A 164,164-nucleotide genomic window follows, 5' to 3' on the forward strand; every position below is an offset into this window, starting at 1 on the left:
CCGGTCGCCGCTGCCGCTTCTCACCCCCCCCTACTCCCACCCGCCGCCGCCCGCCGCGGGGCCCGCATCCCCCTGCGGTGCCCTTTTATTACCGGGGGGGGTTAAATACCGGCCCACAGCAGCGGGTCTAGGTCGCGTTGTGCGCGGGCTGGAAAGCTCCGGCTTCGGCAGCTTCCTCGGCGCGGATCACGTGGACCACGGCGTTGATCAGCGCCAGGTGTGTGAACGCCTGCGGGAAGTTACCCAGATGGCGACCGGTGTGCGCGTCGATCTCCTCCGCGTACAGCTTGAGCGGGCTCGCGAACCCGAGCAGACGCTCGCAGAGATGCTTTGCCCGATCCAGTTCGCCGATCTCGACGAGGGCGGAGACGAGCCAGAAGGAGCAGATGGTGAACGTGCCCTCTTCTCCGCTCAATCCGTCGTCGGTGGTGTCGACGCGATAGCGCAGGACCAACCCCTCCTCGGTGAGCTCGTCGGCGATCGCCAGCACCGTCGCCCGGATGCGCGGATCGTCGGCCGGCAGGAATCGCAGCAGCGGTGCCAACAAGAGCGACGCGTCGAGTGAATCGTGGCCGTACCGCTGCGTCAGAACTCCACGCGAGTCGACTCCGTGCGCGAGGATGTCGGCCTTGATCTCGTCCGCGATGGCCGTCCATTGCTGCGCAAAGCTCTTCTCGCCCTGCATCTCCGCCAGCTTGGCGCCGCGATCGAGAGCGACCCAGCACATGATCTTCGACGACGTGAAGTGCTGCGGTTCACCGCGCACCTCCCAGATCCCGCGGTCGGGTTGACGCCAGTGCTTGATCGCTTCCTCGACCTGCTTCTTGAGCAGCGGCCACAGCGCTTCGGGGACACGCTCGCGGGTACGGATGTGGAGGTACACCGAGTCGAGCATGGTGCCCCAGATGTCGTGCTGCTGTTGATCGAACGCCCCGTTGCCGATACGCACCGGACGGGCGCCGTCGTAGCCGGACAGATGGTTTAGTTCGGATTCCTCGAGCGTGCGCTCGCCGCCGATGCCGTACATCACCTGCAAGGGATGCGGCTGACCGTTGTCCGAACTCGACACGTCGTAGATGAAGTTGAAGAAGTCGTTGGCCTCACGGTCCAACCCGAGCGTGTAGAGGCCCCACAGTGCGAAGGTGGAATCGCGAACCCACGCGTAGCGGTAGTCCCAGTTGCGTTCTCCGCCTGGTGTTTCCGGTAGCGAGGTCGTCGAAGCCGCAAGCAGGGCTCCGGTCGGTGCGTAGGTGAGCCCCTTGAGTGTGAGCGCACTGCGCTGTAGGTATCCGCGCCACGGGTGATCGGGGAACTTGCCGATCGTCACCCACTCACGCCACGACTTGGACGTCTGCCACATCTTGTCGGCGGCCTCGTCGAACGTCTGCGGCGCGGGAAGATCCGACCACGAGAGCGCGACGTACACGTTGTCGCCTTCGACCAGTCGCGTCCGCGCTCGTGCTTCACGACCTTCCAGACCCAGTCGTAGGTCGGTGGTCAAGCGCAGAGTGGGATGGTCGCCGGGCTTGGCGGAGCGACACGTTGCCGTTGCTTCCTCGTAGACCTTTCCGGTGTACTCCCAATTCGCCGTGCCACGGTGATAGTCGAACGCCGGCTCACAGCTCATCTCGAGTTCGACGGTGCCGCTGACGCATTTGACCGTACGGAGAAGAGTGTGTTCGGCATCCCAGTCGGTCGGTGTGCGCTTGTGCGTGTTCGATCGCTTGTCGACGTTGTGCCAGGGACCGAGAACCAGGGCGTCGCGGACGACGAGCCAGCCGGTCTCGGTCTGCCAGGTCGTTTCGAGAATGAGTCCACCCGGCAGATAGCGCCGAGCGGCCGGCACGTTCTGGCCGTACGGGCCGATACGGAAATGGCCCGCACTGCGGTCGAGGATGGCACCGAACACGCTGGGGGAGTCCGGGCGGGGAACGCACATCCACTCGACAGATCCGTTACGGGCAATCAGGCACGAGGTTTCGCAATCGGAAAGAAACGCATAGTCGTCGATCGGGGGAAAGTTGCTTCGATGGTGACCCGTGGAGGCGGGAGGAATCGTCTGCACCACTTCGTCGTCAGCACTCATTCGGCCATCATCCGGCCAGAATCGGCACACGTCCAATCCACACGCTGTCGGGACCGTATCGTCCGAAGGATAGGGTGTTGGCGTGGATCGGATAGCGGATTGGTGGGACAGCTTCGAGCTGTGGATGGCGGGGCTCCCGTTCATCCCGCAGGTCGCGTTGGTCCTGATCGTCGTCGTTCCGCTGTGCCGCCTGGTGGCCATCGGTCTGGATCGCGCGTTGGCCGCCGTTCTCGCTCTGCCGCTCTTCGGCTGGTTGCGTAGGAATTCTCGAGAAGTAGAGGAAAGCTGATGCCCCGCTCACGGGTCACTCTCGCCCTGATAGCCCTGATTCTCCTCGTGATCGTCGCGTGGCTTCTCACCCGTTAGTTCTCCCGATTAGAGCGGGCGCCGGTGCTCTGCTAAAGTCCACCGCGTGTCCGAAGCAACAGCTCCCGTAATCCGCCACCAGTTGGCGTTGATTGCTGTCGGCATGCTCGACGTCGCTGACGTCGCCTGTTGTTGATTTCCTGAGTTCGACCTCTCCGGTGGTGCTGCGCACCCCACTCGAACTTCTCTGCGCGTAACTCGCGCCCCCGATTCAGGGCTCATCGCCCGTCGGCTCTCCATGTCTGAACATCCCGATGGAATCAGCCCCAGAGGTCTCGGACTTGTCGTTTGACCAACCCTCGTTTGTCAGTCCTTTCAGGAAGGTATCTGCAATGAAACGCCGTTCCCGCACACTTCTCACTGCTATCGCGACCATGGGGGCCGTGGTACTCACAGCGTGCAGTGGTGGCTCGAGCGACACCGTGGGTGGTGACAGCGCCGCCAGCGACGGTAGCGCCGGCACGATCAACCTGTTCGCCTACGCCGTGCCGAAGCCTGGCTTCGACAAGCTCACCGCAGCCTTCCAGGCGACCGACGAGGGCAAGAACGTCAACTTCAATCCTTCCTACGGCGCCTCGGGCGACCAGTCGCGCAAGGTGAAGGACGGTGCCGAGGCAGACTTCGTCAACTTCTCCGTCGAGCCCGACATCACCCGTCTGGTCGATGCCGGTCTGGTAGATCAGAACTGGAACCAGGACGCCTACAACGGAATTCCGTTCGGATCGGTAGTCACCATCGTGACGCGTCCGGGCAACCCGAAGGGCATCAAAGACTGGGACGACCTGCTTCAGCCCGGCCTCGAGGTCGTCACGCCGAACCCGTTCAGCTCCGGCTCGGCCAAGTGGAACCTCTTGGCGCCGTACGCCGCGAAGAGCGACGGTGGCAAGAACCCGCAGGCGGGTCTCGACTACGTCACCGCCTTGGTCAACGACCACGTCAAGATCCAGCCCAAGTCGGGACGCGAGGCTTCGGAAGCCTTCCTGCAGGGTAGCGGTGACGTTCTGATCAGTTACGAGAACGAGGCACTGTTCATCGAAGGCAACGGCGACCCGGTCGAGCACGTCACCCCGCCCACGACCTTCAAGATCGAGAACCCCGTTGCCGTGATCTCGAACAGCAAGGTCCTCGACAAGGCGACCGCGTTCAAGGACTACCTGTACACGACCGAGGGTCAGACGCTCTGGGCCGAAGCAGGATTCCGTCCCGTGGATCCCGCCGTCGCTGCCAAGTTCACCGACAAGTTCCCCGAGCCGACCAAGCTGTGGACCATTGCAGACCTCGGCGGCTGGAAGGCCGTGGACAGTGCTCTGTTCACCAAGGACACCGGTTCGATCGCAGTGATCTACGACAACGCGACCAAGTAAGACTGACGTGACTGACACTATTGACCCCACCCCCGTGGCTCGTCGGCGAAAACTCGCGCGGGTGACAGGGAGTGTGGGGCCGCTCGGAATCGGAGTGGCCACCCTGTGGCTCTCCGTGATCGTTCTGCTTCCGCTCGCCGCGTTGACCGCCACCGCGTTCGACGAGGGGATCTCCGGATTCTGGGACGCCGTCACCGCACCCGTCGCCTTGGCGTCGTTGCGCGTGACGTTGTTGGTCTCGGTGATCGTGGCGCTGATCAACGTCGTGATGGGCACGATCATCGCGTGGGTGCTGGTCCGGGACGACTTCCCGGGCAAGCGCATCGTCAACTCGATGATCGATCTGCCGTTCGCGCTACCGACCATCGTGGCATCGATCGTGCTGCTGTCCCTCTACGGCCCGCAGTCACCGATCGACATCCATCTCAATGCAACCCAGCCCGGACTGATCGTGGCATTGGCCTTCGTGACCTTGCCGTTCGTCGTCCGTTCCGTGCAGCCGGTGCTGATGGAGGTCGACCGCGAAGTCGAGGAGGCCGCTGCGTCGTTGGGAGCTTCCAACTGGACGATCTTTCGCTCGGTTGTTCTCCCGACGTTGGCGCCTGCCGTCATCTCCGGTGCGGGCCTCGCGTTCGCCAGAGCGATCGGTGAATACGGCTCGGTCGTTCTGATCGGCGGCAACATCCCACGCGTGACACAGATGACGTCGCAGTACATTCAGCAGCAGATCGAGATCGATCGTCCGACCAACGCCGCTGCCGTCTCGGTAGCGTTGCTGGCCATCGCATTCGTGACGCTGTTCGTCCTGCGAATCTTCGCATCGCGGGGACAGCGACGTGAGGAGAGTTCCCGATGAACGTGTCCAGAGGATCGAAGATCGGTCTGCGGACCATCGCTCTCGTCTACCTGTTCGTGTTGCTGGTCGTGCCGATCGGTGTGATCCTGACTCGAACGTTCGAGAACGGAATCGGCCCGTTTCTCGAATCGATCACGACACCGGCAGCGATCTCCGCGCTGAATCTTTCGCTGATCATCGTGGCGATCGTGGTCCCGATCAACGTCGTGTTCGGTGTGGTCACCGCTCTGGCACTCGTGCGTGGTCGGTTCCCGGGCCGCGGAGTTCTGCAGTCGGTGGTCGACCTGCCCTTCGCGGTCTCGCCCGTCGTCGTCGGTGTGTCGTTGATTCTCCTGTGGGGTGCCAACGGTTGGTTCGGCGGCATCGAATCGTTGGGGTTCAAAGTCATCTTCGGGTTGCCAGGCATGGTGATCGCGACGATTTTCGTGACGCTGCCCTTCGTCGTCCGGGAAGTCGAACCCGTACTTCACGAGATCGGCGACGAGCAGGAACAAGCAGCCGCGACGCTCGGTGCCTCGGGCTGGCAGACGTTCTGGCGGATCACCTTGCCCGCGATCCGTTGGGGCCTGACGTACGGAATCGTGTTGACGGTGGCGCGTTCGCTCGGTGAATTCGGCGCAGTCATCATGGTCTCTTCCGGCTTCCCGGGGGTATCCCAGACACTGACATTGCTGGTGCACTCGCGATACATCGACGACCACAACACCTTTGGTGCGTATTCGGCGGCAACGCTGCTGATGGGCATCGCCATCATTGTCCTGTTGCTGATGACGCTGCTGGACCGTAAGAGGAGCACCACATGATCACAGTGACCGGGGCCCGCAAGAACTACGGTGATTTCGCGGCGCTCGACGACGTGACGGTCAACATTCCCTCGGGTTCGTTGACGGCATTGCTCGGGCCCAGTGGCTCGGGAAAGTCGACGTTGCTGCGTTCGATCGCAGGGCTCGAAGAACTCGATTCGGGAACCATCACCATCGCAGGCAAGGACGTCACCGGCGTCTCGCCGCAGAAGCGTGACATCGGTTTCGTGTTCCAGCACTACGCGGCGTTCAAGCACATGACGGTGCGAGACAACGTGGCGTTCGGGCTCAAGATCCGCAAGCGCCCGAAGCCGGAGATCGAGAAGAAGGTCAACGAACTTCTCGAGATCGTCGGCCTCGACGGGTTTCAGCATCGGTACCCCGCGCAGCTCTCCGGCGGTCAGCGTCAGCGCATGGCGTTGGCACGCGCTCTGGCTGTGGATCCGCAGGTGCTCCTGCTCGACGAGCCCTTCGGCGCGCTCGACGCGAAGGTGCGTGCCGACCTGCGCACGTGGTTGCGTCGCCTGCACGACGAGGTGCATGTCACCACCGTCCTGGTCACCCACGACCAGGAAGAGGCTCTCGACGTCGCCGACCGCATCGCGGTGCTGAACAAGGGGCGGATCGAGCAGATCGGTGAACCTGCCGACCTGTACGACCGCCCGTCCAACGACTTCGTGATGTCCTTCCTCGGATCCGTCGCGAAGCTCAACGGGCAGTTGGTCCGTCCGCACGACATCCGCCTCGGCCGCGATCCGAGCATGGCTCTCGCGCAGGAATCCGGAACGGCCGAGTCGCTCGGCGTCACACGCGCAACCGTCGAGCGCGTCGTGTACCTCGGCTTCGAGGTTCGAGTGGACCTGCGCAACGAGGCAACCGGCGAGCTCTTCTCGGCTCAGGTCACGCGCGGTGACAGTGCAGCGCTGCACCTCGAGGCGGGGGAGACGGTGTACGCGCGGGCTACCCGGGTGCCGGATCTGCCGGAGACCCCGGTGTCGACGCCGGTGCAGGAGCCGGTCACGGTGAGCGTGGTCGGCCAGGTGTGACCCGCTCGCCCTGTTCGACCTGTTTCACCCCCACTCCTGTTTGAGCGAACGGCACTTTCGGCCTCCTGATGGCGCCGAAAGTGCCGTTCGCTCAGAGCAGGTGGTCGGGCAACAGCGAGACGAGTTCAGCCCTCTCGGCAGACGAGGACCGGGCATTGGGCGTGGTGGATGAGGCTCTGACTGGTCGATCCGACTATCGACGCCATGAACGGGCTGCGGCCGTGGCTACCGACGACTACGAGTTGCGCTTCCGCCGAGTGCTCGAGCAGTGCCTTCATCGGCCCGCTGCGCTGGACACTGCGGGTGACTTCGACATCGGGGTACTTCTCCGTCCAGCCGGCGAGGCACTCGGACAGCAGGGCGTGCTCATGCTGTTCGTACGGTCCCCAGTCGACGAAGCGCCTGGCTTCGGAATACCCGCCCAGCGAGGCGTGCTCGTTCCACGTGTGGACCGCAACCAAAGGTGCGCCGAGGAACGCGGCAAATTCGAAGGCATGCGCGACGGCGAGTTCGCTGAGCTTGCTCCCGTCGACGCCGACGACGATGGGCCTGGTGTCGGCCATCGCGTGATCACCCGTACCGCGGAATACGGCCACGGGACAGTGCGCGCGGTTGACCACCCGAATGGTGTCGGATCCGAGAAACACGGACTGCATTTCGCTGGTGCCGGCCTGACCCAGTGCAACGATGCGAGCCGACTTCGAGAGTTCGACGAGTGTGGTTGCGGGAGTACCGGTCACGAGGCCACGTTCGACGGTGACGTCGGTGTGATCATCGCGGATGGCGTCCTCGGCCTCGTCGAGCAGTTTTGCACCCTCGACGCGAAGGTGGTGGTCGAACATCTCTTCGTCGGTGACGTTGGTACCGCCACCGGACTCGGGTTGTCCTGGCAGCACGTGGGTCAGGCGAAGTGGTTCGTCGAATCTCTTTGCAGCCGAAGCTGCCCACCTCGCGGCGTTGACCGCGCTTGCCGAGCCGTCGATACCGGCCACGATTCCGTGTCGAACAGATGCACTGGTCATGGAAGTCTCCTCGCGTCGCCTCCCTACCAGTGTGTCCCTGGTCACCCCGGGTTCGCTACAAACTCGTCAGCTTCCGCGGTGCGAGAACGTCGGTAGGCACAGCCGCGCGAGATCGACGCGGGCGCAACGACAACAGAGCGGTGATGAATCCGTTACCGGACAGTGTCAGTTCCACGTTCTTCAACACGGTTCGGCGCATCAACGCAAGCAGGGCTGCGACGCCGGTGACGGCCATCCACATAGGCAGCGGGTACAGCGTCAGGCGTTCACCAAGGCCGAAAGTGAGGGTTCGTCCGAGAAGCAGTACGGCACCGACGATTCCGGTAGCCGCGCACAGCCCTGACCACACTGCGATCCATTTGCTGTGCTTCCAGAATTGAATTGCCATGAGGACGAGAACGGCATGACGTGCGACGAAGCCGGGAAGTACGGCGGTCCAATGAACGAAGGTCCCGTCGTTCGCCGGGAAGAGGCCGGTGGCCGCGGTGCTCAATGCAACGACGACGGCAAGACCGAGAATCCACTTCTTCGCACGACCGTCCGGAATGTACTTGTGCAGCAAGGCTGCACCGAGGATGGTGAGCGCACCGAGGATCATGAAGGCCGCGTTCATCACGTCGTGCATCGGCGAACACGAATCCACGCTGCATGTCGTCACGCCCAGCGAACTGATGGAGTCGCGCGCGAAGCTGTACGGCGTCTTCCATGCTCCGGCTGTGAAGATTTCGACAAGCAGGTAGAGCACCGACAGGACCCATGCGATGCCGGCTGTGCCGAGGCGAAGATTGTGAGTGATGGTGTTCCCTCTCGCGGCGCTCTGAGGGGATTGCACCCAAAGATCTGTTTCGCAGGCGAAGGAGGTACCTTCGCGAGCTGGACAGATCCAACACTACGGTAACAATCTGATAACGGCCTGTGAAACCGGATCAGGCGGAGCGGACCAGACGGTCGGGTAGTGCATCAGCGACTTGTCGGTAACGGTCGATCATCGTTTCGATCAGTAGAGAGTGCCCACCGATCGTGTCGGCGAAACGCGCGCGCGGACATGCAGTTGCTGCGGCAGCGCTGAGTCGATCGGTCAGTAGGCCGGGAGCCAAGAACCACGGTGCGACGACAACACGTTCGGCGCCGTCCTGCTCGAGTGCGGAGATCGCCTGGGCAACTGTCGGTTCCGCGGATGTCGCGAAACAGATTCGAACGCCCGACCAGTTGGTTCCGCCGAGGAGAGTGGACGCCAATTCTGCGGTCGCGGCATTGGCGCGCGCGTCGGACGAGCCGACTGCCGCAAGAGCGACACCGACCGACGGATCGTCCGGGCGGGCACCCGCTTCGAGAATTCGCTCGCGTACTGCCTCGATCAGCCGAGCATCGCGACCCAGCACGTCTGCTTGGAACACGGTCAACTGGGGGTGGCGTGTCGCGGCAGCGGCCAAGAGTCCGGGCAGATCTACCCGGGCGTGGAAGGCATTGCCCAGCAGCATCGGAACAACAACGGCGTGAGTGTGGCCGTCGTGTGCAACTCCGTCCAGGACCTGATCGATGGACGGTGCATTGAGGTCGAGGAACGCCAGCCGGACATCGAGGTCTGGCCGGACTTCACGAAGAGCTGCCACAGCAGCCGCGATCACCCGAGCAGAACGGGGGTCACGGCTGCCGTGCGCAACAGCGATGAGCGGAACCATCGACTTAGACGCGCTCGCCCAATTCGACAGCGGAAATGACGTCGCCCACCAGGCCGGCTGCGAGAGTGTTTCCACCAGCGGGATCGATCAGCAGGAAGCTGCCGGTGTGGCGGTTGACGGCGTAGTCGTCAGCCACGATCGGCTCGGCCACCCGGATGGAGATCTTGCCGATCTCGTTGAGCTCGAGAGTGTCCGGGCCCTGATCCGTGGTGAGGTCCTGCTCGTTGAAGCGTTCCACCAAGCTGCCCACGATGGCCTGCGTCGTTCGCGTGCCGTGCTTGAGCAGCAGACGTGCACCGGGGCGCAGCGACTTCTCGGCCAGCCAGCAGACAGTGGCGTCGAATTCGCCGATCGGCTCGGGTGCGTCGGACGGCGATGCGATGGTGTCGCCGCGAGAGACGTCGACGTCGTCGGCCAGGATCAGCGTGACGCTGCGTCCGGCGTGGGCGACGTCCAGTTCGCCGTCGGCCGTGTCGATACGTGTGACGGTGGTGCGCGTACCCGAGGGCAGGATCACCACTTCGTCGCCGGGCACGACGGAACCGGCAGCGACCTGACCGGCGTAGCCGCGGTAGTCGAGGAACTCTGCGGTGCGGGGGCGGATCACGTACTGCACCGGGAAACGCAGACCGACGCGATGTGGCTCGGCGTCGACCGGAATCGACTCGAGGTGCTCGATCAGTGTGGGGCCGGTGTAGTACGGGGTCTTGTCGGAGCGGATGGCGACGTTGTCACCGTGCAGTGCCGACACCGGGATCTCGACGACGTCTTCGCTTGCCCAGCCAAGTGAGCTGGTGAGTTCGTTGAACTCGGCGGAGATCGAGGTGAAGACCTCTTCGGGGTTCTCGACGAGGTCGATCTTGTTCACGGCGAGAACGAGCTTCGGGACACCGAGCAACGCGAGAACCGCTGCGTGCCTGCGAGTCTGCGCGATGACGCCCTTGCGAGCATCGACCAGCAGGATCACGAGCTGAGCCGTCGAGGCACCGGAGACCGTGTTGCGGGTGTACTGCACGTGGCCCGGTGTATCGGCGAGCACGAAGGTGCGCTTGGGGGTCGCGAAGTAGCGGTACGCCACGTCGATGGTGATGCCCTGCTCACGCTCGGCGCGCAGTCCGTCCACCAGGAGCGAGAGGTCAGGGGTGTCGAGACCGCGGTCCACCGACGCACGGGTCACGGCGTCGATCTGGTCGGCGAGAACGGATTTCGTGTCGTACAACAGACGGCCCACGAGGGTGGACTTTCCGTCGTCGACGCTGCCGGCAGTTGCCAGTCTGAGCAGATCGCTCATCAGAAGTAGCCCTCTCGCTTGCGGTCTTCCATGGCCGCTTCGGAAACTCGGTCGTCGCCACGGGTCGCGCCGCGCTCGGTCAAACGTGATGCCGCAACCTCGGCCAGGATGGCCTCGTTGTCAGCGGCATCGGAGAGGACTGCGCCGGTGGTCGAACCGTCGCCGACGGTGCGGTAACGCACCGAAAGGGTCTGCAGCTCTTCGCCGTCAGCCGGTCCACCCCAGACGCCGGGCGTCATCCACATGCCGTCGCGCTGGTACACCGGACGCTGGTGGGCGTAGTAGATGCTGGCGAGTTCGACGTTGTCGCGGGCGATGTAACGCCAGATGTCCAGCTCGGTGAAGTTGCTGAGCGGGAAGACGCGCACCTGCTCGCCGGGGGAGTGGCGACCGTTGTAGAGGTTCCACAGTTCCGGGCGCTGCTTCTTGGGGTCCCACTGACCGAAAGCGTTGCGCAGCGAGAAGATCCGCTCCTTGGCGCGGGCCCGCTCCTCGTCGCGGCGAGCGCCACCGAATACGGCGTCGAAGCGGTTCTCGGAGATCGCGTCCAGCAACGGCACGGTCTGCAGCGGGTTGCGGATACCGTCGGGGCGCTCGGTGAGGCGACCGTCCGCGATGTACTCCTCGACGCTGGCCACGTGCAGGCGCAGGTTGTACTTGGCCACCACGTGGTCGCGGAAGTCGAGGACTTCCTGCAGGTTGTGGCCGGTGTCGACATGCAGCAGGGTGAACGGCAACGGCGCAGGCCAGAAGGCCTTGATCGCCAGGTGCAGCAGCACGGTGGAGTCCTTACCGCCCGAGAAGAGAATGACCGGGCGTTCGAATTCGCCGGCCACCTCTCGGAAGATGTGGATCGCTTCGGACTCGAGGGCGTCGAGAGTATCGAACTGTGTGCCGTCGAGCTGAGGCCGTGAAGGTGTCAAGTCAACTGTCATGATGCGTGCAACCCGCATTCTGTCTTGGAGGCACCGGCCCAACGACCGCTACGCGGATCGCTGCCGGGGGCTGGCTTGCTGGTGCAGGGTGCGCAGCCGATGGACGGATATCCCTCGTCGACAAGGGGATTGACGAGGATGGAATTGGTGTCGATGTAGTTCTGCATCTCCTCGTCCGACCAGGGAGCGATCGGGTTGATCTTCACGAGTCCGAAGGCTTCGTCGAAGGAGATCAGGGGAGCGTTGGCGCGGGTGGGCGCTTCGACGCGGCGGATGCCGGTCACCCACGCGCTGTACCCGGACAGTGTCTGCTTGAGCGGCGCGACTTTGCGTAGTGCGCAGCAGCGGTTGGGATCACGGGCGAACAGATCCTTGCCCTCGGCGACATCCTGCTCGGCGACGCTTGCCAGCGCACGAGCGTTGATGACGTTGACGCCGTACACCTGCTCGACCGCGTCACGCGTGCCGATGGTTTCGGGGAAGTGGTAGCCGGTGTCGAGGAAGAGTACGTCGACGCCCGGATGCACCTGTGCGGCAAGGTGAACCAACACCCCGTCCTGCATGTTCGACGCCACGATGTACGAGTCACCGAACGTGTCCTCGGTCCACTGCAACAGTTCCTGCGCGCCGGCTCCGTCGAGTTCTACTGCACCGCGTTCGGCGATGGACCGAAGCTCGTCGGCAGTTGCTCGCGAAATGTCCACTGTCATCGCAAATCTCCTTCGTCTGCGCGCACTGCCCATTCGGCGAACCGTTCACCTTCGTTGCGGTTCTTGACGAACTGACGTACGACGCGGTCGATGTAGTCACCCATCTCGACGCTGGTGACCTTGTGCTGGCGCAGCTTGCGTCCGAAGGCGCTGTCGAATCCGAGGCTGCCTCCCAGATGAACCTGGAAACCCTCGACTTGATTCCCCTCACCGTCGTCGACGAGTTGGCCCTTGAAGCCGATGTCGGCGATCTGCGAGCGAGCGCAGGAGTTGGGGCAACCGTTGATGTTGATGGTGATCGGCACGTCGAGCTGGCTGTTGATGTCGGCAAGACGCTGTTCGAGTTCGGGCACGAGCACCTGCGAACGCTTGCGGGTCTCGGCGAACGAGAGCTTGCAGAACTCGATGCCGGAGCAGGCCATCAGGTTCTTGCGCCAGTGCGACGGACGGGCGGGAAGACCCAGCGCGTCGAGATCGGCGATGAGCGGCTCGAGCGTCTCGTCGGCGACGTCGAGGATGATCAGCTTCTGGTACGGAGTGAAGCGGATCCGGTCGCTGCCTGCCTTCTCGGCGGCGTCGGCGACCTGAGCCAGGATGTCTCCCGAGACGCGGCCGGCGATCGGAGCGAAACCGACTGCGTTGTGGCCGTTGCGGGTCTTCTGGATACCGACGTGATCGATCGGGCGCTTGGGCTTCTCGGGCGCGGGGCCGTCGATGAGCGGACGCTTCAGGTACTCGGTCTCGAGAACCTCGCGGAACTTCTCGATACCCCAGTCCTTGACGAGGAACTTGAGCCTGGCCTTCGCGCGCAGACGGCGGTAGCCGTAGTCACGGAAGATCGAGACGACGCCCTCCCAGACATCGGGGACCTCGTCGAGCGGAATCCAGGCGCCGACGCGCTGCGCCAGCATCGGGTTGGTGGACAGTCCGCCGCCGACCCAGAGGTCGAGGCCCGGGCCGTGCTCGGGGTGGTTCACGCCGATGAAGGCGATGTCGTTGATCTCGTGAACAACATCCTGCTGACCGGAGATAGCGGTCTTGAACTTGCGCGGCAGGTTGGAGTACTTGGGGTCGCCGATGTAGCGGCGCACGATCTCGTCGATCGCCGGGGTGGGATCGAGGACCTCGTCGAGCGATTCGCCGGCCAGGGGAGAACCGAGGACGACGCGGGGGCAGTCACCGCACGCTTCGGTGGTCTTGAGTCCGACGGCTTCGAGGCGCTTCCAGATCTCCGGAACGTTCTCGACCTCGATCCAGTGGAACTGGACGTTTTCGCGGTCGGACAGGTCGGCGGTGTTCCGGCCGAATTCCTTCGAGATGCCGGCGATGGTGCGCAGCTGCTCGACGTTGAGAGCGCCGGCGTCGCAACGCACGCGCATCATGAAGTACTTGGCCTCGAGCAGGTCGATGTTCTCGTCGCCGGTGAAGGTGCCGTCGTAGCCTTCTTCGCGCTGGGTGTAGAGACCCCACCAGCGGAAGCGGCCGCGAAGGTCGCCCTTGTCGATGCTGTCGAAGCCCTGCTTGGAGTAGATGTTCTCGATGCGGGCCCGAACGTTGAGCGGGTTGTCGTCCTTCTTGGCCTGCTCGTTGGCGTTGAGAGGCTCGCGGTAACCGAGGGCCCACTGACCTTCGGCGCGACGCTTGGCGGGACGCGCAGCGCGTGCAGGCCGGGCTTCGGCAGCTGCCGAATCGGCGGGTGTGGCGGCGTCGGTGGTCGACGTCATCGATGAACTCCTGGATCTGGGCGGTTGATCGGCACGCGGCACGCACTATCGATGAACTGTGGCGGTGTCTGATCGGGACGCACCGGTCCGTGTCGGAAATCGAGGGGGCTGTCCTCGGTCTCGGAAAGCTCGCGGCCGGCAGGTGTGCTCACGAAAACGAACAGCTGGAGAAGCTGCGTCCCTGAAAAGGCATTTCTCTGCAGAGAGTGTTTCGGTGAAGCAGATGGAGATGAGCGGGAAAGGCTGGAAGATCAGTGAAAGATCAACAGCTACACAGGTGCAGACACGACGAGCTGCACACACGCTTGAAGTCGACATGGCGACGCGCCACAAGTCGCACTCCGAGTCCGGTCATGCAGACCATTGTGCCACGTCAACTCGATAATTCCGACTCGGGTGCGTATTTCCACGAAAAACGGGGGAAATATCGAGTTCAAGCCGTACGCCGACCTGCATCGCAGGCTGAATAGGTGTGCGTTCCGGATGCTGGGACACTGGAGGCGTGAATGCCACCAGCACGACTCCCACTCGACAGAGCGAGGCGACGCCCTTCGCCTTGCCCGCGCGATCGCTCGAGGGTGTCGGGAAACGGCCGTTCGGGATCTACATCCACGTCCCGTTCTGTGCCACCAGGTGTGGGTACTGCGATTTCAACACCTACACGGCCGGAGAGCTCGGAACTTCCGCCTCGCCGCAATCGTGGTTGGAAGGTCTGCGGCGCGAACTCGATCTCGCGGCCGAGATGACGGGCGCCCCGGCGGCGGAGACCGTGTTCGTGGGCGGTGGAACGCCGTCGCTGCTCGGTGGTGACGGATTGTCCGACGTGCTGTCGGCGGTGCGGAGCAGCTTCGGCCTGGCGTCCGGCGCCGAAGTGACCACGGAATCGAACCCCGAATCGACGTCGCCGGAGTTCTTCGGTGCTCTCCGCAGCGCTGGATTCACCCGGATTTCCCTCGGCATGCAGTCGGCCGCCCAGCACGTTCTGAAGATCCTCGACCGCACGCACACCCCCGGTCGCGCCGTCGCTGCCGCGAAAGAGGCTCGCGCAGCTGGTTTTTCGCACGTGAATCTCGATTTGATCTATGGAACCCCGGGGGAGCGCGATCAAGACCTGGACGCCTCACTCGATGCGGTCCTTTCCGCCGATGTCGATCACGTCTCGGCCTACGCGTTGATCGTCGAGGACGGCACCGCCATGGCTCGCAAGGTCAGGCGCGGCGAGCTGCCCGCCCCGGACGACGACGTGCTGGCCTCGCGGTACGAACGAATCGATTCACGCCTGTCCGAGGCAGGCTTGCGGTGGTACGAGGTCTCCAACTGGGCAAAGGCGGAAACCGCGGACTCCGGTGACACCCGGTGTCGTCACAACCTCGGCTACTGGGACGGCGGTGACTGGTGGGGTGCCGGTCCGGGCGCGCACAGCCACGTCGGCGGAGTGCGGTGGTGGAACGTCAAGCACCCGGCGCGGTACGCGGAACAGTTGGCGCTCGGCGAACTTCCCGTCGGCGGCAGCGAAGAACTGACCGCCGAGGACGAACACATGGAGCGAGTCATGCTGACCGCACGGTTGCGTACGGGACTTCCGTTGTCGGAACTGTCTGCATCCGAACGTCTTTCGGCCGAACAGGTGGTAGTCGACGGGTTGGCCGTGATCGAGAACGATCACGTGGTTCTCACCGACCGTGGTCGCCTGCTCGCCGATGCGGTGATTCGCACGATCCTGACCTGACGCGCAACCATCCTTCGCCGCGTAATGTGGCCGTGGTGGCCATCATTCATCGTGCGCAGCTGAATCCGTCCAAGAACGACCTGCTCCGAGCGTGGGTGCCCAAGCAGCCGTGGCTCGGGTCGGTCGACTGTTCGACGCTCGAACGCGTCGACGCCTATCGTTTCGACGACCCGGACGGTGAGGTCGGAATCGAGACGCACCTGATGCGCTCTGCCGACGGTCGAATTCTTCAGGTCCCGCTCACTTATCGTGGTGCTCCGCTGGACGGGGCGGAGACCGCGCTGATCGCGACCATGGATCATTCGGTACTCGGCGAACGGTGGGTGTACGACGCATGCTGTGATCCGGTCTACGTCAGCGCGGTGGCGACCGCGATTCTGACGGGTGGGGCCGGAGTCGAACTGGTCTTCGCGGACACCGCCGATCGCATCCCCGTGACGGCTCACGTAGTAGGCAGCGGTACGGCCGACGCTTCCGTACCGGCAGTGGAATCCGTGACCTGCTCGACAGTCGGCACCGACACGATCATCCGCGCGGGAAGCCTGGAACTGACTGTGGCGAGAGTGATCGACGCAGATCGAGTCTCGGACTCGGAGACGCTCACCGGAACCTGGCCGGGGCAAACGACACCTGCGTTGCTCGTGACTATCGCCTGAGCGTCAGCGGACTCCCTCGATGACACCGGGCATCGCGTCGAAGTCGAAGACACGCGCGTGCAGCACGACGCGGTTTCGCAGGGCCGAACGAACCGCTCGGTGCAGACCGTCCTCGAGGTAGAGAGTGCCGCGCCACTGCACTGCGTGCGGGAACAGATCGCCGTAGAAGGTCGAGTCCTCCGACAGCAGGCGATCGAGTTCGAGGACCTTCGTGGTGGTCACGATCTCGTCGAGTCGAACCTGACGTGGAGGGAACTTCGACCAGTCGCGTAGAGACAGTCCGTGATCGGGATACGGTTTGCCGTCCATCACGCCTTTGAAGATCATGTGCCGCCTTGTCCATGGTTGTGCGATCGACCTTTCGCCGATCTCACTCCACAGTAAGGGCAACAGCCGTCTCTGGCGCTCGGGCGATTAGACTGCCAGTGGAAACCGATGTGTAAATGTCGGCGTTCGTTCTTTTCAGGAAACGGAGGTGGCAACGATGTCGAGTACCGACGACAGGCGTTTCGAGGTCTTACGTGCAATCGTGGCCGATTACGTCTCCACCCAGGACCCGGTGGGATCCAAGGCACTGGTCGAGCGTCACAACCTCGGAGTGTCGAGCGCCACTGTGCGCAACGACATGGCATTCCTCGAGGCCGAGGGCTACATCGCCCAACCGCACACCAGTTCCGGCCGCGTCCCCACCGACAAGGGATACCGCGAATTCGTCGATCGCATCGCCGACGTCAAGCCCATGTCCGGGCCCGAGCGTCGAGCGATCCTCGAGTTCTTGGAGTCGGGTGTCGACCTCGACGACGTTCTGCGCCGCGGTGTGCGACTGCTCGCGCAACTGACCCGTCAGGTCGCGGTTGTCCAGTACCCGTCGCTGTCCGCGTCGTCGGTTCGCCACCTCGAGGTGGTCGCTTTGACGCCGGCGCGCCTGCTTCTCGTTCTCATCACCGATTCCGGCCGCGTCGATCAGCGAATCGTCGAACTCGGAGACGTCCTCGAAGACGAAGACCTTTCCCGGTTGCGCACGCTTCTCGGCGGAGCACTGGAAGGCAAGCGCCTGGCCGCCGCGTCGATTGCCGTGGCGGAACTGGCCGACGAGTCTCCGGCCGACCTTCGCGACGCCGTGATCCGCTCGGCAACGGTGCTGGTCGAGACCCTGGTCGAACATCCGGAAGATCGCCTCGTTCTGGGCGGAACCTCGAATCTCACGCGCAACGCCGCCGATTTCTCCGGTCTGGCCGGCTTCCCCGGTTCGCTGCGCGCAGTGCTCGAAGCACTGGAAGAGCAGGTAGTGGTCCTCAAACTGCTCGCTGCGACGCAGAACTCCGGCACGGTCACCGTTCAGATCGGTGAAGAGACGCAGGTCGAACAGATGCGCGGAACCTCCGTGATTTCGACTGGCTACGGCGCGGCCGGTACCGTTTTCGGTGGTGTCGGTGTGCTCGGACCCACTCGGATGGACTATCCGGGAACAATTGCATCGGTTGCCGCCGTTGCCAGATACATCGGCGAAGTTCTCTCCGAGCGATGACGGACGTCGACATTCGTCGGCACGCCTCCTCGCGAGGACTGAGGAAAACCTAGAAGTAAGAGAAGGACGAGAGACTCAACGTGGCACGGGATTACTACGGATTGCTCGGCGTCGACAAGAACGCGACAGACCAGGAGCTCAAGCGCGCTTACCGCAAGCTGGCACGCGAACTGCACCCGGACGTCAACCCTGACGAGGCGGCGCAGGCCAAGTTCAAGGAGATCTCGACGGCCTACGAGGTCCTGACCGACCCGGAGAAGCGTCGCATCGTCGATCTCGGCGGAGACCCACTCGAGTCCGGTGGTGGCGGCGGTGGTGGCTTCGGCGGCGGCTTCGGTGGCGGTGGCCTCGGCGACGTCTTCGAAGCATTCTTCGGCGGCGGTGGCGGCGCAGGTCGTGGGCCGCGCGGTCGCGTTCAGCCCGGAGCCGACTCGTTGCTTCGCACCAAGCTGACCCTCGCAGAATGTGCGACGGGAGTCAGCAAGCACGTGACCGTCGAGACGGCCATTCTGTGCGACAGCTGCACCGGAGCCGGAACCAACGGCGACTCCAAGCCTGTCCGCTGTGAGACCTGCAACGGTGCCGGCGAAGTTCAGTCCATCCAGCGCTCGTTCCTCGGTCAGGTCATGACCTCGCGTCCCTGCCCGACGTGCCGCGGTGCCGGTGAGACCATCCCGGATCCCTGCCACAAGTGTGGCGGCGACGGCCGAGTTCGGGCCAAGCGTGACATCACCGTGAAGGTTCCCGCGGGTGTCGCCGGTGGCATGCGTATCCGTTTGACCGCGCAGGGTGAAGTGGGCCCAGGCGGCGGACACCCCGGCGACCTCTACGTCGAGATCGTCGAGCAGCAGCACGACGTCTTCGTTCGAGACGGTGAAGACCTGCACTGCACGATCCGCGTTCCGATGGTCGACGCAGCGCTCGGTACGACTGTCACCGTCGACACCATCATCGACGGCCCCAAGGAAATCACCATCGAGCCAGGCACCCAGCCCGGACACGTTGCTGTTCTTCGCGGTCATGGCATGCCGAAACTGCGGTCGGGAGTGCGCGGCGACGTGCACGCTCACCTCGAGGTGGTCATCCCGAGCCGTCTCGATCACAAGCAGTCCAAGCTGCTCAAGGAATTCAAGCTGCTCCGCGATCGTGACGAGGCCGAGGTTGTCTCGACGGCCTCGCAGAACAGCGGTGGATTGTTCTCGCGTCTTCGCGAAGCATTCAGCGGCCGCTGACGGTGGCCGCAACGGTCTTCTTTCTCGACCCGGTTCCCGGCGTCGGTGAAATCGCAGTTCTGGACGGACAGGAGGGTCGCCACGCGGCCACTGTCCGCCGGATCGGCGTCGGTGAGCGATTGGTGTTGGCCGACGGCCGTGGCCGGGTGGCCGACGCCGAGGTGACGAGCGTCGGCAAGGACCGCCTGGAACTGTTGGTCAGTGAAGTTCAGGTTCTCGAGCAGCCCAAGCCGTTGGTGACCCTCGTTCAGGCACTTCCCAAGGCCGAGCGTTCCGAGTTGGCCGTCGAACTGGCGACCGAGGCGGGGATCGACGCGGTGATCCCGTGGCAGTCCTTGCGTTGTGTCGCCAAGTGGGAGGGCCCCAAGCTCGCCAAGGGCGTCGCACGCTGGCGAAGTGCGGCAGTGTCTGCGGCAAAGCAGTCCAGACGCGCGTTCGTCCCGGAAATTGCGGAACTGCACAAGACGCCGGCGGTGATCGCGTTGGTTCGTGACGCCGTTGCCCGTGGCGCTGTGGTTGCGGTGCTTCACGAATCGGCGACGACGCCGTTGGCCGGTTTGCCGCTGGCGAGCGCGGACGAGGTATTTCTGGTTGTCGGTCCCGAAGGTGGGCTCGACGATTCGGAGATCAGCGCGTTGTCGGAGGCCGGGGCCACTCCGGTGCTTCTCGGCCCGACGGTCCTGCGCACGTCGACCGCCGGGGCTGTTGCTCTGGGCGCGATCGGAGTGCTGACCGATCGCTGGGGACCACGGCCACTGCACTGATCTTGTTGTGATCCCGAGCTGAATCGGATCCGGCGCTCAGCGAAGTGTCAGATTTGCGCACTATCGTAAGGACGTCGGGGGTCGCCTTCGGCGTGAGTTGGTTCGGGGATTTCAGGAGGCCAGATGTTGTCACGTGCGCATATGCGAATCGTTGGAGCGGTGTGTGCCGCGGCGGCGTTGATGCTCGTCGCGGGGTGCACGGTCTCCACCGGAGACAACACGGGTTCCTCCAGCAGCGCAGTCACCACTACCCCGACCAGCGAGGCTCTAGTCACCGTCACCCCGGCGGACGGCGGAACTCCGGTGAGTCCACTCGACCCCATCGAGGTCCAGGTCGCGAAGGGAACACTGACGACCGTCGCGCTGACCAATCCCGAGGGTAAGGAAGTCGCCGGTATCACCACGCCGGACAAGACGTCCTGGAAACCGAGCGAACCACTCGGATACGGCAAGACCTACAAGTTGGTCGTCGACGCCGTCGACGCGAATGGTGTTGCCACGACCAAGAACACGACGCTGACCACCGTCGCGCCGAGTAACCAGACCCGGGCGTACATCAACACCACCGGTGGCGCCTCGATATCGGACGGTGGCACGTACGGTGTCGGCACCGTCGTCGCCGTTCATTTCGACGAGTTGATCGGTGACAAGGCCGCGGCCGAGAAGTCTCTGCTGGTCACAACCAATCCGCCCGTACAGGGTTCGTGGTACTGGGTCGACGGTCAGAACGTTCACTGGCGACCGCAGAACTACTACGCACCAGGCACGACGGTCTCGTTGAACGCGAACATCTACGGCAAGCAACTCGGCAACGGACTGTACGGCCAGCAGGACGACACCGTGTCCTTCAAGATCGGCGACTCCCACGTCTCGGTCGCCGACGACAACACCAAGATGGTGACCGTCTACGAAAACGGTCAGGTGATCAAGGAAATGCCGACCTCGATGGGAATGGGCGGCACCGAGACGATCGGCGGCACGACGCTCTCGTTCTGGACCCAGCCCGGCACGTACACCGTGATGGACAAGGCCAACCCCGTCATCATGGATTCGTCGACCTACGGTCTGCCGATCAACTCGCGCCTCGGCTACAAGGAATCCATCAACTGGGCCACCCGCATCAGCACCGACGGTATCTATCTTCACGAGTTGGAGAGCACCGTCTGGGCGCAGGGAAACACCGACACCTCGCACGGTTGCCTCAATCTCAGTGCGGCCAATGCCAAATGGTTCTTCGATTTCTCGCAGCCGGGAGATGTCGTCGAGATCAAGAACACCGGCGGCGCTCCGCTGGAGGTGTGGCAGAACGGCGACTGGACCCTTTCCTGGGCAGACTGGGCCGCAGGCAGCGCCCTCGCCTGAGATAGATTTCCTCGGTGCCTCGATTCAAGATTCCGTACGGCCGACACGAGCAGCAGTTCGGGCATCTCTACGTTCCCGACGGAGTCGCTGACGGCCCGATCCCGGTCGTCATGCAGATCCACGGCGGCTTCTGGAGCGGGCAGTACGGATTGACTCTGGGCACCGCATTTGCCGTCGAACTCGCGCGGCACGGCGTCGCGGTGTGGAACATCGAATACCGCCGTCTCGGGGCGGGCGGTGGTTGGCCGGAGATGTCCGCCGACGTGAAAACGGCGTACGACGAAATCCCCGGACTGGTTGCCGGGAAGTCCTCGGCCGAATTGGATCTGAATCAGATTCGCTTGCTCGGGCATTCGGCCGGAGGACATCTTGCAGTGTGGCTGGCGGGGGAGAAGGACACGTTCACCCGGCCTGAACGGGTCATCGCACAGGCGGCCGCACTCGATCTGGCGTCGGCAGGCGAGCGTGGACGACGGATCAGCTTCATCGAGGATCTGTTCGGCGTTCCGTTCGACGCGGACCCGGATCTGTATCGCAGTGCGTCGCCGCAGCATCGATTGCCGATCGGCGTCCCCGTTGTGTGCGTCACGGGTGCGGACGATCTGCAGGTGCCGGCCAAGGTGAGCTCCCGGTACGCGAAAGCCGCGGAAGCGGCTGGTGATCCCGTGGCACTGCGTGTGATCGAGGGCGAAGGACACGACGCGTTTCTCTCACCCTCGACCGAGTCGTGGCGGGTCTCCCGCGAGTTGGTTCTCGCCGAAGACCCGCTGGCTCCGTGCACGTCAGACTGACGCGGGGTCTACTTCCACAGGGGCCTTCTTGCCCGGCAGGATGAACGCCACGACAACTGCCCCCACGAACAGTGCAAGACCGCCCGCCCAACTGGCCGCCGAAATCGCGTCGGCGTAGGCACTGCCTGCGGCGTCGAGCAACGGCCCTGCCTGAGCTGCAGCCAACGGGTTGCCTGCCATCTCTTCGGCGACCAACGAAGCGCCGCCGACGGATTCGCCCGACACCTCCATCGCGTACGCGGCCTGTTGCGCAAGTTCGCCCGTCAACTGCGGAACCTGCATTCCATTGATGAATCCGGCAATCGAATCCTTGTAGCTCGCAGCGAGGATCGAGCCGAGGATCGCGATACCCAGCGAGCCGCCGAGTTCGATGGCGGTGTCGTTGAGGCCACCCGCAGCACCGAGATCGTCCTCGGAGAAGTTGTCCATGATGGCGTCGGTGGCCGGCGGTTCGCTGAGACCGATGCCCAGGCCGAGCAGGATCAGTGGGACTGCGAACATCCAGTAGCCCGAATCGCCGTCGACCTGCGTGAGAATCAGAACGCCGATCGCGGCGACCACCATGCCGCCGACGATGGATGCCCGGACGCCGATCAGCGGAGTGATCCGCCCACTGACAACGGCGCCGATCGAAACGGCAATTGCCAAGGGCAGCAGACGAACACCGGTTTCGAGTGCGCCGTAGCCGAGGATGAACTGGAACTGCTGTGAGATGAAGTAGATGGCGCCGAAGGCGGCCAGGAACAGCAGAAGTACGGCGAGCGTCGCGCCGCCGACCATGCGCTGGCCGAGCTTACGGACGTCGAGCAGTGGCTGCGGGTGACGCAGTTCCCAGACGACGAACGAGACGAGGCCGATCGCAGCGAGTACGGCGGCACCGATGGGTCCGCCGGTCCACCCGAAGTGGAATCCGTTGATGATCGAGTACACGAGCGAGCCGATGGTGACCACCGAGAGTGCGCCGCCGATCCAGTCGATCCGGCCCAGGTGCTCGGCCTTGCTCGGCGGCACCAGAAATACGGCGGCGACGGCAGCGACTGCGGCGATCGGGACGTTGATCAGGAAAGTGATGCTCCAGGAATGACTGTCGAGAATCCATCCGGCCAACAGCGGACCGAGTGCAATCGCGAGACCCGATGTCGCCGCCCACGCCGCGATGGCGCGTGATCGCTCCGCTTTGGGAAAGGTAGCGACCAGAAGCGAAAGCGTCGCGGGCATGATGATCGCGGCGCCGACGCCCATGATCATTCGTGCCGCGATGACGGCGTTGGTGGTGTCCGCGATGCTGCCGAAGACGGCGCCGCCGGCGAACACGGCCAGTCCGGCGAGAAGTGCGCCGCGGCGACTGTACTTGTCACCGATCACGCCGAACAGCAGCATCAATGCGGCGTAGGGAACGGTGTAGCCGTCGATGACCCATTGAAGTTGCGTGCTGGTGAGGCCGAGGTCTCTGGTCATGTCCGGCGCCGCGACGATCAGCGCGGTATTCGCCATCACGACGATCAGCAGACTCAGGCACAACACCCCGAGCGCGGCCCACCGCCGTGAGTACGGCTGGTCCATCTCCGAGACAGGTTTGCTCATGAGTGTCGTCATGACGCGACTCCGTTCCTGATGATCGAAGACACTCCTCGATCTATTTGCACACTGATGTGTAAGTTAATAACTTGCACACCGATGTGCAACTATGATTGACCTAGATCACAGTTGGGCAGTCGAAAGAGGTGGAACGCGCGTTGACGCATTCGGGCACAGTCGTTTCGGGAACTGCCGAATCGGGCGGACGGCAGCGTCGTAGTCAGGCCGCGGCCAATCGCAATCGCATCATCGAGGCGGCGATCACGGCGTTCGCTGCTGATCCGGATGCGAGCATGGACGACGTCGCAAAGGCCGCCGGTGTGGTCAGGCGAACCGTGTACGCGCACTTCGACAGCCGAGAGGCGCTGATCAACGGCATCGTGGACGAGGCGTCGACCGATCTCGTAGCTGCGCTGAGCCAAGCCGGCGAGCCGCCCGAGCGCCCGGATCTGGCGACTGCCGTACTGGCATTGCTGTCATGGCCGGTCGGTGATCGCTTCCGGATGCTGCTCAGCTTTGCTCGCAAAGAGTTGGGGGAGCAGCGGATTCTCGATCTGATGGAGCCCGCGCGTGCCGTGAGTATCAGCGTCGTCGAGCGCGGTCAGCGTGACGGAACCTTCTCGAAATACCTGCCGGCCGAGACTCTGGTAGCGATGACCGAGGCGATCACGATCACTTTGTTCGATCAGGCCAACAGTGGGCTCATCACGGACTCGGGCGAATCCTTTGCCGCCGTGTGCCTGGTCATCGCGGGTATCAGTCCGGACAGAAGCTCCGAGATCGTCGCCGAAGCGTCGGAGTGGATCCGCGAATCGCTGCCGTCCGGTCGCCGCGAGGATTAGGCCGGGACGATTAACAAGTGGGCCGTGTCCGACTCTGGCGCTAGACTTCGAAGTATCGAGGCTCACGAGTCGAGTGGGCTGATCGGACCAGAAAGCAGGCCATATTCACCACGTGAGTGAACACAGTGAACTCGACGGGAACCGTGTAACCACCATCACCGAGCGCGCTCTGCCCGCAGAGCGCACCGTCCGTTCGAGTATGGATCTGGCGCCGGAGACCGTGCGTCAAGTCCTGGGGGCGACGGACGAGAATCTCACCGCGATCGAACGTGAGCTTCGTGCCGACATTCATGTACGTGGCGGAACCATCTCCTTGTCGGGGACGGCTGCAGACGTGGCGCTGGCAGAACGTGTGTTCAGTGAATTGGCGTCGCTGGCCGGTCGAGGGCAGCCCATTGCCCCGGACGCTGTTCGACGAACCATCGGCATGCTCACCAACGAGGTCGGCGAGTCTCCGGCCGAGGTGCTCTCCCTGGACATTCTTTCGCGTCGGGGCAAGACGATTCGGCCGAAGACCCTCAACCAGAAACGCTACGTCGACGCCATCGACGAGAACACCATCGTGTTCGGAGTCGGCCCGGCCGGTACCGGCAAGACCTACCTCGCCATGGCCAAGGCCGTTCAGGCGTTGCAGGCCAAGCAGGTCTCTCGGATCATCTTGACCAGGCCGGCAGTCGAGGCCGGCGAGCGACTGGGCTTTCTGCCCGGCACGCTGCACGAGAAGATCGATCCGTATCTCCGCCCGCTGCACGACGCATTGCACGACATGATGGATCCCGAGGCGATTCCGAAGTTGATGCAGGCCGGAGTCATCGAGGTCGCTCCGCTCGCCTACATGCGTGGCCGGACGCTCAACGACGCCTTCATCATCTTGGACGAAGCGCAGAACACCACGGCCGAGCAGATGAAGATGTTCCTGACCCGCCTCGGGTTCGGTTCCAAGATCGTGGTCACCGGAGACGTGACCCAGGTCGATCTGCCGGGCGGGGCCCGTTCGGGTCTGCGCGCGGCATCCGAAATCCTCACCGGGATCGACGATATTCATTTCGCCACTCTCGACAGCAGCGACGTCGTACGTCATCGGCTGGTCTCTCACATCGTCGACGCTTACGAGCGTCACGAATCGGATCGGTCCGGCGAGTTGGCGGTCGGAAACCGGGCGCAGCGCCGCGCTGCACATGCTCATTCACCGCGACGGTAGGCTGAGCGACGCATCAACCCCTACTTTTCCCAGGAAAGAGCGTCGCACATGAGCATCGAGGTCTCGAACGAATCGGGCATGGACATCTCCGAACCGGAGTTGATCAGCGTTGCCCGTTTCGTGATCGCTCGGATGGATGTCCATCCGGCGGCCGAGCTGTCGATGGTTCTCGTCGACTCCGCGACGATGGCGGATCTGCACGTTCGCTGGATGGACCTGCCGGGCCCGACCGACGTCATGTCGTTCCCGATGGACGAACTCGAGCCTGGTGGCCGTCCCGATTCCCCCGAGCCGGGGCCGTCGATGCTCGGCGACATCGTGCTGTGTCCGTCTTTTGCCGCGGATCAGGCTGACAAGGCCGGGCATTCGCTGGCTCACGAACTTGCCCTCCTGACCGTCCACGGTGTGTTGCACCTTCTCGGCTACGACCATGCGGAGCCGGAAGAGGAGAAGGAGATGTTCGGCTTGCAGAACAGCCTCCTCGAAGAGTGGTACGAAGACCTTCGCCGTATCGACCGCGAAGCAGCACTGGCCGAACGCGATCAGAAGCTGCTCGGTAAGACCGGTTTCGTCGACGGAGTGGACCGATAACAGTTATCCGGGGGTTCTGTAGTGAGTAGCGCCATAGCGCTCTTTGTTCTGGCGATTGCTCTTGTCCCGGTCGGTGGTGTGTTCGCGGCCGTCGACTCGGCGCTCAACACCATTTCGTCGGCGCGGATCGACGAGATGGCAAAGGAAGAGCGAGCCGGCGCCGCGCGAGTGCAACGCATCCTGACCGATCGCCCGCGATACGTGAATCTGATGGTCCTGCTTCGCATTTTGTGCGAGATCACGGCCACCGTCGTACTCGTGGGCGGCCTGATCGACGTCCTCTCGCTGGGCTGGGCGCTGACCGTCACCGCGGTGATCATGGTTCTCGTCTCGTACGTGGTCATCGGCGTCGGACCGAGAACGCTTGGGCGCCAACATGCGTACTCCATCGCGATGGCCGCGTCGCTGCCACTGCTGTGGATCGGGGTTCTGCTCGGGCCGATCAGTCGCGTCCTGATCCTCGTGGGTAACGCATTGACCCCGGGTAAGGGCTTCCGCAACGGCCCGTTCGCGTCGGAAATCGAGTTGCGTGAACTCGTGGACATGGCGCAGGAACGTGGCGTCGTGGCCGACGAAGAACGCCGAATGATCCAGTCCGTCTTCGAACTCGGAGACACGTCGGCGCGCGAGGTGATGGTGCCCCGCACCGACATGGTGTGGATCGAGAACGACAAGAATGCCGGGCAGGCAACGTCGTTGGCCGTCCGCAGTGGTCACTCGCGCCTGCCGGTCATCGGGGAGAACGTCGACGACGTGCTCGGTGTCGTCTACCTCAAGGATCTGGTCAAGCAGACCTACCACCTGCCCGACGGCGGCCGGAACGTCAACGTCTGCGACGTCATGCGGCCCGCCGTCTTCGTTCCCGACTCGAAGCCGCTCGACAGCTTGCTGGCCGAGATGCAGCGCGACCGCAACCACATGGCGATACTCGTCGACGAGTACGGCGGAATCGCCGGGCTCGTCACGATCGAGGACGTCATCGAAGAGATCGTCGGTGAGATCGCCGACGAATACGACGAGGACGAGACGCCGCCCATCGAGGATCTCGGTGACGGAATGTTCCGCGTATCCGCGAGACTTCCCATCGAAGACCTCGGTGAATTGTTCGATCTCGAACTCGAACTCGACGAGGTGGAGACCGTCGGCGGGCTGATCGGATACGTACTCGGCCGAGTGCCACTTCCCGGTTCCGAAGTGGAGTACGACGGTTTGATCCTGCGCGGCGAGGGAACCAATACGGGCCGAGGCCGGGTACGCATCAGCACGGTGTTCGTGCAGCGCATCCCGCCGTCCGAAGACGAAGAGACAGAAGACACCGATGACTGAGCGAGAGTTCAGCGAGGAGCAGTTATGAGCAAGAACGAATTCCGGTCAGGCTTCGTGTGTTTCGTGGGTCGACCCAATACGGGCAAGTCCACGCTGACCAACGCGTTGGTCGGCAGCAAGATCGCGATCACGTCCTCGCGCCCGCAGACGACGCGCCACACGATTCGCGGCATCGTTCACCGCGAGCATGCGCAGCTGATCCTGGTGGACACCCCTGGACTGCACAAGCCCCGCACTTTGCTCGGGCAGCGCCTCAATGACCTGGTTCGCGACACGTACTCCGAGGTCGACGTCATCTGCCTGTGCATCCCGGCTGACGAGGCCATCGGGCCCGGAGACCGCTGGATCGTGCAGCAGGTCCGTCAGATGGCGCCCAAGACCAAGCTTGTCGGCATCGTGACCAAGATCGACAAGGTCAGCCGCGACGCCGTCGGAAAGCAGTTGCTCGCGCTGTCCACCCTGCTCGGCCCCGAATCCGAGGTCGTTCCGGTGTCCGCGAAGTCGGGTGAACAGGTCGAGATCCTGGTCGACGTCCTCGCCGGTCTGATGGACGAGGGCCCGGCCTTCTACCCGGACGGCGAATTGACGGACGAGCCCGAAGAGGTGCTCATGGCCGAACTGATCCGTGAGGCTGCGCTCGAGGGGCTCGGCGAAGAATTGCCGCACTCTCTGGCTGTGGTGATCGAGGAGGTCATCCCGCGTGAGGGTCGCACCGAGAAGCAGGGCGAGATGCTCGACGTGCATGCGTTGCTCTACGTCGAGCGGCCCAGTCAGAAGGGCATCGTCATCGGTAAGGGCGGAGCGCGTCTGCGGGAAGTCGGTACCAGTGCGCGCCTGCAGATCGAGAAGCTGCTCGGTGTGCGGATCTTCCTGGAGCTGCACGTCAAGGTCGCCAAGGACTGGCAGCGCGACCCGAAGCAGCTCGGCCGGCTGGGCTTCTAGGGCCGGAGGACCCTGAGGATCGCCGCGCCGATGTCCTGCTCGTCGACGCCGGTGGCCAGGCGTCGGAGTTGGAGGCCGGTGATGACGGCGACGAGCGTCGATGCAATCGACTCCGGATCAGGTACACCGAGTGCCGTCAGAATCGTGACGGTCAAATCGTCGTAGGCGGCAAAGCATTCGACGGCGACTTCGTGGAGTTCGTGGTCGCGCCCGGCGGCGATGTACATCTCGAACGGCGCGATCCGCTCGGCCGAGAACGAAAGATCTCGCGTCACCTTTTCGGCTATTGCCGCGGCGTCCTCGACGCTCAGACCTTTGTCGCGGTACTCCTCGGCCAAGGCGCGCAGGCGCGTCGTCTCGTCTGTCACGAAACGAGACAGAGCAGCGCGGAGCATGTCCGACTGGCTCGCGAAGTGATACGTGATCGATCCGAGTGAGACGCCGGCCTGCGCGGCGATGCGCCGGTTGCTCACACCCGGGATGCCGTCGGTACCGACGACGTGCAGAACGGCGTCGAGTATTCGCTCGCGAACGTCCCGGTTACTCATCGGGTCACCACCACGGCTCGGGTCGGACCTGATCCCAACGCAGGACCGATTCCAACTGTGAAGCGAGGGAGACCAACAGAGGTTCGGTGTTCTCGTTGCCCATCAACTGCGCACCGATGGGCAGGCCGGCCTTGCTGAATCCGGCCGGCACGTTGACCGAGGGCCAGCCGAGGACGTTCCACGGCCACGCGTAGGGGCAGGCGCCGGTCATGACCTTGTCGGTGTCCCAGCCACCGATGCCGTCGATCGCGGTCGCCATGATCGGTGGAGTTGCCGTCGTGGGTGCCAGGACGACGTCGTAGGTGTCGAAGATCGCTCCGATCCGCTTTCGCATCCGCGGCTCGGCCGCGCGGGCCGCGCGCAGAGGTGCGCCGCGAAGTAGCTTGCCGTTCTGGGCATTTCCGCGTGTTCTGGCATCGACCAGTTTCGGGTCGGGAACGCGTCCGAGCCAGTCGTGGACCCCGACGAGCGAGCGGGGCAGAAAGTTCAGGCCGAAGATCAGGCCGTATGCGGGATCGTCGACGACGACGTGGTGTCCGAGTTCCCGCAGCGTTTCGGCGATCGAATGCACGGCCAGGCGCACTTCCGGGTCCAGCTTCACGGGAGTGGCGGTGAACGGATTACGAAGGGAAAGAGCGATTTTCAGCTTTCCGGGGTCGCGTCCCACCGCGTCGCTGACCGTCACCGGTGTCGGCTTGTGGAGGTCGCCGTCGTGGTTGCCGGCAGCGACGTCGAGCAACAGTGCCGCGTCGGCGACGGTGCGAGCGAGCGGTCCGTTGACCGTCAGGCCGTAGAACGCTTCGGCGTCGGGCCAGGTTGAGATGCGCCCGCGCTGCGGTTTGATTCCGACGAGGTTGGTCCAGGCCGCGGGGATTCGGATGGAACCGGCTCCGTCGGAACCGATTCCGGCGCTGACCAATCCGGCGGCGACGGCCGCGGCGGTGCCGCCCGACGATCCGCCTGGAGTGTGGTGACGCGACCACGGATTGCGCGTGTAACCGAAGGCTGAACCGCTCGTGAGCGGCCACTGGCCCAATTCCGGGCTGTTGGTCTTGCCCACGATCACTGCGCCGGCGTCGCGGAGGCGTCGAATCATCTCCGAGCCCTCGGTCTTGGCCGGGAAATCGCCAGGGCAACCGAAGGCCGTGGGTTCGCCGGTGATGTCGACGTCGTCCTTCACTGCGATCGGCACGCCGAGAAGAGGTAGGCGCTCGCCGAGTGCGAGACGCCTGTCGGCCTCGGCAGCTTCCTCGAGTGCCTTCTCGCGCCGCACGATCTTGAACGCATTGAGGTGAGGCTGAGTGGCCTCGATCCGGCTCAGCGTTGCCTCCGTGGCCGCGACGGACGAGGTGGCGCCCGAGGCCAGACTCGCAACCTGGTCGACAAGACCGGGGGCGAGATCGTGGTCGGTTCGAGAAGTCATCAGGTTCCCTTCGCAAAACTGTTCGTTCGAACGAACAGTAACTTGTTTCAGTATTAGTGAACTTCGGTTTCGCGTCAAGATCGCGTCAAGACGCCAGGTCAGTGCGTAAGCGGATCGTCAGAGACGCGGAATCGGCCTTTCCGGAGGTCGAAGCTGAGAGAGCGCATCCGGTCGAGGGCGACCGCGCGTCATGGCTGCGATGCACAGCAGCACGGCAAAAGATTTCGAAGAGGGAAGCTCATGGCCGATCTGGCCTACGTTGCTCTGATTCTCGGCGGTTTTCTCGTGTGCGCGCTGGTACTGCGCGCCCTACAGGCGAGCGCTCCCAAATGACGGTTGCCGGTGTGGTCAGCGTGGTTCTGATCGCCGTCGCCGCGGCATTGGTCATTTACCTGCTCGTTGCACTCGTAGATCCTGAGAGGTTCTGATGTCGCCCGCTCTTGCAGCCGGCCTGCAGATCGCTTTTGTCCTCGTCGTTCTGGCAATCGCCTACGTTCCGGTGGGCGACTACATGGCGCGTGTTTACTCGTCGACGCGAGATCTTCGGGTCGAGAGTGTGATCTACCGCGTCGGTCGGATCGACTCCAGGGCCGAGCAGACGTGGTACGGCTACGCCGCAAGCGTTCTCGGATTCTCGCTGGCCAGCGCATTGTTCCTGTACTTCCTGCAACGGATTCAGGGAGTACTGCCGCTGAGTGACGGTCTGTCCGGGGTCAGTCCTGCCGTAGCGTTCAACACCGCGATTTCGTTTGTGGCGAACACCAACTGGCAGTCGTACACGCCGGAAACGACGATGAGCAACTTCGTTCAGCCCGTCGGTCTGGCGGTGCAGAACTTCGTCTCGGCAGCGGTCGGCATGGCGGTGGCCATCGCATTGGTTCGCGGCTTCATTCGGGTGGCCAGGGGCGGCGAGATCGGCAACTTCTGGGTCGATCTGACGCGTGGTTCTCTGCGCATCCTCCTCCCGTTCTCATTCGTGATCGCCCTGATCCTGTTGAGCCAGGGAGTGATCCAGTCGTTCCACAGCGGTTTCGCCTCCACCGGCCTCGACGGCAATGCGGTCACCAATGCACTGGCCCCCGTCGCGTCCCAGGAAGCGATCAAGGAACTCGGCACCAACGGTGGCGGGATCTTGGCTGCCAACTCGGCGCACCCGTTCGAGAACCCCACCCCGTTGAGCAATGTCGTCGAGATCCTGGCGATCCTGTTGATTCCGGTCTGCCTCACCCGAACGTTCGGAACTCTCGTCGGGGATCGTAGGCAAGGCCTCACCCTGCTGGCAGTGATGGGAATCCTGTGGAGCGGGCTGCTCGCAGTCACGCTCGCTGCCGAATCCGGCGCACGCGGTGTTGCCGCCACAGCAGCTGGTTCGATGATGGAGGGCAAGGAAGTTCGCTTCGGAATCCCCGGATCGGCGTTGTTCGCGGTGGCGACCACGGGAACGTCGACGGGCGCGGTGAACTCGGCCCACGACAGCATGTCCCCCCTCGGCGGCGGCGCGGTCCTGCTCAACATGTTGCTCGGCGAAATTGCGCCAGGTGGAGTCGGAACCGGCCTCTACGGGATTCTTGTGCTGGCATTGATCGCAGTGTTCGTCGGCGGACTGCTGGTCGGTCGCACGCCCGAATATCTCGGCAAGAAGTTGGGTCGACGCGAGATCACCCTTGCGGCGCTGTCGATTCTGGTCATGCCCGCGCTGGTCTTGATCGGTACCGCCATCACCGTCATCCTCGGTTCGACCACCGGTTATCAAGGCAATGGGGGAGATCCGGGTACGCCGGGATCGATCCACGGGTTCAGTGAGGTGCTTTACGCCTTCGCCTCCGCCTCGAACAACAACGGCAGCGCCTTCGGCGGTCTGACGGTCACCAGCGACTGGTTCCAGTCGTCTCTCGGAATCTGCATGCTTCTCGGCCGATTCCTGCCGATCATCTTCGTTCTCGCTTTGGCCGGTGCTCTTGCCTCGCAGAAGAAGGTGGCGCCGACGGCCGGCACCCTCCCGACGTCCGGACCGATGTTCACGGGTTTGTTGACCGGCACCGTCGTTCTTGTTGCTGCACTTACATTCTTCCCGGCCCTCGCGCTGGGCCCGCTAGCGGAGGCTCTTCAATGACCGTGCGTATCAGTGAGAAACCCGTGGTAGCGCAAGACGCTGCCGACAAGGTTGATCCAGGGCAGTCCCGTCAAGTACACGCAGGCGTTTTCAACCCGCGGCAGATGATCACCGCGTTGCCGGGGGCCGTGCGCAAACTCGACCCACGCCACCTCGCCCGCAACCCGGTCATGTTCGTGGTGTTCGTCGGTTCCGTCATCACCACTGTCATGGCGATCGCCGATCCCTCGGTGTTCTCCTGGGTGATCACCCTGTGGCTCTGGTTCACGGTGATCTTCGCGAACCTCGCCGAATCCGTGGCCGAAGGGCGCGGCAAGGCGCAGGCGGCGAGCCTGCGAAAGGTGAAGCAGGACACCACAGCACATCGGATCACGATGAGCGGTGCGATCGAATCGGTTTCCGGCACCGAACTGGTGGTCGGCGATCGGGTGATAGTGGTTGCCGGCGAGGTCATCCCCGGCGACGGCGACGTGGTCGAAGGTATTGCCTCCGTAGACGAATCGGCGATCACCGGTGAATCCGCGCCGGTGGTCCGTGAATCCGGTGGTGACCGGTGCGCCGTCACCGGTGGTACGACGGTTCTCTCGGACCGCATCGTCGTGGAAATCACCGCAGCACCGGGCAGTTCGTTCGTGGACCGGATGATCGCGCTCGTCGAGGGTGCTTCACGTCAGAAGACACCCAACGAGATTGCGCTCAACATCCTGCTCGCGTCGTTGACCGTCATCTTCCTCCTCGCCGTCGTAGCCATCGGCCCGATGGGCTTGTACGCGGGGCACGAGCAGGATCCGATCAAGCTGATCGCACTTCTCGTCTGCCTGATCCCGACGACCATCGGAGCGCTGCTCTCGGCGATCGGTATCGCGGGCATGGACCGCCTCGTCCAGCGCAACGTTCTCGCGATGTCGGGGCGCGCGGTGGAAGCTGCGGGCGACATCGACACCCTGTTGATGGACAAGACCGGAACCATCACTTTCGGTAACCGCCGGGCCACCGCACTCCATCCGGCGCCCGGTGTATCCGCCGACGATCTTGCTGCGGCAGCTCGCTTGTCGAGCCTTGCCGACGGAACTCCCGAGGGACGGAGCATCGTCGAGCTGTGCGCAGCGGAGTTCGGTCTCGCTGCCGAGCCGACGCTGGACGAGGAACGCGCAGAGTTCGTTCCGTTCACGGCACAAACCCGGATGAGCGGACTCGACCACTCCGGACGCCAAATCCGAAAGGGTGCAGCAGATGCGGTGATGAACTGGGTCGTCAGTGGCGGTGGACACGCGGAGAGCGCGGTGACCGACACCGTGGGCGACATCGCCCAAGCGGGCGGAACGCCGCTGGTAGTTGCCGTCAAGCATGGTGAGAGTACCTCGATCCTCGGCGTGATCGCGTTGTCCGACGTCGTCAAGCCGGGAATGGCTGACAGGTTCGCCGAACTCCGGGCGATGGGTATTCGCACGATCATGATCACCGGCGACAATCCGTTGACCGCGAAGGCGATTGCCGACGAGGCGGGCGTCGACGACTTCATGGCGGAGGCCACCCCGGAAGACAAACTGGCCCTGATCCGGAAGGAACAGGAAGGCGGACGTCTCGTCGCGATGACCGGTGACGGGACCAATGATGCTCCCGCCCTTGCCCAGGCCGATGTCGGGGTCGCGATGAACACGGGAACCTCGGCAGCCAAAGAGGCCGGGAACATGGTCGATCTCGACTCCGATCCCACCAAGCTGATCGAGGTGGTGGAAATCGGCAAGCAATTGCTGATCACCCGCGGCGCGTTGACCACATTCTCGTTGGCGAACGACCTGGCGAAGTATTTCGCAATCCTGCCGGCCTTGTTCAGCGGCATCTACCCGCAGCTGGACGCGTTGAACATCATGCGTCTCGCCACCCCCGAATCGGCGATCGTCTCGGCCGTGATCTTCAACGCCTTGGTGATCATCGGTTTGATTCCGTTGGCACTCAAGGGTGTTCGATACCGACCGTCGACGGCATCGCAGTTGCTCGGACGTAACTTGCTCGTCTACGGTCTCGGCGGTGTGATCACACCGTTCGTCGGTATCTGGTTGATCGATCTCGTCGTACGTTTGATTCCTGGAATTGGGTGACCTGACATGCGTTTCACTATCGGTTTTGCCAAACAGGTGTGGGCGGGTTTGCTCGTATTGCTCGCGCTCACCGTCGTTCTCGGTGTGGTCTATCCCGCCGCGGTGTGGGGTGTCAGCCGGATCAGCTCCGGATCTGCCGAAGGCTCACCGGTCACCGATGCCGCCGGTTGCGTGGTCGGCAGTGCCTGGGTGGGTGTCGATCCGCAGGTCGCCGAAGGGCAGCAGGACCCGTTCTTCCACAATCGTGTTGTCGGATCCGTTTCGGACGAGGATCCGTTTGCCACCGGTGATCCCGCTGCGGCACTGCCGTCCAACCAGGGGCCGAGCAGCGAGATTCTGGCCGGATTCGTCATCGAGCGCCGGGCAGCCATCGCGGCACGTGAAGGTGTCGACCCGGCATCGGTTCCCGTCGACGCAGTCACCGGTTCGGGCTCGGGTATCGATCCCCACATCAGTCCGGCGTACGCCGAACTGCAGGTCGCGAGGGTGGCGGCGAACAACGGCATCTCGGAAGACCAGGTGCGGGACTTGGTGGCCGAGCACACCGACGGTCGGCAACTCGGATTTCTAGGAGCCGAGAGAGTCAACGTCCTGGAATTGAACCTGGCACTCGGATTGACGGCACCTACGTGTGCTGCACCGACGACTGGTGGATGATTGTCACGTGAGTTCTTCGGAGAAGGTCGGTCAATCTTTCGGTAGGGCACGCAAACGTGGTGAATTGCGTATCTACCTCGGCGCTGCGCCTGGCGTCGGAAAGACCTTCGCGATGCTCGGTGAGGCTCATCGGCGTCGAGATCGTGGCTGTGACGTGGTCGCGGCCGTCGTGGAGACACACGGCCGCGCCCGCACCGCGGCGCAGATCGGAGACCTCGAAACAGTGCCGCCCAAGCTGGTGGATTATCGCGGAACACGGATGCCGGAACTGGACGTCGAGGCCGTGTTGGCTCGGCGTCCGGCCCTTGTCCTGGTGGACGAGTTGGCACATACCAACACGCCAGGGAGCAAGAATCACAAGCGCTGGCAGGACGTACAGGAACTGCTCGAAGCCGGGATCGACGTTCTGTCCACGGTCAACGTGCAACACCTCGAAAGCCTCAACGACGTTGTCGCGCACATCACCGGCGTGGTTCAGCAGGAGACGGTTCCGGACGCGGTAGTGCGTAGTGCGGCGCAGGTCGAGCTGGTCGACATCACCCCGGAGGCGCTGCGCCGCAGACTTTCTCACGGAAACGTGTATTCACCGGAACGGGTCGATGCGGCCTTGGGCAATTACTTCAGACGCGGAAACCTCACGGCGCTACGCGAACTGGCACTGCTGTGGGTGGCCGATCAGGTGGACGCCGCACTGGCGAAATACCGGGCCGAGAACAAGATCACCGATACCTGGGAGGCGCGCGAGCGTGTCGTCGTTGCCGTGACCGGGGGACCGGAGTCGGAAACCCTGGTACGACGCGCATCTCGAATCGCGTCGAAGTCGAGCGCCGAGCTGATGGTGGTCCACGTCGTACGCGGTGACGGACTCACCGGCGTCTCGGCCCCAGAGATGGGCAAGGTGCGCGCGTTGGCTGTCGGAGTCGGCGCCACGCTTCACACCGTTGTCGGTGACGACGTACCGTCGACGCTCCTCGAGTTCGCGCGTGAGGAGAACGCCACACAGTTGGTGCTGGGAACGTCGCGGCGTTCCCGCCTGGCTCGCATCCTCGACGAGGGGATCGGCGCTGCGGTGGTTCAGCAGTCCGGTGGTATCGACGTTCACATGGTCACGCACGAGGAAGCGACGGCGCGACGACGCATTTCGGTGCTGGGGCGCTCGGAGCGCCGGGTCCTGTCGTGGATTGCGGCGATCGTCGTGCCTTCGCTCGCGGCCGCGATCATGGGTCTCGTCGACCGAATCTCCGGGGTCAACGGCGAGAACGCGCTGTTCTTCGTCGTGGTCGTTCTGGTCGCCCTCCTCGGCGGCGTCGGCCCGGCGATATTGTCGGCCCTGATCTCGGGACTGCTGCTCAATTACTTCTTCACCGATCCGCGGTACAGCTTCACCATCGCCGAACCTGACAACTTCATCACCACTGTCGTGCTGTTGATCGTGGCTGTGGCAGTTGCCGTTCTGGTCGACGCCGCAGCAAAGCGCGCCCGCGAGGCGAAGCGCGCATCCGAGGAAGCCGAACTGCTCACACTGTTCGCGGGATCAGTTCTCCGCGGAGCGGATCTGTCGACACTTCTGGCGAAGGCACTCGAAATCTATCGCCAGCGAGGGGTTTCCGTCATTCATCACGACGACGGAGTCATCGCCGCCGTGGGTACGCAGCCGCCGACCACGGACGACGAAGCGGATACGGTCTGTGAGGTCAACGACGGGGAATACGCGCTGTTGTTGGCTGGGCCCGACCTGAGTGCGCGGGATCGACGAGTGCTGACGGTGGTGGCTCACCAAGCAGTTGGGATGATCCGCCAGGAGAAACTGACAGTCGAGGCGAGCAAGGCTGCCGCGCTCACCGAGGCTGATCAACTGCGTCGAGCCCTGCTGTCAGCGGTAAGCCATGACCTGCGAACGCCTCTCGCCGGAGTGAAGGCGGCGGTGTCGAGTCTGCGCAGCGACGACATCGAGTTCTCGCCCGAAGACACCGCTGAATTGTTGGCAACCATCGAGGAGTCGGCGGATCAGTTGACGGCGCTGGTCGGGAACTTGCTCGACTCGTCCCGACTTGCCGCCGGGGTGGTGAAACCCACGCTGCGGCCGGTGTATCTGGACGAGGTGGTTCACCGCGCGTTGCTGGGCCTCGGCATCGGTGGACGCTCGGATTCGCGGGCTCGAAGTGTAGTCGTCGACGTGGGTACCGTTGCAGTGCAGGCAGATCAAGGTCTGCTCGAGCGGGTGATTGCGAACATCGTCGACAACGCTCTGCGCTACGGGGGAGAAACCCCGGTGCGCGTCGGGGCGGCGCAACTCGGTGATCGTGTGGTGATCAGTGTTGCCGATACGGGCCCAGGTGTTCCGCGAGGTGAGGCCGAAACGATGTTCCAGCCGTTCCAACGGATGGGAGATCGCGACAACACCGGCGGAGTGGGCCTCGGACTTTCCGTGGTGCGCGGATTTGTCGATGCGATGGGCGGAACGGTCAGCGCCACAGACACACCTGGTGGGGGATTGACGATGATCGTGGAGTTGGCTGCGGCCGGTACGAATGGGAATGGATCATGAGTCGAATCCTGGTAGTGGACGACGAACCGCAGATTCTGCGAGCTCTGCGTATCAATCTTTCGGTGCGCGGGTACGAGGTGGTGACCGCGTCGACGGGCGCCGGTGCCTTGCGGGCTGCTGCCGAGCGTCCACCGGACGTCGTGGTACTCGATCTCGGACTGCCCGACATGGACGGCACCGAAGTGCTTGCCGGCCTGCGTGGCTGGTGCACGGCGCCGGTCATCGTGCTGTCGGCGCGCACGGATTCCGCGGACAAGGTCGAGGCTCTCGACGCCGGTGCGGACGACTACGTCACCAAGCCCTTCGGGATGGACGAGTTTCTGGCCCGCGTGCGCGCTGCGGCGAGGCGGGGAACCTCCGCGGCGGACACTTCGGAACCGTCGGTCGAGACCGCGTCCTTCACGGTGGACTTGGCTGTGAAAACAGTGAGTCGGCGCGGTGAACAGGTGCACCTGACTCCGACCGAGTGGGGCATGCTCGAGATGCTTGTGCGCAACCGCGGAAAGCTGGTCGGGCAGAAGGAGTTGCTTCGGGAAGTGTGGGGACCGGCGTACGACACCGAGACCCACTATCTACGTGTCTACCTGGCTCAACTTCGTCGGAAGCTCGAGGATGACCCGGCGAACCCCAAGCATCTGATCACCGAGGCAGGAATGGGTTATCGATTCGTGGTGTGAGAAGCCAGGTCAGAGCACAACTACCAATTTGCCACGTGCCGTACCGGCTTCCATCTTGGCATGTGCTCGCGCGATGTCCTCGAACGCGAACACCTCGTCGATCGGTACCACCGCCTCGCCTGACGCCACAGCGGAGAGGAAGTCTTGCAGTACGCCGGCAGGCAGGTCGGACGCGTCCCCACCGTACGAGGTCAATCGCACTCCGCGTGGAATGTAGTCGATCGGATAAAAGTCTTTGACTGTCCACTCGTTGGACAGCATTCCCGTGAAACACACGGTGCCGTGAACGCGGGTCGCGCGCAACGTGTCGGGAAGTGTTGGTGTTCCGACCAATTCGAGGGCCAGATCAACACCGCCCGGGAGGATGTCTCGAACCTGGCCGGCCACAGCACCGTCGTCGACGATAACGTGGTCAACCCCGATCGCGGTCAACGACGACGCTTTGTTCGCATCTCGGGTGGTCGCAAGGACAGTGAGTCCCCACTGCTTCGCCAGGACTGCGGTTGCCATGCCGACCGAGGAGGTTCCTCCCCGGATCAACAGGGATTGACCGGATTTCGCGTCCAGTCCTACCGTCAGCGAGCCGTAGGACGTCTGCAGCATCTCGGGAACAGCTCCCACTGTCGACCAGTCCAGTTCGCTCGAGAAGGGAACGACCTGACTGACGGGAACGCACGTGTACTCGGCATAACCGCCGTCGAACGTCCTCCCCATCCCACCCATCATGGCGGCGACTTGCCGGCCTTCGGTGAGCTCCCCGCCGGGGCAGTTCACCACTTCGCCGACGGCCTCGATGCCCAGCACCCTCGGGAATGTCACGCCTTCGGCGAGGCCGAGGCGGGTGTGAAGTTCGGATCGATTGAGGCCGAAAGCCTTCACCCGGACCAGTACCCAGCGCGCAATCGGCACGGGTATCGGAATCACTTTGATAGTCAATGCTTCTGGCGGGCCGGGGGCGTCGAGCACGATTGCGCGCATTGTGTCGGTCATGCTTTTTCCTTCGTGGTCGGTGTCAGGTTTCGATTGGCTTCACGCAGCGTGGCCAGTGTGGCGCCGAATCGATCGAGAGCGTCGGGCGTCAGCACGGAACCGAGACGGCGCTCCAATTCGCCGTCGAACGTTGCCTTCGCCCGCCGCAACAGCTCATTGCCCTCGGGAGTCAACTCGATGAGTGAGGATCGTTTGTCGGTGGGATTGGATTTTCGACGGCAGTGTCCAGCCGCTTCGATTCGATCCACCAGCTTGCTCGTGCCACCGACGGTGATCGCGAGGGCCTCGGCGATGTCGAAGACCCGACAGGAGCCGAGCCTGTCGATGATCTGCATCGGCTCGAATCGACTCAGTGGCAGGTCGTGCTCGATTCGGAGTCGCTGGTCGACGGCCGTCCACAGTTCGGTTTCGAAGCGGACGAGGTTGTCGAAGTGCCTGCTCAGGGCTGATCTGGTCACGAGCAGACTCCGAACCGATATGCATTCCGTGGAATCATTTTCTCACCGTACGCCCGATTCGTGATTAATTCCATGGAATCTATTTGCGGCCTTTCATTGTGTCGGTGGCGCATGGGAACATATGTTCGTGTCGCATGAACCGCTGGATCAAGAAACGCCAGGTAATCACCCTGGCGGTGCTCGTTCCGGCGGTAATCATTCTGGCGGTAGTCGGTCCACAGGTGACGCAACAATCCTGCATGCGGACCTCGATTCGTTCTACGCATCAGTCGAGCAACGCGACGACCCGACTCTGGCCGGCAGGCCGGTCATCGTCGGTGGTGGGGTGGTCTTGGCGGCAAGCTACGAGGCCAAGGCGTTCGGGGTTCGCACAGCCATGAGCGGTGGTCAGGCCCGATCACTGTGTCCTCAGGCGATAGTCGTCCCTCCGCGAATGTCGGCGTACTCGCAGGCGAGCAAAGACGTGTTCGACGTCTTTCACGACACGTCGCCGCTGGTCGAAGGAATCTCCATAGACGAGGCCTTTCTCGAGGTCGGCGGGCTCGCCAAGATCGTGGGAAACCCGCTGCAGATCGGAGCCAACCTCAGACGCGATGTGGCCGAGCAGGTCGGACTACCGATCACGGTCGGAATCGCACGCACCAAGTTCCTGGCCAAGGTCGCCAGTGCATTCGCGAAACCCGACGGATTGCTGCGAGTGCCGCCGGAGGGCGAGACCGAGTTCCTGCATCCCTTGCCGGTCGAGAAGCTGTGGGGCGTCGGCAAGATCACGGCCCAGAAGCTGCGAAACTTCGACATCGTGACGGTGGGTGACATCGCTCGGCACGACGAATCCTCGATCGTCTCGATTCTCGGGGGCGGCGCCGGTCGCCATCTCTACGCACTCTCACACAATCGAGATCCGCGCCCCGTCCGCGCCTATCGTGGCCGCAGTTCGATGGGTGCTCAGCATGCGCTGGGTCGCGGATCCCATCCCCGCGCAGAACTCGATGCGTCGTTGATGTCCCTTGTCGACCGTGTCAGTCGACGCATGCGTTCGGCGCAGCGGACGGGGCGCACGGTCACGCTCCGGCTCCGCTTCGCGGATTTCACGCGGGCAACTCGATCTCACACGCTGCGCCGGTCCACCGCCGACACAGCGGAATTGCTGAGCGCCTCGATGGTGCTGCTGGACGAAGCGATACCGATGATCGCGGACAAGGGCATCACGTTGATCGGTGTCGCTGTCTCCAACCTGGATCGGGACGGCGCCGAACAACTCGAATTGCCCTTCGACGGTCCAGGATTCGCGGGTCCGGACACTGCCGCCCTCGACTCGGCAATGGACAGTGTCCGGAAGAAGTTCGGCTCCGCGGCCCTCACGAGGGGAGTGCTCCTGGGACGCGATCCGGACCTGTCGGTGCCGCTACTGCCGGACTAGGTGAGGTTTTCTCGCAGAGTCGCTCCCTCGTATTCGCGACGGAACAACCCACGCGCCTGCAGCACCGGAATCACGTGATCGACAAAATCTTCCAGACCCTGCGGATAGGTCGGCGGCATCAGATTGAAACCGTCGGCACCGCGGCCGTTCAACCAGGATCCCATCTCGTCGGCAATCGACTCCGGTGTTCCGATCATCGTTGCGTGACCACCACCCGCAGCGAGCGTCCCGAGGAGCTCCCGCACAGTCGGTGCGTCCTTCTCGACGATCCGCAAAATAGTGGCGTAGCGTCCCTGCGGCCCTGTGAACGCTTCGAGTGGAGGCAACGGGGGCACGGGCCCGTCGAGATCCCAGTTCTCGCAATCCTGTCCGGTGAACAACGAGAGTTGGCGTATCGACTGTTCGGTGGGCAGCAGGAGATCGAGTTCGGCCTTCTTCGCCCTGGCCTCGGCGACGGTGCTGCCGACGTAGGTGACCAGTCCCGGCATCACGGCGACAGAGTTCGAATCCCGGCCGGCTCGCTCGATTCTCGATTTCACGTCCGCGTAGTAGGCCTGTGCGCTGGGTAAGTCGTAGGCAACCGAATAGATTGCCTCGGCGCGACGCGCCGCCAGATCGCGGCCCTGCTCGGACGCCCCGGCCTGGAACAACACCGGCCGGCCTTGCGGGGAGCGCGGAACCGTCAACGGCCCGTCCACCCGAAAATGTTTGCCGTCGTGATCGATTCGAGAAATCCTGTTTGCGTCGGCAAAACGCCCCGACCGGTCGAGAATCAGCGCGTCTTCCGACCATGAATCCCACAATGCGAGGGCCACTTCGACAAATTCGTCGGCTCGTTCGTATCGGGATGCGTGATCGGGCATCGCCTCGAGTCCGTGGTTGCGCGCCTCCTGGTCGAACATCGAGGTCACGACGTTCCAGCCGGCCCGTCCGCCGCTGATGTGGTCGAGCGAGGCCAACAGTCGCGCCGCGTGAAACGGCGTGTAGAAAGTGGTGGAAATGGTGGTCACCAGGCCGATGTCCGCTGTCGCTCGTGCCATGGCAGTCAATGCGGTGATCGGCTCGAGAAACCACGACGCACCCGACTCGGGTTCGCGAACACTGTGACCGTCAGCGAAGAAGACGGCGTCCAGCTTGCCGCGTTCGGCGATCTGGGCGAGCGACTCGTAATACGTGATGTCGCCGAGACTTTCGACCGGTGAGTCGCGATGACGCCATGCCGCACTGTGATGTCCGCAACCGAGCAGGAACGCACCTATCCGCAGCTGTGCGCCCATCAGTTCTTGACGAGTCCGCCGTCGACAACCAGGTTCTGGCCGGTCACGGCCCGTGACCATGGTGAGGCGAAAAAGAGTGCAGCGTCGGCAAATTCGTCCGGCGTCGTGACTCGGCGCAGGGGAGTGCTTGCCGCGATCATGTCGAACACGGCTTCCGGTGTCGCGGCACTCGCATCGGTGGTGCGGAGCAAGCCGCCGGAGACCATGTTGACTGTGATCCCGTCCGGACCGAGGTCGGCGGACAGCGTCCGTGTCAGTGCCAACAGTGCGGCCTTGGCAGCGGTGTAGTCGTGGTACGGAACTACCGGATTCTGGACCAGATTGGTTCCGACAGTGATGATTCGGCCGAAGCCGAGTTCGCGCATGCCTGGTAGCGCTGCCTGGGTGGTATTGAGTGTTCCGGCAACAGCTCCGCGTAGTTGAGACTCGAAGTCGGCCCAGGTGATCGTGTCCGCGTTCGGCCGTGCATCGCCGTTGAACGAGAAGTCGACCAGTGCATTGTCGACCACGGTCGAGATCGGTGCGTCGAATCTCTCGCGTGCAGCGGAGAACAACTGGTCGACGGAACTGCGGTCCGTCACGTCCGCCTGGACTGCGAAGGTGCGATCCTCACCCAGTTCGGCGACCAGGGCCTCGGCGGCATCGCGGCTCTTGTTGTAGTTCACGATTACGCGGGCGCCCGAGCGGGAGAATGCTCGGCTCAGTGCGGCGCCTAGCCCGCGGGCGCCACCGGTGATCAGAACGATCTGCTCGTCGAGGTTCAATGCGCGCTGAAATTGCTGTTCGGTCACGTCGACATCCCTCCGCCAGTGCTAACTGGTCAGGTTCATCGGGTCTGATCTCAGCCGACTTTTTCGGCACCCCGTGTCACCGTCCATCAGACCACGTGAGGTGAATCGTCCTGAACGCCGGGTGCGTTGTAACGGCCGGCGCGATGAGTTTTCGATCGCGCGGGAGTCGTAATTGCAAGCGAAGTGGCAACCGGCCGCTCGCCTTCGCCCCAGGAGATTCCGATGACCACCCAGCCCGTCCACAACGAAACTGTTTCCGGTGACGCCACGACGACGACACCTTCGGCCACGGCTCGCAAGCTCGGATACGTCCTGAGTGGGCTGTTCGTCGTTTTCATGCTCTTCGACGGCATCATCCACATTCTCAACCTTCAGACAGTCGAGGATGCGTCGGCTGAACTTGGGTTGCCGGACTCGCTGGCATTGACGGCTGGGGTGGTGCAACTGATCTGCCTTGCGCTGTACGTGATTCCGCGAACGTCGATACTCGGCGCGATTTTGCTCACCGGTTACCTGGGGGGAGCGGTGTTGACCAACCTTCGAGCTGAACAGCCTCTGCTGAGCACGACCCTGTTTGCCGTCTACACCGGAATCGTCATGTGGGCGGGACTGTATCTCCGGGACGAGAAGGTTCGCGAGATCATCCCGCTGCGTCGGGCCTGAAATAGGCCCCCGAGGGGGTTGCGTGGGACGCGGTGTCCCATTATGTTTGACCTCATTCAAGTCCGTCGACTGCAATCGACGGACTGGCCGTGAGGAGACACCGATGGCTCGGTCAGCGTCGATCGAAGTGGAAAAGCCGTACCACCAGGTACTGCAGACTTTGTCCGAGGGCTCAGTTGCCCGCAGTTTCGATCCCTATCTCGACATCGACTGGGATTCACCAGAGTTCGCGATCGATCCGCATGATCCGAGATGGGTGCTCTCGTCCGTGTCGGACCCCCTCGGGGCGACGCAGTGGTACCAGGATCAGTCGTTGGAGCGTCGAATCGCCATGGGAATGTGGCGTCAGGCGAACGTGACCAAGGTGGGTTCGGCCTTCGAGAGCATCTTGATCCGGGGAATGCTGCAATACATCATGGCGCTACCCAACCAGTCGCCTGAGTTCCGGTACTGCCTGCACGAGATGACCGAAGAGTGCAATCACATCCAGATGTTCCAGGAACTCGTCAATCGCATGGACATCGACGTGCCGGGTATGCGTCCGATGTTCCGGCGGCTGTCGCCGATCATCGGAGTGCTGGGAGCAAAGTTCCCGGTCATCTTCTTCATCGGCATTCTGGCTGGTGAAGAACCGATCGACCACTTCCAGAAGGATCTCATCCGTGAGGGTAAGGACACGCCGCCGGCGATGCTCCGCACCATGGAGATTCACATCGCCGAAGAAGCGAGACACATCTCGTTTGCTCACGAGTTCCTGCGCAATCACGTCCCCAGACTCAGTCGTACGAGTCGAGCCATCACATCGGTCGCCTTCCCCGGCGCGATGCGTTGGCTTGCGGGTGAAATCATGTCACCGCCAAAGGAATTCGCCGAAGAATTCGGAATCCCGGACGAGGTGATGAAGAGCGCCTTCTGGGGGAGCCCGCATTCACGCCGCATCCTGGGTAACTACTTCGGCGAAATGCGAGCCCTGGCAGACGAACTCGGATTGATGAATCCGGTGTCGAAGCGTGCGTGGCGAAAGCTGCGCATCGACGGCGACTACGCCCGCTACCGCGGCGAGCCGAAGCGTTCCGACAAGACCCGGATCTAGTCCGGCCGCGAAGTTCCTCCGTCGGAGGACACCAGCTCGGCTATGAGCGTGGACAATTCGACATGGGGATCGATCTGTAGTCCGCTCGAGCGGGCAACGCCGTCGAACATGTACCAGGTGTATTTCGCGAGGTCGGCGACGATCTCTTCGCGGCTCGGCTTCGGATCGGTGCTTCGGACCCAGTGGGTGAGCGTGCCCTCGACCATTGTCACCACTGCGAACGGTAGTGAATCGAAGGGTGAGGAGTCGATCCCCACGGATCGACCGACTTCGGTGATAGTGGTGCGGGCGGAGTCGGCGATTGTGGCCTTCAGACTGCTGATCGCGTCGATGCTCTCGTCGTCGTAGTCGGTGGGGCCGGTACCCATGAACTCGTGAATCCGCGGATGCTCGGTGATCCACTCGGCGACGGCGCTGATGGTTCGGGTCAGGATCTGGTCGAGAGTGCCTACCGAAATGCTCATCGACGCGTCCAGGGCCGCCGCAAATTGTCCGAGCACAAACGCTCGGACTCGTCGATCGAGGTCGTCTCGGCCGCTGAATTGGCGGTACACCACCGACTTGGCGAGGCCGGCACGATCGGCGATCTGCTGGACGGACACCTCGGCACCTGCCGCACGCTCTTCGATCAGTTCGACCGCCGAGGTGAGTATCCGTTTCTGACGCTCGGAGTTGTGTCGCTCCCACCGCGCTTCGCGACCGGTCAACTCTGCAGTGACAGGTTGCGCAATTGCGTCGCTCGGCATCGCGCCAGTCTATCCGGACGGACCTGCCGTGTTTCCGACTTGTCATCGGGCGCGGCATCGGGATCGGTCGTCGGTACAACGTGGGACACTGGTCGAGTGAGGTTGTATCGAGACACGGCAGTGGTGCTGCGCCTGCACAAACTGGGCGAAGCCGACCACATCGTCACGTTGCTCACCCGTCAGTTCGGGTTGGTACGTGCCGTGGCCAAAGGTGTCCGCCGAACCACCTCCAAATTCGGTGCCAGACTCGAACCGTTTGCTCACATCGACGTGCAACTACTTCCGGGCAAGAATCTCGACATCATCACTCAGGTGCAGACGGTCGACGCATTCGCCACCGACATCGTCGACGACTACAGCCGGTACACCACGGCCTGCGCCGTACTCGAAACTGCCGAGCGGTTGGCCGGCGAGGAACGCGCGCCGGCCCCGCAGCTTCAGCGATTGACGGTGGGAGCACTGCGTGCGATCGCCGAGCAGGCACGACCGGTCGAGTTCGTGCTCGACGCGTTCTTGTTGAGAGCCATGGGCTATGCGGGTTGGGCGCCTGCCCTCGAAGAGTGCGCCCGCTGCAGTGCTCCTGGACCGCACCGGGCCTTTCATGTCGCCGCAGGCGGAGCCGTGTGTACCTATTGCCGCCCGGCGGGTGCTGCGACGCCGTCGCCCGGAGTGCTCGACTTGATGGAAGCTCTGCTCCGAGGGGAGTGGGAGGGTACCGATTCGGCGCCCGCGACGCTGCGGACGCAAGCCAGCGGACTGGTCGCGGCACACCTGCAGTGGCATCTCGAGCGCCAATTGCGGACGTTGCCGCTGATCGAGCGTTCGAGGCCGCATGCAGCCGTCGAGGTCGACTTGCCCGTGAGGCAGGATGGAACACGTGATTCGACGACGCGAACCGCGAACTCCGCTTGATTCTGCTGCTGACCGGGTGATCCGACCACCGGACCCACATCCGTCCGGGGCGACCCCGCCGATCCTGCAAACCGAACTGATCCCGCGCCACGTCGCTTTGGTGATGGACGGCAACGGACGATGGGCGCAGGAGCGCGGTCTGCCCCGAACCGCCGGGCACGAACGCGGCGAAGCTGTCCTGATGGACACCGTCTGCGGGTGCATCGAGATGGGTGTCGAGTGGCTCTCCGCTTACGCCTTCTCCACCGAGAACTGGAAGCGGAGTCCCGACGAGGTTCGATTCCTGATGGGCTTCAACCGTGATGTCATCCGCCGCCGACGCGACGAGATGAACGAAATGGGTGTGCGTGTTCGGTGGGCCGGTCGTAAGCCGCGCCTGTGGGCCAGCGTGATCAAGGAACTCGAGATCGCCGAAGAACTGACCAAGAACAACACCGTCATGAACTTGACCATGTGTGTGAACTACGGCGGCCGGGCCGAAATTGCCGATGCGGTAAAGGAAATCGCGAAGCGTGTCGCGGCCGGTGAGATCAATCCGGACAAGATTACCGAGGCGACCGTTGCCAAGTACCTCGACGAACCCGACATGCCCGACGTCGACCTCTTCCTGCGTCCGTCGGGGGAACAGCGGACGTCCAATTTCTTGATCTGGCAATCCGCCTACGCCGAAATGGTGTACCAGGAGAAGCTGTTTCCCGATTTCGACCGCCGCGACCTTTGGGCCGCCTGCGTCGAGTACGCCTCACGCGACCGTAGATTCGGTGGCGTCAAATGACAGGGGAGAACATGACCGACACCACCGACGAAGCAGCCCGCCTACAAGAACGCGCGGCCGCCTCGCTGGCGCATTTCGTGACGGTCGATGTTGCCGCCGACGGATCACTGGGTTTCCAGTACTCCGGCGCGCTGTGTTCCATCCAGGCGATGAATCTGTCCGAGGGTCTGGACGTGCTGTCCATGACGTGCGTTCTCGCATGGGACCGACCGGTCAGCGCGGCACTGCATCGCAAGGTGGCCGAGCGAAATCGCACCATCCAATTCGGCTCCATCGCGGTGTTCGGCCACGGCAGTCTGGCGGACGTCATCCTGCGTTACACGTTCCCTGCCGCCGGACTGGACGACGAGGCACTGACCACGATGTTGCTACTGGCGCTCACCGGTGCCGATACCGCCCGGCAGGGTTTGATTCCCTGACGCTCTCAGGCGGCGGCGCAGTCGCGGCAGGTGCCGAAGATCTCGACGGTGTGACTCACTTCGGTGAAACCGTTGTCCTCGGCGATGGTCTGTGACCACTGCTCGACCGTCGGGCCCTCGACCTCGACGGTGAATCCGCAGTTGCGGCACACCAGGTGATGGTGGTGCCCGGAGGAGCAGCGTCGGTAGACGGACTCACCTGTGTCGGTGCGTAGGACGTCGATGGTTCCGGCGTCGGAGAGTGCCTGCAGCGTGCGGTAGACGGTGGTCAGGCCGATGCCTTCACCTCGCTTGCGCAGTTCGTCGTGCAATTCCTGTGCCGACTTGAATTCGTCGATGTCGTCGAGCAGGGCGGAGATGGCGCTGCGCTGTTTCGTGGAACGAACGCCGACTGTGGCCGGTCCACGTTTCGAGGTCGTACTGCCCGGGGTGTTCATGCGGTGGAATCTCATCCTTCTTCGGCGTGGGCGACAGCGTCGACGACGATGTGTGCAAGGTGATCGTCGACGAGTCGATAGAGAACTTCTCGTCCGTTGCGCTCGCCGCGGACGACGCCCGCTGCTTTGAGTACGCGCAGATGCTGGCTGATGAGTGGCTGAGTGACACCGAGAGCTCCGACGAGTTCGTGAACGCAACGCTCCGACTCGTGCAACTGAAGCACGATCGCGATCCGAACGGGTGCAGCGAGCGCCCGCAGAATTTCGCCGGCGGCCGCCAGGGTTTCCTTGGGCGGCACGGGCGCGGGCGGTGCGGCTTCGAACGGGTCGTGCGTGTGTCCGAGGTCGGAATGATCATGGCTTTTGTGGAGATCGCCGGTATCCGCAATGCTCACAGCGAGGCTCCTTCGAGGGGTAGATCATGATGTCCGGGCATAGCCATCTCACCACATTATTGCAAATCACTTTCATTTTGATATGCACAAGTATGCATGTCAACCTTGGACGGAAGTGCGTGGCAGCCGCCAGATAGGCTGATGGTGCGAAAAGCGCACGAAAATCATGCATCTATTACCCAGATGGAGAGCAATCGAGTGGCACCCAAGTCCAAGATCGAAGCCGTTGTCAATCTCGCCAAGCGGCGAGGCCTGGTCTACCCGTGCGGTGAGATCTACGGCGGTACCAAGTCCGCATGGGACTACGGCCCATTGGGTGTCGAGCTCAAGGAGAACATCAAGCGCCAGTGGTGGCGCAACATGGTCACCAGCCGCGAGGACGTCGTCGGCCTCGACTCGTCGGTGATTCTGCCCCGCGAGGTGTGGGTCGCGTCCGGTCACGTCGGTGTCTTCAACGACCCGCTCGTCGAGTGCCTCAACTGTCACAAGCGTCACCGTCAGGATCACCTGCAGGAGGCGTACGCGGAGAAGAAGAAGCTCGACAACCCGGACGACGTCTCGATGGATGTCATCGGTTGCCCCGATTGCGGCACCGTCGGCCAGTGGACCGAGCCGCGCGACTTCAACATGATGCTCAAGACGTACCTCGGCCCCGTCGAGAGCGAAGAGGGCATGCACTACCTTCGCCCCGAGACCGCACAGGGCATCTTCGTGAACTTCGCCAACGTGCTGACCACCTCGCGTAAGAAGCCGCCGTTCGGCATCGGCCAGATCGGCAAGAGCTTCCGCAACGAGATCACCCCCGGCAACTTCATCTTCCGCACCCGTGAGTTCGAGCAGATGGAGATGGAATTCTTCGTCAAGCCGGGCGAGGACGAGCAGTGGCATCAGTACTGGATCGACTACCGCCTTGACTGGTACACCGGCCTCGGTATCAACAAGGACAACCTGCGTCTGTACGAGCATGCGCCGGAAAAGCTTTCGCACTACTCGAAGGGCACGACCGACATCGAGTACCGCTTCCACTTCCAGGGCAGCGAATGGGGCGAGCTCGAAGGTATCGCGAACCGTACCGACTTCGATCTCTCGACGCACTCCAAGCACTCGGGCACCGAGCTGAACTACTACGACCAGACGACGGGCGAGCGGTACACGCCGTACGTCATCGAGCCGGCGGCCGGTCTCACGCGTTCGCTGATGGCCTTCCTGGTCGACGCCTACACCGAGGACGAGGCGCCCAACTCCAAGGGCGGCGTCGACAAGCGCACAGTGCTCCGCCTGGATCGTCGACTCGCTCCCGTCAAGGCTGCCGTTCTGCCGCTCTCGCGTAACGCGGACCTGACGCCGAAGGCCAAAGATCTTGCAGCGCAGCTGCGTCAGAATTGGAACGTCGAGTTCGACGACGCCGGCGCCATCGGTCGTCGTTACCGTCGCCAGGACGAGATCGGCACACCGTTCTGCATCACGGTCGACTTCGACACTCTCGAAGACCAGGCTGTGACGGTGCGTGAGCGTGACTCCATGGCGCAGGAACGCGTCGCCCTCGATCAGGTGGAAAGCTACCTGGCCGCACGGCTGATCGGCTCCTGATTCTCGTTCGAAGCTGACGGGCGGTCCTTCTCAATCGAGAAGGACCGCCCGTTTTCTCTTTCCCCGATGGTCCTTCAGGCGCAGGATCGAAGTTATGAGAAAACTCAGCGTGACCAACAGCGTGACTCTCGACGGTGTCATGCAGGCACCTGGTGGGCCGGACGAGGACCGTCGTGGCGGATTCGAGCACGGTGGGTGGGCAGCACCCTTCAACGATTCCGTCATGGCGCAGAAGATGGGGGAGGGGATGGCGAAGAAATCGGAGTTGCTGTTGGGCCGCAGAACGTACGAAAACTTCGCCTCGTACTGGCCGTTTCAGACCGACAATCCGTTCACCGAGGTGCTCGACAACACGCAGAAATACGTAGTTTCAAGAACTTTGGGCGTACAGCTCCCGTGGAAGAACTCGACCTTGTTGAAAGGTGATGCCGCCGACGCGGTCGCCACGCTCAAGGAAAGTGAGGGCCCGGATCTGGTGATTCTGGGCAGTGGCGACTTGATCACGTCCTTGGCCGATCGGCGTCTCGTCGACACCTACACTCTGCTGATACATCCGCTGGTTCTCGGAACTGGGCGCAGATTATTCCCCGACGGAGCTGCGCTCGCTCAGTTCACCCTCACCGACAGCGTCCCTACGACAACAGGCGTCATCATCGCGACGTATCAGTTGAGCTGAACGCAGTTGAGCTGAACACAGTCGAGCTGAGTACATCAGGGAACTCGCCGAAATGCCGAATCTGCCAGCGCTGAGTTCTGACTGCTTGCGCGCTGGTCGGCGTAACCCAGGGCGCATAGACCCGGACAGCGCGCTTACCGCCGGAGAAGTTCGTCGAGACGATCTCGTGTTCGACGAGGGTTTCGACGGGAAAGACGAAGTGCCCCGAATGCTCTTCGTCGTATACCTTCACCACAAACAGCGCGACGCCGTCGCTGGTGTCGAATGGGCGGATGGGCCCGGCCTCGGAACGGCGCCACAGCGTGACGAACTGACCGAGCTTGGTCGGCGTCGTCTTGGCGGTTCGATAGACGGAGGCAAGGCCGTTGACGGTCAACGTGTGAGCGTCGTACTCAGCACCCTCGGACTCGGGAATCGGTGTGGACCAGGTAAATCCGTCGGCGTTCATCGGCACCGATGATGCCACGAACCACCGACAACCTTCGTGACGAACGCTGTCGGTGGTAGTCCCGATTCAGGCCGAAGGCACCTTGTCGAGAAACCCGAGGACAAGCGTCACCCGGCCGTCGTCGTCGCGTTCGAGTACGTCGAATCCGTCGATCAGTGACTCGGCCCCCGACGGGCCGAGAGCCCAACCGAATCGGGCCTGTCGGTGATGCGCGTCCACAGGTCCGACGAGGGTGAAGTGCATGCCCGGAAATTGTTGCTGCACAGCGTTGATCATCGCGTCGATCTGATCGTGTCCGGTGACGTCCGCGAGCGGATCGGTGTAGCGACCGCCGGGTGCGAACAATTGCTCGACCCGTGCTTTACGGGCGGTGGTATCGGTTTCGTTCCACATGTCGATGTAGGCGTCGGCGATTGCGTCGAAGTCGCTCATGGTCGCTCCCTTGATCAGTTTCCGGTGGTGAATGTCCGGCGGCCTCGCCGGCTGAGACCACTGTTCCTCCGAAACTGCGTCGGGTCGATTACCTCTGAGGTCATGGCCTCGGCTACCTCGGGTCGCTAACTTGAAAGAATGACCTTCGAGACGATGGACGTGGGCTCCGAACTCAAGCGGTGGCGGGAGCGGCGAAGGCTCACTCAGTTGGGACTCTCGGCGGCGGCAGGAGTGTCGACCAGGCATCTGAGCTTCATCGAAACCGGCCGCTCCAAGCCGAGCCGGGACATGATTCTTCACCTGTCCGAATGTCTGGATGTTCCTCTACGACAACAGAACACGCTTCTGCTGGCAAGTGGCCACGCGCCGGAGTACTCGCAGAAGTCGTTGGCAGAAGCGCCGATGTCAGCGGTGAGTGAGGCCATCGATCGCATCATCGACGCGCATGACCCGTATCCGGCCGTGGTGGTCGATCAGCAGTGGGAGATGGTCGCCGGGAACCAGGCCGTGGGAATTTTGACCGCGGGCGCCGCTGATTTCCTCCTGGAACCACCGGTGAACGTATTGCGTCTGAGCTTGCATCCTGAGGGCATGGCGCCGCGGATCGTGAACCTCGCGCGCGGGCCCACCTGCTCACAAGGCTGGCTCGGGAAGTGGAGGTCAGTGCGGATGTGCAGCTGTCGTCGTTGCTCGACGAGCTGCGCGCCTATCCGAGCGGCGGAGACTGGCACGACGACCGCGCGAATTCCCTGCTGGTTCCGTTGCGTGTACGCGTCGGCGATACCGAACTGGCGATGTTCAGCACCACCACCGTGTTCGGTACGCCGCGCGACGTCACGCTCGCAGAGATTGCGATCGAATCGTTCTACCCGTCGGACACGCAGACGGCCGACTACTTTCGATCGGCCGCCGAGGTCACAGGGACTTCTTGCCGAACTTGAGCTTCCACGGCACCAGAGCAGACTCCAACTGAACCGAGAGACTCATCTTGGAGACGCCTTCGGTGCGCTCCTCGAAGCGGATGGGCGTTTCGGCGATCTTCATGCCGCGCTGAACAACTCGGTAGTTCATCTCGACCTGGAACGCGTAGCCGTTGCTCTGCACCGATTCGACGTCGATGTCGCGCAAGGTCTTTGCATGCCACGCCTTGAAGCCGGCGGTCGCATCCTTGACGTGCAGTCGCAGAATGGCGTTGACGTAGAAGTTCGCCCAGGCGGACAAGGCCTTGCGGTGCCACGGCCAGTCGCCGGCGACTGCGCCGCCTTCGACGTAGCGGGAGCCGAGAACGACTGCCGCATCGGTAGTGGTGAGGATCTCGATCATGGCGGGGATCGCTTCGGACGGGTGCGAGAGATCTGCGTCCATCTGAATGACGATGTCTGCGTTCTCCGCCAGAGCCCGGCTCATGCCCGCGACGTAAGCACGGCCGAGACCGTCCTTGACCGTGCGGTGAAGCACTCCGACCGGGATGGGACCATCGATACCCAACTTGTCCGCAACCTCGCCCGTTCCGTCGGGGGAGTTGTCATCCACCACGAGGACGTGCAGGTTCGGGATCTTCAACGCGGCGAGGCGATCGACGAGCTTTGGCAGGTTCTCACGCTCGTTGTATGTGGGTACAACGACGGTTATCTGCGGGGCGACGCTTTCCATAACACCTTCGTATGATCTGTGATCCCGACTTGCCGGATGAAGCGTACGACGAGTGCGGTCGTGAACAAAGTAGGGATTTTACTACCTCGACGGGATCCGTCAGAACCGGCCGCCGCCGCCTCGACTGGTTCGGCCGCCGCCCCCGCCGCCGAAACCACCGCCGCCGCCACCGCGACCGGAGCGTCCGCTGCTGCTCGGTCCGCCGTACGAACGGGGCCCTCCGCCACCTCGCAGAATGCTGTTGATCAGGATGCCGCCGAGGATCGCTCCTGTCGCATCGCCACCGCCGCCACGGGGTCGTTGGTTTGCTTCCCAGGTGTTGACGTCGTTCTGCGCGGCGCGAAGTGAGTGCGTCGCCAAGGTGGTCGCGGCCTGGGCGTGTTGCAGCGCCTTCGACGGATCCGAGGCCTGCAATTGCTGGGCCGCCTGCAGGTGCCGCTGAGCCTCGGCGTAGCGAGTGCGCGCCTCCGCTCCGATCGCGCCGCGCCTGGTTCCGAGGAAGTCGCCTGCAGCGGTCACCTGAGCCTGTGCGGCCAGAATGTCCTGGGCGAGGCGCTGCTGTGCACGTTCGAGCTGCTGCTTCTGCTCCTGAGCGTCGGCAAGAAGCGCGTCGAGTTGGGCGTCGGCTGCGACGATCTGGTTGAAGGCTGTCAGCGGATCGCTGTCCTTCGACGTCTGAGCATTCGCCAACGCTGCCTGGGCTGCGGCCTTCGCGTCCGCCAACTTCTGCCCGCCTTGCGCCAGGTAAGCGTCCGCAGCGGTGATGCCCTGCTGGACGTCGTCCATCGCGGACGGAAGTGTCGCGATGGCGTTTCGGATGTCGTCGGCGGCGTGATCGACGCCGTCGAGTAGCTTGCGTGCCTGATCGAGGGCGGCTTCGGCCGTGCGAATCGCAGTGACGGCAGCGCCTTGCTTACCGGCCGGCAGTGCCGTCGCGTCTCGTCCTTCCTCGATCGACTTCTCGGCGAGCGTCAGGCGCTCACTCGCCATCGTGACGTTGTTCACGACCGATGCCAGCGTCGGCGCGGGGAATTGATCCTTCAATTTGGTCAGAATCGCCTCGGATTCGGGCAAGCGCACGCTGAGAGAAACAACACTCTGCGTCAACGCATCGAGACGGGCGGGGGCGTTGATGAGAAGGTCGCGAAGCCCGTCGAACTCCTCGACGCGAGCTTCGAGTTCTTGGTCGGCTCGACCGCACGAGGAAATGATGTCGATCAGCATCTGGCGGCGTTGATCGGGAGTTTCCGGGATGGCGTCGTCGAGTCGCTGCCTGATCGCGAAGGCTTCGGCGAGGGTGGCCTTGGCCTTGTCGAATGCTGCCGAGAAGGGTGCGACGGCGGAATCTCCGAACTCGTTGCGGGCCAGATCGAGTTCCTCCTGGCTGCCGGCGATCGCGTTGTCCGTCTCGACGAGGATCTCCTTCGCGCGTTCGTCGAGCGTTGGCAGCGGGAGTGCATTGAGGCTGGCGATGTCGTCGGGGGAGATGTTCTTCGCGGCTTCGACGCTTGCCTTGTTCTTGTCGTTCTTGCGCTTGCGTGAGTACAGGACCACGCCGCCCGTCCCGACCACCACAGCGCCGCCCGCGATGAGGAGTGTTCCGACTCCCATTCCGCCGCTCGTGTTGTTCGCGTCGCCGAGTGCGCCGGCCGCGGCAATCGCCGCGCCGGTCCAATCATCCTCGGCGAGAGCCGGTTCCACCGCGTCGGTATTGATCGATTCGATGTCGGAATCCGTGATGTTGCTCAGCTCAGCGGGCACATCGAGGTAGTAAGCACGCTCCGCCGTGGCAACTGCAAGCAGGACGGACTTGGTACTCAGCGTCGACTTCGTGGCTGTCTGCTGCGCCCACGCCTGGCCACCCAGGTTGTTGAAATCGGGGACGAACGCGACCCACAGATCGATCTGGTGGTCCTCGCCGAGTTGATCGATCGCGGCTTGTATGTCGCTGCGTTGCCCGGCGTCGAGAACCCCGGAGGTGTCGGTGATGTGATTCGGCAACACCATCGGGGCGTCCGCCGAGGCGAGCGCAGGACTGAAGACGAGCGCCAGCAGAGCGAAAATCGCAGCGACGGCGGCGGCGCTTCCCCGACGGCGAACGGGTCGGGTGATTGTCCGACTCTGCTCTACCGAGGACAACTGCGAGAAGTGTGGTGCGAGGGCCATGACGCAAATCTATCCGTTGTGGCGCGTCGGCATCGGAGGTGATCGCCGCGAACTGGCAGAATTGCGGGAGTGAAACCTGCTTTCGGTAACCGCCCCCACGACCCATCACCCTCACGGGCGGGCGGCTTCGGGGCAGGATTGGCTCGCTGGACGCGCCGACTGATCGCCGGTGCCGTGTTGATGGCCGTGGTTCTGGTCGGGGGTACTGCGTTCCGGGTGTGGCAGGTGGCGCGCATCGACGACACGCGGCCGGCCGACGCGATAGTCGTTCTGGGCGCGGCTCAGTATTCCGGCACTCCGTCGTCCGTCTTCGAGGCCCGACTCGAGCAGGCGTACAAGCTGTACAAGCGCGGAGTGGCGCCGCAGATCATCACTGTCGGCGGCAAACAAGAAGGTGACGAGTACACCGAAGCGGCGTCGGGAAAGATGTATCTGACCGATCGCGGAATTCCTTCGAGTGCGATCACCGCGGTGGAGACCGGTTCGGACACACTGCTCAGTATCGACGCGGTGAGCGCCGAGATGTCCTCGCAGGGAATCAATTCCGCTGTCCTGGTCAGTGACCCGTGGCACTCCTTGCGAACGCGGACGATGGCCCGCGACACAGGACTCCAGGCGTGGACCGCACCTACTCGTCAGGGCCCGGCTGTCTTCACCCGCGAATCCCAGTTGCACGGAATCGCTCGCGAAACCGGCGCGCTGCTCTGGTATCAGCTCACGCACTTCTCGGCAGACTTCCCCTACACGGCAGGGCAATAGAGACCATGACAGCTCACACCACCTACGGAGGCGGCACCTACTCCGAACACGACCTCGAACGTCGTGTCGTCGAGGCGCCGAAGCGAGCGGGGTTGCCGGGTTCGCAGATCGCAGCGGCGCAGCATCGTTCGGACTTCTCGCGAGATCGGGCGCGTGTCCAACACTCCGCGGCTTTGCGGCGCTTGGCCGACAAGACCCAGGTTGTCGGCCCGCGCGACGGTGACACACCTCGCACGCGGTTGACGCACTCGATGGAGGTCGCACAGATCGGGCGAGGGATCGCCGACGGACTCGGTTGCGATCCGGACCTGGTGGACCTCGCCGGTCTCGCGCACGACATCGGGCACCCACCGTACGGTCACAACGGCGAGAAGGCCCTCGACGAAGTCGCCAAGGACTGCGGAGGTTTCGAGGGCAATGCGCAGAATCTGCGGATCTTGACCAGCCTCGAACCCAAGATCCTGCGCCCCGACGGTCTGAGCGCAGGCCTCAATCTCACCAGGGCGTCACTCGACGCAGCCATCAAGTATCCCTGGACCCGCCCTGAGCCCGGCGCGAAGTTCGGGGCATACGACGACGACGCAGAGGTGCTCGCCTGGGTTCGCGAGGGAGCGCCCGAGCGTCGGCAATGCCTGGAAGCTCAGGTCATGGACTGGGCCGACGACATCGCGTACTCCGTGCACGACGTGGAGGACGGGGTGATCGCAGGCCGTATCGACCTTCGCTCGCTTGCTGATCCGTCCGAGCAGCGCGCACTGGCAGAACTGGGGGCCTCCGAGTTTCGGGGGTTGGTAGTCGACGATCTGATCGACGCCGCTCAACGGTTGTCCGAACTCCCCGTCGTACGCGGGGTCGGAAGTTTCGACGGAACACTCGGAAGTTCCGTCGCGTTGAAGAATCTCACGAGTGAATTGGTGGGTCGCTTCGCCACCGCGGCGATCGCCAGCACCCGGCTGACACACGGTGACCGACCCCTCTCGCGCTATCAAGCCGACCTCGACATACCCGAGGCCGTCGCATCCGAGGTGGCGTTGCTCAAGACCGTGGCGCTGTACTACGTGATGTCCGACGCCGGACACAAAGCGCGTCAGGATCGGCAGCGTGATCGTGTTCATCGCGTCGCGGAATGGCTGCTGGCAACTGCGCCGGCCGGGCTCGATCCGATCCTGCTGCCCGCGTGGGAACGCGCCGCGGACGACGGTGCTCGGGTCCGGGTAGTGGTGGATCAGATCGCGTCGTACACGGAGAGTCGGCTCGAACGGGTGGACAAAGCGAGCCTGGGCGCGCAGGCCAGCTGGGGCTGAGCCACTTACGCCCTCAGCAAGTCATCCGCGTCGACGGGTCGGTAGTGGTATCGAGCCACTTGCCGTAAGCGTCGCCACCTGCTGCGCGAACGTCCTTGCAGATCTTCGACTCGGTGTTCCCGGATTCGCGATACACCGTGTAGATCGCCGTCCCCGAATCGGAGACTTGACGCAGTGACGGGCAGGACTGGTCTGTGCGTAGGTATTTCGAGCCGGGGAACGCGTCGAGGTAGTTCTGGATCTCGCTGGCGTACGTTGCCGGATCGGTGGCATTGGCCAACACCACGATTCCGGTTCCTTTGCATGAGGGGACGGTGATCGGCTTGCTCACCCCGAGATCGCCGTTCTTCGTGGCGGGGTTCGGCGCCCGCGTGGTCGTGGTTGCCTGCTGTCCGGCGGTGGGTAGCGGCTCGAGCTTCGGCGTTCTGACCGGATCCTGAATGGGCGCCAGTGCCGACGTGGCGGTGGAAGCTGCTACAGCGGTTGGTGATTCGGGGCCCGAATTCCCCAGCGTCACCCAGGCCGCCGTGCCTCCTGCGGCCAGAACGAGTGCAATTCCAGCCGCACCGATCGCGATCGGTGCTCGGTTTCGCTTGGTCTTTGTCACGATGTGCGTGTAGTTCCCGTGAGCGGGATTCGCCGTGGTGTAGGTGGGCTGCCCGACGATCGTGGGTTGCAATCCGCCGGCGGCACCGGGGGTGTGGGTCGTCGAGAGGGCCTGCCGCGCTTGGAGTGCGAGCGCTCCCGTAGTCGGATAGCGGTGTGCGGGATCCTTTGCCATGCCGCGAGCCACGATGGCGTCAAGGCCTTGCGGGAGCGACGGAACCGCCAGTGTGGGGCGTGGCGGCGGAGCGTTCAGGTGCGAATTGACCAGATGCTCGATGCTTGTGGTGTTGAAAGGTGTTGTTCCGGTGAGTGATTGGTAGAGGACACAAGCCAGGGAATAGACATCCGCTGCGGCCGTCGGCGTTTCGATTCCGAACCGCTCCGGCGCCATGTATGCATACGAACCGACTGCGCTTCCCTCGGTGGTGATCTTCGTGTCCGTCTGTGAGTATGCGATTCCGAAGTCGACGAGGTAGGCGAAGCCGTTGTTCGTGAGAATGATGTTGTCTGGTTTGACGTCACGATGGATGAGCCCGCGGGCATGGGCGGCGTCCAACGCCGACGCGATTTGCGAGACGATGTCGACGGCTCGTACAGGCGTGAGTCGGCCGAATTCGGTCAACTCGGCTCGCAACGTATGACCTTCGACCAATCGCATGTCGATGAAGAGAACTCCGTCGATCTCGCCCCAGTCGTGCACCGGGATCACGTGCGGTTCGTTCAGGGCGGCGGTGGTGCGAGATTCTCGGCGGAAACGAGCTTGGAATGACGGGTCGGCCGCAAGCTCTCGATGGAGCAACTTGAGAGCGACCAGGCGATCCTTCGAGGTGTCGTACGCCTCGTACACTTCACCCATTCCGCCTCGGCCGAGGAGGCTACGCAACTCGTACACGCCGAATCGGGTTCCTGATCGCCCTTCGTGCGAGCTCGAGGCGTTTTCAGTAATCGTCGGTCCCATCGCTGCGGTGCAGAGTCGGCCATCAACATATCGTTGTCAGGAGGTGCCGGGGGACCGCCTAGACTGATGTACGTGGCGGGCCGAATTTCTGACAGAGACATCGCGGCCATTCGCGAACGCACTCGCATCGAGGACATCGTCGGTGAATACGTTTCACTCAAGCGTGCCGGTGGCGATTCGATCAAAGGTCTGTGTCCCTTTCACGACGAGAAGTCGCCGTCGTTCCATGTGCGACCCAACCACGGCCTCTACCACTGCTTCGGCTGCGGTGAGGGTGGTGATGTGTACTCGTTCCTGCAGAAGATGGATCACATCAGCTTCGTAGAGGCCGTCGAGCAGTTGGCGGATCGACTCAGCTACACGATTTCGTACGAGGGCGGCGGACCGTCCGTTCAGCGCGATCGCGGCACCCGTGCACGCTTGATCGCAGCAAACGCGGCGGCTCAGGAGTTCTACGCCGCTCGTCTGCGCGAACCCGATGCCCAGGCGGCTCGCGACTACCTCACCGAGAGAAACTTCGACGGTGCAGCGGCCCTGCAGTTCGGGTGTGGATACGCGCCAGAAGGTTGGGACACTCTCACAAAATACTTGATGTCCAAAGGTTTCGAGTTCAAAGAACTAGAAGCAGCCGGGCTGTCCAAAGAAGGCCGGCGAGGTCCGATCGACCGGTTCCATCGCCGACTTCTGTGGCCGATCCGCAGCGTCGCCGGTGACGTCATCGGCTTCGGTGCCCGCAAGCTCTTCGACGACGACACCATGCCGGGTAAGTACGTCAACACGCCGGAAACGATTCTCTACAAGAAGTCTCAGGTCTTGTTCGGCTTGGACCTCGCCAAGCGCGACATCGCCAAGGGGCACCAGGCGGTAGTCGTCGAGGGTTACACCGACGTCATGGCGATGCATTTGGCCGGCGTCAAGACCGCCGTCGCTTCGTGCGGGACCGCCTTCGGTGAGGAGCACCTTGCGATGCTCCGCCGACTCCTGATGGACGACAGCTACTTTCGCGGTGAGATCATCTACACCTTCGACGGTGATGCCGCGGGGCAGGCCGCTGCGATGAAGGCGTTCGAGGGTGATCAGAAGATGGCCGGGCAGACGTTCGTCGCCGTCGCGCCCGACGGAATGGACCCGTGCGATCTGCGTCTGAAGTCTGGTGACGCCGCCGTTCGCGACCTCGTGGCACGGCGCACTCCGATGTTCGAGTTCGTGGTGAAGTCCATCCTCACCGAACACGATCTGGAGACCGCTGAAGGTCGTGTCGAGGCACTGCGTCGTACCGTGCCCGTCGTTGCGCAGATCAAGGAATCAACTCTGCGCGACAGCTACGCGAATCTGTTGTGCGGATGGGTCGGTTGGGACGATCTTCCGTCGGTTCGACGACGCGTGCGTGACGAAGCTCGCAAACGGGCGTCGACGCGTGGATCGTCACCGGCACCCAAGCGTCGTCAGGTTGTCGACCAACCTGCTGCCGATGCGCTTGCGCTGCCGATCGGAATCTCCAGGCCCCGGCCCAACGATCCCGCGCTCTCGACGCAGCGAGCTGTCCTCAAGGCCGCATTGCAGCACCCTGGCATCGCCGGCAGTGTCTTCGACTCGTTGCCGCCCGAGACGTTCACCCACCCCGCCTACGTTGTCATCAGACAGGCAATGGCTGACGCCGGTGGAACGAGCAAGGGACTCGGCGGCGCCGAGTGGATCGAAGTCGTCACCAAGGGCGTCGAAGACATGACGGTGGCCTCGGTTGTATCTGAGCTGGCCGTCGAACCGATGCCGTGTGACGAAGACACGGTTCCGCGCTACATCAACGGAGTGCTCGCACGACTGCAGGAAGCGTGGGTGGGCGAGCAGGTTGCCGACCTCAAATCCAAGCTTCAGCGCGTTTCACCTGCTGCAGCCCCCGAGGAGTACAACTCACTGTTCGGCGACCTCGTGGCGCTGGAGCAGTATCGCCGACAGCTGCGTGAGCAGGCTGTCGGCGACCAAAGCGTCTGACCTAACGGTTTTTCTTCAGCTGGTCGTGGGGGACCAGAATCGTAGTCTCCTCGTTGATCGGCTTCATCGGCTCGAGCTTGGGCTGAGTACTCAGTGAGTCGGCCAGCTTCTGCCGTGACGCGTCCAACACCTTCTTGGTGGCCGGACTGGTGGCCACCGCCTTCGCGGCCCGGCTGATCTGCTCGTATCGTGCGCGGCCCGCTTTGGTTCCCAGGACGTACCCAGCTGCAACACCGATCAACAAACGCATCATTCCTGCTTCCCTCCAGCACCGATCGTCCTGACTCCATCCTGCCTGATGACTCGCTGGGCAGGCGATTTGGTACTTCGGTGAAGGATTCGCTACAGTTTCTCAGGCAACGCCGGAACGGGCGAAGCGAGCAAGACAATCCCCTGTAGCTCAATTGGCAGAGCTTCCGACTGTTAATCGGACGGTTGCTGGTTCGAGTCCAGCCGGGGGAGCAGCAAAGCCCCTCACCTGAGAAATCGGGTGGGGGGCTTTCTTGTATTCGTCGCCGCTAGTGCGTTTGCAGCAGACCCACCGATCGAAGTGCCGATCCGACGTCTGCCGCTTTGTTTGCTTGTTCTGCGAGAATTCCCAGCCGTCGAGCGCTTAGGACGTTCACCGGGTTGTCGTCGACGAAGAAGGTCTGCTGTGGACGCGCATCGAGAAACTCCAGCGCAGCCAGGAAGGCCGCAGGGTCGGGTTTGGAAGCTCCGAGCATGCAGGAGAAAACATGCTCGTCGATTGCCACTGGAGTTACAACACTTTCGATGGCGGCCAACAGGACAGGCCCATTGTCGTTTTCAGTGACGCCGATGGCCGCTGCACCCGTGAACGCGACGCGTAGATATTGGCGACAGATACACCAAAGCCCGACGCAAGTGTCTGCGTCGGGCTTTCGGTGGAACCGTCGAACTGTTTGACGGGTGCGCTTACTTCGCTGCGCGATCCGACGGCTCGAACAGCCGGATGATGTGGCTAGGGTTGATGTAATAGACACCATTCGGAGAATTGAGGACGAGAGTGTCTTCGGTGAAATCGGTGACGGTGCCGTTCAGCTTCGCGCCGTCGGACATGATGATCCGGATCGTGGCCTTCGAGTTCTTGAATTCGGTCAGTGCAAGCTTCATGTGGTGATCCTGTTCCGTGGGGTGTGCACTCCCACGGTATCGGCTCATCGCTCCTGTGCCGACCAACCTTGGAAGACTCGACTCGAAAGAGTGCAACGCGTCACCGCCTGCCCGATTGTGATCCGCGTCGGATGTGCCGGTAACATTCGGATTCGCCGCGATGCTTCGCATCCGGATGGGGCGGTAGCTCAGTCGGTTAGAGCCGTGGACTCATAATCCATTGGTCGCGGGTTCGAGCCCCGCCCGCCCCACGTCAGAGGCCCTTTTCGGGAAACCGAAATAGGGCATCCATCGTTTATTCATCTTTTATGGCAACCGCTTTATCCAGCAGTTTCGCAACCGCTGAGTGCTGACGCCCACGTGTCATGTACTTGTCCTGAGTCATCGAGATGTTTCGATGCCCAAGATGGTCGGCTCCTACGCGTGCGGACAGGCCCTCGTCGTCGATGAGCGTGGCCACTGACTTGCGGAACGTGTGAGAGGTACTGTCAGCGACCCCGAGGTCATCGCGAACCTTGCGCCATTGCTTGCCGAAGTTGTTCGGATCTCGCAACGTGCCGACAGCTGAAGGGAAGATGACATCGAGAGTGCCGGAACGCGGTTGCTTTGCGCGCTTCTTCAGCATCTCGATTGCGAACTGGGGGAGTGGGATGGTGCGTAGTCCGGCGGCGGTCTTCGTCTCGTCGACGCGCTTCAGCCCCATTCCCTTTTCTCTGACGACCTTGCCGGTAATGGCTACGGTGCCGGACTCGAGGTCGATGTCTTGCCGACGAATCGCCAGCAGTTCGGAACGCCGCACACCCGTGGCGATCAAGAGAGTGATCGGGTCCACGAGGTCGTTCGCTTGGCAGTAGTCCGACTCTCCGAGTGCGACCAGGAGAGTGCCCAGCTGATCGCCTGTAAGCGCCTTCGCGCCTGCCGGCGGATTCTTGGCCCGGATCCTCGACACGTCATTGACCGGATTCGAACTCAACGCCCCGACGAGGACTGCCATAGCCAACGCACCGCGGAGGATGGTCTTCGCTTGGCGCGCCATAGTCGGTCCGTGCTGCTTCGACATCGCCCGCAACGCTGTATCGATACGGCCTGCGGATGCCTCGCTTATGCGGAGGCCGCCGATTTTCAGGTTGAGTTTACCGAGCGCGAACTCGTAGGTAGACATCGTGTTCGCTGCGCGACCCTCCTCTTCGAGCCTTGCCAAGTAGGTCTTACAAAGCGCGGAAACCAATGTGTCGGAGTCGATTTCATCCTCGGAAGGTGCTCGACGTGCCGCCAGTGCGTCTAGTAATTCTTCTTCGGCGATTTTGCCGTGCTGGTCCCTGACATCGACCGGTGTGCGCCGCTCGACAATGCGCACAATGCCGTCATCGTCGCGGTAGCGGCATCGGGCTAGGTACGCGTCACCGCCGAGAGGGATGCGCGCAATCTTGCCGTGTTGGCCGATTCGCAGGGGCGGTCTACCTGCCACGGCTTTGCTCCTCAATGGGAACTGAGGCCATAACAAACTTGTCGCGCGAGATGAGATCTTCGGCATGACGGACGAAATGATGTTCGTCGGAAAGAATGCCGCGCTTTCGTGCGATGGAGATCCAGCGAGATGCGGTTGGTCTTGCCATTCCGAATTGTCGCTCAAGTACGCCGGTTGGTTTCTGTCCAGTCGCCATACAGAAGGCGTAGATCCTTGAGATGGACTCCAGCGCTTCGTCGCTCATGCCGCTGTCCGCGAAGTGTGAATCGGGCATCTGGAAATTGACGGGATTGAATGTGCCGTCCTCCTGCAGTTGAAGTTCCCGAACAATCCCCAGCTTTCGAGCGGCCTGTTCCACCCAGTTTGCGATAGGGATGCGGCGCAGAACATCGGAAGTGACCTCGCCATTCTCCTCGACCGTAAGTCGCATGGACACGCATACCAGCCGTCCCTGGACTACGTCAGTAGTCATGTCGACCATGAAGCCGAGCGGCACGGTGTCATCGGGCATCGGGTGAACGAGCACCTTGCGAGGTGACTGCACCCACAAGCGATTTCCGTACAGCATCCAACCCTGTGGTCGGATCCCCTGACGCATCGCAACAAAGTTCGGCATGGCTTGCATCCTTGCTTGTTGCGAACTATCTCGTCAATCCGTCGAACTAGTTCGACGTGTTGTTGCAACGGGTCGCCTTGCGTGGTCTACTGAATGCAACAGCTCGACGAGCTGTTTCGACAAAGGAGTTCACGGTGAATAACTCGGAAGATTATTGGCTCAGCCGGCCAGACCTTGCGGGCCGGTTGAAGCTTCCGGTCACAACCCTGACGAAGTGGGCCTACGAGAAAAAGGGCCCACGCTACGTCAAGATCGGCCGTCACTGCCGGTACAAGCTAAGTGACGTCATCGCATGGGAGGACGCACAGTATTCCGCCGCGAGCGGCGACTGATGCGCGCAAAAGAAAACGGCACCGATCACGCGGGGCCAACCGCATTTGTGATCAGTGCCATCGAGCAGAACCCCAACCCTTACGAAGGAGCATCTATGTCCACCATTGTAGTGCCCAACGTCTTCGAAAGTGAAGTGAGAGTCGGGTCACACCGCGACTCCCTCGGCAATAAGCAGTGTGTCCGCGTTGGCGTCACCGAAAACGGCGGCATCGAGATCACTCTTCCCGGGGCCGGGAACCCTTCTCTCCGCTTGTCGTTCGACGAGGCAGAGGAGCTGGCGGCCGTTCTCGGCGATTCGGCCCTGATTGTTCGGTTCTCCCACGGTGCCGGGTTTGCGGAGGTGGCGTGATGACCAGCCGGAATTTCGATGCCGCTAAGTCGGAGTGCGCACAGTTCCAACGAGAAATGGACCGGTACAGGGAGTTTCAGGGTTACGCCCCGACCGCATCCTTTGATCGTGACAGGCCGGCTTGGTCCGACTCTGACCACGACGCTATTGATTGCTACGACGGAGATGTTGCACAACCGAGTCAGTCCGAGTGGCGCTCGAGCCCGTTGACGATCCCGCGCTCCCTCCAGTTGGCAAAACTCGAAGAGAAGACTGAGACATGGCAACTGGCGTACATCGCGATGAACGTCAGTCAGCAACCCGAGCAGAGCGCACCCCGGATTAGCTTTGAACGCCACGGGTGGGGCCGCGACGGAGAGCCCATCCGCGCCGAGCATCAGTGGAAGTACTCCCTGACAGTCGAGGAAGCAGTGTGGATGGCGCGGGGACTGCTCTTGCTTGCGGATCTCGCTGCGGGGACCTCCGACAACATCGGAGAGGTGGCTTGATCTGTGACTGACTCGATGCGTTACGCGTGGCGCCGGATGGTGGTGCGCGACCCGTACCTCTCCGACGCCGCGCGGCGCGTCCTTCTCGAGCTCGAATCCTATGCCGACCCGGACGGGCGCAATGCTCGTCCAGGCCGTTCCAAGATCGCAGAGTCGCTTCTGACGGATAGCGGGCACGTCTCCGAGAAGACGGTCACGCGAGCCATCAATGTGGGGATCGAACTCGGGTTCGTGGAATGTACGACGAAGGGCCGGCAAGGCCGAATGAGGAATTCGGCCAACGTCTACCGACTGACTTTTCCTGTGGTCGAAGAGTCTGGACTAGGGGACACCCAGATGTCCCACTATCCAAATGAGACTAGGGGACATTCAGATGTCCCACAGTCGGACTCGACTAGGGGACATTCAGAGACGACTAGGGGACATTTGGGCTCGACTAAGGGACACCTGGATGTCCCGGTACCAGTTCCTTACATCAGTTCATTAACACCAGATCAATCTCTCTCTTCTGTAAGTAACGCGTACGCGAGCGCACGCGAGGAGAAGGAGCACGAGCCTGTTGAAGCTGAAGTGGTGGAAGACAAACCGCGGGATGAACTCGATCCGGGATTCAGCGCCATCTTCGGCAGCAGCCTTCTCAAGCCGACGCCGACCGAGGATCCGATTCTCAAGGCTCCCGAGAAACAGCAACCGACATGGCATCCCGAGCCTGAGGAGGAGTCGGAGCCGCTGACTCCTCTGGAGCATGCACGTCAAATGCTCGGCTTCCTGAACGAGGACGAAGAACTCCTCGCCAAGGAACTCGCTGCCGAAGGGTTACGCGGATACGGGATAGCCCAGAAGATTCGACTCCACAGAAAGCGCCCCTTGCGTCGGAGAGCTGGTTGAGATGAAAGATCGCTTTGGAGATGAGCCTGAAGAAGTTTCATCCGAGGTCGCTGCTTCCCATGACCCTCAGTGTCGCAACGGATGGCTCGGTGAGGATCTCGACGGCCGGATGGTGCCGTGCCTGGTTTGTAAACCGCATCTACTCAAACAGTTCGACTACATCGAGGGGCTGATCCGATGAGCCGCCGCAAGAAAGAACCTCTCGAGCTGTTGGCCTCGCTCGTCGACGAACGACTCGAAGGTGCGCTCTGTACGGGCCGCGCACCGCTTTTCGATGACTTCATCGACGACGAGTCCATCGAGAGTCGCTCTCAGCGCCACCGTGAGGCGCGATTGGTCTGCATCGTATGCCCGGTAAGGCTTGCGTGCGATACGGCCGCGAGAGAGCACGACAGCACTGGAATTTGGGGCGCGCACCTCCGCGCGCCCACGACACCTCAACGAAAGGCAACAGCATGAGCATGCCCGAAGAAATCCACCAGATCTGCGCGCCCCAAGACTTCTCCCGCTGCTTCGCCGCGATCGCCCACGCCAAACGCCGCGACATCGAAGGTGTGCAAGTCGTCATCGACGAAGCCAACGAGCGCAATCGTTTGGCGGAACTGACTTTCGCGAGCCTCTTCGCCCTCGCTGACATCTTCAAGGCTCACATGGGCGACGAGTTCGAGAAGCAGATGGTCGACCTCGCTGCTCACGCTGCGTCGTTCGGCGACATCACCTTGTCGGATGACGAGGGCTGACGCTGAGCACCTCGGAGCGGGAGTGATCCTGCTCCGAGGGCAAGCCGTCCGCGACATGTATCTGCTGGTCTCGATTGCCATCCGCAAGATGACCACAGAGGGCTACAAAGTGGAGCCAAAGCTCTTTGAGCTGCAGCAAGAACTGCTCTACGGACTGAACGCCGCCGCCGACGAACTCAGTAGGCGGCGACAAGGCGACGTCGCCAAAGAGCCTATCCCACAACAATTATCCATAGGCAGTGCTGAAGCCGCGGAAATCCTCGGGTGCAGCAGACGCCACGTTCAACGGATCGCGAGATCGCTGGACGGTCGAAGGACGGGCGCCGGGGCCCTCGAATTCGACAGGAATGTCGTGATGGCTTACGGGACAAGGGGTCTCGTGGCGTAGTACCCGGAGGTTTGCCTTGGCTGTTCAGTTCAACGCCGGAACCGCATCGATCAAAATCTCACCTGATCTGAGCGGATTCCATCGAAGAGTCAAGATGCAACTCCGATCGGAGCGGGTCGAAGCTCCCGTCGTCATCGTCCCTGATCTGAACAACTTCAAACAGAAGCTCGAAACGGGCCTGGGGAGATTCAACGCAAACTTGAAGGTGAAGGTCTCCCCAGACCTTTCGGGATTCAGACAGCAACTCCGTACGGACTTGGCGGCGACCTCAGTCGATTCCGCCATCACCATTCCAATTCGTCTCGATCTGACCGTGGCGCGTGAACAACTCCGCGCCTTCCGGGTCGAGGCCAGCCGCTCGATGCACGCGGACTTCGATCTCGACATCACTGCCGCACTGGCGCAGTTGGCAGCATCGGGCAGCTTCCCAGGGGATCGGCACTGTCGGAGGCATCGGCTCGATCGGTACCGCTGCCTCGGGGATTATCAGCCCCATTGGGCTGGCAACTGCAGCCCTCGTTGGACTAGCCGCGGTCAGCCTTGTTCCGCTGATCGGTCAGCTCGCCCAGGCTGCGGGAGTCATTTCACTGCTCCCTGCCGTTGCCGCATCTGCAGCGGCCGGCATCGCGACAATCGTCGTCGGCTCCACCGGCATCTTCGACGCCTTCTCCAAGGGCTCTAAGGCCGCCGAGGAAGCTGCGAAGAATGCCGCAAAGACAGCGAAGCAGCAGGCGACCGAGGCGCGGGAACGTGCGTCGGCCGCGAAGGCTGTTGCGTCTGCTGAGCGCGGCGTGGAGAAGGCTGCTGACGGCGTCGCTCGCGCCCAGCGTGGCGTCGGCACCGCACTGGACAACGTCGAGCGCGCTGAGCGTGGAGTTATCCAGGCACAGAAGAAGGCTGAGGACGCCCAGAAGAGTCTGACCCGGGCCCGCAAGGACGCTCAGGAGCAGATCGAGGACCTGAACCTCGCGCTGAAGGGGTCCGCTCTCGACGAGCGTGGCGCCGAGTTGGCGGTTCGTCGCGCCGAGCAGCAGTTGCGGGATCTCTGGAAGGGTGGCCAGCCGGTCACTCAGCTCGACATTTCCGAGGCTGTTCTCGGCGTCGATGAGGCGAAGCAACGTCTCGACGAAGTGCGTGAGCGCAATGGTGACCTCCGCGATGAGGTCGCTGCGGCGAATCAGGCTGGTGTCGAAGGTTCCGAGCAGGTTGTCTCCGCGAAAGAAGCCATCGCCGATGCAGATCAGGGCGTCATCGATTCGCAGAGGTCTCTGGCGGATTCACACCTTGCTGTAGCTGACGCGCAGGGTGCAGTTCTCGATGCACAGCAGAACCTTGCGGATTCGCAGGAAGCCGTCATCGATGCTCAGCAACGTGCCGCTGAAGCGACAACGGCTAATGCTGACGCAGTCGACGAGTATGCCGCAGCTCTGGCGAACCTGTCACCCAACGCCCGTGCGTTCGTGGAGGAAACCCGCAGCCTCGGTGATGCCTGGAAGGATCTCCGACTCCAGATCCAGGACAACCTGTTTGCTGGGCTCGGCGGATCGATCACCGATCTCGCGACGAACTACTTCCCGATCCTCAAGAACGGCCTCGGCGGCATTGCGACCGAGATCAACATCGGGCTGAAGGGCGCGATCGCTGACCTGTCGAGTGAGTCCAGCAAGCTCGACTGGACGAACATTCTCGAGAACACCCGGATCTCGATGCAGCCCGTTATCGACGGACTCTCGGATCTCTTTGGTGGACTGACGAATATCGCTTCGATCGGATCCGATTTCCTGCCCGGGCTCAGCGGTTCGTTCGCGGACACGATGAAGAGTTTCCAGGAATGGACTGCTTCCGAGGAGGGGCAGAACAAGATCCGCACTTTCATGGAGGACTCGATCAGAGCCTTCGGTGAAATCAAGGATCTGTTCGTCGAGATCGGCCGAGTAGTCGGAGGACTGTTCAGCACCTCCGATGAGGCCGGCCAGTCAATGGTGAAGAGCCTCACTGACACGATGCGTGAATTCGCAGACTGGATGCGCACCGCTGAAGGTCAGCAGAAGATGCGCGACTTCTGGGAGGACGTCCGCAAAACGATCACCGACATCCTGACCTTGGTCAAGGAAGCCGGAATCCTGGTCGCACAGACGACGGACCTGATCAACCGAGCCTTCCCGACAGACGGGGCGCCGGTCGGAGTTTTCGGTGCCGCTAACAGCGCCTCGAAGGGCGACTTCGGCGGAGCACTCCGAAGCCTCGGCGGAGTGGCCGGCGAAAGCTACTCGTCGATCTTCCGAGCAGCCGGGGTTCCCGGGGCAAACGGCGGCGCCATCAACATGGGCATCGGCAACATCAAGAAGACGTGGGGCTGGCTGTCCGGACTCTTCGGGGGCGACGGCGGTGGAGACGGCAACCTCCCGTCACCCGAAAACGGGGAAGGCTTCACGCCGAACACGAACGGAAACGGAATCGCCTTCCTTCCGAACACCGTTCCCGGTCCGAACGTGGGTGGTGGTCGATCGGGCGGACAGAAGCAGTACACCCGCGAGGAATGGGAACAGACGTTCGGCGACGTCGAGGAATTCGACCGCAAGCTCGAAGAACTGCAACTCAAGTCGATCGAGACTCAGCGGATCGGTAGCAGTGAGTTCGGGACCTTCGGATCGAACGCCGCCCAGGCTCTGATCTCGCTAGGCACAGGCGACTTCAGTAATTTCAAGTCCAGCCTCGGCGATCTGGCGAAGAACATCCTCGGAACTACGGAGGATGGCCAGACCAACTGGGGCAACCTCGGTTCCAAGATCGGTGAGGTCGTCGGGAACATCACCGGAACGATCTTCCCGGGCCTCAAGGAAGGTCTCGGGACCCTCCTCGAATTCGGTCGCGGGATCGTCGAAGGCTTCGGCGGAAACTGGGATCGGCTGAAGGGGATGGCAGCCGGCCCGATCAACTGGATCATCGATCACGTCATCAACGGAGCTCTCAAGAATGCCTGGGATGCCGTCGCCAACGTCTTCGGCCTCGATAAGTGGGATGGCGTCAACCGCATCGAGATCTCGGGTACAGGTAAGTCGGAGGGCGGTCCCGAGCTCGTTCAGCGGTATGCCACCGGTGGCCACGTTCGTGGCCGCGGCGGTCCGACTGACGACTTGATCGACGCGAAACTGTCCAATGGCGAGTACGTCATGCGGGCATCGGCGGTCGACAAGATCGGCGTCGCCAACCTCGACCGACTGAACAACAACCCGCTCATCGCCAAGGGAAAAGTCTTGGCAGAGGGGATGTTCACCGGCATCCGTATGAAGGTCGGCGGATCGGTCGACGAAGCAGTCGCCCGTGCCAAGGGCTTCATGCAGCACGAGAGCGGGAAGCCGTACCAGTACGGCGGCACCGGCAATCCTTCATGGGACTGCTCGGGCCTCTGGTCGGGCATCGTCAACGAGTTGTCCGGTCGGCCTGCTACTTCGGGGCGTCTGTTCAATACGGAGTCGGACTTCGAGTCGATGGGCTGGAAGCCCGGCCTCGACGGTCGCGTGACGATCGGCATCATGCGCGGTGGTGGCGGCGAGAACTCGCACATGGCGGGAACGATCGACGGCACCAATGCGGAGTCGTCGGGCGACAACGGTGTGCAGTGGGGTGGACCTGCTCGAGGTTCTGACAACTCAATGTTCGGGTTGCAGTACACCCTGCAGGAGTTGGCTGGTCAGTTCGCCAGTGGCGGCCAGGGTGGCGGCGGATTGTTCGCCAGTGCAGCGAATGCTGCTCGGCGACTTGCTGCATCGACGTTCGACAAGGCCGTCACCGGTATCGGTGCCGGGATCCCGGACTTCGGCCCTTCTTTGGTCGGCCAACTTCCCAAGGCCGCGTTCAACGCAATCAAGGATGCGTTGACTGCGGCTATCCGTGGGTCGATGAGTTCGGGTTCGGGTAGCGGTTCGTTCGAGCCTGGCGCTGGCGCTGAGCAGTGGCGTCAGATGATGATCGACGCCTACAAGAACCAAGGGTACGACCCAACTCCGGCAAAGATTGACGCCTGGATGCGGCAGGTCGACACCGAGTCGGGTGGAGACAAGGATATTGCCCAGCAGATCGTCGATGTGAACGGAACCGGTGAAGCTGCCGGAGTCGGCCTGGGGCAGATGATTCCGGAGACGTGGCAGGCATATCGGGACCCCGCGTTGCCGGATGACCGTCGCAATGCATGGGCAATGCTGAACGCCATGGTTCGCTACGGCGAGCAGAAGTACGGCGACAGCCTGCTTGACGTCATCGGCCAAGGGCACGGCTACGCACTCGGTGGGATCATCCCCGGATACAGCCCCGGCCAGGACAAGTTCCAGGTCGGAGTTTCCGGCGGTGAGTCGATCATGCGGCCCGAGTGGACTCGCGCTGTAGGTCCGTCGTTCGTCGATGGCATGAACTCGATCGCCCGCAAGCAGGGTGTCGAGGGTGTGCAGCGGGCGATGGGCATGCAAATGGCGGGCATGTTCGCCGAGGGTGGTGTCTTCACGCCGGAGGAACAGCGGCTCTACCTCGAAGGCCGAATCAGCAAGTTCGGAACCCAGGCGGGCGACATCGCCAAGAAGGCGCTCCCGGAGATCCTCGGAGTTCAGGGCACGCCCTTGGATCCGAATCATCGGTACTGGCAGGCAGCGATGGATATTCAGTCCGCTGCCATGGGAGCGCAAGCAGTCGGCCCGGTCGTTTCAGATCAGCTCGGGTCCAACTCGATTCAGTCCGCGATCGCCGAAGGTGGCCGCGTCATCGAGGAGCACATCCATTATCACGTCACAGACATTGATGAAGCGATCCGCAAGGAACGCATCCGACAGAAGCAGCAAGCCACATCTTTCACCGGGCGATGAACGCCACCAGGCCAACCGAAAGGGACGTCATGTCCGCAGATTTCGACCTCGCCCTAGAGGAATACCTCTACACCCTCACCGACGAAGAGTTCGAAGCTCTCGTTGCACGAACCCGAGTCACACCACAGCAAGCCAAACGCAAAGCCGGATCCTCCGGTGCCGCAGAAGCCGAACGCCGTTTCGGAAAGGGAACCAAATGAACCACTACCTTCGCCCCGTTGCCCGCTACACCTCCAACACCATCCTCGCTGAGATCGCCTCACAGCTTCCGGGATGGACCCAGGCTGTCCAGGTGGCCGATACCTGCCTGCATCGACTGCAGGCCTTGCACCTCGACCCCGAGCAGTCGGACTCCGAAGCTGACATCGAGCGAATCCTCACCACCGGAGAGGTTCCCGACGACTTCGGCCAGCACCTCGCCCGCCAGCGCGCCTACATCGAAGACCACCAGAACCAACGGACAGTCCTCGACGACTTGGCCAAGCGCGCAGTGATTCAGTGCGAGAGCGTCATCTCAGGAGCCGCGCCGGCCATCCTCACCGAGCTCAACGCCCGCGTCACTGCAACCGTCTGTGAAGTCCGCACGCTCGCACAGGACCTCGACGGCATCCATTCCGCAGACGACGCCATCACCGCCGGCAAGAAGGCATCCGATGCATGGCGCCAACTACCCACACTGCGAGCACAGTACGACGCACTCAGGACAGCTCAGACCGTAGTGATGGGACAGAACTACGAGGGAATCCTCGAAAGCGCCAGACGAATCGGTGACAACGATCGACTGGCACGAGACACCGACATCGCCAACCTCGACGAGGTATGGCCAGGCTGGCGCGCACAGGCAGCCAGTGACGTACCGCGCGATGCAATCTCCGGTGAGCGGCTCATCTCTGCGCCGTGGCCGGCTGATCCACTCGCACAGCTGGTATGGCTCGCCACCTCTGACGCCAAGGTGTGGGTGCCGACCAAGCAGCAGCTCCTTCAACTGTGGGCGGACCGTAAAGAGGCAGACCGAGAAGCCATCATCGCTGCACACAAGGCTGAGCGAGAAGGCAAGCCCAACCCCAAGCGCCGCATCCACGAGACCCTGTCGGTGTTCTGACTCATGGCACAGAGCAACTGGGGAACAGGGAGCAGTCACCGCACACGCACACCCGGGCACCGCAACCGACGCTCAGCAGTCCTCGCACGAGACAAGGAACGCTGCCAGCTTCGCTACGAGGGATGCACAGGCAAGGCCACCGAAGCGGACCACATCGTCAACATCGAATCAGGTGGAGCCGAGGACGTCATGAACATGCAAGCCGTGTGCTCGACATGTCATAAGCAGAAAACCGCACAAGAGTCAGCGGCAGCACGCAGGGTGAACCAGAAGAAGCGCCGGCATCCCTCGACGTTCGCCAAGCACCCAGGGCTGCTGTGACACCGACGATCCCTCGGGCATGCACAGCATCGATCGAGGTGGGGTTCGTGCCACACGGATGGGCTCAGCTCCACCAGCAGCAGGCCAGGGGCACCACCTCCCTCCCGGCCCCCATCGTCCAGCCGCAACGCTCTGTGGCTCGGAACGCCTACGGGTCTGGGGGTTTGGGCCCCAGATGGGCCATATCGGGGCCTGAGACGAATCAGAGCCCACGATCACCAGTCATCCAGGGGCGCGAGGTGGGCAGTTTCAGCACCAGGGCAACCGTCAGAAGGCCCGATAAGCACCAGGTCAGAGGGATCGAGTCGTAACACGAGCTTCGATCCCTCGGCCGGCCGGTAGATCGGCGTCAACCTCACCGTGGCGACATCCGAAGTGGGCAGTGTCGCAACGCGGAATGGATGACCAGCTCAGGACCCGAACCCTTTCTCGGGGAGGCTGGCTCAGCGCCGATCCAAAAGTTCGTTATTTTCTCCTGTGTTAAGACCGTGTACTAACTCCTGTCGTGCTTTATGTCATAGGAACGGAATAACGAGACCCAATTCACCACCACTCGAAATCAAGGTGGGATCATCCTCGTTATGTACCTGAAGTCACCATCTCGACACAGGATGCCGGCGTGATACCAAATCTGGACCCCACGAGCGGACATCTTCCCCCTGGCAGATTTAGGTGCACGCTGCCCGAGATCGAGCAACGCTTCGTAGACGACGCCCAGTTCGCTACGTCAAAACGACGTCGGATGCTCTTTGATCAGCTGCTCACGTATCTACGCGACTGGGAGCTGGCGCTCGACGTTGTTTCGGCCCCAGGCGTCTTGAAGCAAATCTGGATCGCCGGCAGTTTTGCGAGCGCGAAAATTGATCCCGAAGATATCGACGTCTCGCCAATATTGGACGGACCTCTACTTCGGGAGATCCGAGGAGTGCCTGGCGTTAGACGTATACAGCGCCTTCAGGGTGAGCATAGAGAACGGATCGCGAAGGAGTATGGCGTCGAGCCGTTCCCGTTTACCTGGTGGCCTGTCACCACGCTGAGGCGCGACAAGGTGGACAATCTCGCCATTGACTACATCGCCACCCGCGGGTTGATGGACGACTTTTGGCAGCGAACCCGCTCGACTGACGTCAAGACGGGGCTTACAGTTGACACTGCACACGCTCGGCGCGGCTATTTGGAGGTGGTAGTGGCATGAGCATCCTGGATCAGTATCCCCAGATGCAAGACCGCAAGCTGCCGACCTGGCTCGACGACGAGACAGAGTCGAACGATGACCTGGTCTCCGCTGCACGCAAAGCCCTTGCGGAGTCGCTCAGGCGTCTCGATCCTGAATCAGCTCTGCCCAGCCTCGTGGACATCCGGCTGTCAGGCCAGGGAATTGACGGTTCGATTCCGGCTGAGATGACGTCACTTGTCAAGCGCTTCCAGTCGGAAATAGAGGCCGCTATGACTATTTCCGCGGTGGAGCGTGGCGATGCCGTTATCGAGCTCGCTGGCGTCAGTTCGGGAAGTGTCGTTCTTCACATGAAGCCGAAGATCGCTGGGCTAGCCGCCGATCATTTATTCCCGGCGATCGAGCTAGACGTTTTCGATGAAGCTGTTGGTCGGGTGATGTCCATCCACGATTCGTTTGAGCGTCTAGGCGCAGGAGCTCAGGATTCCGATGGCGCTCTACAGCCTGACGGTGCGCTTTCCCATGCCTCTGCGAAACTTCTCGATGCAGTTCAGGCGATGGTCATTGACCTCAACAGCTTCAATGTTGATCTTGAGGTGTCCGCGTTAACCAGCCGTGGTCCGCACAGGTCGTCGAAATTGACATCCATTGGACGTCAATCTGCCGTCCAGTTCTTTACTCAGCGGGAGTCGAGCTCGGAGTTGGAAATCGAGGGGCGAGTCCAGGGCATGAGCCTGGATGGCTGGGTGGAAGTCCTTGTCCCTCAGGGCAACAGGCGAGTCGATGACGTGCCGGAAGAACTGATTAGTGGCGGATCGCTGCGATTCGGTCAGCATGTGATCATCAAGGTCCGGGCCACAAAAGCGCCTAGAACGAAGACCGTCTACACGTACCATTCGCTCATTTCGCGCTCCTGAAGTTCGCGCGTTGGGCGGTCTGGTGTCGGTTGAATCGGCATCGGATTGCTTGACCTCGACGTAGGGTGCAGAGGCATGACTGAGATCATCGATACCCCTTGGATGAACGTCTCCCAGGCCGCGGCGTACATGCGCCGGCATCCCGTCACTGTCCGCAAGGATCTGGAGTCCGAGCGCCTTCTGGGGTATCAGCGCAAGGCGCCGAATGGTCACTGGCGAATCCATCGCGACGACTGCGATCGGTTCCTCCGTGGCGAGTCGAGCTGACCTGCTCTCGCCTCAACCGACACCAGGTGTGGAGAAGAACTCCACACCTGGTATGCGTGGTCCTAGCAGGACTTCTCAAACCAACTGTGGTCATACCCCTACGCTTTCGGCATGTTGAAGCGCATGCTCTCCGCATGAGAACCCCATCGCTCCCCAAGGTTGGCCCATGGACCGAAGACGATGAGGCTCACCTTCAGAAGGTGTTCGCTACCTTCCCCGTCTGGAACTCCGAACAGATCGCAGTGGCTCGTCGCGCATTCCAATCGGCTGTCGACAGGCGGGCTGCGCTCGACGGGGGCAGTCATGATGACAACCCCTGCCCTCAGTTCAACTGATATCAGGTCAGTCGTGGCAACTGTGTCGAATCTCGACACGGTTGAGACGTGCCGCGCGTGACGAATATCGTCATTCACCGGTCGTGGTCATATCAACACAACTGGCGCGGACGAAGGGGACTTTGCTTTTGAAAGTCTCCTCAATGTGGGGCGCTCACTAGTGAGCGGGCTTGGCGCTCGACCTGACCGTATTTCAACTACGGTCAGGGCTGTCACTAGTGACCACCCTTGGGGTGCGCAGTAGTGCGCGCCCTTTTGCGGCGTGCACTGCAAAAGGGGCGAATGGCTACGGTCAGATCCATCGTTTATTCATGGTTTATGAGTGAGATACGACGCGATCTAACGAGAGTCGACGAGTGATAAGTTTCGGCCAATCCAACTGGCGGAGTATGACTGTCGCGATTGATTGAGACTTGACGCGACCAATGTATCGAGAATCCATTGGTCGCGGGTTCGAGCCCCGCCCGCCCCACGTTCAGGTGCCGTGAGCCCGCGGGTCAGCCCCAATGATTTTTGTCGAAAATCATGCTGCAGACGATCGCCAAGGCGACTAGTGCGCAAAGTGCAATCACCAGGACAGTTGCCCACACGTTGTTGGGATTGAATCGCCTGGCAATGCGCCTGCGGTTGCGTCTGAGTCGAGCGTTCGTGGTCACACAAGGAATCGTCGCATCATGATCGTCGATCGCAGATGAGGTGAAAGTCTCGGATCCAGATGACCAATTTCCCGACAGTGTCGGATGTGCAACGCTTCTGGACGTGACCGAGACAGCGACCACTCGGAAGACGAAGGAAAAGCAGGTACCTATCCAGGTATTTCAGCGTATGTGCTCAACCAGCCGAAGTGTCACGCTCTGGATGTACTTACGCACGGCGATCGAAGGTGATTTCGACGATCGAACTCAGGGGTCACTGAACAATTGTCTGTACCTGCCGGCGCGAGCCCGGCCCACAGGTGACGACGATGCGTTCCAGTGACCCCCTGAGCGTCGACGCACGCTGGTTTAGCAGATAGCTGGCAAGAAACCATCTTCGCCTGGTGTAAGTGCAGGCAGTCGAGCCGACCCCCCGCGGCTCGACTGCCCCCAACACGCGATGTGGGGTCCGAATGGCGGCGCCGAATTGGCGATTAGGGCGCCCGTCTGCGAACCGAATGTCAGTGAATGTAGAAGTTCTCGGAATTTCATTGGGAGACAGTAGGTTTGTTTGATCCCCAGGTTGAGGGAGTCTGGGGATCGCCTACCTGTGATTGGGGCACTCACGAACTGTGACGGAAAGGTCCGCTCCCGGATATTAGATTTACGGTGCGTCCGAACTGGCCGGAGACACTTGACGTGGAGTTTCCGGCGCCGACGTTCTACCGATATCGGGGCTTCTGCCCAGGACTCGCTTGGTGACCCATACGGCAGGTGCCGACAGGAACGGCAGATACACGAAGATATAGCTGTCGAACTCGATGCCCAACGCGAGATAAACCCCAAGGTGAAACCCGAGTAAGACGACGATCCCGATTCTGAACAAGACAGGGAAGAGCACGGCAACGATCAACCAGCCTTCAGCGAAGACAGTGGCGTAGTCGAGTGCTTTCCATAGCCACTCCGAATGGATGTCGAATAGTTCGTGGGTCAGCGGACCGAGCTTGGTGGGGTCAGCGACGTCTCGCGCAACGTAGCCCCGGGTTGCCTGCAATTCGGGGTTCAGCCAGCCCGACGCAGCTTTGGGTAGTGCCGCTGTAAACAGGGCGTAGGCGACCGTCACTGCCCAGATGAGCATGGGCAGTCCGCGGGTTTGAAGTGCTTTGCGTTGTGTGCTTGAACGTCGTGCGTCGAGGGACCATGCGGCGCCCCATCCAGCGGCTGCCATGGCTACCGGCAAGATTTCGAAAAGAATGAAGTGGTCGACCTTGCCGAAGGAATTGACCACCCCGCTGCCGGTCACGAGCGTGAGGGTCATTGCGATGGACGCGGCCGTCGTTCGATATCCGACCAAAAGGGCGATCGCCAGGATGAATCGGGCGACTTCGAGTCCGACGAGGAAGTTTCCGGAGGGTGGTGACGACAGCAGGGAGAACGGACCGGATTGTGGATGAAACAGAATCGAGGGAACGTCGCCCGCCCACGTGTAGTCGATGGGAAACACGATCACATATAGCGCGAAGAGGATTCGAATGACAGCGAGGAACCTCGCATCCCCGCGGTACGCCTCGCACAACTGATCGATGTGGTCGCGCAGGAACAACAGAGTTCCCGCACGGGCACTCATAGATCAACCCTTGTCGTTTCGCACGGGTCAGTTGACGCATCGGTTCCGTCGGTGATGTCGATAATTGTTTTGCGCCAGCAGAACTCGATACTGTCCGGGATGGCACCACTTCCGACTTCGACGCTGCGGTTTCGGAGCCATTCGACCAATTCAGGGTCCGCGGTTCGGGTGTTGCGGTCGTCTGCCCCGCTGGGGCGGAACGCATAATCGAGTGATGCTCTCGCGGATGAGTAGCGAATATCGCCGGCGAGATCCACTGGGTTGGGACTGATCGTGGATCCGTCGGTGTAATGGAGAGTGATATCCAAGCCACTCCCACTGAACTCGCCGTCTGCATTGGGCACGCCACCGAAGCTGGGCATGCGAATTGTCGGGTATGGCTCAGGGCGGACACCGAACGAGTAGGCGCCTTGCACGAGGAGTACGACTGCGAGTGCTGCGATCGCGATCAGTCGCCGATTGCTGCGCTTTGCTTCTGTTTCCGGCATGTCGACGTTCTTCCTGGCACCTGGTGCCGGTTTCTTCGAATGAGAAAAATAGAGGGGATTGCCGAGCGAGGGGACTGGGTGTTGTCGCGCGTCCGTGCAGATGTGCCGAAAGTAGTTGAAGTGTCGACGAAATATAGCTGCGCGATTGCCGCTTGTCGCAGTGTTGATTTGAAAATGGACTTTGGTCCGTCGAATGGGGGACAGTGTGCCCTGAATGCTTTGCCGCGCCTTAACTTCCAGCAAGCTTCGCCCCAGTCTGCTGTGAGAGCGGGATTTCACTCCTTCGTTGATGGCCGATTCAAGCGGAACGACAGATGCTTGACACTCGCTCAGAGGCAACATGATTCGACCCCGTATGTTTACGGGGTGACCAAACCCAACAAGCGAACTGTCGCCGTCATCGGTGCCATGGTTTTCACCGTCGTAGCGGTGATCGTAGGATTTGCGTACGAGCAATCCCGAGACAGTCGGGCAACTGCCTCTGTATCGCAGCCTGACAGTTCGGCGCCGGCGCTGAATGCCCCTACCGACGACTTCGACACGGTCGCAATTTTGGGGGACTCGTACTCGATTCCGAACACGACGGGAGATCATTGGCCGGCGCTGCTCGCCTTCGATCGTCGCTGGTACCTGGCAGATTTTGCGAGCGGTGGCACCGGCTACGTCCAGGGAAACGAGGAAAAAGGCAAGCTACCGTTCGGTGCGAAAATTGATCAGGTCGTTGCGGTGAATCCCGAGGTCGTCATCATCGCCGGCGGTCGGAACGATGTTTCGTACCCGCTCGAGGTGCGAGATGCGACTCGGGAGTTGTATGCGCAGCTACGAGATCGGCTTCCTCACGCCAAGGTTGTCGTCATCGGCCCCATCATGGACAACCGGCCTCCATCCGAGACCGCTGTCAATGTCAACGATCGAATCCGTTCCGCCGCTGAGCAGTACAAGCTGCCTTTCATTGATGCGCTCGCCGAGAACTGGCTGTCGGACCCGACGTTACTCAAGGAAGACGGCATGCATCCCACGCCGGCAGGTCAAAGGCTCATGTTCGAGAAGATCAGCGAGCACCTTCACTCGCTCGGTCTCTAGCTCTGAAGGAAAGCGAAGAGGACCCCGCAGGCGCGGGGTCCTCTTTTTCGTGAAAAGTATTGTCGGACTTAGGTCATCAGTAGCGAGGACTTTGGGCGCAGTCTTGGCTGGCCGGCTGCCTCACACGGTGATGGAGAAGTTCGGGTAAGAAAGCTCTCGTGGACTGTGTCGCCGCCCCTATCCGCGTTGCGGCTTTCGTGCATCGCAGTTCACCGCAGGTGATGCACGCGCGGCGATACCTACGCTGGGAGCTCGTCGGCGGAATGTCGTTCTTGTCCCTTGCCGGTGGCTCGACCATCACTGCAGCCTGAACGGAGATGGCAGGGACGGCGTAGATCATGTCGATAAGTTGGCCACCCCTGATGTTCTGCGCTACCCGTGATCAAACCGGGCAATCGGAACAAAGTGCTTGTCGAAGAGTTACAGTTGATGTTAATATGTAACGATAGGTCGCAAATGAACAGCGGCTTCGAGGTCTCGCTACCGGAAGCCGATGGGCGCCGGGGGAGATTCGTCTGCTGTCGATGGACGCGACGCCGTTGGGCGGCACGGACAAAGGCTCTGTGAATTGCGCCGGGTCGCACCCCTGATCAACCTGACAGACCAACGTAACGGAGAACATACTGTGACAATCAAGAACTCGATCGGGCCTGGTGTCGAAGCCGATCATGGAAACAGGCTGTTCGGCAACACTATTCGATCAGCTGAAGGTGAGGAACTGGTCCAGCGGCTGAATGCCATGTTCGAGCGAGCGAACAGCGCAGGTCAGGTGGTGAATCAACGAGAACTCTCGACCGTGCTTTCTGTGCGGAGATCCGAGGGTTCGCCGGTCGACCGGTCGATTCCGGCGCCTGACAGGCTGATGCATGCGATCGAGGGACTCTCGTACGAATCCATTTCCCTGTTGATTTGTGCGGCCGAGCATTTACTGCGTTCGGAAGGGGTACATGTCGACTCGACGCCCTTCACGTGAGGGGCGACGAGACCCGTCGAGGAAATCGAAGTGATCGGTCCGTCGCCGACGAACGAGTATTTTGTCACGAACGGAATGACGTAGTTACGTCGTCGTTTGTAATTCTGTTGTGCGACCGGCGAATCAGGCCTCCGGCGTTGCTCGGTCGCACGATCCCGATTTCGCTGCTTCGAAGGCTTCTTGGGTGCGCTCACGCGCCTCAGCGTCGAATCCTCTTCAGTCGTCGTGCGGTCCGCTCGTGTCATCGCGGACTCGATCGATCGGCGACGTGGGATCAGTCGGAGTATGTCCAGTTCTTCGGCCGATCCGAGTATCGACCGGCAAATCTTGTCGACGGAGTCAGATGCCGGATAACGGCACCGAAATACGGATCAACATTCACCTCGGGAAGCCGCATGAAGTGAATTGACTATCGCAGTCTGCTGTTGTGGTGTGAACGCTGCCCAGGCGCTGGCGGAACCCGCGAGTTCAGGGACATCGTTCCATCCAGGGCTCTGTAGCCGGGCCAACGCCGCCTCGACCGTCCCGAAAACTTCGAGGTACGCATGTGCGTCGTCGCATGTGAAGGCGAGTTCGTGTGGTTCGGCGTCGCCCACGTCCCCGCCACACGAAGTAAGCATCAGCACGAATGGAGTCGCAATAGCGATCATGATTCGCTTCATCGGCCAATCGAAGCAGACTGACCCCGCCCTGGCGGACTATTCTCGATCCATGCCGATCACCCCGGATACAAAGAACTGGACCTGGGTCCTCGAACGCCCATGCGCCGAGTGCGGGTTTGATTCGTCCGCTGTGGCGTTCGCGGATGTTCCAGATCTTGTGCGTAGCAATGCCGTCTCGTGGGCCGAGGTACTGGAGCGCGAGAATGTGACGGAGCGACCGGACAGCGAAACATGGTCAGCGCTGGAGTATTCCGCCCACGTACGCGACGTGTTCCGGATCTTCAAGGTGCGGTTGGAACAGATGCTCGAATTCGACGATCCGCGATTCGAGAACTGGGATCAGGACGCAACAGCCGAGGCCGAGCGGTACAACGACCAAGATCCGGCAAAGGTGGCATCGGAATTGTCCGACGCCGCGGCGGAGGTCGCGAATGCCTTCGAAACCGTGCCAGAGGGTAGCCGCCAACGACGGGGTCTCCGCAGTGACGGATCGGCGTTCACCGTCGAATCGTTGGCGGCCTACTTCATTCACGATCCGATCCATCACCTGCACGACGTCTCGGTGTAGTCAGAGCCCGCGCACCTCCTCGAGGGTTCTTCTGGCTCCGACGGAGTGCAATGAGTCGAGGGTCTTTCGGAAGCTAGCGACAAATCGGCGATCGTCCACGAGATCGCCGAACACTTGGCGGTACCCGATGAAGGCCAACGGGTCGCTCGACTGTTTCTGGGCGAGCGGCACCAGAGTGTCCGACAGCTGATCGACGACGGTGATGGGATCTCCGTTCTCGTCTGTGCCCTCGGCGTAGCGGGCCCAGCTAGCGACAATTGCGGTGGACAGGTTGATCGACCCACCGGTGTCGAGTTGGTTCCGGATGACGGGCAACAGCCACTTGGGAATTCGATCGGATGACTCGGCACACAGACGTGCAATCGTGTCGCGGATCTGGGGGTTCGAGAATCTTTCGATGAGGGTCTTCTTGTACTGATCGAGGTCGACGCCGGGTACCGGGTCAAGGGTCGGCGTCGCTTCGAGATTCATGTAGTCGAGCAGGAACCCCGACAAGAGTTCGTCCTGGCATGCCTCGTGGACCAGGCGGTATCCGGCAAGGTAGCCGAAGTACGCGATGCCTTGATGGCCGGCATTGAGAAGGCGCAGTTTCATCAGTTCGTACGGGCGAACATCCGGCACGAGATTGACGCCGGCATTCTCCAGAGGTGGCCTGCCTGAGGTGAACTCGTCCTCGAGGAACCACGCGGTGAACGGCTCAGCCGCGACCGGCCACTGATCGTCCACGCCAAACGTCTCGGCGATCTCGGTGGTCACCTCGGCTGTCGTGACGGGTGTGATCCGGTCGACCATGGAGTTGGGGAAGGCGCCGTTCTCGTCGATCCACTCCGCAAGTTCGGGATCCTTCAGGGCGGCGAACGCTCCGACTGCCGTCCTGGCGACCGATCCGTTGCCTTCGATGTTGTCGCAACTCATGATCGTGAACGGGGCGAGGCCCCGGTCGCGACGGAGTGCGAGTGCCGCACAAATCAGACCGAAGGTGGTGTGGGGGAGTGTTCCCGGCTCGAGATCGTGCATTACATCGGGATCGGACGCGTCGAACTCACCCGTAGTGTGCGAGATGTTGTATCCGCCCTCGGTGATGGTGAGAGATACGATTTTCGTCGATTCGGATGCCATCTTTTCGATCACCGCCTCCGGATCCTCCGGAGCGAACAGGTACTCGACGATCGACCCGATGACCCGGGCCTCGAGGGTTCCGTCAGAATGCTTGAGCGCCAGCGTGTAGAGGCAGTCCTGCGCGCGGAGAGCGTCTTTCATCCGCTTGTCCGACGGCATCACTCCCACTCCGCAGATTCCCCAGTCGAAGCCCTCACCGCGTCGCAGGAGATCATCGATGTACATGGCCTGGTGTGCACGGTGAAAGCCTCCGACACCGAAATGCACTATGCCAGTAGTGACTTTGCTCCGGTCGTAGTTCGGCACTTCGAGTGCAGCATCGAAGTCGAACAGGGTCTTCGTATTGAGTTCCATGAAAGTACTAGTCTCCTTCGGCGACGATGACTACGGCTTTGATGCTGCCGAGAATGCGATCGGCCACCAGGGCCTCTTGCGACTGTTCGAGTGAAAAGCGTGCTGTGACCATCGAGTCCAGATCGACGCGCCCGGCAGCGACCAATGCGGCGGCGATCGGCCACGTGTTGGCGTACCGGAACACTCCGGTCAACATCAGTTCGCGATTCTGAATGATCGGGACCGGCAACGGTATCTCGTCGGCACCCATTCCGACCAGAACGACGGTTCCAGCGGGCCGAACTGCGTGAATCCCGTCGATCACTGCGGCCGTGGCACCCGACGCGTCGATGAATGCGTCGACGGCCAGCGAGCGTACGTCGCTCTCACGTGGATCAACGACGGTTGTTGCGCCGAATTTCAGTGCCACATCACGCCGGGCCGCGTCGATGTCCGAGACGATGACTTCCGTCGCGCCGAATGCCTTGGCCACCTGCGTCGTCACGATTCCTACCGGGCCGGCGCCGGCGATCAACACCCGAGAGCCGGCAGTGATCCCCGCCTTCTGGGCTGAGGCGATCCCTACGGAAAGTGGCTCGAACAGCGCAGCTGCCTCGTAGGACACGGAATCTGCGATGGGATGGGCGAAGTCGGCACCGATCGTGACGTAGTCGGTCAGCGCACCGTCGATCGGCGGCGTCGCGAAGAACTCCATATGAGGGCAGAGGTTGTATCTGCCTGCCTTGGATTCGGGACTTGTCGGATCGGGCTTCTGAGGCTCGATGGAGACACGCTGCCCGATGCGTCTTGGGTCGACGCCGTCACCGACCGCAGCGATGCGTCCCGATGCTTCGTGTCCGAGAACGAGCGGTGAGTTGACTACGTAAGGGCCGATGCGACCTTCGTGAAAGTAGTGCGCGTCCGACCCGCACACGCCCACGGCATGGATGCGAACGAGGACTTCACCCGCCTTCGGGGACGGTCGTGGTCTCTCGACCATCTGCATCTTTCCGGTCTCGACGAGGACATTTGCCCGAATTGTCGCAGGTAGATCGACGGATTCTCCGGAAACTGTTGTGTGGGTCACAACGTAGATGTTAGCTTAATGAGCATAAGAACATCTAGTGAGCATTTGCTCACGATCAAGAAACTTTGAACCTGATGCACAAGGAGACCGCGTGAACCAGTCGGCTCAGCCCACAGGACTCAAGACGTCGAAGTTGCCCGCTTCCGAAGATGTGCGGCTCGCCTTGCGGGCAGCGACCATGTATCACCTCGAAGGTGCCACTCAGGCGGAGATTGCAGCGAAGTTGGGCGTCTCGCGGCCGACAGCCGGGCGACTGTTGGCCAGGGCGCGGACGCAAGGTTTGGTCAGGGTCGAGATTTTGGTACCGCCGGAGCTCGAAGGTTCGGTGAACACGGAGTTGGAATCGAAGCTGGAGAAGCACTTCGGGTTGGCCGAAGTGTTGATCGTCCCCGAAGCGATTTCGGATGCGGACGACCCGGACTTCGACGCACTCGGTCGAAGAGCAGCGGAAGTTCTGGTTCGTCGTCTGCAGCCGTCGAGCGTTCTCGGGTTTACCTGGGGTCCGGAAACCGTTGCGGTAGCAGGATCTTTGCCGGACAAGGCCGCGAAGTGCTCGGCTGTGGTACAACTTGACGGCTCCATGACGGTGACCGACTACCAGACCGGTGTCGACTTCACCATCGGCCGATGTGCACAACAGTTGCAGGCCAATCCTATTCGTCTCAACGCTCCGCTGTATGCCGACCCGGCGACTGTGGAGTCGATGCGAAACGACTCGGTGATCTCGAAGGCGCTGCATGCCGGAACTGATTCCGACATCATGGTTTTCGGAGTTGGTGCCGTCTCGACTGCCACGACCTTGTTTGCCGGTAGCTTCGTCGACTCGACCATGCTGGACGAGTTGGAAAGTCGAGGCGCTGTCGGTGAAATCGGCGGCCGTTTCTACACGATCGACGGCAATCCAGTGGAGGGGCCACTGCCTGAGCGAACGGTCTCAGTATCGCTCGACGCAGTGAAATCCTGCGATCAGACGATTCTGATTTCGGGGGGAACACACAAACGCCAGGCCGTTCTGGGCGCATTGCGCGGAGGTTTGGCAAACGTACTCGTCACCGACGTCGAGTGCGCCCAGTGGCTGCTCGAAGGCTAGCGATCTCACGAGTTTCGCGGTCCGAGCGCGCGACTGACACGCAAGTGTGAAGGAAGGTAATCCGTGAAAACAGGAAGACGAGTGTGGGACGCTGCCGCGGCGGCGCTCTGCCTCCTGGTGTCGGGATGTGCGGGCGCTGGTGCGCTCGGTGGTTCCGGCGAACGAACAGTCACCATCGCGATGGTGTCGAACTCGCAGATGCAGGACGCCATCAAACTGGCGCCGGCTTTCGAAGCCGAGAACCCTGGCATCGACCTCAAATTCGTCAGCCTTTCCGAGAACCAGGCGCGCGCCAAGATCACGGCGTCGACGGCAACCGGCGGCGGTGAGTTCGACGTCGTGATGATCAGCAACTACGAGACACCTCAGTGGGCCGCCAACGGTTGGCTCACGAACCTGTCCGACTATGCAGACACGACGCCCGGTTACGACGAGGACGACTTCGTACCGTCGATCAAGACTTCTCTGTCGTACGAGGACAGTATGTACGCGGTTCCATTCTACGGGGAGTCGTCGTTCCTGATGTACCGCAAGGATCTGTTCGATCAGGCGGGGATAACAGTTCCCGAAGACCCGACGTGGCAAGAAGTCGCAGGTTGGGCAGCGCAGTTCGACAACCCGGACGCCAAGATGGCGGGAATCTGCTTGCGCGGAAAGCCTGGCTGGGGTGAGGTACTCGCACCGCTGAACACAGTGATCAACACCTTCGGTGGACGCTGGTACGACGAGAATTGGAATGCGCAGTTGACCAGTCCGCAGGTCGAGGATGCGGTTCAGTTCTACGTGGACACGGTCAAGGAGCACGGTCAGCCGGGTCCTGCTACAAGCGGATTCGGTGAATGTGCAACACAATTCGCGCAAGGCAACACGGCGATGTGGTACGACGCGACCTCGGCTGTGTCGGTGCTCGAAGATCCCGCCTCGTCGAAGGTGGTCGGCAACATCGGATATGCGAAGGCCCCGAAGGTCGAGAAGTCCGATCCCGGATGGCTCTACACGTGGGCGCTCGGAATCCCGGAGTCGGCACAGAACAAAGATGACGCCTGGAAGTTCATTTCCTGGATGACGAACAAGGACTACATCCAGAAGGTCGGAACCGAACTCGGCTGGTCGAGAGTTCCTCCGGGAAGTCGCCTTTCGACCTACGAGATTCCGGAATATCAAGAGGCTGCTCAGGCATTCGGTCCGATCACCCTCGAATCGATCAACAATGCAGATCCGAAAAAGCCGACAGTGCAACCGGTTCCGTACACCGGCGTCCAGTTCCTCACCATCTCTGAGTTTCAGGACCTGGGCACTCGCGTCAGCCAGCAGATCAGTGCGGCCATCGCGGGTCAGAAGAGCGTGAAAGAAGCACTCGAACAATCCCAGCAGTATGCCGAGGTGGTCGGCAAGACCTATCAGGAGAACCGATGACTACGGTTGCCGAGCCCAGAACTACGGTGGACGACGCGCCACCGGTCCGTGTCGAAAAGAAGATCTCCCGCGCCGAGGGTTGGCGTCGTAGAGGTCCCCTGTTGCCGGCGTTGATCTTCTCGATCGTCGTCACCCAGATTCCGTTTCTGTTCACCCTCTACTACTCGACGCAGTCGTGGAACCTAGTCCGGCCGGGATCGCGGCACTTCAACGGGTTCGACAACTACATAGAGGTTTTCAAGGACAGTCAGTTTCGGGAAGTCGCGGTCAACACGGTCATCATGATCGTGGGAACCGTCATCGTTTCCGTGATCCTCGGACTCGCGCTGGCGCTGCTACTCGACCGCGCATTCCTTGGTCGGGGCATCGTCCGGACACTGCTCATCACGCCGTTTCTCATCACTCCCGTCGCCGGCGCATTGCTGTGGAAGACAACAATGTTCGACCCGGTGTTCGGTATCGTGAACTTTGTCCTCCAGCCTTTCGGCGTCGGCCAGGTCGACTGGGTCAGCAAGTTTCCGCTCGCCGCCGTCATGATCAATCTGATCTGGCAGTGGACGCCCTTCATGATGCTGCTCATTCTGGCCGGTTTGCAGTCCATGCCCCGAGACATTCTCGAAGCCGCACGAGTGGACGGAGCCAAGCCGTTTGCGATGTTCCGCGAACTGACGTTGCCGCACCTGCGCCGCTTCATCGAACTCGGTGCAGTTCTGGGTGCGATCTACCTCGTGAACACCTTTGACGCGGTGTACATGATGACCTCGGGTGGGCCCGGCGTGGCCAGCTCGAACCTGCCGTTCTACATCTACCAGCGCGCGTTCCTCGGCTTCGACGTAGGTCAAGCTGCGGCGATGGGTGTCGTAACAGTGATCGCGACGATCATCGTGTCGACACTTGCGCTCCGATTGATCTTCAAGAGCTTCACCGGCAACGAGGAGGCGGCGTGATGACTGCCGTAGAGACGACAAGCGCGACGGCCGACAAGCCCGTCGTCAAGAAAAAGAAGAGCAGCAAGTTCAGTCCGTGGTCGGTTGTGGCGTGGATCGCCGCTCTCGGGTTTTTCTTCCCGGTCTTCTGGATGGTCCTCACCGCGTTCAAGACCGAGGCAGACGCCTACACGGATCCGCCGAAGCTGTTCTTCACTCCCACCCTCGAACAGTTCCGTGCCGTCCTCGACTCCGGTCTCGGCACGACGCTGGCAAACTCCGCATTTGCGACGGCCATGTCGACGATTCTTGTTCTGCTACTGGGTGTTCCGGCTGCGTTTGCATTGTCGCTTCGCCCGGTAGCCAAGACTCAGGACGTTCTGTTCTTTTTCATCAGTACCAAGATGCTCCCAGTCGTCGCTGCAATCGTGCCGCTGTACGTGATCGTCAACGACATCGGGTTGCTCGACAACATCTGGGCGCTGGTCATCTTGTACACATCGATGAATCTGCCGATCGCAGTGTGGATGATGCGTTCGTTCTTTCTCGAAGTCCCCGGCGAACTTCTCGAAGCTGCCAGCATGGACGGCGCGAGTTTGTGGACCTCGGTTCGCGAGGTGATCCTCCCGCTGATCTCGCCCGGAATTGCTGCGACTGCGCTGATCTGCGTGATCTTCTCGTGGAACGAATTCTTCTTCGCCGTCAACCTGACAGCTGTTCAAGCGCAGACGATTCCGGTCTTCCTGGTCGGGTTCATCACCGGCGAGGGACTGTACTGGGCTCGGCTCTCCGCGGCAGCGACCATGGCGGCATTGCCCGTCATCCTGGCCGGTTGGTTCGCCCAGAACAAACTGGTGCGCGGCCTGTCCTTCGGTGCAATCAAATAATTCTCCTCACCCTCTCAGGAGTTCGTCATGGCTGAAATCTCGTACCAGAAAGCGTCTTGCATCTACGAAGGTGCCGGGACCCTCGCTGTCGATTCACTCGATCTCGACATCAACGACGGGGAGTTCATCGTGCTCGTCGGTCCGTCAGGTTCCGGAAAGTCCACGGCCCTGCGCATGTTGGCAGGGCTCGAGGACATCGATTCCGGCGCGATCACCATCAACGGCAAGGACATGACCGATGTCCCGTCCAAGGATCGCGACATCGCAATGGTCTTCCAGAATTACGCGCTGTACCCCAACAAAACCGTCGGGGAAAATATGGGGTTCGCGTTGAAGATGCGCGGTGTGCCCGTCGAGGAGCGTAAGAAGAAAGTGGCCGAAGCGGCCAAACTGCTTGACCTGACTGACTATCTCGACCGCAAGCCGGCCAAGCTTTCCGGTGGTCAACGGCAGCGAGTTGCCATGGGCCGAGCTATCGTTCGTGAACCGCAAGTGTTCTGCATGGACGAGCCGCTCTCCAACCTCGACGCAAAGCTACGCGTCCAGACCCGCACGCAGATCGCGGCGTTGCAGCGTCGTCTCGGAACCACCACCGTCTACGTCACGCACGATCAGGTGGAAGCGATGACGATGGGTGATCGCGTGGCAGTGCTCAAGGGCGGCAAGTTGCAACAATTCGCTTCTCCGACCGAACTTTACGATCGGCCGGCCAATGCGTTTGTTGCCGGCTTCATCGGATCTCCAGGTATGAACTTGGTAACGGCGCCGGTCAGTTCGGGTGGGGTGCGTTTCGGCGACGTCGAGGTTCCGCTGGACCGCGAGCAGATGGCGGCAATCGCCGCGGCCGGTCTGGCTTCGGTCACAGTGGGAATTCGGCCCGAGCAATTCCAGGTGGTTGCTGCCGGAGACGGAATCGCAGCTCAGATCGACCTGGTAGAGGAACTGGGCAACGAGTCGTACATCTACGCACACGTGCCTGGTACCGAAGCCGACCCGATCTCGCTCGTTGCACGCACCGGCGGTCGATCGAAGCTGCAGTACGGCCAGACGCTGGGCTTCGAGCGGGTGGACGGACTCGTTCACCTCTTCGACCCGACTACGGGTGAGCGCGTGGGTAGCTGAATCCCACCATAATCGTGACCTGCTCGGCACCCGAACTCGTTCGTGCCGAGCAGGTCACATCCATCTTCGACCGGTGAGAAGGTTAGGGTCTACCGATGAGTGATACACGCGAACGATCCGTCGTGGTGTGTGGTGAGGGACTGGTTGATCTGGTTCCGGTGGGGGAGAACTTCTCACCCAAGTTGGGCGGTGGACCGTTCAACGTTGCGGTTGCACTGGGTCGACTCGGATCCGACGTGGGATTCGTCTCTCGCTTGTCCACCGACGCCTTCGGAGATCGGATGATCGACTCGCTGGCCGCGTCCAATGTCGACACAACCGGAGTCGAACGTGGGCCCGAGCCGACAACTCTGGCCGTCGTGAACCTTGCAGCGGACGGAGGTGCGCGGTATTCCTTCTACCTCGAGGGAACGGCAGATCGACAGTTCGCGCTGCCGAAACTTCCCTCTGCCCGGGCATTCTCGTTCGGAACGCTGTCGCTGGTGCTCGAGCCCGGGGCCTCGGCCTACGAAGCTTTGCTGCACGAAGCACACGCCCGCGGTCGACTCACCATGGTCGACCCCAACATTCGTCCGGCGGTGATCTCCGACCCGGACGCGTATCGACGACGGTTTCGTTCGTGGTTGCCCGCCATCGATATTCTCAAAGTGAGCGACGACGACGCGAAGTGGTTGGGTTCGGTCGACGGCGCCGAGTGGCTCCACGAAGGCGTCGGCGCCGTCCTGCTCACCCGTGGTGGTGACGGGTTGCGGTTGATCACCGAGGAACTCGATGTTTCGGTGCCGGCGCCCGCGGTCGACGTCGCGGACACGATCGGTGCGGGCGATACCGTTCACGGAGCCCTGTTGGCCTACCTTGATCGTCACGACGCACTCGACGTCGCTGTTGTGCGTGCGTTCACCGAGGCAGATTGGTCGGCCGCGTTGACCTTTGCCGCACGCGCGGCAGCCGTCACCGTGTCACGTCCCGGGGCGGATCCGCCGTGGTCAAGGGAGTTGGGCCGGCCCGTCTAGCACTGGGGACCACCGCCCTACTGCGAGCGCAGTACGTCGAACTGCCTACCTGTGCACGATGTGCGACGGGGTCGTGTATCGGCACAGTGACACGCATGTCGATATTCCTGTACAAACTCTCGCGACTCGCGTTTCGGCGCCGTTGGGCAATGGTGGGCTTCTGGGTCGTCCTGCTGGTGGCGGGCGGAGTAGGCGCAGCAACGCTGTCCGGTCCGACCGTCAATACGTTGTCGATTCCGGGCACCGAATCACAAGCGGCGCAAGATCTTCTGGCTGAAAGATTTCCGCAATCGTCCACCGACGGAGCCAGTGCTCGCATCGTCTTCGAATCTCCGGCGGGCACGACGCTCACCGATCCGGCGATTCGACAATCCGTCAGTGACTTGGTCTCTGCGCTCGGGAAGGATCCTGAGATTGCAGCGGTATCGGATCCGTATGCCTCCGGCGGAGTGTCGCCGACTGGGACGATCGGATACATGCAGGTCTCCTATACCGCCGACTCGATGGACTTACCGGACAGTTCGAAAGAACTGCTCGAGTCCGCCGTCCACGACGCCGCGGATTCAGGGCTGGCAGTCGATGTTGCCGGCAACGTGCTGATGGAAAGCAGCGCCGAATCGATGGGAGAGGTGATCGGAGTCGCGATCGCCGCGGTGGTGCTGACCGTCACCTTCGGTTCCTTGGTTGCGGCGGGGCTTCCCTTGATCAGCGCGTTGATCGGCATCGGCATCGCGATCTGCACGATCACAATCGCAACTGGTTTCATCGAATTAGGTTCGAGCACAACCGTCCTGGCAATGATGCTGGGGCTCGCCGTGGCGATCGACTATTCGCTCTTCATCGTCTCGCGCTACCGCTCCGAACTACGTGACGGACATGATCCAGAAATTGCTGCGGGCCGCGCAGCGGGGACTGCGGGTTCGGCCGTAGTGTTCGCGGGGTTGACGGTGCTCATCGCATTGGCAGGACTGTTCGTCGTGAACATCCCGTTCCTGACGAGCATGGGTCTGGCTGCAGCATTCGCAGTTGCTGTTGCAGTGGTGATTTCACTGACGCTGCTGCCCGCCACACTCGGATTTGCAGGGTCGCGCGTCATGAGTCGGTCTGATCGTCGACTGCTGGCGTCCGGCGGTGAACTGACACACCGGAAACAGTCGGAGGGGGCGGGCTCGCGATGGGCCAAGTTCGTGATCCGGCGTCGAGTTCCGGTTTTGCTCGCGTCAGTCCTCGGGCTGGGATTGCTGGCGATCCCCACATTCGGAATCAACCTGAGTTTGGCGAGCCCACCAGTGCCCGACACAACTGCCGCCAGGGCTACCGACCGACTATCCGAGGGGTTCGGTGCCGGGTTCAGCGGTCCGCTCATGGTGGTCGTCGACGTTGCCGACGCCGCAGATCCGGCAGCGGCATTGAGCGGCGCCCAGGAAAAGCTCGGTGCTCTGCCCGACGTAGCGGCAGTGACGCCGCCAGCACTCAATCAGGCGGGCGATACAGCAGTCATCACGGTGGTTCCCTCGAGTGGCCCGGAAACCGAGGCAACAAAGGCGCTCGTCGCAGATATACGTGAGGTCGCCGGATCACTGACCGACGAGACCGGAGCCACGATGTCGGTCACCGGTCAGACAGCGTTGACGATCGACGTTTCGGATCGCCTGGCCGACGCCCTGGTTCCCTACCTCGCATTGGTCGTCGGCCTCGCCTTCATCCTCCTGATGTTGGTGTTCCGCTCGATCTTGGTACCACTCAAGGCAACTCTCGGATTTCTGCTCTCGATCGGTGCGACGTTCGGTGTGCTGGTCGCGATCTTCCAGTGGGGTTGGTTCGCCGGCATTCTCGGAATCGAAGGTCAAACCGGATCAGTTGTGGCGATGTTGCCCATCTTCATGATTGGCATCGTCTTCGGGTTGGCGATGGACTACCAGGTGTTCCTGGTGACCAGAATGCGTGAAGCGTTCGTCCACGGTGACGGACCGGATGAAGCAGTCGTGAAGGGCTTCGACCAGGGCGCGCGAGTGGTCACGGCCGCGGCGCTGATCATGATCGCCGTTTTCGCGGGCTTCATCTTCGGCGGCGACGCCTTCATCATGCAGATCGGACTCGGACTCTCGTTCGCGGTTCTGTTCGACGCCTTCGTGATTCGTATGACCGTCGTACCGGCCGTCATGTCCCTGTTGGGCTCGAGGGCATGGTGGTTCCCCTCATGGCTGGACCGGTTGGTCCCGAACGTCGATGTCGAGGGGGAGCAGTTGACTGCGCTGCTCGCAGATTCGAAGGAATCCAGTGAACCCACGAGCGACAAGTTGTCGGTGTGACCCGGATACGGTAGATCGATGACTTCGACATCGACGTGGGGTCGATGGTGTGCGGAACACCCGCGCACCATCGACCTGGCACTGGCGATTCTCGTGCTCCTTGCCACGTGGACGGCGCACCGCATCGCGCTCGACGGCAATGACACCCGCGAGGTCACGGTTGTGGGAGTGCTTGTAACAGCGATCGCAGCGGCAACCATCGTGTTCCGAAGGCGCTATCCGTTCTCGGCACTGGCGGTGGCAGTACTCCTCGGCGTATTGATGATTGCACTGTCAGCGCCGCCGAATGCCGGCACAGGTTCCGCAGCGATGGTGTGCCTCTACTACGTTGCCAGCACGAGTGACCGCCGGAGGACCTTCTTCGCAGCGGCGAGCACAGTCAGCTCGCTGATGCTCGTCACGATCTTCCTGGGAGTGGGGAACAATCTCCTGCAGGAGGCACTGGGGTTGTTGGCTTGGTTGCTGATGGCAAGTTTTGCCGGCGCCGAGGTCCGTTCTCGCCGAGCCTATCTGGAGTCCGTCGAGGCGCGCGCGGTGCAAGCGGAAAGAATGCGCGAGGACGAGGCCCGACACCGCGTCGTCGAAGAAAGGATGCGGATTGCGCGAGACCTGCACGACGTTGTCGCGCACCACATTGCCTTGGTCAACCTGCAAGTCGGGGTCGCGTCGCACTTGATCGGGAAAGACCCGGAGAAGGCGACGACTGCACTACGCGGAGTGGAGGAAACGTCCAAGGCGGCACTCGATGAAATTCGGGCCACGGTCGGAGTTCTCCGTGATGCTCAGGACGGTGATCGCTCGATGAAGCCGGCTCCGGGGCTTTCGGATCTACCGGCACTGGTGGATCAATTCGTCAGTGCGGGAATGGAAATCGAAGTGCGCGCTGTGGGTTCGCTGCGCCCTCTCGGGCCAGCAGTAGACCTCACGGCGTACCGAATTATCCAGGAAGCACTCGTGAATGCGAGCAAGCATGCGTTGCCAGGGGCCGTCACCGTGTCGTTGTCGTACGAAGCCGAGGTTCTGGTGCTGTCGGTCGAAAACTCCGGAACGGCAGTGCCTTCGACGTCACCGCCCGGGTACGGACTGCTGGGAATGAAGGAGAGGGCACAGGCAATGGGAGGCGAGGTCTCAGCAGGATTCCGCGCGGACGGGGGATTTCGTGTGGACGCCCAACTGCCGCTTGTCTCGGTGTCCAGGGGTTCGGAGAGTGGGGAGTCGTGAGTATTCGGGTGGTAGTGGCAGACGATCAGGCGCTCTTCCGTCAAACGCTTGCGCTGCTGATCGGTTCGGAAGAGGACATGGAGGTGGTCGCCGAGGCGGCAGACGGAGAGCAGGCATTCCAGGCGGCGATCGAGCACCGACCCGACGTTGTATTGATGGACATTCGAATGCCAGGCACCAGCGGAGTCGAAGCGACCGCCATGATTGCCGATCATCCGGATTTGTCCGACGTACACGTGTTGATCCTGACGACATTCGAGGTGGATGAGCATGTGGCACAGGCGATCCGGGCGGGTGCCAGCGGCTTTATCGGCAAAGGGATCCGGGCTGAAGATCTGCTGGATGCTGTTCGGACGGTCGCAAGTGGCAACTCGTTGTTGTCGCCGATTGCGACCAGTGCGTTGATTACTCGATTCCTTTCCATCCCGTCGCGGGCAGACTCGACTTCTGGGATCTTCGGTCAATTGACGCCGCGTGAACTCGAGGTGGTAACTCTCGTTGCTATGGGGATGTCCAACGACGAAATCGCCGCGGAATTGGTGATCAGCGCGGTCACGGCAAAAACCCATGTGAATCGGGCGATGACGAAACTGGATGTCCGCGACCGCGCGCAACTGGTGGTTCTCGCATATCAATGCGGTGTGGTGATTCCGGGACGCTCGGTGGATTGACTCGAAAAACTCTTGACTCGAACGGGTGTTCGAGTATGATATGGGGAGGGGATCGGGGGATTCAATGAGTGTCTTGTTGTCGGATGTGGTGTCTGGTTCTGCGGTGGGGTTACGTGGACGTCTGTGGCAGTTGTCTGCTTCGGAGTTGCGTGCTGCTGCTGTCGAGGCGAGTGCGGAGATTCTTCGTCTCGAGGCGGTTCGTGTTGCGGTGGTGGACGAGTTGTCGTTGCGCCCGGATGATCAGGTGATTGCCAGCCGCGGTGTGGGGTCCTGGTTGGCGGCGAACACGATGCTGCAGGTTCGGGACGGGAAGAAGATCGCCGCGTTGGGTGCAGCTTTGCGGCCGTTTCCGGGTGTGGCGGCTCGGTTCGATGGCGGGGATTGCTCGTTCGATCATGCCGTGTTGATCGTGGCGTTCTGTGAATCACCACCGAAGGGGATGCCGGAGGAGGCGCTCCCGAAGTGCATCGATTTGTTGCTCGCTGCTGCGTCGGGTGTGGAGGCGACGACGACGAAGGTGCGGAACGTGATCGCGACCTTGGAGCGGTTGTTCGAATCGGATGAGATTCCGCCTGCCGAGGATGTCGATCTCAACGAGTTGCGGATCGCGTCGACGCTCAATGGTCGGGTGGTGGTGCGTGGGGATTTCGATGCTCTCACCGGGTCCATATCGCGTTAGGTGAGTCCTACAAAGCCTGGTACAGATCGAGGCATTCCGTCACAGTGACGTATTGAGTCCTGCAGAATCGAACCGCCGAAACGTGTTGAGACGTTACTTATTTCGATATCACCGAGCCTGGAAGTGTTGCAGCCCGGACTTATTGAGACGCCGAGGTCGCTCAGGACACGACAAAGCCCCCACCAGCCGAAGTCAGTAGGGGCCTGTCGCGCAATCCTCTAAGTTGCATCTCCGATTCTACGCCCGGATACGACAAAGCCCCCCAGCTCTGGAAGTAGCCGAGGGGCTTTGCCTGGCGCGGCCCGCATTGGCCGCAATCTGAACCCTCCACCTGGCCCACAAGAGAAGGTGCCTCCGATTCTACCCGTTGCGTGACTGGCACTTTGTTACTCGCTGGCAGGTTACCTTGGCAGTTTTTCGTAATGGGTTTAACGTTTACCTCAAGTCGTTCGCAGAGGCAACGATCTCACTCGGAGGAACGAATCCCGATGACCTATCCACTGTATTCCCACTGCAAGCACGGCCACCCGTTCGATGACGAGAACACTGGCCGCACCCACCGACACGGCAAGCCCGCCGAACGCTACTGCAAGGCATGCAATCGCAGGCGCGCACTGGCTAGTTACCACGCACACAAGTGAAATCCGCTGGCATGGTATCCGGGCACCGACACCCGAACGAATTGGACTGGACCGTAGAAGCTCCCGAGACTCCAGCCAGACCGACTGAACCGCATTGCGCTGCAATGGACTGCCGAAACGCAATTCACTGCAAGGGACTGTGTCGCAATCACTACGAGCGGCACCGGAAAGCGCAGCAGGAAATCTGAACCCCACACCTGACCCGCAGGAATTGAGCGAATGAATGAACACCGTAGACCGCGAGCAGATCCGGAGGTTTCTCGAACTCCAGTACGGCACTGACAAAGGAACCGTTTGGATCGGCGCAGGCACCAAACAGAACCATGCAGAGGTTCCATTCCTGTGGCCCGAACAGGTCGAGGAGATTGTCGAATACGTCGCCACGACAAACGAAGCCGGTCACGAAGTCTGGTATGCCGCGCACCTGAGTTACAGCAAGGCACCGAAGCCGGAGGGCCAAGGCCGCGCGGTAAAAATGTCCGTCAAACGCCGACGACTGCACTTCGATATCGACCGGGCGCTGACTGCCGAAGACACGGCGAAACTTACTGAGCTGCAAGCCTGGCTGGTCTATTCCGGCACTCCTGGACACGTACACGCGTACATCGAACTGAACCGGTCCGTGGACGTGGCGACCTACCACAAATTCGAGGATTGGTTGGTGACCTACTTCGGGTCGGATACCGCAGTGTGCCGCGACAATGGACTACTTCGGATTCCCGGCACGATCAACTGCAAGCCCGGAGCAGGATCGGTCACCTGGGATGGCACTGTCTCCGAATATCGCTGGGTTCCCGAGGAATTGGCGGTGCATATCGGACTGGATCTGTCTGTGGTGCCACAGGCAACGGCTCAGGTTGCAAGCTCAGCGCCGATCGTGGCCGCGCCGGTATCCCAAGTACCCCAGGCGATTCAATATGTGCTCGACAATCCGAAGCTCAAGAGAGACGGCACCTGGGATCGGTCGGCCATGCTCGCGACCATCGTCAATGCCGCAGCATCGGCAGGGCTCACGATCGCACAGACACTCGGAATCGCGCTCAGCCGAACCGAACTGGCAAGCAAGGGGGAGAACTGGATACGGACCGACGTACCACGCTTGTGGACCAAATTCGGTGGCGATTCCCTGGCCGACGAGGAAAGCCGGAAACAGATGCAGGACGAGGCCGACACGGCAGCACTCATGGGTGGACAGCTGGACGCATTCGCAACCAAGGGAAGCTCGCCGCCAGCACTGACGACAGCAAAGGTGGAATACAAATTGAGAAACGCAGAGGATATGGCGGCCAGTGCTCCGCCAGACTGGTTGTGCCGGGACAGAATTCCGCGCAGCGCGATCACGATGCTGATTGGCGACGAGGGCATCGGTAAGTCAATGTTCTGGGTCTATCTGGCCGCAGCGATCACAACAGGGACAGCTCTACCGGAATTCGGATTGAGCGCCAAGCCTGGTGGCGGGATCGTGGTGCTGATCATTACCGAGGACTCGTGGACTACCGCAGTCAGGCCGAGGCTGGAAGCGGCAGGGGCCAACCTGAAGAATGTTCGGTACTTCAGCGAGCAGGACGACGGCGAAGGGTTCCCAACCTTCCCGAATCCCGAAGCGATGAAGGTACTCCAGGACTACGAACGTGACATTGACCTGATCGTCGTGGACACCTGGCTGGATTCGGTAAAGGGAAACCTAGACGTGAAAAACGGCCAGCATGCGCGTACAGCCCTACAACCCTGGCAGGACATAGCAGCAGAGAAACGCGCGGCAGTCCTACTACTGAGTCACACGAACCGCACCGCTACGAATTCGGCTAGAGACAAAGTCGGCGCAACATCGGAACTACGCAAGAAATCCCGAATGGTGCTCTGGGCACTGAAGGACGAGAACGGCAACCTGGTCGTTGGTGTCGACAAGTCGAACTACGGACGAATCCCGACAGCAATCGCCTACAACATCGTGATGATTCAGCTCTGGGTCGCAACAGAACACAGCGACGGACGAATGGCACGCCTTGTGTGCGTTGGGGATACGGACCGCACTGTAGCTCAGCACCTGGACGAATCCTTCCAGGCCGGAAACGACGACGCCGCCGACAAGGCCGACTGCAAGAAATGGCTTCAGAACTACATGGTGACCAACTGTGGTGCGGCACCAGCGAAGACGGCGAAAGCGGCAGGAATAGCCGAGGGGTTCTCGCCTACGACAGTGGACCGAACGAAACGAAAGCTAGGAATTCAGTCGAAAAAGCAACCAGACGGCACCTATATCTGGGTCGCCTGAGTTGGTCCACAGGGTGGGCAAGGTGGTCACCACGACACGAATCGCGTGGGGTGACCACCTTGCCATCATCGCAGGTCAGAGCAGGAAACCAGTGACCATACTCACCAGGGGGTGACTACCTAGTCAAATTCGTGAAGTGGTGTCAGCTCTGACCAGGCTTGATATCAAGATATCCATAAAAAAACTTGTACGTCACAGGTGACCACCTTGCCTCCCTGTGGATCTCGAAAGGAACACCGAAAATGCCCAACCGCAAAGCCACTCCTGTGGAGCAACACGAAGTCCTTGCCAAGCTGAAACACGACCACGCCCACTACTTCGAGAACAATCTCAGACCCGCGATCGTGAACTACCACGCCGCAGCGACGGCATACGAAGAGCTGGGATTCGTGGCCGAGGTCTATGAGACCATCGCGGCATTCCCGAGGCGCACGCGACCCGAATTGCTCACCTTGGTTCGGAAGACCAACCCGCAGAGGGCGCGAGACGAACTCAAAGCGGCGATGGACGCTCTGGACATTGAGGGATTCCTGCGCGCCGAGGGTCGCTTTCCGAAGCGCTACCTTGCCGGATACTGGCCGGTGTCAGGATGACGAACCCAATCGTGGCGGCGCTGATGATCCTGACCGCGCTCCGATCGGCCCCAGGATCACGCTCAGCGCTCGAATTGTGCGGGTCTACCGGATTACCCCACGACGAGACCACGGCAGCACTGTGGGCATCTGAGAGGGCTGGTCTGGTAGCGAAGTGCCCGGATTCGAGACGCGGATATCCCGGCAGGTACCGACTCACCGAGGCAGGCATGTGGTGACGGCAACCTGGAATGACCCGGAATTCGGTGAGGTCTGCAAATTGGACGTGACCGAGTCCTACCGAAGACAGCGCGGACGTAAGCAAGCACGTAAGCAAGCACGACAGCAAAAAAGGGAGATGGACGAGATGACCAACGAAAAAAACTACTCAGCACTGAAAGGGATCGACCTGTTTCGTTGGAAGGTCTCGCGATTGACCGAGATGGCAATCGAGTTACTGCCGTTCGATGAACAAGAAGCGATCGCCAAGACTCCCGGAGTGAGCTACACCGTGAAAGATCATGTGGTCGAGTTTCGTACGGCAGCATTCCCGGATCGCATACTCGTCCAGGCAGACGCGGACTGGATTCTCGATGACTGTAATCCTTCGGGGCCGGAACTGGAGTACGTACCGAGCGCCGACGAGATTCCCGACGACATCAGCGAACTCGACTGACCGGCACCGATTCACCGCAACCTGTGGCAACCCCGGAACCTCTGCCCGCACACTCTTTCCGGGGTTGCCACGCCCGCAGCACGATTCTGAAATCTGCTATATCATGAGAGGCGCTAGGTCGCCCGGTTCAGCCGGGACCGCCAGCGAGACAGGATCTTCCCACCGGAGTCGAACTATCGGCCACCATGGAATCGAGTCCCTGTAGATCGAGTGGCTTCTCATGCCCTCTCTTCAGCGATCCCGAAAGGCACCTGTCATGCAACGCCAAACACTCACGCGGGCACTCAGCACCGACATCAGCATCCGCAGCAACGACGGTCGGACTGTGTTCGGAATCGTTGTCCCGTACGACGATCCACAGCCGATATTCGACTTCGACGGCGAATACGACGAGGTTCACACCTTCGGAGAATTCAAGCGCAGCATTGCCGAGCGCGGGGACCGTATCAAGCTCTTGTCTCAGCACGACCGGCGAACAAATCCTCTGGGACGTGCAGTCCTGTTGGAAGAGCGCCGATCCGGGCTGTACGCCGAATTCAAAGTCAGCGCGACTCAGGCAGGCGACGAGGCACTCGAATTGATTCGAGACGGAGTTCTCGACAGCTTCTCTATCGGTTTCCAGCCGATCCGCGAGCAGTGGAATGTCGGACGCACCAAACGAACTCTGACCGAAAGCAAGCTGACCGAAATCAGCCTGGTCACGTTCCCGGCATTCGAGTCGGCCAAGGTCGCCGGAGTTCGCCAGCAACACACCAACATCAGCGCCGAGCAGGCAGAGGCAAGACTTCGCCTACTTCGAGCGCAATACTCAATCTGACACAAAGGGCAAGACAATGAAAATCGACGTCAAAGACAAGCGATTCGACCACCTGCGCGGACTCAGCAACGAGCAGCGAGCAGCCAAACTTTCCGAGCACCTCGCCTACGTGGAACCTCTCACCACGCGTAGCGACGGCCTCAACGCCGAGGAATCCGAGCGACTCGCCACTGCCCTGGACGAATTGGAATTCCTGGGCCATCTGAAGGAACAGCGCGAACGTCTCTTGTCCCTCCACGATTCGGGCAGCCGCGAGAACGGCACGACATTCGAAACGACCAGCACGCACCGCGACTCCGATCCCACCAAGGATCTTGCTCTCCGCAACGCCGAGGCAGGACACAAGGCAGGACACCTGACCGACAAGGGCGCAGCGGCTGTAGAGCACATGGTCCGTACCGACTCGACAAGCGCACGTTGGGCCGCAGTAACCGGAACCCCGGAGTACCGCAGCGCATTCGGTAAGCTCCTGAGCAATCCGAGCCGAGGCCACCTCCTGTGGACACCTGAGGAATCACGCGCATACAGCGACGTGGAGAACATCCGCAGCATGATCGGCGGCAGTGGCGGAACCGGCAAGTTTATCGTGCCCTTCGACTTGGACCCGGCAATTTTGCTCACCAATGCGGGCAGTGCATCGCCTATCCGCGAGATTGCCCGAGTCGTCCAAACCGCAAGTGACAGTTGGAATGGAGTAACCAGCGCGGGTGTGTCGGCAGAGTGGTTGGCCGAGGAAGCAGAGGCCGCAGATGCATCGCCGGTCTTGGCACCGAAGCCGATTCCCGTACACAAGGGCGCGGCATTCGTCCCGTTCAGCTACGAGCTTGAGCAGGATGGTGTGGACCTCCTGGGACAGTTGCAGGCACTGTTGTTCGACGCGGCACTGCAGCAGCAGAACACGGCATTCGTGACCGGCAACGGTACGACTCAGCCCAAGGGGTTCGTCACTGCACTTGTGGCAGCGGGCGGCGCGGCGATCCAAACCGGGACCGGCAGTGAAGCTCTCGCATCCGGCGATCCCTACAAGCTGCAGAACGCACTGGGGGCACGCTTCCAAGCCAATGCACGCTTCGGGGCAAACTTGTCCATCCTGAACGAACTCAGGCAGGCAGAAACAGGCTCGGGTGCCCTCAAGTTCCCCGGTCTGCACAATGTTCCGGCGACCTTGCTGGGACGGCCTGCCCACGAAATCAGCGGGATGGATGGTGTTCTCAACGCCGCAGCGACCGAGGCTAACTACTCGCTCGTGTACGCGGACTGGTCGAACTATGTCGTGGTTGATCGCATCGGGTCCACCATCGAGTTGATTCAGAACTTGTTCGGGACCAGCAACCGGCCGACCGGCCAGCGCGGCGTATTGCTCCACTACCGCGTCGGCGCAGATGTTGTGAACCCCAACGCCTTCAAGTTGCTGAACGTCGCAACCACGGCCTGATGAACTCCCTCCCTCTCGTTGTCATAGCCGAGGGGGAGGGTTCGACCGGCAGAGCGCGTGCGAGCCTTAGCCGGTCATCTTGGTCCACAGGGAAGCGTTTCGGGCCGTTGTCGCTTCCCTGTGGACCCCAAGGGATTCCGGTGCAGAACGCCGGATAGGTAGTGGCGGCCCCATCGTCTCCATATCAGCCGAGGGGCGCGGCATCATCTACCCGCTCAGGCTCAGCACTTCGGAGGTGAATCACTCTGAGGCGCTGAGCCTTTGTCGTTGGTGGGGGTCTTGGCGTCTAGTGACAAATTGTTGTCAGTAGACGTTTCATCCTTTTGATGGGGGTCTTGGCGTCTAGTGAATCATTTGTTTCAGTAGACGTTTCGGAGGCTTGGTGTCTAGTGAGGCATTTGCCGCAGTAGATGGTTCGGCGGCTTGGCGTCTACTGTTCGATTCTGAACACTAGACGTTTGCGCCCCTTGGTGGGGGTCTTGGCGTCTAGTGGAACATTTGTGCCAGTAGATGGTTCGGGGGCTTGGCGTCTAGTGCGAGATCCCCTCGCAGTAGATGGTTCGGGGGTCTTGGCGTCTAGTGAGTAATTTTACTCAGTAGACGTTTGCGCCCCTTGGTGGGGGTCTTGGCGTCTAGTGCGACATTTGTCGCAGTAGATGCGAGGGCACTACAAACCCTGATACACATATTGAAACCTGTTGGAAGGCTGGGAATGTCATGTCGGACTCGTGGTGGTTGAAAGACCCGAGGTGGGTTGCCATACGTCGTTGGTACAAGGAAAACACTCCTCCGGGCGGCTGGACCTGCCACCTGTGCAATGAACGCATTGATCCCAACGTCAGTGGCCGCACGAAGTTCGGTTTGAGCTGTGATCATATCGTGCCGGTCAGTCGTGGTGGCGCTTTGTTCGATCTAGCCAATGTTGCTCCCGCGCACGGTAAATGCAACTCAGGCAAGCGCGAGGGACGCAACCTGGCTGGCACCGTGGCCGCGCCGTATCAAGCGCCGTTCCGACGCCGAGCACGCCGAGCACCAGGTACAACGCCGAAGGCCAAGGCCGTAGCAGCGCAGCCGATACCTGTGGAAGACGTTGGCCCGCCGACCGGCTCGCAAATCTGGTAGCCCACAGTGCATCTCAAGATGTTATGCACCAACAACACTCAATGATCTTGCATCACACTGCATTGCACACCAACATCACACTGCTTCACTACTGACACCAACCATGCTGCATGCACTGTCTGCCTTGTGCACCACACCACACTGCTTACCTGCACACTGCACTGCCTTGTGTTGCTGCACACCATGACTCACTGCACACCATGACTGACCACACCACACTGCATGCTATGCCTTGCCACCTACGACGAAGTGCCATGACCATGTGCATGCCTTGCCTAGTGTGCTGAACCCTGCATGACCAATGCCTCTTCTGTACCTCAGCTTTCGTGCATCACACTCCACACCATTGAGCACGATTGGACCTGTGTTCCGCACGACGCTGCCGACGACGACGAGCACAGCCAGCAGCAGTGCAGCAGCGACCGCGAAGGACACGACCAGCAGTCCAACGCATGCACGCAACGCTGCCCAACCCACCTTGCGCACTGTGACTCCCTGTGGCAATTCCCGCCTGACTAATGCAGTCCAATCGTTTACCGCTGATGTATCAGTCATTGCGTTCACCCCTTCCAGTAGGTGACGAATATCCAAGAGAACGTCTCGCTAATGCGTCCTATTCCCTCGTACTAATACGACAGTACACCAATTCTTTTATTAGTGAATTCGGTAGGAGCGCACCCAAAAGAATGGTGCCCATGGGCCGAGGGTAGGGGGGCATCCATTTGCCCTATTGCTGTCAGGCACTCCCTGACCCTGCCTCCGATCACTTCTCCCTCTAAGTTGAAATCTTCAACTACTTTGCATAACCGCAGGTCAGAGGGTTTTTAGGAGCGTGCAGGTAGGCCGAAACGGGGTCTGAAAGAGAATCTGCCACCAGACGACGAGAATCGGTCACCAGGAATGGCAAAAGAATGGTTCTAACAATAGCCGACTATTGATTCTTTCCTATTACTTCCACCAGCCCGGAATGGAACCTCTTACCTATTCCAGCCTTCAATATCGTGACCCTAACTGTGGCCCGAATAAAGCGCCGACGCTGGTCCATATTCGCTGATTCCCAGACTTCCTCAGGCTCGTGGCGTAATAGCTCCAACATAGGATCACTGTTAACCGCCAAATCGGCAGCTTTACTATTCGCCTCTGCTATTTGCTTATTGAGACTATTGGATATCTTGAGATATTCGGTCTTCGATATCTCACCATTAGCCGCTGATTCGGAATACTCGTCCAAACGGCCCTGGAGTAACTGACCCTTCGCGATCCACTCCGCAGACTCGTCCCCTGTGGCATCGTCGTCCCGGAACAGGAACACATTTACCCTCTGTGCGTTGATAATTCGGATCATCTTGTCTATCACCACAGGGTCAACATCGGACACCATGCGCGAGACGTGGCCCCCGTTTCTGCATACGTAGGAAGGCTTTCCGTGATTCCTGCCGACGTAGCACGGCCCTCCGCAGACGCCGCACTCCGCGATCCCGGAGACCAGATAGCGCGGTTCGGTACCCCGGTAAGACGAACGCCGCGACGGGTCACCGAGGACAGTTTTCAGCCGCTCGTGCTCGTCCAATGTCAGAATCGGTTCCCAATTGCCTTGCAGCGTCTCACCTTTGTATGTGCGCAAGCCTGCCAGCGTCGGTGACCGCAGCATCTTCGAGATGGTCGCGCTGTACCACTTCCGACCGGCACGAGGGTTCACGTCGCGCAGGATCGAGCGCAGCGACTCACCTTGCAAAACGCGCTCAGCCATCTCGCGAATCCATCCGGCAGCTTCGGGATCAATCTCACGTGAGGTAATCAGCCCGGTCTGTGGATCACGGACGGCGCGGTAGCCGTAGGCGATCTTTCCGTGCGCCTTGCCTTCGGCAGCGTTGGCTTCGAGCGCTCGCAGCACCCGGTCCCGGATCTCATCGGCCTCCCGTTCGGCCAGCAGCGCATCAAGCCCTGTGGTGAACCGGTCCGCGCCGAGGTTCAGATCATGGGTGCGACCTTTGTAGTTCCACAGCACGCCCAACGCCGCGCACAGGTCGCGCAGCTCCGCATAGGCAGTGAGGTCTCGCTGTGCTCGTGATGCCTCCCAGGTGACCAGCACGTCGCCAGGGCGCAGCACTTCGGCTAGTCGTCGGTACGCGGGCCGATCCTTGCCAGACCAGCGAGACGCGCCTATGTCGTTGTCCTGGAGAACCTCACCGACCGGCCAACCCTCACGCTCGCAGACGGCGCGGCATTCGGTCTCTTGTTCGGCCACGGATCGCCCGGTACCGGCACTATCCTTCGAGACGCGCGTGTAGATGATTGCCCTGGTAGGTGCCTGTTTCTTCGCCATAACCTGTGGACGATACAGGGATGCCCCTAAGCGGTCTATGACCGGTGAAATGCTGCTGTCGGCGTTGTCGAATCTGACGATGTCGACCCCGGCACCGGATGGGACGCCGGATGCTCGGTCGGCGGCGAAACGGACTGCGGATGGGTTCACCGAACTGATCCGCCGCTATCTGGACTGCGCGAAAACCGGTACCGATGGTGGTCAACGCCCGCACGTGAACGTGCACATCAACGCTCGGGATCTCGCTGAGCATCGGGACTGCGCCGCCACACCCTCGCCCGATGGTGGTGGAATGGCTGTGTCGGATCTTGATGTCGGGCACATGCCCTGGCTCGGACCACTCTCGGTGTCGCAGACCCGACTCCTCGGATGTGATTGTTTCCTCTCCACCGTCCTGCTCGACAGTCACGGCGCGCCCTTGGATGCGAAACCAGGAAAGAGGTTGGTCACCGCCGAACAGCGAGTGGCGTTGATCGCCCGAGACAGGGGCTGCGCGTTCCCGGGGTGTTCATGTGTGCCTGCCTGGACGGATGCGCACCATATCCGGCACTGGGCCAACGGTGGCCCGACGGTGATGAACAACCTTGTCCTGCTGTGCCGTTCGCACCACCGGTTGATGCACCGGAAATCAGGGTTCGTCGGGAAGTGGGCGATTCGGATCGGTGTCGACAACAAACCCTGGTTCATCCCACCACCCTCGATCGACCCCGGCCAGCAACCGCGGCCGGCGAACACCACCTTCAAAACCTGAGGACGAACCTCAGATGCACCAGAACATGCCCAGGTCTGTTTCAGACCCGCTGCTCTGTGTCCGACCGATTGGTGGGGGGTGGAGTCGAATGGTTGCGTGCTTTCGGGGCGGCTCTACTTTCGGGTGCCCGTGTGGCCTGTCCCACTCAGTGGGTCATTATTCCGTTGTTGCCGCGCCGGTTGTGCCAGGTCATTTGGACGTCTGACCTGCAGTGCAAAATCTTTCGTTAGAACACGTTCCAATTTCGCAGATTTGTGGCTATGGTCACAGAGATAGATGCGGGTGTGCGAATGAAAGGGTGAAGTGACGTGAAGACCAAGGGTGCAATCCTGTGGGGCCTCAATGAAAAGTGGTCCGTCGAGGAGATCGAGATCGGTGAGCCGGTAGCCGGCGAAGTTCAGATTCGCATGGAAGCGGCCGGAATGTGCCACTCCGATCACCACATCGTCACCGGCGCGACCCCGATGCCGTCGTTCCCCGTCATGGGTGGGCACGAGGGTTCGGGCGTCATCACCAAGCTCGGCCCGGAGGTCAAGGGTCTGGAGGTCGGCGACCACGTCGTTCTGTCCTTCATTCCGGCTTGTGGAACCTGTCCGGCGTGTTCGGCCGGTCATCAGAACCTGTGTGACCTCGGGATGGGCCTCCTCAGCGGCCAGGCCATCAGTGACGGCACTTACCGGATCCAGGCTCGCGGCGAAAACGTGATCCCGATGTGCCTGCTAGGGACGTTCTCGCCCTACATGGTCGTGAACCAGTCGTCAGTGGTGAAGATCGACAAGGACATTCCGTTCGAGGTTGCCGCACTCGTCGGTTGCGGCGTTCCGACCGGTTGGGGATCGGCAACCCACATCGCCGATGTGAAGCCCGGCGAAGACGTTGTGATCATGGGTGTCGGCGGCGTCGGTATCAGTGCGCTACAGGGTGCAGTTGCATCGGGCGCCCGGTACATCTTTGCCATCGACCCCGTGCCGTGGAAGCGTGAGCAGGCTCTGAAGTTCGGCGCAACGCACGCTTTCGAAAGCGCTGCCGCTGCCATTCAGCCGATCATCGACGCTACGTATGGCCGCATGGCACAGAAGACGATCATCACCGTCGGCGAAATGAGGGGTGAGTACGTCGAAGAAGCGATGATTCTGACGGCAAAGGCCGGCCGTTGTGTCGTCACCGCAATGGGGCACCTGACGGACATGGATGTGAAGCTGAACCTGTTCCTGATGGCGATGCTTCAGAAGGACCTTCAGGGCAACATTTTCGGCGGTGGCAACGCTCGCCAGGACGTGCCGAACCTCCTCGCGATGTACAAGGCAGGCAAGCTGAACCTCGACGACATGGTGACTCGGACCTACACGCTCGAAGGCGTGAACGACGGCTACCAGGACATGTTGGATGGCAAGAACATCCGCGGCGTCATCCGCTACACCGAAGCTGACTGGTGATCGGAAGCGCAACTCTTGTGCCAGTAGTCTGATCGGGTGCCCAGTACTCACAGTCTCGACGTAATCCAGCAGTGGCCGGTCGACAATGCGGCAGCGGTCGTCCTCTCCGGGAAGAATCCCGGTGAGGGCGACCGCATTCGTGGTTTCAGTGGCGACCAGGCGCATGTTTTCCCCCTGGCTTCGGTGACAAAACTGTTGTGCGCCTACGCGATTCTCGTGGCAGTGGAGGAGGGGGCGGTCGAGTTGGATGGGCCGGCCGGGCCTGAGGGGTCGACCGTTCGTCATCTCCTCGCACATGCTTCGGGATTGGCATTCGCCGAACGTGTTGTTCAGGCGCCGGTGGCGTCGAAGCGGATCTACTCGAGTGCGGGGTTCGAGGTGCTTGCCGAGTTGGTTTCCCGGGAGACCGAGATCGAATTTGCCGACTATCTGGCCGAGGCGGTGTTCGCGCCGTTGGCGATGACCAGCGCGGCTCTTGTCGGTCCGGCCGGTCACGGTGCGCAGGCATCGGCAGACGACTTGGCCAAGTTCGCGGCTGAACTGCTCTCGCCGACTCTGGTCTCGGCGCAGACGTTCGCAGAGGCGACAACTGTGCAGTTCCCGGGGCTCAACGGAATTCTTCCGGGTTACGGCTCTCAGCGCCCCAACGACTGGGGGCTCGGATTCGAAATTCGGGGCGACAAGCGTCCGCATTGGACGGGTCTCGAGAACTCGGCCGCTACCTTCGGTCATTTCGGCCAGTCCGGGACGTTCCTGTGGGTCGATCCCACGATCGATACTGCGTGCGTCGTGCTTACCGATCGCGATTTCGGTGATTGGGCCAAGCCTTTGTGGACCGAATTGTCGGATGGCGTGGTCGGTGAAGTTTCGCGGTAGAGCACAAATTTCTCTCCTTCCACTGGCGCAACACGGGTAACACAAGGCACACTGTTCAATCGAGCGTGCTGCACGAACTCGACAGAGGTCGTTGGGGAAGACGTCCCTCGTCGAAGCAGGAGGCTCGAGTGCGCGAAATGAATCAATTCGCGGACGTGACGACTGGTGTGGTTTACATCCACTCGTCGCCCGCGGCGCTGTGCCCGCACGTGGATTGGGCTTTGTCCGCCACGTTGGACAGCCCTGCCAAGCTCAGATGGACCTCACAGCCTGCCTACGACGGGCTTCTGCGTGCGACGACGGACTGGACGGGTCCCGTCGGAACCTGTGCCCGCCTGGTCGACTCGCTACGCGCGTGGCCGATGTTGCGGTTCGAGGTCACCGAGGACCCGAGTCACGGCGTCGACGGCGAACGGTACAGCCATGTGCCCGGTCTGGGCCTGTGGCGCGGATCCACCAGTGCGAACGGTGATGTCGTCGTAGGGGAGATGAAACTGCGGTCCATCATGAATTCCGGTGGAGACATCGCCGCGGAAATCGATCGGGCGATAGGCGCACCGTGGGACGAGGAACTCGAACCCTTCCGGAGTTCAGGCGAAGGTGCCGAAGTGACATGGCTGCGAAGGCGTGTCAGCTGACCGAGGTCCATCCTGAACCCTGAGCGCTCTCGCGGCTTGAACGACAAAGACTCGAATGACAAAGGTGGGCCCCGCCATATCGGCGAGGCCCACCTTGCTGTCCAGGGTTGTCAGAGCGGAATGTTCTTGTGCCGCGCGCGGACAGATGGTGCAGACGCGAGGGCGGCGGTCACGATGCTGCGAGTCTTCGCCGGGTCGATTTCCTCGTCGACGACGCCGATTTCGACAGCGCGGTCGACGCCGCCTGCGATCGCCTCGTGTTCGGCGGCGAGACGGTCGTGCAATGCTTCACGCTCGTCGTCCGGTGCAGCTGCGAGGGCCCGCTTGTGCAGGATGCCGACAGCAGCCTTCGCGCCCATCACGGCTACTTCGGAGTTGGGCCAAGCGAATACGGCAGTGGCTCCCAGTGCTCGCGAGTTCATCGCGATGTAGGCGCCGCCGTAGATCTTTCGAGTGACGACGGTGACGCGGGGGACCGTTGCCTCGGCGAAGGCGTGAAGTAACTTCGCTCCGCGTCGGACAACGCCTTCCCACTCCATCGAGACGCCCGGCAAATACCCGGGAACATCGACGACGACCACGAGCGGCACGCCAAATGCGTTGCACAGTCGCACGAACCGAGCGGCCTTCTCTGCACTTTCGGAGTTCAGGCACCCGCCGAGTCGCAGTGGGTTGTTCGCGATGACTCCAACGGTGCGTCCGGCCATCCGGCCGAAACCGGTGACGATGCTCCGTGCGTAATTGCCTTGCAGTTCTTCGAAACTCGACTCGCCTTCGACGTTGTCGAGCATTTCGTGAACGATGGGACGAACGTCGTATGCACGTTTTGCGGACGCAGGCATCATGGCGCGCAGATCGCTGTCGCCGAGTTCCGCTGCCCGCTGATCGAATTCGCCCTGCTCGCACATCATCGAGACCAGGCGTCGTGCGCGGTGCAATGCGTCGGCCTCGTCGTGTGCGGCGATGTGCGCGACACCCGACTTCTTGGTGTGTGTGTCCGGACCGCCGAGTGACACCATGTCGACCTGTTCGCCGGTGACACTACGAACTACGTCTGGCCCGGTGACGAACACTCGGCCTTCCGGCGCCATGATCACGACATCGGTGAGGGCTGGACCGTACGCGGCTCCGCCAGCGGCAAAGCCGAGCACGACGGAAATTTGAGGTATGAGACCCGACGCGCGGACCATGGCCTCGAAGACCAGTCCGACGGCGTGGAGCGCCTCGACGCCTTCAGCCAGACGCGCGCCACCGGAGTGCCAGAGGCCCACGATGGGGGACTCTTCCTCGATGGCGGTATCGATGGCTTTGACGAGGTGTTTGCAACCGTCGACGCCCATGGCGCCACCCATGACAGTGGCGTCGGAGCAGTATGCGATGGTGCGGACGCCGTCGATGTTTCCGGACGCAGCGAGCACACCGGACTTGTCACGGGCGTGGAGCGGCACTGTTGTGCCGGGGTCGAACAGATTTTCCAGGCGCGCAAGAGGATCGCGCGGGTCTGTCGATGATTCGGACTTTGTCACGGGGGCCAGGATGGTCATCGCGTCCTCCTTCAGTACGAGCCTTGGGTGGAACGAAAGGTCGGTGTTGTCCGCGGGTGACGTTGTGTGCAACGACACCCGCGGACAGGTGCAAACCACGGTTCGGGCTAGGCCCGACCGAAGGCGAGCGCGACATTGTGCCCACCGAAACCGAACGAGTTGTTCAGTGCGAAATCGAAAGAGCCGGTTCGGGGTTCACCCTTGACGACATCGAGATCGATTTCTGGATCCTGGCTGTCAACATTGAGCGTGGGCGGGATGATCCCGTCACGCACTGCCAGAACCGTGAGGACTGATTCGAGGGCGCCGACAGCGCCGATCGAGTGTCCCAGCGCGGATTTCGGGCCGTACACCGCAGCGTGATTGCCGACCGCTGCGTTGATTGCCTTTGCCTCTGCGATGTCACCGATCGGCGTCGCAGTGGCGTGGGCGTTGATGTGCTTGATGTCGGACTTCGTCAGTCCGGCCATCTCGATTGCTCGGGTCATGGCTCGCGCCGCGCCCAGGCCTTCCGGATGCGGTGCCACGATGTGGTACCCGTCCGAAGTGATTCCGGAACCGAGCAGGCGGGCGTGAATCGTTGCCCCGCGTGCCTTGGCGTGCTCCTCGGTTTCGAGGATCATCAGGGCGCCGGCTTCGCCGAAGACAAATCCGTCGCGGTCCTTGTCGAAAGGACGTGAAGCTGCGGCCGGATTGTCGTTGTTGGTGCTCATCGCACGCATCATGGCGAAGCTCGCGATCGGAACGGCGTCGATGAAGCTCTCGACTCCACCAGCCACAACCATGTCCGCGTCACCCATGACAAGCATGCGGTGAGCGTGAGCAATTGCCTCGGAACCTGATGAACATGCCGACACCGGAGTGATGACGCCACCGCGGGCCCCGAGTTCGAGTCCGACCGTTGCGGCCGGTCCGTTGGGCATGACCATCTGCACCGAGAACGGGGACACCTTGCGGTATCCGCCGCCACGGAGCTTGTCGACGGCGTCGATGAGCGTGTCGCCGCCGCCGAGTCCGGTGCCGATGACAACGGCCAGGCGGTCCTGATCGACTTCAGGGCTGCCGGCGTTGCTCCAGACCGTGCGACTCAACGTGAGGGCAAGGCGTTCCACCCAGCTCATCCGTCGAATTTCGACGCGGGACAAGCCCTCGTCCGGTGAAACCTTCAGGTGCCCGCCGATGCGAATGGGAAGGTCGAACTCGTCGATGAACGGGTCATCGAGGATTCCGATGCCGCTTTCGCCGGCGAGTAGCGCCTTCCACGTGCCATCCACATCACCAGCCACCGAGGTCGACGTCGCGAGGCTCGTGACGACGATGTCGGGGAATTTCCCTTTGCGGGTAGAAGCGGAAGTCACGGTCGGCTCACTCTGCGTTCTTGGCTTCGGCGCCTTCGGCTTCGAGCTTCTGGATGTACGCGACGATGTCGCCGACGGTGCGCAGGCCTGCGAGATCCTCGTCGGGGACCTTCACGCCGTACTTGTCTTCGGTCTGAACGGCGATCTCGACCATGGACAGGGAGTCGATATCGAGGTCGTCCACGAAGGACTTGTCGACGGTGACCTCGGAAGGCTCGATACCGGTGACCTCCTCCACGATCTGGCCGAGTTCCGCGATGATTTCTTCCTGAGTGTGGGCCACTGGTGTGGCTCCCTTCTTGATCGATTGAGGTGGGGTGAAACGTCCGGCCGCCGTTCGGGCTGATCGGCCGGGTGGGCGTCCGAGCTAGGTCAGCTCGGACAGTGCGGAGATATCCTCCGGGTTCTTGAGGGCCACCGTCGGTGTGCCACGCATTTCACGCTTGGCAATTCCGACGAGGGTTCCGGCCGGCGGGAGTTCCACGATCGCGCTGACTTCTGCTGTCCGCAACGACGCGGAGCAGAGGTCCCAACGAACGGGGCGGGTTACCTGCGCGGCAAGCTTGGTGAGGGCGTCGGCGCCCGAGGAGACGGGTGTGCCATCCGAGTTGGAAAGCAGCGTGCGCGTCGGATCGGAAGGGGTGATCTTGGCGGCAGCAGCTGCGACGGCGTCCTGCGCAGGCGCCATGAAGCGGGTGTGGAAAGCTCCGGCGACGGGTAGTGCGCGGACTCGGGCCTTTTCGGGTGCGTTTGCTGCGAGTTCTTCGAGCGCGGTGAGCAGTCCGGCCGCCACGATCTGGCCGGCCGCATTGCGGTTGGCTGCTTCCAGCCCGAGTTCTTCGATTCGTGCGAGCACTTCGGCTTCGTCTCCACCGAGAACGGCTGACATGCCCGTGGGCTCGAGCGCACAAGCCTTGGCCATCTCGGCGCCACGGAGGGCGGCAAGCGCGACCGCGTCGTCAGCGGAGATAACACCGGCGACCGCAGCAGCGGCAAGTTCACCCACCGAATGGCCGGCAGCGATGACGTCGGCGCCGAGGAGCCCACGTGATTCGATTTCCTCGTATGCCAGCAGAGCAGCGGCAACGACGAGGGGCTGGGTTACCGAGGTGTCGGTGATTTCTTCGGCGGTCGCGGTCGTGCCGAGTCGGACGAGGTCCAGGCCGGCTGCCTTCGACCACACTTCGAGGCGGTCTTGTGCTCCGGGCAGTGCCAGCCAGGGGCTGAGCATGCCGGGTGTCTGAGAGCCCTGTCCCGGGGCGAGCAACGAAATCACTTATTAAGAGAACACCGCCGCGAGCGACCTGCGAGATGTCGGTCGCGATGAACTCTGGCGAAGTGTTTTGTAGGGTTCCCACAAAATCCCACGTCGCGCTCGGCCATCGAAATTGGACGCTCAGGGGTTACAGGTTTGTTTGTCCGGATGTTAAAGATGTGACTGAAGTAACCGAATTGTTCGATTTGAGATCGATTTGTGTCAATCGGCCCACGGTAGCGGCGATCCGTAGTACATACGCGTCGCGTGGATTCGTTGGATCCCGGCCGGTAACTTCCGCGATTCGCTTCAAGCGGTACCGAACGGTATTTGGATGAACAAACAGAAGACGTGCACAAGTCTCAACCGCACCTCCACAGTCGAGATAACTGTCTAAAGTATCGGTCAAGACTGTGCCGGATTCAGCTAAAGGCGCGACAAGGAAATCGCGAAGAGCCTTCACGGCAGCGGCGTCTCCCAGTAGTGCCCGTTCCGGGAGCAGTTCAGTCGCGAAAACGGGACGAGGTGCGCCGCGCCACCCGGCAACAGCCTTGATTCCCGCCAGCGCTTCGGACGCACTGAAGTGCGCTGCGCTCAACGAGGGTGTCGTCGGGCCGATCACCACCGGCTCGTCGGCGAAACTCATGAGCAGGTCTTGAAGGAATTGGCTGCCTTCCGTCTTGCTACTCAGTTCCCCGCTGACGATCATCACCAGTCGCGGACCCTGCACCACGGCGAGAACAGCGCGCCCGTGCGCGGCGGCAGTCGCGTGGACGGTGCCGGCAACCGAGACCCGCTCGTCCGGCGGGGGAGACCCGACGATGACGGTGGCCGGAGCCGTGGCATCCCAGTTCAAGGTGGCGGCGCGAGAGAGCATGTCCGAGCCGGTGTCTCCCTGCACGACGGCGTCGACGACGAGCGCTTCCAGTCGCGTGTCCAGGGCACCCCGCGACTCGGCAGCGCTTGCGTACACCGTCGCTGCTGCGAAACCGAGTTCACGCCCGTAGCGCAGGACGGCTTCTGTCAGCGCGATCAGCTGCTGATCGTTGCGGGCGAGAGCCGGCAGCCATTTCTCGAAGAACTCCATCGCCACCCGGACCATGTCGACGGTCTGGCGCAGCGTGAGCTGTCGAGCAAGATCCTGAGGGATGACCGGAAACGACTCGTATCCGAAGCTGATCTCCGAGTCGAGTTGCCGCAGCCATTCCAGGAAATTCACCACCGACGTCTGCACCAACAGTTGAACGTCGGCGCGTTGCGAAGCGTCGAGACTGTCGAAGAACGGAAGCTGCTCCTCCATCACGGTCACGGCCTCGGTGGAGAGCCGGCCGGAGAACTGTTTGACGCGGCGGAGCAAGGCTTCTGGAAGTGGATCGCGAACCTGACGACGGCGGGCGAGTACAGCCTGCAACCCGGACGACTGTGGTCGAGTGCGGCGTACGCCCTCTTCGGGTTTCTCGGGATCAGGTTCGGGCATGAGAAAAACCTACGCCCATCGCCGCAGCGGATGTCGAGATGACACCCGCGGCGATGGGCGTAGGTCTGTTTTCGATCGCTGGGACTGTTGCCCTACGACTTAGGCGCTACCGGTGTCCCCGGTCTGCTCGGGAGCAGCATTCACGTCGTCGATGCGGTATCGGCTCGCTGCTTCGACGGCCTTCGACCGCTCGATCGATCCTTCCTTCGCCAAACCGATCAACACGGCAACGACGATGGACTCGGCATCGACGTTGAAGTAGCGACGCGCTGCAGTGCGTGTGTCGGAGAACCCGAACCCGTCCGTACCGAGCGTGGTGTAGTCGCCGGGAACCCACTGACGGATCTGGTCCGAGACCGCCCGCATCCAGTCCGAAGCCGCGACGACAGGGCCTTGGGCCGACGACAACGCCGTGGTGACGAAGGGAACCGGAGCATCCTCGGACGGATTGAGCAGCGCCTGACGTTCGCACTCGACGCCTTCGCGGCGCAGCTCACCCCAGGACGTGACCGACCAGACGTCGGCCGAGACGCCCCATTCGTCGGCAAGCAGCTTCTGCGCGCGCAGCCCCTCGGGCATCGCGACACCGGAGACGAGGATCTGTGCCTTCGGGCCGGCTGCTTCGGACGTCTTGTAGAGGTAGATGCCCTTGAGCAAGCCCTCGACGTCGAGACCTTCGGGCTCGGCCGGCTGAACGTACGGCTCGTTGTAGATGGTCAGGTAGTAGAAGATGTTCTCGCCACCGAAACCGTCGACGCCCTCGGTGCCGCCGTACATGCGGCGCAAGCCGTCCTTGACGATGTGCGCCAACTCGTACGAGAACGCGGCGTCGTACGTGACAGCTGCGGGGTTGGTGGATGCCAGGAGCAGCGAGTGTCCGTCGGCGTGCTGAAGACCTTCACCGGTCAGAGTTGTACGACCGGCGGTGGCGCCGAGAACGAATCCCCGAGCCATCTGGTCGGCAGCCGCCCACAGGCCGTCGCCGGTGCGCTGGAAACCGAACATCGAGTAGAAGATGTACAGCGGAATCATCGGTTCACCGTGGGTGGCGTACGACGTGCCGACTGCGGTGAACGAAGCCGTCGAACCGGCCTCGTTGATGCCCTCGTGCAGGATCTGGCCGATCGGGCTCTCCTTGTAGGCGAGCATGAGTTCGGCGTCGACGGACGTGTAGAGCTGCCCGTTGCGGTTGTAGATCTTCAGCGACGGGAACCACGAGTCCATACCGAACGTGCGAGCCTCGTCCGGGATGATCGGCACGATGCGCTTGCCGATTTCCTTGTCGCGCAACAGTTCCTTGAGGATGCGCACGATCGCCATGGTGGTGGCGACTTCCTGCTTGCCCGAACCCTTGCGGATGACGTCGTACGTCTTGTCCTCGGGGAGCTTGAGCGGAGCAGCGTCGGTGTTGCGGGAAGGCAGGAACCCGCCCAGTGCTTTACGACGGTCGAGCATGTACTTGATCTCGGGAGCGTCCGCGCCCGGGTGGTAGTACGGAGGCAGGTACGGATCCTTCTCGAGCTCGGCGTCCGAGATCGGGATGTGCTGCATGTCGCGGAACGCCTTGAGATCGTCCAGCGTCAGCTTCTTCATCTGGTGCGTGGCGTTGCGGCCCTCGAAGTGCTTACCGAGGGTGTAGCCCTTGATGGTGTGCGCCAGGATGACCGTCGGCTGGCCCTTGTGTGCCATGGCCGCTGCGTAGGCGGCGTGGACCTTGCGGTAGTCGTGGCCACCGCGCTTGAGGTTCCAGATTTCCTGGTCTGTGAGGTCCTTGACCAGTTCCTTGGTGCGGGGGTCACGTCCGAAGAAGTGATCGCGTACGAACGCGCCGTCGTTGGCCTTGTACGTCTGGTAGTCACCGTCCGGCGTCACGTTCATCAGGTTGACCAGTGCGCCGTCGCGATCGGCGTGCAGCAGCGCATCCCACTCGCGACCCCAGACGACCTTGATGACGTTCCAGCCGGCACCGCGGAAGAACGATTCCAGTTCCTGGATGATCTTTCCGTTGCCGCGGACCGGGCCGTCGAGGCGTTGGAGGTTGCAGTTCACCACGAACGTGAGGTTGTCGAGGCCTTCGGTTGCCGCGACGTGAGCGAGGCCGCGTGACTCGGGCTCGTCCATTTCGCCGTCGCCGAGGAACGCCCACACGTGCTGATCGGTGGTGTCCTTGATGCCGCGGTCGTTGAGGTAGTGGTTGAACCGGGCCTGGTAGATGGCGTTCATCGGGCCGAGGCCCATCGAGACCGTCGGGAACTCCCAGAAGTCGGGAAGCAGCCGCGGGTGCGGGTAGGACGGCAGTGCGCCGCCGAAGTCGGCGTGGGACTTCTCCTGGCGGAATCCGTCGAGCTGTTCCGCGGGGATGCGGCCCTCGAGGAAGGCGCGTGCGTAGATGCCGGGGGAGGCGTGACCCTGGATGAAGATGTGGTCGCCACCGCCCGGGTGGTCCTTGCCGCGGAAGAAGTGGTTGAAGCCGACCTCGTACAACGCTGCCGAGGATGCGTAGGTGGAGATGTGACCGCCGACGCCGACGCCCGGTCGCTGAGCGCGGTGGACCATGATCGCGGCGTTCCAACGGATCCAGGCGCGATAGCGGCGCTCGACCTCTTCGTCGCCGGGGAACCACGGCTCGTTTTCGGTCGGAATCGTGTTGACGTAGTCGGTCGAAGTGAGCGCGGGGAGTGCGACGTGCTTCTCGCCGGCGCGTTCGAGCATGCGGAGCATGAGGTAGCGGGCACGCGTGGGTCCGGATCGATCCAGAAGTCCGTCGAATGATTCGAGCCATTCGGTGGTCTCGTCCGGATCGATGTCCGGCAGGTACGACGCAACACCTTCGCGAATGACGCGAACGCGACCGTCGGTTCCCCCCGGCGTATTCGACGCGGGCGAACCCGACTCGCCGGCGGCGCCGGAATCGGCGTTCTGCCCGGACGCGGGACCCTGGATCAGGTCAGACAACGTGTGCTCCTCATTGGTTTGGGGACGCGTGGTGGGGCGTCCTTACATAGGTGATCGAGGCCTTGTTAGGTCCGACGCACTTCCATCGTGAATATGGCGCGTACCTCATCTTTCACCATCCCGGTCGGTCCGGCATACCTCGCCTCTGGTTACTCTCGGGTAGCGTTTTTCGGCGTGACGCAGGGGTGTGATGGTTCCCCGTAGTCACAGGCTTGGGGGATCGATCGGAACGTATGAAGGGGTGGGAAAAAATAAACAAAGAAATCAATTACGGCAGGGTCGGGGCGTGGGTCTCGGTCGGATCGATCGCAGTGGGACTGTCGGTGATCGTGGGATGTTCGGCGGCGGTGACCGGATCGGCAGTACCCAATGAAGCGCACGTGGCTGCATACCAATCCGAGGTGAGTATTTCGATGGCCGCCGCGTCCTCGTCGAAAGCGGCGGCAGATGCGGCAGAGGCAGCTTTCGCGATCTGTGAGGAAGCGGTCTCTCGATCGAAAAACGACGTGGTTGCGTTCAATGCCTACGTCGACGCCGGAAATCATGGTGAGACCGACCTGAGAGCCGAAGCAAGCGCTGCTGCTTCGTCGGCCAGGGACACCGCCTCGTGGTTCGACTCGGTCGCGAGTGAACTTCCGACGCAACTTTCCGGACTGTTCGACGAATTGGCCGCGAACCTACGTTCATCTGCAGTCGTGATCGAGAGTGATCATTCGGCGGATGAAATCAATTCGATCAGCGATACGAGCAATTCGATTCGCAAGTCGATCTTCGATGAATGTGGATCCCTGTGACCTGCGGTAATCCGCAGGCGTAAGGTTCGCCGTGTGTCAGAAGACGATCTTTGGTGAAAGTTTTCGGCGTGGTCGGCTTGCGCTAACGCCTCAGACCATGTTCGCTTTCCCTAATTGATCGTCAAACGGTAGGTGTGCGGGGTCGCCACACACCATCAACAAAAGGAGGACCCCACCGTGGTCGCCGCGGCGGATGCCCAGAACTACGCTCAGAAACTCGGGATTACCACTGACATGGTGGTGCAGGAACTGGGCTGGGATGAGGATACCGACGACGGCATTCGTGCCGCGGTTGAGGAAACCATCGGCGGGGAAATGCTCGACGAGGATTCCGACGAGGTCATCGACGTCGTGCTGCTGTGGTGGCGCGACGAGGACGGTGACCTGGTAGATGCCTTGATGGATGCCATCGGGCCCCTCGCCGACGAAGGCTTCGTGTGGGTTCTCACTCCCAAGACCGGTCTCGACGGACACGTCGAGCCCAGCGAGATCGCCGAATCGGCGCCGACTGCCGGCCTGACGCAGACATCGGCAGCCAACCTCGGTGACTGGTCGGGAAGTCGACTGGTTCAGCCGAAGGCTCGTCCGGCCAACAAGCGCTGACCCGGTCCTTTCCGCACTTTCCCAAGGAATCGCACATGCCTCTCGAAGTTGGTGCCCAGGCACCGGATTTCACCTTGAAGGACCAGAACAACCAGGAAGTTTCGCTCGCAGATTTCCGCGGTAAGAAGAACGTTCTGCTGGTCTTCTATCCGTTGGCCTTCACCGGGACTTGTCAGGGGGAGCTCTGTAAGGTCCGTGACGAGCTTCCGAAGTTCGAGAACGACGACACCGCCATTCTCGCGATTTCTGTCGGTGCTTCGCCGACTCACAAGATCTGGTCGGCCGAGCAGGGATACACATTTCCCTTGCTGTCGGACTTCTGGCCGCACGGTGAGGTCGCTCAGAAGTACGAGGTGTTCAACGACAAGTTGGGCTTCGCGAATCGTGGCACCTTTGTCATCGACAAAGACGGAATCATTCGTTTTGCCGAGATGAACGGCCCCGGAGAAGCCCGTGACCACGGACTTTGGGCAAACGCGCTTGCCGCGCTAGAGTCTTAGAGCACTCCCGGTGAGGGTCTCACCGGGAGTTCGGGCGTGTAGCTCAGTGGTAGAGCTCTGGTTTTACACACCAGCGGTCGGGGGTTCGAAACCCTCCGCGCCCACCGAAGAATTCAAGCCCCGATCTGCGTCGACGCAGATCGGGGTTTTTTCATTTTCGGCAACGAATTGTCCGCAATACGCCATTCTGGACGCATGTCCAGTTCTGTGATCGAAGTAGCCGTCGACCCGACGCGCGTGCATCCCACCCGTCCGCACATACACATCGCCGAGATGCCCAGTCTCAGTGTTGCGTTGTTCCCGGGGCAGACGATCCGGGTTCGTTCCCAAAGCGACGCACTGGCGACCGGGATTGCCCGTGTCTGGGAAATCAACCGAATGCACCGCTTGATCTACCTGACGATCGACTGGGACGGGTAGAGATCGGCTCGTGCAGACACGTGACGGTTGGCCAGAGAACGAGCGTCGCTGCTACAACTACGCTCGTGCAGATTTCGGTTCGTTCGTCCCAGTCTCGATTCAATGCGCGAGCTGCCGGGCTTCTCCTCGGCTTCGTCGCGGATCGGGTCTTCGCCGATCCGGGGCGGTTCCATCCGGTTGCCGGCTTCGGAACCGCGGCTATCGCGCTGCAGAAGATGTCCTACCGGGACTCGCGCGCGGCCGGAACACTTCATGTTGCCGTGCTCTTGGCCGGCACCGCAGGACTTGGGCTCGCAGCCGAAAAAGTGTCGCGCCGGGCCGGTTGGGTGGCCGTCACGGGTACGACAGCGATGGCTACCTGGGCTGTGCTCGGCGGGACGTCGCTTGCACGCACCGGCATCGACATGGCCGCTCGATTGGAGGCGTCACAGGTCGATCGCGACCTGACGAAAGCGCGCGAGCTTCTCCCTTCACTGTGTGGACGCGATCCATCGGTACTGAGCGAGGAGGGCCTCACGCGTGCAGCGCTGGAGTCGGTCGCCGAAAACACCTCGGATGCAAGCGTCGGTGCAATGTTCTGGGGTGCAATTGCGGGCGTGCCGGGTCTGTTCGTCTACCGCGCCGCCAACACCCTCGACGCGATGATCGGCTACCGCTCCGAGAAATACCGCAGATTCGGGTGGGCTGCGGCGAGGTTCGACGACCTGGTCAACATCGTCCCCGCTCGGCTGACAGGTGCGCTGACGGCTGCGTGTGCACCGGTGGTAGGCGGCTCGGTTCAGGAATCACTGGCAGCGTGGAAACGCGACGCAGCGGCTCATCCAAGCCCCAATGCGGGCGTCGCGGAAGCGTCGGCGGCAGGGGCGTTGGGCATTTCGTTGGGTGGTCGGACCGAGTACGCGCACGGGGTGGAGATGCGTCCCGTCCTCGGCCGCGGGACTGTGCCGACGCCGAACGATCTGCGCCGCGCGTCGAGGCTTTCGTCGGCGGTGCAGATCATTGCAGTTGTGGTGTCAGCGGGTATTTCAGCGGGTATTGCCGTATCGATCGGCAAGTTTGGCTTCCTGCGCCGTCAGCGGCACTGATTCCGGCTCCGGCTTCTTGCGACGGCTGAAGGCACGAGCCGGTTCGGCGGGGGATGAGGCAGGCGCGGACACCGGCGCTTCCGGGGTCGTCTCGGTAGCGGCGTCGTCCGCTGCGAAACCGTCGACAGCTGCTTGAGCTGCCTTCTCCTTGCGACGTTCGCGCCACTCCGCGCGAATGAAGTAGGCCAGTCCGAGCGGCGCCATGATGCCGAACGCCAGCCACTGGAACCCGTACGAGAGGTAGGGGCCTGCATCGAGTTGGGGGAGAGGGATCGTCCCCAGGCCGCCGGGCTGGTCGGGTTCGAGTTGGATGTACGCGTCGATCAGGTCCGTTCCGATGAACTCGCCGATAGGTTGTGGGTCGATGGAGTAGACCTGTTTCGCGCCGTCCTCGAACATCGGAACTCGGCCGGGCGCGGTGCCTTCCGACAGACGCACGCGACCGTTGAGAGTGACCGGATCGGTCGGCGGCGCGGCGATGGGCGGTGCCTCGGCGCCGTTGATCGGCCGAACGTATCCGCGATTGACGAGGATCGTTCGGCCGTCGTCCAGGCGGAAAGGCGTCAGGATCTCGTAGGACGGCGCGCCCTCGATGGACTGCAGTCGGACGAGGATATCGGCGTCGGGCAGATAGGTGCCTGCCGCGGTGATGTTTCGCCATTCGTCGTCCGGTGCGATCGTCGAATCGGTGATGACGTCACCGATCGGCACGGTCTCCGCGTTGATCGAGTTCGAGATCAGATCATTGCGGTGCTCGGTCTTGGTGTTCTTGCCGAGTTGCCATGGAGCGAGCACGGTGAAGCACAGGTAGGCGAAGAGCCCGACCACAGCTGCCAGTACCAACCAACCGGGCCGCAACAGGAATTTCAGTCTTCGCACACGTCCACGGTATCCGTTGCCCGAACGGGAGTGAATTTTGCTCCGGGTTCAGGCTCGCTCGCGGATCCAGTCGAGTATGTCGGGAATGGCTGCTTCGATCTGGTCTCGCACCAGTTCGAAGTCCTCCTGGTCCCCGTAGTACGGGTCCGGAACCGATTCTCCGTCCGCCTCGGGGTCGAACGATCGCAGTAGGCGCCGACGCTCGGTGGGCACGCCGAGATGAGCAAGCTCACGTTCGTGCCCGGTGTCGAGGGCGACGACAAGATCGGCGGCGAGATGATCTGCATTGACCTGCGCGGCGCTGTGGCCCGTCGGATATCCGGCCGCTCGGAGCACGACGTTGGTCCGCTCGTCGGCCTCGCTACCGGTGTGAAACCCCTCGGTACCTGCACTGCTGACACGGACTCGGTCGGCGAGGCCTTCACGGTCCAGATGCGCGAGCAAGATCTTTTCGGCCATCGGTGACCGGCAGATATTGCCGGTGCACACAAACGTCACATGGAGTGGTTCAGTCACGTGGAGTGGTTCAGTGGCGGCCATCGAGAAGTCCTCCCAGTTCGGATGCCGACGATACGGAGCGAAACGCTTGCCGCGCTTCCTCGGCGGAACCGTAGCCCCATTCGACGACGACGGTGGGGATGCCGTACTTCGCGGCGCCGAGCACGTCGTGATCACGGTCGCCGATCATGAGAACGTCGGGGGTTCCGCCGTCGGATGCGAGGACGGGAGTGATCCCGAGCGAGGTCAGCGAATGCGCGATCACATCGGGTTTAGCCCGACGAGTTCCGTCGTCACTCGCGCCGCCGATGAACTCGAAGTGCTCGGCCAGGCCGAAATGCTCGAGGATTCGAATGGCGAATCGCTCCGACTTGGAGGTGGCGACGGCCAGTCGGGTGCCGCTCGCGCGAGCCTTACCCAGGACGACGTCCATGCCTTCGTACACCGAGTTCTCCTGCCACCCGGTCGCGTCGTAACGCTCGAGGTACGCGGCGATCGCCCGATCCACGTCCGCCGGGGCCATACCGAGTGACCTGAAGGTATCGACCATCGGCGGGCCGATCACCGATGCCAACATCGCTTCCGTCGGCTCCGGATGGCCGACAGTTGCCAACGCGTGTCGGAAGCCGCCGTGAATGCCGGGAGCGGAATCGGTGATGGTGCCGTCCAGATCGAACAGAACTACGGGAAAGCGGTCGAGCGGTGGTGTCGTCACGGCACTCATTGTCCCGGACGGCAGGGGTGATGTCCGCGCACGGTGCTCGACCGTAGGCTGACCGGGTGAGTACCGGAACGGTTGACCTGGAGAGCTTGCGACATCACGGCGATGTCGAAGCGGAGCCCGGGTTACTCGATTTTGCCGTCAACGTTCAAGGCTCCGGCCCGCCGAAGTGGTTGCGGGATCGGCTGGCCGCAGGGCTGGCGACGCTTGGTTCGTACCCGTCGGCCGCAGCGGAACTGAAGGCTCGCGAAACGGTCGCGCAGCGGCACGGGCGCCGGCCCGAAGAGGTGTTGTTGCTCTCGGGCGGTGCCGAGGGATTCGCGATGCTGCCGCGCCTGGGCGCTCGTTCGGCAGCGCTGATCCATCCGTCGTTCACCGAGCCGGAACTGGCACTGCGAGAGGCCGGTGTGCCGGTGACTCAAGTGATTCTGGAGCCGCCTTTCGAGCTTCGGACCGCGCAGGTACCCGAATCCGCGGACCTTGTCGTTCTGGGCAATCCGACCAACCCGACGTCCGTGCTTCACCCCAAGGCCGATGTGTTGGCATTGCGTCAGCCGGGCCGGATCCTGGTGGTGGACGAGGCCTTCGGCGACGCGGTCCCCGGCGAAACGGAGAGCATCGCCGGTGTCGAGTCGGCGGATGTACTGGTCCTTCGGAGCCTGACCAAGACGTGGGCGCTCGCCGGATTGCGGTGTGGATACGCGATCGGCTCTCCCGATCTTCTGGCTCGACTCAGTCACGGCCGAGCCCACTGGCCATTGGGCAGTCTGCAGATCGAGGCCATCACGGCGTGCTGCGAACCGTTTGCCGTCGAGCAGTCGAGGATCAAAGCCGACGTGATTTCCGTGGACCGCCGAGACATGTCGCGGCGACTGACCGAGATCGGGATTGCCGTGCACGAACCCGCTGCGGGGCCGTTCGTGCTCATCGATGTCCGTGACGGCGCCACGATGCGAGAGCACCTGCGTGCCCGCGGAATCGCCGTCCGCAGGTGCGACACCTTTCCCGGACTCGGCCCGGATCGGCTGCGCGTGGCCGTCCGTCCAGCCGAGCAGGTTGCGGTACTGATCGAAGCGATGAAGGAGATCTTGTGAGTGGCCCAACCCTTGCGGACGTCATAGCCGTGCTGGAATCCGCTTATCCGCCGGCCCTGGCGGAATCGTGGGACTCGGTCGGCCTGGTCTGCGGCGATCCGGCCGACGCTGTGACGAGAGTGGTTTTCGCGGTGGATCCGACCGAGGCAGTGGTCGACGACGCCATCGCCTCCGGTGCCGACCTTCTGGTCGTTCACCATCCACTTCTGCTGCGTGGGGTGGACACCGTCGGTGCTCACACACCCAAAGGTGCGTTGGTTCACAAGCTCATCAAGGCGGGGTGCGCGCTGTTCTCGGCGCACACCAATGCGGACTCGGCCGACCCCGGAGTGTCCGACGCGTTGGCGCAGGCTCTGGGCCTGACCGTGCTGCGCCCGATCGAACCCAAGCCGACGCAGCCGCTCGACAAGTGGGTCGTCATGGTTCCGGTGGAGAATGCATCGGCCGTGCAGGATGCACTTTTCGAGGCCGGGGCTGGGCGGATCGGTGACTACAGCCAGTGCAGTTGGACCGTCACCGGTACGGGTCAGTTCCTGCCCGCCGACGGAGCGAATCCGACGATCGGGACCGTCGGCGCTGTGGAGCAGGTTCGCGAGAATCGTGTGGAAGTGATTGCCCCTCGCGGAAAGCGAAGCGCAGTGCTGGGCGCATTGCGTGCCTCCCATCCGTACGAGGAACCGGCCTTCGATGTCTTCGAACTCGCAGCGTTCCCCAGTTCACTCGGACTGGGGCGGTTGGGTGAGCTCGACCACCCCGAAACCTTGCGGGAATTCACCGCGCGAGTGGCGCGCTCACTGCCCTCGACCGAGTGGGGTGTTCGCGCGGCCGGAGATCCAGAAGCGACCGTTCGTACCGTGGCGGTGTGCGGCGGTTCCGGCGACTCGTATCTCGACGTGGTGGCGGCACTGGGCGCCGACGTCTACGTCACTGCGGACCTGCGGCATCATCCCGCGGACGAGCATCTACGCGCCGGTGGCCCGGCTCTGGTCGACGTCGCGCACTGGGCGAGTGAATACCCGTGGTGCGCACAGGCGAAATCGGTGCTCGACGCCGCGTTTGCCGACAATCCGGAGTGGGAAAGCCGGGTTTCGACAATTCGCACCGATCCGTGGTGTTTGAGTGCGCATTAGTGCAGCGCTCTGCAAGGTACGGTTGCACGAACAATTCAAGAGCAGTTCTTCGAGAGCCGTCCTTCGCGAGCACTGCCGACATCGGACTTACAGCAGGAGTTATACAGCGTGAACGTCGAACCACAGGTGCAATCCAAGCTTCTCGACCTCGCCGGGGTGGATGCTGAGCTCACTCGGATCACCCACCGACGCGGAGCGCTTCCCGAGCAGCAGGAAGTCGAACGTCTCGAGGCCGAGCGAATCAGCCGTAAAGACGCGTCCGTAGCCGTCGAAATCCAGATCGACGACATCGATCGCGACATTCGCAAGCTCGAAGGCGAGGTCGACGCGGTTCGTCAGCGCGAGGATCGTGACCGCACACTCTTGCAGAGCGGGTCGGTCGGGGCGAAGCAGCTCACCGAACTCGAACACGAACTCGGCAGCCTGGTCCGGCGTCAGGGGCTCCTCGAAGACGAGTTGCTCGAAGTGATGGAGCAGCGTGAGGCGTTGCAGGCCGATCACGATCACGCCGGTGCCCAGCTGTCCCAGGCCGAAGAAGAGCTGATCGACGCCAAGCGTCGCCGCGACGATGCCGTCGCTGATCTGGACAAGGCGCAGGAGCGTTGCGCCGCCGATCGTGAACGACTCGTCGGTGAATTCCCCGCCGATTTCCTTGCTGTCTACGAGAAGCAGCGCAGCCTGGGCGGACCGGGCGCGGCGCTTCTGCAGGCACGCCGATGCGGCGCTTGCCGGATCGAGATCGACCGCGGCGAGATCTCCCGAATCGCCGCGTCGCCGGCCGACGTCGTAGTTCGTTGCCCAGAGTGCAATGCAATCATGGTGCGTACCAAGGAGTCCGGTCTGTGACTCTCTCGCAGGTCATCGTCGAGGCCGACGGTGGATCGCGGGGCAATCCCGGTCCGGCCGGCTACGGAGCGGTGGTGTTCGACGCCTCGCGCTCGGTGTTGGCCGAACGCAAGGAAAGCATCGGTATCGCGACCAACAACGTCGCCGAGTACCGCGGACTGATCGCCGGGTTGACCGCTGCCGGTGAACTCGGCGCGTCGACGGTCGACGTCCGCATGGATTCCAAGTTGGTCGTCGAGCAGATGTCCGGGCGCTGGAAGGTCAAGCACCCGGACATGATTCCGCTGCAGCGGCGCGCTGCCGAGCTGGCGACGCAGTTCTCGCGAGTGACCTACACGTGGATTCCTCGCGGCGAGAACTCTCATGCCGATCGTCTTGCCAACGAGGCGATGGACGCGGCTGCCGGCATCGAAACCGCAGCCCCCGCACCCGCCGCGCCGTCCGAAGAGACGTCGGAGCCGCAGATCGCCGGCTCTCCGGGATGGATCGCCACCACCGGCAAGCCGACACGAATGTTGTTGCTACGTCACGGACAGACAGCGATGTCGGTCGATCGCCGGTACTCCGGACGTGGGAATCCGGAGCTCACGGAACTGGGCCGCGCGCAGGCTGCCGGCGCAGCCGGACGCTTCGGGAACCGAGGCGGTATCGACGCCATCGTCTGCTCACCCCTCGGCAGAACCCGTGAGACGGCAGAGGCATCGGCCCGCGTGCTCGGCTTACCCGTCGTCGAGCACAAGGGGTTGATCGAAACCGATTTCGGCGACTGGGACGGACTCACGTTCCGCGAGGCAGCCGAGCGTGACCCGGACCTGCATCGCGAATGGCTCTCGGACACTTCGGTGCGTCCACCGGGCGGCGAGAGTTTCGACGAGGTACGCGAACGAGTCGTCGCCGCGCGTGACGACCTGATCTCGACCTACGGCGGCGCGACGCTGTTGGTCGTCTCTCACGTCACCCCGATCAAGACTTTGGTGCAGCTGGCCCTCGATGCCGGGCCGTCGTTGCTGTACCGGTTGCATCTGGATCTGGCGTCGCTGAGTATCACCGAGTTCTATCCCGACGGGGGAGCCTCGGTCCGGTTGGTCAACGACACGTCACACCTTCGCTGAAAGAGCCCCGACGGCTGATCAGCCTCTGATCAGATCACCAACCACAGGGCACTCACGGCGGCGAGCAATGTCAGTGGCGTCGTGATGACCCCGAGCAGAGTGAATGTCGCCAGCGTGGGCGGTGCGCCCGCGCTGGTGGCGACTCGTCGCCAGAGCATCGTTGCCAGTGAGCCCACGTAGGTGAGGTTGGGGCCGAGGTTGACGCCGATCAACATCGCAAGCACCAGCGCTGGAGGTGCCGCCGTTCCGAGCGCTGCGATCATCAGCAAGGTTGCCGGCAGGTTGTTGACGAGATTGGACGCAACCGCCGCTACCGCGGCGACAAAGAGCAGTGAGCCGTAGCTGGTGTCGCCTGGCAGGATCTGCGCAATCCATTCGCCCACCGGCCCGTTCGCGACTCCGGCGACGATGATTCCGAGAACCAGGACGAACGCGCAGAACCAGAGGTCGGCAGCGTAGAGCATCTTGGCGGCGGTCGTACGGTGCCGAGCCAGAGCGATCGCTCCCAGGACACTCGCACCCACCACCGCGATCCAGGCGGGCTCGATCCCGAAGAAACCCGAAACCGCGAAACCGAGCAGCGTCATTCCGATCACCGTCAGCGGCAGAATCGGCGCAGGCGCAGATCTGGCTGCCACCGGCGGTTCGGCGCTGTCGCCCCGCGCGAGTTCCGAACGGAAGAACAGTCGAAAAATCAGGTACTCGACAGCGATCGTCACAACCCACGGCAACGCCATCAACGCGGTGAAGTGCAAGAACGTCAAACCTGTTGCAGCAAACGCGATGAGGTTGGTCAGATTGGACACCGGCAGCAGGGTCGACGCCGAATTCGACAGGTGCGCACTGGCATAGGAATGCGGCCGGGGACTTGCTCCGATGGATCGTGCGGCCGCGATCACCGCGGGTGTCAGCAGCACGACGGTGGCGTCGAGGCTCAGGACCGCCGTGGTCAGGGCGGCGGCGCCGAACACATAGATCAGCAACCGGTGTGGATCGGCGAGGGATTTTTGCTGCAGGATCTGGCTGACCCAGCGAAAGACGCCGAGAGCATCGGCGGCATGAGCGAGAACCAGCACGGCAACCAGGAAGACGACGGTGGGTGCCATGCTCGCCAGTTCGTCGCGGGCTTCGTCGAGAGTTACGACGCCGGTCAGGAGAACGACGACAGCTGCCGGCCCGGCGATGACGATCTCGGGAAGCCCGCGTGGACGCACTATCGCGAAGACGAGGACGAGGGCGACGAGCAGGATCGGTAGAAGAGTCACGCGATGGTGCTCCGTGTCGGGGCGAGCGTCATTTGAGCAGTTTGTAGAGCGTGTTCAGGTTTCGGGTTGTGGTGAACGCCTTGAACTTCGGTTTTCCGGTGTTCCTGCCGAACGCGCTCTTGACGGTCTGCCCCTTCTCGACCTCCCAGTACAGGACTCCGTCGCCTGCCGCCACACGCTCGACCGAGGCATCGAGTTGCGCTGCTGCAGTGCTCAATTCCTCCAGGATTTCCGGCTCGGAGGCAACCATCGCATAAGCATGCCAACCCTCGCGTTCGCGCTCGAACGGGTAGTTGTCCACGATCGCCTGCAGTGTCGGAAGGTCGAGGACGAACACCCAAGCCTCGTAGCCGAACTCGCGGGCAAGGGCGGATTCGATCTGTTTCTTCAGCGTCGGGATGTCGGTGCTCGGACTGTCGAACAGAACGTTGCCTGAGGCCAACACGGTTTTCACCCCTTGGAATCCGAGGTCACCGAAGACTCTCGCCAGGTCCGCCATCTTGATGTTGATGCCGCCCACGTTGATACCGCGTAGCAGGGCCACGTACCGAGTCATACGGTGACCATAGTGCCGGCCACCGACAGGCGCCCGGTAGCATACGGGGGCGGACGAGTTGGCCGGGCGGCCGCGGCTTCTGGAACCAGCGCGTATCGCGCACAGGCCTGGGGCCGAGGAAAGTCCGGACTCCACAGAGCAGGGCGGTTGTTAACGGCAACCCGAGGCAACTCGCGGGACAGTGCCACAGAAAACAGACCGCCTGCCTTTCGAGGCAGGTAAGGGTGAAACGGTGCGGTAAGAGCGCACCAGCACCTCGGGTGACCGGGGTGGCTAGGTAAACCCCGCCCGGAGCAAGGTTGAAGGTCGCATCGCTCGCGGTGCGGCTGCGCAGGTGTTCGAGGGCTGCTCGCCCGAGCCTGCGGGTGAACCGCTCGAGGCACCCGGCGACGGTGTGCCCAGATGGATGGTCGCCACTCGGCACTTCGGTGCCGCAGGACAGGATCCGGCTTACACGCCGACTCGTCCGCCCGCGATCTGCACAGTGAGAAAAAGAAGACCCCCACCGGATCGGTGGGGGTCTTCTTTGTTCGAAAAGCTGTCAGACAGGCTTGATGACCAGCAGCGTAGCCCAGTACGTTGCCGCGTCATGGCCCATGAGCGGGAGGAGGTAATCGTAAAGAATTGCGGACATGCGCACTCCATTTTCTGTTCGTAGCTTGTGTTGGGCATTCAAGCAGAACTCACCGTTCGAATGTCCGGTTCTCACCTGCCAGGCCAAGTAGAAAGAATATCAGTCTCACAGCGATCTACAAGCTTCTATCTCACTCTGATGTCACACTGTGGATATGACTGATGAAGATCGACTCTGGTACTTCGACGTGTCCGACGGTTCCGTCACGCAGGGAAAGGGTGCGTCCTCGCTGACGAGGATGGGGCCGTACCCTGATCGGGACTCTGCCGAGCATGCATTGAAGATCGCTGCCGAACGCAACAAAGCCGCCGATCGGGCAGACGAAGACTGGAACAACTGAGCCTTGGAATAACTGAGCCTTGGAACAGTCGGGACTCGAACAACTGGGACCGGTACTGCTGCTACACCGGCCCGAACCGATCATGGAGGATGCGTGCCCGCAAGTCGAATGATGGTGCAGGGAATCGACTTCGGAGTGGTTCGGGCGGAGTTCGACTTGCCAGGAGCATTCTCGGCTGCGGCGCAGGCCGAGGCCGAGAATGCCGTGGATCGTTTCGGTGCCGGGCGTGTCGACGAAACGGGTATCGCCTTCGTGACCATCGACCCTCCCGGATCGATGGACCTCGACCAGGCAGTGCACATCGAGAAGATCTCGACCGGGTACGTCGTGCACTACGCGATCGCCGACGTCGCGGCGGTGGTGACGCCGGGTGGCGCTCTCGACATCGAAACCCGCAAGCGGGGCCAAACCTTCTATCTCCCGGACGGTTCCGTCCCGCTGCATCCCCGAGCGTTGTCGGAGGGATCGGCGAGTCTGCTGCCGGACGTGGTTCGTCCCGCCGCGCTGTGGCGGATCGAACTCGACGCGCAGGCCGAGCCGACGTCGTGGCAGGTGAGACGCGCTCTGGTGAAATCGGTGGCACGTCTGGACTATTCGACCGTGCAGCGCGATGCCGACGCGGGAACCTTGCATCCGTCCATCGCCGCACTACCGGAGTTCGGACGATTGCGCAGTGTCTCGGCGGTTGCCAGGGGTGCCATCGAGCTGAAACTGCCCGAGCAGTCAGTGGTTCGGGATCAGCCGGAGGACGAGTCCTCGGCTCGCTGGCGGATCGAACTGGAGCCACGCACCGAAGCGGACGACTGGAACGCAGAAGTGTCGCTGCTGACCGGGATGTGTGCCGGCCGCATGATGATCGACGCAGGTATCGGGTTGCTTCGCACGCTGCCACCGGCCGAGGAGTCCGCGGTTCGGACCTTGCGGAGAACTGCAGTGGCGCTGGGTATCACGTGGCCGGAGGGGCAAAGCGTCGGGCAGATTCTTGCCGGACTCGATTCCAACGAGCCGTCGACTATGGCGCTGATGTCGGTTGCGCCGTCGTTGCTGCGCGGGGCAGACTACGCGGCCTTCGACGGCCGACTACCGGAGTTGACGGTGCATGCGGGGATCGGAGCGCCCTACGCTCACGTGACTGCTCCGCTGCGCCGGCTGTCCGATCGTTTCAGCACCGAGGTGTGTCTGGCGATCACAGCTGGTACGCCGGTACCGGAATGGGCGCGCACTGCACTTCCCGAGCTGCCCGACATCATGAGTGGGTCCGACTCGCTGGCGAACAAGGTCGACCGTGCGTGCATCGATCTGACCGAGTCCACGCTGCTCGACGGCCGGGTCGGCGAGGTCTTCGACGCAGTGGTGATGCGCGCCAAGGACGGAAAGCGCTCGGCGGAAGTGTTTGTCCCGTCGGTCGCCGTGATTGCGAAATGCGTCGGAACGCCCGACGACGGTGAGCGCGCAAAGGTGCGACTCACCGCCGTCGACACCGTCAAACGGACGGTGGAGTTCACGTTCCCGGCGTAGCGAGCTACCGGTAAGAATCGGTGGCTTCCACCAAGTGATGTGCGATGCCGGGCTCCATCGCGGAGTGTCCGGCGTCGTCGACGATCACGAGCTTGGATTCGGGCCACGCCTTGTGCAGCGCCCACGCGCTGGTGGCGGGGCAGACGACGTCGTAGCGGCCCTGGACGATCGTCCCCGGAATGCCGTGCAGTGCGGAGCTTTTGCGTAGGAGCTGACCCTCGTCGAAGAATCCGCCGTTGACGAAGTAGTGGTTCTCGATACGGGCGAAAGCCAAGGCGAATCGGGTCTCGGAGTTCTGTTCGATCTTGTCCGCCTGTGGGTACAGGTAGCTCGTCGATCCTTCCCAGGCCGACCAGGCGATCGCTGCCCGGGCTGCGACGTCGGGGTCTTCGGAATGGAGCAGTTGGTGATAGACCGCGACGAGGTCTTCGCCGCGCTGCGCCTCGGGTACCGGTTCGAGGAATTTGTCCCAGCGCTCCGGGAAGATGTTTCCCGCGCCGCCATTGTAGTACCAGTCGATCTCGCTACGACGCAGGAGGAAGATCCCGCGCAGGACCAGCTCAGTGACGCGCGTAGGAAACGTTTCGGCGTAGGCGATGGACAGCGTGGAACCCCAGGACCCGCCGAAAACCATCCACTTGTCGATCGAAAGATGTCCGCGCAGGGCTTCGATGTCGGCCAGCAGCTTGTCCGTCGTGTTCACCGACAGGTCGGCGCCGTCGGCAACGTGAGGGGTGGACCGCCCGCAGCCGCGCTGGTCGAGTAGAACGATGCGGTATGCGGCCGGATCGAAGAACTGGCGTACCGCCGGTTGCGCACCACCGCCGGGGCCACCGTGCAGGAACACCACCGGCTTGCCGTCCGGATTTCCGCTGACTTCCCAGTACATGCTCTGGCCGTCACCGACATCGAGGAAGCCGGTGACGAAAGGCTCGATCGGGGGATACAGACTCCGGAGAGTCGACGGCTGCGCGGAAGTGTCGGTCATCAGAAGCCCACCAGGCCGGAGGCGAGATCGGGGATCTCGAGTGCGGAAATCGCGCCGCTCCGGACGTCGGGGCACGCGGCTGAGGTTGCCGCGTCGATGCTTTCGCGGTTCTGAGCGAGATCGAGCAGGTTGATGCCGTTCTGCGTCGCCCACGTGATGACGATCGTGTTCAGTCCGCCCTTGCCGAGCGTCGGGGTGACGGTCCGCCAGTTCTGCAGCTGCCCTTCCATATCCGAGCACAACTGCTGGACTTGAGCGTCGGTGAACGTCGAACCGGACGCGGTTGTTGCCGGCGCCGTCGTGGTGGAACTCGCGGGCGTAGTGCTGCTGGGCGCGGGAGAGTTGGTGGACCCTCCCGCGCATCCGCTCAGCACCGTGACGAGAGCTGCCGCGCCGACTACAGCTGCGGCAGTAGAACTTCGACGGTTACCGATCATTGAACGCACCCCTGGCTGGTTGAGAGACAGGCGGCGTTCGCCGGTCTCGGATCAGAAACTGTGTTCTGCGGCCGGGAAAGCGCCAGTGCGAACTTCTGATGCATAGGCTGCGGCTGCGGAACGCAGTTCGTCACCGACGTTACCGAAACGCTTGACGAACTTGGCTGTCTTACCACTCGTGTAACCCGCCATGTCCTGCCAGACGAGTACCTGAGCGTCGCATTCGGAACCGGCCCCGATGCCGACGGTGGGGATGGTGAGTTTGCGGCTGACCTGGCCCGCAATCTCGGCCGGAACCATTTCCATGACGACGGAGAACGCCCCGGCTTCCTGGACTGCAATGGCGTCCGCCACAAGTTGCTCGGCCGCGTCGCCACGACCCTGGACGCGGAATCCGCCGAGCGAGTTCACGCTCTGCGGGGTGAATCCGACGTGAGCCATGACGGGGATGCCGGCCGAGGTGATAGCCGCGATCTGCTTACTCATCCGCTCACCGCCCTCGAGTTTGACGGCGTGCGCGAGGCCTTCCTTCATGAACCGTGTCGCAGTCGCAAGGGCCTGCTCGGCGGAACCCTCGTAGGTGCCGAAGGGGAGGTCGGCGACGACGAGTGCGTGCGGCGCGCCGCGAACCACGCCACGCACGAGCGGGAGCAGTTCGTCGACGGTGATCGGCACGGTGGTGTCGTAGCCGTAGACGACGTTGGCGGCAGAGTCGCCGACGAGCAGCACCGGGATGCCTGCGTCTTCGAAGATGCGTGCCGTGGAGTAGTCGTAAGCGGTGAGCATCGACCAGCGTTCGCCGTTCTGCTTCATCTCGGCGAGGTGGTGAATGCGCGTCTTACGCTTCGGTGCATCGGTAGAGCTTGCAGTGGGTACAGAAACTGCACTGGGTACAGAACCGTAGAGAGGTGTTTCGGACATCGTTGTCCCTTTCTGGCCTCGAGGCCCTGAGCGTTGATCGCCTTCGGGTCCCCGGGTGTGGGTGATGACGTGTTCAGTCTGCCACCGGACATCGCCGACACGAATAGTTGACGGGGTGCAATGGGTCACATCACCGCGCGCGTATCAGGTAGGTGCCGAGACGAGGCGAACCGCTGGCTATCGCGGTTTCCTGGCACCATCGATGGCATGTCGAAGTTCGTTCGCCTCTCCGGTGCCCTCGCCGGAAGCGCAGCAGTGCTCGTGTTGGTTGTCGGTTGCACCAGTTCGGAAGGCACGCCCGAATCAGTGGAACCTGCTGGTTCTGCCGCGTCCGCGGTGCCGTCCGGCCTCGAGAAATTCTACGAGCAGACGCTCGACTGGGGTTCGTGCGACCAATTTGTCGAAGAAGGAACTGCGCCGCTGGGGCGTGGGATCGACTGCGCCGAGGTGAGCGTTCCCGTCGACTACGCGAATCCGAACGGCGACACCGCGAAGGTGGTGATCTCGCGTTCGAAGGCAACCGGCGACCGCATCGGCTCACTGTTGCTGAACCCCGGCGGGCCGGGTGGGTCCGGGCTGTCGATGGCGACCTCGGGTTCGGGCACCGAATTGCAGGAACGTTTCGACATGATCGGCTTCGATCCGCGGGGGATCGGGGCGTCGACCCCGCAGGTTCGGTGTTTGACGCCGGAGGAGACCGACGCGGAGCGTGCGGAGGTCAACGTCGACATGACGCCGGAGGGCATCGCTCTCGCCGAGGCGGACAGCAAGGACTACGCCGCCAAGTGCGCTGAGCGGACCGGTACGGAGTTCCTCGCTCATGTCGGTACCTACGAGGTGGTGCGAGATATGGACGTCATTCGGGGCGTTCTCGGCGATCCGAAGATGAACTACCTCGGGTTCTCGTACGGGACCCGGCTCGGATCCACGTACGCGGAAACCTTTCCGCAGAACGTCCGAGCGATGGTCCTCGACGGCGCGCTCGACCCCGAGCAGGATCCGGTCGACGAAGTGGTCTTGCAGGGGCAGGGCTTCCAAGGCGCGTTCGACGCCTTTGTCGCCGACTGTGTCTCGCGAACGGATTGCCCGCTGGGTGATGATCCGGCGCAGGCGCAGGCACGCTTTCAGGCACTCGTCGATCCGTTGATCGAGAAGCCGGCACAGACCACCGATCCGCGCGGGCTGAGTTATTCCGACGCGATCACGGGCGTGCAGCAAGCTCTGTACTCGCCACAGTTGTGGACGCCGCTGCGTGGGGGTCTGTCGAGTCTGGCCGACGGACGCGGCGACTCGCTGCTCAATCTCGCCGACATGTACGAAGGCCGTGAGGATGACGGCAGCTACTCCAACATCAACGACGCGTTCAACGCCATTCGCTGCGTGGACGATCCGGCAACCACCGACCGCGCCGAGGCCGGCGAATCCGACACTCGGTACCGCGAGGCGGCGCCGTTCCTCGACGACGGCCGCGGGACGGGTCAAGCGCCGCTCGACCTGTGCGCGTTCTGGCCCGTTCCGGCTACCGGCAGCCCTCACGCGCTCGACCCCCAGGCACTCGCTGACGCCGGTCTGCCGCAGCTGGTCGTCGTGTCCACGACGCAGGATCCGGCGACCCCGTATCAGGCCGGAGTGGATCTCGCGAAGCAGTTGGGCGCTGCTCTGATCACGTTCGACGGAACCCAACACACGGTGGTTCTGGACGGAAACTCCTGCGTCGACGATGCCGTCGTCGACTACTTCGTTTACTTGAAGGCTCCGGAAGAGGGTCTGACATGTTAGCCGGCGCGACGCCGTACGCTGCGCCTATTCGATGGTGACCAATCACTCTGTTAACCGGGACCACTGATGTAACACAGATTTAACGTGGCTTGCTTAGTCTCGCGTGCATGGATCGCCAAAAAGAATTCGTGCTTCGTACCCTGGAAGAGCGCGACATTCGGTTTGTCCGCTTGTGGTTCACCGATGTTCTCGGGTACCTCAAATCGGTGGCGATCGCCCCCGCCGAACTCGAAGGCGCCTTCGAGGAGGGAATCGGATTCGACGGTTCCGCCATCGAGGGATTCTCTCGAGTCTCCGAAGCCGACACCGTCGCTCGGCCCGACGCCTCGACATTCCAGATCCTGCCGTGGGCCCACAAGGACGGTGCGCAGCATTCCGCTCGCATGTTCTGCGACATCACGATGCCCGACGGTTCGCCGTCGTGGGCCGATCCGCGCCACGTACTGCGTCGCCAGCTGAGCAAGGCCAGCGACTTGGGCTTCAGCTGCTACGTCCACCCGGAGATCGAGTTCTTCCTTCTGGAGAACGGCCCGATCGACGGCACTCCGCCGATCCCGGCCGACTCGGGCGGATACTTCGACCAGGCCGTGCACGATTCGGCTCCGAATTTCCGCCGCCACGCCATCGACGCACTCGAGTCGATGGGCATCTCGGTCGAGTTCAGCCACCACGAGGCCGCGCCGGGTCAGCAGGAGATCGATCTGCGCTACGCCGACGCACTCTCGATGGCCGACAACGTGATGACGTTCCGGTACGTCGTCAAGGAGGTCGCGATCGGTGAAGGCGTCCGGGCGAGCTTCATGCCCAAGCCGTTCAGCGATCAGGCCGGCTCCGCGATGCACACCCACATGAGCCTGTTCGAGGGCGACACCAACGCCTTCCACAATCCGGACGATCCGATGCAGCTCTCCGAGACCGGCAAGGCGTTCATCGCCGGCATCCTCGAGCACGCCAACGAGATCAGTGCGGTCACGAACCAGTGGGTCAACTCGTACAAGCGACTCGTCCACGGGGGAGAGGCACCCACTGCTGCGTCGTGGGGCCCGTCCAACCGATCGGCTCTCATTCGCGTCCCGATGTACACGCCCAACAAGGCGTCCTCGCGCCGCGTCGAGATCCGTAGCCCAGACTCGGCTTGCAACCCGTACCTGACTTTCGCGGTCCTGCTTGCTGCCGGTCTTCGCGGCATCGAGAAGGGCTACACCTTGCCGCCCGAGGCAGAAGACGACGTGTGGTCGTTGACCTCCGCCGAGCGCCGCGCCATGGGTTACAAGGAACTGCCGAGCAACTTGGACAGCGCTCTGCGCGAGATGGAGAAGTCGGAGCTCGTGGCCGAAGCACTCGGCGAGCACGTCTTCGATTTCTTCCTGCGCAACAAGCGTCGTGAGTGGGAGGAATACCGCAGCCACGTGACGCCGTTCGAGCTCAAGACCTACCTCGGTCTGTGACGGTGAAACCGCCCGCTGCGAGATCAGCAGTTCCAGGACCGGGTCGACTCGGGCTGGTCGAGCCCACCGCTGCCGACGAGTTGCGTCAGCTCGGTTGGGTCGACGCCGAGAGCATCGAACTCTTGTGGTCGCTGTCGCGTGCCGCGAACGCCGACCTCGCTCTGCGCACCCTTGTGCGGATCAAGGACGGGCTCGGCGACGGGTGGCGCGAACTCGATCAGGTCCTGCGCAAGGACAAGAGCCTGCGCGGCCGTTTGTTCGCACTGGTGGGTGCGTCGTCGGCCTTCGGCGACCACCTGGCCGCGGATCCGATCGGCTGGAAACTGCTCGACGGCACCGCTCTGCCGACCAAGGACGAGGCGACTGCAGCCTTGCTGGAGGTCGTGGGTGCAACTGTCGACGAGGGTGCCACCGAAGGTTCCCTGACCTACCGCGCCACGGTGACCGGGCCGGAAGCTGTTGTTGCTCTGCGTAAGAGCTACAAGGACCAGCTGATGCTGCTGGCTGCGGCTGATCTTGCGGCGACCGTCGAGAACGAACCCGTAGTTCCGTATCAGACTGTGGGGCACCAGCTTTCCGATCTGGCCGACGCCGCGCTGACCGCTGCACTTGCGGTGGCCATCGCAACGGTGTGTCCCGAGGGCAGCTGTCCGATCCGGCTCGCCGTGATCGCCATGGGCAAATGTGGTGCGCGCGAGCTGAACTACGTCTCCGACGTCGACGTGGTGTTCGTCGCCGAACCGGCCGATGCGACGGCCAGTCGCGTTGCCGGTGAGATGATGCGTATCGGTACCTCCGCATTCTTCGAGGTCGATGCTGCGCTGCGGCCCGAAGGCAAGCGCGGAGAACTGGTTCGCTCCCTCGAATCCCACATCACGTACTACAAGCGCTGGGCCAAGACCTGGGAGTTCCAGGCACTGCTCAAGGCTCGTCCGATGACCGGCGACATGGAGCTCGGTCGCCAGTACTCCGAGGCGATGAGCCCGATGGTGTGGATCGCCTCCGAGCGCGAGGACTTCGTCCCCGAAGTCCAGGCCATGCGTCGACGCGTCGAGGAAATGGTTCCCCCCGAACTGCGTGAGCGTGAACTCAAACTCGGCCGCGGAAGTTTGCGCGACGTCGAATTCGCCGTCCAACTCCTGCAATTGGTGCACGGGCGCGCCGACAGTTCGTTGCATGTCCAGAGCACCGTCGATGCACTGACTGCATTGGCGGCGGGTGGATACGTCGGCCGCGACGACGCCGCCAACCTGACCGCGTCGTACGAATTCCTGCGTCTGCTCGAGCACCGTCTGCAGTTGCAGAAGCTCAAGCGCACACACACCCTGCCGCCGCCGGACGACGAGGAAGCGCTGCGTTGGCTGGCCCGCGCCGCGCACATGCGACCCGACGGTCGTCTGGATTCCCTGGGAGTCCTGCGCGCCGAGATCAAGCGGAATTCGCATCGGATTCGCCGCCTGCACGCCAAGTTGTTCTACCGCCCGCTTCTCGAATCGGTGGCTCGGATGGACAAGGAAGCACTGGTCCTGGGGCCAGAAGCCGCGGTTCGCCAGTTGGCCGCTCTCGGTTACACGGCACCCGAGCATGCTCTCGGGCATCTGACTGCACTGACGAGTGGCGCTTCACGCAAGGGTCGCATTCAAGCGCTCCTGTTGCCGACTCTGCTCGAATCACTCGCGGACACACCGGATCCCGATGCCGGGCTGCTCGCTTACCGCAGGCTCTCGGACGCGCTCGTCGACCAGACGTGGTTCCTGCGCCTGCTCCGTGACGAGGCTGCGGTCGCCGAGCGTCTGATGACCGTGCTGGGCTCGTCCGCGTACCTACCCGACCTGCTCATCAAGGCTCCCGACGTGATCCGTTTGTTCGCGGATTCACCGAGCGGGCCGCGCCTGGTCGAGCCGAAGCCCGAGGATGTCGCTCGCGGAATCCTCACCGCCTCCGGCCGACACAGTGATCCCAATCGTGCTGTTGCTGCGGCCCGCTCGCTGCGGCGACACGAGCTTGCGCGCATCGCTTCGGCCGACATCCTCGGCATGCTCGATGTTCCTGCAGTCTGCAAGGCGCTGTCCTCGGTGTGGGCCGCGGTGCTCAATGCATCGCTCTCCGCGGTGATCAAGGCCAGCGTCACCGAACTCGGGACCGAGGCGCCGGCCAGTTTCTCCGTCATCGGCATGGGTCGACTCGGCGGCGGCGAACTGGGCTATGGATCCGATGCTGACGTGCTGTTCGTGTGCGAACCTCGTGAGGGCGCCGATGAGACCGTTGCGGTCAAGTGGGCCAACAGCATTGCCGACAAGGTCCGCAAGCTCCTCGGGGCACCGAGTACCGATCCGCCGCTCGAAGTCGATACCGGACTACGTCCGGAAGGCCGTAACGGTCCGATGGTGCGCACTCTCGAGTCTTACGACGCGTACTACGCGAAGTGGGCTCAGGCGTGGGAGATTCAAGCGCTGCTTCGTGCGCACCCGGTTGCCGGTGATCCTGAATTGGGACTGCGGTTCCTGCACATGATCGACAAGACCCGCTACCCCGAAGGCGGCGTCAGTGATGCGGCGGTGCGCGAGATCCGGCGCATCAAGGCGCGAGTCGATTCCGAAAGGCTCCCGCGCGGAGCCGATCCGGCGACGCACACGAAACTGGGTCGCGGCGGCTTGGCCGACATCGAGTGGACTGTGCAATTGCTGCAGCTGCGCCACGCCGACAAGATCGAGTCGCTGCACAACACGTCGACCCTCGAGACTCTCGACGCCATCGGCGCCGCGGAACTGCTCAGCGAAGGTGACGTCGAACTGCTGCGTGACGCCTGGATCACCGCGACGAAGGCACGCAACTGCCTCGTTCTGGTGCGGGGGAAGCCGACCGATCAGCTTCCCGGCCCGGGCCGTGTTCTCGCGGCGGTGGCGCAGGTCGCTGGATACGGCGACGACGCAGGGGAATTCCTCGACAATTACCTGCGCATCACGCGTCGGGCAAAAGCAGTGGTGGAGAGGGTCTTCGGCGGGGAGTAGCGTTTTTGCTCAGTCTTGGCGAACCGGCGCATTCGCGGCGAACTTGCGGACTTCGGCGTCCTGCCACACGTGGGCGGGAACTCCGCCGCCGAGTAGCTCGCGCGCGAGCGCGGGTTGCCCGCCGATCGGTACGTCGCTGCCCGCGATGATCATGTTGCCGTAGCGGCGGCCCTTGAGCATCGCGGGATCGGCGATGATCGCCATGTGTTCGAACTGTGCGCCGATGGTTGCGGCCTCGCTGCGCGCGCCCTGGAGATCCGGGGTGTCGCCGCAGTTGACGATGTAGATGCCGCCCGGTGCGAGCACGCGTCGTACGTGGGTGGTGAATTGCGCCGTCGTCAGTGGTGTCGGAGTTGTGCTGCCGGCGAAGACATCTCGAATCACGATGTCCCGGGTGGACTCGGTGAGAGTTTCGGTGACGGCGCGGGCTTCTCCGACGCGGATGCGCAGAAGAGGCGCGCGCGGGAGGTCGAACCAATCGCGTACAAGTTCCGCCAGAGCACCGTCGATTTCGACCACCACTTGACGCGCGTCAGGGTAGGTGGCGGCGAAGTATCTGGCCATGGAGCAGGCGCCACCGCCGAGATGAAGCACCCGCAGGCGCTCGGCCTTGTCACGTTCGGAATCGACCAGATGAGCGATCCACCGCATGTACTCGAAATCGAGCACCGTGGGATCCGCGACGTTCACGTGGGAACTGGGCACTCCGTTGATCTGGATGATCCAGCTGTCGTCGGAGTACTGATCGCGGACTAGTTCGCACGTCCCGGTATCGATCGGAAAAGTGCCGGCGACGGGACCGGACTCGCCTCGCTCGGGAGTACTGCTGCGAGTTCTGGTCTTGCGAGTTCCCTTGGCCACTGTGTCCATGTTAGCCGTGCGCCTTTCTGGTAGAGGCGGCTACCAAAAAGGCACACGGACCGACGGTATTCTCGGGCTACTTCAGGCACACTCGTACATGGAGTGTGATCGGCGACACAAATGCCGGCGCGTTCTTTCGTCGTCCGTGCATCACGAAGAATTTCGAGGAGTGCAGGTGAAGGTCAAGGCAGCGGTAGTCAAGGCGCCAGGTCAGGCGTGGGAGATCGAAGAGGTCGAGCTGGGGGACCCGGTCTCGGGTGAGGTGCAGGTCCGACTCGCCGCATCGGGGCTGTGCCATTCGGACGAACATTTGCGTACGGGCGCCAGCCCGCTGCCCTTCTACCCGGCCCTGGGCGGGCACGAAGGCGCCGGAGTGGTGACGAAGGTCGGCCCGGGTGTCGCGAGCGTCGAAGAAGGCGACCACGTGGTTCTCGCCTTCATCCCGGCGTGCGGACGTTGTCCGTCCTGTGCGAAGGGTCTGCAGAACATCTGCGACGAGGGAGCCGGCCTGTTGACCGGGCAGGCGATCTCCGACAAGACGTACCGCGTCACCCTCGACGACGAGCCGGTCATCCAGATGTGCCTGCTCGGAACATTTTCGCCGTACGTGACCGTCAACGAGGCGTCGGTGATCAAGATCGAGAAGGACATCCCGCTCGACAAGGCGGCCTTGCTCGGCTGCGGTGTTGCCACCGGTTGGGGATCGGCCACCGCAATCGGTGGAGCCAAGGTCGGCGACACGGTGGTGGTCGTCGGCGTCGGCGGCGTCGGAATCAACTCGGTGCAGGGTGCGGCGTCCGCCGGAGCACGATTTGTGATCGCGATCGATCCCGTCGAGTTCAAGCGCGACAAGGCAAAGGAATTCGGCGCCACACACACTTTTGCCTCCCTCGAGGAAGCGCTACCGGTGATCGGCGAGATCACCTGGGGCAAGATGGCCGACCTCACCGTGATCACCGTGGGCGAGATTCACGGCGACATCATTCAGCCCGCGCTCAGCGCGACGGGCAAGGGTGGCCAGGTCGTGGTCGTCGGAATGGGGCATTACGCAGATTCGCAGGTGACGCTCAGCCTCTTCGAGCTGACCCTTCTGCAGAAGCGTTTGCAGGGAGCCATCTTCGGCGGGGTAGGGCCACGGTCCCAGATTCCCAAGTTGCTCGATCACTACCGAAGCGGCGCACTCAAACTCGACGAGTTGGTGACCAAGACTTACAAGCTCGAGGAGATCAACGAGGGGTACGCCGACATGCTCGAAGGAAAGAATCTGCGCGGGATGATCGTCTACACGGAGGACGATTACTGATCGTTTCCCTTTGACTGAAGGCTCCGGCCCGGCACCACGCTTCGTGGTGTCGGGCCGGAGTCTTCTGCCCCCACGCACATTTCTGTCGATCGATGAGTCGACTGCCCCCGTAGTGGGCACTCGCAGAGTGAGGAAACCGGGCACCGTGTCCGGATCTCAGTCCACGACTCGACAGAGAAGAGCAGAGCATGCCCTACATCACCACCTCCGACGGAACCGAGATCTACTACACCGAGCACGGCGTCGGCCGGCCGATCGTCCTCAGCCACGGGTGGCCGCTGAGTTCTGACGCGTGGCAGGTCGAGATGAAGTTGTTCGCCGACGCCGGATACCGGACCATCGCGCACGATCGTCGAGGACACGGTCGCTCGTCGAAGACGTACACCGGCAACGACATGGATACATATGCCAAGGACCTGGCTGAGCTGATCGACACACTCGACCTGAAAGACCTGGTCCTGGTTGGCCATTCGACCGGCGGCGGGGAAGTGGTCCGGTACGCGGCGCAGCACGGCAAAGGGCGCGTGGCGAAGGTGATCACCGCCGGCGCCGTACCGCCGATCATGGTCAAGTCGGACGGCAACCCCGAAGGCACACCGATCGAGGTCTTCGACGGCATCCGTGAGGGAGTTCTGCGAGACCGATCGCAGTTCTACAAGGATCTCAGCGAGAGCTTTTACGGCGCGAACCGCGAAGGTGCCGACGTCTCGCAAGGGGCGAAGGACGACTTCTGGCGGCAAGGTATGTTGGTCAACCTCGCCGCGGCCTACGACTGCGTCAAGGCATTCTCGGAGACGGACCAGACCTCCGATCTCGAAGCCATCGACGTTCCGTTCCTCATCGCTCAGGGCGACGACGATCAGATCGTGCCGATCGGCGCAGCGGCCGAGAAGGCGATCAAGCTGGTGAAGAAGGGCACGCTGAAGGTGTATCCGGGCGCACCTCACGGCATCTACGGCTCATATCAGAAGACACTGGACCAGGACATTCTCGCGTTCATCGAGGACTGACGTCAGCGAGGCGGAAGGGAGCGGAGTCGAAAGGACCAGAGTGGGAAGGATAAAATTGCCATGTCTACACACGTTGCCTCACTACGCAATGGCCCCAGTGTCTTCGAGAACGAACTCGGGTCGATCTCGCAGCTCGACACGAGTTCGTTGCCGATCCTGTCCGGTCTGTCGATCAAACGAATTGTTCTCGGTCCCGGCGCGATCCGTGAACCACAATGGAACGTCAACGCGAACCAGATCGCCTACGTCACCAGCGGAACCGTGCTCGTCTCGATGTTGGGCAATGCTGACGAGTTCGCCAGTTTCGTGGTGCGAGCGGGGCAGATGTATCACGTCGAATCCGGCGCGATTTATCACATCGAGAATGTCGGAGAGGAGGAGGCGGAGATCATCGCCGCCCTGCGTACTTCTCTGCCGCAGCACTTTTCGTTGCAGAGTAGCGTCAGCGCAATGTCGAACGCGGTGCTCGGCAATACGTACGATCTCGCCGCATCGGCCTTCGACGTCTTCGGTAGAGCCGATGCGTCCCAGATAGTTCGGCGGGACGGCGCCGCCGTCGTTCCCGATACCGCCGGCCTTCCCAACGCGCATCTCTTCGATCTCGAAGGCCAGATCGCGCCTCTCGCATATCCGTACGGACAGGCGAAAGTGGCGCGAAAGCAGTATTGGGCGGCGCTGGAGGATCTTTCGATGTACTCGTTGACTATTCGCGAGAGTGGAATGCGTGAGCCACACTGGCATCCCGTCACTGCCGAAATGGGATACGTGCATCGTGGTCACGGGCGTATGACGGTCCTCGATCCGGACGGTTCGCTCGACACCTACCTACTGGAGCCCGGTCAGGTGTATTTCGTTCCGCGTGCCTATCCCCATCATATCGAGGTTCTAGGTGACGAGGACATCAATTTCCTCATCTTCTTCGACCAGCCGACACCGGGCGACATAGGCTACCGTGCAACGGCTTCCGCGTTCTCGCGCAGCGTTCTCTCGGCCTCGTTCGGCGTTCCGGAGCGGGAGCTGCCGCACTTCCCTTTCACTCCGATCGATCCGCTCATCGTCTCGCGGATCAATCCGATCGACCGCCAGCACTGACCGGCAAGGACGCCCATCATGGCCACCACGCTCACCGTGACCGATCACGGGACGATGCTCGACTTCACGTACGAGGACGCCCTCCGCTATCACGGTCCGCAGGCCCCGGGCGGCGTGGCGCATGCCTACAAGGTTCTCGAGCGCGCTCTCGGTGTGCTCGGCGGGGAAGGCTCCGTCGAGCGTCGCGAGCTGGTCGTCACCACCGCACACGGCGGACCAGGAGTGCGCGATGCGTTCGAGTTGGTCACGCGCGCGGTGACCGAAGGGCGGTACACCGTTGACAGTTCCTTGGCCAGGCGTGAACGTGGAAATACGCTCGCGCTGTATGTATTTCGGATCACCTATCGCGGCGCGAGCGTCACGCTGACTGTTCGGGAGGGGTTCGTCGTCGACGAGTTCATCACTCTGTCCCGTAAGTCCGACCGGACGGCCGAAGACGAGTCACGGCTGACAGAGCTCAAGCAGGAGATGGCGGATCGAGTGATGTCGAGCCCGGCCGAGAGCGTGTACGACGTCGACACCGGCACGCTCCCCGTCTGAGCGACGGCGGCGCAGGCGTCAGTGTGCAGAAATCTGGGCTGTCTGAAGTCAGCGGCTGGCGAACATCCTTATTCGTTGGTCGCGGCTGCGCTCGAGATGGTTGCGCATGTGACCACGTGCGGACGATTCGTCCCGGGCGCGGATGGCGTTCAGGATCTCTTGATGCTCCGAATTGAGCAGGTCAGGTTCGCCGTAGTTCGACGGCGGGCCGCTGTCGTAGATTCGCAATTGGGTGGTGAGGCGGATCAGCAATGAGGTGATCGTGGAATTGTGGGCGGCCTGCCAGAGGGCCTCGTGAAACTTGAAGTTTCCGGCACGAACCTCGGTGCCTTCTGTTGCAGTGCAGCAGAACTCGTGCAATCCGTCCAGGCGGGCAAGGTCGAGATCGCTGTGGCGGAGTGCGGCGGCGCCGGCGGCTTCCGATTCGAGGGCAACCCGCGCTGCGTAGATTTCGATGACGTCCTCGGGTGTGCCGGAACGGACACGAAAACCGCGGGCGGCTCGTTCGAGTAGACCGTCGTGCGCGAGCCAGTTGAGTGCCTCGCGGATCGGGGTACGCGATGCGCCGTACGATTCGCACAATTGAGTCTCGTGCAGCGGAGAGCCCTGGGGGAACTTGCCGGCCAGGATGTCGGCTCGCAGGCGCAGGTACTGCCGCGAGGTCTGATCGGACCGGCCCAGCGCAGCCTCCGGCACCAGCAGATCGGTGGTGCTCGTATCGGCGTCGAGATCCATGTGTCCTCATTCCTGTGCATGCAAGTAGAGCGCGTTCGATTATGCCATCGGCGACGAGTGAGTACTTGCGTATACGCTAGTACTCATTTAGGTTCGTGCTTGTTCGTTTCCGAGGGAGAGGGTCTGAAGTGGCTGGAGAGACCGCGTCGCCGCTGGTGAGTGCTGCTGAACTCGACGCGATGCTGCGCGAGGGAGGCGTCGCTGTGCTCGACGCGACGGTTCATTTTCCTCCCGCTCGATTCGACGGCGACTATCGCCCGGAGTCCGGGTACGACGGCTGGGTTTCCTCGCACATCCCGGGTTCCCGACACGTCGACCTCATGGACGTCTTTTCCGAAAGGGAAGCGGCGCTGCATTTCACACGCCCGTCAACGGAGCAGTTGATGTCCGATCTCCAATCCAGTGGTATCGAACCGGGTGCGACAATCGTGATCTACGACCAGGGTTCGACCACTTGGGCATCACGGCTCTGGTGGGTGTTTCGCAACGCCGGCATCGAAGCAAGGGTCCTCGACGGTGGCCTCGCCGAATGGACTCGATGCGGCTTCGCCCTCGCGAGCGGCGACGACGTCACCCACACGTCGGCGTCGAAGCGTTGGAGTGTGACGGACCTTGGCCTGTGGGTCGATCTACCTCGCGTTGCCTCACTGTCCGCAGGAGAAGAAGCCGGAACGCTGGTGTGCGCGCTGGCGCCTGAGCAGTACGAGGGAACGGAGAAGACGCGATATTCGCGACGCGGACATATTCCGTCAAGTGTGAATCTGTCTGCGAAGGGTCTTCTCGACGCCGATGCCCGGATGCTTCCGGCGGACGATGTTCGGTCGAAATCTGCTGACGTTCTACCACCCGTCGCTGAACCTGTCGTGATCTATTGCGGCGGTGGAGTTTCGGCGTGCCTGACAGCACTCGCACTGATCCGCGGCGGCTATGAGGACGTCAAGGTCTACGACGGTTCGTTGGAGGAATGGACTGCAGATCCGACTTTGCCGATGGTTGTCGGCGGTGAGCCCGGCGGCGCGCTTGCGGATGTTCGATGTCCGCGGTCCTGAATCGCCGCAGTCCTCAATTACCTCCCGTTCTGAAGGAATTCTCATGTCTGACACTGTCTCTGTCGAAACCGTCGCGTCGGCGATCGACGCACTCCGCGATCAGGTACCGCTCGTCCAGTCGCTGACCAACATCGTTTCTGCGAACTTCTTGACCAATGTTCTGCTCGCCGCCGGCGCAAGCAACGCTCACATCGACAACGTCCACGAAGCGGGTGGGTTCGCTGCCATCGCCGGGGGAGTGCTCGTCAACCTCGGAACGCCGGACGACGGGACAGCCGAAGCTTTCCTGATAGCAGCAGAAGCGGCCCGAACTGCCGGTACGCCATGGGTTTTGGATCCCGTCGGTGTCGGCGGACTACCCTGGCGGAGCGGTATCGCTGTGGATCTGCTGCGCTTTCACCCCAGCGCCATCCGCGGGAACGCATCGGAGATCATCGCTCTGGCCGGACTCGGCGGTGACACCCGCGGCGTCGACAGTGCCTCCGATTCCGCCGACGCAGTGCCCGCCGCTCTGTCACTCCTGAAGCGTGCGGATGCCGTGTCGGCATCCGGACCGGTCGACTACATCGTCGGCCGCGATGGTGGCGGCGACGTTCGGGGCATCCGAGTCTCCGGTGGCAGCGCTCTGTTGCCGCGCGTGACCAGTACCGGTTGCTCTCTGGGAGGCCTGGTCGCTGCCTACCTCGCCGTCACGTCGACCGCGCTGGACGGATTGGTTGCCGCGCATACGCATGTTGCCGTGGCATCGGAGATCGCCGAGGAAAATGCCTCAGGTCCTGGTTCTTTCGCGGTCGCATACCTCGACGCGCTCTACAGCGTGAATGCGGACACCATCCGTTCGCGTGCCCGAATCGAATCGTTCGACCTGCCGGCTGGAGTGCAGAACTGATGGGCATCAAGACATTCTGGTATCTCACCCAGGCAGACGGGGACTACCCGTGGAGCCCCGGTGGGCTGTTCCCCGTGGACGGGGCCAGGCAGATCGAGCTCGCGAAGACCATCGACGACGGCGGATTCGAAGGTGCGCTTGTTGCCACCTGGCCGAACGATCCGTTCATCTCGGCGACGTGGGCGGCAGCGCACACCACGCGCATGAAGTTCCTCGTCGCCGTCTACGCGAACATGACGCCGGTGCGACTGCTGGCGGAGAAGGCATTGACTTTCGACGCCTTCAGCGGCGGCCGACTGTTGATCAACTCGGTCAACGGACGCGAGAACATCCTGACCAAGTACGACATGAACGTGCCCCACGACGAGCGTTACGAGTTGGGGGAACAGTACTGGGCGGACTTCCGCCGCATCTACGCCGAAGGCACGGAGTCGAACTTTCCCAACACACCACTGCGTATCGATGCGCCCGCTGGGCATCAGGTTCCGCTGTGGGGTACCGGTGATTCGCCTGCAGGCCTGGCGAATTCAGGCAAGGTGCTCGACACCTACTTGGCGATGCTGCGCGAGACTTCGTTCATCGAAGACAAATTCTCTGCCGCACGGGCGGCGGCGGAGGCAGCCGGGCGCGAGTTCACCGACTTCGGTGCGCTCACCGGTGTGATCGTTCGCCCCACCAAGGCGCAGGCGCACGACCGGTTCCGTTCGTTGTTCGAGAAGACGGGCGTCGAGCAGATCGCTCATGTCTTGGACAACGCAGTGCGTCGTCGTACTCAGGGGAAGCAAGACCTCAAGACCTTCACCGCCCGCGACGCTCAGCGACAGGGTTGGGCGGACAAGATTGCCTCCGGCCGACTTCCGGAACCGGAGGAGTTGTACGTCGGTGACGGGCTGTACGCGGGTATCACGGCGTGGTCACCCCTCGACATCTTCGGCACCGGGTCATCGGCCGTGTACTACGTCGGCGATCCGGATTCGATCACGGACTCGGTACGCACGCTTCGCAGCCGAACCGGTTTGACTGCACTGATCCTGGCAGGTTGGCCTCTGATCGAGGAAGCGAAGTGGGTTGCGGAGCATCTTGTTCCGCGATTCGACGAACTCAGCTGACGGCGCGCCGCAAGACAGTGGCACCGAGACCTAGAACGTCGCGGAGAAATGCTGTGGCAGTGTCGATTTCAGACGCAGTACATTCGAGAAGGATCTTGACTTCCACGTCCTTCTTGACGATGTCGGCAACAACGGCCACGGCGACAACACCGTTGCCGACGGCCGAGCCTCGGAACAGATCGATCCCGTCGCCGTCCGCGCTGACCGTGCCGTCGAGATAGCCGTAGTCGAGCGGATAGATCGCATCGGGGTACCGCGGGTGTGCCGACCCTCGGGGGCGATCGATCACGACAGCTGACGTGGCAGCCAGGTGATCGAGGGCGGCGAACAGTTCTTCACTCATCGTTACCGGTGCTCGCGCAGTAGCTGAGTCGGTGTCAGGCCTGCCAGTGCACGCGTATCGCGTGCGAGGTGGGCTTGGTCGGCGTAGCCGGCGCGACCGGCCAGCGACGACAGCGTGAGATTTGCGCCGCGGCTGAGAGTCAACACGTCCTGCATTCGTTGCACCTTCTGAATCAGTTTGGGGGACAGCCCGACCGCCGATGTGATCGATCGTCTGAAATGACGTTCGGAAACACCGAGGTCTGCAGCAATCTCTCGTATCGGCGTGGAAGGGGAGGAGATGAGCGCGGAGTAACCACGCTCGATTCCGTGGTCGGGTTCCAGTCCGCGCCACAACTGGCCCAGTAGGTGAGCGTCGACTGCCTCGTGGCTCAGGGCGTCGGCAAGTACCCGCGCTTGTCTGGAAGTGAGGATGTCGTCGAAGGCGATCTTCGAATCCTGCACCGCGTCGGCAGCTGTGCCGAGCAGGCTCCGCAGAGCCGGTGGATTGATCCGGATGCCCCACATGGTTGTACCGGCGGCGACCGAAACCAGATCGGCACCGGTGGCAGGTCCGACGAGCCACGACTTTCCGGTGCTGTCGACGATGAAGTCGGCGCAGAGATCGGGAAGAATCCGCTTTGCTTCCGTGGGCGTATGGGCTTCGCTGGTGCTTTTCCACGTGCAACTGAAGACGCCGGCCGAATCGGTGATCTGAGTCTCGATATAGGTGTGGCCGTTTTGTTCAAGACTCGACGCTACCGTCCGACTACCGTCGAGAGCGAGGGTGTCAGCGCCGGTCATCAGATCATCGTCACACACTCGCCGATCACTTCTCGACCTGAAACAGGAGAAATACCGTGTCCGTCTCTCCGAGACTCGATCTCGTCGGAATCGTCACCAACGATCTCGCTCGTTCCCTCGCGTTCTACCGAACCCTCGGGCTCGGCATTCCGGAAACACCCGCTGACGCTCCGCATGTGGAGTTCACTTTCGACGGTGGGCTTCGGCTGGCCTGGGACGCGCTGTCCACCATCGCGAGCTTCGATCCTGACTTCGCCGTCGGGGAAGGTCGACACCCCGTCGCCTTGGCCTTCGATTTCGGGACTCCCGCCGCAGTCGACGAGGCGTATCAGCGCATAACAGCAGAGTTCCCCGGGCACAAGGCGCCCTTCGACGCCGTGTGGGGCCAGCGTTACGCCGTTCTTCTCGATCCGGACGGCAACACCGTGGATCTCTTTGCCACGCTCTGATTTTCGAACGGCGCAGGCCCCGAACGAATATCGGTCGGGGCCTGCGATTGTCGTTGATCCAGTTGTCAGTTCACCAAGCGTCGAGGGTGTCGAGGATCTGGCCTCGGGCCTTCCACAATTCCGCACCCCAGTACGGCCACGAATGCGTGCCGTTGGCCGGGAAGCTGTACGTTGCCGGAATTCCCAGCGAGTTCATGCGCAACTGGAATGCGCGTGAGTTCATCAAGGCCAGTGCTTCGAGGCCGATTGCACTACCGGTGTTTACGAAGTCGACGGGACGACGCGGTTGATCGAACTGCCCGGGTAGGCCGCTCGCAGCGGATATGTACAGCGAGAGCCCAGCCAGTTCGGGTGCAAACACGAAGGGATCGTTGCGGAGCCAAGCGGGGTTCCACGGCGGTCCCCACATTGCATCGACATTGAAGGACCCGGCGCTGACCATGGCCACCCGGATCGCCTCACGCATGCCTGGAGCTGAGATGTTGAGGTATCCCGAGAGCGAACCGGCGAACTTGAACTGATCGCGGTGGTAGGCGGCTAGCGTCAGTGCCGCGCTGCCACCCATGGACAGTCCGAGCACGCCGTTGTTGGTTCGGGAGACGCCGCGCGATTCCAGATAGGCGGGAAGTTCCTGGGTGAGGAAGGTTTCCCATTTGTACGTGACCGGCTGGCGATTCAAATTGCTGTTCGCATACCAGTCGGAGTAAAAGCTGGACTGCCCGCCGACCGGCATGACCAGCGTGACGTTGTCGCCGCGATACTGCTCGAGAGCGTTGGTCTCGAAACTCCATGCGTTTCGGTCGTCGCGTGCTCGTAGGCCATCGAGAAGATAGAGCGCCGCGTTGCCGCCGCGCGAAGCCCACTGGATCTGAACCTTGATCGGTCCCATCGACGAGTCTACGAACACTTCCTCGTAGCCACCGGCCGGGGCGGTACGCGCGGGCGCTGCGGTCGCTACCGATCCGCTGATCAGGCCTGCGGTCAGGGGGAGTGCGAGTGCTGTCGCTGCGAGGCCCAGGATCCGACGCTTGATTCGTTTCGAAATACGGTTTCTCGAAAGATCCGGGTTCGAAATATCTGGGTTCTTCGCCAAATCTGTGTGAGCCTCGTGCATGTATCACTCCCGCCCCAAAGGTGCTTGCACACCGAAATCCGACCGAGCCCCCCGAGGCGCGGAATTCCTTATGACACTAAGTGGTCTGTATTGACCTCGACGGCACCGTTACCGGTTCGTTATCAAACTGGTCCGATTTACCGTAATGCCGTCAGGCGTCGTCGACCGGAGGTTGTGCCACGATTTGCCAACCTCCACGAATCAGGTGTTCACGTACCCGAGCGACGTCCGATTCGTGCGGAATATCGTCGGTGACCTTGGTGATGAGGACGCCGATGTCGATCGGATCGACCGAACCGGGAAAGTCGATCGGATCGACCGGAAGCGGAAAGCCGGCGACGAGATCGTCAGCAAGAACGGCGATCTCGTCGTCGGACAGTTGTCGCCGGAGCAGGGCCATCAAAGGGACGTAGTCCTGCTCCGGCACACCGTTCGGATACCCGGCACGCAGCCAGCCGAGTATCGAAGCCAGAAGTGGTGGAAGACTCAACGAATCGAGCTTCAGTGGTTGTCGAGATCAGCGAGGGGCCACCCGGCGGCAGCAAGGACGGAGGCAACGCGCGCGATGTCCTCGTCCGAGGGAGTCTGGCTCGTCAGATCGGCGATCTGAGCGCTGATCTCGTCGCTCGAGATCACCTGGTCGCTGTTGACGTCGCTCAGTTCTGCGAGTGCAGCGCCGATGGCAATGTCTCGAATTTGCGCGTCCGAGAGTTTGCGTCGTAGCAATGCGACCAGCGGAATGCGGTCCTTGGGCGGTATGCCTTCGGGGTAGCCGGCGCGAAGCCAGTCAAGAATGGATTGAGGAAGGGATGGAGTCGGTGCAGTCACGGTGATGTCTTTCCGCTCGTGAGGGCGCACGGGATCAGAAGATCTCGATGCCGAATGTGTGGCTGAGGAAGCCCTGCATGATGAAGAGGATTCCGGTGACGATCGCGATGAGCACGACCGCGAAGCACACCACTGCGCCTGCCACGGCCAACGGACTGCGAGCCGCGACGGCAGTGCTCCCGCCGCCACTGCCACGTTGTCCGGCGTCGAGCGACTTCAGGCCGATTGCGAAGATCGCCGGTAGTCCGGCGCCCAGCAGGAGGCCGACCAGTACGACCTGCCAGAGCGAGTCGACGGTGTTTTTCAAGATATCCATGTCGATTCCCTCTTTCAGGCTTTGGCGTCGGTGGTGACGCGGGCGTCCGGACCGGGGACCTCTGCAGGCACCAGGCCGCCGTCCCACTCGGCGTTGACGTTGCTCGGATCGATGGGCTCCTTGCGGGAGCGCAGGTACATCCAGCCGGCCAACGCGATGAGCACGGCGAAGACGACCAGGACACCGGGCAGGCCGCCGACGATGTCGGCCAGTCCCCAGCACAGAGCGCCGACGATTGCAGCGGACGGAAGAGTGATCAACCAGGCGACCGCCATACGTCCGGCTACGCCCCAACGAACTTCGGCGCCCTTGCGTCCCAGACCGGTTCCCATGATGGAACCCGTCGCCACATGGGTGGTGGAGAGCGGAAGGCCGAGGTGGCTGGAGGTGAGAATGATTGCAGCAGAGGATGCTTCGGCTGCCATGCCTTGTGGTGCGGCAATCTCGACAAGTCCCTTGCCGAGAGTGCGGATGACTCGCCAACCGCCGAGGTAGGTTCCGGCAGCGATCGCGAGCGCACAGGTGAGCTTGACCCAGAACGGCATGTCCGCGTCGGCGGAAATGGTTCCGTGGGCGACCAGGGCGAGGAAGATGACGCCCATGGTCTTCTGAGCGTCGTTGGTGCCGTGTGCGAGGGAAACGAGTGAAGCCGAACCGATCTGGCCGAGTCGGAAACCTTTGTCCTTGGTTTCTTCTCCGACGTTGGAGGTGATGCGGTAGATGAGCCAGGTGCCGGCCGCGGCAACCAAGCCGGCCACGACGGGCGCGAGAACTGCGGGGATGACAACCTTGCTGAGGACGCCGCTCCAGGCGACACCGCTCATTCCGAGGGACGCGATTGCGGCGCCGATCAGTCCGCCGAACAGCGCGTGTGAGGAACTCGAGGGGATGCCGAGCAACCACGTTGCCAGGTTCCAGATGATGCCGCCGACAAGGCCGGCGAAGACGATGGTGAGCAGCGCTTGGCCACCCACATTTCCGAGGTTCACCACACCCTTGGCCACAGTGGCAGCAACCTCTACCGAGAGGAAAGCTCCGACCAGGTTCAAGGAAGCAGACAGAGCGACTGCCACCTTGGGCTTGAGGGCGCCGGTTGCAATCGACGTGGCCATAGCGTTGCCAGTGTCATGAAAACCGTTGGTGAAGTCGAACCCCAGAGCGGTTACGACGACGACGAGGAGAACGATGAGTTCCGCATTCACGAGAAGTCATGTTCCAACACCTCCGGGCCTCAAATCGACCTCAGACGTGGTCGTTCCGCGACATTTCCACCACTCGGCACCTGTTGTTCACCTTCGTCCGGATAATTGTCCGTTTTGAAACGCCTGAGGCAGAGAAAATTCATTCGTGTGCATGGTCGTGGAGTTCGTGGAGGCATACGCTCGTCTCATGTCCCTGGGCGAAGAGAAGACGATCTCGGTCACCACATTCCGTAAGAGCGGTGACGGCGTAGCCACGCCGACGTGGGTCGTGCCTCTGCCTGACGGACGTATCGGCTTCTGGACTTCCTCGAAGTCGGGTAAGGCCAAGCGTCTGCGAAACAACCCACGCGTCACCGTAGTGCCGTGCAACAACCGCGGAAAGGTTGCCGACGGTGCGTCGCCGGTCACCGGGACCGCTCAGTTGGTGAGCGGTGGAGCTGAATTCGACGAGATCCGCAGCAAAGTCAAAGCGAAATACGTTGTGATGGTGCCTATTTCGAAATTCTTCAACACCCTCGGTCACATCGGTAATGGTCCGTTCCCGTACGGCGACACCGGCGTGATCATTTCCGTCGATGCGTAGTCGGGATTGCGTAGCGGAGTAGTCTGAAGGTATGGAACCCACGACCGGGCACCTCTGCCTGACGGTTCCACGAATCCTCCGTCAAGGAGCCTCGTCATGGCGCACATCAGCACTCTCGACTATGCAATGGAAGCGCCGCAGCGCCATGTCGGGCAACCTTTCCCGTCGCCGACGCGGACTCCGCGATTCCTGCTTCGTGGGCAAGGTGCCGTCAAGGCATCGGTTGACGGCGCGTGGTTCCCGTGGACCACGAACGTCACGGCGGAGCTTCACGATCTGATATCCGCACTTTCGCTGAGGTTGGGGCCGATCGCGCGGGTTGCGTTCGACTGGAACACGATCAGCAGCGCGCAGCGTCGTATCGACGAGGTCGACGGACTGGAAGTGCGGGGTCCGTACCCTGGCCAGCCCCACGATTTGATGTATCTCGACGACATCTATGGTCGTCAACTCGTTCTGATGATGATTCCGCCGTACACGGATCCGGACCGCGCGTACGAGATCATGCGGCGGTTGGTTGATCCTGGCCGCAGCGAAACCTATCGGGTGCAGTGAGATTTTTCTGACGTGCGGGGGTCGAATCTCTCAATTACTGAACATGCGTCCAGTTTGTCTGGTTTGATGGTTCTCGTAACCACGATCTCAGGCGCATTCCTTCAGGTCAGCGCTTGGGCGCGGCAGCTTGACTCCCTGCCGTGTCGTCGGTCCGGCACGTCCACCACCCTCCCGCTGTGCGTGAGCGCCGGACCGAAGGAAGCCCCACCCTCCCCACGGGGGTGGGGCTTCTACTTTGTTCCGGTGCAGGGGTCCGCGCCCGAGCCCAAGGTGATGATCCGTCTGCCGTTCGCTCTGACGTATTTGCAGCCGTCACACATCGGACCTGACGATGACCTGATCGACCTCGGTGCCGTGCGGCAAGCGGTGTTGGACACAGCCCGATCGTTGCACCCGGGAGCGGCTATAGAAGGGGGTGAATCGGTCTTCCGTCGAGTACCCCGTCAGCAGGGTGTCGGGATCAGTTGGCTCGTCGGGATCGACAGGGAGACGACCACTTTCGTGTCTGCTGTCACGGGTATCGGCAACGAGGTGATCGTTTACGAACTACCAGAAGATGGCAGCGCCACCTTCGTGTTCGACGAGTGATGCCCGATCCGCTGGGGCCGCCGGGGTGTGTGGCCCAAGCGCACAACACCGATAGGTCGTCACACTGGTACACACAGTCATGACGGAAAACGAGGAGCCTGAGGCAGTGAGCACAACGAGTACAGCGGATACGTTGTTGTCGGGGCCACGCGGACGGCGGATGCTGCTTGACTACGTGATGGATGCCGAACGGATCCGGCGACCCGAGCCACATGACGACTCGTTTGGTTCCGCGGTTTTTCTGGCCTCCTATCACCTCGACCCCGACCGAGACTCGAGCGTATTGTTCGGCCCCGGCGCAGACGAAGCGCGGCAGACCGTCGTCACTGCCGACGATGTAGCGCACCGCCTGTCCGAAGTACCGCTTCCCGAGGTGACCGAGGTTGCACTCCGTTCGGCCCTCGCCGCAGCGACGGACACAGCGCGCTACTGGCAGGACCCCGACGGTGAAGACATCCTCGTCACAACCGAGCCGGTACGGCATGAGCTTCGACGAGTCGCCGAGCACATCGCACGATCCCAACACTTGCAGTGGTGGACGACCGCGCTCGCCGAGACCGACCAATGGGTGATAGTGAGCCGGGACGACGACAGCCCCGATACCTTTGAGTCGACGGCTGCAGAACTCCTGAGCGACTGGCATGAGCACACTCTCGCAGCGGAAGCGCGAGCCGCTGATCGTCCGACCGATCCGAAGGCGAACTGGTCCGGTTACTGGTGGTCGAATCCGTCTGTTCGGTGTTCGACACGGGCACTGTTCGACGGGACCCCGGCAGAATTGTGGTTCGTCGAAGACAGCATGGGTTGGAAACGCATCGCCGTGCGACAAGTCGACGCACCCGCCGGCGCTCGCATATACGAGATCGACGGCGCGCAGGCGTGGGCGGAACTCTGCAGACGGTTCCCCCTCGAGGTCACCGCGGATAAACGACACGACTGGTACCGGACCACCGGACGATCAGGGCGCTGGGTCATCCCCAACTGGCAGCTCGTCGCTGAGAGCTACACGGGCGTGCATCTCACCGTTATGGGATACCTGGCCGCGGCGGGAACCGCGATCGGAGTCGACGACGAGACGGCGAGCGTCATCGCCGGGTGGGCGCCCGACGCAACATGCTGGCTCACTGACCCCGACCGCATCGGCGACGAATCCCGTACCTGGGTGCTCGACGACAGCCGCGAACACCCCGACTGGGTCGAAGAAACGCAACAATGAGTGACAGCCAATCGTGTTCGCTGTGCAATGTCCACTCGGTGAGCATCGCGGAGTGCAAGTCGAGACGGGTAACCCCACCTACGCGGACGAGGTGAGGGGCTGTGTCCGCTCTGGTCCTTGGTCACGGTTGAGTGCTTCTATCAATTTGGCAATGCCAACAGCCGCCTCGTCCTCAGCACCGATATCGGGCGTGCTCGGTTACAGTGCCGTGCATGAGCGGGACAGACTGGTGCAGTCGGCTGTGTGGCGTCGTGGATGTCAGCGATGAGTGACGATTCGCCGGCAGGTCACCGTTCATCATTTCGACGCTTTCTCACGGCCGCGGTGATCAGTTCGGCCGGCTCGTCGGTGACAGCTGTGGCGATGCCCATTTTGGTAGTGCAGCTTTTGGACGCGACGCCGTTCGAAGTGGGTGTGGTGAACGCGGCTCAGTTGATCCCGTATGCGGTGCTCGGGTTGGTCGCGGGGGTCTACGTCGATCGGTGGCGGCGCAAGCCAATTCTCGTGTGGGCGAGCGTCGGTCGGGCAGTTGTGCTCGGTGCCGTCCCGCTTCTGTGGCTCGCCGGGCTTCTGCACGTCTGGGTTCTGGTCATCGTGTTGCTGTTGTTCGGCTCCTTCTCGGTGTTCGGCTTCGCTGCGATGCAGTCCTTGTTGCCCCGGCTGGTTCCACGCAGTCAACTGGTGAAAGCAAACGCTCGACTCGACCAAGCCGACGCAGCGGCAACGACATTGGGGCCAACGGTCGGAGGCACACTCGTAGGCCTGCTCGGCGCTCCCGTGGTGATTGCCGTCGACGCAATCAGCTATTTCGCTGATGCCGCACTCAATTTCGGGCTCGACGTAGACGAGCCTCGATCCGTTACTCGCTCCCGAAACCTGATGAACGAAGTGCGTGAGGGTCTGAGATTCACGTATCGCCACCGCACTCTCAACCCGCTCGCGATATCGACACACGTGTGGTTCCTTGCCAACGGAGCTGCGTTGACTGTGCTGTCGCTGTTCGCTCTCCGCTCGCTCGGGTTCAGCGCCTACACATACGGTTTGCTGCTGACGACGTTCGGTGTCGCAAGCCTCCTCGGCACATCTTGCGCTCACGCGCTCGGCACGCGCATCGGATCAGGACGAGCAGTCATCCTCGCCCGCACGGTATACCCCGTCACCTGGCTTCTCGTGGCCTTCGCGACGGACACAGGTGTCGGCCATGTACTGCTCTTCGCAGCACTGGGCCTGCAAGGGTTGGCAGCGGGCGCGGAGAACGCGAACGAGATGGGCTATTGGCAAACACTCACCCCCGATGAGCTTCTCGGGCGTGTGAATGCCGCCCGACGCTCCGTCAACCGCACCATGGCTGCGCTCGGCGCAGTGATAGCAGGTCTGCTGGTCGGCGCGATCGGTGAACGCCTAACCCTGCTCGGCGTCGTTGTTGTGTTCGCTATCGCTGCAGCCACATTGGGGTTCTCTCCGATACGACATCCGGCGCGCGAACTCTGACCTCGAGACGCGCACCAGCCACGCCTGCCCTCAGCTCGTTTTCGGTCGTAGTCGGCACGGGAGATCGGATCCTTGAGAGCAGCGAACGCTGAAAGATACTTGGCGCGTTTGAGTCTGGCGTTGCCGCTGTGTTGTCGGTGCTCACCTTTGACGGACGTTCCGGAGCGATGTGTGCGAGGTGCGACCCCGGCGTAAACGGCGAGCGCCCCTGCGTCGCGGAACGACCGATGTCGGTGATCTCGATGAGCATCGTCACACCGGTCCGTATGCCCACGCCCGGTAGCGACGTCAAGATCGGACCAGCCGGGTATTCGGCCAGGGTTGCTCTCAGCGCGCGGCCAGGTCGCGGCGGCGAACCCGGCCGGTCCACCGAACTTCGCGAGCAATCCTGGTCCGACCGGGCGGTGCATCTGCGCGCCGATCGCGCGTCCGTGGCGGATTCACCGACAACAGCATCGACCGCAGGCGGTTGATCAACCGGTTTTCGTCGACCGCCAGATCGGCGTCGAATTCGGACAGCACGCGTGGACCCTCGACAAGGTCGCAGGCCTTTCCGATCGGCAACAGCGTATCGGGGAGTGTGCGGGCGGCATCGACGATGATGAAAGCATCTTTCGCGTCGGTCTTTCCGTTGCCGGGTACAGGTCCGCGAAACGCTGTATCCGCAGCCCTGGCAGGTAGGTCGACTACCCGCACTTCGCTACCGGCCTCGGCACAGAAAACTACTGGATCCGGTAGCCGTGCCCGGAGCAGAACTGCGCAGTGGAGAGAGATGTTCCCGGCTACGTGGTGGCCTGCTTTTCCTCGGGGGTGTCGTCGGTTCGGCTACGATTTCCGGTAATCCGGTCTCGGTACTGGATGAGGTGCGGGTCGCCGAGTTGTTGCGGCCAGAGTTGGATGTGGAGTCGTATCTGCGGTTGGGACTCCGGTGTCCGGTAGGCGTCCCAGTGCTCAGTCCGTCCCCGAGCTAACACTCGCACTCGGCACGGGCCTGGCCTCGGATGGGGAATTGGATTCGATACCTCGCCTGAGAATCCGTCGAAGCAGAGTGCGTCGCTCTTGATGGTGAACGAACACTCCGCGATGTCCTCCCACACTTTGAATAGCGAATCCGTGAGCGGAGGGGCTGGTGTTTCGGTGGAGGTGACTGTCACGCGTACGAGCCCGCGTCCACCGGTGTGGATGACGAGTCGGCCTGGTCCGCCGGTGACGAATTGGGGTTCGGTGGGAAACCAACCCGGCGCAAGTGGTTCGTAGTCATCCGGTGATCGCAGGACGATCGTGTTGTAGAAGGAGTCCACTTCGATTGCGAACGGATCGGGCATCTATTGCTCCTCCTGCACCCAAGTTGGCATCGGTCGAATGTATACCCGATGTAATTCCGCTCAGTTGCGGCTGGGACGTGTGTGGCAGACACATTCGATCGGACCGAAACAAGTCCACCCGCCCCGCAGAAGCGGGACGGGTGGACTCGGTACTCGCAGGTCTGACTTACGTCAGGATGCGGATCACACGTCGTAGTAGAGCTCGAACTCGTACGGGTGCGGACGCAGGTTGACCGGAGCGATTTCCTGCTCGCGCTTGAGCGAGATCCAGGTCTCGATAAGGTCGGTGGTGAAGACGCCACCCTCGGTCAGGTACTCGTGATCGGCTTCGAGGCGGTTGATGACCGTCTCGAGGCTGGTCGGAGCCTGCGGGATGTTGCGAGCCTCCTCCGGGGGAAGCTCGTAGAGGTCCTTGTCGACCGGAGCCATCGGCTCGATCTTGTTCTTGATGCCGTCCAGGCCGGCCATCATCTGTGCAGCGAAGTTGAGGTACGGATTACCCGAGGAGTCGGGTGCGCGGAACTCGAGACGCTTTGCCTTCGGGTTGTTGCCCGTGATCGGGATACGGACAGCTGCCGAGCGGTTGCGCTGGCTGTACACGAGGTTGATGGGGGCTTCGTAGCCCGGCACCAGACGGTGGTACGAGTTGATCGTCGGGTTGGTGAAGGCCAACAGCGACGGAGCGTGGTGCAGGATGCCGCCGATGTAGTGGCGAGCCATGTCCGAGAGGCCTGCGTAGCCGGACTCGTCGTGGAAGAGGGGCTTGCCGTCCTTCCACAGGGACTGGTGGACGTGCATGCCCGAGCCGTTGTCACCGAAGAGCGGCTTCGGCATGAAGGTCGCGGACTTGCCGTGCTGCCAGCAGGTGTTCTTGACGATGTACTTGAACAACTGCAGGTCGTCAGCAGCTGCGAGCAGCGTGTTGAACTTGTAGTTGATCTCCTGCTGTCCGCCGGTGCCGACCTCGTGGTGGCCGCGCTCGAGCTCGAAGCCCGCGTTGGTCAGGTTGGTGGAGATTTCGTCGCGCAGGTCCACGTAGTGGTCGTACGGAGCGACGGGGAAGTAGCCACCCTTGGCGCGAACCTTGTAGCCGAGGTTCGGGGAGCCGTCGGCGTTGGTCTCTGCGCCGGTGTTCCAGGAACCGGAGATGGAATCCAATTCGTAGAAAGCGGAGTTCATGCCGGAGTCGTAGCGAACCGAGTCGAAGATGTAGAACTCGGCCTCGGCGCCGAAGAATGCGGTGTCCGCGATGCCGGTGCTGACCAAGTACTCCTCGGCCTTGCGGGCAACGTTGCGCGGGTCGCGGCTGTAGGACTCACGGGTGAACGGGTCGTGCACGAAGAAGTTGATGTTGAGGGTCTTCGCCTTGCGGAAGGGGTCGATCTGCGCCGTGGTGACGTCGGGAAGCAACATCATGTCGGACTCGTGGATCGACTGGAATCCGCGGACCGAAGATCCGTCGAATGCGAGGCCGTCCTCGAACACGTCCTGGTTGAAAGCAGACGCCGGGATCGAGAAGTGCTGCTGGACGCCGGGCAGGTCGCTGAACCGAATGTCGACGTACTCGATGTTCTCGTCCGCGATGTACTTGATGACCTCTTCGGCCGTGGTGAACGCCACGCTTGTGCTCCTTAAGTCGCTTCAGCCAAGTGATGTCGGTTGAATCCGTCGAGGCAGACGGTAGGGAGCTGGTGTTGCCCGCTCGTCAACCCTTTGTTTCGGCAGTGTTACGCGTCGCAGCATCCTGGGGATTTCCGAAGTCCATGTGACCGGCCACACAGTTAAAACCCGGCAAATCTGGACTACGGTGCTGCGACGCCTATCCTGGACAGCATGGCACGTATCACCGGAACTTGGCTCTCTGGGCCGCAAGCAGCTTTGCCGAAGAGCGCGGACGGCCGTGAGCAGTCGTACCGTGGCGAGCTCCTCGGTTTCCCTCAGAAGGGTCCGGGTTCGCTGGTCGGTTCGGGCCGTCGTATCGCGGCACTGTTGGTGGATTGGGTGATGGCTGTGGGAGTGGCCTCGCTCATCACCGGCGACTTCTTCGACGGTATGACCTCGACTGTCACGCTGATGGTGTGGTTCGCAGTCGGCGTCGTCACGGTGGCGCTGTTCAACTTCACACCGGGGCAGTTCGTCCTCGGACTTCAGGTTGCACGAATCGAAGGCCCGATTCGAGTGGGCTTCGTGCGCGCGCTCGGACGTCAGGCACTGCTTGTGTTCGTGATTCCCGCGACCATCACCGACATCGACGGTCGCGGTATGCAGGACCGCGCGACCGGCACTTTGCTCGTGAAATCGCGCTGACACAAATTTCTCGAAGTAAAGAAAGACCCGGGTCCGTGTGGGCCCGGGTCTTTCGTTTTGCTGTGGGGGAGTGTCAGCGACGACGAATGGTTCGCTGCATTCCCTTCATCTTCGCGCCTCCGGGCATCGGGCCCTTGGGAAGCGCTGCTCCGCCGCCGCGTGCGCTCAGTGCAGCGAGGCGACCTTCGATGTTGTCCATGCGCTTGGTGTCGATGTTGCGGGGCAACTTGTTCAAGTAGCGCTGGAGCTGCGAGAGCGGAACCTGGCCCTCGTCGTTGCCGATGATGATGTCGTAGATCGGGGTGTCGCCGATGAGGCGGGCGGTCTTCTTCTTCTCCTGCGCGAGGAGGCCCTTGACGCGTTGCGGCGAACCTTCGGCGACGAGGATGACACCCGGCCGTCCGACGACGCGGTGAACGGCATCGAGTTGGGTAGTGCCGGCGACGGCATTCGTGACGCGCCACGCACCCTGCATGTTGTCGAGCGCCCACGCAGCGGCACCGGCTTGACCTTCAGCCTTCTTGTACACCGATTTCTGGACGCGACGACCGAAGATGATGAAGGCGCCGAGGAGACCGAGAACGATGCCGATCGGCAGCAGGAACCACTGAAGGCCCCAGATGAGGCCGACCAGGAAGAAGACCAGAGCCGCACCGACGAGGGTGCCGATCATCAGCGGCAGGAGGAGCTTGTCGTCCTTGCGCTGCATCTGGAATGCCTGCCAGAGCTGAGTTCTACGTTCCTTGGAAGCCTGCTTGCGGGCAGCCTTCGCTGCAGCCTTTGCCTCTTTGGTGGGTTTGCCCTTACCGGATTTGCTGCCGTTCGCCATGTACTCAGGATACGTCCATTGCTGTGCGCCTTTACTAACCGCCCGCGGTTAATAAAGGCGCACAGCAAAAAGTGGATCAGCGATTCAGGCGCGCCATGAGTGAGCTGGCTTCCTGGGAAGCGTCGCCGCCCTCGGTCAGATGACGCTGCGCCTCGGGAAGTTCGCGGCCATG

161 protein-coding genes, 3 tRNA genes, 1 other RNA gene, 4 pseudogenes and 1 riboswitch are annotated in these 164,164 nt (G+C 62.2%); of the genes and pseudogenes, 107 read left to right on the top strand and 62 right to left on the bottom strand.

Annotated features, from left to right (window positions below; genetic code table 11):
• Positions 1–127: 127 nt before the first annotated feature.
• Positions 128–2,086, bottom strand: coding sequence for a glycoside hydrolase family 15 protein (locus PCS43_RS16935; RefSeq protein ID WP_003944557.1), 1,959 nt, complete (start codon positions 2,084–2,086; stop codon positions 128–130).
• Positions 2,087–2,168: 82 nt separating this feature from the next.
• Between PCS43_RS16935 and PCS43_RS16940 the strand changes: the two genes are divergently transcribed.
• The 6 genes from PCS43_RS16940 to PCS43_RS16960 all read left to right on the top strand — a co-directional run bounded on the left by PCS43_RS16940 (position 2,169) and on the right by PCS43_RS16960 (position 6,521).
• Positions 2,169–2,375: a hypothetical protein gene (locus PCS43_RS16940; RefSeq protein ID WP_003944489.1), complete on the top strand. Its 207-nt coding sequence runs from the start codon at positions 2,169–2,171 to the stop codon at positions 2,373–2,375.
• Positions 2,376–2,498: 123 nt separating this feature from the next.
• Positions 2,499–2,588 (top strand): Ms4533A family Cys-rich leader peptide, encoded by a 90-nt coding sequence (locus tag PCS43_RS33350; protein WP_309599318.1) that lies wholly within the window; start codon positions 2,499–2,501, stop codon positions 2,586–2,588.
• A gap of 196 nt (positions 2,589–2,784) precedes the next feature.
• On the top strand, positions 2,785–3,816 hold the full coding sequence (locus PCS43_RS16945; RefSeq protein ID WP_003944569.1) for a sulfate ABC transporter substrate-binding protein: 1,032 nt from the start codon (positions 2,785–2,787) through the stop codon (positions 3,814–3,816).
• 7 nt (positions 3,817–3,823) lie between these two features.
• Entirely contained in the window at positions 3,824–4,672 is an 849-nt protein-coding gene (gene cysT, locus PCS43_RS16950; RefSeq protein ID WP_030536617.1) for a sulfate ABC transporter permease subunit CysT, read from the top strand.
• Positions 4,669–5,475, top strand: a complete 807-nt coding sequence (gene cysW, locus PCS43_RS16955) for a sulfate ABC transporter permease subunit CysW (RefSeq protein ID WP_003944503.1) — start codon at positions 4,669–4,671, stop codon at positions 5,473–5,475. Before cysT ends, cysW begins: the two co-directional genes overlap by 4 nt.
• Complete coding sequence (locus PCS43_RS16960; RefSeq protein ID WP_063316225.1) at positions 5,472–6,521, top strand: sulfate/molybdate ABC transporter ATP-binding protein; 1,050 nt, start codon at positions 5,472–5,474, stop codon at positions 6,519–6,521. The genes cysW and PCS43_RS16960 overlap by 4 nt, the downstream gene beginning before the upstream one ends.
• Before the next feature lie 125 nt (positions 6,522–6,646).
• Here PCS43_RS16960 and PCS43_RS16965 read toward each other — a convergent pair whose 3' ends face one another.
• The 7 genes from PCS43_RS16965 to PCS43_RS16995 all read right to left on the bottom strand — a co-directional run bounded on the left by PCS43_RS16965 (position 6,647) and on the right by PCS43_RS16995 (position 13,885).
• Positions 6,647–7,543 (bottom strand): universal stress protein, encoded by an 897-nt coding sequence (locus PCS43_RS16965; protein WP_003944544.1) that lies wholly within the window; start codon positions 7,541–7,543, stop codon positions 6,647–6,649.
• Positions 7,544–7,598: 55 nt separating this feature from the next.
• Positions 7,599–8,375: a DUF998 domain-containing protein gene (locus PCS43_RS16970; RefSeq protein WP_042450193.1), complete on the bottom strand. Its 777-nt coding sequence runs from the start codon at positions 8,373–8,375 to the stop codon at positions 7,599–7,601.
• A 94-nt stretch (positions 8,376–8,469) separates the two neighbouring features.
• Positions 8,470–9,225: a sirohydrochlorin chelatase gene (locus PCS43_RS16975; protein ID WP_007731050.1), complete on the bottom strand. Its 756-nt coding sequence runs from the start codon at positions 9,223–9,225 to the stop codon at positions 8,470–8,472.
• 4 nt (positions 9,226–9,229) lie between these two features.
• Entirely contained in the window at positions 9,230–10,516 is a 1,287-nt protein-coding gene (locus PCS43_RS16980; RefSeq protein WP_020969973.1) for a sulfate adenylyltransferase subunit 1, read from the bottom strand.
• Complete coding sequence (gene cysD / locus PCS43_RS16985) at positions 10,516–11,451, bottom strand: sulfate adenylyltransferase subunit CysD (RefSeq protein WP_007731054.1); 936 nt, start codon at positions 11,449–11,451, stop codon at positions 10,516–10,518. Before cysD ends, PCS43_RS16980 begins: the two co-directional genes overlap by 1 nt.
• Entirely contained in the window at positions 11,448–12,161 is a 714-nt protein-coding gene (locus PCS43_RS16990; RefSeq protein ID WP_003944488.1) for a phosphoadenylyl-sulfate reductase, read from the bottom strand. The genes cysD and PCS43_RS16990 overlap by 4 nt, the downstream gene beginning before the upstream one ends.
• Positions 12,158–13,885 carry a nitrite/sulfite reductase gene (locus PCS43_RS16995; RefSeq protein WP_063316224.1) on the bottom strand — a complete coding sequence of 576 codons (1,728 nt, stop codon included), beginning with the start codon at positions 13,883–13,885 and terminating at the stop codon, positions 12,158–12,160. Before PCS43_RS16995 ends, PCS43_RS16990 begins: the two co-directional genes overlap by 4 nt.
• 502 nt (positions 13,886–14,387) lie before the next feature.
• Between PCS43_RS16995 and hemW the strand changes: the two genes are divergently transcribed.
• Both hemW and PCS43_RS17005 read left to right on the top strand, forming a co-directional pair.
• Positions 14,388–15,614 (top strand): radical SAM family heme chaperone HemW, encoded by a 1,227-nt coding sequence (gene hemW, locus PCS43_RS17000; RefSeq protein WP_042450186.1) that lies wholly within the window; start codon positions 14,388–14,390, stop codon positions 15,612–15,614.
• 35 nt (positions 15,615–15,649) lie between these two features.
• Positions 15,650–16,270, top strand: coding sequence for a CG0192-related protein (locus tag PCS43_RS17005; protein WP_065352966.1), 621 nt, complete (start codon positions 15,650–15,652; stop codon positions 16,268–16,270).
• Positions 16,271–16,273: 3 nt separating this feature from the next.
• Here the strand turns inward: PCS43_RS17005 and PCS43_RS17010 are convergent, their stop codons facing one another.
• On the bottom strand, positions 16,274–16,597 hold the full coding sequence (locus PCS43_RS17010) for a type II toxin-antitoxin system VapB family antitoxin (RefSeq protein ID WP_003944521.1): 324 nt from the start codon (positions 16,595–16,597) through the stop codon (positions 16,274–16,276).
• A gap of 157 nt (positions 16,598–16,754) precedes the next feature.
• Between PCS43_RS17010 and hrcA the strand changes: the two genes are divergently transcribed.
• From hrcA to PCS43_RS17035, 5 genes are all read left to right on the top strand, one after another.
• Positions 16,755–17,798: a heat-inducible transcriptional repressor HrcA gene (gene hrcA, locus PCS43_RS17015; protein WP_003944583.1), complete on the top strand. Its 1,044-nt coding sequence runs from the start codon at positions 16,755–16,757 to the stop codon at positions 17,796–17,798.
• A gap of 80 nt (positions 17,799–17,878) precedes the next feature.
• On the top strand, positions 17,879–19,030 hold the full coding sequence (gene dnaJ / locus PCS43_RS17020; protein WP_003944460.1) for a molecular chaperone DnaJ: 1,152 nt from the start codon (positions 17,879–17,881) through the stop codon (positions 19,028–19,030).
• Between the two features lie 2 nt (positions 19,031–19,032).
• On the top strand, positions 19,033–19,794 hold the full coding sequence (locus tag PCS43_RS17025) for a 16S rRNA (uracil(1498)-N(3))-methyltransferase (RefSeq protein WP_209909100.1): 762 nt from the start codon (positions 19,033–19,035) through the stop codon (positions 19,792–19,794).
• A 123-nt stretch (positions 19,795–19,917) separates the two neighbouring features.
• Positions 19,918–21,156 (top strand): L,D-transpeptidase, encoded by a 1,239-nt coding sequence (locus tag PCS43_RS17030; RefSeq protein WP_209909097.1) that lies wholly within the window; start codon positions 19,918–19,920, stop codon positions 21,154–21,156.
• Between the two features lie 14 nt (positions 21,157–21,170).
• Positions 21,171–21,947 (top strand): alpha/beta hydrolase family protein, encoded by a 777-nt coding sequence (locus PCS43_RS17035; RefSeq protein WP_065352637.1) that lies wholly within the window; start codon positions 21,171–21,173, stop codon positions 21,945–21,947.
• Here PCS43_RS17035 and PCS43_RS17040 read toward each other — a convergent pair.
• Positions 21,939–23,543: an MFS transporter gene (locus PCS43_RS17040; RefSeq protein ID WP_065352636.1), complete on the bottom strand. Its 1,605-nt coding sequence runs from the start codon at positions 23,541–23,543 to the stop codon at positions 21,939–21,941. The genes PCS43_RS17035 and PCS43_RS17040 overlap by 9 nt on opposite strands.
• Before the next feature lie 128 nt (positions 23,544–23,671).
• On the opposite strand from PCS43_RS17040, the gene PCS43_RS17045 reads away from it, so the two are divergent.
• From PCS43_RS17045 to era, 5 genes are all read left to right on the top strand, one after another.
• Positions 23,672–24,367 carry a TetR/AcrR family transcriptional regulator gene (locus tag PCS43_RS17045; RefSeq protein ID WP_007731067.1) on the top strand — a complete coding sequence of 232 codons (696 nt, stop codon included), beginning with the start codon at positions 23,672–23,674 and terminating at the stop codon, positions 24,365–24,367.
• 112 nt (positions 24,368–24,479) lie between these two features.
• Positions 24,480–25,568, top strand: coding sequence for a PhoH family protein (locus PCS43_RS17050; RefSeq protein ID WP_054826182.1), 1,089 nt, complete (start codon positions 24,480–24,482; stop codon positions 25,566–25,568).
• 48 nt (positions 25,569–25,616) lie between these two features.
• Positions 25,617–26,159, top strand: a complete 543-nt coding sequence (gene ybeY, locus PCS43_RS17055) for an rRNA maturation RNase YbeY (RefSeq protein WP_003944525.1) — start codon at positions 25,617–25,619, stop codon at positions 26,157–26,159.
• A 21-nt stretch (positions 26,160–26,180) separates the two neighbouring features.
• On the top strand, positions 26,181–27,485 hold the full coding sequence (locus PCS43_RS17060; RefSeq protein WP_003944509.1) for a hemolysin family protein: 1,305 nt from the start codon (positions 26,181–26,183) through the stop codon (positions 27,483–27,485).
• A gap of 24 nt (positions 27,486–27,509) precedes the next feature.
• Positions 27,510–28,427, top strand: coding sequence for a GTPase Era (era, locus tag PCS43_RS17065; protein ID WP_003944451.1), 918 nt, complete (start codon positions 27,510–27,512; stop codon positions 28,425–28,427).
• Here the strand turns inward: era and PCS43_RS17070 are convergent.
• Together PCS43_RS17070 and PCS43_RS17075 are read right to left on the bottom strand one after the other, a co-directional pair.
• A complete protein-coding gene (locus PCS43_RS17070) occupies positions 28,424–28,975 on the bottom strand; it encodes a TetR/AcrR family transcriptional regulator (protein ID WP_030536607.1) in 552 nt (183 codons plus the stop codon). The two genes, era and PCS43_RS17070, sit on opposite strands and share 4 nt — an antisense overlap.
• A gap of 4 nt (positions 28,976–28,979) precedes the next feature.
• Positions 28,980–30,398, bottom strand: a complete 1,419-nt coding sequence (locus PCS43_RS17075) for an amidase (RefSeq protein WP_209909094.1) — start codon at positions 30,396–30,398, stop codon at positions 28,980–28,982.
• Positions 30,399–30,727: 329 nt separating this feature from the next.
• Here PCS43_RS17075 and kdpF point away from each other — a divergent pair, with 329 nt between their 5' ends.
• From kdpF to PCS43_RS17105, 6 genes are read left to right on the top strand one after another with little or no spacing between them, the layout of a single operon-like run.
• A complete protein-coding gene (kdpF, locus tag PCS43_RS17080) occupies positions 30,728–30,826 on the top strand; it encodes a K(+)-transporting ATPase subunit F (RefSeq protein ID WP_007731078.1) in 99 nt (32 codons plus the stop codon).
• On the top strand, positions 30,826–32,511 hold the full coding sequence (gene kdpA, locus PCS43_RS17085; RefSeq protein ID WP_003944472.1) for a potassium-transporting ATPase subunit KdpA: 1,686 nt from the start codon (positions 30,826–30,828) through the stop codon (positions 32,509–32,511). Before kdpF ends, kdpA begins: the two co-directional genes overlap by 1 nt.
• Positions 32,508–34,613, top strand: coding sequence for a potassium-transporting ATPase subunit KdpB (gene kdpB / locus PCS43_RS17090; RefSeq protein WP_007731079.1), 2,106 nt, complete (start codon positions 32,508–32,510; stop codon positions 34,611–34,613). The genes kdpA and kdpB overlap by 4 nt, the downstream gene beginning before the upstream one ends.
• A 6-nt stretch (positions 34,614–34,619) precedes the next feature.
• Entirely contained in the window at positions 34,620–35,270 is a 651-nt protein-coding gene (locus PCS43_RS17095) for a potassium-transporting ATPase subunit C (protein WP_007731080.1), read from the top strand.
• Between the two features lie 7 nt (positions 35,271–35,277).
• Positions 35,278–37,818, top strand: a complete 2,541-nt coding sequence (locus PCS43_RS17100) for a sensor histidine kinase (RefSeq protein ID WP_003944466.1) — start codon at positions 35,278–35,280, stop codon at positions 37,816–37,818.
• On the top strand, positions 37,815–38,495 hold the full coding sequence (locus tag PCS43_RS17105) for a response regulator (RefSeq protein ID WP_208690501.1): 681 nt from the start codon (positions 37,815–37,817) through the stop codon (positions 38,493–38,495). The genes PCS43_RS17100 and PCS43_RS17105 overlap by 4 nt, the downstream gene beginning before the upstream one ends.
• A gap of 9 nt (positions 38,496–38,504) precedes the next feature.
• Here the strand turns inward: PCS43_RS17105 and PCS43_RS17110 are convergent, their stop codons facing one another.
• Entirely contained in the window at positions 38,505–39,485 is a 981-nt protein-coding gene (locus tag PCS43_RS17110; protein ID WP_007731081.1) for a zinc-binding alcohol dehydrogenase family protein, read from the bottom strand.
• The gene (locus PCS43_RS17115; RefSeq protein ID WP_007731082.1) at positions 39,482–39,943 is read right to left on the bottom strand and encodes a MarR family winged helix-turn-helix transcriptional regulator; all 462 of its coding nucleotides are present in this window, start codon (positions 39,941–39,943) and stop codon (positions 39,482–39,484) included. The genes PCS43_RS17110 and PCS43_RS17115 overlap by 4 nt, the downstream gene beginning before the upstream one ends.
• A 121-nt stretch (positions 39,944–40,064) precedes the next feature.
• Here PCS43_RS17115 and dinB point away from each other — a divergent pair, with 121 nt between their 5' ends.
• The gene (gene dinB, locus PCS43_RS17120; protein ID WP_007731083.1) at positions 40,065–41,363 is read left to right on the top strand and encodes a DNA polymerase IV; all 1,299 of its coding nucleotides are present in this window, start codon (positions 40,065–40,067) and stop codon (positions 41,361–41,363) included.
• Here the strand turns inward: dinB and PCS43_RS17125 are convergent.
• Positions 41,360–42,640 (bottom strand): LLM class flavin-dependent oxidoreductase, encoded by a 1,281-nt coding sequence (locus PCS43_RS17125; RefSeq protein WP_007731085.1) that lies wholly within the window; start codon positions 42,638–42,640, stop codon positions 41,360–41,362. The genes dinB and PCS43_RS17125 overlap by 4 nt on opposite strands.
• Positions 42,640–43,404 carry a 3-oxoacyl-ACP reductase gene (locus tag PCS43_RS17130; protein ID WP_007731086.1) on the bottom strand — a complete coding sequence of 255 codons (765 nt, stop codon included), beginning with the start codon at positions 43,402–43,404 and terminating at the stop codon, positions 42,640–42,642. The genes PCS43_RS17125 and PCS43_RS17130 overlap by 1 nt, the downstream gene beginning before the upstream one ends.
• Before the next feature lie 17 nt (positions 43,405–43,421).
• A riboswitch (TPP riboswitch) is annotated at positions 43,422–43,515 on the bottom strand.
• Positions 43,516–43,653: 138 nt separating this feature from the next.
• On the opposite strand from PCS43_RS17130, the gene PCS43_RS17135 reads away from it, so the two are divergent.
• Together PCS43_RS17135 and PCS43_RS17140 are read left to right on the top strand one after the other, a co-directional pair.
• Positions 43,654–44,094 (top strand): DoxX family protein, encoded by a 441-nt coding sequence (locus PCS43_RS17135; protein ID WP_007731093.1) that lies wholly within the window; start codon positions 43,654–43,656, stop codon positions 44,092–44,094.
• Positions 44,095–44,197: 103 nt separating this feature from the next.
• Entirely contained in the window at positions 44,198–45,187 is a 990-nt protein-coding gene (locus PCS43_RS17140; protein ID WP_003944493.1) for an AurF N-oxygenase family protein, read from the top strand.
• Here the strand turns inward: PCS43_RS17140 and PCS43_RS17145 are convergent.
• On the bottom strand, positions 45,184–45,933 hold the full coding sequence (locus PCS43_RS17145) for a TetR/AcrR family transcriptional regulator (protein ID WP_007731095.1): 750 nt from the start codon (positions 45,931–45,933) through the stop codon (positions 45,184–45,186). The genes PCS43_RS17140 and PCS43_RS17145 overlap by 4 nt on opposite strands.
• A 96-nt stretch (positions 45,934–46,029) precedes the next feature.
• On the opposite strand from PCS43_RS17145, the gene recO reads away from it, so the two are divergent.
• From recO to PCS43_RS17160, 3 genes are read left to right on the top strand one after another with little or no spacing between them, the layout of a single operon-like run.
• Positions 46,030–46,845, top strand: coding sequence for a DNA repair protein RecO (gene recO, locus PCS43_RS17150; protein WP_029255636.1), 816 nt, complete (start codon positions 46,030–46,032; stop codon positions 46,843–46,845).
• Positions 46,802–47,620 (top strand): isoprenyl transferase, encoded by an 819-nt coding sequence (locus tag PCS43_RS17155; RefSeq protein WP_003944543.1) that lies wholly within the window; start codon positions 46,802–46,804, stop codon positions 47,618–47,620. Before recO ends, PCS43_RS17155 begins: the two co-directional genes overlap by 44 nt.
• On the top strand, positions 47,617–48,039 hold the full coding sequence (locus tag PCS43_RS17160; protein ID WP_019749000.1) for a YbjN domain-containing protein: 423 nt from the start codon (positions 47,617–47,619) through the stop codon (positions 48,037–48,039). The genes PCS43_RS17155 and PCS43_RS17160 overlap by 4 nt, the downstream gene beginning before the upstream one ends.
• 5 nt (positions 48,040–48,044) lie before the next feature.
• On the opposite strand, the gene PCS43_RS17165 is transcribed toward PCS43_RS17160, so the two are convergent.
• The gene (locus tag PCS43_RS17165; protein ID WP_003944514.1) at positions 48,045–48,476 is read right to left on the bottom strand and encodes a Fur family transcriptional regulator; all 432 of its coding nucleotides are present in this window, start codon (positions 48,474–48,476) and stop codon (positions 48,045–48,047) included.
• Between the two features lie 11 nt (positions 48,477–48,487).
• Positions 48,488–48,871, bottom strand: coding sequence for an ArsR/SmtB family transcription factor (locus tag PCS43_RS17170; protein WP_003944457.1), 384 nt, complete (start codon positions 48,869–48,871; stop codon positions 48,488–48,490).
• Between the two features lie 198 nt (positions 48,872–49,069).
• On the opposite strand from PCS43_RS17170, the gene PCS43_RS17175 reads away from it, so the two are divergent.
• On the top strand, positions 49,070–50,461 hold the full coding sequence (locus PCS43_RS17175; RefSeq protein WP_003944491.1) for a glycine--tRNA ligase: 1,392 nt from the start codon (positions 49,070–49,072) through the stop codon (positions 50,459–50,461).
• Between the two features lie 94 nt (positions 50,462–50,555).
• Positions 50,556–51,137 carry a dihydrofolate reductase family protein gene (locus PCS43_RS17180; RefSeq protein WP_007731101.1) on the top strand — a complete coding sequence of 194 codons (582 nt, stop codon included), beginning with the start codon at positions 50,556–50,558 and terminating at the stop codon, positions 51,135–51,137.
• On the opposite strand, the gene PCS43_RS17185 is transcribed toward PCS43_RS17180, so the two are convergent.
• Both PCS43_RS17185 and PCS43_RS17190 read right to left on the bottom strand, forming a co-directional pair.
• Positions 51,112–51,603 carry a MepB family protein gene (locus tag PCS43_RS17185; RefSeq protein ID WP_007731102.1) on the bottom strand — a complete coding sequence of 164 codons (492 nt, stop codon included), beginning with the start codon at positions 51,601–51,603 and terminating at the stop codon, positions 51,112–51,114. The genes PCS43_RS17180 and PCS43_RS17185 overlap by 26 nt on opposite strands.
• 48 nt (positions 51,604–51,651) lie before the next feature.
• Positions 51,652–52,017, bottom strand: a complete 366-nt coding sequence (locus tag PCS43_RS17190) for a nuclear transport factor 2 family protein (RefSeq protein WP_054781579.1) — start codon at positions 52,015–52,017, stop codon at positions 51,652–51,654.
• A 138-nt stretch (positions 52,018–52,155) separates the two neighbouring features.
• On the opposite strand from PCS43_RS17190, the pseudogene PCS43_RS17195 reads away from it, so the two are divergent.
• Positions 52,156–52,958 (top strand): annotated as a pseudogene (locus PCS43_RS17195) (helix-turn-helix domain-containing protein).
• On the opposite strand, the gene PCS43_RS17200 reads toward PCS43_RS17195, so the two are convergent.
• Positions 52,933–53,670, bottom strand: a complete 738-nt coding sequence (locus PCS43_RS17200; protein ID WP_003944487.1) for a polyprenol monophosphomannose synthase — start codon at positions 53,668–53,670, stop codon at positions 52,933–52,935. The pseudogene PCS43_RS17195 and the gene PCS43_RS17200 sit on opposite strands and share 26 nt — an antisense overlap.
• Before the next feature lie 99 nt (positions 53,671–53,769).
• On the bottom strand, positions 53,770–55,836 hold the full coding sequence (locus tag PCS43_RS17205; RefSeq protein ID WP_209909087.1) for a TPM domain-containing protein: 2,067 nt from the start codon (positions 55,834–55,836) through the stop codon (positions 53,770–53,772).
• A 69-nt stretch (positions 55,837–55,905) separates the two neighbouring features.
• On the opposite strand from PCS43_RS17205, the gene PCS43_RS17210 reads away from it, so the two are divergent.
• Both PCS43_RS17210 and PCS43_RS17215 read left to right on the top strand, forming a co-directional pair.
• Positions 55,906–56,595 (top strand): YdcF family protein, encoded by a 690-nt coding sequence (locus tag PCS43_RS17210; RefSeq protein ID WP_007731109.1) that lies wholly within the window; start codon positions 55,906–55,908, stop codon positions 56,593–56,595.
• Between the two features lie 5 nt (positions 56,596–56,600).
• Entirely contained in the window at positions 56,601–57,899 is a 1,299-nt protein-coding gene (locus PCS43_RS17215; RefSeq protein ID WP_007731110.1) for a deoxyguanosinetriphosphate triphosphohydrolase, read from the top strand.
• Between the two features lie 13 nt (positions 57,900–57,912).
• Here PCS43_RS17215 and PCS43_RS17220 read toward each other — a convergent pair whose 3' ends face one another.
• Entirely contained in the window at positions 57,913–59,463 is a 1,551-nt protein-coding gene (locus tag PCS43_RS17220; RefSeq protein ID WP_209909070.1) for a serine/threonine-protein kinase, read from the bottom strand.
• A gap of 72 nt (positions 59,464–59,535) precedes the next feature.
• On the opposite strand from PCS43_RS17220, the gene dnaG reads away from it, so the two are divergent.
• The gene (dnaG, locus tag PCS43_RS17225; protein ID WP_007731115.1) at positions 59,536–61,455 is read left to right on the top strand and encodes a DNA primase; all 1,920 of its coding nucleotides are present in this window, start codon (positions 59,536–59,538) and stop codon (positions 61,453–61,455) included.
• A 1-nt stretch (position 61,456) separates the two neighbouring features.
• Here dnaG and PCS43_RS17230 read toward each other — a convergent pair whose 3' ends face one another.
• Positions 61,457–61,708, bottom strand: coding sequence for a hypothetical protein (locus tag PCS43_RS17230; protein WP_003941570.1), 252 nt, complete (start codon positions 61,706–61,708; stop codon positions 61,457–61,459).
• A gap of 136 nt (positions 61,709–61,844) precedes the next feature.
• Between PCS43_RS17230 and PCS43_RS17235 the strand changes: the two genes are divergently transcribed.
• Positions 61,845–61,917 (top strand) — tRNA-Asn (locus PCS43_RS17235).
• Between the two features lie 56 nt (positions 61,918–61,973).
• On the opposite strand, the gene PCS43_RS33355 is transcribed toward PCS43_RS17235, so the two are convergent.
• Positions 61,974–62,210: an HAD-IA family hydrolase gene (locus PCS43_RS33355; RefSeq protein ID WP_333779578.1), complete on the bottom strand. Its 237-nt coding sequence runs from the start codon at positions 62,208–62,210 to the stop codon at positions 61,974–61,976.
• Positions 62,211–62,391: 181 nt separating this feature from the next.
• Entirely contained in the window at positions 62,392–62,589 is a 198-nt protein-coding gene (locus PCS43_RS17245; RefSeq protein ID WP_003941659.1) for a hypothetical protein, read from the bottom strand.
• Positions 62,590–62,766: 177 nt separating this feature from the next.
• On the opposite strand from PCS43_RS17245, the gene PCS43_RS17250 reads away from it, so the two are divergent.
• Positions 62,767–62,840, top strand: a tRNA-Ile gene (locus PCS43_RS17250).
• A gap of 44 nt (positions 62,841–62,884) precedes the next feature.
• Here PCS43_RS17250 and PCS43_RS17255 read toward each other — a convergent pair.
• Together PCS43_RS17255 and PCS43_RS17260 are read right to left on the bottom strand one after the other, a co-directional pair.
• A complete protein-coding gene (locus tag PCS43_RS17255; RefSeq protein WP_209909063.1) occupies positions 62,885–64,057 on the bottom strand; it encodes a tyrosine-type recombinase/integrase in 1,173 nt (390 codons plus the stop codon).
• Positions 64,047–64,673: a hypothetical protein gene (locus PCS43_RS17260; RefSeq protein ID WP_209909059.1), complete on the bottom strand. Its 627-nt coding sequence runs from the start codon at positions 64,671–64,673 to the stop codon at positions 64,047–64,049. The genes PCS43_RS17255 and PCS43_RS17260 overlap by 11 nt, the downstream gene beginning before the upstream one ends.
• Before the next feature lie 134 nt (positions 64,674–64,807).
• On the opposite strand from PCS43_RS17260, the gene PCS43_RS17265 reads away from it, so the two are divergent.
• The 14 genes from PCS43_RS17265 (at position 64,808) to PCS43_RS17330 (ending at position 76,496) form a co-directional block, all read left to right on the top strand.
• A complete protein-coding gene (locus PCS43_RS17265) occupies positions 64,808–65,005 on the top strand; it encodes a helix-turn-helix transcriptional regulator (RefSeq protein ID WP_054826069.1) in 198 nt (65 codons plus the stop codon).
• A gap of 95 nt (positions 65,006–65,100) precedes the next feature.
• A complete protein-coding gene (locus tag PCS43_RS17270; protein ID WP_209909055.1) occupies positions 65,101–65,355 on the top strand; it encodes a hypothetical protein in 255 nt (84 codons plus the stop codon).
• Positions 65,356–65,561: 206 nt separating this feature from the next.
• Positions 65,562–65,843 (top strand): hypothetical protein, encoded by a 282-nt coding sequence (locus PCS43_RS17275; protein ID WP_270923072.1) that lies wholly within the window; start codon positions 65,562–65,564, stop codon positions 65,841–65,843.
• A 573-nt stretch (positions 65,844–66,416) separates the two neighbouring features.
• Positions 66,417–66,731 carry a hypothetical protein gene (locus PCS43_RS17280; RefSeq protein ID WP_209909049.1) on the top strand — a complete coding sequence of 105 codons (315 nt, stop codon included), beginning with the start codon at positions 66,417–66,419 and terminating at the stop codon, positions 66,729–66,731.
• A 177-nt stretch (positions 66,732–66,908) separates the two neighbouring features.
• Entirely contained in the window at positions 66,909–67,190 is a 282-nt protein-coding gene (locus PCS43_RS17285; RefSeq protein ID WP_209909046.1) for a WhiB family transcriptional regulator, read from the top strand.
• Positions 67,187–67,471 (top strand): hypothetical protein, encoded by a 285-nt coding sequence (locus PCS43_RS17290; RefSeq protein WP_209909043.1) that lies wholly within the window; start codon positions 67,187–67,189, stop codon positions 67,469–67,471. The genes PCS43_RS17285 and PCS43_RS17290 overlap by 4 nt, the downstream gene beginning before the upstream one ends.
• Positions 67,458–67,859 carry a hypothetical protein gene (locus PCS43_RS17295; RefSeq protein ID WP_209909040.1) on the top strand — a complete coding sequence of 134 codons (402 nt, stop codon included), beginning with the start codon at positions 67,458–67,460 and terminating at the stop codon, positions 67,857–67,859. Before PCS43_RS17290 ends, PCS43_RS17295 begins: the two co-directional genes overlap by 14 nt.
• Before the next feature lie 320 nt (positions 67,860–68,179).
• Positions 68,180–72,715 carry a hypothetical protein gene (locus tag PCS43_RS17300; protein ID WP_270923073.1) on the top strand — a complete coding sequence of 1,512 codons (4,536 nt, stop codon included), beginning with the start codon at positions 68,180–68,182 and terminating at the stop codon, positions 72,713–72,715.
• A 29-nt stretch (positions 72,716–72,744) separates the two neighbouring features.
• Positions 72,745–72,915, top strand: coding sequence for a hypothetical protein (locus tag PCS43_RS17305; protein ID WP_158510645.1), 171 nt, complete (start codon positions 72,745–72,747; stop codon positions 72,913–72,915).
• Positions 72,912–73,817, top strand: a complete 906-nt coding sequence (locus tag PCS43_RS17310) for a hypothetical protein (protein WP_209909035.1) — start codon at positions 72,912–72,914, stop codon at positions 73,815–73,817. Before PCS43_RS17305 ends, PCS43_RS17310 begins: the two co-directional genes overlap by 4 nt.
• Positions 73,818–73,820: 3 nt before the next feature.
• Entirely contained in the window at positions 73,821–74,138 is a 318-nt protein-coding gene (locus tag PCS43_RS17315) for an HNH endonuclease (protein ID WP_209909032.1), read from the top strand.
• A 619-nt stretch (positions 74,139–74,757) separates the two neighbouring features.
• Positions 74,758–75,333, top strand: a complete 576-nt coding sequence (locus PCS43_RS17320) for a DUF6932 family protein (protein ID WP_209909028.1) — start codon at positions 74,758–74,760, stop codon at positions 75,331–75,333.
• Entirely contained in the window at positions 75,330–76,229 is a 900-nt protein-coding gene (locus PCS43_RS17325; RefSeq protein ID WP_209909025.1) for a hypothetical protein, read from the top strand. The genes PCS43_RS17320 and PCS43_RS17325 overlap by 4 nt, the downstream gene beginning before the upstream one ends.
• Before the next feature lie 75 nt (positions 76,230–76,304).
• Positions 76,305–76,496: a helix-turn-helix domain-containing protein gene (locus tag PCS43_RS17330; RefSeq protein WP_209909021.1), complete on the top strand. Its 192-nt coding sequence runs from the start codon at positions 76,305–76,307 to the stop codon at positions 76,494–76,496.
• A gap of 1,634 nt (positions 76,497–78,130) precedes the next feature.
• Here PCS43_RS17330 and PCS43_RS17335 read toward each other — a convergent pair.
• Entirely contained in the window at positions 78,131–79,093 is a 963-nt protein-coding gene (locus PCS43_RS17335) for an HTTM domain-containing protein (RefSeq protein ID WP_209909003.1), read from the bottom strand.
• Positions 79,090–79,581 carry a hypothetical protein gene (locus tag PCS43_RS17340; protein WP_209908976.1) on the bottom strand — a complete coding sequence of 164 codons (492 nt, stop codon included), beginning with the start codon at positions 79,579–79,581 and terminating at the stop codon, positions 79,090–79,092. Before PCS43_RS17340 ends, PCS43_RS17335 begins: the two co-directional genes overlap by 4 nt.
• A gap of 366 nt (positions 79,582–79,947) precedes the next feature.
• On the opposite strand from PCS43_RS17340, the gene PCS43_RS17345 reads away from it, so the two are divergent.
• From PCS43_RS17345 to PCS43_RS17360, 4 genes are all read left to right on the top strand, one after another.
• Entirely contained in the window at positions 79,948–80,664 is a 717-nt protein-coding gene (locus PCS43_RS17345) for an SGNH/GDSL hydrolase family protein (RefSeq protein WP_024487644.1), read from the top strand.
• 158 nt (positions 80,665–80,822) lie between these two features.
• Positions 80,823–80,975 (top strand): hypothetical protein, encoded by a 153-nt coding sequence (locus PCS43_RS17350; protein ID WP_155277928.1) that lies wholly within the window; start codon positions 80,823–80,825, stop codon positions 80,973–80,975.
• A 314-nt stretch (positions 80,976–81,289) separates the two neighbouring features.
• Entirely contained in the window at positions 81,290–81,637 is a 348-nt protein-coding gene (locus tag PCS43_RS17355; protein WP_054827189.1) for a hypothetical protein, read from the top strand.
• A gap of 711 nt (positions 81,638–82,348) precedes the next feature.
• Complete coding sequence (locus PCS43_RS17360) at positions 82,349–82,867, top strand: DinB family protein (protein WP_030536585.1); 519 nt, start codon at positions 82,349–82,351, stop codon at positions 82,865–82,867.
• Here PCS43_RS17360 and PCS43_RS17365 read toward each other — a convergent pair whose 3' ends face one another.
• On the bottom strand, positions 82,868–84,340 hold the full coding sequence (locus PCS43_RS17365) for a mannitol dehydrogenase family protein (RefSeq protein WP_209908974.1): 1,473 nt from the start codon (positions 84,338–84,340) through the stop codon (positions 82,868–82,870).
• 7 nt (positions 84,341–84,347) lie between these two features.
• On the bottom strand, positions 84,348–85,358 hold the full coding sequence (locus PCS43_RS17370) for an NAD(P)-dependent alcohol dehydrogenase (RefSeq protein ID WP_042450271.1): 1,011 nt from the start codon (positions 85,356–85,358) through the stop codon (positions 84,348–84,350).
• A gap of 139 nt (positions 85,359–85,497) precedes the next feature.
• Between PCS43_RS17370 and PCS43_RS17375 the strand changes: the two genes are divergently transcribed.
• The 17 genes and pseudogenes from PCS43_RS17375 (at position 85,498) to PCS43_RS33460 (ending at position 104,281) form a co-directional block, all read left to right on the top strand.
• On the top strand, positions 85,498–86,496 hold the full coding sequence (locus PCS43_RS17375; protein ID WP_042921924.1) for a sugar-binding transcriptional regulator: 999 nt from the start codon (positions 85,498–85,500) through the stop codon (positions 86,494–86,496).
• Positions 86,497–86,559: 63 nt separating this feature from the next.
• Positions 86,560–87,912, top strand: coding sequence for an ABC transporter substrate-binding protein (locus PCS43_RS17380; protein ID WP_270923074.1), 1,353 nt, complete (start codon positions 86,560–86,562; stop codon positions 87,910–87,912).
• Positions 87,909–88,859 carry a carbohydrate ABC transporter permease gene (locus PCS43_RS17385; protein WP_019748978.1) on the top strand — a complete coding sequence of 317 codons (951 nt, stop codon included), beginning with the start codon at positions 87,909–87,911 and terminating at the stop codon, positions 88,857–88,859. The genes PCS43_RS17380 and PCS43_RS17385 overlap by 4 nt, the downstream gene beginning before the upstream one ends.
• Complete coding sequence (locus tag PCS43_RS17390; RefSeq protein ID WP_003941600.1) at positions 88,859–89,725, top strand: carbohydrate ABC transporter permease; 867 nt, start codon at positions 88,859–88,861, stop codon at positions 89,723–89,725. Before PCS43_RS17385 ends, PCS43_RS17390 begins: the two co-directional genes overlap by 1 nt.
• Positions 89,726–89,752: 27 nt before the next feature.
• On the top strand, positions 89,753–90,847 hold the full coding sequence (locus PCS43_RS17395; protein ID WP_050657012.1) for an ABC transporter ATP-binding protein: 1,095 nt from the start codon (positions 89,753–89,755) through the stop codon (positions 90,845–90,847).
• Between the two features lie 95 nt (positions 90,848–90,942).
• Positions 90,943–91,860, top strand: coding sequence for a carbohydrate kinase family protein (locus tag PCS43_RS17400; RefSeq protein ID WP_030536579.1), 918 nt, complete (start codon positions 90,943–90,945; stop codon positions 91,858–91,860).
• A 95-nt stretch (positions 91,861–91,955) separates the two neighbouring features.
• The gene (locus PCS43_RS17405) at positions 91,956–94,172 is read left to right on the top strand and encodes an MMPL family transporter (protein ID WP_058039427.1); all 2,217 of its coding nucleotides are present in this window, start codon (positions 91,956–91,958) and stop codon (positions 94,170–94,172) included.
• 18 nt (positions 94,173–94,190) lie between these two features.
• Positions 94,191–95,393 (top strand): sensor histidine kinase, encoded by a 1,203-nt coding sequence (locus tag PCS43_RS17410; protein WP_030536577.1) that lies wholly within the window; start codon positions 94,191–94,193, stop codon positions 95,391–95,393.
• On the top strand, positions 95,390–96,064 hold the full coding sequence (locus PCS43_RS17415; RefSeq protein WP_030536576.1) for a response regulator transcription factor: 675 nt from the start codon (positions 95,390–95,392) through the stop codon (positions 96,062–96,064). The genes PCS43_RS17410 and PCS43_RS17415 overlap by 4 nt, the downstream gene beginning before the upstream one ends.
• A 64-nt stretch (positions 96,065–96,128) precedes the next feature.
• Positions 96,129–96,734: pseudogene (locus PCS43_RS17420) on the top strand (DUF222 domain-containing protein); the annotation flags it as partial.
• A gap of 873 nt (positions 96,735–97,607) precedes the next feature.
• Complete coding sequence (locus PCS43_RS17425; RefSeq protein ID WP_209908960.1) at positions 97,608–99,659, top strand: AAA family ATPase; 2,052 nt, start codon at positions 97,608–97,610, stop codon at positions 99,657–99,659.
• 242 nt (positions 99,660–99,901) lie between these two features.
• Entirely contained in the window at positions 99,902–100,252 is a 351-nt protein-coding gene (locus PCS43_RS17430) for a hypothetical protein (RefSeq protein ID WP_209908957.1), read from the top strand.
• On the top strand, positions 100,249–100,470 hold the full coding sequence (locus tag PCS43_RS17435) for a hypothetical protein (RefSeq protein WP_209908954.1): 222 nt from the start codon (positions 100,249–100,251) through the stop codon (positions 100,468–100,470). The genes PCS43_RS17430 and PCS43_RS17435 overlap by 4 nt, the downstream gene beginning before the upstream one ends.
• A 128-nt stretch (positions 100,471–100,598) precedes the next feature.
• Positions 100,599–100,907: a hypothetical protein gene (locus PCS43_RS17440; RefSeq protein WP_209908951.1), complete on the top strand. Its 309-nt coding sequence runs from the start codon at positions 100,599–100,601 to the stop codon at positions 100,905–100,907.
• A 256-nt stretch (positions 100,908–101,163) separates the two neighbouring features.
• Positions 101,164–101,724 (top strand): HK97 family phage prohead protease, encoded by a 561-nt coding sequence (locus tag PCS43_RS17445; protein WP_209908948.1) that lies wholly within the window; start codon positions 101,164–101,166, stop codon positions 101,722–101,724.
• Between the two features lie 16 nt (positions 101,725–101,740).
• On the top strand, positions 101,741–103,159 hold the full coding sequence (locus tag PCS43_RS17450) for a phage major capsid protein (RefSeq protein ID WP_209908945.1): 1,419 nt from the start codon (positions 101,741–101,743) through the stop codon (positions 103,157–103,159).
• A 717-nt stretch (positions 103,160–103,876) separates the two neighbouring features.
• A complete protein-coding gene (locus tag PCS43_RS33460; RefSeq protein ID WP_209908942.1) occupies positions 103,877–104,281 on the top strand; it encodes an HNH endonuclease in 405 nt (134 codons plus the stop codon).
• Between the two features lie 931 nt (positions 104,282–105,212).
• On the opposite strand, the gene PCS43_RS17455 is transcribed toward PCS43_RS33460, so the two are convergent.
• Positions 105,213–106,607 carry a recombinase family protein gene (locus PCS43_RS17455; protein ID WP_209908938.1) on the bottom strand — a complete coding sequence of 465 codons (1,395 nt, stop codon included), beginning with the start codon at positions 106,605–106,607 and terminating at the stop codon, positions 105,213–105,215.
• 34 nt (positions 106,608–106,641) lie between these two features.
• On the opposite strand from PCS43_RS17455, the pseudogene PCS43_RS17460 reads away from it, so the two are divergent.
• From PCS43_RS17460 to PCS43_RS17475, 4 genes and pseudogenes are all read left to right on the top strand, one after another.
• Positions 106,642–107,358 (top strand): annotated as a pseudogene (locus tag PCS43_RS17460) (DUF222 domain-containing protein); the annotation flags it as partial.
• A gap of 308 nt (positions 107,359–107,666) precedes the next feature.
• Positions 107,667–108,794, top strand: coding sequence for an NDMA-dependent alcohol dehydrogenase (locus tag PCS43_RS17465; protein WP_007735481.1), 1,128 nt, complete (start codon positions 107,667–107,669; stop codon positions 108,792–108,794).
• A gap of 36 nt (positions 108,795–108,830) precedes the next feature.
• Positions 108,831–109,670 carry a serine hydrolase domain-containing protein gene (locus PCS43_RS17470; protein ID WP_007735479.1) on the top strand — a complete coding sequence of 280 codons (840 nt, stop codon included), beginning with the start codon at positions 108,831–108,833 and terminating at the stop codon, positions 109,668–109,670.
• A gap of 128 nt (positions 109,671–109,798) precedes the next feature.
• On the top strand, positions 109,799–110,308 hold the full coding sequence (locus tag PCS43_RS17475) for a DUF3145 domain-containing protein (protein WP_003941617.1): 510 nt from the start codon (positions 109,799–109,801) through the stop codon (positions 110,306–110,308).
• A 110-nt stretch (positions 110,309–110,418) separates the two neighbouring features.
• On the opposite strand, the gene PCS43_RS17480 is transcribed toward PCS43_RS17475, so the two are convergent.
• The 6 genes from PCS43_RS17480 to aceE form a co-directional block, all read right to left on the bottom strand.
• Positions 110,419–111,852 carry an acyl-CoA carboxylase subunit beta gene (locus tag PCS43_RS17480; protein ID WP_003941597.1) on the bottom strand — a complete coding sequence of 478 codons (1,434 nt, stop codon included), beginning with the start codon at positions 111,850–111,852 and terminating at the stop codon, positions 110,419–110,421.
• Between the two features lie 107 nt (positions 111,853–111,959).
• The gene (locus PCS43_RS17485) at positions 111,960–113,210 is read right to left on the bottom strand and encodes a KasA/KasB family beta-ketoacyl-ACP synthase (protein WP_003941591.1); all 1,251 of its coding nucleotides are present in this window, start codon (positions 113,208–113,210) and stop codon (positions 111,960–111,962) included.
• Positions 113,211–113,217: 7 nt separating this feature from the next.
• Positions 113,218–113,493 (bottom strand): meromycolate extension acyl carrier protein AcpM, encoded by a 276-nt coding sequence (acpM, locus tag PCS43_RS17490; protein WP_003941649.1) that lies wholly within the window; start codon positions 113,491–113,493, stop codon positions 113,218–113,220.
• A gap of 84 nt (positions 113,494–113,577) precedes the next feature.
• Complete coding sequence (locus tag PCS43_RS17495) at positions 113,578–114,486, bottom strand: ACP S-malonyltransferase (protein WP_007735477.1); 909 nt, start codon at positions 114,484–114,486, stop codon at positions 113,578–113,580.
• A 127-nt stretch (positions 114,487–114,613) separates the two neighbouring features.
• The gene (locus tag PCS43_RS17500; protein ID WP_003941635.1) at positions 114,614–115,942 is read right to left on the bottom strand and encodes a PucR family transcriptional regulator; all 1,329 of its coding nucleotides are present in this window, start codon (positions 115,940–115,942) and stop codon (positions 114,614–114,616) included.
• A gap of 99 nt (positions 115,943–116,041) precedes the next feature.
• The gene (gene aceE / locus PCS43_RS17505) at positions 116,042–118,897 is read right to left on the bottom strand and encodes a pyruvate dehydrogenase (acetyl-transferring), homodimeric type (protein ID WP_007735476.1); all 2,856 of its coding nucleotides are present in this window, start codon (positions 118,895–118,897) and stop codon (positions 116,042–116,044) included.
• Positions 118,898–119,277: 380 nt separating this feature from the next.
• On the opposite strand from aceE, the gene PCS43_RS17510 reads away from it, so the two are divergent.
• The 6 genes from PCS43_RS17510 (at position 119,278) to PCS43_RS17535 (ending at position 122,299) form a co-directional block, all read left to right on the top strand.
• The gene (locus PCS43_RS17510; RefSeq protein ID WP_238565263.1) at positions 119,278–119,691 is read left to right on the top strand and encodes a hypothetical protein; all 414 of its coding nucleotides are present in this window, start codon (positions 119,278–119,280) and stop codon (positions 119,689–119,691) included.
• A 177-nt stretch (positions 119,692–119,868) separates the two neighbouring features.
• Positions 119,869–120,294: a DUF3052 domain-containing protein gene (locus PCS43_RS17515; RefSeq protein ID WP_003941575.1), complete on the top strand. Its 426-nt coding sequence runs from the start codon at positions 119,869–119,871 to the stop codon at positions 120,292–120,294.
• 35 nt (positions 120,295–120,329) lie between these two features.
• Positions 120,330–120,794: a peroxiredoxin gene (locus PCS43_RS17520; protein ID WP_003941619.1), complete on the top strand. Its 465-nt coding sequence runs from the start codon at positions 120,330–120,332 to the stop codon at positions 120,792–120,794.
• Between the two features lie 32 nt (positions 120,795–120,826).
• Positions 120,827–120,898: transfer RNA gene (locus PCS43_RS17525), tRNA-Val, on the top strand.
• 91 nt (positions 120,899–120,989) lie between these two features.
• Positions 120,990–121,214: a hypothetical protein gene (locus PCS43_RS17530; RefSeq protein ID WP_003941648.1), complete on the top strand. Its 225-nt coding sequence runs from the start codon at positions 120,990–120,992 to the stop codon at positions 121,212–121,214.
• Positions 121,215–121,279: 65 nt separating this feature from the next.
• Positions 121,280–122,299, top strand: a complete 1,020-nt coding sequence (locus tag PCS43_RS17535) for a cobalamin biosynthesis protein (protein WP_007735472.1) — start codon at positions 121,280–121,282, stop codon at positions 122,297–122,299.
• Here the strand turns inward: PCS43_RS17535 and PCS43_RS17540 are convergent.
• Genes PCS43_RS17540 through PCS43_RS17550 form a run of 3 tightly spaced genes read right to left on the bottom strand, consistent with a single transcriptional unit; the run spans position 122,240 to position 124,400 of the window.
• Positions 122,240–123,178, bottom strand: a complete 939-nt coding sequence (locus tag PCS43_RS17540) for an SURF1 family cytochrome oxidase biogenesis protein (protein ID WP_007735469.1) — start codon at positions 123,176–123,178, stop codon at positions 122,240–122,242. The two genes, PCS43_RS17535 and PCS43_RS17540, sit on opposite strands and share 60 nt — an antisense overlap.
• Before the next feature lie 48 nt (positions 123,179–123,226).
• Positions 123,227–123,718 carry a low molecular weight protein-tyrosine-phosphatase gene (locus PCS43_RS17545; protein WP_007735468.1) on the bottom strand — a complete coding sequence of 164 codons (492 nt, stop codon included), beginning with the start codon at positions 123,716–123,718 and terminating at the stop codon, positions 123,227–123,229.
• Positions 123,705–124,400 carry an HAD hydrolase-like protein gene (locus PCS43_RS17550; protein ID WP_007735467.1) on the bottom strand — a complete coding sequence of 232 codons (696 nt, stop codon included), beginning with the start codon at positions 124,398–124,400 and terminating at the stop codon, positions 123,705–123,707. Before PCS43_RS17550 ends, PCS43_RS17545 begins: the two co-directional genes overlap by 14 nt.
• A gap of 56 nt (positions 124,401–124,456) precedes the next feature.
• Between PCS43_RS17550 and cobC the strand changes: the two genes are divergently transcribed.
• The 4 genes from cobC to PCS43_RS17570 all read left to right on the top strand — a co-directional run bounded on the left by cobC (position 124,457) and on the right by PCS43_RS17570 (position 128,579).
• A complete protein-coding gene (cobC, locus tag PCS43_RS17555) occupies positions 124,457–125,491 on the top strand; it encodes an Rv2231c family pyridoxal phosphate-dependent protein CobC (protein ID WP_007735466.1) in 1,035 nt (344 codons plus the stop codon).
• On the top strand, positions 125,488–126,621 hold the full coding sequence (locus PCS43_RS17560) for a Nif3-like dinuclear metal center hexameric protein (RefSeq protein WP_007735465.1): 1,134 nt from the start codon (positions 125,488–125,490) through the stop codon (positions 126,619–126,621). Before cobC ends, PCS43_RS17560 begins: the two co-directional genes overlap by 4 nt.
• A 108-nt stretch (positions 126,622–126,729) precedes the next feature.
• Entirely contained in the window at positions 126,730–127,467 is a 738-nt protein-coding gene (locus tag PCS43_RS17565) for a zinc ribbon domain-containing protein (protein WP_007735462.1), read from the top strand.
• A complete protein-coding gene (locus tag PCS43_RS17570) occupies positions 127,464–128,579 on the top strand; it encodes a bifunctional RNase H/acid phosphatase (RefSeq protein ID WP_007735460.1) in 1,116 nt (371 codons plus the stop codon). The genes PCS43_RS17565 and PCS43_RS17570 overlap by 4 nt, the downstream gene beginning before the upstream one ends.
• A gap of 29 nt (positions 128,580–128,608) precedes the next feature.
• Here PCS43_RS17570 and PCS43_RS17575 read toward each other — a convergent pair whose 3' ends face one another.
• Together PCS43_RS17575 and PCS43_RS17580 are read right to left on the bottom strand one after the other, a co-directional pair.
• Complete coding sequence (locus tag PCS43_RS17575; protein ID WP_007735459.1) at positions 128,609–129,844, bottom strand: SLC13 family permease; 1,236 nt, start codon at positions 129,842–129,844, stop codon at positions 128,609–128,611.
• A gap of 28 nt (positions 129,845–129,872) precedes the next feature.
• Positions 129,873–130,400, bottom strand: coding sequence for a DUF1697 domain-containing protein (locus tag PCS43_RS17580; RefSeq protein ID WP_007735458.1), 528 nt, complete (start codon positions 130,398–130,400; stop codon positions 129,873–129,875).
• 54 nt (positions 130,401–130,454) lie between these two features.
• Between PCS43_RS17580 and rnpB the strand changes: the two genes are divergently transcribed.
• The 3 genes from rnpB (at position 130,455) to PCS43_RS17595 (ending at position 132,892) form a co-directional block, all read left to right on the top strand.
• An RNA gene (gene rnpB / locus PCS43_RS17585) (RNase P RNA component class A) lies at positions 130,455–130,869 on the top strand.
• Between the two features lie 319 nt (positions 130,870–131,188).
• Entirely contained in the window at positions 131,189–131,374 is a 186-nt protein-coding gene (locus PCS43_RS17590) for a hypothetical protein (protein ID WP_007735457.1), read from the top strand.
• A gap of 108 nt (positions 131,375–131,482) precedes the next feature.
• Positions 131,483–132,892, top strand: coding sequence for an RNB domain-containing ribonuclease (locus tag PCS43_RS17595; RefSeq protein ID WP_007735456.1), 1,410 nt, complete (start codon positions 131,483–131,485; stop codon positions 132,890–132,892).
• 4 nt (positions 132,893–132,896) lie between these two features.
• Here the strand turns inward: PCS43_RS17595 and pip are convergent, their stop codons facing one another.
• From pip to panB, 3 genes are read right to left on the bottom strand one after another with little or no spacing between them, the layout of a single operon-like run.
• Positions 132,897–133,880 (bottom strand): prolyl aminopeptidase, encoded by a 984-nt coding sequence (gene pip, locus PCS43_RS17600; RefSeq protein ID WP_209908935.1) that lies wholly within the window; start codon positions 133,878–133,880, stop codon positions 132,897–132,899.
• Complete coding sequence (locus PCS43_RS17605) at positions 133,880–134,317, bottom strand: hypothetical protein (RefSeq protein ID WP_007735455.1); 438 nt, start codon at positions 134,315–134,317, stop codon at positions 133,880–133,882. Before PCS43_RS17605 ends, pip begins: the two co-directional genes overlap by 1 nt.
• A 51-nt stretch (positions 134,318–134,368) precedes the next feature.
• Positions 134,369–135,238 (bottom strand): 3-methyl-2-oxobutanoate hydroxymethyltransferase, encoded by an 870-nt coding sequence (gene panB / locus PCS43_RS17610; protein WP_007735454.1) that lies wholly within the window; start codon positions 135,236–135,238, stop codon positions 134,369–134,371.
• A 207-nt stretch (positions 135,239–135,445) separates the two neighbouring features.
• Between panB and PCS43_RS17615 the strand changes: the two genes are divergently transcribed.
• The 3 genes from PCS43_RS17615 (at position 135,446) to PCS43_RS17625 (ending at position 141,476) form a co-directional block, all read left to right on the top strand.
• Entirely contained in the window at positions 135,446–137,017 is a 1,572-nt protein-coding gene (locus tag PCS43_RS17615; protein WP_007735453.1) for an alpha/beta hydrolase, read from the top strand.
• 107 nt (positions 137,018–137,124) lie between these two features.
• Entirely contained in the window at positions 137,125–138,465 is a 1,341-nt protein-coding gene (locus PCS43_RS17620) for a glutamine synthetase family protein (protein WP_003941637.1), read from the top strand.
• Positions 138,462–141,476, top strand: a complete 3,015-nt coding sequence (locus tag PCS43_RS17625) for a bifunctional [glutamine synthetase] adenylyltransferase/[glutamine synthetase]-adenylyl-L-tyrosine phosphorylase (protein WP_007735451.1) — start codon at positions 138,462–138,464, stop codon at positions 141,474–141,476. The genes PCS43_RS17620 and PCS43_RS17625 overlap by 4 nt, the downstream gene beginning before the upstream one ends.
• A gap of 9 nt (positions 141,477–141,485) precedes the next feature.
• Here PCS43_RS17625 and PCS43_RS17630 read toward each other — a convergent pair whose 3' ends face one another.
• Positions 141,486–142,346, bottom strand: a complete 861-nt coding sequence (locus PCS43_RS17630; RefSeq protein ID WP_007735449.1) for a spermidine synthase — start codon at positions 142,344–142,346, stop codon at positions 141,486–141,488.
• 166 nt (positions 142,347–142,512) lie between these two features.
• Between PCS43_RS17630 and PCS43_RS17635 the strand changes: the two genes are divergently transcribed.
• The 4 genes from PCS43_RS17635 to PCS43_RS17650 all read left to right on the top strand — a co-directional run bounded on the left by PCS43_RS17635 (position 142,513) and on the right by PCS43_RS17650 (position 146,282).
• The gene (locus tag PCS43_RS17635; RefSeq protein ID WP_209908931.1) at positions 142,513–143,640 is read left to right on the top strand and encodes an NDMA-dependent alcohol dehydrogenase; all 1,128 of its coding nucleotides are present in this window, start codon (positions 142,513–142,515) and stop codon (positions 143,638–143,640) included.
• Between the two features lie 188 nt (positions 143,641–143,828).
• Positions 143,829–144,650: an alpha/beta fold hydrolase gene (locus PCS43_RS17640; protein ID WP_003941629.1), complete on the top strand. Its 822-nt coding sequence runs from the start codon at positions 143,829–143,831 to the stop codon at positions 144,648–144,650.
• A gap of 60 nt (positions 144,651–144,710) precedes the next feature.
• On the top strand, positions 144,711–145,742 hold the full coding sequence (locus PCS43_RS17645) for a cupin domain-containing protein (RefSeq protein WP_007735448.1): 1,032 nt from the start codon (positions 144,711–144,713) through the stop codon (positions 145,740–145,742).
• Between the two features lie 18 nt (positions 145,743–145,760).
• On the top strand, positions 145,761–146,282 hold the full coding sequence (locus PCS43_RS17650) for a hypothetical protein (RefSeq protein WP_042445775.1): 522 nt from the start codon (positions 145,761–145,763) through the stop codon (positions 146,280–146,282).
• Between the two features lie 48 nt (positions 146,283–146,330).
• On the opposite strand, the gene PCS43_RS17655 is transcribed toward PCS43_RS17650, so the two are convergent.
• Positions 146,331–147,017, bottom strand: a complete 687-nt coding sequence (locus PCS43_RS17655) for a GntR family transcriptional regulator (protein WP_003941581.1) — start codon at positions 147,015–147,017, stop codon at positions 146,331–146,333.
• Positions 147,018–147,145: 128 nt separating this feature from the next.
• Here PCS43_RS17655 and PCS43_RS17660 point away from each other — a divergent pair, with 128 nt between their 5' ends.
• Genes PCS43_RS17660 through PCS43_RS17670 form a run of 3 tightly spaced genes read left to right on the top strand, consistent with a single transcriptional unit; the run spans position 147,146 to position 150,064 of the window.
• Complete coding sequence (locus PCS43_RS17660; RefSeq protein WP_073512201.1) at positions 147,146–148,066, top strand: sulfurtransferase; 921 nt, start codon at positions 147,146–147,148, stop codon at positions 148,064–148,066.
• Between the two features lie 43 nt (positions 148,067–148,109).
• Positions 148,110–148,955 carry a hydroxyethylthiazole kinase gene (thiM, locus tag PCS43_RS17665; RefSeq protein ID WP_050656432.1) on the top strand — a complete coding sequence of 282 codons (846 nt, stop codon included), beginning with the start codon at positions 148,110–148,112 and terminating at the stop codon, positions 148,953–148,955.
• Positions 148,955–150,064 (top strand): LLM class flavin-dependent oxidoreductase, encoded by a 1,110-nt coding sequence (locus PCS43_RS17670; protein WP_073512202.1) that lies wholly within the window; start codon positions 148,955–148,957, stop codon positions 150,062–150,064. The genes thiM and PCS43_RS17670 overlap by 1 nt, the downstream gene beginning before the upstream one ends.
• Here the strand turns inward: PCS43_RS17670 and PCS43_RS17675 are convergent.
• Together PCS43_RS17675 and PCS43_RS17680 are read right to left on the bottom strand one after the other, a co-directional pair.
• Entirely contained in the window at positions 150,057–150,407 is a 351-nt protein-coding gene (locus PCS43_RS17675; RefSeq protein WP_047270827.1) for an inorganic pyrophosphatase, read from the bottom strand. The genes PCS43_RS17670 and PCS43_RS17675 overlap by 8 nt on opposite strands.
• 2 nt (positions 150,408–150,409) lie before the next feature.
• Complete coding sequence (locus PCS43_RS17680; protein ID WP_228232662.1) at positions 150,410–151,189, bottom strand: helix-turn-helix domain-containing protein; 780 nt, start codon at positions 151,187–151,189, stop codon at positions 150,410–150,412.
• A 56-nt stretch (positions 151,190–151,245) separates the two neighbouring features.
• On the opposite strand from PCS43_RS17680, the gene PCS43_RS17685 reads away from it, so the two are divergent.
• Positions 151,246–151,638 carry a VOC family protein gene (locus PCS43_RS17685; RefSeq protein WP_030537550.1) on the top strand — a complete coding sequence of 131 codons (393 nt, stop codon included), beginning with the start codon at positions 151,246–151,248 and terminating at the stop codon, positions 151,636–151,638.
• 70 nt (positions 151,639–151,708) lie between these two features.
• Here PCS43_RS17685 and PCS43_RS17690 read toward each other — a convergent pair whose 3' ends face one another.
• From PCS43_RS17690 to PCS43_RS17710, 5 genes are all read right to left on the bottom strand, one after another.
• A complete protein-coding gene (locus tag PCS43_RS17690) occupies positions 151,709–152,752 on the bottom strand; it encodes an alpha/beta hydrolase (RefSeq protein WP_178377298.1) in 1,044 nt (347 codons plus the stop codon).
• Positions 152,753–152,903: 151 nt separating this feature from the next.
• Positions 152,904–153,242, bottom strand: a complete 339-nt coding sequence (locus PCS43_RS17695) for a DUF3349 domain-containing protein (protein WP_007735437.1) — start codon at positions 153,240–153,242, stop codon at positions 152,904–152,906.
• An 11-nt stretch (positions 153,243–153,253) separates the two neighbouring features.
• The gene (locus tag PCS43_RS17700) at positions 153,254–153,580 is read right to left on the bottom strand and encodes a DUF3349 domain-containing protein (RefSeq protein WP_003941653.1); all 327 of its coding nucleotides are present in this window, start codon (positions 153,578–153,580) and stop codon (positions 153,254–153,256) included.
• Positions 153,581–153,614: 34 nt separating this feature from the next.
• The gene (locus PCS43_RS17705; protein ID WP_003941641.1) at positions 153,615–153,896 is read right to left on the bottom strand and encodes a hypothetical protein; all 282 of its coding nucleotides are present in this window, start codon (positions 153,894–153,896) and stop codon (positions 153,615–153,617) included.
• A gap of 14 nt (positions 153,897–153,910) precedes the next feature.
• On the bottom strand, positions 153,911–155,098 hold the full coding sequence (locus PCS43_RS17710; RefSeq protein WP_007735433.1) for an inorganic phosphate transporter: 1,188 nt from the start codon (positions 155,096–155,098) through the stop codon (positions 153,911–153,913).
• A 187-nt stretch (positions 155,099–155,285) separates the two neighbouring features.
• Between PCS43_RS17710 and PCS43_RS17715 the strand changes: the two genes are divergently transcribed.
• The 5 genes from PCS43_RS17715 (at position 155,286) to PCS43_RS17735 (ending at position 159,531) form a co-directional block, all read left to right on the top strand.
• Positions 155,286–155,681 carry a PPOX class F420-dependent oxidoreductase gene (locus tag PCS43_RS17715; RefSeq protein WP_245361458.1) on the top strand — a complete coding sequence of 132 codons (396 nt, stop codon included), beginning with the start codon at positions 155,286–155,288 and terminating at the stop codon, positions 155,679–155,681.
• Positions 155,682–155,777: 96 nt separating this feature from the next.
• On the top strand, positions 155,778–156,236 hold the full coding sequence (locus tag PCS43_RS17720; RefSeq protein ID WP_003941615.1) for a DUF5994 family protein: 459 nt from the start codon (positions 155,778–155,780) through the stop codon (positions 156,234–156,236).
• 180 nt (positions 156,237–156,416) lie between these two features.
• The gene (locus PCS43_RS17725) at positions 156,417–156,824 is read left to right on the top strand and encodes a hypothetical protein (RefSeq protein ID WP_125051374.1); all 408 of its coding nucleotides are present in this window, start codon (positions 156,417–156,419) and stop codon (positions 156,822–156,824) included.
• A 160-nt stretch (positions 156,825–156,984) separates the two neighbouring features.
• Complete coding sequence (locus PCS43_RS17730) at positions 156,985–158,040, top strand: hypothetical protein (protein WP_073512204.1); 1,056 nt, start codon at positions 156,985–156,987, stop codon at positions 158,038–158,040.
• A gap of 264 nt (positions 158,041–158,304) precedes the next feature.
• Positions 158,305–159,531, top strand: coding sequence for an MFS transporter (locus tag PCS43_RS17735; protein WP_143173040.1), 1,227 nt, complete (start codon positions 158,305–158,307; stop codon positions 159,529–159,531).
• Positions 159,532–159,590: 59 nt separating this feature from the next.
• Here the strand turns inward: PCS43_RS17735 and PCS43_RS33465 are convergent.
• From PCS43_RS33465 to glnA, 4 genes and pseudogenes are all read right to left on the bottom strand, one after another.
• A pseudogene (locus PCS43_RS33465) lies at positions 159,591–159,941 on the bottom strand (transposase); the annotation flags it as partial.
• On the bottom strand, positions 159,859–160,227 hold the full coding sequence (locus PCS43_RS17740; protein WP_073512207.1) for an IS110 family transposase: 369 nt from the start codon (positions 160,225–160,227) through the stop codon (positions 159,859–159,861). The pseudogene PCS43_RS33465 and the gene PCS43_RS17740, both read right to left, overlap by 83 nt.
• 86 nt (positions 160,228–160,313) lie before the next feature.
• Positions 160,314–160,856, bottom strand: a complete 543-nt coding sequence (locus PCS43_RS17745) for a hypothetical protein (RefSeq protein ID WP_073512208.1) — start codon at positions 160,854–160,856, stop codon at positions 160,314–160,316.
• A 183-nt stretch (positions 160,857–161,039) separates the two neighbouring features.
• Positions 161,040–162,476, bottom strand: coding sequence for a type I glutamate--ammonia ligase (glnA, locus tag PCS43_RS17750; RefSeq protein WP_003941609.1), 1,437 nt, complete (start codon positions 162,474–162,476; stop codon positions 161,040–161,042).
• Between the two features lie 213 nt (positions 162,477–162,689).
• On the opposite strand from glnA, the gene PCS43_RS17755 reads away from it, so the two are divergent.
• Positions 162,690–163,163 carry an RDD family protein gene (locus tag PCS43_RS17755; RefSeq protein WP_209908928.1) on the top strand — a complete coding sequence of 158 codons (474 nt, stop codon included), beginning with the start codon at positions 162,690–162,692 and terminating at the stop codon, positions 163,161–163,163.
• A gap of 73 nt (positions 163,164–163,236) precedes the next feature.
• Here PCS43_RS17755 and PCS43_RS17760 read toward each other — a convergent pair whose 3' ends face one another.
• Entirely contained in the window at positions 163,237–163,992 is a 756-nt protein-coding gene (locus PCS43_RS17760) for a DUF4191 domain-containing protein (protein WP_003941625.1), read from the bottom strand.
• Positions 163,993–164,164: the final 172 nt, after the last annotated feature.

Source organism: Rhodococcus sp. C-2, from assembly GCF_027854095.1.
GTDB classification, from domain to species: domain Bacteria; phylum Actinomycetota; class Actinomycetes; order Mycobacteriales; family Mycobacteriaceae; genus Rhodococcus_F; species Rhodococcus_F qingshengii.

What these genes read in the sequence shown, in the direction of transcription:
- PCS43_RS16935 (WP_003944557.1), bottom strand. Translation starts at nt 2,086, where the DNA reads ATGAGTGCTGACGACGAAGTGGTGCAGACGATTCCTCCCGCCTCCACG.
- PCS43_RS16945 (WP_003944569.1), top strand. Translation starts at nt 2,785, where the DNA reads ATGAAACGCCGTTCCCGCACACTTCTCACTGCTATCGCGACCATGGGG.
- cysW (WP_003944503.1), top strand. Translation starts at nt 4,669, where the DNA reads ATGAACGTGTCCAGAGGATCGAAGATCGGTCTGCGGACCATCGCTCTC.
- PCS43_RS16960 (WP_063316225.1), top strand. Translation starts at nt 5,472, where the DNA reads ATGATCACAGTGACCGGGGCCCGCAAGAACTACGGTGATTTCGCGGCG.
- PCS43_RS16965 (WP_003944544.1), bottom strand. Translation starts at nt 7,543, where the DNA reads ATGACCAGTGCATCTGTTCGACACGGAATCGTGGCCGGTATCGACGGC.
- PCS43_RS16975 (WP_007731050.1), bottom strand. Translation starts at nt 9,225, where the DNA reads ATGGTTCCGCTCATCGCTGTTGCGCACGGCAGCCGTGACCCCCGTTCT.
- PCS43_RS16980 (WP_020969973.1), bottom strand. Translation starts at nt 10,516, where the DNA reads ATGAGCGATCTGCTCAGACTGGCAACTGCCGGCAGCGTCGACGACGGA.
- cysD (WP_007731054.1), bottom strand. Translation starts at nt 11,451, where the DNA reads ATGACAGTTGACTTGACACCTTCACGGCCTCAGCTCGACGGCACACAG.
- PCS43_RS16990 (WP_003944488.1), bottom strand. Translation starts at nt 12,161, where the DNA reads ATGACAGTGGACATTTCGCGAGCAACTGCCGACGAGCTTCGGTCCATC.
- PCS43_RS16995 (WP_063316224.1), bottom strand. Translation starts at nt 13,885, where the DNA reads ATGACGTCGACCACCGACGCCGCCACACCCGCCGATTCGGCAGCTGCC.
- PCS43_RS17010 (WP_003944521.1), bottom strand. Translation starts at nt 16,597, where the DNA reads ATGATCTTCAAAGGCGTGATGGACGGCAAACCGTATCCCGATCACGGA.
- hrcA (WP_003944583.1), top strand. Translation starts at nt 16,755, where the DNA reads ATGTCGAGTACCGACGACAGGCGTTTCGAGGTCTTACGTGCAATCGTG.
- PCS43_RS17030 (WP_209909097.1), top strand. Translation starts at nt 19,918, where the DNA reads ATGTTGTCACGTGCGCATATGCGAATCGTTGGAGCGGTGTGTGCCGCG.
- PCS43_RS17040 (WP_065352636.1), bottom strand. Translation starts at nt 23,543, where the DNA reads ATGACGACACTCATGAGCAAACCTGTCTCGGAGATGGACCAGCCGTAC.
- ybeY (WP_003944525.1), top strand. Translation starts at nt 25,617, where the DNA reads ATGAGCATCGAGGTCTCGAACGAATCGGGCATGGACATCTCCGAACCG.
- era (WP_003944451.1), top strand. Translation starts at nt 27,510, where the DNA reads ATGAGCAAGAACGAATTCCGGTCAGGCTTCGTGTGTTTCGTGGGTCGA.
- PCS43_RS17070 (WP_030536607.1), bottom strand. Translation starts at nt 28,975, where the DNA reads ATGAGTAACCGGGACGTTCGCGAGCGAATACTCGACGCCGTTCTGCAC.
- PCS43_RS17075 (WP_209909094.1), bottom strand. Translation starts at nt 30,398, where the DNA reads ATGACTTCTCGAACCGACCACGATCTCGCCCCCGGTCTTGTCGACCAG.
- kdpF (WP_007731078.1), top strand. Translation starts at nt 30,728, where the DNA reads ATGACGGTTGCCGGTGTGGTCAGCGTGGTTCTGATCGCCGTCGCCGCG.
- kdpA (WP_003944472.1), top strand. Translation starts at nt 30,826, where the DNA reads ATGTCGCCCGCTCTTGCAGCCGGCCTGCAGATCGCTTTTGTCCTCGTC.
- kdpB (WP_007731079.1), top strand. Translation starts at nt 32,508, where the DNA reads ATGACCGTGCGTATCAGTGAGAAACCCGTGGTAGCGCAAGACGCTGCC.
- PCS43_RS17095 (WP_007731080.1), top strand. Translation starts at nt 34,620, where the DNA reads ATGCGTTTCACTATCGGTTTTGCCAAACAGGTGTGGGCGGGTTTGCTC.
- PCS43_RS17105 (WP_208690501.1), top strand. Translation starts at nt 37,815, where the DNA reads ATGAGTCGAATCCTGGTAGTGGACGACGAACCGCAGATTCTGCGAGCT.
- PCS43_RS17110 (WP_007731081.1), bottom strand. Translation starts at nt 39,485, where the DNA reads ATGACCGACACAATGCGCGCAATCGTGCTCGACGCCCCCGGCCCGCCA.
- dinB (WP_007731083.1), top strand. Translation starts at nt 40,065, where the DNA reads ATGTTCGTGTCGCATGAACCGCTGGATCAAGAAACGCCAGGTAATCAC.
- PCS43_RS17125 (WP_007731085.1), bottom strand. Translation starts at nt 42,640, where the DNA reads ATGGGCGCACAGCTGCGGATAGGTGCGTTCCTGCTCGGTTGCGGACAT.
- PCS43_RS17135 (WP_007731093.1), top strand. Translation starts at nt 43,654, where the DNA reads ATGACCACCCAGCCCGTCCACAACGAAACTGTTTCCGGTGACGCCACG.
- PCS43_RS17140 (WP_003944493.1), top strand. Translation starts at nt 44,198, where the DNA reads ATGGCTCGGTCAGCGTCGATCGAAGTGGAAAAGCCGTACCACCAGGTA.
- PCS43_RS17145 (WP_007731095.1), bottom strand. Translation starts at nt 45,933, where the DNA reads ATGCCGAGCGACGCAATTGCGCAACCTGTCACTGCAGAGTTGACCGGT.
- PCS43_RS17155 (WP_003944543.1), top strand. Translation starts at nt 46,802, where the DNA reads ATGGAACACGTGATTCGACGACGCGAACCGCGAACTCCGCTTGATTCT.
- PCS43_RS17160 (WP_019749000.1), top strand. Translation starts at nt 47,617, where the DNA reads ATGACAGGGGAGAACATGACCGACACCACCGACGAAGCAGCCCGCCTA.
- PCS43_RS17165 (WP_003944514.1), bottom strand. Translation starts at nt 48,476, where the DNA reads ATGAACACCCCGGGCAGTACGACCTCGAAACGTGGACCGGCCACAGTC.
- PCS43_RS17180 (WP_007731101.1), top strand. Translation starts at nt 50,556, where the DNA reads ATGAGAAAACTCAGCGTGACCAACAGCGTGACTCTCGACGGTGTCATG.
- PCS43_RS17190 (WP_054781579.1), bottom strand. Translation starts at nt 52,017, where the DNA reads ATGAGCGACTTCGACGCAATCGCCGACGCCTACATCGACATGTGGAAC.
- PCS43_RS17200 (WP_003944487.1), bottom strand. Translation starts at nt 53,670, where the DNA reads ATGGAAAGCGTCGCCCCGCAGATAACCGTCGTTGTACCCACATACAAC.
- PCS43_RS17205 (WP_209909087.1), bottom strand. Translation starts at nt 55,836, where the DNA reads ATGGCCCTCGCACCACACTTCTCGCAGTTGTCCTCGGTAGAGCAGAGT.
- PCS43_RS17215 (WP_007731110.1), top strand. Translation starts at nt 56,601, where the DNA reads ATGACAGCTCACACCACCTACGGAGGCGGCACCTACTCCGAACACGAC.
- PCS43_RS17220 (WP_209909070.1), bottom strand. Translation starts at nt 59,463, where the DNA reads ATGGGACCGACGATTACTGAAAACGCCTCGAGCTCGCACGAAGGGCGA.
- PCS43_RS17230 (WP_003941570.1), bottom strand. Translation starts at nt 61,708, where the DNA reads ATGATGCGTTTGTTGATCGGTGTTGCAGCTGGGTACGTCCTGGGAACC.
- PCS43_RS17245 (WP_003941659.1), bottom strand. Translation starts at nt 62,589, where the DNA reads ATGAAGCTTGCACTGACCGAATTCAAGAACTCGAAGGCCACGATCCGG.
- PCS43_RS17260 (WP_209909059.1), bottom strand. Translation starts at nt 64,673, where the DNA reads ATGCCGAACTTTGTTGCGATGCGTCAGGGGATCCGACCACAGGGTTGG.
- PCS43_RS17270 (WP_209909055.1), top strand. Translation starts at nt 65,101, where the DNA reads ATGTCCACCATTGTAGTGCCCAACGTCTTCGAAAGTGAAGTGAGAGTC.
- PCS43_RS17285 (WP_209909046.1), top strand. Translation starts at nt 66,909, where the DNA reads ATGAGCCGCCGCAAGAAAGAACCTCTCGAGCTGTTGGCCTCGCTCGTC.
- PCS43_RS17290 (WP_209909043.1), top strand. Translation starts at nt 67,187, where the DNA reads ATGAGCATGCCCGAAGAAATCCACCAGATCTGCGCGCCCCAAGACTTC.
- PCS43_RS17295 (WP_209909040.1), top strand. Translation starts at nt 67,458, where the DNA reads ATGACGAGGGCTGACGCTGAGCACCTCGGAGCGGGAGTGATCCTGCTC.
- PCS43_RS17305 (WP_158510645.1), top strand. Translation starts at nt 72,745, where the DNA reads ATGTCCGCAGATTTCGACCTCGCCCTAGAGGAATACCTCTACACCCTC.
- PCS43_RS17310 (WP_209909035.1), top strand. Translation starts at nt 72,912, where the DNA reads ATGAACCACTACCTTCGCCCCGTTGCCCGCTACACCTCCAACACCATC.
- PCS43_RS17315 (WP_209909032.1), top strand. Translation starts at nt 73,821, where the DNA reads ATGGCACAGAGCAACTGGGGAACAGGGAGCAGTCACCGCACACGCACA.
- PCS43_RS17325 (WP_209909025.1), top strand. Translation starts at nt 75,330, where the DNA reads ATGAGCATCCTGGATCAGTATCCCCAGATGCAAGACCGCAAGCTGCCG.
- PCS43_RS17330 (WP_209909021.1), top strand. Translation starts at nt 76,305, where the DNA reads ATGACTGAGATCATCGATACCCCTTGGATGAACGTCTCCCAGGCCGCG.
- PCS43_RS17335 (WP_209909003.1), bottom strand. Translation starts at nt 79,093, where the DNA reads ATGAGTGCCCGTGCGGGAACTCTGTTGTTCCTGCGCGACCACATCGAT.
- PCS43_RS17340 (WP_209908976.1), bottom strand. Translation starts at nt 79,581, where the DNA reads ATGCCGGAAACAGAAGCAAAGCGCAGCAATCGGCGACTGATCGCGATC.
- PCS43_RS17360 (WP_030536585.1), top strand. Translation starts at nt 82,349, where the DNA reads ATGCCGATCACCCCGGATACAAAGAACTGGACCTGGGTCCTCGAACGC.
- PCS43_RS17365 (WP_209908974.1), bottom strand. Translation starts at nt 84,340, where the DNA reads ATGGAACTCAATACGAAGACCCTGTTCGACTTCGATGCTGCACTCGAA.
- PCS43_RS17385 (WP_019748978.1), top strand. Translation starts at nt 87,909, where the DNA reads ATGACTACGGTTGCCGAGCCCAGAACTACGGTGGACGACGCGCCACCG.
- PCS43_RS17390 (WP_003941600.1), top strand. Translation starts at nt 88,859, where the DNA reads ATGACTGCCGTAGAGACGACAAGCGCGACGGCCGACAAGCCCGTCGTC.
- PCS43_RS17395 (WP_050657012.1), top strand. Translation starts at nt 89,753, where the DNA reads ATGGCTGAAATCTCGTACCAGAAAGCGTCTTGCATCTACGAAGGTGCC.
- PCS43_RS17400 (WP_030536579.1), top strand. Translation starts at nt 90,943, where the DNA reads ATGAGTGATACACGCGAACGATCCGTCGTGGTGTGTGGTGAGGGACTG.
- PCS43_RS17405 (WP_058039427.1), top strand. Translation starts at nt 91,956, where the DNA reads ATGTCGATATTCCTGTACAAACTCTCGCGACTCGCGTTTCGGCGCCGT.
- PCS43_RS17410 (WP_030536577.1), top strand. Translation starts at nt 94,191, where the DNA reads ATGACTTCGACATCGACGTGGGGTCGATGGTGTGCGGAACACCCGCGC.
- PCS43_RS17425 (WP_209908960.1), top strand. Translation starts at nt 97,608, where the DNA reads ATGAACACCGTAGACCGCGAGCAGATCCGGAGGTTTCTCGAACTCCAG.
- PCS43_RS17430 (WP_209908957.1), top strand. Translation starts at nt 99,902, where the DNA reads ATGCCCAACCGCAAAGCCACTCCTGTGGAGCAACACGAAGTCCTTGCC.
- PCS43_RS17435 (WP_209908954.1), top strand. Translation starts at nt 100,249, where the DNA reads ATGACGAACCCAATCGTGGCGGCGCTGATGATCCTGACCGCGCTCCGA.
- PCS43_RS17440 (WP_209908951.1), top strand. Translation starts at nt 100,599, where the DNA reads ATGACCAACGAAAAAAACTACTCAGCACTGAAAGGGATCGACCTGTTT.
- PCS43_RS17445 (WP_209908948.1), top strand. Translation starts at nt 101,164, where the DNA reads ATGCAACGCCAAACACTCACGCGGGCACTCAGCACCGACATCAGCATC.
- PCS43_RS17450 (WP_209908945.1), top strand. Translation starts at nt 101,741, where the DNA reads ATGAAAATCGACGTCAAAGACAAGCGATTCGACCACCTGCGCGGACTC.
- PCS43_RS33460 (WP_209908942.1), top strand. Translation starts at nt 103,877, where the DNA reads ATGTCGGACTCGTGGTGGTTGAAAGACCCGAGGTGGGTTGCCATACGT.
- PCS43_RS17455 (WP_209908938.1), bottom strand. Translation starts at nt 106,607, where the DNA reads ATGGCGAAGAAACAGGCACCTACCAGGGCAATCATCTACACGCGCGTC.
- PCS43_RS17480 (WP_003941597.1), bottom strand. Translation starts at nt 111,852, where the DNA reads ATGACCATCCTGGCCCCCGTGACAAAGTCCGAATCATCGACAGACCCG.
- PCS43_RS17500 (WP_003941635.1), bottom strand. Translation starts at nt 115,942, where the DNA reads ATGCCCGAACCTGATCCCGAGAAACCCGAAGAGGGCGTACGCCGCACT.
- PCS43_RS17520 (WP_003941619.1), top strand. Translation starts at nt 120,330, where the DNA reads ATGCCTCTCGAAGTTGGTGCCCAGGCACCGGATTTCACCTTGAAGGAC.
- PCS43_RS17530 (WP_003941648.1), top strand. Translation starts at nt 120,990, where the DNA reads ATGTCCAGTTCTGTGATCGAAGTAGCCGTCGACCCGACGCGCGTGCAT.
- PCS43_RS17545 (WP_007735468.1), bottom strand. Translation starts at nt 123,718, where the DNA reads ATGGCCGCCACTGAACCACTCCACGTGACTGAACCACTCCATGTGACG.
- PCS43_RS17550 (WP_007735467.1), bottom strand. Translation starts at nt 124,400, where the DNA reads ATGAGTGCCGTGACGACACCACCGCTCGACCGCTTTCCCGTAGTTCTG.
- PCS43_RS17580 (WP_007735458.1), bottom strand. Translation starts at nt 130,400, where the DNA reads ATGACTCGGTACGTGGCCCTGCTACGCGGTATCAACGTGGGCGGCATC.
- PCS43_RS17590 (WP_007735457.1), top strand. Translation starts at nt 131,189, where the DNA reads ATGACTGATGAAGATCGACTCTGGTACTTCGACGTGTCCGACGGTTCC.
- PCS43_RS17595 (WP_007735456.1), top strand. Translation starts at nt 131,483, where the DNA reads ATGATGGTGCAGGGAATCGACTTCGGAGTGGTTCGGGCGGAGTTCGAC.
- pip (WP_209908935.1), bottom strand. Translation starts at nt 133,880, where the DNA reads ATGACCGACACTTCCGCGCAGCCGTCGACTCTCCGGAGTCTGTATCCC.
- PCS43_RS17605 (WP_007735455.1), bottom strand. Translation starts at nt 134,317, where the DNA reads ATGATCGGTAACCGTCGAAGTTCTACTGCCGCAGCTGTAGTCGGCGCG.
- panB (WP_007735454.1), bottom strand. Translation starts at nt 135,238, where the DNA reads ATGTCCGAAACACCTCTCTACGGTTCTGTACCCAGTGCAGTTTCTGTA.
- PCS43_RS17615 (WP_007735453.1), top strand. Translation starts at nt 135,446, where the DNA reads ATGTCGAAGTTCGTTCGCCTCTCCGGTGCCCTCGCCGGAAGCGCAGCA.
- PCS43_RS17620 (WP_003941637.1), top strand. Translation starts at nt 137,125, where the DNA reads ATGGATCGCCAAAAAGAATTCGTGCTTCGTACCCTGGAAGAGCGCGAC.
- PCS43_RS17630 (WP_007735449.1), bottom strand. Translation starts at nt 142,346, where the DNA reads ATGGACACAGTGGCCAAGGGAACTCGCAAGACCAGAACTCGCAGCAGT.
- PCS43_RS17640 (WP_003941629.1), top strand. Translation starts at nt 143,829, where the DNA reads ATGCCCTACATCACCACCTCCGACGGAACCGAGATCTACTACACCGAG.
- PCS43_RS17645 (WP_007735448.1), top strand. Translation starts at nt 144,711, where the DNA reads ATGTCTACACACGTTGCCTCACTACGCAATGGCCCCAGTGTCTTCGAG.
- PCS43_RS17650 (WP_042445775.1), top strand. Translation starts at nt 145,761, where the DNA reads ATGGCCACCACGCTCACCGTGACCGATCACGGGACGATGCTCGACTTC.
- PCS43_RS17655 (WP_003941581.1), bottom strand. Translation starts at nt 147,017, where the DNA reads ATGGATCTCGACGCCGATACGAGCACCACCGATCTGCTGGTGCCGGAG.
- thiM (WP_050656432.1), top strand. Translation starts at nt 148,110, where the DNA reads ATGTCTGACACTGTCTCTGTCGAAACCGTCGCGTCGGCGATCGACGCA.
- PCS43_RS17670 (WP_073512202.1), top strand. Translation starts at nt 148,955, where the DNA reads ATGGGCATCAAGACATTCTGGTATCTCACCCAGGCAGACGGGGACTAC.
- PCS43_RS17675 (WP_047270827.1), bottom strand. Translation starts at nt 150,407, where the DNA reads ATGAGTGAAGAACTGTTCGCCGCCCTCGATCACCTGGCTGCCACGTCA.
- PCS43_RS17680 (WP_228232662.1), bottom strand. Translation starts at nt 151,189, where the DNA reads ATGACCGGCGCTGACACCCTCGCTCTCGACGGTAGTCGGACGGTAGCG.
- PCS43_RS17690 (WP_178377298.1), bottom strand. Translation starts at nt 152,752, where the DNA reads ATGCACGAGGCTCACACAGATTTGGCGAAGAACCCAGATATTTCGAAC.
- PCS43_RS17705 (WP_003941641.1), bottom strand. Translation starts at nt 153,896, where the DNA reads ATGGATATCTTGAAAAACACCGTCGACTCGCTCTGGCAGGTCGTACTG.
- PCS43_RS17715 (WP_245361458.1), top strand. Translation starts at nt 155,286, where the DNA reads ATGTCCCTGGGCGAAGAGAAGACGATCTCGGTCACCACATTCCGTAAG.
- PCS43_RS17720 (WP_003941615.1), top strand. Translation starts at nt 155,778, where the DNA reads ATGGCGCACATCAGCACTCTCGACTATGCAATGGAAGCGCCGCAGCGC.
- PCS43_RS17730 (WP_073512204.1), top strand. Translation starts at nt 156,985, where the DNA reads ATGCTGCTTGACTACGTGATGGATGCCGAACGGATCCGGCGACCCGAG.
- PCS43_RS17735 (WP_143173040.1), top strand. Translation starts at nt 158,305, where the DNA reads ATGAGTGACGATTCGCCGGCAGGTCACCGTTCATCATTTCGACGCTTT.
- PCS43_RS17745 (WP_073512208.1), bottom strand. Translation starts at nt 160,856, where the DNA reads ATGCCCGATCCGTTCGCAATCGAAGTGGACTCCTTCTACAACACGATC.
- PCS43_RS17755 (WP_209908928.1), top strand. Translation starts at nt 162,690, where the DNA reads ATGGCACGTATCACCGGAACTTGGCTCTCTGGGCCGCAAGCAGCTTTG.
- PCS43_RS17760 (WP_003941625.1), bottom strand. Translation starts at nt 163,992, where the DNA reads ATGGCGAACGGCAGCAAATCCGGTAAGGGCAAACCCACCAAAGAGGCA.